Annotated in this window: 172 protein-coding genes and 1 other RNA gene (1 of these 173 running past the window's edge); 106 read left to right on the top strand and 67 right to left on the bottom strand. The window is 62.6% G+C overall.

The genetic code is table 11. The features are described 5' to 3' along the window. Window positions 1-172: 172 nt before the first annotated feature. The 6 genes from recC to ACIOAU_RS18385 all read left to right on the top strand — a co-directional run bounded on the left by recC (window position 173) and on the right by ACIOAU_RS18385 (window position 11,810). The gene (recC, locus tag ACIOAU_RS18410) at window positions 173-3,652 is read left to right on the top strand and encodes an exodeoxyribonuclease V subunit gamma (RefSeq protein WP_312391576.1); all 3,480 of its coding nucleotides are present in this window, start codon (window positions 173-175) and stop codon (window positions 3,650-3,652) included. Beyond that, window positions 3,649-7,326: an exodeoxyribonuclease V subunit beta gene (recB, locus tag ACIOAU_RS18405; RefSeq protein ID WP_401183771.1), complete on the top strand. Its 3,678-nt coding sequence runs from the start codon at window positions 3,649-3,651 to the stop codon at window positions 7,324-7,326. Before recC ends, recB begins: the two co-directional genes overlap by 4 nt. Further along, entirely contained in the window at window positions 7,323-9,398 is a 2,076-nt protein-coding gene (recD, locus tag ACIOAU_RS18400) for an exodeoxyribonuclease V subunit alpha (protein WP_401183768.1), read from the top strand. The genes recB and recD overlap by 4 nt, the downstream gene beginning before the upstream one ends. Before the next feature lie 68 nt (window positions 9,399-9,466). Then, a complete protein-coding gene (locus tag ACIOAU_RS18395; RefSeq protein ID WP_181089741.1) occupies window positions 9,467-10,039 on the top strand; it encodes a YfiR family protein in 573 nt (190 codons plus the stop codon). After that, window positions 10,036-11,307: a diguanylate cyclase domain-containing protein gene (locus ACIOAU_RS18390; protein ID WP_401183765.1), complete on the top strand. Its 1,272-nt coding sequence runs from the start codon at window positions 10,036-10,038 to the stop codon at window positions 11,305-11,307. Before ACIOAU_RS18395 ends, ACIOAU_RS18390 begins: the two co-directional genes overlap by 4 nt. 38 nt (window positions 11,308-11,345) lie before the next feature. Continuing rightward, window positions 11,346-11,810 (top strand): OmpA family protein, encoded by a 465-nt coding sequence (locus tag ACIOAU_RS18385; RefSeq protein ID WP_150570711.1) that lies wholly within the window; start codon window positions 11,346-11,348, stop codon window positions 11,808-11,810. 1 nt (window position 11,811) lies between these two features. Here ACIOAU_RS18385 and ACIOAU_RS18380 read toward each other — a convergent pair whose 3' ends face one another. Next, a complete protein-coding gene (locus ACIOAU_RS18380; protein WP_101322117.1) occupies window positions 11,812-12,762 on the bottom strand; it encodes a LysR family transcriptional regulator in 951 nt (316 codons plus the stop codon). Between the two features lie 122 nt (window positions 12,763-12,884). Here ACIOAU_RS18380 and ACIOAU_RS18375 point away from each other — a divergent pair, with 122 nt between their 5' ends. Then, window positions 12,885-14,411: a CoA-acylating methylmalonate-semialdehyde dehydrogenase gene (locus ACIOAU_RS18375; RefSeq protein ID WP_401183761.1), complete on the top strand. Its 1,527-nt coding sequence runs from the start codon at window positions 12,885-12,887 to the stop codon at window positions 14,409-14,411. Window positions 14,412-14,420: 9 nt separating this feature from the next. Continuing rightward, window positions 14,421-15,308 carry a 3-hydroxyisobutyrate dehydrogenase gene (gene mmsB, locus ACIOAU_RS18370; protein ID WP_401183758.1) on the top strand — a complete coding sequence of 296 codons (888 nt, stop codon included), beginning with the start codon at window positions 14,421-14,423 and terminating at the stop codon, window positions 15,306-15,308. 120 nt (window positions 15,309-15,428) lie between these two features. On the opposite strand, the gene ACIOAU_RS18365 is transcribed toward mmsB, so the two are convergent. The 8 genes from ACIOAU_RS18365 to ACIOAU_RS18330 all read right to left on the bottom strand — a co-directional run bounded on the left by ACIOAU_RS18365 (window position 15,429) and on the right by ACIOAU_RS18330 (window position 22,012). Further along, complete coding sequence (locus ACIOAU_RS18365) at window positions 15,429-15,773, bottom strand: cupin domain-containing protein (RefSeq protein WP_101322114.1); 345 nt, start codon at window positions 15,771-15,773, stop codon at window positions 15,429-15,431. A 111-nt stretch (window positions 15,774-15,884) separates the two neighbouring features. Next, entirely contained in the window at window positions 15,885-16,817 is a 933-nt protein-coding gene (locus tag ACIOAU_RS18360) for a phosphatidate cytidylyltransferase (RefSeq protein ID WP_401183756.1), read from the bottom strand. A gap of 1 nt (window position 16,818) precedes the next feature. Continuing rightward, complete coding sequence (locus tag ACIOAU_RS18355; protein WP_101322112.1) at window positions 16,819-17,442, bottom strand: lysophospholipid acyltransferase family protein; 624 nt, start codon at window positions 17,440-17,442, stop codon at window positions 16,819-16,821. 10 nt (window positions 17,443-17,452) lie between these two features. Further along, complete coding sequence (locus ACIOAU_RS18350) at window positions 17,453-17,884, bottom strand: hypothetical protein (protein ID WP_101322111.1); 432 nt, start codon at window positions 17,882-17,884, stop codon at window positions 17,453-17,455. Next, entirely contained in the window at window positions 17,869-19,194 is a 1,326-nt protein-coding gene (locus ACIOAU_RS18345) for a phosphatase PAP2/dual specificity phosphatase family protein (protein ID WP_150570699.1), read from the bottom strand. Before ACIOAU_RS18345 ends, ACIOAU_RS18350 begins: the two co-directional genes overlap by 16 nt. After that, window positions 19,194-20,948 (bottom strand): bifunctional alpha/beta hydrolase/class I SAM-dependent methyltransferase, encoded by a 1,755-nt coding sequence (locus ACIOAU_RS18340; protein ID WP_401183751.1) that lies wholly within the window; start codon window positions 20,946-20,948, stop codon window positions 19,194-19,196. The genes ACIOAU_RS18345 and ACIOAU_RS18340 overlap by 1 nt, the downstream gene beginning before the upstream one ends. A 45-nt stretch (window positions 20,949-20,993) precedes the next feature. Further along, window positions 20,994-21,599: a CDP-alcohol phosphatidyltransferase family protein gene (locus tag ACIOAU_RS18335; RefSeq protein WP_150570697.1), complete on the bottom strand. Its 606-nt coding sequence runs from the start codon at window positions 21,597-21,599 to the stop codon at window positions 20,994-20,996. A gap of 98 nt (window positions 21,600-21,697) precedes the next feature. Then, complete coding sequence (locus tag ACIOAU_RS18330) at window positions 21,698-22,012, bottom strand: putative quinol monooxygenase (protein ID WP_401183747.1); 315 nt, start codon at window positions 22,010-22,012, stop codon at window positions 21,698-21,700. A gap of 181 nt (window positions 22,013-22,193) precedes the next feature. On the opposite strand from ACIOAU_RS18330, the gene ACIOAU_RS18325 reads away from it, so the two are divergent. The 3 genes from ACIOAU_RS18325 (at window position 22,194) to ggt (ending at window position 25,676) form a co-directional block, all read left to right on the top strand. Then, window positions 22,194-22,784 carry an NAD(P)H-dependent oxidoreductase gene (locus tag ACIOAU_RS18325; RefSeq protein WP_101322106.1) on the top strand — a complete coding sequence of 197 codons (591 nt, stop codon included), beginning with the start codon at window positions 22,194-22,196 and terminating at the stop codon, window positions 22,782-22,784. A gap of 87 nt (window positions 22,785-22,871) precedes the next feature. Continuing rightward, a complete protein-coding gene (locus ACIOAU_RS18320; RefSeq protein WP_401183744.1) occupies window positions 22,872-23,768 on the top strand; it encodes a LysR substrate-binding domain-containing protein in 897 nt (298 codons plus the stop codon). A 240-nt stretch (window positions 23,769-24,008) separates the two neighbouring features. Then, window positions 24,009-25,676, top strand: coding sequence for a gamma-glutamyltransferase (gene ggt / locus ACIOAU_RS18315; protein WP_150570695.1), 1,668 nt, complete (start codon window positions 24,009-24,011; stop codon window positions 25,674-25,676). 64 nt (window positions 25,677-25,740) lie between these two features. On the opposite strand, the gene ACIOAU_RS18310 is transcribed toward ggt, so the two are convergent. Next, on the bottom strand, window positions 25,741-27,660 hold the full coding sequence (locus ACIOAU_RS18310; protein WP_401183741.1) for a methyl-accepting chemotaxis protein: 1,920 nt from the start codon (window positions 27,658-27,660) through the stop codon (window positions 25,741-25,743). 251 nt (window positions 27,661-27,911) lie between these two features. Beyond that, window positions 27,912-28,796, bottom strand: coding sequence for a neutral zinc metallopeptidase (locus ACIOAU_RS18305; RefSeq protein ID WP_150570693.1), 885 nt, complete (start codon window positions 28,794-28,796; stop codon window positions 27,912-27,914). 199 nt (window positions 28,797-28,995) lie between these two features. Between ACIOAU_RS18305 and pcaH the strand changes: the two genes are divergently transcribed. Then, on the top strand, window positions 28,996-29,715 hold the full coding sequence (gene pcaH / locus ACIOAU_RS18300; protein ID WP_101322102.1) for a protocatechuate 3,4-dioxygenase subunit beta: 720 nt from the start codon (window positions 28,996-28,998) through the stop codon (window positions 29,713-29,715). Between the two features lie 11 nt (window positions 29,716-29,726). Then, window positions 29,727-30,332, top strand: a complete 606-nt coding sequence (gene pcaG / locus ACIOAU_RS18295; protein WP_150573010.1) for a protocatechuate 3,4-dioxygenase subunit alpha — start codon at window positions 29,727-29,729, stop codon at window positions 30,330-30,332. 18 nt (window positions 30,333-30,350) lie between these two features. Here the strand turns inward: pcaG and ACIOAU_RS18290 are convergent, their stop codons facing one another. The 3 genes from ACIOAU_RS18290 to ACIOAU_RS18280 are packed head-to-tail and all read right to left on the bottom strand — an operon-like array spanning window position 30,351 to window position 32,921. Beyond that, entirely contained in the window at window positions 30,351-30,521 is a 171-nt protein-coding gene (locus ACIOAU_RS18290; protein ID WP_401183737.1) for a hypothetical protein, read from the bottom strand. A gap of 22 nt (window positions 30,522-30,543) precedes the next feature. Then, window positions 30,544-31,629: a tRNA (uridine(54)-C5)-methyltransferase TrmA gene (gene trmA / locus ACIOAU_RS18285; RefSeq protein ID WP_401183734.1), complete on the bottom strand. Its 1,086-nt coding sequence runs from the start codon at window positions 31,627-31,629 to the stop codon at window positions 30,544-30,546. Next, window positions 31,626-32,921: an NCS2 family permease gene (locus tag ACIOAU_RS18280; protein WP_101322099.1), complete on the bottom strand. Its 1,296-nt coding sequence runs from the start codon at window positions 32,919-32,921 to the stop codon at window positions 31,626-31,628. Before ACIOAU_RS18280 ends, trmA begins: the two co-directional genes overlap by 4 nt. A gap of 203 nt (window positions 32,922-33,124) precedes the next feature. On the opposite strand from ACIOAU_RS18280, the gene ACIOAU_RS18275 reads away from it, so the two are divergent. Then, window positions 33,125-33,631 carry a GNAT family N-acetyltransferase gene (locus ACIOAU_RS18275; RefSeq protein WP_101322098.1) on the top strand — a complete coding sequence of 169 codons (507 nt, stop codon included), beginning with the start codon at window positions 33,125-33,127 and terminating at the stop codon, window positions 33,629-33,631. Here the strand turns inward: ACIOAU_RS18275 and ACIOAU_RS18270 are convergent. Beyond that, window positions 33,608-34,873 (bottom strand): MFS transporter, encoded by a 1,266-nt coding sequence (locus ACIOAU_RS18270; RefSeq protein ID WP_150570689.1) that lies wholly within the window; start codon window positions 34,871-34,873, stop codon window positions 33,608-33,610. The two genes, ACIOAU_RS18275 and ACIOAU_RS18270, sit on opposite strands and share 24 nt — an antisense overlap. A gap of 343 nt (window positions 34,874-35,216) precedes the next feature. Between ACIOAU_RS18270 and ACIOAU_RS18265 the strand changes: the two genes are divergently transcribed. Genes ACIOAU_RS18265 through ACIOAU_RS18255 form a run of 3 tightly spaced genes read left to right on the top strand, consistent with a single transcriptional unit; the run spans window position 35,217 to window position 37,814 of the window. Continuing rightward, window positions 35,217-36,647 carry a cytochrome ubiquinol oxidase subunit I gene (locus tag ACIOAU_RS18265; protein WP_103438557.1) on the top strand — a complete coding sequence of 477 codons (1,431 nt, stop codon included), beginning with the start codon at window positions 35,217-35,219 and terminating at the stop codon, window positions 36,645-36,647. Window positions 36,648-36,650: 3 nt separating this feature from the next. After that, window positions 36,651-37,658 (top strand): cytochrome d ubiquinol oxidase subunit II, encoded by a 1,008-nt coding sequence (cydB, locus tag ACIOAU_RS18260; protein ID WP_150570688.1) that lies wholly within the window; start codon window positions 36,651-36,653, stop codon window positions 37,656-37,658. A 12-nt stretch (window positions 37,659-37,670) separates the two neighbouring features. Then, the gene (locus ACIOAU_RS18255) at window positions 37,671-37,814 is read left to right on the top strand and encodes a DUF2474 domain-containing protein (RefSeq protein WP_150570687.1); all 144 of its coding nucleotides are present in this window, start codon (window positions 37,671-37,673) and stop codon (window positions 37,812-37,814) included. A gap of 9 nt (window positions 37,815-37,823) precedes the next feature. On the opposite strand, the gene ACIOAU_RS18250 is transcribed toward ACIOAU_RS18255, so the two are convergent. Further along, window positions 37,824-38,948, bottom strand: a complete 1,125-nt coding sequence (locus ACIOAU_RS18250; RefSeq protein WP_150570686.1) for a methyltransferase — start codon at window positions 38,946-38,948, stop codon at window positions 37,824-37,826. Between the two features lie 320 nt (window positions 38,949-39,268). Here ACIOAU_RS18250 and ACIOAU_RS18245 point away from each other — a divergent pair, with 320 nt between their 5' ends. Continuing rightward, window positions 39,269-40,045, top strand: coding sequence for a ferredoxin--NADP reductase (locus ACIOAU_RS18245; protein WP_101322092.1), 777 nt, complete (start codon window positions 39,269-39,271; stop codon window positions 40,043-40,045). Window positions 40,046-40,073: 28 nt separating this feature from the next. Here ACIOAU_RS18245 and mscL read toward each other — a convergent pair whose 3' ends face one another. After that, on the bottom strand, window positions 40,074-40,493 hold the full coding sequence (gene mscL, locus ACIOAU_RS18240) for a large-conductance mechanosensitive channel protein MscL (protein ID WP_101322091.1): 420 nt from the start codon (window positions 40,491-40,493) through the stop codon (window positions 40,074-40,076). A gap of 189 nt (window positions 40,494-40,682) precedes the next feature. Between mscL and radA the strand changes: the two genes are divergently transcribed. Next, window positions 40,683-42,050 (top strand): DNA repair protein RadA, encoded by a 1,368-nt coding sequence (radA, locus tag ACIOAU_RS18235; protein ID WP_101322090.1) that lies wholly within the window; start codon window positions 40,683-40,685, stop codon window positions 42,048-42,050. Window positions 42,051-42,125: 75 nt separating this feature from the next. Here the strand turns inward: radA and ACIOAU_RS18230 are convergent, their stop codons facing one another. Continuing rightward, window positions 42,126-43,643 (bottom strand): nucleobase:cation symporter-2 family protein, encoded by a 1,518-nt coding sequence (locus ACIOAU_RS18230; RefSeq protein WP_401183725.1) that lies wholly within the window; start codon window positions 43,641-43,643, stop codon window positions 42,126-42,128. Between the two features lie 264 nt (window positions 43,644-43,907). Next, on the bottom strand, window positions 43,908-44,270 hold the full coding sequence (locus ACIOAU_RS18225) for a PilZ domain-containing protein (protein ID WP_150570684.1): 363 nt from the start codon (window positions 44,268-44,270) through the stop codon (window positions 43,908-43,910). A gap of 166 nt (window positions 44,271-44,436) precedes the next feature. Between ACIOAU_RS18225 and ACIOAU_RS18220 the strand changes: the two genes are divergently transcribed. From ACIOAU_RS18220 to yjiA, 3 genes are all read left to right on the top strand, one after another. After that, window positions 44,437-46,503: a carbon starvation CstA family protein gene (locus ACIOAU_RS18220; RefSeq protein WP_101322087.1), complete on the top strand. Its 2,067-nt coding sequence runs from the start codon at window positions 44,437-44,439 to the stop codon at window positions 46,501-46,503. 17 nt (window positions 46,504-46,520) lie between these two features. Beyond that, on the top strand, window positions 46,521-46,718 hold the full coding sequence (locus ACIOAU_RS18215) for a YbdD/YjiX family protein (RefSeq protein ID WP_101322086.1): 198 nt from the start codon (window positions 46,521-46,523) through the stop codon (window positions 46,716-46,718). Window positions 46,719-46,796: 78 nt separating this feature from the next. Next, window positions 46,797-47,768, top strand: a complete 972-nt coding sequence (yjiA, locus tag ACIOAU_RS18210) for a GTPase (RefSeq protein ID WP_101322085.1) — start codon at window positions 46,797-46,799, stop codon at window positions 47,766-47,768. Between the two features lie 206 nt (window positions 47,769-47,974). On the opposite strand, the gene ACIOAU_RS18205 is transcribed toward yjiA, so the two are convergent. Beyond that, entirely contained in the window at window positions 47,975-48,751 is a 777-nt protein-coding gene (locus ACIOAU_RS18205; RefSeq protein WP_101322084.1) for an IclR family transcriptional regulator, read from the bottom strand. 185 nt (window positions 48,752-48,936) lie between these two features. On the opposite strand from ACIOAU_RS18205, the gene hmgA reads away from it, so the two are divergent. From hmgA to maiA, 3 genes are read left to right on the top strand one after another with little or no spacing between them, the layout of a single operon-like run. Then, window positions 48,937-50,232: a homogentisate 1,2-dioxygenase gene (hmgA, locus tag ACIOAU_RS18200; RefSeq protein WP_312387601.1), complete on the top strand. Its 1,296-nt coding sequence runs from the start codon at window positions 48,937-48,939 to the stop codon at window positions 50,230-50,232. A 3-nt stretch (window positions 50,233-50,235) separates the two neighbouring features. Beyond that, window positions 50,236-51,528, top strand: a complete 1,293-nt coding sequence (gene fahA, locus ACIOAU_RS18195; RefSeq protein WP_150570682.1) for a fumarylacetoacetase — start codon at window positions 50,236-50,238, stop codon at window positions 51,526-51,528. 11 nt (window positions 51,529-51,539) lie between these two features. Beyond that, a complete protein-coding gene (gene maiA, locus ACIOAU_RS18190; RefSeq protein WP_401183719.1) occupies window positions 51,540-52,172 on the top strand; it encodes a maleylacetoacetate isomerase in 633 nt (210 codons plus the stop codon). On the opposite strand, the gene ACIOAU_RS18185 is transcribed toward maiA, so the two are convergent. Then, complete coding sequence (locus ACIOAU_RS18185) at window positions 52,166-52,972, bottom strand: SirB1 family protein (protein ID WP_150570680.1); 807 nt, start codon at window positions 52,970-52,972, stop codon at window positions 52,166-52,168. The genes maiA and ACIOAU_RS18185 overlap by 7 nt on opposite strands. 123 nt (window positions 52,973-53,095) lie before the next feature. Here ACIOAU_RS18185 and ACIOAU_RS18180 point away from each other — a divergent pair, with 123 nt between their 5' ends. Next, the gene (locus ACIOAU_RS18180) at window positions 53,096-54,115 is read left to right on the top strand and encodes a Glu/Leu/Phe/Val dehydrogenase dimerization domain-containing protein (RefSeq protein ID WP_101322079.1); all 1,020 of its coding nucleotides are present in this window, start codon (window positions 53,096-53,098) and stop codon (window positions 54,113-54,115) included. Between the two features lie 6 nt (window positions 54,116-54,121). Here ACIOAU_RS18180 and ACIOAU_RS18175 read toward each other — a convergent pair whose 3' ends face one another. After that, window positions 54,122-54,385 (bottom strand): YebG family protein, encoded by a 264-nt coding sequence (locus ACIOAU_RS18175; RefSeq protein ID WP_101322078.1) that lies wholly within the window; start codon window positions 54,383-54,385, stop codon window positions 54,122-54,124. 242 nt (window positions 54,386-54,627) lie between these two features. Between ACIOAU_RS18175 and ACIOAU_RS18170 the strand changes: the two genes are divergently transcribed. Then, window positions 54,628-55,098 (top strand): phosphate-starvation-inducible protein PsiE, encoded by a 471-nt coding sequence (locus tag ACIOAU_RS18170; protein ID WP_101322077.1) that lies wholly within the window; start codon window positions 54,628-54,630, stop codon window positions 55,096-55,098. A gap of 3 nt (window positions 55,099-55,101) precedes the next feature. On the opposite strand, the gene ACIOAU_RS18165 is transcribed toward ACIOAU_RS18170, so the two are convergent. From ACIOAU_RS18165 to ACIOAU_RS18145, 5 genes are all read right to left on the bottom strand, one after another. Next, window positions 55,102-55,398 carry a DUF3509 domain-containing protein gene (locus ACIOAU_RS18165; protein WP_101322076.1) on the bottom strand — a complete coding sequence of 99 codons (297 nt, stop codon included), beginning with the start codon at window positions 55,396-55,398 and terminating at the stop codon, window positions 55,102-55,104. A 154-nt stretch (window positions 55,399-55,552) separates the two neighbouring features. Further along, window positions 55,553-55,903, bottom strand: coding sequence for an HPF/RaiA family ribosome-associated protein (locus ACIOAU_RS18160; RefSeq protein WP_101322075.1), 351 nt, complete (start codon window positions 55,901-55,903; stop codon window positions 55,553-55,555). A gap of 210 nt (window positions 55,904-56,113) precedes the next feature. Next, entirely contained in the window at window positions 56,114-58,426 is a 2,313-nt protein-coding gene (gene fecA / locus ACIOAU_RS18155; RefSeq protein WP_401183714.1) for a TonB-dependent Fe(3+) dicitrate receptor FecA, read from the bottom strand. Window positions 58,427-58,510: 84 nt separating this feature from the next. Next, window positions 58,511-59,440 (bottom strand): FecR domain-containing protein, encoded by a 930-nt coding sequence (locus ACIOAU_RS18150; RefSeq protein WP_401183712.1) that lies wholly within the window; start codon window positions 59,438-59,440, stop codon window positions 58,511-58,513. Further along, window positions 59,437-59,931 carry a sigma-70 family RNA polymerase sigma factor gene (locus ACIOAU_RS18145; RefSeq protein WP_101322072.1) on the bottom strand — a complete coding sequence of 165 codons (495 nt, stop codon included), beginning with the start codon at window positions 59,929-59,931 and terminating at the stop codon, window positions 59,437-59,439. The genes ACIOAU_RS18150 and ACIOAU_RS18145 overlap by 4 nt, the downstream gene beginning before the upstream one ends. Before the next feature lie 169 nt (window positions 59,932-60,100). Between ACIOAU_RS18145 and ACIOAU_RS18140 the strand changes: the two genes are divergently transcribed. The 6 genes from ACIOAU_RS18140 (at window position 60,101) to ACIOAU_RS18115 (ending at window position 66,365) form a co-directional block, all read left to right on the top strand. Beyond that, window positions 60,101-60,406, top strand: a complete 306-nt coding sequence (locus ACIOAU_RS18140; protein ID WP_101322071.1) for a DUF3649 domain-containing protein — start codon at window positions 60,101-60,103, stop codon at window positions 60,404-60,406. Next, a complete protein-coding gene (locus ACIOAU_RS18135) occupies window positions 60,403-61,980 on the top strand; it encodes a PepSY domain-containing protein (protein ID WP_259075895.1) in 1,578 nt (525 codons plus the stop codon). Before ACIOAU_RS18140 ends, ACIOAU_RS18135 begins: the two co-directional genes overlap by 4 nt. After that, window positions 61,980-62,306, top strand: coding sequence for a DUF3325 domain-containing protein (locus ACIOAU_RS18130; RefSeq protein WP_401183707.1), 327 nt, complete (start codon window positions 61,980-61,982; stop codon window positions 62,304-62,306). The genes ACIOAU_RS18135 and ACIOAU_RS18130 overlap by 1 nt, the downstream gene beginning before the upstream one ends. A 4-nt stretch (window positions 62,307-62,310) precedes the next feature. After that, a complete protein-coding gene (locus ACIOAU_RS18125) occupies window positions 62,311-62,862 on the top strand; it encodes an RNA polymerase sigma factor (RefSeq protein WP_181089705.1) in 552 nt (183 codons plus the stop codon). After that, complete coding sequence (locus tag ACIOAU_RS18120; RefSeq protein ID WP_401183704.1) at window positions 62,859-63,866, top strand: FecR family protein; 1,008 nt, start codon at window positions 62,859-62,861, stop codon at window positions 63,864-63,866. Before ACIOAU_RS18125 ends, ACIOAU_RS18120 begins: the two co-directional genes overlap by 4 nt. 96 nt (window positions 63,867-63,962) lie before the next feature. Then, the gene (locus ACIOAU_RS18115; RefSeq protein ID WP_401183702.1) at window positions 63,963-66,365 is read left to right on the top strand and encodes a TonB-dependent siderophore receptor; all 2,403 of its coding nucleotides are present in this window, start codon (window positions 63,963-63,965) and stop codon (window positions 66,363-66,365) included. Here ACIOAU_RS18115 and ACIOAU_RS18110 read toward each other — a convergent pair. Further along, window positions 66,362-67,237: a helix-turn-helix domain-containing protein gene (locus ACIOAU_RS18110; RefSeq protein WP_101322066.1), complete on the bottom strand. Its 876-nt coding sequence runs from the start codon at window positions 67,235-67,237 to the stop codon at window positions 66,362-66,364. The genes ACIOAU_RS18115 and ACIOAU_RS18110 overlap by 4 nt on opposite strands. A gap of 144 nt (window positions 67,238-67,381) precedes the next feature. On the opposite strand from ACIOAU_RS18110, the gene ACIOAU_RS18105 reads away from it, so the two are divergent. Then, complete coding sequence (locus tag ACIOAU_RS18105) at window positions 67,382-68,284, top strand: DMT family transporter (protein WP_150570671.1); 903 nt, start codon at window positions 67,382-67,384, stop codon at window positions 68,282-68,284. A gap of 46 nt (window positions 68,285-68,330) precedes the next feature. Here ACIOAU_RS18105 and ACIOAU_RS18100 read toward each other — a convergent pair whose 3' ends face one another. Together ACIOAU_RS18100 and ACIOAU_RS18095 are read right to left on the bottom strand one after the other, a co-directional pair. After that, the gene (locus ACIOAU_RS18100) at window positions 68,331-69,305 is read right to left on the bottom strand and encodes a 2-hydroxyacid dehydrogenase (RefSeq protein WP_401183699.1); all 975 of its coding nucleotides are present in this window, start codon (window positions 69,303-69,305) and stop codon (window positions 68,331-68,333) included. A gap of 117 nt (window positions 69,306-69,422) precedes the next feature. Then, window positions 69,423-70,370: a LysR family transcriptional regulator gene (locus ACIOAU_RS18095; RefSeq protein ID WP_101322063.1), complete on the bottom strand. Its 948-nt coding sequence runs from the start codon at window positions 70,368-70,370 to the stop codon at window positions 69,423-69,425. 177 nt (window positions 70,371-70,547) lie between these two features. Between ACIOAU_RS18095 and ACIOAU_RS18090 the strand changes: the two genes are divergently transcribed. The 4 genes from ACIOAU_RS18090 to ACIOAU_RS18075 are packed head-to-tail and all read left to right on the top strand — an operon-like array spanning window position 70,548 to window position 75,294. Beyond that, on the top strand, window positions 70,548-72,074 hold the full coding sequence (locus tag ACIOAU_RS18090) for an efflux transporter outer membrane subunit (protein WP_401183697.1): 1,527 nt from the start codon (window positions 70,548-70,550) through the stop codon (window positions 72,072-72,074). Then, window positions 72,071-74,233 carry an FUSC family protein gene (locus tag ACIOAU_RS18085; protein ID WP_401183694.1) on the top strand — a complete coding sequence of 721 codons (2,163 nt, stop codon included), beginning with the start codon at window positions 72,071-72,073 and terminating at the stop codon, window positions 74,231-74,233. Before ACIOAU_RS18090 ends, ACIOAU_RS18085 begins: the two co-directional genes overlap by 4 nt. Next, complete coding sequence (locus ACIOAU_RS18080) at window positions 74,223-74,423, top strand: DUF1656 domain-containing protein (RefSeq protein ID WP_101322060.1); 201 nt, start codon at window positions 74,223-74,225, stop codon at window positions 74,421-74,423. Before ACIOAU_RS18085 ends, ACIOAU_RS18080 begins: the two co-directional genes overlap by 11 nt. Before the next feature lie 10 nt (window positions 74,424-74,433). Beyond that, window positions 74,434-75,294: an HlyD family secretion protein gene (locus tag ACIOAU_RS18075; RefSeq protein WP_259075910.1), complete on the top strand. Its 861-nt coding sequence runs from the start codon at window positions 74,434-74,436 to the stop codon at window positions 75,292-75,294. Between the two features lie 172 nt (window positions 75,295-75,466). Here ACIOAU_RS18075 and ACIOAU_RS18070 read toward each other — a convergent pair whose 3' ends face one another. Further along, complete coding sequence (locus ACIOAU_RS18070) at window positions 75,467-75,916, bottom strand: universal stress protein (protein WP_101322058.1); 450 nt, start codon at window positions 75,914-75,916, stop codon at window positions 75,467-75,469. A 153-nt stretch (window positions 75,917-76,069) separates the two neighbouring features. On the opposite strand from ACIOAU_RS18070, the gene ACIOAU_RS18065 reads away from it, so the two are divergent. From ACIOAU_RS18065 to ACIOAU_RS18050, 4 genes are all read left to right on the top strand, one after another. Next, window positions 76,070-76,978, top strand: a complete 909-nt coding sequence (locus ACIOAU_RS18065; protein ID WP_220632524.1) for a LysR family transcriptional regulator — start codon at window positions 76,070-76,072, stop codon at window positions 76,976-76,978. A 121-nt stretch (window positions 76,979-77,099) separates the two neighbouring features. Continuing rightward, window positions 77,100-78,620 (top strand): MFS transporter, encoded by a 1,521-nt coding sequence (locus ACIOAU_RS18060; RefSeq protein ID WP_150570665.1) that lies wholly within the window; start codon window positions 77,100-77,102, stop codon window positions 78,618-78,620. Between the two features lie 27 nt (window positions 78,621-78,647). Beyond that, window positions 78,648-79,709, top strand: coding sequence for an HlyD family secretion protein (locus ACIOAU_RS18055; RefSeq protein ID WP_259075912.1), 1,062 nt, complete (start codon window positions 78,648-78,650; stop codon window positions 79,707-79,709). After that, window positions 79,706-81,172: an efflux transporter outer membrane subunit gene (locus tag ACIOAU_RS18050; protein ID WP_259075914.1), complete on the top strand. Its 1,467-nt coding sequence runs from the start codon at window positions 79,706-79,708 to the stop codon at window positions 81,170-81,172. Before ACIOAU_RS18055 ends, ACIOAU_RS18050 begins: the two co-directional genes overlap by 4 nt. Here the strand turns inward: ACIOAU_RS18050 and ACIOAU_RS18045 are convergent. The 14 genes from ACIOAU_RS18045 to ACIOAU_RS17980 all read right to left on the bottom strand — a co-directional run bounded on the left by ACIOAU_RS18045 (window position 81,158) and on the right by ACIOAU_RS17980 (window position 98,836). Then, window positions 81,158-81,982, bottom strand: a complete 825-nt coding sequence (locus ACIOAU_RS18045; RefSeq protein ID WP_103438516.1) for an SDR family oxidoreductase — start codon at window positions 81,980-81,982, stop codon at window positions 81,158-81,160. The two genes, ACIOAU_RS18050 and ACIOAU_RS18045, sit on opposite strands and share 15 nt — an antisense overlap. A 59-nt stretch (window positions 81,983-82,041) precedes the next feature. Beyond that, window positions 82,042-82,506, bottom strand: a complete 465-nt coding sequence (locus tag ACIOAU_RS18040) for a multidrug transporter (RefSeq protein WP_101322052.1) — start codon at window positions 82,504-82,506, stop codon at window positions 82,042-82,044. A 233-nt stretch (window positions 82,507-82,739) separates the two neighbouring features. Continuing rightward, window positions 82,740-84,194: a mannose-1-phosphate guanylyltransferase/mannose-6-phosphate isomerase gene (locus ACIOAU_RS18035; protein WP_101322051.1), complete on the bottom strand. Its 1,455-nt coding sequence runs from the start codon at window positions 84,192-84,194 to the stop codon at window positions 82,740-82,742. Between the two features lie 32 nt (window positions 84,195-84,226). Next, window positions 84,227-84,874: an alginate O-acetyltransferase AlgF gene (locus ACIOAU_RS18030; protein WP_101322050.1), complete on the bottom strand. Its 648-nt coding sequence runs from the start codon at window positions 84,872-84,874 to the stop codon at window positions 84,227-84,229. A gap of 17 nt (window positions 84,875-84,891) precedes the next feature. Continuing rightward, window positions 84,892-86,049: an alginate O-acetyltransferase gene (locus ACIOAU_RS18025; protein WP_150570661.1), complete on the bottom strand. Its 1,158-nt coding sequence runs from the start codon at window positions 86,047-86,049 to the stop codon at window positions 84,892-84,894. A gap of 13 nt (window positions 86,050-86,062) precedes the next feature. Then, window positions 86,063-87,520, bottom strand: coding sequence for an MBOAT family protein (locus tag ACIOAU_RS18020; protein WP_101322048.1), 1,458 nt, complete (start codon window positions 87,518-87,520; stop codon window positions 86,063-86,065). 180 nt (window positions 87,521-87,700) lie between these two features. Then, the gene (locus ACIOAU_RS18015) at window positions 87,701-88,804 is read right to left on the bottom strand and encodes a mannuronate-specific alginate lyase (protein ID WP_101322047.1); all 1,104 of its coding nucleotides are present in this window, start codon (window positions 88,802-88,804) and stop codon (window positions 87,701-87,703) included. Between the two features lie 7 nt (window positions 88,805-88,811). Beyond that, the gene (locus ACIOAU_RS18010; protein ID WP_101323103.1) at window positions 88,812-90,254 is read right to left on the bottom strand and encodes an alginate O-acetyltransferase; all 1,443 of its coding nucleotides are present in this window, start codon (window positions 90,252-90,254) and stop codon (window positions 88,812-88,814) included. 12 nt (window positions 90,255-90,266) lie between these two features. Further along, on the bottom strand, window positions 90,267-91,823 hold the full coding sequence (algG, locus tag ACIOAU_RS18005) for a mannuronan 5-epimerase AlgG (protein WP_101322046.1): 1,557 nt from the start codon (window positions 91,821-91,823) through the stop codon (window positions 90,267-90,269). 19 nt (window positions 91,824-91,842) lie between these two features. Beyond that, entirely contained in the window at window positions 91,843-93,321 is a 1,479-nt protein-coding gene (locus tag ACIOAU_RS18000; RefSeq protein ID WP_101322045.1) for an alginate export family protein, read from the bottom strand. Continuing rightward, window positions 93,318-94,736: an alginate biosynthesis TPR repeat lipoprotein AlgK gene (algK, locus tag ACIOAU_RS17995; protein ID WP_103438849.1), complete on the bottom strand. Its 1,419-nt coding sequence runs from the start codon at window positions 94,734-94,736 to the stop codon at window positions 93,318-93,320. Before algK ends, ACIOAU_RS18000 begins: the two co-directional genes overlap by 4 nt. A gap of 33 nt (window positions 94,737-94,769) precedes the next feature. After that, window positions 94,770-95,936 carry an alginate biosynthesis protein Alg44 gene (locus tag ACIOAU_RS17990; protein ID WP_101322044.1) on the bottom strand — a complete coding sequence of 389 codons (1,167 nt, stop codon included), beginning with the start codon at window positions 95,934-95,936 and terminating at the stop codon, window positions 94,770-94,772. A 39-nt stretch (window positions 95,937-95,975) separates the two neighbouring features. Then, window positions 95,976-97,466: a glycosyltransferase family 2 protein gene (locus ACIOAU_RS17985; protein ID WP_101322043.1), complete on the bottom strand. Its 1,491-nt coding sequence runs from the start codon at window positions 97,464-97,466 to the stop codon at window positions 95,976-95,978. Between the two features lie 53 nt (window positions 97,467-97,519). Then, the gene (locus tag ACIOAU_RS17980; protein WP_401183682.1) at window positions 97,520-98,836 is read right to left on the bottom strand and encodes a nucleotide sugar dehydrogenase; all 1,317 of its coding nucleotides are present in this window, start codon (window positions 98,834-98,836) and stop codon (window positions 97,520-97,522) included. 1,525 nt (window positions 98,837-100,361) lie between these two features. On the opposite strand from ACIOAU_RS17980, the gene ACIOAU_RS17975 reads away from it, so the two are divergent. The 5 genes from ACIOAU_RS17975 to ACIOAU_RS17955 all read left to right on the top strand — a co-directional run bounded on the left by ACIOAU_RS17975 (window position 100,362) and on the right by ACIOAU_RS17955 (window position 105,649). Beyond that, the gene (locus tag ACIOAU_RS17975) at window positions 100,362-101,147 is read left to right on the top strand and encodes a hypothetical protein (protein WP_259075921.1); all 786 of its coding nucleotides are present in this window, start codon (window positions 100,362-100,364) and stop codon (window positions 101,145-101,147) included. Then, complete coding sequence (locus ACIOAU_RS17970; RefSeq protein WP_259075923.1) at window positions 101,144-101,812, top strand: ABC transporter ATP-binding protein; 669 nt, start codon at window positions 101,144-101,146, stop codon at window positions 101,810-101,812. Before ACIOAU_RS17975 ends, ACIOAU_RS17970 begins: the two co-directional genes overlap by 4 nt. After that, the gene (locus tag ACIOAU_RS17965) at window positions 101,802-102,980 is read left to right on the top strand and encodes an ABC transporter permease (RefSeq protein WP_259075925.1); all 1,179 of its coding nucleotides are present in this window, start codon (window positions 101,802-101,804) and stop codon (window positions 102,978-102,980) included. Before ACIOAU_RS17970 ends, ACIOAU_RS17965 begins: the two co-directional genes overlap by 11 nt. 4 nt (window positions 102,981-102,984) lie before the next feature. Further along, window positions 102,985-104,430: a TolC family protein gene (locus tag ACIOAU_RS17960; protein ID WP_401183677.1), complete on the top strand. Its 1,446-nt coding sequence runs from the start codon at window positions 102,985-102,987 to the stop codon at window positions 104,428-104,430. Between the two features lie 76 nt (window positions 104,431-104,506). Next, a complete protein-coding gene (locus ACIOAU_RS17955; protein WP_188036625.1) occupies window positions 104,507-105,649 on the top strand; it encodes an HlyD family efflux transporter periplasmic adaptor subunit in 1,143 nt (380 codons plus the stop codon). A 155-nt stretch (window positions 105,650-105,804) separates the two neighbouring features. Here ACIOAU_RS17955 and yaaA read toward each other — a convergent pair whose 3' ends face one another. Beyond that, window positions 105,805-106,578 carry a peroxide stress protein YaaA gene (gene yaaA, locus ACIOAU_RS17950; RefSeq protein WP_188036624.1) on the bottom strand — a complete coding sequence of 258 codons (774 nt, stop codon included), beginning with the start codon at window positions 106,576-106,578 and terminating at the stop codon, window positions 105,805-105,807. 137 nt (window positions 106,579-106,715) lie between these two features. Between yaaA and ACIOAU_RS17945 the strand changes: the two genes are divergently transcribed. The 5 genes from ACIOAU_RS17945 (at window position 106,716) to moaE (ending at window position 110,820) form a co-directional block, all read left to right on the top strand. Then, a complete protein-coding gene (locus tag ACIOAU_RS17945; protein ID WP_401183784.1) occupies window positions 106,716-107,876 on the top strand; it encodes a polysaccharide deacetylase family protein in 1,161 nt (386 codons plus the stop codon). Between the two features lie 289 nt (window positions 107,877-108,165). Continuing rightward, window positions 108,166-109,560, top strand: a complete 1,395-nt coding sequence (locus ACIOAU_RS17940; RefSeq protein ID WP_101322034.1) for a PhoH family protein — start codon at window positions 108,166-108,168, stop codon at window positions 109,558-109,560. Between the two features lie 95 nt (window positions 109,561-109,655). Continuing rightward, the gene (gene moaC, locus ACIOAU_RS17935) at window positions 109,656-110,129 is read left to right on the top strand and encodes a cyclic pyranopterin monophosphate synthase MoaC (protein ID WP_101322033.1); all 474 of its coding nucleotides are present in this window, start codon (window positions 109,656-109,658) and stop codon (window positions 110,127-110,129) included. After that, window positions 110,126-110,371 (top strand): MoaD/ThiS family protein, encoded by a 246-nt coding sequence (locus ACIOAU_RS17930; RefSeq protein WP_181089681.1) that lies wholly within the window; start codon window positions 110,126-110,128, stop codon window positions 110,369-110,371. Before moaC ends, ACIOAU_RS17930 begins: the two co-directional genes overlap by 4 nt. Window positions 110,372-110,373: 2 nt before the next feature. Continuing rightward, window positions 110,374-110,820, top strand: coding sequence for a molybdopterin synthase catalytic subunit MoaE (moaE, locus tag ACIOAU_RS17925; RefSeq protein WP_101322031.1), 447 nt, complete (start codon window positions 110,374-110,376; stop codon window positions 110,818-110,820). A 25-nt stretch (window positions 110,821-110,845) separates the two neighbouring features. On the opposite strand, the gene rhlB is transcribed toward moaE, so the two are convergent. Together rhlB and ACIOAU_RS17915 are read right to left on the bottom strand one after the other, a co-directional pair. Next, entirely contained in the window at window positions 110,846-112,291 is a 1,446-nt protein-coding gene (rhlB, locus tag ACIOAU_RS17920; protein WP_101323100.1) for an ATP-dependent RNA helicase RhlB, read from the bottom strand. 101 nt (window positions 112,292-112,392) lie between these two features. Further along, complete coding sequence (locus tag ACIOAU_RS17915; protein ID WP_101322030.1) at window positions 112,393-113,049, bottom strand: alpha/beta hydrolase; 657 nt, start codon at window positions 113,047-113,049, stop codon at window positions 112,393-112,395. A gap of 336 nt (window positions 113,050-113,385) precedes the next feature. Here ACIOAU_RS17915 and ACIOAU_RS17910 point away from each other — a divergent pair, with 336 nt between their 5' ends. The 4 genes from ACIOAU_RS17910 (at window position 113,386) to ACIOAU_RS17895 (ending at window position 117,541) form a co-directional block, all read left to right on the top strand. After that, window positions 113,386-114,414 (top strand): amino acid ABC transporter substrate-binding protein, encoded by a 1,029-nt coding sequence (locus ACIOAU_RS17910; protein ID WP_101322029.1) that lies wholly within the window; start codon window positions 113,386-113,388, stop codon window positions 114,412-114,414. A gap of 66 nt (window positions 114,415-114,480) precedes the next feature. Further along, window positions 114,481-115,659 carry an amino acid ABC transporter permease gene (locus ACIOAU_RS17905; RefSeq protein ID WP_101322028.1) on the top strand — a complete coding sequence of 393 codons (1,179 nt, stop codon included), beginning with the start codon at window positions 114,481-114,483 and terminating at the stop codon, window positions 115,657-115,659. 9 nt (window positions 115,660-115,668) lie between these two features. Further along, window positions 115,669-116,766, top strand: coding sequence for an amino acid ABC transporter permease (locus ACIOAU_RS17900; RefSeq protein ID WP_401183671.1), 1,098 nt, complete (start codon window positions 115,669-115,671; stop codon window positions 116,764-116,766). A gap of 10 nt (window positions 116,767-116,776) precedes the next feature. Beyond that, window positions 116,777-117,541: an amino acid ABC transporter ATP-binding protein gene (locus ACIOAU_RS17895; RefSeq protein ID WP_103438495.1), complete on the top strand. Its 765-nt coding sequence runs from the start codon at window positions 116,777-116,779 to the stop codon at window positions 117,539-117,541. 34 nt (window positions 117,542-117,575) lie between these two features. Here ACIOAU_RS17895 and algW read toward each other — a convergent pair whose 3' ends face one another. Beyond that, on the bottom strand, window positions 117,576-118,736 hold the full coding sequence (gene algW, locus ACIOAU_RS17890) for a Do family serine endopeptidase AlgW (RefSeq protein ID WP_101322025.1): 1,161 nt from the start codon (window positions 118,734-118,736) through the stop codon (window positions 117,576-117,578). A gap of 223 nt (window positions 118,737-118,959) precedes the next feature. On the opposite strand from algW, the gene ACIOAU_RS17885 reads away from it, so the two are divergent. From ACIOAU_RS17885 to cysN, 3 genes are all read left to right on the top strand, one after another. After that, window positions 118,960-119,718, top strand: a complete 759-nt coding sequence (locus tag ACIOAU_RS17885; protein WP_401183667.1) for a Nif3-like dinuclear metal center hexameric protein — start codon at window positions 118,960-118,962, stop codon at window positions 119,716-119,718. Window positions 119,719-119,885: 167 nt separating this feature from the next. Then, window positions 119,886-120,803, top strand: a complete 918-nt coding sequence (cysD, locus tag ACIOAU_RS17880; RefSeq protein ID WP_101322023.1) for a sulfate adenylyltransferase subunit CysD — start codon at window positions 119,886-119,888, stop codon at window positions 120,801-120,803. Between the two features lie 16 nt (window positions 120,804-120,819). Then, complete coding sequence (gene cysN / locus ACIOAU_RS17875; protein ID WP_181107755.1) at window positions 120,820-122,721, top strand: sulfate adenylyltransferase subunit CysN; 1,902 nt, start codon at window positions 120,820-120,822, stop codon at window positions 122,719-122,721. A gap of 91 nt (window positions 122,722-122,812) precedes the next feature. Here cysN and ACIOAU_RS17870 read toward each other — a convergent pair whose 3' ends face one another. Beyond that, entirely contained in the window at window positions 122,813-123,292 is a 480-nt protein-coding gene (locus ACIOAU_RS17870) for an Lrp/AsnC family transcriptional regulator (protein ID WP_101322019.1), read from the bottom strand. Window positions 123,293-123,419: 127 nt separating this feature from the next. Here ACIOAU_RS17870 and ACIOAU_RS17865 point away from each other — a divergent pair, with 127 nt between their 5' ends. After that, window positions 123,420-124,616: a methionine gamma-lyase gene (locus tag ACIOAU_RS17865; protein ID WP_401183662.1), complete on the top strand. Its 1,197-nt coding sequence runs from the start codon at window positions 123,420-123,422 to the stop codon at window positions 124,614-124,616. A gap of 184 nt (window positions 124,617-124,800) precedes the next feature. On the opposite strand, the gene ACIOAU_RS17860 is transcribed toward ACIOAU_RS17865, so the two are convergent. Beyond that, complete coding sequence (locus tag ACIOAU_RS17860; RefSeq protein ID WP_101322017.1) at window positions 124,801-125,238, bottom strand: YhcB family protein; 438 nt, start codon at window positions 125,236-125,238, stop codon at window positions 124,801-124,803. 139 nt (window positions 125,239-125,377) lie between these two features. Here ACIOAU_RS17860 and ACIOAU_RS17855 point away from each other — a divergent pair, with 139 nt between their 5' ends. The 3 genes from ACIOAU_RS17855 (at window position 125,378) to zapE (ending at window position 128,566) form a co-directional block, all read left to right on the top strand. Beyond that, window positions 125,378-126,013, top strand: a complete 636-nt coding sequence (locus ACIOAU_RS17855; RefSeq protein ID WP_101322016.1) for an alpha/beta hydrolase — start codon at window positions 125,378-125,380, stop codon at window positions 126,011-126,013. A gap of 25 nt (window positions 126,014-126,038) precedes the next feature. Then, complete coding sequence (locus ACIOAU_RS17850) at window positions 126,039-127,388, top strand: tryptophan--tRNA ligase (RefSeq protein ID WP_101322015.1); 1,350 nt, start codon at window positions 126,039-126,041, stop codon at window positions 127,386-127,388. A gap of 83 nt (window positions 127,389-127,471) precedes the next feature. After that, the gene (gene zapE, locus ACIOAU_RS17845) at window positions 127,472-128,566 is read left to right on the top strand and encodes a cell division protein ZapE (RefSeq protein WP_101322014.1); all 1,095 of its coding nucleotides are present in this window, start codon (window positions 127,472-127,474) and stop codon (window positions 128,564-128,566) included. A 90-nt stretch (window positions 128,567-128,656) separates the two neighbouring features. On the opposite strand, the gene ACIOAU_RS17840 is transcribed toward zapE, so the two are convergent. Together ACIOAU_RS17840 and ACIOAU_RS17835 are read right to left on the bottom strand one after the other, a co-directional pair. After that, window positions 128,657-129,553, bottom strand: a complete 897-nt coding sequence (locus ACIOAU_RS17840) for a GlxA family transcriptional regulator (protein ID WP_178080845.1) — start codon at window positions 129,551-129,553, stop codon at window positions 128,657-128,659. A gap of 237 nt (window positions 129,554-129,790) precedes the next feature. After that, window positions 129,791-130,831: an NADP(H)-dependent aldo-keto reductase gene (locus tag ACIOAU_RS17835; protein WP_101322012.1), complete on the bottom strand. Its 1,041-nt coding sequence runs from the start codon at window positions 130,829-130,831 to the stop codon at window positions 129,791-129,793. Between the two features lie 261 nt (window positions 130,832-131,092). On the opposite strand from ACIOAU_RS17835, the gene rplM reads away from it, so the two are divergent. The 7 genes from rplM to ACIOAU_RS17800 all read left to right on the top strand — a co-directional run bounded on the left by rplM (window position 131,093) and on the right by ACIOAU_RS17800 (window position 135,958). Continuing rightward, window positions 131,093-131,521, top strand: a complete 429-nt coding sequence (gene rplM, locus ACIOAU_RS17830) for a 50S ribosomal protein L13 (protein WP_101322011.1) — start codon at window positions 131,093-131,095, stop codon at window positions 131,519-131,521. A 14-nt stretch (window positions 131,522-131,535) separates the two neighbouring features. Further along, window positions 131,536-131,928, top strand: a complete 393-nt coding sequence (rpsI, locus tag ACIOAU_RS17825; RefSeq protein ID WP_101322010.1) for a 30S ribosomal protein S9 — start codon at window positions 131,536-131,538, stop codon at window positions 131,926-131,928. Window positions 131,929-132,190: 262 nt separating this feature from the next. Next, on the top strand, window positions 132,191-132,784 hold the full coding sequence (gene petA / locus ACIOAU_RS17820; protein ID WP_101322009.1) for a ubiquinol-cytochrome c reductase iron-sulfur subunit: 594 nt from the start codon (window positions 132,191-132,193) through the stop codon (window positions 132,782-132,784). Continuing rightward, window positions 132,784-133,995 carry a cytochrome bc complex cytochrome b subunit gene (locus ACIOAU_RS17815; RefSeq protein WP_101322008.1) on the top strand — a complete coding sequence of 404 codons (1,212 nt, stop codon included), beginning with the start codon at window positions 132,784-132,786 and terminating at the stop codon, window positions 133,993-133,995. The genes petA and ACIOAU_RS17815 overlap by 1 nt, the downstream gene beginning before the upstream one ends. Then, window positions 133,995-134,774, top strand: coding sequence for a cytochrome c1 (locus ACIOAU_RS17810; RefSeq protein ID WP_101322007.1), 780 nt, complete (start codon window positions 133,995-133,997; stop codon window positions 134,772-134,774). The genes ACIOAU_RS17815 and ACIOAU_RS17810 overlap by 1 nt, the downstream gene beginning before the upstream one ends. 118 nt (window positions 134,775-134,892) lie before the next feature. After that, entirely contained in the window at window positions 134,893-135,516 is a 624-nt protein-coding gene (locus ACIOAU_RS17805) for a glutathione S-transferase N-terminal domain-containing protein (RefSeq protein ID WP_101322006.1), read from the top strand. 10 nt (window positions 135,517-135,526) lie between these two features. Further along, window positions 135,527-135,958 (top strand): ClpXP protease specificity-enhancing factor, encoded by a 432-nt coding sequence (locus tag ACIOAU_RS17800; protein WP_101322005.1) that lies wholly within the window; start codon window positions 135,527-135,529, stop codon window positions 135,956-135,958. 52 nt (window positions 135,959-136,010) lie between these two features. Here ACIOAU_RS17800 and ACIOAU_RS17795 read toward each other — a convergent pair whose 3' ends face one another. The 5 genes from ACIOAU_RS17795 to ACIOAU_RS17775 all read right to left on the bottom strand — a co-directional run bounded on the left by ACIOAU_RS17795 (window position 136,011) and on the right by ACIOAU_RS17775 (window position 139,733). Then, window positions 136,011-136,229 carry a YgdI/YgdR family lipoprotein gene (locus tag ACIOAU_RS17795; protein WP_101322004.1) on the bottom strand — a complete coding sequence of 73 codons (219 nt, stop codon included), beginning with the start codon at window positions 136,227-136,229 and terminating at the stop codon, window positions 136,011-136,013. A gap of 61 nt (window positions 136,230-136,290) precedes the next feature. Continuing rightward, window positions 136,291-136,869, bottom strand: a complete 579-nt coding sequence (locus tag ACIOAU_RS17790; protein ID WP_101322003.1) for a BON domain-containing protein — start codon at window positions 136,867-136,869, stop codon at window positions 136,291-136,293. Then, window positions 136,866-137,459, bottom strand: a complete 594-nt coding sequence (locus tag ACIOAU_RS17785) for a phosphoheptose isomerase (RefSeq protein ID WP_101322002.1) — start codon at window positions 137,457-137,459, stop codon at window positions 136,866-136,868. Before ACIOAU_RS17785 ends, ACIOAU_RS17790 begins: the two co-directional genes overlap by 4 nt. 88 nt (window positions 137,460-137,547) lie before the next feature. Continuing rightward, the gene (locus ACIOAU_RS17780; protein ID WP_401183651.1) at window positions 137,548-137,919 is read right to left on the bottom strand and encodes a YraN family protein; all 372 of its coding nucleotides are present in this window, start codon (window positions 137,917-137,919) and stop codon (window positions 137,548-137,550) included. Further along, window positions 137,919-139,733, bottom strand: a complete 1,815-nt coding sequence (locus tag ACIOAU_RS17775) for a penicillin-binding protein activator (RefSeq protein ID WP_150572132.1) — start codon at window positions 139,731-139,733, stop codon at window positions 137,919-137,921. Before ACIOAU_RS17775 ends, ACIOAU_RS17780 begins: the two co-directional genes overlap by 1 nt. 187 nt (window positions 139,734-139,920) lie before the next feature. On the opposite strand from ACIOAU_RS17775, the gene rsmI reads away from it, so the two are divergent. The 18 genes from rsmI to lpxC all read left to right on the top strand — a co-directional run bounded on the left by rsmI (window position 139,921) and on the right by lpxC (window position 159,359). Beyond that, window positions 139,921-140,796 carry a 16S rRNA (cytidine(1402)-2'-O)-methyltransferase gene (gene rsmI / locus ACIOAU_RS17770; protein ID WP_401183648.1) on the top strand — a complete coding sequence of 292 codons (876 nt, stop codon included), beginning with the start codon at window positions 139,921-139,923 and terminating at the stop codon, window positions 140,794-140,796. Window positions 140,797-140,863: 67 nt separating this feature from the next. After that, an RNA gene (gene rnpB / locus ACIOAU_RS17765) (RNase P RNA component class A) lies at window positions 140,864-141,223 on the top strand. 308 nt (window positions 141,224-141,531) lie between these two features. Then, window positions 141,532-141,987: a division/cell wall cluster transcriptional repressor MraZ gene (gene mraZ / locus ACIOAU_RS17760; RefSeq protein WP_101321998.1), complete on the top strand. Its 456-nt coding sequence runs from the start codon at window positions 141,532-141,534 to the stop codon at window positions 141,985-141,987. Further along, complete coding sequence (gene rsmH, locus ACIOAU_RS17755) at window positions 141,984-142,931, top strand: 16S rRNA (cytosine(1402)-N(4))-methyltransferase RsmH (protein WP_150570640.1); 948 nt, start codon at window positions 141,984-141,986, stop codon at window positions 142,929-142,931. Before mraZ ends, rsmH begins: the two co-directional genes overlap by 4 nt. Next, window positions 142,928-143,221 carry a cell division protein FtsL gene (gene ftsL / locus ACIOAU_RS17750; RefSeq protein ID WP_101321996.1) on the top strand — a complete coding sequence of 98 codons (294 nt, stop codon included), beginning with the start codon at window positions 142,928-142,930 and terminating at the stop codon, window positions 143,219-143,221. The genes rsmH and ftsL overlap by 4 nt, the downstream gene beginning before the upstream one ends. Beyond that, the gene (locus ACIOAU_RS17745; RefSeq protein ID WP_178080843.1) at window positions 143,221-144,969 is read left to right on the top strand and encodes a penicillin-binding protein 2; all 1,749 of its coding nucleotides are present in this window, start codon (window positions 143,221-143,223) and stop codon (window positions 144,967-144,969) included. The genes ftsL and ACIOAU_RS17745 overlap by 1 nt, the downstream gene beginning before the upstream one ends. Next, entirely contained in the window at window positions 144,969-146,456 is a 1,488-nt protein-coding gene (locus ACIOAU_RS17740) for a UDP-N-acetylmuramoyl-L-alanyl-D-glutamate--2,6-diaminopimelate ligase (protein WP_401183645.1), read from the top strand. The genes ACIOAU_RS17745 and ACIOAU_RS17740 overlap by 1 nt, the downstream gene beginning before the upstream one ends. Next, on the top strand, window positions 146,449-147,816 hold the full coding sequence (gene murF / locus ACIOAU_RS17735; RefSeq protein ID WP_401183642.1) for a UDP-N-acetylmuramoyl-tripeptide--D-alanyl-D-alanine ligase: 1,368 nt from the start codon (window positions 146,449-146,451) through the stop codon (window positions 147,814-147,816). Before ACIOAU_RS17740 ends, murF begins: the two co-directional genes overlap by 8 nt. Then, window positions 147,816-148,898, top strand: a complete 1,083-nt coding sequence (mraY, locus tag ACIOAU_RS17730; RefSeq protein ID WP_101321992.1) for a phospho-N-acetylmuramoyl-pentapeptide-transferase — start codon at window positions 147,816-147,818, stop codon at window positions 148,896-148,898. The genes murF and mraY overlap by 1 nt, the downstream gene beginning before the upstream one ends. A gap of 6 nt (window positions 148,899-148,904) precedes the next feature. Further along, entirely contained in the window at window positions 148,905-150,251 is a 1,347-nt protein-coding gene (murD, locus tag ACIOAU_RS17725) for a UDP-N-acetylmuramoyl-L-alanine--D-glutamate ligase (protein WP_401183780.1), read from the top strand. Then, window positions 150,248-151,465: a putative lipid II flippase FtsW gene (gene ftsW / locus ACIOAU_RS17720; protein ID WP_101321991.1), complete on the top strand. Its 1,218-nt coding sequence runs from the start codon at window positions 150,248-150,250 to the stop codon at window positions 151,463-151,465. The genes murD and ftsW overlap by 4 nt, the downstream gene beginning before the upstream one ends. Then, on the top strand, window positions 151,455-152,534 hold the full coding sequence (murG, locus tag ACIOAU_RS17715) for an undecaprenyldiphospho-muramoylpentapeptide beta-N-acetylglucosaminyltransferase (protein ID WP_401183638.1): 1,080 nt from the start codon (window positions 151,455-151,457) through the stop codon (window positions 152,532-152,534). Before ftsW ends, murG begins: the two co-directional genes overlap by 11 nt. Then, window positions 152,527-153,981 (top strand): UDP-N-acetylmuramate--L-alanine ligase, encoded by a 1,455-nt coding sequence (gene murC / locus ACIOAU_RS17710; RefSeq protein ID WP_101321989.1) that lies wholly within the window; start codon window positions 152,527-152,529, stop codon window positions 153,979-153,981. Before murG ends, murC begins: the two co-directional genes overlap by 8 nt. After that, window positions 153,978-154,934, top strand: coding sequence for a D-alanine--D-alanine ligase (locus ACIOAU_RS17705; protein WP_103438473.1), 957 nt, complete (start codon window positions 153,978-153,980; stop codon window positions 154,932-154,934). The genes murC and ACIOAU_RS17705 overlap by 4 nt, the downstream gene beginning before the upstream one ends. A 5-nt stretch (window positions 154,935-154,939) precedes the next feature. After that, window positions 154,940-155,809 carry a cell division protein FtsQ/DivIB gene (locus ACIOAU_RS17700; RefSeq protein WP_101321987.1) on the top strand — a complete coding sequence of 290 codons (870 nt, stop codon included), beginning with the start codon at window positions 154,940-154,942 and terminating at the stop codon, window positions 155,807-155,809. A gap of 14 nt (window positions 155,810-155,823) precedes the next feature. Next, complete coding sequence (gene ftsA / locus ACIOAU_RS17695) at window positions 155,824-157,083, top strand: cell division protein FtsA (RefSeq protein ID WP_101321986.1); 1,260 nt, start codon at window positions 155,824-155,826, stop codon at window positions 157,081-157,083. 55 nt (window positions 157,084-157,138) lie between these two features. Then, entirely contained in the window at window positions 157,139-158,335 is a 1,197-nt protein-coding gene (ftsZ, locus tag ACIOAU_RS17690) for a cell division protein FtsZ (protein WP_101321985.1), read from the top strand. 112 nt (window positions 158,336-158,447) lie between these two features. Then, window positions 158,448-159,359 (top strand): UDP-3-O-acyl-N-acetylglucosamine deacetylase, encoded by a 912-nt coding sequence (gene lpxC / locus ACIOAU_RS17685; RefSeq protein ID WP_101321984.1) that lies wholly within the window; start codon window positions 158,448-158,450, stop codon window positions 159,357-159,359. Window positions 159,360-159,419: 60 nt separating this feature from the next. On the opposite strand, the gene ACIOAU_RS17680 is transcribed toward lpxC, so the two are convergent. Further along, a complete protein-coding gene (locus tag ACIOAU_RS17680; RefSeq protein ID WP_101321983.1) occupies window positions 159,420-159,881 on the bottom strand; it encodes a DUF721 domain-containing protein in 462 nt (153 codons plus the stop codon). A 361-nt stretch (window positions 159,882-160,242) separates the two neighbouring features. On the opposite strand from ACIOAU_RS17680, the gene secA reads away from it, so the two are divergent. The 3 genes from secA (at window position 160,243) to ACIOAU_RS17665 (ending at window position 165,367) form a co-directional block, all read left to right on the top strand. After that, a complete protein-coding gene (gene secA, locus ACIOAU_RS17675) occupies window positions 160,243-162,978 on the top strand; it encodes a preprotein translocase subunit SecA (RefSeq protein ID WP_101321982.1) in 2,736 nt (911 codons plus the stop codon). A 161-nt stretch (window positions 162,979-163,139) separates the two neighbouring features. Beyond that, window positions 163,140-164,357, top strand: coding sequence for a bifunctional glutamate N-acetyltransferase/amino-acid acetyltransferase ArgJ (gene argJ / locus ACIOAU_RS17670; protein ID WP_101321981.1), 1,218 nt, complete (start codon window positions 163,140-163,142; stop codon window positions 164,355-164,357). Window positions 164,358-164,422: 65 nt separating this feature from the next. Then, window positions 164,423-165,367: a Nudix family hydrolase gene (locus ACIOAU_RS17665; RefSeq protein WP_401183631.1), complete on the top strand. Its 945-nt coding sequence runs from the start codon at window positions 164,423-164,425 to the stop codon at window positions 165,365-165,367. 116 nt (window positions 165,368-165,483) lie between these two features. Here ACIOAU_RS17665 and ACIOAU_RS17660 read toward each other — a convergent pair whose 3' ends face one another. Genes ACIOAU_RS17660 through ACIOAU_RS17650 form a run of 3 tightly spaced genes read right to left on the bottom strand, consistent with a single transcriptional unit; the run spans window position 165,484 to window position 169,039 of the window. Further along, window positions 165,484-166,050, bottom strand: a complete 567-nt coding sequence (locus ACIOAU_RS17660; protein ID WP_401183628.1) for a cob(I)yrinic acid a,c-diamide adenosyltransferase — start codon at window positions 166,048-166,050, stop codon at window positions 165,484-165,486. 1 nt (window position 166,051) lies between these two features. Then, window positions 166,052-168,082, bottom strand: coding sequence for an ATP-binding protein (locus ACIOAU_RS17655; protein WP_401183626.1), 2,031 nt, complete (start codon window positions 168,080-168,082; stop codon window positions 166,052-166,054). Window positions 168,083-168,121: 39 nt separating this feature from the next. Next, window positions 168,122-169,039: a putative 2-dehydropantoate 2-reductase gene (locus ACIOAU_RS17650; RefSeq protein WP_401183623.1), complete on the bottom strand. Its 918-nt coding sequence runs from the start codon at window positions 169,037-169,039 to the stop codon at window positions 168,122-168,124. Between the two features lie 103 nt (window positions 169,040-169,142). Between ACIOAU_RS17650 and ACIOAU_RS17645 the strand changes: the two genes are divergently transcribed. The 3 genes from ACIOAU_RS17645 to ACIOAU_RS17635 all read left to right on the top strand — a co-directional run bounded on the left by ACIOAU_RS17645 (window position 169,143) and on the right by ACIOAU_RS17635 (window position 172,008). Further along, window positions 169,143-169,628 carry a YajQ family cyclic di-GMP-binding protein gene (locus tag ACIOAU_RS17645; RefSeq protein ID WP_101321976.1) on the top strand — a complete coding sequence of 162 codons (486 nt, stop codon included), beginning with the start codon at window positions 169,143-169,145 and terminating at the stop codon, window positions 169,626-169,628. 109 nt (window positions 169,629-169,737) lie between these two features. Then, window positions 169,738-170,580: a mechanosensitive ion channel family protein gene (locus ACIOAU_RS17640; RefSeq protein ID WP_150570627.1), complete on the top strand. Its 843-nt coding sequence runs from the start codon at window positions 169,738-169,740 to the stop codon at window positions 170,578-170,580. A 183-nt stretch (window positions 170,581-170,763) separates the two neighbouring features. Continuing rightward, the gene (locus tag ACIOAU_RS17635; RefSeq protein WP_150570626.1) at window positions 170,764-172,008 is read left to right on the top strand and encodes an MFS transporter; all 1,245 of its coding nucleotides are present in this window, start codon (window positions 170,764-170,766) and stop codon (window positions 172,006-172,008) included. 47 nt (window positions 172,009-172,055) lie between these two features. On the opposite strand, the gene ACIOAU_RS17630 is transcribed toward ACIOAU_RS17635, so the two are convergent. Both ACIOAU_RS17630 and ACIOAU_RS17625 read right to left on the bottom strand, forming a co-directional pair. Then, window positions 172,056-173,603 (bottom strand): AmpG family muropeptide MFS transporter, encoded by a 1,548-nt coding sequence (locus ACIOAU_RS17630; RefSeq protein WP_259075964.1) that lies wholly within the window; start codon window positions 173,601-173,603, stop codon window positions 172,056-172,058. A gap of 43 nt (window positions 173,604-173,646) precedes the next feature. Then, entirely contained in the window at window positions 173,647-174,000 is a 354-nt protein-coding gene (locus ACIOAU_RS17625; RefSeq protein ID WP_101321972.1) for an MGMT family protein, read from the bottom strand. A gap of 153 nt (window positions 174,001-174,153) precedes the next feature. Here ACIOAU_RS17625 and ACIOAU_RS17620 point away from each other — a divergent pair, with 153 nt between their 5' ends. The 5 genes from ACIOAU_RS17620 (at window position 174,154) to groL (ending at window position 178,770) form a co-directional block, all read left to right on the top strand. After that, entirely contained in the window at window positions 174,154-175,161 is a 1,008-nt protein-coding gene (locus ACIOAU_RS17620) for a DUF481 domain-containing protein (RefSeq protein WP_150570625.1), read from the top strand. Window positions 175,162-175,250: 89 nt separating this feature from the next. Continuing rightward, on the top strand, window positions 175,251-175,994 hold the full coding sequence (locus tag ACIOAU_RS17615) for a HugZ family protein (protein ID WP_259075966.1): 744 nt from the start codon (window positions 175,251-175,253) through the stop codon (window positions 175,992-175,994). A gap of 65 nt (window positions 175,995-176,059) precedes the next feature. Further along, window positions 176,060-176,521 carry an FxsA family protein gene (locus ACIOAU_RS17610; protein ID WP_101321969.1) on the top strand — a complete coding sequence of 154 codons (462 nt, stop codon included), beginning with the start codon at window positions 176,060-176,062 and terminating at the stop codon, window positions 176,519-176,521. 263 nt (window positions 176,522-176,784) lie between these two features. Continuing rightward, on the top strand, window positions 176,785-177,078 hold the full coding sequence (locus ACIOAU_RS17605; RefSeq protein ID WP_053280666.1) for a co-chaperone GroES: 294 nt from the start codon (window positions 176,785-176,787) through the stop codon (window positions 177,076-177,078). A gap of 48 nt (window positions 177,079-177,126) precedes the next feature. Further along, window positions 177,127-178,770: a chaperonin GroEL gene (gene groL, locus ACIOAU_RS17600; protein ID WP_101321968.1), complete on the top strand. Its 1,644-nt coding sequence runs from the start codon at window positions 177,127-177,129 to the stop codon at window positions 178,768-178,770. Between the two features lie 191 nt (window positions 178,771-178,961). On the opposite strand, the gene ACIOAU_RS17595 is transcribed toward groL, so the two are convergent. Continuing rightward, window positions 178,962-179,678, bottom strand: coding sequence for a phosphatase PAP2 family protein (locus ACIOAU_RS17595; protein WP_401183614.1), 717 nt, complete (start codon window positions 179,676-179,678; stop codon window positions 178,962-178,964). A gap of 178 nt (window positions 179,679-179,856) precedes the next feature. On the opposite strand from ACIOAU_RS17595, the gene colR reads away from it, so the two are divergent. The 6 genes from colR to ACIOAU_RS17565 all read left to right on the top strand — a co-directional run bounded on the left by colR (window position 179,857) and on the right by ACIOAU_RS17565 (window position 184,286). Beyond that, complete coding sequence (colR, locus tag ACIOAU_RS17590) at window positions 179,857-180,540, top strand: two-component system response regulator ColR (RefSeq protein WP_101321966.1); 684 nt, start codon at window positions 179,857-179,859, stop codon at window positions 180,538-180,540. Continuing rightward, on the top strand, window positions 180,530-181,837 hold the full coding sequence (locus ACIOAU_RS17585) for a HAMP domain-containing sensor histidine kinase (protein ID WP_101321965.1): 1,308 nt from the start codon (window positions 180,530-180,532) through the stop codon (window positions 181,835-181,837). Before colR ends, ACIOAU_RS17585 begins: the two co-directional genes overlap by 11 nt. A 115-nt stretch (window positions 181,838-181,952) precedes the next feature. After that, window positions 181,953-182,633, top strand: coding sequence for a class I SAM-dependent methyltransferase (locus ACIOAU_RS17580; protein ID WP_220632497.1), 681 nt, complete (start codon window positions 181,953-181,955; stop codon window positions 182,631-182,633). A gap of 5 nt (window positions 182,634-182,638) precedes the next feature. Then, window positions 182,639-183,337, top strand: a complete 699-nt coding sequence (locus ACIOAU_RS17575) for a lipopolysaccharide kinase InaA family protein (protein ID WP_401183609.1) — start codon at window positions 182,639-182,641, stop codon at window positions 183,335-183,337. After that, window positions 183,337-183,564 (top strand): hypothetical protein, encoded by a 228-nt coding sequence (locus tag ACIOAU_RS17570; protein WP_101321962.1) that lies wholly within the window; start codon window positions 183,337-183,339, stop codon window positions 183,562-183,564. Before ACIOAU_RS17575 ends, ACIOAU_RS17570 begins: the two co-directional genes overlap by 1 nt. A gap of 131 nt (window positions 183,565-183,695) precedes the next feature. After that, a complete protein-coding gene (locus ACIOAU_RS17565) occupies window positions 183,696-184,286 on the top strand; it encodes a GNAT family acetyltransferase (protein ID WP_150570620.1) in 591 nt (196 codons plus the stop codon). A 124-nt stretch (window positions 184,287-184,410) separates the two neighbouring features. Here the strand turns inward: ACIOAU_RS17565 and ACIOAU_RS17560 are convergent, their stop codons facing one another. Then, window positions 184,411-185,934 (bottom strand): fumarate hydratase, encoded by a 1,524-nt coding sequence (locus ACIOAU_RS17560; protein ID WP_101321960.1) that lies wholly within the window; start codon window positions 185,932-185,934, stop codon window positions 184,411-184,413. A 236-nt stretch (window positions 185,935-186,170) separates the two neighbouring features. On the opposite strand from ACIOAU_RS17560, the gene ACIOAU_RS17555 reads away from it, so the two are divergent. Then, window positions 186,171-187,091 (top strand): iron-sulfur-binding ferredoxin reductase, encoded by a 921-nt coding sequence (locus ACIOAU_RS17555; protein WP_401183604.1) that lies wholly within the window; start codon window positions 186,171-186,173, stop codon window positions 187,089-187,091. 297 nt (window positions 187,092-187,388) lie between these two features. Here ACIOAU_RS17555 and pyk read toward each other — a convergent pair whose 3' ends face one another. After that, window positions 187,389-188,162 carry the 3' portion of a pyruvate kinase gene (gene pyk / locus ACIOAU_RS17550; protein ID WP_101321958.1) on the bottom strand. 681 nt of this gene lie beyond the right edge of the window, so only the last 774 of its 1,455 coding nucleotides appear in the window; the start codon falls outside the window, past its right edge; its stop codon occupies window positions 187,389-187,391.

The raw sequence follows: 188,162 nt of genomic DNA, 5'->3' as shown, positions 1-188,162 counted from the left end.
GAGAGTAGGTCATCGTCAAGATTCATTTCGCAAAACCCCTATCTGCGCGAGCAGGTAGGGGTTTTGTCTTTTCCGGGATCCGGAAATCTGGGGCTACATAGCGGCCCCCATCGCACCACCCCCGCCCATGATATGGTTCCCCCCAGGACGAACGCCTTTCAGAGAGAGCGCAATGGCAGATACCCGCTTGCACCCCGGCTTCATGATTGTTCACGGCAACCGCCTGGACGACCTGCGCAGCCTGGTGGTGAGTATGATGCGCCGCTTCCCTCTGGCCCCGTTGGAAAACGAAGTCGCCCTGGTGCAAAGCAATGGCATCGCCCAATGGCTGAAACTCGCCCTGGCCGAAGACCCACAAGACGATGACAGCGGCGGCTGTGGCATCGCTGCCGCCATCGATGTGCAATTGCCCGGTACCTTCATGTGGCAGCTGTACCGCAAGGTGCTCGGCCGCGACGAAATCCCCGAAGTATCCCTGCTCGACAAGGCCCCACTTACCTGGCGCCTGATGCGCTTGCTGCCGGCACTGATCGAGCGCCCGCACTTCGAGCCGCTACGGCGCTTTCTGACTGACGACAGCGACCTGCGCAAGCGCTACCAGCTGGCCGAGCGCCTGGCTGACCTGTTCGACCAATATCAGGTCTACCGCGCCGACTGGCTGCAGGATTGGGCAGCCGGTAAGCATGTTCTCAACACCGCCCGCGCCCAGCGCAAGCCACTGGCTGCCGGCAACTGCTGGCAGGCCGAACTGTGGCGGGCGTTGCTCGAAGATGTCGGCCAGGCCGGTATGGAGCAGAGCCGTGCCGGCGTGCACCAGCGCTTTATCGAGCGTATGAACAGCCTCGAGCAGCCGCCCAAGGGCCTGCCAGCGCGAGTCATCGTCTTTGGTATCTCGTCCCTGCCGGCGCAGGCACTCGAGGCTCTGGCGGCGTTGGCCCGTTTCAGCCAGGTGCTGCTTTGCGTGCACAACCCATGTCGTCACCACTGGGGCGATATCGTTGCCGACAAAGACCTGCTCCGTCACCAGTACAAGCGCCAACAGCGCAAGCAGGGCATGCCCCTGCAACTGGACGACGAGAGCCTGCACCAGCATGCTCACCCGTTGCTCGCTGCCTGGGGCAAACAGGGCCGTGATTACATCAACCTGCTCGACAGCTACGACGACCCTGCCAGTTACCTTGGCGTGTTCAACGAAGGCCGCATCGACCTGTTCAGTGAGGCCCAGCCAGGCAATCTGCTCAATCAGTTGCAGGATGACATCCTCGAGTTGCGGCCATTGGCCGAAACCCGCGAAGTCTGGCCCGCAGTGGACCCGACCAAGGACCGCTCGGTCAGGTTTCACATCGCCCACAGCGCCCAACGTGAAGTCGAGATCCTCCACGACCAACTGCTGGCCCGCTTCAGCGCCGATCCTACTCTGCGCCCGCGCGATATCATCGTCATGCTGCCGGCCATCGATGACTACGCCCCGCATATCCGCGCGGTGTTCGGCCAGCTCGATCGCCACGACCCGCGCTATATCCCGTTCACCCTGACCGATCAGGGCCAGCGTGGCCGTGACCCTTTACTGATCGCTCTTGAGCATCTACTCAAGCTGCCCGACAGTCGCTTTGCCGTTAGTGAAGTACTCGATCTGCTCGATGTGCCCGCACTGCGCGCGCGCTTCGCCATTCAGGAAAGCGACCTGCCGACCCTGCATCGCTGGATCGAAGGCGCCGGCATCCGTTGGGGCCTGAGTGCCGCCCAGCGCGCCAGCCTCGGCCTGCCCGAAGGGCTGGAGCAGAACAGCTGGCGGTTTGGCTTGCGCCGGATGCTGCTCGGTTACGCAGTGGGCGTAGGCGAGGGCTGCGATGGCATCGAGCCCTACGACGAGATCGGCGGCCTCGATGCCGCCTTGATCGGGCCGCTGGTGGCGTTGCTCGATGCGCTTGATGTGGCCTGCGTCGAGCTCGCGCAAGCGGCTACAGCAGTTGAGTGGGGCGAGCGCCTGAATGCACTGCTGCAGGTGTTTTTCCTCGCCGAAAACGAGCATGACGAGTTTCTCCTGGTACAGCTTCAGGACCTACGCGACACCTGGCTGCAAACCTGCGATACGGTCGCCCTGCACGAGCCACTACCACTGACGGTAGTGCGCGAGGCGTGGCTGTCAGGTCTCGATCAAGGCAAGCTTTCGCAACGCTTTCTCGCCGGCTCAGTAAACTTCTGCACGCTGATGCCGATGCGAGCGATCCCCTTCCGGGTGGTCTGCCTGCTGGGCATGAACGACGGCGATTACCCACGAGCCCAGCAGCCGCTGGATTTCGACCTGATGGCCAGTGACTACCGCCCAGGCGACCGCTCGCGCCGTGAGGATGACCGCTACCTGCTGCTCGAGGCCCTGCTGTCTGCCCGCGACCAGCTGTATGTCAGCTGGGTAGGGCGCAGCATCCGCGACAACAGCGAGCGGCCGGCCTCGGTCCTGATCGGCCAGTTGCGCGATCACCTGGCCGCCGGTTGGCAAGTCGCCAACGCCAAGCCAGGCCTGCGCGAAGACGCCGGCCAGCAACTGCTGCACGGCCTGACTCAGGAGCACCCGCTGCAGCCGTTCAGCCAGCGCTACTTCCAGAAAGGTAGCCCGCTGTTCAGTTACGCCCATGAGTGGCAACTGTTGCATCAGGCCGAGGCTGCCACACCGCCCGCAGACGACACGCTAGCGCCCTACGTCAATGACGAGCCGCTGAGCCTGACCCAACTGCAGGACTTTCTGCGTCACCCGGTGCGGCATTTCTTCCGCCAGCGCTTGAAGGTGTTCTTCGAGTCACTCGAGGCACCGACCCCGGACGAAGAACCGTTCGTGCTCGACGCACTGCAGCGCTACGGCCTCAGCGAAAGCCTGCTGGATGCCGCCCTGGCTGACCCAGGCAACGCCGAATCGGCCCTGTACGCCCAGGCGCGCCGCCTGCAAGGCCATGGCCTGCTGCCGTTGGCCGGTTTTGGCGAGATCCTTCAGGCCGAGCTGATCGAGCCCCTGCCCAATCTGCTGCAACGTCATCGACACCTGCTGCAACGCTGGCCGAGCCTGGTCGAAGGCGCGCTGCCGATTCACTTCGAGCATGGCCGCGAGCGCCTGCAAGGCTGGCTTGGGCGGGTGTATCAGGCGGCCGACCAAAGCCTGCTGAGCATCACTACCATCCCCAACACCATCAGTGCCGGGCGTAACAACCTCAAGCGCCATCGGCTGATTCCGACCTGGGTCATGCACCTGGCTGGCTGCGCTGCCGGCTACCCGCTGCACAGTGCACTGGTGGCCAGCGACCTGACCCTGCTGCTGGAACCTTTGCCACAGGCTGAGGCCAGTGAGCGGCTTGCTGATCTGCTGGTCGCACGCCAAGCCGGCATGAACGCGCCGCTGCCGGTGGCGGCCAAGACCGCCTTCGCCTGGCTCGGCCAGGACGACCCGGACAAGGCCTTGGCCGCTGCCGCCCGGGCCTACGAAGGCGACGGCCAGAACAGCTTTGGCGAACGCAGCGAAAGCCTCGCCCTGGCGCGCCAGTTCCGCGACTTCGCCGCACTCAGCGCCGATGAAACCTTTGAAGGCTGGTGTGAAGCCCTGTACCGCCCCCTGTTCGCCGCGCCCTGGCAAACCCAGGGCAATCCGGAGAGTGCCGCATGACCCAGGCCCGCCCCTTGGCCTTGAGCTTCCCGCTGCATGGCAGCCAGCTGATCGAAGCCAGCGCCGGTACCGGCAAGACCTTCACCATCTCGGCGCTGTACCTGCGGCTGATCCTCGGCCATGGCGATGTGCACGGCTTTGGTCGCGAGCTGTTGCCGCCGCAGATCCTCGTGGTGACCTTTACCGATGCGGCCACCAAAGAGCTGCGTGAGCGCATTCGTACGCGACTGGCCGAAGCCGCACGGTTCTTCCGTGACGAGCTGGGCGACGCCGACCCGCTGCTGCAGATGCTCCGTGCCGACTACCCGGCAGAGCTCTGGCCACGTTGCGCCAGCCGCCTGGAAGTGGCCGTACAGTGGATGGACGAAGCCGCCGTGTCGACCATTCACGGATGGTGCCAACGGATGCTGCGCGAACACGCCTTCGACAGCGGCAGCCTGTTTACCCAAAGTCTTGAGACCGATCACAGCGAACTGCTCGGCCAGGTCATGCGCGACTACTGGCGGCGCTTCTGCTATGGCATGCGCGGCGAGTCCCTGAACTGGGTACGCGGCAACTGGGTCAGCCCCGATGCCTTGTTGCCGCGCCTGCGTCCGCTGTTTGGCCGTGTCGCCAGCAGCGCCGATGATATCGAGCCGCAGGCACTGATCGAGACCACTCTGGAGCAACGCGCGCAGCAGCTGTGCCAGCTCAAGGCGCCTTGGGGCGTCTGGGCCGACGAGTTGCAGCAGATCTGCCACGCGGCGGTTGCGGCCAAGCACGCTGATGGGCGCAAGCTGCAGGCGCGTTACTTCGAGCCGTGGTTCGAAAAACTGCGCGCCTGGGCCGGTGACGATCAGGTCCTCGAACTGGATCTGGGCACTGGCTTCACCCGCCTGACTCCAGCCGGCATGGCCGAAGCCTGGAAGCAGGGTGACCCACCCGATCACCCGGCCCTGCGCGCCATGGAAACCCTGCGCCAGCAGCTACAAGGCCTGGCCAGCCCCGAAGTGCCTTTGCTCGAGCATGCCGCCAGTTGGGTGTCGGCACGCTTCGAGCAGGAGAAGCGCCGGCGCGCCGAGATGGGCTTCGACGACATGCTCCTGCGCCTGCAGCACGCGCTCAATCAGGAGTCCGGCGAACGCTTGGCCGCGCTCATCCGCGAGCAGTTCCCGGTCGCCCTGATCGACGAATTCCAGGACACCGACCCGGTCCAGTACGGCATCTTCGAGCGCATCTACCAGATCAGCCAGAACCACGCCGAAACCGGCCTGTTCATGATCGGCGACCCGAAGCAGGCGATCTACGCTTTCCGCGGTGCCGACATCTTTACCTACCTGGCGGCCCGCCGCGCCACTGCCGGGCGCCTGCACAGCCTGGACACCAACTACCGTTCCAGCAAAGCCATGGTCAGTGCGGTCAACCGCCTGTTCCTCGCCGCAGAAGGGCGTAGCAGTGGCCGCGGCGCATTCCTGTTCCGTGAGGGGCAAGACAATCCCTTGCCGTTCATCGAGGTCCATGCCAAGGGCCGCAGCGAGCAACTGCTGATCAACGACCAGCCATCCGCCGCGCTGCATTGCTGGCGGCTGGACAGTGACGAACCGGTGTCCAGTACCCTCTATCGTCAGCAACTGGCCGCCAGCTGCGCCAGCCATATCGTCGGGCTGCTCAACGGTGGTCAACAGGGCGTCAGTGGATTCAAAAAAATCGATGGCAAACTCAGGGCGTGCCTGCCTTCGGATATCGCCATCCTTGTGCGCGACGGTCGCGAAGCGCAGCTGGTCCGCGCCGAGCTGGCAGCGCGCGATGTGCGCAGTGTGTACCTGTCGGACAAAGACTCGGTGTTCGCCGCCCAGGAGGCGCACGACCTGCTGGCTTGGCTCAAGGCCTGCGCCGAACCCGACTCCGAGCGCCTGCTCAAGACCGCCTTGGCCAGCCCGACCCTCGAGCAGTCACTGCTTGAACTCGAGCGGCTGAATCAGGACGAGCGGGTCTGGGAAGACTGGGTCATGCGCTTCCGCCAGTACCGCGAAACCTGGCAGCGCCAGGGCGTATTGCCGATGCTGCGGCGCCTGCTGCATGACTTCGAACTGCCGCGCCGGCTGATTGCCCGCAGCGACGGCGAGCGGGTGCTGACCAATTTGCTGCACCTGGCCGAACTGCTGCAGCAGGCCGCTGGCGAACTGGATGGCGAGCAAGCCTTGATCCGCCATCTGGGCGAGAACCTGGCCGGCTCCGGGCAGGCGGGCGAAGAGCAGATCCTGCGCCTGGAAAGCGACGAGCAACTGGTCAAGGTCGTGACCATTCACAAGTCCAAGGGGCTTGAGTATCCGTTGGTGTATCTGCCGTTCATCTGCACCAGCAAGCCGGTCGATGGCCAGCGCCTGCCGCTGATCTGGCACGACAGCGACGGCCACGCGCACCTGACCCTGACACCCGACCAAGAGCAGATCGAGCGCGCCGATGATGAGCGCCTGGCCGAAGATCTGCGCTTGCTCTACGTCGCCTTGACCCGCGCCCAGCATGCCTGCTGGCTCGGTGTCGCCGACCTCAAACGCGGGAACCAGAAACACTCCCTGCTGCATCGCTCGGCTCTGGGCTATCTGCTCGGCGGCGGCCTGCCGCTGGCCTCGTCGGCACAGCTGGCCGAGTGGCTGCAAAGCCTGCAAGCGAGCTGCGCGGATATCGTCTGTGAAGAGCTGCCTGGCGCAGACGAACAGCGCTATCTGCCCCCACAAGATGGTCACGAGCTGATTGCTGCGCGCAAGCCACGCCGGGCTGCGGCAGAGAACTGGTGGATCGCCTCCTATAGCGCCCTGCGCATGGGCGACCAGAGCCTTGCCGGTGACAGCTCGCTGGCCCAGCAGCTGACCGATGACGAGCGCATCGACGCCCAGCAGTTGCGTGATATCCCGGCTCAGAGCGGCGACATTCATCGCTTCCCACGCGGGCCCAATCCTGGCACCTTCCTGCACGGTCTGCTCGAGTGGGCCGGGCGTGAGGGCTTCGCCGAAGTCAGCCAGCAGCCTCAGCTCATCGAACATACGGTCGGCCAACGCTGCAACCGGCGCGACTGGAAAGGCTGGATCCCGGGCCTCACCGAGTGGCTGCAGCATCTGCTGGTCGAGCCGCTGCCGTTACATGGCGAGGATCGCCAATTGACCTTGGCGCACCTGCAGCAGTATCAGATCGAGATGGAATTCTGGTTTGCCAGTCACAAGGTCGATGTCATCGAGCTTGATCAGTTGGTGACCCGGCATACCCACGGCGGCGCCGCGCGTGCCGCCGCCGAGCCGAGCCAGCTCAATGGCATGTTCAAAGGTTTTATCGACCTGGCCTTCGAGCTGGACGGCCGTTATTACGTGACCGACTACAAATCCAACTGGCTCGGCCCGGACCTGCACAGCTACAACGCGCTGGCCATGGAACAGGCGATTCTCGATCACCGCTACGACCTGCAGTACGTGCTCTACTTGCTCGCGCTGCACCGCCAGTTGCGCGCGCGCATGCCCGACTACGATTACGACCGCCATGTCGGCGGTGCGCTGTTCATCTTCCTGCGTGGCGCCAGCCGGGCAGGCCACGGGGTGTATTTCAGCAAGCCGCCACGTGAGCTGATCGAAGCCCTCGATGCCCTGTTCCGCGGTGCCCCGGTACCGGCACAGCAGGACCTGTTTGCCGGAGCCGCGCCATGAGCCGCCGCCTTGAAGACCTGTTGCCAACCCCCCTGCAAGCCGAGCAGCTGGCTGCCTTGGCGCCGCTGCAGAGCAGCCATGACCTGCTGATCCTGCTCGACCGCTGGGTTGAGCGCGGCTGGCTGCGCGCGCTCGACCGCGCACTGGTGGGTTTTCTTGAAGAGCGTGCGCCCGGCAGCGATCCGCTGCTGTTGCTCGCCGCTGCCCTGGCCAGCCACCAGTTGGGTCACGGGCATGTCTGCCTGGACCTCGCCCAGACCCTGGCCGAGCCGGACTTCGCCCTGTCGCTGCCACCGGAAGGTGATGCCCTCGACGGGCCATTGCTGCTGCCATCCCAACTGCTGACCAAGCTCGATCAGCACACCTGGTGCGAGCGCATCGCAGCCAGCCCGCTAGTGGCCACTGGCAATACGCCAGGGCACAGCGCGCGACCACTGGTCCTCAGCGGCTTGCGCCTGTACCTGCGCCGCTACTGGAGCTACGAGCGGCAGATCGACAACGCGCTGCGCCAGCGCCTGGCAGCGGATCAAGTCATCGCGCCAGCGCTGCCGGAACGGCTTGAGCAACTGTTCAAGGGTGGCGCGCCGCAAGGCCAGGTCGACTGGCAGAAACTCGCCTGCGCCTTGGCTACCCGCGCCTCGTTCAGCATCATCACCGGCGGCCCCGGCACCGGCAAGACCACAACAGTGGTGCGCCTGCTGGCACTGCTGCAAGGGCCTGCGGTGGAGCAGGGCAGGCCGCTGCGGATTCGCCTGGCAGCGCCCACCGGCAAGGCCGCTGCGCGCTTGACCGAGTCGATTGGCCAACAGGTCGAGTTGCTTGAGGTCAGCGCTGAGGTCCGCCAGCAGATTCCGACCGACGTCAGCACCGTGCACCGCTTGCTCGGCAGCCGCCCAGGCTCGCGCCATTTCCGCCACCATGCTGGCAACCCGTTGCCACTGGATGTGTTGGTGATCGATGAAGCATCGATGATCGACCTGGAGATGATGGCCGTGCTGCTCGACGCCTTGCCACCGTCGGCGCGGCTGGTGCTACTGGGTGACAAGGACCAGTTGGCCTCGGTCGAAGCCGGTGCAGTGCTCGGTGACCTGTGCCGCGACGCCGAGGAGGGTTTCTATTCGGCGGCCACCCGCGCCTGGCTGGAGCAGGTCGGCGGACAGTCCCTGCAGGACCGCGGGCTAACCCCCGGCGACGCCGAGCAGCACCCACTTGCGCAGCAGGTGGTGATGTTGCGCCACTCGCGGCGTTTTGGTGAAGGCAGCGGGATCGGTCAGCTGGCCCGCCTGGTCAACCGCCAGCAAGCTCAGGCGGCGCGCGAACTGCTGACGCAAAAGCTCGACGACGTGCAAGGCCTGTCGCTGCAAGGCGAGCATGATCGACGTTTCGACAGACTGCTGCTCGATGGCCTTGATCGCGGCACCGACGGCCCACAGGGCTACCGCCATTACCTGCGCAACATCGGTCGCCTGCGCCCCCCGCCCGCGACCGCAGCAGACGACCCGCGCTGGGAGCAGTGGGCCGGCCAGGTGCTGCACAGTTTCGAGGAGTTCCAGCTGCTCTGTGCTGTACGCAAGGGGCCGTGGGGCGTGCAGGGTCTGAACGAGCGCGTCACCCGCGTGCTGCACAACGCTGGTCTGATCGACAGTCAGCAGCCGTGGTACGAAGGCCGGCCGGTGCTGGTCACCCGCAACGACTATGGTCTGGGCCTGATGAACGGCGATATCGGCATTGCCCTGCGCCTGCCCGACGAGCGCGGCGTCGCCTTGTTGCGCGTGGCCTTTGCGCGTAACGATGGCAGTGGCGGGGTGCGCTTCGTGTTGCCCAGCCGGCTCAATGAAGTCGAAACCGTCTATGCCATGACCGTGCACAAGTCGCAGGGCTCGGAGTTCAGCCACACCGCTCTGGTGCTGCCGGACACGCTCAATCCGGTGCTGACCAAGGAGCTGGTATATACCGGCATTACCCGCGCCAAGCACTGCTTCAGCTTGATCGAGCCGCGTGCGGGAGTATTCGAAGAGGCGGTTGAACGCCGCGTGCGGCGCATCTCCGGCCTGATGTTGGAGCAAGGCTGACGTTCTGCCGCAGCGGCAATATGCTATCGTTGCGGCATCATCTGACAAGATTTTGAGAAAATTCCCACATGGTGGCTGTCTCGACCTGGGCGCGCGCAACGGGCGCTGCGCTTGCCCTGCTGCTCGCTGCCCTGTTGCTCTACGCCAGCCCCAGCCGGGCAGAGCCCGCTGCCAGCGCCGCCCTGGCGCAGCAGCGGGGCAAGGCCGTGACCCAGGTGGTGTTGGGCATTTTCAGCTACGCGCGCTGGCCCAGTGAGCCGGCTCCGTTGCGGCTGTGCCTGATCGGCCCGACCGAATACGCCGATGACTTGATCAAGGGCACCGAGCAGAACTCTGGCAAGCCGCTGCAGACCCGTCGCCTTCTGGCCGACGATCCGCAAACCGCCGGTGCTTGCGATGCGGTGTATATCGGCAAGCTCGACCGTGGCCAGCGCGAGCGGTTGTTCCATGCCCTCAGCGGCCGGCCGGTGCTGAGCATCAGCGAAGCAGACGACCCCTGCACGGTCGGTAGCCTGTTCTGCCTGCGCGTGAGCGACGAGCAGGTAACCTTCGAGGTCAACCTCGATTCGGTAGCCCGCAGCGGTGTGCGTATCCACCCCAGCGTGCTGCAGCTGTCGCGTCGCCGCGCGGTGCAGCCATGATCCGCTCAGCCAGGCGCGACCGCCGGCCGACCCTGCGCGCTGTGCTCGGCCGCGGGCATTTGGGCGTGGCCCTGCTCGCGGTCGGCCTGGCTGGCCTGTGCGTGACCCTGCTTGGCGTGCTGGCCTTGCGCGTATATGCCAATCAGAACCTGCACCTGATCGCGCGCTCGATCAATTACACAGTCGAAGCCGCGGTAGTGTTCGACGACAGCGCCGCCGCCAACGAGTCACTGGCGCTGATCGCCGCCAACGAAGGCGTGGCCGACGCCAAGGTGTTCAACAACGAGGGTGAGCTGCTGGCCCACTGGCAAAGGCCCGAAGACGGCGTGCTGGCGCCGCTGGAACGGTCGCTGGCAAGCAGCTTTCTGGTCGAGCCGGTGCACATGCCGATTCTCCATCAGCAACAGCAGGTCGGCCACATCGAAGTCACCGGCCAGGGCCGCAGCGTATTGCGCTTTCTGCTCAGCGGGCTGACCGGCATCCTCTTGTGCATGCTGCTCAGCGCCTGGGTTGCCAGCCACTGGTCGCGGCGCCTGTTCGGCGACATCATCCGACCTCTGCGCAACCTTGCCAGCGTCGCCCACGCCGCCCGCCGCGAGCGCAGCTTCGACCGCCGCGTACCGGAAACCCACATCGCCGAGCTCAACGAGCTGGGCAACGACTTCAATGCCCTGCTCGACGAACTGGAGAACTGGCAGAACCACCTGCGCAGCGAGAACGCCACCCTGGCCCATCTGGCCAGTCACGACAGCCTGACCGGGTTGCCGAATCGCGCTTTCTTCGAGGGGCGCCTGAGCCGCACCTTGCGCACTGCCGAGCGTCACCAGGAGCATCTGGCGCTGCTGTTCATCGACTGCGATCACTTCAAGCAGATCAACGACAGCCAGGGCCATGCCGTTGGCGACGAGGTGCTGGTCACCGTTGCTGCGCGGGTGCGTGCGCAGTTGCGCGAGCATGATCTGGTCGCGCGGCTGGGCGGTGATGAGTTCGCGGTATTGCTGACCCCGCTGCAATCCTGCGAGGACGCCCAACGGATTGCCGAGAAGATCGTTGCCAGCATGAAGCTGCCGATAGCCCTGAACGATGGCACCAGCATCAGCGCCTCACTCAGCGTTGGCATCGCGTGTTACCCGGACGATGGCCATGACCCGGCCAGTCTACTCAATGCCGCTGATGCGGCGATGTACCAGGCCAAACGCGCACGCCGCGGCCAGTGGCATGTGGCGCATACGGAAAGTAGCGCCGCAGATTTTGAAAAAAGGAGCTGATCGTGTTGCAACTGTTTGTACGTTTGCGCCTGCCTTGCATGGCAGTGTTGTTGAGTCTGCTGGCCTTGAGCGGTTGCCAGAGTGTGCCACCGCCGGGACTGACTGCCGAGCAGATCGCCGTGCTCAAGCGCGAGGGCTTCACCCCCACCGATGATGGATGGAGTTTCGATCTGTCCGGCAAAGTGCTGTTCGGCAGTGACCTGGACAGCCTCAACAGCCAGAGCCGAACCATCGTCGAGCGTATTGGCCGGGCCTTGCTCAGCGTCGATATCCAGCGTGTCCGCGTCGACGGCCACACCGATGCCTCGGGCAAAGCGGCCTACAACCAGCAACTGTCCGAACGCCGCGCCCAGAGCGTGGCCAAGGCGCTGATCGAGATCGGCATGCAACCGCAGAACATTCAAAGTCGCGGCCTCGGCAGCAGCCAGCCAGTCGCCGACAACCGCACCAGCGCCGGGCGCACGGAAAACCGCCGGGTGTCGATCGTGGTGGCGTCCAACTGAGTCAGTCCTGGGCGAAGCGCATCTCGCGTGATTCGCCTAGCAACAGCGGCGCATTGGCCTCGGTCACCTCGCGGATGTAATCCCACAACAGGGTAATCCGCTTGAGCTTGCGCAAATCCTCCCGGCAGTACATCCAGAACTGCCGGGTAATCGCGATCTCCTCCGGTAACACTGTCACCAGCCGTGGATCCTGTGCAGCCAGGAAGCATGGCAGAATCGCCAACCCCCGCCCTTGCAGCGCAGCCGTGTACTGGGCAATGACGCTGGTGCTGCGCAGGTGGGCGTGGGCGTTGGGGATCAGGTTGGCCAGGTACAGCAGCTCTGAACTGAAGGCCAGGTCGTCGACGTAGCTGATGAACGGGTGCTCGGCCAGGTCGCTGACCTGGCGGATCGGCGCGTGGTTGTCGAGGTAGTCCTGGGTGGCGTACAGGCGCAGGCGGTAGTCGGTCAGCTTGCAGCACACGTAGGGGCCATGTTCTGGGCGCTCGAGGGCGATAACGATGTCGGCTTCGCGCTTGGACAGGCTGATGAAGTGCGGTAGCGGCAGGATGTCCACGGTGATCGCCGGCCAGGCGTCGACGAAGTGGCTCAGTTGCGGGGTGACGAAGAAACTGCCGAAACCTTCGGTGCAGCCCATGCGCACGTGCCCGGACAAGGCCACGCCGGAGCCTGATACCTGCTCGCAGGCCATGTGCAGGGTGCTCTCGACGGATTCGGCGTAACCGAGCAGGCGCTGGCCTTCGTTGGTCAGGACAAAGCCATTGGTGCGCGACTTTTCGAACAGCAACGTGCCCAGCGCCGCCTCCAGCGAGCTGATTCGCCGCGACACCGTGGTGTAGTCGACATTCAGCCGTTTCGCCGCGCTGCTGGCCTTGCGCGTGCGCGCCACTTCAAGAAAGAACTTCAGGTCATCCCAGTTCAGCGAACTGAGGGAGGTAAGGTCTTTTTGCATGATGATCCGGTTTTTATGTGCGTTCTTATTGGATGTTTGCACATCTATACTCGAAATCAGCGCCTCGACGCCAGCCCCGCCTGGCGATCTCGTCTCCCACAATAATTCCAAGGAACGCGCAGATGAACGCACCCCAATCCCCGACCCAGACTCAGATTGAGCAGGTCAAGCTGCTGATCGACGGCCAATGGGTCGAGTCGAAAACCACCGAATGGCGCGATGTCGTCAACCCGGCTACCCAGCAAGTGCTGGCGCGGGTGCCGTTTGCCACGGTCGACGAGATCGATGCCGCCGTCGCTGCCGCCCAGCGTGCATTCGCCAGCTGGCGCGACACGCCGATCGGGGCGCGCATGCGCATCATGCTCAAATTGCAGGCGCTGATCCGCGAGCACAGCAAACGCATCGCCCAGACCCTCAGCGCCGAGCAGGGCAAGACCATTGCCGACGCCGAGGGCGATATCTTCCGCGGCCTGGAAGTGGTCGAACACGCAGCGTCGATTGGCACCCTGCAGATGGGTGAGTTCGCCGAGAACGTCGCTGGCGGCGTGGACACCTACACGCTGCGTCAGCCGATCGGCGTCTGCGCCGGGATCACCCCGTTCAACTTCCCGGCGATGATCCCGCTGTGGATGTTCCCGATGGCCATCGTCTGCGGTAACACCTTCGTCCTCAAACCGTCCGAACAGGACCCGCTGTCGACCCTGATGCTGGTCGAGCTGGCGCTGCAGGCCGGGGTGCCGGCCGGTGTACTCAACGTGGTCCACGGCGGTAAGCAGGTGGTAGATGCGATCTGCACGCACAAGGACATCAAGGCAATCTCGTTCGTCGGTTCGACCGAGGTCGGTACCCACGTCTACAACCTCGGCAGCCAGCACGGCAAGCGCGTGCAGTCGATGATGGGGGCCAAGAACCACGCGGTGGTGCTGCCTGACGCCAACCGCACGCAAACCATTAACGCCCTGGTCGGCGCTGCTTTTGGTGCCGCCGGGCAACGCTGCATGGCCACCTCGGTGGCGGTGCTGGTCGGCAAGGCCCGCGAGTGGCTGCCGGACATCAAGGCTGCCGCCAGCCAGCTCAAGGTCAACGCCGGTTGCGAGCCAGGCACGGATGTTGGCCCGGTGGTCTCGAAACGGGCGAAGGAGCGCGTGCTGGGCTTGATCGAAAGCGGCATCGCCGAGGGCGCCAAGCTGGAGCTGGATGGCCGTGACGTCAGCGTGCCGGGCTATGAGCAAGGCAACTTCGTCGGCCCGACGCTGTTCTCCGGGGTCACCACCGAGATGCAGATCTACACCCAGGAAATCTTCGGCCCGGTGCTGATTACCCTTGAAGTCGACACGCTCGACGAGGCCATCGCCCTGGTCAACAGCAACCCGTTCGGCAACGGCACCGGCCTGTTCACCCAGAGCGGCGCTGCGGCGCGCAAGTTCCAGAGCGAGATCGACGTCGGCCAGGTCGGCATCAACATCCCGATCCCGGTGCCGGTGCCGTACTTCAGCTTCACCGGTTCGCGCGGCTCCAAGCTCGGCGACCTCGGCCCGTATGGCAAGCAGGTGGTGCAGTTCTACACTCAGACCAAGACGGTCACGGCCCGTTGGTTCGATGACGACAGCGTCAACGACGGCGTCAACACCACCATCAGCCTGCGCTAAGGAGGCTCCATGCGTATTGCATTCATTGGTCTGGGCAACATGGGCGCGCCCATGGCCCGCAACCTGATCAAGGCTGGGCATCAGCTCAACCTGTTCGACCTCAACCAGAACGTACTGGCCGAACTTGCCGAGCTTGGCGGGCAGATCAGCGCCTCACCCAAGGACGCTGCGGCCAACAGCGAGCTGGTCATCACCATGCTGCCGGCGGCAGCGCATGTGCGTGGCGTCTACCTCAACGATGACGGCGTGCTGGCCGGGATTCGCCCAGGTACGCCGACCGTCGATTGCAGCACGATCGACCCACAGGCCGCCCGCGAAGTGTCCAAGGCTGCTGCGGCCAAGGGCGTCGACATGGGCGATGCGCCGGTGTCCGGCGGTACCGGTGGCGCAGCGGGCGGCACCCTGACCTTCATGGTCGGCGCCAGCGCTGAACTGTTTGCTCGCCTGGAGCCGGTGCTCAAGGACATGGGCCGCAACATCGTCCATTGCGGCGAAGTCGGTACCGGGCAAATCGCCAAGATCTGCAACAACCTGCTGCTGGGCATCTCGATGATCGGCGTGTCCGAGGCGATGGCGCTGGGCAATGCGCTGGGCATCGACACCCAGGTGCTGGCCGGCATCATCAACAGTTCCACAGGCCGTTGCTGGAGTTCGGATACCTACAACCCATGGCCGGGGGTGATCGACACGGCGCCTGCCGCGCGCGGTTATACCGGCGGCTTTGGTGCCGAGCTGATGCTCAAGGATCTGGGGTTGGCCACTGAAGCTGCGCGACAGGCGCATCAGCCGGTGATTCTCGGTGCCGTGGCGCAGCAGCTGTATCAGGCGATGAGCCTGCGCGGCGATGGCGGCAAGGACTTCTCGGCAATCGTCGAGGGCTATCGCAAGAAGGATTGAGCGTCACGTGTCTTGATCGTGGCTCGAAGCGCCCTCCCACTGTAACTGCGCACCTGGGGGAGGGCGGTTCGAGTCGCGATTTTTTTTGCCTTGCGCTTAGCCGATCAACTCAATCTTTGATCAGGCAAAGACAAAATACTTGCGCACGGTTTCGACCACTTCCCAGGTGCCTTTCATGCCCGGCTCGATGACGAACACATCGCCGGCCTTGAGGTGCTTGGGCTCTTCGCCTTCCGGGGTGATGATGCAGTAGCCGTCGAGGAAGTGGCAGAATTCCCACTTGTCGTAGTTGACCTCGAACTTGCCCGGGGTGCAGATCCAGGTGCCCATGATCTTGCTGCCGTCAGCCGACAGGTAGGCGTTGAGGTTGACCGTGTGCGGGTCACCGCCAATGCGCTTCCACTTGGTCGCGTCGACTACCGGGATCGGGCAGGTTTCACGCAGGACGGTAATGAAATCGGACATGGCAGGTGTTCCCTTTGGGATGCTTATGGACGCATCACCATAGGGCTATCGCGCGTGGCCCAGTTGCCTGCGCTCGACCTCTACCTGCCTGCCCGCGCTATCGCCGCGCGGTTATGCCCACCAGTAACGCACAAAGTGAAAGAACACCGGCGCGGCAAAACACACCGAGTCGATGCGGTCGAGCATGCCGCCGTGGCCTTCGATCATGTGCCCCCAGTCCTTGACCCCGCGGTCGCGTTTGATCGCCGACATCACCAGCCCGCCGAAGAAGCCCATGGCGTTCACGGTCAGCGCCATCAACGCCGCCTGCCAGAAGCTGAACGGGGTAATCCAGCACAGCGAGGCGCCGATCAGAGTGGCCAGGGCTACACCGCCGAGCAGGCCCTCGAGGGTTTTCGACGGGGACAGGTTGGGTGCCACTTTGCGCTTGCCGAACAGCTTGCCGCAGACGTACTGCAGCACATCGCTGATCTGCACTACCAGGATCAGCCAGGCGATCAGCAGCAGGTTGCGGCCTTCGAAACCGGGGATGTCGAGGGTCATCAGCGCCGGCACCGCCGACACGCAGTAGACGGCAATCATCAGCCCCCACTGCACTTTCGAGGCGCGTTCGAGAAAGCGCGTGGTATCGCCGCCAAAGCTGGCCAGAATCGGCAGCAACAGGAACAGGTACACCGGGATGAAGATGCTGAACAGGCCGTACCAGTCCATCGCGATCAGCAGATACTGCAGCGGCAATGCCACATAGAACGCCGCAACCAGTGCCGGGTAGTCGCTGCTCCGGGTCGGGGTCAGGGTCATGAACTCGCGCAGGGCATAGAACGACACGCAGTAGAACAGCACGATCACGCCGTACTTGCCGAACAGGAAGGCGATGCCGATCACCAGCACCATCACCCACCAGGCGTTGATCCGCGCATTGAGGTTGTCGATCACCGCATGGGGGCCGGCGCCGGCGCGCCACTTGAGCAGGCGGCCGATGACGCTGGCGAGCAGCAGCAGCGCGCCGATCCCGGCAAACAGCAAAACAGTGTTGTGGTCCATCTCAGGCTTCCTTGGGGGCCAGGTTCAGCAGGGCCTGGCGGGCCCGCTCGAGAAACGCGTGCTTGTCTTCAGCGGCCTGCACCTGCAGCGGTTCGCCAAAGCTCAAGGTGCACAACAGCGGCAGCGGCAGGGCGCGGCCCTTGGGCATGACCCGGTTGAGGTTGGCGATCCACACTGGCACCACTTCCATGTCGGGGTTGGCGACGGCGAGGTGGAACAAACCGCTCTTGAACGGCAACAGTGGCTCATCGCCGAGATTGCGCGTGCCCTCGGGGAAGAAGATCAACGAATCGCCACCGGACAGCGCATCAAGCACCGGCTGCAGCGGGTTGGCCTGGACTTCGCTGCGCTGCCGGTCGATCAGCACACCGTTGAATACCTTGCGGATGACGAAGTTGCGCAGGCCCGGTTTGGCCCAGTAGTCGGCGCCTGCAACCGGTCGCGTGCGCTGGCGCAGCGGCCCCGGCAGCGACGCCCAGAGCAGGACGAAGTCGCCGTGGCTACTGTGGTTGGCGAAGTACAGGCGCTGCACCGGCTGCGGCGTGCAGCCGAGCCAGAGGGCGCGGGCGCCGGTGATCAGGCGCGCGGCGGAGGTGATGGCAAAGGCAGTCAGGGCGGTGAGCATGGCACGGGTCTTATCCGATCAAAGGGAGTGTCAGCAGCGTAGTCAGGCACAGCGCGATCTGCAGGGCCAGGCACAGGCCTTGGCGGCGTAACAGGCCGAGCGCAGCCTGGCTGCGCGTGGTCCAATCGCGCGGGTCGCTGGCGCTGGGTTTGAGGTTGAGGTCGAACAAGGCGCGGTCGAGCTGGCCCGTAGCGGCTGGCAGGTCGCTCCGCGAAGCCAGCTCGGCAAATAACTCGGCATCCAGCGCGACTCGCACCGCCAGGTATTTATGCACAAGGCCGAGTATCACCAGCAGGGCGCATAACCCACTGCCCAGTAGCGGCAGTGGGGCGCCCAGCAGCGGCGCCAGGCCATAGCCCAGCGCGATCAGGCTGATGCCGTCGGACAGTCGCTCCAGTTGCTGGCCGCGGCCGAGCAGGCTGGCGGTTACGCGCAGGTGCATGCTTGCCCCTCCAGTTGCCTGAGCATGTGCTGGTGTGCGCTGCGCAGGACGATGCCCGGGCGCGCCTGGCGCAAGCGCAGTTCGGCTTCAGCCAGGCTCGTGCAGCGGCCACTGAGCAGCAACCAAGCGGCGACGGCGGTGGCGCTGCGCGAGTAACCCAGCGCGCAACAGACCAGCAACGGCCCTTGCTGGCGCAGCGTCTCGATAGCGTCGGCGGCGGCGCGGCACAGCTGTAGATCGGCGACCACCAGATCCAGGGTCGGCAGGCTACGGTAATGGTTTGCCAATGGTTTGGCTGCCAGGCATGGCAGTTCGGCACACAGGTCGACAATCGCCGAAAACTGCCCCGCCTCACCGGCTGCCGGAATACGGCCGAGGAAGACCCCGTCACAGATTTCGTCCGCCTGCGGATGGCGTCGCGTCCACAGCCGCGAGTTGATCCAGGCGCCGAGCAGGTAGGGTGCAAACAGCCAGCTGGCGGCCATCGACAGGCGCCCATCAGCGCCTTTTTGAAACGCGCTGGCACCGAGTACCGCGTAGCTCAAGGCCACCAGCAGCAGCGCCAGTGCCGGCCACAATAGCCACAGCCAGGCGCCGCCGGCCCAGCTCGCCAAACCGGTGCACAGCGCAGCGCCCAGGGTGTAGTAAAGCGCCAGCCGCCAGCGCTTGGGATCCTGCGCCAGACGCGCAGCTTGCAACGGCGGTTGACCGTCGCGAGGCCACAGCCAGACGCATAGCAGCCCGACCAACGCACCGCTCGGCAAGTCGATGAAGTGGTGCTGCCAGGTGGTCAGCACCGACACCCCGATCAGCGCCATCCAGCCGTGCATCAGCCAGCGCCCACGCGGGTTGCGCAGGTGGCGGGCGAACATAGTCCAGATGATCACCAGCAGGGCGATGTGCAGCGAGGGCGCCTGATTGAACGGTTTGTCGAAGCCCATCAGTACATCGAACAGCCAGCCGAACAGGCCGCTCAGCTCCGGTCGCTCGAAGGTAAAGCGCAGCGGCCAGAGCAGAAAGCCGGCCACGCAGATCAGCTGCGCGCTCAACAAGGCCAGGGCGTGGCGGTCCATCTCGCGGCGGTTGCGTGGCAGCAGAAACGACAGGCCGTAGAGCAGGTCGATGGACCAGTACGGGATGATCGTCCACGGCCACAACGGCATCTGGCTTTCCCAGCCGAACACCAGGCTGCCGACATCGGCACGGCCCGCCGTGTAGGTGTTGGCCAGGCCGTAGCTGAGAAAGAAAAACGGCCCGAGCAGCAGTAGCCACAAGACCCCACGGCGGATCAGCCCGGCTTCACGCGCCATCACTCGACCCGCTGCGCCAGGCTGACACTGAAGATGCCCCATTCGTCGATGCGCTGGGTGATCTTGCGAAAACCAGCGGCGGCAACCAGCTGATCCATTTCGGCCTGGCTGCGTCGACGCATGACCCAGGCCTGACCGCCACGGTGGCTGGTCAGGGCGCGGGCGATCATCTCCAGCTGCGGGTGCCACGGCTGGCCGGTATAGACCAGATAGCCGCCCGTTTCGACGGCATCAGCCAGGCCGGCCAGCGAGGTGCTGACCATCTGGTTGCTGGCGAATAGTTCGTACAGCCCGGAAACCACAGCCAGGCTCGGGCGCGGCTCGAGTGTGGCCAGGCTCTGCCGGTCAAAGGCGTCGCCCTGGACGAAACGCGCGATATCGCCCAAGCCCTTTTCGGCAATCAGCGCCGTGCCCTGCTGCACATTCAGTTCGCTGTAGTCGCGCAGCAGGATCGAGTCCGGCAGTTGCTCGAGTTCCTGCAAGGCTTCAAGAATGTAGCGGCCATGGCCGGCGGCGATGTCGACGATATCGACTGTGCGGCCCTGCTCGCGCAGGCGCCGGATCGCTTCGCGCAGCAGCTCTTCGACATGCAGCTTGCGCTGGCGAATACCGCGCCAGCCAATGGCGTCGAGGTAGTTGCGGTCGATCATCTGGCCCAGCTTGCCCTTGCCAGTGGCCTGGTTGCGATAGACATAGTCAAGGGTGCTGCCGGAGTCGAAGCCGGTATCGAAGCCCAGCTTGAGCCCGTCTGCCATGCCTTTGCCCAGACGCAGGCCGGCGCGGGTGGCGCGCCAGTACAGATCCCGTGGCGAGTAGCGCGGCAGCTTTGCTGCGAGGCTTTCGGCTTCGGCGCAGCTGGCGCCGGACTGGTCGGCATCGAGCAGCGAAGGTGCCGCCAGCGGGGCATCGAAGCAGTGCTCGACGAAGCGCTTGATGCGCGGCAGTACATGGCTGCGGTCACGCTCGCCAAGGGTGTCGTGGAAGAACCCAGGCAGCAGGTGCAGCTCTTTGCGGGCACTGCCCAGGCGCTCGAAGAACTGCTCCTGCGGCGCCCGCTCGACCACCAGGTCGGCGCCCGAAACCAGCAATTGGGTCGGCAGTTGGATCGCCTGAGCGTCCGCCACTACCCGGTCTGCGGCTTCATACAGGCCGAGCAGCATGGTCACCGAGATGGGCCGGCTGATCAGCGGGTCGGCCACATACGAAGCCACCCGCTCCGGGTCGTGGGTGAGCAGCCGTGGCTTGACGTAGCTGTTGACGAAGAAGTTGCCGCGCGCGGCTTTCATCAGCTTCAGGCCAGGGCGGGCGAACGGCACGTAGAGTTTGACCTTGAACGCCGGCGAGGCCAGCACCAGGCAGCGTACCTTGGGCGCGTAGTCATGCGCCCAGGTGGCAATCAGCACGGCACCGACGCTTTGCGCCAGCACCACGGTGTTGTCTTCGGCGATGCCGTGGCGGGTTTGAATGTGCTCGATGAAGGTCTGCACATCGCGCACGCTGGTGGCAAAGCTCGGGCTGTCGCCGCGCGCCCCTGGCGACTGGCCGTGGCCACGTGCGTCCCAGGCAAAGAAGTCATAGCCGGGCATGTCCAGTTCGTCTGCCAGGTGCGCCAGGCGCCCGCCGTGCTCATGGCCGCGGTGGAACATCACCACCGCCCGACGCGGCTGATGCTCGCTGCGGATGGCCGGCCAGTAGCGATAGTGCAGCTCGACGCCGTCATGGGTAGAGAAGTGCAGCGATTGCGCCTGGCGCATGGCAAAGGTCCTTTTGGCTGGCGGCGGTGCGGTCAGTGGCGACGATCAGTTGGCGTGGGTCAGGCCCTGACGTACCCGGTTGTAGAGGGTATAGAGCGAGAGCAGCAGAATCACCAGCAGCAGGCCGTTGATCCAGGTTGGATCGAGCAGGCCAAAGGCGACACCGGTACCGAGCAGGCCAAAGGCAAACGCGCGATCGCTCTTGCCCATCGGCCCGTCGTAGCGCCGCGCTGCACCGGCCAGCGGGCCCATCACCCCCGCGTATTCGCTGATCAGTGCGCTCAACACCAGCAGCACCACCAGCACGGGCGATACCCCGACCAGCAGGGCAAACGGCAGGTACAGCGCAGCGTCGGCGATCACGTCGCTCAGTTCATTGAGGTAGGCACCAAGCCTGGACTGCTGGCCAAACTCGCGGGCGAGCATGCCGTCCACCGCGTTGAGCGCCATGCGCAGCAGCATCCAGATCGGCAGCAGGATGAACAGCCCGTGGATGTCGGCAAAGCAGGCCAGCAGCAGGCCCAGCAGCAGCGAGACTATCCCAGCGGCAACCGTGACCTGATTGGCCGTCACCCCGCGGTCGTACAGGCGCTGCACGGTGGGCCGCAGCAGGGCCTGGAAGCGGGGTTTGAGCTGATAGATGGACGGCACGGGGAGATCCTTATCGGGTGCGCAATGAAAGCTAATCCGTGGATTGTGAGAAGCCCGGCGGCTGGCGGCAAGCGACATTTGTCAGCTATTTGAACGGCTCAACGTTTACCCGAGGCGACGCTGAGCATGTCGATGCGTTGCACCTCGAAATCGTGCTCCAGATAGTCCATGCGCTGCGCGGCAAACTGCTGCATATGGGCCAGCGCGCAGTGCGCATCGAACGCCGCCTGATCGGCCCACACCTCATAGAAGATGAACAGGCTCGGGTCCTGCTGATCGCGCAACATGTGGTATTCGACGCAGCCCGGCTCCTGGCGGCTTGGTTCGACGTAGGCGCGGAACAGTTGCTCGAATGCTTCGGCCTTTTCCGGGCGGGTCTTGGCTTTGAGAATAAAGGCGTATTGAGCGTTCATGACTGCACCTTGCAAATAAGTGGAGAAGCGATTTTAAAGCAACAGTCTGGTGATGATTCGTGATTACAAGGCAAAACTGATTTGCCCAATGCTGGCTGTTTCCGCCACGGGCGAGCCTCTAACCTGCAGCCATCTGAAGTGCATCGGTCTGCGGATCGACACAGAACCTTAGAGGCTCGATATGAAAAAGATTCTTCTGCTCAATGGCGGCAAACAGTTCGCCCACTCCGACGGCCGCTTGAACGAAACCCTGCACGATGCCGCGCTGGCCTATCTGGACCGGGCCGGTTTCGATGTCAAACAAACCTTCATCGACGGCGGCTACGACATCAAGGAAGAAGTGCAGAAATACCTTTGGGCCGACGTGATCATCTATCAGATGCCCGGCTGGTGGATGGGTGCCCCGTACACCGTCAAACAGTACTTGGATGAAGTGTTCACCGAAGGCCACGGCAGCCTCTACGCCAGCGACGGCCGGACCCGCTCCGACGCTTCGCAGAAGTACGGCAGTGGCGGCCTGATCCAGGGCAAGCAGTACATGATTTCGGCCACCTGGAACGCGCCGCAACAGGCCTTCGACGACCCCAACGACTTCTTTGAAGGCAAGGGCGTGGATGCGGTGTACTTCCCGTTCCACAAGGCCAACCAGTTCCTCGGCATGAGCGGCCTGCCAACCTTCCTCGCCGTCGATGTGATGAAGCGCCCGGATGTGGCCGCTACCGTGGCAGCCTACGAGGCGCATCTGGCCAAGGTGTTCGGCCAGGCCCGGTAAGCGATGCGCGGCGTGACCGACGCGGCAGTTGCTTGCCCGGCAATAAACGGCCGACAATCCAGGCCTCATCCTGGCCCAGGCACTGCCGTGAAAACCCGCTCAGAAGAACTCCAGGTATTCGTCAGCGTGATCGACTGCGGCTCGATTTCCGCCGCTGCCGAGCAACTCGGGCAAACCCCGTCTGCGGTCAGCCGCACCCTGGCGCGGCTGGAAGGCAAGCTTGGCACCACGCTGATCAACCGCACCACGCGGCGCATGGACCTGACCGAAGAAGGGCGGTTCTTTGTACTGCACGCGCGGACCATCCTCGAACAGATGAGCGAGCTCGAAGAGCGCCTGTCGCTGCACCGGCAGACGCCGTCGGGGCGCCTGCGCATCAACGCCGCAGCACCATTCATGCTGCACGCGATCGTGCCCTGGATCGCTGAGTTTCGCGCGCTGTACCCGGCCATCGAGCTGGAGCTGAACACCGATGACCTGATCATCGACCTGCTCCAGCAAAGCACCGACGTCGCCATCCGCATCGGCGAGCTGGCCGACTCCAGCCTGCATGCGCGCTCGCTGGGCTGCAGCCCGATCCAGATTCTGGCCAGCCCCGAATACCTGCAACGCCACGGCGTGCCGCGCCAGGTCAGTGACTTGAGCGAGCACTGCCTGCTCGGCTTCAGCTCGCTGGACAGCCTCAACCAATGGCCGCTGCGCCACGCCGACGGCGACAGTTGGCGAATCCGCCCGCAGTTGACCGCATCCAGTGGCGAGACCTTGCGCCAGCTGGCGCTGGCCGGGCAGGGTATCGTCTGCCTGTCGCATTTCATGACCCACGAAGATATCCGCGCCGGGCGCCTGCACGTGCTGTTGAGCGAGGCCAACAATGGGTACCGGCAGCCGATTCATGCGGTTTACTACCGCAACACCCAGCTGGCGCTGCGGATTCAGTGCTTCCTTGATTTCATCCAGACCAAGCTGGCGGCGTATGCCTGCTGAGCGCGTGGTACTGGTCCGGGATTGCCGGGGGTGCTGCGCACCCCTTTCGCGACACAAGGCCGCTCCTACGCCGACCGCGTCCACTCAGGCTGACGCGGCCCCAGCAATCTCGATCCTAAGAACCGTTCTAAAAACGACACGAATGACGCAATGCCGTCGTCCTGTGTCTGGTGCGTTTGCTTAGTCAAAACGCTTCAGTGTTAATAAGTGATCAACAAAAACAACACCAAGGAAGTGCTCATGCGTCTCGTCATGTTCCAATCCATGGCCCTCGGGGCCGCGATCCTGAGCTGTTCGTCGGCCTTCGCGGTGACCCTTGAAGGCGGCGCAGTGGCCGCGCCCGATCAATATGGCGCACAGGTCGCCGCCGATATCCTGAAAAAAGGCGGCAACGCCGTCGATGCCGCCGTGGCCACTGCCTTCACCCTGGCAGTCACCTATCCAGAAGCCGGCAACATCGGCGGCGGTGGCTTCATGACCCTGTACGTGGACGGCAAAGCGTACTTCCTCGACTACCGCGAAGTGGCGCCCAAGGCGGCCACCCGCAATATGTACCTGGACGAAAAAGGCGAGGTCATCGAGAACCTCAGCCTGGTCGGCGTGCGCGCCGCTGGCGTGCCGGGCACAGTAATGGGCTTGTGGGAGGCGCATCAAAAGTTCGGCAAGTTGCCCTGGAGCGAGCTGCTGACTCCGGCCATCGGTTACGCCAACAACGGCTTCAAGATCGCCCAGAAGCAGTACCAGTATCGCGACGATGCCCAAGGCCTGTTCAAGACCGCGACCAACTTCAACGATTATTTCGGCAGCATGAAAGTCGGCGAGCTGTTCAAGCAGCCGGAGCTGGCGCAGACCCTCGAACGCATCGCCGACAAAGGCGTCAGCGAGTTCTATCAAGGCAAGACCGCCGACCTGCTGGTTGCGCAGATGAAGGCCGATAACGGCCTGATCAGCAAAGACGACCTTAAGGACTACAAAGCCCTCTGGCGCGAGCCGATGGCCATCGACTGGCGCGGCAACGTGGTCTACACCGCGCCACCGCCAAGCTCAGGCGGCGTAGCGCTGGCGCAGTTGCTCGGGATCAAGGAAAACCGCGCGGCAGACTTCAAGGGCGTCGAGCAGAACTCGGCGCGCTACATCCACCTGCTGGCCGAGATTGAAAAGCGCGTGTTCGCCGACCGCGCCGACTATCTTGGCGACCCGGCCTTCACCGAGGTACCGGTGGACAAGCTGGTGGCCAAGGACTACCTGAAAAAACGCGCCGAGCAGGTCAACCCAACCGCCATTTCCGCCACCGACACGGTCCGCCCGGGGCTGGAGCCGCATCAAACCACGCACTTCTCGATCGTCGACAAACAGGGCAACGCGGTCAGCAACACCTACACCCTCAACCTCGACTACGGCAGTGGCGTGGTGGTCAAGGGCGCAGGCTTCCTGCTCAACGACGAGATGGATGACTTCAGCAGCAAGCCCGGTACCGCCAATGCCTTTGGCGTGGTCGGCGGCGATGCCAACGCGATTGCTCCGGGCAAACGCATGCTGTCGTCGATGAGCCCAAGCCTGGTGACCCGCGACGGCAAGGTCAGCCTGGTCATCGGTACGCCGGGCGGCTCGCGCATCTTCACCTCGATCTTCCAGGTGATGAACAACCTCTACGACTACGACATGCCGCTGGCCAAGGCCGTTGCAGCGCAGCGCGTGCATCACCAGCTGCTGCCCAAGGACACTATCTACTTCGACAGCTATGCACCGTTGACCGGCAAGGTCGCCGACGAGCTGAAAAAGATGGGCTATGTGCTTGAGGATCAGGGCTGGGAGATGGGCGATATCCAGGCCATTCGCGTCACCGATGGCAAGCTTGAAACCGCCTCCGACCCGCGCGGTCGTGGTGTTGGCATGATCGTCAAGTAACGCCAGTGCTGCTCAGCCCGGCCAGCATTGCGCTGGCCGGGCTGAGCAGTTCACAAGGCAGCGGTCACACGCGGAACTTGCTTACCAGCGTCTGCAGATGACTGCCAAGGCGTGCCAGCTCGACGCTCGACGCGGCGGTTTCATCACTGGCTGCGGCTGTCTGTTCCGACACATCGCGTACATTGAGAATGCTCCGGCTGATCTCCTCGGCAACCGCGCTCTGTTGCTCGGCGGCTGCGGCGATCTGCTGGTTCATCGACTGGATGTTGGACACAGTGCGGGTGATGTTCTCCAGCGAACCACCGGCCTTGCGCGCCAGCTCGACGCTGCTTTCAGTCAGGTTGCGGCTGCCCAGCATGGCGTTGGCCACTTGCTGGGTGCCGTTCTGCAGGCTGGCGATCAGCTCTTCGATCTCTTCGGTGGACTTCTGCGTACGCTGCGCCAGGCCGCGCACTTCGTCGGCGACCACGGCAAAACCACGCCCGGCTTCACCGGCGCGGGCAGCTTCGATGGCCGCGTTCAATGCCAGCAGGTTGGTCTGCTCGGCAACCGACTTGATCACGTCCATGACACTGCCGATCTTCTGGCTTTCCTGCTGCAGCAGGTTCATTGCGTCAGTCGAGCGCTGGACTTCGTCGGCCAGGCGTTCGATCTGGTTGATCGCCTCGCCCACCACCCGGTCACCGGCACGCGCTTCATCATCGGCACCCGTTGCCGCGCGCGAAGCCTGTTCAGCGTTGCGGGCGACTTCCTGCACGGTCGCAGCCATCTCGTGCATGGCAGTGGCAACCTGGTCAGTCTCGACTTTCTGGCTGTTGGCACCGGCGCTGGTCTGCTCGGTCACGGCCGACAGCTCTTCGGCGGCGCTGGCAATCTGCGTTACGCCATCACGAATACCACCGATCAACTCGCGCAGGGTGCTGCCCATGCGGCTGATGCTTTGTTGCAGCACGCCCAACTCGTCACGGCGGGTGACCCGCAGCTCACTGGACAGGTCGCCACCGGCAATACGCTCGACGGCGTCCATGGTTTCGCGCAGCGGGCGGGTGATCTGGCGGGTGATGATGATCGCGGCGCATACCCCGACCAACAATGCCAGCAGGGTCGAGATGATCTGCAGATGGCGCGCCTGGTCGCTTTCGATGTCGCGGCGCTCGAGCTGGATCTTGTACAGGGCGTCGCTGCGTTTGACGATGTCGGCACCTTGCACGGTCATCTCGGCGCGGGCCACGGCGATGGCGGCGGTGGCGTCGCGGAAGTCACGCACGGCCGAGCGGTAAGCCTGCACGCTCTGGTCGAACTGTTGCAGGCGGGTGCTTTCGTTGGGTAGCTGGCGCTTGAGGTTGTCGATCTCGACCAGGGCCGCGTCGAGCTGGCGCAGGGCGGCCTGTTCATTGGCTGCGCTGTTGTCAGCGATGTAGCCGCGTACATCGACGCGCACTTGCAGCAACTGCTGACGCGTCTTGCTGATGGCCTGATACTGGGCCAGGCGTACGCTGTCGACTTCCGGCTGGGCCAACACGTCGCGGCTGATCGCATCAAGGATCTGATCGGACTTGGCGGCAGTCTGGTTCATGTTCTCGCGGTTGGCGAGGGTGGTCTTGTAGCCCGCGCGCATCTTGCTCAGCGACAGTTTGTAGTCGCTGATGATCGCGCCCAGCTCGTTGAGCAGCTTGACGTTTTCAGGGCTCTTGAACGAGGCCACCAAGCGCTGCTGCTGGGCACTGAAGGTGTCCAGTTTGGTCTGGGTGTTGGCCGCAGCGGCGTCATCGCCGTTGGCGATCATGTACTGCAGACGTGCTACGCGCAGGTCGGTGAGGTCTTTGTTGAGCTGGCTGATGTCGCTCATCCAGTTACTGCGGTCGATCAAGCTGCCCAAGCTGTTCCAGCCGGTCAGGGCCAGCAGGCCGGTCAAAAGCAGGACCAGGCCAAAGCCCAGGCCCAGTTTGAAATTGACACTGATGTTGGCAAACCAACTGTTCATGCACGCACTCCATAAAGATCATTCGCTCAGTTGTTGTCAATCGCTGGCGTTATTCTTCCCGGGGCCCGCTGATTCGTGCATGAGTTATCGGCCACAATCGGGCTAGCTGAAACGCTTTTTCAGCAGATTTGTAACTGTCTGAAAATCCGAGGGTTTTACTGCGGCATTGGCGTTAAAAAGCGGCGCATTCAACGACACCTCCTGAGCGCAAAGTGCTCAAGAGGCGTTGTTGCATGCAGATTGGCGGGGAATTACAGCGTGCGTGCGTTGAAGGTATCGCAGCGGTTGACGTCACCGTCGCTGAAGCCGGTCTTGAACCAGCGTACGCGCTGCGCCGACGTGCCGTGGGTGAACGAATCCGGCACCACGCGACCTTGGCCTTGCTGTTGCAAGCGGTCATCACCGATGGCGTTGGCGGCGTTAAGTGCCTCTTCGATGTCACCCGGTTCCAGCCAGTTCAGGCGTTTCTGCGCCTGATAGGCCCAGACCCCGGCAAAACAGTCGGCCTGCAATTCCTGACGCACCAGCAGGCCGTTGTCACCCTCCATCTTCTGCCCGCGCTGGCGAGCGGCCTGGACCTGATTGGAGACGCCGAGCAGCGTCTGCACATGATGGCCGATCTCGTGCGCGATGACGTAGGCCTGGGCGAAGTCGCCGGCGGCGGCAAAGCGCGTTTCCATTTCGCGGAAGAAGGTCATGTCCAGATACACCCGCTGGTCAGCCGGACAGTAGAATGGCCCGACCGCCGAGGAGGCGAAGCCGCAGGCCGAATTGACCTGGCCGCTGAACAGCACCAGCTTGGGGTCACTGTATTGCTTGCCGGCCTGGGCGAACAGCGCCTTCCAGGTGTCTTCGGTGTCACCCAGGATCGAGGCAACGAACGCGGCCTGATCATCATTGGCCGGCGGCGCCTTGCCTTCGACGTTGGCCGGCGCGCTTTGCTGCATCTGCCCGGTCAGTTGGCCGAGAATCTGCAGCGGGTCCTGGCCGGTCATCCAGCCGATGCCGACGATCAGCAGGATGGCGCCCAGGCCCAGCCCCTTGCCGCCGCCAAAGCGCATGCCGCCGCCACCGCCGCCGCCTGCACCGCGAGCATCGACCACATTGTCGCTACGCCGACCTTTTCGCCATTCCATCGAGCTTCTCCAAACCGCGAGGTTGAGGGTATAGATTAGTTCAGTGCTGCTGCCTTGTGCAGGCACGCTGCAAGGCATAACCAAACAGTTATGGCTAAGACCGCTGATTTCAATATTCATCCCATCCAGGCTATCGGAAACTGCAAGTCCGCCCGCCACGCACGGGCGCTCGCACAACTCCAATAAGAGGAACACCGGTATGCCTGCCGAGGACACCAGCCGCTTCGTGATCCGTGATCGCAACTGGCACCCGAAAGCGCTGACCCCAGATTACAAGACGTCGATTGCCCGCTCGCCGCGCCAGGCGCTGGTCAGCATCCCGCAGTCGATCAGTGAAACCACCGGCCCGGACTTCACTCACCTGGGCTTTGGCCAGCACGACAACGACCTGCTGCTCAACTTCGACAACGGTGGCCTGCCGATCGGCGAGCGCATCATCGTCGCCGGCCGAGTGATCGACCAGTACGGCAAACCAGTGCCAAACACCTTGGTGGAAATGTGGCAGGCCAACGCCGGCGGCCGTTACCGCCACAAGAACGACCGTTACCTGGCGCCGCTGGACCCCAACTTCGGTGGTGTCGGCCGGGCCCTGACCGACCGCGATGGCTATTACAGCTTCCGCACCATCAAGCCCGGCCCGTACCCATGGCGCAACGGCCCGAATGACTGGCGCCCGGCGCACATTCACTTCTCGATCAGCGGCCCGTCGATCTCGACCAAGTTGATTACCCAGCTGTACTTCGAAGGTGATCCGCTGATCCCGCTGTGCCCGATCGTCAAGTCGATCGCCAACCCGCAAGCGGTGCAGCAACTGATTGCCAAGCTCGACATGAGCAACGCCAATCCGATGGATTGCCTGGCGTACCGTTTTGACATCGTTCTGCGCGGTCAGCGCCAGACCCACTTCGAAAACCGCTGAGGAGCCGCGACATGCCAATTGAATTGCTGCCGGAAACCCCGTCGCAGACTGCCGGCCCTTACGTGCACATCGGCCTGGCCCTGCAAGCAGCGGGCAACCCGGTTCGGCCGACCGAAATCTGGAACACCCTGGCGCGCCCTGAAGCCGCCGGCGAGCACATCCTGCTGATCGGTCAGGTCTACGATGGCAATGGCCATCTGGTGCGTGATTCGTTCCTGGAAGTGTGGCAGGCCGATGCCGACGGCCAGTACCAGGATCAGTACAACCTGGAAAACCCGTTCAACAGCTTTGGCCGTACCGCCACCACCTTCGACTCCGGTGACTGGACGCTGCACACGGTCAAACCGGGTGTGGTCAAGAATGCCGCCGGCGTGCCAATGGCGCCGCACATCAACATCAGCCTGTTTGCCCGCGGCATCAATATCCAACTGCACACGCGGCTGTATTTTGATGACGAAGCCGAGGCCAACGCCAAGTGCCCGGTGCTCAACCTGATCGAGCAGCCGCAACGGCGCGAGACGCTGATTGCCAAACGCTGCGAAGTCGACGGCAAGACTGCCTATCGCTTCGACATGCGGATTCAGGGCGAAGGCGAGACGGTGTTCTTCGACTTCTGATACAAGCCTGAAACCAGCCTACGCCAGCGAGGCCCCCAAAAGCCTCGCTGGCGCCGGTATCAGCACATCGCACTGCTCGTCTGCCGGGCTGCGCAGCTGCAAGCGCTGCGGGTGGGTCAGGCGGCTGTAGCCGAGCAGGGCCTGGCTGGCCAGTTGCTCGATGCTGGTGGGGTGGCCGTGCCGAAGCATTGCAGCCCCGGCAGAGGTCGGTTCAGCGTCGGACCAGCAGCACACCGCTTTCCATATGGTGGGTATAGGGGAACTGGTCGAACAGGGCGCAGCGTTCGATCCGGTGCGTATCGTGCAACTGGGCGATGTTGGCCGCCAGAGTTTCCGGGTTGCAGGATATGTACAGGATGCGCTCGAAGCGTCGAGTCAGCTCGCAGGTATCCGGGTCCATCCCCGCGCGCGGCGGGTCGACGAACACCGTGCCGAACTGATAGCTCTTCAGGTCGATGCCCTGCAGGCGGCGGAACGGGCGCACCTCGTTCAGTGCCTCGGTCAGCTCTTCGGCCGACAGGCGCACCAGGCGCACGTTATCCACGCCGTTTTCGTCGAGGTTGTGCAAGGCGGCATTGACCGAGGTCTTGCTGATCTCGGTGGCCAGCACCTGGCGTACGCGGGTTGCCAGCGGCAGGGTGAAGTTGCCGTTGCCGCAGTACAGTTCGAGCAGGTCGTCGTCGCGCTCGCCGATGGCCTCAAATGCCCAGTTGAGCATCTTCTGGTTGACCGCGCCGTTGGGCTGGGTAAAAGCACCCTCGGGCTGGCGGTAGCTGAAGGTGCGCCCGGCGACGTTGAGTTTTTCCACCGCATAGTCACGGCCAATTACCAAACGCTTGCCTTTGGAGCGGCCAACCAGGCTCACGTCGAGCTCGGCGGCCAGCTCGCGGGCAGCAGCTTCCCACTCGTCGTCGAGCGGGCGGTGATAGCACAGGGTGATCATTGCATCGCCGGCCAGGGTGGTCAGGAACTCCACCTGGAACAGCCGATTGCTCAGCGTCTCGCTCGCCTGCCAGGCCGCTTTCAGGCGCGGCATCAGCGCATTGATGCGTTGGCTGGCAATCGGGAAATCCTCGATCAGGATCGCCTTGTGCTTTTCGCCCGGGGCGAACATGGCGTAGTGACGCTGGCCGTCTTCACGCCACAGGCGAAACTCGGCGCGCAGGCGGTAGTGCTCGCGCGGCGACTCGAACACCACAGGCTCGGGCGCGCTGAACGGCGCCAGCAGCTCGCGCAGGCGCTCGACTTTTGGCGCCAGCAGGCTTTGGTAGGCAGATGGATCGAAAACAGAACTCATGCGTTGAACCAGCCCAGCTTGATAACGAACAGAATCGACAGGATGATCAGCGCCGGGTTCAGGTCTTGGCGGCGGCCCGACAGCAGCTTGATCGCGGTCCAGGCAATGAAGCCGAAGGCGATGCCGTTGGCGATCGAGTAGGTCAGCGGCATGGCCAGGGCAGTCACCACCACAGGGGCGGCCTCGGTGACGTCGTCCCAGTTGATTTCAGCCAGGCCCGAAGCCATCAGCACGGCGACGAACAACAGCGCCGGTGCGGTGGCGAAGGCCGGCACGCTGCCGGCCAACGGCGCGAAGAACAGCGCCAGCAGGAACAACACCGCGACCACGATGGCGGTCAGGCCAGTACGGCCACCGGCGCTTACACCTGCTGCCGACTCGATGTAGCTGGTGGTGGTCGAGGTACCCAGCAGCGAGCCGGCCATGGCTGCGGTACTGTCGGCGATCAGTGCCCGGCCCATTTTCGGCATGTGGCCGTCCTTGCTCATCAGGCCCGCGCGTTTGGCCACGCCGATCAAGGTGCCGGAGTTGTCGAACAGGTCGACGAACAGGAAGGCAAAGATCACGCTGACCAGGCCCACATCCAGAGCGCCAGCGATGTCCAGCTGGAGGAAGGTCGGCGCCAGCGATGGCGGCATCGAGACTACACCGGCAAACGGCGTCACGCCCATCAGGATCGAGGCTACGGTGACGGCCAGAATGCCGATCAGTACAGCCCCGCGAACCTTCATTGCTTCCAGCGCGACGATCAGGAAGAAGCCCAGTGCAGCGAGCACCGGAGCAGGCTTCTTGAGGTCGCCCAAACCAACCAGGGTGGCTGGGTTATCAACGACGATGCCGGCATTGTTCAGCGCAATCAGTGCGAGGAACAGGCCGATACCGGCGGCGATGGCCGAGCGCAGCGGCAGCGGAATGCTGTTCACGATCCACTCGCGGATGCGGAAGATCGACAGCAGGAAGAACAACACCGCCGAGATGAACACCGCACCCAGCGCCACCTGCCAGGTATGGCCCATGTGCAGGACCACGGTGTAAGTGAAGAAGGCGTTCAGGCCCATGCCCGGCGCCAGTGCGATCGGGTAGTTGGCGATCAGGCCCATGGTCGCCGAGCCGATGGCCGCAGCCAGGCACGTCGCGACAAAGATCGCGCCCTTGTCCATACCGGTCTCGCCGAGGATGCTCGGGTTGACGAAGAGGATGTAGGCCATGGCCAGGAACGTGGTCACGCCCGCAAGTATCTCGGTGCGCACGTTGGTGTTGTGTGCTTTTAGTTGAAACAGCCTTTCCAGCATGCCCGCTCCCAAAGACGCCTCCGGGGCGCCGTTAATGTATCGACCTCATCAGCAAAGCACAGACCGTACCGGATGCCGTGGTTTTATCTGGGGTAGAAAAAAGCCGCGCATCATACCAGCATGCTTGCTGAGCGGTAATCAATGTCGCGATACACTGCGCATTCAGTGCCGATCACCCAGACGGCCGCCGCCGAGATGCCGCTGTGCAGCTGATTGACTACTCGCAGCTAACCCCGGCCCAGCGTGGGCAACTGCTGGAGATCCAGCTGCCGTCTGAGCAGCAGTGCTTCGCCGGCGATATCGCTGATGCCTTGTATCTGTTACTCGGTTGCGGCTCTGATCAGCGCCGCGGCGTCGCGCTGTTGCTCGATGATGTGCCCAGAGCGTTTCTGCTGCTTCAGCGTGGCGCATTTCTGCCCGCCTGGGGTCAACCTGATGCAGCGATGATGACTGCGTTGCAGGTCGACTGCAGGTTTCAGGGGCAGGGCCTTGGGCGCTTTTGCATGCAGGCGCTACCGGCTCTCTTGCGCACCATGTGGCCTGAGATCAGGCGCCTGCAGTTGTCAGTGGACCGCGCCAACCTCGGCGCTTTGGCCTTGTACCGTGCAACCGGCTGGCGCGAAAGCGGCAATGGCTTTCGCGCCCGGGTCGGCTACGAGCAGCAGATGAGCCTGCTGCTGGCGGGGTCAACCTTTGATCGGTGCGGCTGACGCCGCTGGCGCTTCTGCTACCGGCTGGCTGTGCAGTTGATCGCGGTTGGCCAAGCTCGGGAACAACTTAATCCACACCCCGGTCACCACCAGCGTGCCGACGCCGCCCAGCACCACTGCCGGTACGGTGCCGAACCAGTGCGCGGTAATGCCTGACTCGAACTCCCCGAGCTGGTTCGAAGCCCCGATGAACAAGCCATTTACCGCGCTGACCCGGCCGCGCATTTCGTCAGGCGTTTCCAGCTGCACGAAAGCGCTGCGGATGACCATGCTGATCATGTCTGCCGCGCCCAGCACCACCAGCACCGCCAGCGAGAACCAGAACGAGGTCGACAGGCCAAAGGCGATGGTGGCCACGCCGAACACGCCGACTGCGGTGAACATGGTCCGGCCGACCTTGCGCTCGAACGGGAAGCGCGCCAGCCATACCGACATCAACAGCGCGCCGACTGCCGGCGCCGAACGCAGCAGGCCCAGGCCCCACGGGCCAGTCAACAGGATGTCCTTGGCGAACACCGGCAACAACGCCGTGGCGCCGCCCAGAAGCACGGCGAACAGGTCCAGCGAGATGGCACCGAGGATGTCCGGCCGGCTACGGATGAAGCGTATCCCGGCCAAAAGAGACTCCAGCGTCGCCCGGCCGCGCTGCTGGACCTGCTGGCGGGCATCCAGGCTCAGGGTCAGGCCGCAGGCGATCACATACAGCGCCACGGTCGGGCCGTACACCCAGATGCTGCCCAGCGCATACAACAAGCCGCCGACCGCAGGGGCGACGATAGTGGCGGCCTGGGTCGCCGATGCCGAGGCTGCCACGGCCCGCGGGAACAGTCCGGGCGGGACCACGTTGGGCAGCAGGGCCTGAGTCGCCGGCATTTCAAACGAACGTGCGGCGCCGAGCAGGAAGGCCAGGCAGAAGATCAGCTCACGGCTGACGTTGTCGGTGGCACTGCCGAGCACCAGTGCCAGCGCAATCAGCGCTTGCAGGCTCTGGCACAGCGCCGCCACCCGGCGCCGGTCATAGCGGTCGGCCACGTGCCCGGTATGCAGCATGAACAACACCCGCGGGGCGAATTCGACCAGGCCGACCAGACCCAGATCGAGCACGTTGCCGGTCAGCTGATAGAGCTGCCAGCCAATCGCCACAGTGAGCATCTGAAAGCCGCTCGCGGTAAACACGCGGGCCAGCCAGAACGCGAGAAAGGGGCGGTGGTGACGCAACAACAGCGGAGCAGAGTCGGACATCGGCAGCCTGCGACCTATAAGAACCCGGGGCTCTGCAGCCTATCATCTGTTTGTAACAAAGAGTTGCACAAGTCCTGCTCAAGCACCTTTTGCCATTGCATGGAAGAGGGTGGGGCAATGCGCCACGCGGCATCCAGCCACAGGCCCTGGGGCGGAATTCGGGGCTATGCTGGATACAGCCATTGATCTGGGTCAATCGTTGCAAATGCATTGATCGGCCTGTGCGGCGTGAATCCCTGCAATCGAATAGAACAATTCCAACAGGTCGCACTCGATAACCGTGGGGGCAGTGGGCATCAGGGCCACAAGCCCGAAATGCCGGTTCACCTGAAGAGGAAGCACCATGTTCGGCTTAGAAGCCCTAGAGCTCGCCCGAATCCAGTTCGCCTTTACCGTGTCCTTTCACATTCTGTTCCCGGCCATCACCATTGGCCTGGCCAGTTATCTGGCGGTTCTCGAAGGCCTGTGGCTGAGAACCGACAACCGCGTCTACCGCGATCTCTACCATTTCTGGTCGAAGATCTTCGCCGTCAACTTTGGCATGGGCGTGGTCTCGGGTTTGGTCATGGCTTATCAGTTCGGCACCAACTGGAGCCGCTTCTCTGATTTCGCCGGCGCCGTCACCGGGCCATTGCTGACCTACGAAGTGCTCACTGCATTCTTCCTCGAAGCAGGCTTCCTTGGCGTCATGCTGTTTGGCTGGAGCCGCGTAGGCCGCGGCCTGCACTTCTTCTCGACGCTGATGGTGGCGCTGGGCACGCTGGTCTCGACCTTCTGGATCCTGGCTTCCAACAGCTGGATGCAGACCCCACAGGGCCACGAAATCATCGATGGCCGGGTAATCCCGGTGGATTGGCTGGCGGTGATCTTCAACCCGTCGTTCCCCTACCGCCTGGCGCACATGGCCACCGCCGCCTTCGTCGCCACGGCGTTCTTCGTCGGCGCCTCGGCGGCCTGGCATCTGCTGCGCGGGCGCGACAACCCGGCCGTGCGCAAGATGCTCTCGATGGCGATGTGGATGGCCCTGATCGTGGCCCCGGTGCAAGCGATCATCGGCGACTTCCATGGGCTCAATACGCTCAAGCATCAGCCGGTGAAAATCGCCGCCATCGAAGGCCATTGGGAGAACAAGCCCGGTGAGGCGACCCCGCTGATTCTGTTCGGCATCCCCGACATGGAAGCCGAAACCACTCGCTTCAAGGTCGAGATTCCGGTGCTCGGCAGTTTGATCCTGACCCACAGCCTGGACAAGCAAGTGCCGGCCATGAAGGAATTCCCCAAAGAGGATCGGCCCAACTCGACGATCATCTTCTGGTCGTTCCGGGTCATGGTTGCGCTGGGCATGCTAATGATTGCCGCTGGCCTGTGGAGCCTGTGGCTGCGTAGAACCGGCGCGATCTACCATTCGCGGCCGTTCCTGTACTTCGTGTTGTGGATGGGGCCATCCGGGCTGATCGCTATTCTGGCTGGCTGGTTCACCACCGAGATCGGCCGCCAGCCGTGGGTGGTATATGGCTTGATGCGCACGGCCGATGGCGTCTCCAACCACAGCTACGGCCAGCTCGGCTTCACGCTGGTGATGTTCGTGGTGGTCTACTTTGCGGTGTTCGGCACCGGCCTGGCGTACATGATGCGCCTGGTGCGCAAAGGCCCGCATACCGGTGAAGAAGAGCAGCCACCTGGCGGCCCAGGGCAAAAACGGACCCCGGCGCGGCCCTTGTCCGCTGCCGATGACGGCCATGAGGCCAACTCCAGCCTGACCGAGAGGAACTGAGCCATGGGTATCGATCTTCCGCTGATCTGGGCTGTGATCATCATCTTTGGCGTGATGATGTATGTGGTGATGGACGGGTTCGACCTGGGCATCGGCATTCTCTTCCCGTTCGTCAAGGCCGAGCATGACCGCGACGTGATGATGAACACCGTCGCGCCGGTCTGGGACGGCAACGAAACCTGGCTGGTGCTGGGCGGAGCGGGCTTGTTCGGGGCGTTTCCGATGGCCTACGCGGTGGTGCTGGAGGCACTGTATCTGCCGCTGATCCTGATGCTGATCGGGTTGATCTTCCGCGGTGTGGCCTTCGAATTCCGCTTCAAGGCCACTGCTGCCAAGCGCCACGTGTGGGACAAGGCGTTCATCGGCGGCTCGCTGCTGGCGACGTTCTTTCAGGGTGTGGCATTGGGCGCGTTCATCGAGGGCTTCAAGGTGGTCGACCGCCACTATGCCGGCGGCGCCTGGGACTGGGTCACGCCGTTCAGCCTGTTCTCCGGGCTGGGCCTGATCGTCGCCTACGCCTTGCTGGGTTGCACCTGGCTGATCATGAAAACCGAAGGCCCGCTGCAACAGCAGATGCATGTGCTTGGCCGGCCCCTGGCTCTGGTACTGCTGGCGGTCATCGGCATCGTCAGCCTGTGGACGCCGATCGCTTACCCGCAGATTGCCGAGCGCTGGTTCAGCATGCCTAACCTGCTGTGGTTCATGCCGGTGCCGATTCTGGTCATGGTGACGTTCTATGGCTTGTTCAAGGCGATTGCTCGCTCAGCGCACTACACGCCGTTTCTGCTGACCCTGGTGTTGATCTTCTTGGGCTACAGCGGCCTGGGGATCAGCGTCTGGCCAAACATCATCCCGCCGTCGATCTCGATCTGGGAGGCCGCCGCACCGCCGCAGAGCCAGGGCTTCATGCTGGTGGGGACGCTGTTCATCCTGCCGTTGATCCTCGGTTACACGTTCTGGAGCTATTACGTGTTCCGCGGCAAAGTCACCCATGACCAGGGCTATCACTAGGAGGTGCGCGGCATGACCGGTGTCGAACAGAAGAAGCCACTGTGGCAGCGGCTAGGTTGGCTGGTGATGATCTGGGCGGCGAGTGTCGCCGCCCTGGGTGTGCTGGCTTGGCTGATGCGCATGTTCATGAGCGCAGCCGGGCTGAGCACGCATTGACCGGGCGAATTACTTGCGCGCTTTGAGGATGACGAACTTGGGGGTCGCGGCAACTTGCTCGACCCCACGGAACAGGCGCGCCAGCTTGCTGTGATAGCCCAGGTGGCGGTTGCCGACGATGTACAGCGCGCCGCCCACCACCAGCGCATCGCGGGCCTGCTGGAACATGCGCCAGGCGAGGAAGTCACCGACCACCTGTTGTTGGTGGAACGGTGGGTTGCACAGCACCACATCCAGTGATTGCTTCTCGAACCCGGCCAGGCCGTCTGCCGCGAGCACCTCAACCGGCCGCTCGGGCAATGCCGCCTGCCAGTTTTCCAGTGCCGACTGCACGGCCATGTACGACTCATCGACCAGGCTGAACTGCGCCTGTGGGTTGAGCAGCGCACAGGCGATCGCCAGCACGCCGTTACCGCAACCCAGGTCGGCGACCCGGGCCTGACCAAGATCGCGCGGCAGGTGCGGGAGAAACGCACGGGTGCCGATATCCAGTCCTTCGCGGCAGAACACATTGGCGTGGTTGACCAACTCCAGGGGCGGTTGATCCAAGGAGTAACGGCTAGGGTAGGGCGATTGAGCCGGAGCCCGTTCGCTGAAGCTGGCCGTCAGCAGGCGCGCTTTTTTCTGCGCCAGCGAGGCCTGCACCGGGCCGATGTACTTTTCCAGCAAGTCGCCAGCGGCACGCGGCAAGTGCTTGATCATGGCCGTGGCGATCACCTCGGCGCCCGGTGCCAGGTGGCCTCGCAAGCGGATCAACTGCTCTTCAAGCAAGGCCAGGGTTTTCGGCACCCGCACCAGCACCCGATCGAACGTCCCCTGCCAGACCTGGTTGGACGGCACGAACGGCACGCTGTCGAACGCCTTGGCGTTGCGCACGAGGTTCTTTTCCAGAGCCATGCGGGCCAGGTGCGAGTCGCCGCTGCTGGTCACCTGCAGGCTGTCGCACAGGCTGACCGCCAGCGCGCCAAAGCTGTCATTGAGTACCAGCACACGGCAGTCGGCGGGCAAACCTTGGCTGGCGAGGTGCTCGAGCAGGTACTGGTCGGCAGCGTCGAACGCTTGCAGCGGGTCGTCGGCCTGTTCCGGTTGGCGGATCAGATCGAGTTCGGCGAAGGGGCTGGTCAGCAGGGGCATGGCGTGGGGCTCAGCTATGAATCTGCTCGGCGCAGACCACGACGAGCTTGAGGGGCGAGATTCTACAGGGCTTTATCCACGGGGGGGAGGTTGCGCTCAGAACAGCCCACGGCTGGCTGCGATGGCGATGGCGCCGGCTTTGTTGGAGGCGTTGCTCAACCTGCCTGACTCAGTGTAGGAAAAGAGTCGTCCTCTTGTTTGTTTTCTTTCTCATTAACGCTGTTCCCGCCATTCACTTCGCGCCTTGCCCCTGCAAACCGTCGGTGTTCATTCAGTCAGCTTTAGGCGAAACTGGGCGCATCTGATTTATGGAGCCCGTCATGACCGCCAGCGCCGACAAGTTCACCCGCCAGACTCTGCTCGACGTTCGGCCGTTGACGCCTAACCTGTTTTCCCTGCGCGTGACACGCGATCCAGGCTTTCGTTTTCGCGCAGGGCAGTTCGCTCGGTTGGGCGTGAGCAAAGCCGATGGCAGCGTGGTCTGGCGCGCGTACTCGATGGTCAGTGCGCCGCATGACGAGTATCTGGATTTCTTCTCGATCGTTGTGCCTGGCGGCGAATTCACCAGCGAGCTCAGCCGCCTGGCGCAGGGCGACAGCTTGCTTATCGATCGCCAGGCGTTCGGCTATCTGACCCTTGATCGACTGCCAGCTGGCCGCGATCTGTGGCTGCTGGCAACCGGCACCGGCATTGCACCGTTCATGTCGATCCTGCAGGACTTCGAAGTCTGGGAACGCTTCGACAACATCAAACTGGTGTATTCGGTACGCGAGGCCGCGGAATTGGCCTACGTCGATGAAATTGCCGGGCTGGAGCAGCGCGACTATCTGGCCGAATATGCCGGCAAGTTGCAGTTCATTCCAGTGGTCACGCGCGAAGCGTATCCGGGTGCACTGAATGCCCGGATTACCCAGTTGATTGAAAGCGGCGAGCTGGAGCGGGCGGCGGGGCTTGAATTATCCCCCGAGCATTCGCGGATCATGCTCTGCGGCAACCCGCAGATGATCGACGACACGCGCCAGGTGTTGAAGGCGCGCGATCTGCAACTCAACTTGAGCAAACGTCCAGGCCAGGTTGCGGTGGAAAACTACTGGTAAAGGGGCGCACCGCGCCCCTTTGTTTTAATCAGGGCAGACGGTTCTGATTCTGCGTCTTGAGCAGATCGCGAATCTCGGTCAGCAGGGTTTCCTGAGGGGTTGGCACCGGTGGCGTGGTAGGCGCCACGGCTTCTTCGCGCTTGAGGCGGTTGATCGCCTTGACGCCCATGAAGATGGCGAATGCGACGATGACGAAGTCGATCACGGTCTGAATGAACTTGCCATACGCCAGCACGACAGCCGGGATATCCCCTTGCGCGGCTTTCAGGGTGATTGCCAGGTCACTGAAGTCGACGCCACCGATCAGCAGGCCCAGTGGCGGCATCACCACGTCGCCAACGAACGACGAAACGATTTTGCCGAAGGCGGCGCCGATGATGATACCGACCGCCATATCGACCACATTGCCTTTGACGGCAAATGCCTTGAATTCACTGATCATGCCCATGGTTTATTCCTTGTAACAAATGGATAAGTAAAACGCAGTGTAAGCCACTAAAACGCTTCATGCGTGACGCTGCAGTGACTGAGGTTAGTAAGTGACTGCGGTTAGATCGAATAGTTTTGTCGCATCCTGCAGCGTTCGAGACACGTCTGGCTCGGCTATCATGACCACTTTTTTCCGGGAGACTGCCTTATGGCCAAGGCCAAGCGCTTGTATGGCTGCACTGAGTGCGGCGCGACCTTTCCCAAATGGGCGGGCCAGTGCGGCGAGTGCGGCGCCTGGAACACCTTGGTCGAGAGCATGATCGAGAGCGGTGGCGCAGCGGCGCCCAGCGGGCGTGCCGGCTGGACTGGCCAGCAGGCCCAGCTCAAGACCCTGGCCGAAGTCAGCGTCGAAGAAATCCCCCGTTTCAGCACCAGCAGCGGCGAACTCGACCGGGTGCTGGGTGGCGGTCTGGTCGATGGTTCGGTGGTGCTGATCGGTGGTGACCCGGGTATCGGCAAATCGACCATCCTGTTGCAGACCCTGTGCCACATGGCCGCCGCCATGCCGGCACTGTATGTCACCGGCGAAGAGTCGCAGCAGCAGGTAGCGATGCGCTCACGGCGTCTGGGCCTGCCGCAGGACAAGCTCAAGGTCATGACCGAAACCTGCATCGAGACCATCATCGCCACCGCTCGCGTCGAGCAGCCGCGGGTCATGGTCATCGACTCGATCCAGACCATCTTCACCGAACAGCTGCAATCCGCACCAGGCGGTGTCGCCCAGGTCCGTGAGAGCACGGCATTGCTGGTGCGTTACGCCAAGCAGAGCGGCACGGCGATCTTCCTTGTTGGTCACGTGACCAAGGAAGGCTCGCTGGCCGGGCCGCGGGTGCTCGAGCACATGGTCGATACCGTGTTGTATTTCGAGGGCGAGTCCGATGGCCGTCTGCGCTTGTTGCGTGCGGTGAAAAACCGCTTTGGCGCGGTCAACGAACTGGGCGTGTTCGGCATGACCGATCGCGGCTTGAAAGAGGTCTCCAACCCGTCGGCGATTTTCCTCAACCGCACCCAGGAAGAAGTCCCCGGCAGTGTGGTCATGGCGACCTGGGAAGGCACCCGGCCGATGCTGGTCGAGGTGCAGGCGCTGGTCGACGACAGCCACCTGGCCAACCCGCGCCGGGTCACCCTGGGCCTGGACCAGAACCGCCTGGCCATGCTTCTGGCCGTCTTGCACCGGCACGGCGGCATCCCGACCCACGATCAGGACGTGTTCCTCAACGTGGTCGGCGGGGTCAAGGTGCTCGAAACGGCCTCTGACCTGGCGTTGTTGGCCGCAGTAATGTCGAGCTTGCGCAATCGGCCCCTGGCCCATGACCTGCTGGTGTTCGGTGAAATCGGCCTGTCTGGCGAAGTACGGCCGGTGCCCAGCGGTCAGGAGCGTTTGAAGGAAGCCGCCAAGCATGGCTTCAAGCGTGCCATCGTGCCCAAGGGCAATGCGCCCAAGGAGTCTCCGCCGGGGCTGCAGGTGATTGCCGTGACCCGGCTTGAACAGGCCCTCGACGCGCTGTTCGAGTAACCAGGCAAAACCGCCGCATAAAAAAGGGGAGCCGACGATGCGCGTCGGCTCCCCTTGTTACTGCTCGGCCAGGCGTCAGTGCTCGGCCACCGCGTTGCGCCGTCGCGCCGCGCCGTCCTGCTCTGCGCCCTCTTGCAGTGGCACCTCGATGCCTTCGGCGTCGAACAGTTTGCCGTCCTTGAAGTAGTCGCCATCACGCAGGGCGGAGATGTCCGAGTACTGGATGGTGCGCTCGTAGGCTGCGGCGAACACCGACTGGTTCTCCGAGTTACCGGTGGTGAAGTGGTTGAACATCAGGTTGAGCAGAATCGCCATGATCGCCGCCGAGCTGATGCCGGAGTGGAAGATGGTCTCGAACCAGTTCGGGAAGTGGTGGTAGAAGTTCGGTGCGGCAATCGGGATCATGCCAAAGCCCAGCGAGGCGGCGACGATGATCAGGTTGACGTTGTTCTTGTAGCTGACCTTGGACAAGGTGCGAATCCCGCTCGCAGCCACGGTGCCGAACAGCACGATGCCAGCACCGCCAAGTACTGGCGTCGGCACTGCGGCGATCACCCGGCCCATCACCGGCAGCAGCCCCAGCACGACCAGGATCAGGCCGCCGGTAGCCACCACATAGCGGCTCTTGACTCCGGTCACAGCCACCAGGCCGACGTTCTGGGCGAAGGCGCTCTGGGTGAAGGAGCCAAAGATCGGTGCCAGGATGCTGGAGGCCATGTCGGCGCGCAGACCGTCGCCCAGGCGCTTGGAGTCAACCTTGGTATCGATGATCTCACCGACCGCAAGGATGTCTGCCGAGGTTTCGACCAAGGTCACCATGATCACGATGCACATCGACAGGATCGCGGCGATATGGAAGGTCGGCATGCCGAAGTGGAACGGCGAGGGCATGGCGAACATCGGGCCTTCGGCGACCTTGCTGAAATCGGCCATGCCCAGCGACCAGGCAATCAACGTACCGACCACCATCGCCAGCAGGATCGACAGTCGCGAGATGGTCGCGCTGCCGAGTTTGCTCAGCACCAGCACGATGGCGAAGGTTAGCGCGGCCAGGCCGATGTTGGCCATGCTGCCGAACTCTGGCGAGGCACTGTTGCCGCCCATGACCCAGCGCGCCGCAACCGGCATCAGGGTCAGGCCGATGGTGGTGATGACGATGCCGGTCACCAGCGGTGGGAAGTACTTGGTGATCCGCGAGAACACCGGCGTGATCAAAAAGCCGAGCACCGAGGCCGCCATCACTGCGCCGAGCACCCCCGGCAGGCCACCGCCACCTTCACTGCTGAGGATCGCGCCCATGGTCGCCACACCGGCGAAGGACACACCTTGAACCAGCGGCAGCTGGCAGCCGAAAAACGGTAAACCAAGTGTTTGCAGCAAGGTCGCCAGGCCACCGGCAAACAGTGAGGCGGCGATCAACAGACCGATCTCGGCGGGGTTCAGGCCCGCTGCCTGGCCTAGGATCAGCGGGACCGCAACGATCCCGCCATACATGGTCAGCACATGCTGCAGACCGTAGGCCAGGTTGGCGCCAAGGCCGAGGTTTTCGTCCTCGGGACGTTGGGTCGCAGATGTTCCAGGGGGCGTCGTCATGGAGCAGGCTCTCTGTTTATTGTTGTGGGGCTACTGTAGACACTTCCTACAAAGGATGGCCACAAAAATTGTATACAATATTTTGATCGGAGCGCGCACAAGAGTGCCCGTAAACAGCGTCTTAGCTGAATGCAGAAAGCGTTCCAACAGAGCGCAAGCGTGATTATAAAGTTGTGTACAAGTCCCCAGACCGCTTGCAAGAAGCTGTCTGGGTAGACAGGAAACACATGGAGGAGGGGCAGGTTAGCTAGCTAACAGATAGTATTATTCGATGAGTTCGCGCAGTTCGCGCATCATTTCGGTGCGATCAGCTAGGTTCAATTCCACAAGACGGTGCAGATGGCTCATCGAGTCGAGGTCGATGTGGAGGCAGACGAAGCCCAGCTTGCCGGTTTCTTCATGACGCAGCTCGACCTGCATTTCCAGTTGCACCTCAGGGCTGAGGTGTACCGTCGCTTCAAAATCCTGCGTGGCATCTGGCTCCCAGCGCTCGGGGCGGCTGACCAGAATGCCCTTGAGGGAGATATCCAGCAGCTTTACCTGCCATTTTCGCGAGCCTTGGCGCAGTTCTGCGGTGGCATCGAAAGCAATTCGCTGGAAACGCCGACGTTCGTCGTGATCGCTCATGGTCAAAGCCCTCTGCAAGACATCCTGACTATAGTTGAAGGTATGGGCGTATGTGCTTGCGCAATCGGGCGGCAAAGGCTCTAGAACAAAGCAAATGTGGCAATGCGCCTTGACTGGCCCTAGACTCGCTTGGCGGTCTTTCCAATCCACCAGCTGGAAGTAAACCATGAACAACAATAATAGCCTGCTACGCCACATTCCGTGGCTGGTGTTGGCAGTACTGGGAGCCTGTGCGCTGGGTGTAGTTGCCCTGCGTCGCGGCGAGGCAGTCAACGCCTTGTGGATTGTGGTTGCGGCAGTGGCCTTGTATCTGGTCGCCTATCGCTACTACAGCCTGTTCATCGCCACCAAGGTGATGCAGCTCGACTCACGTCGGGCAACCCCTGCGGTACTCAACAACGATGGTCTGGACTATGTGCCGACCAACAAGCACATCCTCTTCGGTCACCACTTCGCCGCCATCGCTGGCGCGGGGCCGCTGGTCGGTCCGGTACTCGCCGCGCAGATGGGTTACTTGCCCGGTACGCTGTGGCTGATTGCCGGTGTGGTCCTGGCAGGTGCCGTTCAGGACTTCATGGTCCTGTTCATGTCCACCCGCCGCAATGGCCGCTCGCTGGGTGACATGGTCCGTGAAGAAATGGGCCGGATCCCGGGCACCATCGCCCTGTTCGGCTGCTTCCTGATCATGATCATCATCCTCGCGGTGCTGGCGCTGATCGTGGTCAAGGCCCTGGCTGAAAGCCCGTGGGGCATGTTCACGGTGATGGCGACCATCCCGATCGCGATGTTCATGGGCATCTATATGCGCTACATCCGCCCTGGGCGGATTGGTGAGATCTCGATCATCGGCGTGGTCCTGCTGCTGCTGTCGATCTGGATCGGTGGCCTGGTGGCTGCCGATCCGGTCTGGGGCCCGGCGTTCACCTTCACCGGTGTGCAGATCACCTGGATGCTGGTGGGCTATGGCTTCGTTGCCGCCGTCCTGCCGGTATGGCTGGTACTGGCGCCGCGTGACTATCTGTCGACCTTCCTCAAGATCGGTACCATCGTCGCCTTGGCGTTGGGCATCCTGATCCTCGCGCCTGAACTGAAGATGCCTGCGCTGACCCAGTTCACTGACGGCACTGGCCCGGTCTGGAAGGGCACGCTGTTCCCGTTCCTGTTCATCACCATCGCCTGCGGTGCGGTATCCGGTTTCCATGCGTTGATCTCCTCGGGCACCACGCCCAAGCTGCTCGACAACGAAACCAACGCCCGTTACATCGGTTACGGCGGCATGCTGATGGAGTCGTTCGTGGCTATCATGGCCATGGTTGCTGCTTCGGTGATCGAGCCAGGCGTGTACTTCGCCATGAACAGCCCGGCAGCAGTGGTCGGCTCCGACGTGGTAAGCGTCGCGCAGACGGTCAGCAGCTGGGGCTTCCTGATCACCCCTGAGCAACTTGAAGCGGTTGCCCGCGACATTGGCGAGCACACCATTCTGGCCCGTGCCGGTGGTGCGCCAACGCTGGCAGTCGGTATCGCGCAGATCCTGCACCAGGTATTGCCGGGTGAAAACACCATGGCCTTCTGGTACCACTTTGCGATTCTGTTCGAGGCGCTGTTCATCCTCACCGCAGTGGACGCCGGTACCCGTGCCGGGCGCTTCATGCTGCAGGACCTGCTCGGCAGCTTCGTGCCTGCACTCAAACGCACCGAATCGTGGGGCGCCAACCTGCTTGCCACTGCTGGCTGTGTGGCGATGTGGGGCTACCTGCTGTATCAAGGCGTGATCGATCCGCTGGGTGGCATCAACACCTTGTGGCCGCTGTTCGGTATCTCCAACCAGATGCTGGCCGGTATCGCGCTGATGCTCGGCACCGTGGTGCTGATCAAGATGAAGCGCCAGCGCTACATGTGGGTCACCCTGGTACCGGCGGTATGGCTGCTGATCTGCACCACTACTGCAGGCTTCATCAAGCTGTTCGATCCGAACCCGGCTGTTGGCTTCCTGGCCCTGGCGAACAAGTACAGCGTCGCGCTGGACGCCGGTCAGGTACTGGCCCCGGCCAAGGACGTTGGTCAGATGCAGCACGTGATCTTCAACGCCTATACCAACGCTGGCTTGACCATCCTGTTCCTGGTGGTGGTGTTCAGCATCCTGTTCTTCGCCCTCAGAGTCGGTTACTCGGCACTGGGTCGCAAAGAGCGCAGCGATAAAGAAACCCCGTTCCAGGCGCTGCCTGACGCGTAAACGAGAGGACTGCAGCCATGTTCAACGACCTGGGTCGCCTGGGTAAGTACCTGGGGCAAGCTGCCCGGCTGATGGTCGGCATGCCCGACTACGACAATTATGTCGAGCACATGCAGGGCAAGCACCCGGACAAGCCGATGATGAGCTACGAGGAGTTCTTCCGCGAGCGACAGGAAGCCCGTTACGGCGGCAAGTCCGGGCCCAAGTGCTGTTGAACCAGCGGCAAGTGTGATCGAGTGGGAGCCCGGGCAACCGGGCTCCCACTTTCATTTATGGCCAAAGGAGATGTCTGCGTGCAAACGCCTATTCCTGTAACGGTCCTCACCGGTTTTCTCGGTGCGGGCAAGACCACCCTGCTCAAGCACATGCTCAAGGCCGAGCATGGCCTGAAGATCGCCGTGATCGAAAACGAATTCAGCGAAGCCGGCATCGACAGCCAATTGCTCGGAGACGAGCCGGTGCAGGTCATGACCCTGGCCAACGGTTGTGTGTGCTGCACCATCCACACCGACCTGACCAAAGCCCTGTACCTGCTGCTGGAGCGGCTGGATGCCGGCGACATCGCGTTTGACCGGCTGGTGATCGAATGCACCGGTCTGGCTGACCCGGCGCCAGTCGCGCAGACCTTCTTCATCGAAGAAGAGCTGCGCGATCGCTACATCCTCGACGGCATCATCACCCTGGTCGACGCTGCCCACGCCGATGTCCACCTGACCCAGGCCATTGCCCAGGCTCAGGTCGGCTTTGCCGACCGCTTGCTGTTGAGCAAGACCGATCTGGTCACGGCTGAGGCTGTCGAGGCCTTGCAGGAGCGCCTGGCGCGGATCAACGGCCGCGCGGCGATTCGCATCGTCGAGCAGGGCCGCATCGACCTGGCTGAGTTGCTTGATGTGCGCGGCTTCAATCTCAATCCTGACCTGGGCGCGAGTATCACCCGCAGCCTGCGCCCGGTGCTCAAGCCGGCGACCCCGGATCGCATCTCGACGCTGGTTTTGCGTACCAGCACGGCGCTGGATATCGATCGCCTCAGCGAGTTCATGAACGAGCTGCTGGAAAACCACGGCAAGCAGTTGTTGCGCTACAAAGGCGTGCTCAATATCGCTGGGGATGAGCGCCGTTTGGTGTTTCAGGGCGTGTTGAAGCTGTACGGCTTCGACTGGGACAGCGAATGGAAGGCCGACGAGGCGCGTGAAAGTGTGATGGTGTTTATCGGCGATGAACTGCCCGAAGACGAGATCCGTGCAGGCTTTGCCGCGCTGACCTGAGCAAAAAAAAAGGCCACTGCACGTGCAGTGGCCAATCTGGACGTTAGATCAAGGAGCTTCAAAATCAACGTCGTCGAGCGTGGCCTGCACTCAGGGCGGGGGAGTGCGCTGCGTGCTGGCCAGTGAACTCAGCATAAGCCGCTGTTGCGGCGAGAAAAATAGCCCCAGGCGACATTCACCTTTACGCGCCGAGTAAGAGTCACTGTTCAGGCCGCGTAGCCCATCCGCCAGCTGATGTCGCGGGTGGCCGCCAGCAACTGCTGCGCCGCCGGGCCATGCTCATCGGCATGAAAAATCGAGGTCGGCCCAACCACGGTCATCACCGCTACGATGTGCCCCATGGCATTGAAGATCGGCGCCGAAAGTGCGTCGACGCCAGGCATCAACAGCCCATGCACATGGTGCAGCCCCTGCTCGCGAATCCCTGCCAAAAGTGGCTGATAGGCGTCGAATGTCTGCGTCATGGCGGCCAACTCACGTTCACGCAGGTCAACCGTTTCGCGCTCGGGCAAATGCGCAGCGAACACAAGCCCGGTCGATGAGCTGAGCAGTGGCAACACCGAGCCGATCTGCGTCACCACGGTAACGGCGCGCACCGCCGGCTCGATACTGACCACGGTCGCGCCCTGATTACCCCACACAGCAATGAAGCAGCTCTCGTTGAGCGCGTCGCGCAATGCCGACAGCGGCAGCGCCGCCACCTTGAGCACATCGATGCTGCCCAGCGCGGCCATGCCCACTCGCAACGCTTCGCGGCCCAGGCCGTAGTGGTTGGTGGCGCGATCCTGCTCGGCGAAACCGCTGGCAATCAGCGCCTGCAAATAGCGATGCACCTTGCTCGCCGGCATGCCGACGTGCTCGGCCAGGCGCGACAGCGAGGTCGACGGCGAAAGCTCGGCAAGGGCCTTGAGGATATCGGTGCCGACTTCCGCCGAGCGGACCTTTTGCTTGCCGGTGTCGGCAGGGGTGCTGGCTTTGGACATGGAGAAAGGAATCCACATTGACAGATGGCGACTTTATAACTTGACGACGGGCGGCGAGCAAATTACGTTATTCGTAATCTGATTACGACAATAACAATGCAGACGCGCTGCCAGCCACCGTGATACGGCCCGGTTCAGCCCAGCAGCCCCTGCCAGCATGGCTCTCAGTGAGCCTGGAGGCACAGATGACCCGCGACACCGCCCTCGACTACCTCAGCGGCTTTGGCAACGAGTTTGCCAGTGAAGCGCTGCCTGGCGCCCTGCCGGTCGGGCAGAACTCACCCCAGCGCGCGCCTTACGGCCTGTACGCCGAATTGCTCTCGGGCACCGCGTTCACCATGGCCCGCAGCGAACTGCGGCGCACCTGGCTGTACCGCATTCGCCCGTCGGCGCTGCACCCGCGCTTCGAACGCCTTGCGCGCCAACCGCTGGCGGCGCCACTGGGCGCGGTGACGCCCAACCGCCTGCGCTGGAACCCGCAGCCGCTACCGACCGAAGCCACTGATTTCATCGAAGGTTGGCGGCCGATGGTTGCCACCGCCGCGGCGGACAAGCCATCCGGCGTCAGCATCTATATCTACAGCGCCAACCGCTCGATGCAGCGGGTGTTCTTCAATGCCGATGGCGAGCTGCTGCTGGTGCCTGAGCAAGGCCGCCTGCGTATCGCCACCGAGCTGGGCGTACTCGATGTCGAACCGCTGGAAATCGCCGTGATTCCGCGCGGCATGAAGTTTCGCGTCGAGCTGCTCGACGGTCAGGCGCGGGGTTATCTGGCCGAAAACCACGGCGCGCCACTGCGCCTGCCCGATCTTGGCCCGATCGGCAGCAACGGCCTGGCCAACCCGCGAGATTTCCTCACCCCCGTGGCGCATTACGAAGACAGCAGCGGCCCGGTCCAGTTGGTGCAGAAGTTTCTCGGCGAACATTGGGCCTGCGAACTGCAGCATTCGCCGTTGGATGTGGTCGCCTGGCACGGCAGCAACGTCCCGTACAAATACGACCTGCGTCGCTTCAATACCCTCGGTACGGTCAGCTTCGACCACCCGGACCCATCGATCTTCACCGTGCTGACTTCACCGAGCAGCGTCCACGGCCTGGCCAACATGGACTTCGTGATCTTCCCGCCACGCTGGATGGTCGCCGAGAATACCTTCCGCCCGCCGTGGTTCCACCGCAACCTGATGAACGAATTCATGGGCCTGATCCAGGGCGCCTACGACGCCAAGGCCGACGGCTTCCTGCCCGGCGGCGCGTCGCTGCATGGGGTGATGAGCGCCCATGGCCCGGATGCCGAGACTTGCCACAAGGCCATCAATGGCGAGCTGGCACCGCACAAGATCGACAACACCATGGCCTTCATGTTCGAGACCAGCCAGGTCCTGCGTCCGAGCCAGAGTGCGCTTGAATGCCCGCAATTGCAGGCCGACTACGACAGCTGCTGGGCCACCTTGCCGAGCACCTTCAACCCGAATCGGAGATAACCCATGAATCACACCGCGACTGCCCGTAGCTGGGTCGAACAGGCCAACGGTCACAGCGACTTCCCGCTGCAGAACCTGCCATTGGGGATTTTCAGCCGGCCGGGTGAAGCGCAGCGCTGTGGCGTGGCCATCGGCGATTCGATTCTCGACCTGCAGGCCGTGCTTGCCGCCGGCCTGTTCGAGGGTGACGCCAAAACTGCGGTCGAGGCCACCGCCGACGCCACGCTGAATGCCTATTTCGCCCTTGGCCGTTCGGCCCGGGTTGCGTTGCGCCAGCGTTTGCTGGAACTGCTGGGCGAGCACAGCGAACATCAGGCTGCACTGCAAGCGGCGCTGTACCTCGCCAGCGACTGCCAAATGCACCTGCCGGCCAAGGTGGGCGACTACACCGACTTCTATGTCGGCATCGAGCACGCGAAGAACGTCGGCAAGCTGTTCCGCCCGGACAACCCGCTGCTGCCCAACTACAAGTACGTGCCAATCGGCTACCACGGCCGCGCCTCGACCCTGCGCCCGTCGGGCACCGATGTGCGTCGGCCGAAGGGCCAGACCCTGCCTGCGGGTCAGACCGAGCCAAGCTTTGGCCCATGCGCCCGGCTCGACTTCGAGCTGGAACTGGGCATCTGGATTGGCCAGGGCAATGACATTGGGCAAGCGATCCCGATTGGCGATGCGGCCGAGCATGTTGCTGGTTATTGCCTGCTCAACGATTGGTCGGCGCGCGATATTCAGGCGTGGGAATACCAGCCGTTGGGGCCGTTCCTGTCGAAGAGTTTCATCACCACGCTGTCGCCGTGGGTAGTCACTGCCGAGGCACTGGAACCTTTCCGTTGCGCTCAGCCGGCGCGTCCCGAGGGTGATCCGCAGCCACTGTCGTATCTGCTCGATGCACGCGATCAGGCCAACGGCGCGCTCGACATCGAACTGGAAGTGCTGCTGATCACCGAAGGCCTGCGCGAACAGGGCTTGCCGCCTCATCGCCTGAGCCTGAGCAACACCCTGAGCATGTACTGGACCGTGGCGCAGATGGTTGCCCACCACAGCGTCAATGGCTGTCAGTTGCAAGCAGGCGACCTGTTCGGCTCGGGGACATTGTCCGGCGCGCAGCCAGGGGCATTTGGCAGCCTGCTGGAGATGACGGATGGCGGCAAGCAGGTGATCGAACTGGCCAGCGGCGAGGTGCGCAAGTTCCTCGAAGACGGTGACGAGATCATCCTGCGTGCTCGCTGCAAGCGCGACGGCGCGGTCAGCATCGGCTTCGGCGAGTGCCGCGGCAAAGTCATCGCGGCCAACTGAGAGGGCAGGCCATGCGGCTGTTCGGCTATTACCGTTCGACCTCGTCCTATCGGGTACGGATTGCCCTGGGGTTAAAGGGCCTCGCGTTCGACAACGTGCCGGTCAACCTGCTCAAGGGCGAGCAGCGCGGCGATGCCTACCTTGCGCTCAATCCGCAGGGCAGGGTGCCCGCGCTGGGCTGTGACAGCGGTAGTGTGCTGGTGCAATCGGCGGCGATCATCGAGTACCTGGAGGAGGTTTATCCACAGCCGCCGCTATTGCCTGCCGAGGCTGAGGCGCGGGCGAAGGTACGGGGCGTCGCGGCGATCATCGGCTGCGATGTGCACCCGTTGCACAACGTCAGCGTACTCAATCAGTTGCGTCAGTTGGGGCTGGACGAGGCGCAGGTCAATCAATGGATTGCCCAATGGATTGACCAGGGCCTGGCAGCGGTGGAGCAGTTGATCGATGACCAGGGCTTTTGCTTTGGCCCGGCGCCGGGTTTGGCTGATGCCTACCTGCTGCCACAGTTGTATGCGGCCGAGCGGTTCAGTGTCGATCTGAGCCGCTACCCGCGGATCAACCGGGTGGCAGCGCTGGCGGCGCAGCATCCGGCGTTTATCCAGGCGCATCCATCACGTCAGCCTGATACCCCGCTTCAGTGAATCGATGGGCTGCTGGCGGGCAGGTGGCCAAGACGTTCGCTCAGCTTCAAGCGCTGCGCCGGGTCTTCGCTGAGCAGCAATGCCCGTTCCAGGTCAAAGCGCTCGGCCTGCGGGCAGTCCAGGCGCTGGTACAGCGTGGCTCGCGCCAGATAGTCGCTGACCAGCACCGGCCCCAGCTGCATGACCCGTTCGGCGTCGATCAATGCGGCCAGGTCATTGTCGTTGCTGATATGCAGCTGGCGCAGGTTGCGTGACAGCCGCTGCAGCATTTGCAACGGGCTGGCAACCTGCATATGTTCAGCCGTCAACGCTACCTGTGGGCCGAACTGACGGGCCAGTAGCTGGCGGCACTCAGCCGGGTACAGACGACGACCGCCGCACGGGTCGAGCAGGTGATCCGCGCCAGGCACGCGCAGCAGGAAATGGCCCGGGAAGTTGACCCCTTCCAGCGGGATCGACAAACCCCGAGCCAACTCCAGGGCGAGGATTGCCAGCGCCAGCGGCTGGCCACGGCGGCGCTGCAACACTTTGTCCATCAGTGCCGCGTGGGCACGCAGTGGCAGCATTTCGTCTTGCTGAAAGCCCAGCGTGTTGAGCTGGCGCAACAGCGGCTGGGCGAGCTCACTGAGCGGCAACATCGGCAGGCTGGCATTGATTTGCTGGTGCAGCTCGCGCACCTGGGCGAGGGCGTGGGCGGGCACGACACTGGGATCGTGCTCGGCGGCGATCCACAAGGTTGCTTCCAGCAGGTCGACAGGCGCGCGTTCCAGGCACGCCAGGCAGGCTTTACGTGGGTTCATCAGACTCTCCCCCGACATGCTTGAGTATTAGCTCTGACAGCGTGGTTCGTCCAGTGGTCCGACCAGCCTGCGCTGTGCATCGCGCTGCCTATACTGTCAGGAGCACCTCGCTGGAGGCGGTCGATGTTCGCGCTCATGCAAAGCACCCGCACGCAGTCACTGCACCTGTTCGTCGATCCACCCAGCGGCCTCAGAGCCGTGGTGGCGATCCACAACGAGCAGTTGGGCCCTGCCATGGGCGGCTGTCGCTACCTGGCCTATGCCGACGACGAAAGCGCCGTCACCGACGCCATCCGCCTGGCTCAGGGCATGAGCTACAAGGCTGCACTGGCAGGCCTGGCACAGGGCGGTGGCAATGCCGTGATCATGCGCGGCGCCCATGTGGAAAACCGCGCAGCACTGTTCGAGGCGTTTGGCCGCGCGCTCGACAGCTTGAATGGGCGCTTCATCACTGCCGTCGACAGTGGCACCTCAACCCTGGACATGGACTGCATTGCCCAGAGCACTGCTCACGTTACCAGTACCACCGCTTCGGGAGACCCCTCGGCACATGCAGCCATCGGGGTGTTCGCTGGCATCCGCGCCACAGCAATGGCACGGCTGGGCACCGATAATCTGGAAGGCTTGCGGATTGCTGTGCAGGGCTTGGGCAACGTTGGCTTCGCGTTGGCCGAGCAACTGCACGCGGCGGGCGCGGAACTGTTGGTCAGCGATCTTGACGCGGGCAAGGTACGTTTGGCGGTGGAGCAATTCAATGCCCAACCAGTGACCAATGATGCGCTGGTCAGCACCCCGTGCGACATCTTCGCACCTTGTGGCGTGGGTCAGGTACTCAGTGGCCAAAGTGTCACGCAATTACGCTGCGCTGCCGTGGCGGGGTCTGCCAACAACCAGCTGACGACCCTGCAGGTGGCTGATCATCTGGAAAAGCGCGGGATACTCTATGCGCCGGATTATGTCATCAATGCCGGTGGCTTGATTTACGTGGCACTGACCCACCGTGGCGAGAGCCTCGGCACCATTACCGCGCATCTGGCCCGAATTCCGTCACGCCTGACCGAAGTGTTCGGCCATGCCCAGGCGGAAAAACGCTCGCCAGCGCGGGTGGCGCAGATGCTGGCGGAGCGTTTGCTGTATGGCTGACGGCAGTTATTCTGCCGCGTTGCCCTCAAGCAATTCGGCCAAGGCATCGGGCTGGCTCTTGAACGCTCGGGCGAACACATCGCGATTCTTCGCCATGTAAATGCCGGCTTCCTCGACTTGTTGTTCGGTCAGCGACGGCACCGCTTTTTGCAGCACATCAGCCAGGCGCTCGGCCAGCTCGAGCATCTTGTCGTGACGATCCGCTTCGGCTTTATCCATGAACAACTGCTCCGGGTCGCGACTGCTGCGGTATACCACTTCGACGGCCATTCATCACCTCTGTGCCTTTATAGCGGGTTATGCAAATAATTTACTGTATGGGTGTACAGTACTCGCATAGGCCACCCCAGCGCAACCCGATAGTGGCCATTTATCTGCACGAAAGCGTAGCTCATAGGTGCCTTGCGGCAATCGGTCGCCTTCCAACCCTCGTGTCTGGCCTTTTAACTGCATGGCACAAGCGTCACACAGGTGGCGCACCATCCTTCAGTCGTATCGGGGAATCGAGCATCGTGAACATCAAATGGGCAGAAAAAATGCGCAAGGGCCTGCACGGCTCTGCCGACTCGCTGGGCAACCTGTGCGTCGAGGGGTTTCACTACCTGGCGTTGTTCGGTATCGGCGGGATTACCGCGTGGGCGGCGGTCGAGGCGTTTCTGGACATGCTCAGCAAGGGCGGGGTCAGCGTCGATGACATTCTGCTGCTGTTCATCTACCTGGAGTTGGGGGCGATGGTCGGGATCTATTTCAAGACCAACCACATGCCGATCCGCTTCCTGCTGTACGTGGCAATCACGGCCCTGACGCGCCTGCTGATCGGCGATGTGTCCCATCACAAGGCGCCGGACGTCGGCCTGCTGTACTTGTGCGGCGGCATCTTGCTGTTGGCCTTCGCGATTCTGGTGGTGCGCTATGCATCGTACCGCTATCCCTCAAGCCGGGCGCTGGACGCTCACGGCAAGGAAGTCGACGAAGGCCGCTAGCGCTCAGTTGGCGAGCTGGCTGGCGGCGTGACGTTGCTGGCCAGGGTCGCGGGTGAGGGCGGCGAGTACCTGTAGCGGGTTTTCGCCTTGTTCGATGGCCAGGCCCAGACGGATGCTGTCGATGACCCGCTGCAAGCGTACCGGATCGTTGCGTTGGGCCTGGCTGATCAAACGCTTGGCGACGGCGCCGCTGTCGTCGGACAGGGTCAGCATGATGCTGCCGTCGAGGCGGGTGATGCTCAGGTTGACCCGATAACGCGGGGCGAAGGCATTGCTGATCTGATCGAATGGATTGTGCATGGTCGCGGATCTGCAGGTTAACTGGATGAAAAAGTTGACCGGGTATTCGCGCAGATGGTTCACAGCCGCTGATCGGCGTGGCTTTGTGGTGAGTTGGTTGAATCAGAAAGGACCGCGGAGCGGCCCTTGTGCAACTAACCGAACAGCGCTGTCATCACTCCTCGATTTCTTCGTTCACTTCCAGCACTACACGCTTGCTGCGCAGTTTGCCGAACAGGTGATCCAGTGCGTGGTCGAGCTTGGTCGTGGCACCCTCGACAGCCTGCTCCAGCGAAGTGGCCGTGTGGCTTACGGAAATCGGTTGATGGCCTTTGGGGCGAGCCTCCATCTGGCAACGTTTGTCATGCGGTCCGGGCTTGGCGCCGTTGTCGTCGCGCAGGTGCACCTCGATGCGGGTGAGATCGTCCTCGTAACGTTCAAGACTGCTCTCAAGAGTACTACGTACCCACTCTTCAAGCCGGATGCTGCCGTCGATCTGGTTGCTGCTGTTGACTTGGATTTGCATGACTTCAATCCTTATTCAGCTTGCTCGCAAGAGTCGCCCAGGCCATTGAGGCCTGTGGAAATTTATCGCCTCTTGACTGTAAGGTCAGGCATCCGCGCGGCGATTTCAAGCCCTTTTAAAATATAAATTTTTTGAATTAAATCAGCGCTGGATGGACGCAGCTGAGCGCAGCATGATTCGGCTTGGGGCGCCGATGCGCCCCTCACCCCGTCAGAATTCGACCGAGGTCTGAACGTACAACGTGCGTGGCTCACCGACATATTTGCCGCGATTGTTATCGTCAAACGAGCGCGTGTAGTACTCGCGGTTGAACAGGTTCTTCACCCCAACGGCGAGCTTCAGGTTAGATAGCTGCGGGCCAAAGTCGTAGCCCGCGCGGGTGCTTACCAGCATGTAGCCGGGGATGCGCCCATTGGCGCCATTGGCGCTTTCCTCGCGAGTGTTGGCGTTGTCGGCGAACTGGCTGCTCTGGAAGCTGCTGTCCAGGTTCAGCTGCCACGGCCCATCGGTATAACCCAGGCCGAGGGTGCCCTTGTGGCGAGACGAGAACGGCACCTGATTACCCTTGTTGGCGCCGTCTTCACGGATGGTCGCATCGACGAACGCGTAGCCAAGGTGCACATCGAAGCCGCTTAATACCGGGCTCAAACCATCGAGCGCGTAACGCAGGTTGGTCTCGATGCCCTGGTGGCGCGTTTCGCCGCGTGCGATGACCGCGTCGTTGCTCTGGTTGCTTTCATATTGGTTGTCGAAATTGATCAAGAATGCGCCGATCTCCGCCTGCAGGTCGCCATTGTCGTAGCGCGTGCCGACCTCCCAGGTGCGGGCTTTTTCCGGTTTTACTTCGCCGCTGCTGACGCGATTGGGCATCTGGCTGTACTGCACGCTGCCGAACGAGCCTTCAGTGTTGGCGTACAGATTCCAGCGGTCGGTCAGGTGGTAAAGCACGTTCAGGGCGGGCAGGGCGGTGTTGTAACTGCCCTGGTAACGCTGGCCGCTGATCTTGTTGCTCTGCTCGGAGTCGATCATCTCGTAGCGCACGCCCGGGGTGATGGTCCAGCGGCCGATATCGATACGGTCGTCCAGGTAAATCGCATGCGCTTCGGTGCTGCCGCGGGTGTCGCGACCGAGAAAGCTGCTGCTGGTCGGCAGGTCGCCATTGACCGGTGCCTGGTAGCGCAACTCGTGGCCGGCTTCGTTGATGTAACGGTAGCCGACGCCGACTTCATGCCAGCTGTCACCTAGGGCGAGGCCTTGCGAGAAGCGCGTTTCGATGCCGCGTACCCAGTATTCGCGTGGCGACAGCGAGACGAAGTTGCCCTGGTCCAGATAGCCGCTGCGCAGGGTCTTGGTGAAGAAGCTGTTGATGCTGACCTGGCGATCATCCTGCTTGTAGTCGTAACCGACGTTGACCAGCGTGCGCCGGCCCCAGAACTTGTCCTTGAGTCGGGTCGACTGATATGGATCGGCGTCGTAGGCTGCCTGGCTCAAGCCGCCGGGCATTTCGGCTTCGCCTTCATAGTATTGCGCCATGGCGTGCAGGCTGTTGGCCTCATCGAGCTGCAGCTTGCCCTTGAGCATCAAATCGTCGATCTGCGTATCGCTGTGCTCACGCCAGTCGCCGCCGCGGCTGCCGGAATACAGCAGGGCGCCGCCCAGGCCATGGGCGTTGGTGCCGCCGACCAGCAGGTTGGCGCTGTTCTTGATGCCATCGTGGCTGGACGACGGCGTCACTTGGTTCTGCATGGCCGCCTTGAACGTGGCCTGTTCGGGGATCGCCCGGGTCACGAAGTTGACGATGCCGCCGACGTTCTGCGGCCCATAGCGCACCGCACCGCCGCCGCGCACCACGTCTACCGCGTCCATGTTGCCCAGGCTCAGCGGGGCCAGCGACAACTGCGGCTGGCCATACGGCGCGAACGGCACCGGGATGCCGTCCATCAGCACCGTCGAGCGCGAGGCCAGGCGCGGGTTGAGGCCGCGGATGCCGAAGTTCAGCGCCAGGTCGTGGCCGCCGGTGCCGCTGGTGTCCGGCGCATTCACCCCTGGGATGCGGTTGAGCACTTCACGCGGGCTGCTGGCGCCGCTGCGTTCGAACTGCTTGCGGCGGATCACGTCACGTGCGCCGGGGTGGTCGAAGACATTGTCGGCTTGCGCTTCGGCCAGCCAGTCACCGACCACGGTGGACGCGCCCAGCTCGATCGGCGCGCTGGCCGCAGGTGCCGCGACAGGCTGCAGGCTGAAGGCATTGGCACCTTCCTGGCGAGCTTGCAGGCCGCTGCCGCGCAGCAGTGCCTCCAGGCCCTGATCGAGCGCGTACTCGCCTTGCAGGCCCGGGCTCTGCAAGCCTTGGGTGAGTTGCGAACCGTACGAAATCAGCGCACCGCTCTCGCGGCCAAACTGGTTCAAGGCCTGCTCCAGCGAGCCGGCGGCGATGTGGTACTCGGCGGCCAGCACGGCAGGCGCGGCGAGGCTGAAGGTGGAGGCAAGCAACAGGGCGAGGGAGCTGGGACGCAACAGCATGAGCGGGTCCTTGAGAGGGGGTCTGCCTTGTCTGTCACGCGAGCTTGCAGAAATGGCTCAGGTTATTTGAAAAATACTTGCTGACTAGCCAACGCGGCGCTCGACCGTGACCCAATAGCGGGTGAAACGACGCACGCTGACCGGCAGTGCCACTTCGAGCATCTGCAGGATCCGCTCGCTGTCATCCAGTGGATAAGAGCCGGAAATACGCAGGTTGGCGACTTGCTCGCTGCAGCTCAAGCGGCCGTGGCGGTAGCGGCTGAGCTCGTCGAGAAAGTCCGCCAGGCGCATTTGCGCGGCCACCAGCATGCCGTCGACCCAGGCACCGCGATCTGCCTGCAACGGCGCAATACCCTGCCAGCCAGCGTTGGCAAAATCTGCCTGCTGGCCCGCCAGCAATGATTGACCGCCTAGGCTGGCGCGGCCGCTGTACACCGCCAGTTGGCTGAAGCCGCTGAACTGACGCAGGTTGAAGCGCCCCGGCTCAAGCCGCAGCACGCCTTCGGCGCTGCGCAGCAGCATTGGCCGGCTATCGTTGACCACCTCAACCTGCAGCTCGCCCTCGACCAGCCGCAACAGCCGCTGCTGGCTGTCGAAACGCACATCGGCGGCGCTGCCGGTGTTGAGCTGCAGCTGGCTGCCGTCCTCGAGGCTCAGCCGCCGGCGCTGGCCGACCGGGCTGCGGTAGTCGGCCAGCAGCCCCGGCATGGGACTGTGTTGCTGCACAGCGAGCCCGCTTGCGCTGGCTACACCAAGCAGCAACAAAGCCTTGAGCGCACGCCGCCGGGTAGGCGATGGCGGCGCCTGCAAAGTCGCATGCACAACGGGCGAGGCGACCCCACGCAAGCGCTGGTTGACCTGTTGGATATGCGCCCAGGCGCGCTGGTGCTCGCCGTCAGCCTCCAGCCAGCGCTGCAGCGCATGCTGCTGGCGCACGTCGAAATCATCGCCCTGGGATTCGATCAGCCAGTGCACCGCCTGCTCGGCGACCTCGGCGCCAAAGCTGCTGTTCACAGGGCGAAGTAGCAGCGCAGGGCGGCCTTGCTCAGATAACGCTTCACCGTGGCCAGCGAGATACCCAGTTCACGGGCGATTTCGCTTTGCCCGAGGCCATCGACCTGGGCCAACAGGAAGGCGCGCTTGACCAGCGGCGGCAAGCCGTCGAGCAAGCGGTCCAGCTCCAGCAGGGTCTCGAAGATGATCGCCTTCTGCTCTTCGCACGGGGCGAACTGCTCAGGCACCTGCGCCAAAGCTTCGCGGTAGGCGCGTTCCAGCTCTTGGCGGCGGAAGTGATTGCACAGCACCCGCTTGGCCACGGTGGCGAGAAACGCCCGCGGCTCGAGCAGTTGCGGCGCCTCGCGGGCCTGGAGCAGGCGCAGGTAAGTGTCCTGGGCCAGATCGGCAGCGCTGTGCGGGCAGCCCAAACGACGCCGCAACCAGCCGGTGAGCCAGCTGTGATGCTCGTGATAGAGGCCTTCGACGGTTGCAGAAAGGGCGCTGGACACCGTAACGACTCCGGCGCTGATCGGCGCGAGTGCTAGTAAGAATGGTTCGCATTGTAATTTCCCTGCAGCATGTCGGCAATCCTCAAAAAACCGATAGCAGCCGTAGCTGAGCTTTGCTTATGAGAATTGAAATCATTATTATTGATGGCTTCAATTAGCGGACCTTGTCATGAAGCGCAAAGCTGGCGGGATTCTCCTGAGCTATCGACTGGCTGTAGCCTCGCGCTGCCTGGCGGCCTTGCTCGGCGGCTACCTGCTGGCGTCGATGGCAAGCGTCTGTATCACCTTGCTGGTGCCCATGACCCCGGTCGACGCGACCTTGACCGGGATGATGCTGTCGTTCGTGTTTTACCTGCTGGCGTTCATCTGGTGCTTCGCCTGCCGCACGGCCGCCCGCGCCTGGCTTGGTGTACTGTTGCCAAGCCTTGCGCTGGCGCTGATCAATGGGCTGGCTTACTGGATGAAGAACCCATGAAAGAAGGCTTTCGCCAGGCCATGGCCTGGCTGCACACCTGGACTGGGCTGCTGTTTGGCTGGCTGCTGTTCGCGATTTTCCTGACCGGCACGCTGTCGTACTTCAAGGACGAGATCACCCACTGGAGCCAGCCCGAGGTACAGCGCCATCAGCTCGACCCGGCTGCCAGCCTTGGCCTCGCCCAGCGGTATCTGCAGAGCAACGCCGCCACTGCCGGCAGCTGGTTCATCCGCCTGCCTAGCGACCGCGAACCTGCCCTCAGCGTCAGCTGGCGCGACCCCAACGCCACCGGGCGGCGCGGTTTCATCAGCCATGAGCTGGACGCGCGCAGCGGTGAGCGGGTAGAGGTGCGCGACAGCCGCGGTGGCGACTTCTTCTACCGCTTCCACTTCCAGTTGCAGATGCCGCACCCGTGGGGCCGCTGGCTGGCGACTTTCTGCGCGCTGATCATGCTGCTGGGGCTGGTCACCGGGATCATCACCCACAAGAAGATCTTCAAGGAGTTCTTCACTTTCCGCCCAGGCAAGGGCCAGCGCTCGTGGCTGGACGGCCACAACGCGATCGGCGTGCTGGTACTGCCGTTTCACCTGATGATCAGCTACAGCAGCCTGCTGCTGTTCATGTACATGGTCATGCCGGCGAGCATCATGGCGGCGTACAAGGGCGAATCCGACACTTACTTCAGCGAGCTGTTCGGCCGTGACGAAGCGCCCAAGGCCGCCGGCGTGGCAGCGCCGCTGACCGATCTGCCGGCGCTGTATGCCAAGGTGCAGACCATCGTGCCCGGCGCCCGCATCGGCTACCTGCAGGTTGCCAACCCCGGCGACAGCAATGCCCGGGTGACCGTGACCCAGGCCGCCGCCGATCACGTCGCCTATCAGCGCAGCGCCAACTGGACCTTCGATGGCGTCAGCGGCGCGCAGCTCAGCCAGGGCGAGCCGGAAAGCGCGGCGATGATGACCTCGTTCACTATCGCCGGCCTGCACATGGGCAACTTTGCCGGGCCGTGGCTGCGCTGGTTGTACTTTGTGTTTGGCGTGGCCGGTACTGCGGTGATCGGCACCGGCCTGGTGATGTGGCTGGGCAAGCGCCAGCTCAAGCACGCCAAGAGTGGCCGCTTGCCGTTCGAGTTGCGCCTGGTCGAAGTGCTCAATATCTCCAGCATGAGCGGGCTGTTGCTCGGCGTGGCAGGGTTCTTCTGGGCCAATCGGTTGCTGCCAATCGGCATGCCGGGGCGGGCTGATTGGGAGATCAACGTGTTCTTCCTGGCCTGGGCCCTGTCGCCGCTGCACGCGCTGCTGCGGCCGGGGCGCAAGGCCTGGGGCGAGCAATTGGCGCTGGGGGCACTGGCGTTTGCCGGGCTGCCGCTGCTCAACGCGGTGGTCACCGGCCACGGCCTTGATCAGTCGATCGCCCGTGGCGACTGGGCCATGGCCGGCTTTGACCTCACCGCGCTGGGCACCGGGCTGTTCCTCGCCTGGGCCGCTGGCAAGATGCTGCGCACGCCCAACGTGCAGGCCAAGCGCGCACCGCGTGCTGCCAAAGCCGCCTCGACCACGGCCGAGGTGAACTGATGCTGAGCGTTGCTCTGATCACCTTCGCCGGGCTGGTGGCCCTGTGTCTGGCGATGGAAAAGCACTTCGGTGAGCTGCTCAAGCGCAAACCCAAGCCTAGGCAATTACCTGCCCTGCGTTGGGCTGGCTGGGCGCTGCTGGTGCTGTCGCTGATCCTTGCTGTCAACGTTCGCGGCCTGGCCTTCGGCCTGGTTGAGTGGTTTGCGCTGGTGATGGCCGGGCTGACCCTGTGGGTGTTCGGCCTGCCTTATCAGCCACGGCTGTTGCTTGGCCTGGCCCTGGTCAGCGTGCTGCTCGGGCCGGTGCTGGCTGCGCTGGGTGTGTGAGCGCTTGAACGAGCCAACGCCCAGCAACCCGGCAGACGCCGACGCCGCCAGTGGCCGGGCGCGCTTCGTCCAGGTGTTTCTCGCCCAGCGCGGGCGCATGGAAGCACTGGTCAGCCGCCGGGTGGGCTGCCGGGCGACGGCGGCGGACCTGGTGCAGGAGTTGTTCCTGCGCTTCTGGCGCCGGCCCGAGGTCAAGGTCGAAGCACTGGATACCTACCTGCTGCGCTGCGCCGGTAACCTGGCGATCGACCACCTGCGCAGTGAGGGCAGCCGTGGCCGAGTAGTCGAAGGCTTGCCGGTTGCCGATGACAGCCCGGCGCCAGAGCAGGCGCTGGCCGCCGAGCATGATCTGCAGCGGATCGAGGCCGCGTTGCGCGGCCTGCCCGAGCGCAGCCGGCAGATATTTCTGCTCAGCCGCGTCCACGGCTGCACCTACGGCGAAATCGCCAAGGCCATGCAGTTGTCCCAGAGCGCTGTGGAAAAGCATATGATGCGCGCCCTCGAAGCGTGCAAGGCAAGCGTTGCCGCGCCGCGCAGGCCAGGAGGCGGCCGATGACCAGCCACACCGAGCCAAGCAGCCAGGATCCCGAGCAGGCGGCGCTGCATTGGCTGAACCGCATCATTCACAATCCAGGCGAAGCCCAGGCTGCGCCGTTCAAACGCTGGTTGCTGGCCGACCCGGCCAATCGCGAGGCGTATGCTCACGTGCAGCATGTCTGGCAACTGAGCCAACTGCCGGCGGCCAAACTGGCCGAAGAACAGCAGGCCAGTCTGCAGCCATACCTGGACGCTATCCGCCAAGCTCGCCAGCCCAAGCGCTGGGGCCGTCGTGGTGGTGCTTTGGCTGCCGCCGCCTGCCTGCTGCTGGCGCTGGGCAGCGTCGGCGGCTGGCAGCCGCAGCATTGGTTGCAGGATGCCCAGGCCGACTACCGCAGTGGCGCTGAGTTGCAGCAAATCACCCTGGCCGATGGCTCGCAGATGACCCTGGATGCGGGCAGCGCGGTGGCGGTCGACTTCGACCACGGTGAGCGGCGGATTCAGCTTTTGCGCGGCGCAGCCTTCTTCAAGGTGACCCACACCGGTCAACCCTTTCTGGTCGACGCCGCTGGCGGTGAAGTGCGCGTGCTCGGCACTCAGTTTGAAGTACGCGAGCAAGGCGAGGGCGCCCAAGTCACGGTGCGCAGCGGCCGCGTTGCAGTAACGCCGACGGCAGGTCAGTCGGCCCGCGAGCTGACGGCCAATCAGCAACTGACCTATGCCGCAGGCCGCGCCGGGCAGATCGAAGCCGTCGACAGTGACAGCCGCCTGGCCTGGCGTCAGGGCTGGCTAAGTTATCAACAGGTGCCGTTGGCCGACGTGCTGGAAGACCTGCGTCGCTATTACCCAGGGCGGATCGTGCTGCTCGATGACACCCTGGGCCAGCGCCTTGTCAGTGCCAGCATCCCGGCCAATCAACCGCTGCTGGCGCTGGATTCACTGGGCCAGGTGGTGGGTTTCTCGCGACAGACGTTGCTCGGCCGGCTGACTTTGCTCACATCATCAGCCGCCTCTGAAAAATAATTGCGAATTGTTGTGAGGTAACCGGCGACGCCATCCGTGTAGTGAGTGAAAAGCGATTCATTCGCATGCGATCACCCCTCTTTCAGGTCAGCGTCCATGAAGTTCACCTCGCGTTGCGTTCCCCTCTGGCTGGGTCTTGCCAGCCTGTCCGGCGCCGTCGTTGCCCCGCCTGTCAGTGCTGCGGCGCAAGCACAGCTGTACAGCTTCGCCCAGCCCAGCCAGCCGTTGCCGGCGGCACTCAACGCCTTTAGCCGCACCACCGGCCAGAGCCTGGTCTATACCGTCGAACTGCCCAATCTGCAGGCCCCGGCCTTGAGCGGTTCGCTCAGCGCCGAACAGGCCTTGCAGCAACTGCTGGGCAATGCCGGCCTGAGCTGGCGGCGCGTCGATGCACGCACCCTTACGCTGGAGCCGGTGGACACTTCCGGTGCGCTCAACCTGCAGGCGATCAACGTCAACTCGCAAAGCGACCTGTACAGCTATCAACCCCCCGCCAACGCCTCGATCATGCGCGGCCAGGGCGCGGTGCAGGACATCCCCCACACCATCAACGTGGTCCCGGCCCAGGTCATCCGCGACCAGGCGCCGCGTAACCTGGACGATGCCCTGGCCAACGTCAGCGGCATCACCCAGGGCAACAATTTCGGCGGCACTGCGGACACGGTGATGAAACGCGGTTTTGGCGACAACCGCGACGGCTCGATCATGCGCGACGGCATGCCGCTGGTGCAGGGGCGCAGCCTCAATGCCAGCACCGAGCGGGTCGAAGTACTCAAGGGCCCGGCCTCGCTGTTGTATGGCATCCAGGACCCGGGCGGGGTGATCAACGTGGTCAGCAAGCGCCCGCAACTGGAGCAGTACAACGCCTTGAACCTGCGCGGCTCGACCTACGGCAGCGGCAAGAACGGCAGCGGCGGCGGCTTCGACAGTACCGGCGCGCTGGGCGACACGCCGCTGGCGTACCGGCTGATCGTCGACCACGAAGACGAAGACTACTGGCGCAACTACGGCGTGCACCGCGAGTCGATGGTCGCGCCGTCGCTGGCTTGGTTGGGCGAGGATACGCAAGTGGTGCTGGCCTACGAGCACCGCGAGTTTCTCTATCCGTTCGACCGCGGTACCGCCTTCGGCAGCAATGGCCACCCGTTGAATATCCCGGCAACCCGGCGTCTTGATGAGCCGTTCAACGACATGCAGGGGCGCAGCGACCTGTACCGGCTCGAGCTGGACCACCAGCTCAGCGACGACTGGAAGGTCCATGCCGGCTACAGCTTCAACCGCGAAACCTACGATGCCAGCCAGGTCCGCGTGACCGGCGTCAACGAGGCCCGTGGCACCTTGACCCGGAGTATCGATGGCACCCACGGCGCGATGAGCCGCGACCAATTCGCCACCGTCAGCCTGAACGGCAACCTCGAATTGGCCGGGCTGCGCAATGACCTGCTGCTCGGCCTTGATCACGAAGACCGCAAGGTGTTTCGCGGCGACCTGATCCGCCAGACCAGCCGCTCGACCTTCAGCTACCAGAACCCGGTGTATGGCCAGGAGGTGGAAGGCAGCAACGTGCGCGCCAGCGACAGCGACCAGACCGACAAGCTGCGCACCGACTCGCTGTTCGTGCAGGACGCGCTGCACCTCGATGAGCACTGGATTCTGGTGGCCGGCGCGCGCTTCCAGCAGTACGACCAGTACGCCGGCCGCGGCCGCCCGTTCAAGGCCAACACCGACAGCAATGGCCAGACCTGGGTGCCGAATGCTGGCGTGGTGTACAAGGTCGATGAGCAGTTGTCGCTGTATGCCAGCTACAGCGAGTCGTTCAAGCCAAACTCGACCATCGCGCCGATCAGCGTCGGCGCTGGCCAGACCCTCACGCTGGATGGCAGCATCGCTCCGGAGGAGGGCAAGTCGTGGGAGCTGGGGGCCAAGCTGGACATGCCTGGGCAGCTCACTGGCAACATTGCCCTGTTCGACATCACCAAGCGCAATGTCCTAGTCGCCAATGGCACCAGCGACACTGGCACGATCATCTACAGCAACGCCGGTGAAGTTCGCTCGCGTGGGCTTGAGATGGACCTCAGCGGCCAGCTCAGCGAGCGCTGGAGCCTGATCGGCAGCTATGCCTTCACCGATGCCGAAGTGACCAAGGATCCAGAGCTCAAGGGCAAGCGTTTGCAGAACGTGGCGCGCAACAGTGGCTCGCTGTCGGCGGTGTATGACTACGGTAGCCTGTTCGGTGGCGACCGCCTGCGCCTGGGCGCTGGCGCCCGCTATGTCGGCGAGCGTGCCGGCAACGCGGCCAATGACTTCGACCTGCCGGCCTACACCGTGGCCGATGCCTTCGCCAGCTATGAAACCCAGCTCGACGAGCACAAGGTGCGTCTGCAACTGAACGTGAAGAACCTGTTCGACAAGGTCTATTACAGCTCGGCAGTGAATAGTTACTTCGTTGCTGTTGGCGATGCACGCCAGGTCAGCCTGTCGACCACCCTGGAGTTCTAACCGCGCCAGGCTGCCCGGTATTCGCCAGGCGTCGCCGCAAAGGCCTGGCGGAAACGGTTGCTGAAATGGCTGGCGCTGGCAAAACCGCAGTGCAGGGCAATCTGCAGCAAGGGCTGTTGGCCGTAACGCAACATCTGGCAAGCACGCTGCAGGCGGCGGGCCAGCAGGTATTGATGCGGCGGCAGGCCGAAGCTTGCACGAAACATCCGCGCAAAGTGGTATTCGGAGAGGTTGCAGCGCAGCGCCAGCTCGCCGAGGCTGAGCGGCTGGTCCAGGTGCGCTTCGATGTACTCGGCCAGTTGCCGGCGCACACTTGGCGCCAGGCCGCCCTTGAGGCGTAAGCCCTGGCGCAGCCCGGCCTGGCTGAGCACCGCATGGTCGACGATGGCATGCGCCAGGCTGCTCGCCAGCAGGCGTTCGCCGGGTTCGTCCCAGGCCATGCCGATCAGCTGGCGAAAGCGCTGCGCCTGCTCGCGGTCATCGACGAAGGTCGCTTCGCGCAGCTGCATTTCCCGCGGTTCACGGTCGAGCAGGCGAATGCAGCCGAGGGCGAACTGTTCCTCGCTGATGTACAGGTGGGCCAGGCGGATCGAGCCGTTGACTACCCAGTTCGACTCGGAGCCAGCTGGCATGATGCACAGCTTGTCCGGGGCGCCCTTGTCCGAAGGGCGCTGACGGCGAAAGGTGCCGGTGCCGTCGCTGATGTAGCACGACAGCGTGTGGTGGCTCGGCGCCTGATAATCGCGGGCGTCGTCGCGGTTGCTCCACACCGCCGCCGACAGGCCGTCAGCCAGCTGCACGCTGTGCTCCAGGCGTGCGTTGGGCGCTGCATGCATGACGTTGAAGACTTGCAACTGGCTGAATGGGGTCATGGTGAAATCCTCTGATTGCCATCCTACTGCGCTGGCGCGCGGATGGCAGCCGCTGGCGACGCAAAAGCGCAAGTTTGTGCAAGCGCCGCGAGCAGCCGAGCCGGACACTGCCTGCATCGTCATGCCTTGCCAGAGAGTCCCGCCATGAACCTGTCGCTGTACCTGCTGACCGTACTCATCTGGGGTACCACCTGGATCGCCCTGAAACTGCAGCTGGGGGTGGTCGCCATCCCGGTATCGATCGTCTACCGCTTTGCCCTGGCCGGGCTGCTGCTGTTCGTCATCCTGGTGCTCACCCGTCGCCTGCAACCGATGAACCGGCGCGGGCATCTGATCTGCCTGGCGCAGGGCTTGTGCCTGTTCTGTGTCAACTTCATGTGCTTTTTGACCGCCAGTCAATGGATCGCCAGCGGCCTGCTGGCGGTGGTGTTCTCCACGGCAACCCTGTGGAATGCGCTGAATGCGCGGATATTCTTCGGCCAGCGCATCGCCAGCAACGTGCTGGCCGGCGGTGCACTGGGCCTGCTCGGGCTGGGGCTGCTGTTTTCGCCAGAACTGAGTAGCCACGGCGCCAGCCGCGAAACCTTGTACGGGATCGGCCTGGCCTTGCTTGGCACGTTGTGTTTTTCGGCAGGCAACATGCTCTCGAGCATGCAGCAGAAAGCCGGGCTGCGGCCATTGACCACCAACGCCTGGGGCATGCTCTACGGTGCCGGGATGCTGGGAATGTACTGCGTGCTGCGCGGGATTCCGTTCGACATGGAGTGGAACAGCCGTTACATCGGCTCGCTGCTGTACCTGGTGATACCGGGTTCGGTGATCGCTTTTACCGCGTACCTGACCCTGGTTGGGCGCATAGGCCCGGAGCGGGCCGCGTACAGCACGGTGCTGTTCCCGCTGGTAGCGCTGAACGTGTCGGCGTTTGCCGAAGGCTACCAATGGACCACGCCAGCGTTGTTGGGCCTGGTGGCGGTGATGGCAGGCAACGTGCTGGTGTTTCGCAAGCCCAAGGTCAAGCGGCCCGGAGCGGTAGCGGTGGCGCCGTAACCTTTTAGATCGCCGGGAGCTGCCAAGCAGCCCCCGACGATAATGATCAGCCCTTCCACACCTGCGGATTGACCAGGTCGCGCGGGCGCTCGCCGAGCAGCGCTGCGCGCAGGTTGTCCAGCGCGCGGTTGGCCATCGCCTCGCGGGTTTCGGCGGTGGCCGAGCCGATGTGCGGCAAGGTCAGCGCGTTGGGCAGCTGGAACAACGGCGACTCAGCCAGCGGCTCATGCTCGTAGACGTCCAGGCCCGCGCCACGAATGGTCCCGGCCTGCAGCGCCTCGATCAGCGCCGCCTCATCCACCACCGGCCCGCGGGCGATGTTGATCAGGAACGCGCTGGGCTTCATCAGTTGCAGCTCGCGGGCGCCGATCAGCTTGCGCGTAGCCTCCGACAACGGCACCACCACGCAGACGAAGTCGGCTTCGGCCAGCAGTTGCTCGAGGCTGCGGTACTGCGCGCCGAGCTCTTGTTCCAGTGCCTGCTTGCGGCTGTTGCCGGCATACACGATCGACATGTTGAAACCGAAGCGGCCACGCCGGGCAATCGCCGCGCCGATATTGCCCATGCCGATGATACCGAGGGTCTTGCCGTGGACGTCAGTGCCGAAGCGCTCCGGGCCGACCGTGGCTTTCCAGTTGCCGGCCTTGGTCCAGGCATCCAGCTCGGCGGTGCGTCGGGCGCAGCCCATGATCAGCGAGAAGCCGAGGTCGGCGGTGCTTTCGGTGAGCACGTCGGGGGTGTTGGTCAGGGCGATGCCGCGCTCGTTGAAGTAGTCAACGTCGTAGTTGTCGTAGCCGACCGATACGCTCGATACCACTTCCAGTTTGGCCGCGCCTTCCAGTTGCGCGCGGCCGAGCTTGCGCCCAGCGCCGATCAGGCCGTGGGCCTCTGGCAGTGCTTCGTTGAACTGGGCGCTGATGTCACCCAATTTGGGGTTGGGCACGATCACGTTGAAGTCGTGCTGCAGGCGCTCGGCCATGGCCGGGGTAATGCGGCTGAAGGCCAGGACGGTCTTTTTCATCGGCAACTCTCTGCAAGGCGCTACGGGTATGCCGGCCTCGACCGCGTAGGTCGAGGCTGGCGCCAGAACAATGCATAGCAACCTACCATTGGTCCCGGCCCCAATGCAGCAGCTTTTTCAGTGGGCAACCAGCAGCTCGTGGGTTTTCAGGTCGGCTTCATGGGCGGCGAGGATCTCCGGCAGCGAGTTGCGCAGGTACTCGACCCAGGTCTTGATCTTGGCATCCAAATATTGCCGGGACGGGTAGATCGCGTACAGGTTCAGCTCCTGCAGGCGGTAGTCCGGCATCACCCGCACCAGGCTGCCATCGCGCAGGCCATCGATGGCCGAGTAGATTGGCAGCACGCCCACGCCCATACCCGAGCGGATCGCGGTCTTCATCGCATCGGCTGAGTTGACCTGAAACGGCGAGCTGTTGATGTTGACCAGCTCTTGGCCCTCAGGCCCGTCGAACAGCCATTTTTCCAGCGGAATGACCGGGCTGACCATGCGCAAGCAGGCGTGCTTGAGCAGATCGGCCGGCTTGTGCGCCATGCCGTGGCGGGCGACGTATTCCGGCGAGGCACAGACGATGCTGTAGGTGATGCCCAGCCGCTGCGAGACGAAGCCGGAGTCGGGCAGCTCGCTGGCGAGCACGATCGACACGTCGTAACCCTCGTCAAGCAGGTCCGGGACGCGGTTGGCCATGGTCAGGTCAAAGGTCACGTCCGGGTGGGTTTCGCGATAGCGAGCGATGGCATCGACCACGAAGTGCTGGCCGACGCCAGTCATCGAGTGCACCTTCAACTGCCCGCCGGGCCGCGCATGGGCGTCGCTGGCTTCGGCTTCGGCTTCCTCGACGTAGGTAAGGATCTGCTCGCAGCGCATCAGGTAGCGCTTGCCCGCTTCGGTCAGGGCAATGCGCCGGGTGGTCCGGTTGAGCAGGCGGGTTTGCAGATGGGCTTCCAGGTTGGAGACCGCTCGCGACACGTTGGCGGTGGTGGTATCCAGTTGCACAGCGGCGGCGGTGAAGCTGCCCAGCTGGGCCACGCAGCTGAACGCACGCATGTTTTGCAGGGTGTCCATGGGTCACTCTCAAAATAGAGGCCGAAATTGTGACATGAAGTTACGAATTCGTTGCTTCGACCAAAGGCGGATTATCGCTGTTTTGGTAACAAAGATTCGCAGGATTATGCGCTTATCGCCAGTCCGGCGGCCCCCTAGAATTGCCCGGCCTCATCCACTTCTCGGGAAATCGCAGCTGTGCCGCGTCGCATCATCGGAGCGCTGAATGCGCTCAGTGCCTGTGCCCTGAGCCTGACCTTGTCGGGCTGTATCGGAACCTGGGGCATCGCCCCGCAAACCCAGACGCTGCAAGCCAACACCCTGCTCACTGACCACGCCATCGCCGAGGCCGCCACGGACGCCCACTGGCCGCGCCAGCAGTGGTGGCAGGCCTATGGCGATCGCCAGCTGGATCGCTGGCTGGAACTGGCCATAGCCGGCAGCCCAAGCCTGGCCATGGCCGCCGCGCGGGTCCGCGAAGCGCGGGCACTGGCCGGTGTCAGCGAAGCGGCCGAGCAGCTGCAGGGCAATGGCCAGGCAAACCTGAAACGGCACAACTGGCCGGAGGACCAGTTCTACGGCCCCGGTGCGCTGTCGGGTGCCAACACCTGGGACAACAACGCTGGCCTTGGTTTGAGCTACGCGCTCGACCTGTGGGGCGGTGAGCGCAGTGCCAGCGAGCAGGCGCTCGACCTCGCGCACATGAACGTGGCCGAAGCGCGGCAGGCCCAGCTCGAGCTGGAAAACAACCTGGTCAAGGTCTACATCCAGTTTGCCTTGCACTTTGCTCAGCGCGACATCGTCCAGGCCGAGCTTGAGCAGCAGGAGCAGCTTGTGGTCCTGGCCAGGCGTCGCCTTGACGGCGGCATCGGGACCCACTTCGAAGTCAGCCAGGCCGAGGCGCCGCTGCCCGAAACCCACCGCCAGCTGGATGCAGTCAACGAGGCGATTGCCCTGGCGCGTAACCAGCTGGCAGCGTTGGCAGGCAAAGGCCCGGGCGAGGGCGCGCAGTTGCAGCGGCCGACTCTGGCCCTCGCCGCGCCGCTGCAATTGCCCTCGACACTGCCCGCCGAGCTGGTCGGCCAGCGCCCGGATGTAGTCGCCAGGCGGTGGCAGGTGGCGGCTCAGGCGCGCGGTATCGAAGTCGTCCACGCCAGCTTCATGCCCAATGTCGATCTGGTCGGCAGCCTGGGGTTCATGGCCACCGGTGGTGGTGCGCTGGCGTTTCTCAGCGGGCGCAAGTTCAACTACAACGTCGGCCCGGCGATCAGCCTGCCGGTGTTCGATGGCGGCCGCCTGCGGGCACAGCTGGGGGTGGCTTCGGCCGGTTATGACGTGGCGGTGGCGCGCTACAACCAGACGGTGGTCGGCGCGTTGAAAGGCATCTCCGACCAGTTGATCCGCCGTGAGTCGATGCACGAGCAGGCGCACTTCGCCGAGCAGTCGGTGGCCGCCGCGCAGAAGACCTACGACATCGCCCTGGTGGCCTTCCAGCGCGGCCTGACCGACTACGTCAACGTGCTCAATGCGCAGACCTTGCTGTTTCGCCAGCAGCAGATTCAGCAGCAGGTACAGGCCGCGCGCCTGACTGCTCACGCCGAGCTGGTCACGGCGCTGGGCGGCGGCTTGCAGGCCGGGGACGACGTGCCCGCGCCAGCGCAACAGGCCGCGCCGAAACCGCCGGCCAGCCTGGCCATAGTCGATCGTCTGGGCGACCGCCGATGAGCCTGCTCTGGAACTGGCTGCACAGCCTGGAATGGCGCCGCGGCTTCTTTGCCTGGGCGCGCACCGACGGGGTGACCTGGGTGTACATCTTCAAGGTGCTGGTGGCGGCGTTCATTACCCTGTGGCTGGCCATGCGCCTGGAACTGCCGCAGCCGCGCACGGCGATGATCACCGTGTTCATCGTCATGCAGCCGCAGAGTGGGCATGTCTTCGCCAAGAGCTTTTACCGTGTGTTAGGCACCTTGGCGGGCTCGGCGATGATGGTCGCGTTGATTGCGATCTTCCCGCAGAACAGTGAGCTGTTCTTGCCAAGCCTGGCGCTGTGGGTCGGCCTGTGCTCGGCCGGGGCCATGCGCTATCGCACCTTTCGTGCCTATGGCTTCGTGCTGGCCGGCTACACCGCAGCGATGATCGGCCTGCCGGTACTGGAGCACCCCGATCAAGCCTTTATGGCGGCGGTGTGGCGGGTGCTGGAAATCTCCCTGGGCATCCTCGTGTCGACTCTGGTCAGCGCGGCGATCCTGCCGCAGTCGGCCAGCGCCGCCATGCGCAACGCCTTGTACCAGCGCTTTGGCGTGTTTGCCGGGGTGGTGGTCGAGGCGCTGCGCGGCAACACCCCGCGCGACCGTTTCGAGGCCAGCAATGTGCGCTTCATCGCCGAGGCGGTGGGCCTGGAGAGCCTGCGCAACGTCACCGCCTTCGAAGACCCGCACATGCGCCGTCGCAGCGGCCGACTGGTGCGCATGAACAGCGAGTTCATGGCCATCAGCACCCGCTTCAATGCCCTTCATCAACTGCTCGAACGGCTGCGCGCGCGCGGCCCTTTGCAGATTGTCGGCGCCATCGAGCCGGGCCTGGAAACCCTCGTCGAGCTGCTCGAACCCTACGTGGGCCGGGCCCTGACCGAAGCCGACGCATTGCGCCTGACCCTCGAACTGGCCGCCTACAAAGATGGCCTGCAAGCCCAGGTGCGCGGCCTGCGCAGCGAGTATCTGCAAACCCATCCCAGCGAAGCCGAGCTGCTCGATTTTCATACGGCCTTTGAGCTGCTCTATCGCCTGGTCGACGAGATGTTCAGCTATGCCCAGACCCACGCCTCACTGTCGGCGCACAGCCACCAGCGCGAGCAGTGGGACGAACCGTACGTGTCGCGGACCAACTGGCTGGTGTCGCTGGCGGCCGGCCTGCGCGCCTCGGCGGTACTGCTCTTGCTCGGCAGCTATTGGCTGCTCAGCGACTGGCCGAGCGGGGCGATGATGACGTTGATTGCGACCGTGACTGTTGGCCTTTCGGCGGCTTCGCCAAACCCCAAACGCATGTCGTTCCAGATGGCCTGCGGCACGCTGCTCGGGGCCTTCATCGGCTTTTTCGAAACCTTTTTCGTGTTCCCCTGGATCGACGGTTTCCCGCTGCTGTGCATGGTGCTGGCGCCGGTGTTCGTGCTTGGCGCGTTTCTCTCGTCGCGACCAGCCTATGCCGGTTATGGGATCGGCCTGCTGGTGTTCTTCGCGATCGGCTCGGTGCCGAACAACCTGACTGTGTACAACCCGTACACCTTCATCAACGACTACATCGGCATGCTCCTGGGCATGCTGGTCTGCGCCGCCGCCGGAGCCATCATCCTGCCGCCGAACAGCCGCTGGTTATGGAGCCGGCTGGAGCAGGACTTGCGTGAGCAGGTGCTGTTCGCCATCGGTGGGCGCCTGCGCGGGCTCGGTTCGGCCTTCGACAGCCGCACTCGCGACCTGCTCCATCAAGCCTACGGCCTGGCTGCCGGCAAGCCGCAGGTGCAGAGCCAGCTGATGCGCTGGATGTTCGTCGTGCTGGAAATCGGCCACGCCGTGATCGAGCTGCGCAAGGAGCAGCACAACGCACCCGTGCACCCGGCCTACGCCGAATCGCAGCCGTGGCGCCAGGCGATCCGAGTCATGGGCCGTGCCCTGGCGCGGTTGTTCCTGCAGCCCAGCGCCAGCAACCACGAACGCGCGCTGGTCGCCGTCGACCACGCCATCAGCCGCGTGCAGACCACCGACGAGCCGTTCGCCCGGCACTTCGACACCTCGCTGCTGCGCCGTGCGCAGAGCTACCTGCACTTCATCCGCAGCTCGCTGCTCGACCCGCAATCGCCACTGGCGCAAGGACTGCCGCATGCCCCGTGAAATTGCCTTCCATGGTGTGTACATGCCGACCATGACCTTGTTGTTTCTGCTTGCCGCAGGACTGGCCTGGGGCCTCGACCGGTTTATCGCCAGCCATGACGGCTACCGCTTCTTCTGGCACCCGGCGCTGCTGCGCCTGTGCCTGTTCATCTGCCTCTTTGGCGCGCTGGCGCTGACTGTCTACTGGTGAGAACCCCTCGATGAAAAAGTTCTTCAGCCTGATCGCTACCCTGCTGGTGCTGGTCGCAGCCGTGGCCATCGGCCGCCAGCTGTGGCTGCACTACATGACTACCCCGTGGACCCGCGACGGCCGCGTGCGCGCCGACATCATCAATGTCGCCGCCGATGTGCCGGGCTACGTCACCGATGTGCCGGTGCGCGATAACCAGCGGGTCAAGAAGGGCGATGTGCTGATCCAGATCGACGCCGAGCATTACCAGGTTGCGGTCGACCAGGCCAAGGCGCTGGTGGCTTCACGCAAGGCCACCTGGGAGATGCGCAAGGTCAACGCCAAGCGCCGGGCCGATCTCGACAACCTGGTTATTTCCAAGGAAAACCGTGACGACGCCAGCAACATCGCCAACTCGGCCCAGGCCGATTACCAGCAGGCCCTTGCGCAGCTGGCCGCCGCCGAGCTGGACCTGAAACGCACGCGCATTCTTGCCACCGTCGATGGCTACGTGACCAACCTCAACGTCCACCGCGGCGACTATGCGCGCACCGGTGAGCCGGTGATGGCGGTGGTCGACGAGCACTCGTTCTGGGTCTACGGCTTTTTTGAAGAGACCAAGCTGCCGCACGTGCGTGTCGGCGATCAGGCCGAGTTGCAAATGATGAGTGGCGAGCGCCTCAGCGGCCATGTCGAGAGCATCGCCCGCGGCATCTACGACCGCGACAACCCACAAAGCCGTGAGCTGATCGCCGATGTCAACCCGACCTTCAACTGGGTACGTCTGGCCCAGCGCGTGCCGGTGCGGATTCATATCGATGCAGTGCCGGAGGGGTTTCTGCTGGCTGCGGGGACGACCTGTACGGTGGTGGTGAGGCCAGGTGGAAAGTAGCGAACGCGATAGTGGCCATTACTGCTGGAGCCGCTTCGCGGCCCTTTCGCGACACAAGGCCGCTCCTACAAGTGACCGCGCACGATCAACTCACGCGGTCCCCGTAGGAGCGGCCTTGTGTCGCGAAAGGGGTGCGCAGCGCCCCCGGCGTACTCGAACCAGACGCAAGCTTCTAATCCGTCACCCCCACCAACACCGGTATCTCGACCCGATCCAGCACCTTGGCGCTGATCGATGGATCCAGCAGCCGGCCCAGCCGTGACAGGTGGCGGTGGCCCATGACGATCAGTTCGCAGTCCAGCGCCTGGGCTTGAGCGACGATGGCGTCTACCGGTTGGTCGGCGCGCAGGCTGCCGTCGGTTGCAAAGCCGGCAGCGCGCAAGGTCTGTACCGCGGCGGCGATGGCGGCCTCTGCGTGTTGCTGCTCTTCGCAGGCAGCTGGGTATTCCTCGCGCTCAGCCTGGGTGAAGGGCGCGGGTTGCTCGTGCACGGCGAAGGTCGAGTCGATCGCCAGCAGCACATGCAACTGGTGCAGATCGGGGCGGCAGAAGCGCTGCGCCAGGGCCAGCAGGTTGCTGGTGGCAGGGGATGCGTCGATGGCGATCAGTACAGAGCGGAGCATAGGGGGTCCTCGCGAGGCGATGTGGCCGACAGGCCATTCTGAGCTGAGCGCCAGCTGTGGATAAATGGCCCCGCACGCACGGCGTCGTTGCGTCTGGCGCAATCGTGCGAGCTGTTAACATGCACATTCCCACAACAGTCACGGAAACCGGCCATGCAACTCCCGGACATGAACCTGCTGGTTGCCCTTGATGCCTTGCTTGATGAGGGCAGTGTGGTCGGTGCTGCGCAGCGGATGAACCTGAGCCCGGCGGCGATGAGCCGGACCTTGGGGCGAATTCGCGATGCGCTCGGTGACCCGATTCTGGTCCGCGCCGGTCGTGGCCTGGTGCCGACGCCACGGGCGCTCGCCCTGCGCGAGCAGGTCAGCGTGCTGGTGGAGCAGGCCGGGCAGGTCTTTCGCAGTGCCGATACGGTCGATCTGGCCAGCCTCGACCGCGCCTTCAACATCCGCACCAATGACCTGTTCATTGCCCTGTACGGCGCGCAGTTGCTGCGCATGATGCATGAGCAGGCGCCGCGCACGGTGCTGCGCTTCATCCCGGAAAGCCCAGGCGGGGACGACGACAGTGTGCTGCGTGACGGGCGCACCGACCTGATCATCAGCTCGACTGTCGATCTGGGCCCGGAGATCAAGATCCAGAGCCTGTTTCAGACGTTCTATATCGGCCTGGCGCGGCAGGACCATCCGATCTTCGCCGAGCCGGTGACCGCGCAGAGCTTTGCCAGTTATCCACAGATCAGCGTATCGCGCCGGGGGCGCGCCAACGGGCCGATCGATGTCGAACTGGCCCACTGCAAGGTGCAGCGGCGGGTAGCGCTGATCACCCCGAGCTTCCACTCGGCGTTGTTTTCTCTGCCCGATTCGGACCTGATCCTGCCGATGCCGGCGAATATTCTCAGCAGTGTCAGCAAGCTCGGCCTGCCGCTGCGCTCGTTCGAGATCCCGCTGGCGCTGGAGCGGGTCAATGTCATGCAGGCCTGGCACCCGCGCTTTGATAGCGACCCAGCGCACCGTTGGCTGCGCCAGACCTTGAAGGCCTGTTGCGGGCTTGAACCTTGAACTCGAGACACAAGCGGATTGCGTCTGACGCACTTTAAAGCTGGCGATAAGTCAGTTTTCGTAAGCATTCGATCTTTTTAAAATGCCTCCAGTGCAATTTGTTGCTGGAGATTTCCCTGATATGACCTCGCTTTCCGCCACCCCTGCGGCTACCGCCCCCGCTCAGGCCGCATTTGGCCTGCGCGTGGTGGTCGGGCTGTTCGGTGTGCTGCTGGCTGTGCTCTGCGCCGGGTTGAACGAGGCGGTCACCAAGATTTCCTTGAACGACATTCGCGGCGCGATGGGCATCGGTGCCGACGAGGGCGCCTGGTTGCTGGCGGTGTATGCGGCTGCGTCGGTGTCGGCGATGGCCTTTTCGCCGTGGCTGGCGACGACCTTTTCCCTGCGTCGCTTCACCCTTTGCGCAATAGCCGTGTTTGCCGTGCTGGGCCTGCTGCAACCCTACGCGCCGAACCTGCACAGCCTGATGCTGCTGCGGATCGTTCAGGGCTTGGCCGCAGGCGCCTTGCCGCCGATGCTGATGAGCGTGGCGCTGCGCTTTCTGCCACCGGGAATCAAAGTCTATGGCCTGGCCTGCTATGCCCTGACCGCCACCTTCGGACCCAATCTCGGCACGCCTCTGGCGGGCCTGTGGACCGAATACGTCGGCTGGCAATGGGCGTTCTGGCAGATCATCCTGCCGTCGCTGCTGGCCATGGCCTGTGTGGCCTGGGGCCTGCCGCAGGACCCGCTGCGGCTGGAGCGCTTCAAGCAGTTCAACTGGCGCGGCGTGCTGTTGGGCTTGCCTGCACTGAGCTGCATCGTCCTTGGGTTGTCGCTGGGCGACCGCTGGGGCTGGCTGGACTCGCCGCTGATCTGTTGGCTGCTCGGCGGCGGCCTGCTGCTGTTGCTGCTGTTCATGTACAACGAGTGGTCCGAGCCGGTGCCGTTCTTTCAGTTGCGCATGCTCTCGCGGCGCAACCTGAGTTTTGCCCTGCTGACCCTCGCCGGGGTGCTGATTGTGTTGTCCGGGCTGGGCTCGATCCCTTCGGCATACCTGGCGCAGATTCAGGGCTACCGGCCGGCGCAGTCCAGCCCGCTGATGCTGCTGGTGGCGATGCCGCAACTGATCGCGCTGCCGTTGACGGCCGCGCTATGCAACATCCGCGCGGTGGATTGCCGCTGGGTGCTGGCGCTGGGCCTGGGCATGCTGGCGCTGTCTTGTGTGGGCAGCAGCCAGTTGACCTCGCAGTGGATTCGCAATGATTTCTACGGCTTTTACCTGTTGCAGGTGTTCGGCCAACCAATGGCCGTGCTGCCGTTGCTGATGCTGTCCACCAACGGCATGTCGCCGCAGGAAGGGCCGTTCGCTTCGGCCTGGTTCAACACCGTCAAAGGCCTTGCCGCAGTGATCGCTGCGGGCCTGCTGGAAGCCGTCGGCACGCTGCGCCGGCACTTTCATTCCAATCACCTAGTGGACAGCCTGGGCAATGCACCGCTGCTTGATGACCGCACAGCCGGGCTGGCTCAGCGCGTGCACCAGCAGGCGCTGGTGCTGACCTCGGCCGACCTCTACCTGCTGCTGGCCTGCGTCGCCGTGATCCTGATTTGCCTGATTCCTTTTGCGCCCACCCGGGTCTACCCACCCCGCGCGGTGGCCTGAACCCGACTGAATTCGAGAACACTGAACATGAGCAACAATCGCAAGACTATCGTCATCGGCTCGGTGCTGGCCGTGGCTGTGCTGGCTGCACTGGTTGGGCCGTGGCTGCTGGGCAGTGATCACCGGCAGCAGACCAACGATGCCTATGTCAGCGCGGACTACACCGTGGTGGCGCCCAAGGTTGCCGGGTTTATCCAGGAGGTGCTGGTCGAAGACAACCAGCAGGTCCAGGCTGGTCAGCTGCTGGCCACCATCGATGCCCGCGACTATGAGGCGGCGTTGGCCGCCGCGCAGGCACAGGTGCTGGTGGCCCAGGCGCAGAGCGCCGATGCGCGCGCCACCCTCGAACGCCAGGCTGCGCTGATCGCCCAGGCCGAGGCCGCGTTCAAGGCGGCTCAGGCGCAGGCGGCGTTTGCCGAACAGGAGGTCAAACGCTACGGCCGCCTGGCCGAGCAGGGCGCGGGCACCGTGCAGAACGCGCAACAAGCGCGCAGCCGGGTCGATCAGGCGCGGGCGCAGCAAGCCAACAGCCAGGCCGCATTGGTAGCGACGCGCAAGCAGGTGGATATTCTCACGGCTCAGGTCGCCAGCGCCGATGGCCAGCTCAAGCGCGCTGAAGCCGGTGTCGACAAGGCCCAGTTGGACCTGTCGCACACCCGCATTACTGCGCCGGTAGCGGGCATGGTCGGCGAGCGCGCCCTGCGGGTTGGCGCCTATGTCACCCCCGGCGCGCGACTACTGTCGGTGGTGCCGCTGGAGCAGGCCTACGTGGTCGGTAACTTCCAGGAAACCCAGCTGACCCATGTGCAACCGGGGCAGCCGGTCAGCGTCAGCGTCGATACCTATTCCGACGTGACCCTCAAAGGCCATGTGCAGAGCATCGCCCCTGCCACCGGCGTGACCTTTGCCGCAGTCAAACCCGACAACGCCACCGGCAACTTCACCAAAGTTGTGCAGCGGATACCGGTGAAGATCGTTTTCGATGATGGCCAGCCGTTGCTGTCGCGCCTGCGCGTGGGCATGTCGGTGGTGGTCACTATCGACACACAGGGCGATTCGCTCGACAGCCAGCAGGTGAGCACGCGATGAGTGCACTTGTCCGCTTCAGCCCGTTGCTGCTCGCTGTCGCATTGGCCGGTTGCAGCCTGGGCCCAGATTTTCAGCGCCCGGCCAGCCAGGCTCCACAGCAATGGGCGCCGGTGCAAGGTGAGGCCGCCGCCAGCCAGCCCTTGGCCGAACCACTGCAAGTGCGTTGGTGGGAGAGTTTTCACGATGCCAGGCTGAGCGCGCTGATCCAGCGCGTTGCCGCCAACAACCTCGATCTGCAGATTGCCAGTGCGCGCCTGCTGCAAAGCCGCGCGCTGCGCAGCACGATTGCAGCTGACGAGACGCCTTCGATAGGTCTGGATGCCGGCTACAGTCGCGCGCGCAACAGTGCCGAGGGTCTGAATGACCCGTCAGGCAATGCCGGCAAATCGGCCTACAACCTTTGGCAGGGCGATCTGATTGCGGGCTGGGAGCTGGATCTGTGGGGCCGGGTGCGTCGTCAGGTGGAAGCTGCCGATGCGAGCGTGGCGGTTGCCGAGGAGGACCGCCGCGGCGTGTTGCTGGCGCTGCTCGCAGAGACCGCCGGCGATTACATCCAGTTGCGTGCCGTGCAGCAAACGCTGGAGGTGACCGAAAACAATCTCAAGGTCGCCCGGCACAGCCTGCAACTGTCCCGCGACCGTCAGGCCGAGGGCGTCGCGACGCGCCTGGATGTCGCCCAGGCCAGCGCTCAGGTTGCCTCGATCGAAGCGCGTTTACCTACCTTGCAAGCGAGGCGTGACGACCTGATCAATGCCCTCAGCCTGCTCGCCGCCGAGCCACCGCGCAGTTTGCAGGCCGAGCTGCTGGCGCCGGGCGAACTGCCGGTGCCGCAGCAGCGCTTTGCGGTTGGCTTGCCGTCGGAGTTGGCCGAGCGCCGCCCGGATATTCGCCAGGCCGAAGCGCGCCTGCATGCGGCAACTGCCAGCATCGGCGTGGCCAAGGCGGACTTCTATCCGCGTATTCGGCTGTCGGGCAACGTCGGTATGCAGGCCCTGCAATTGGCGGACTTTGGCGGCTGGGACTCACGACGGTTTGCTTTTGGCCCGCAACTGTCGCTGCCGATCTTTGAAGGTGGCCGGCTCAAGGGCACGCTGCAGTTGCGTGAAGCGCAGCAGCAGGAGGCCGCGCTGAACTATCGCAAGGTGGTGCTCGGCGCCTGGCATGAGATCGACGATGTGCTGCGCCTGTACAACGCCAGCCAGCTGCGTCGCGATCACCTGGCCGAGGCCGTGCGCGAAAACCGCATCGCCCTGGACACCGCTCAGCAGCAGTACGTGGAAGGCGCGGTGGACTTTCTCAACGTGCTCACGGTGCAGACGGCGCTGCTGGCCAGCGAAGAGCAGTGGATCGACAGCTCGGCGGCCGTCTCGCAGGCGATGGTCGGCTTGTACAAGGCGCTCGGTGGCGGCTGGCAAGCGTTCGCCGAGGCGCCGCCGAAGGCTTGGCTGTCAGAGCGGTCGTAACAGGCCAAAGCGCTTGCGCAGGATGCTGTCGAGCAAACGTCGCGGCAGCAGCCACGCCAACAGTGGCAGCGCCCGGCTGCCGTTGCCCAGCCGCACCAGGGCCGGCACCGGTGACTTGCCCGCTGCCGCCAGCACGCCTTGGGCGAACTCGGCGGTTGGCGTTGGCTTGTCCTGCGAGGCGCGCGCTCGCGCGCGGATGTGCTCGCGCAGCGGCCACCACGGTGAATCCGCCGCTATCAGGTGTTCAGCCTGCTGCTGGGCGTTGCTGGCAAATTGCGAAGCGATGGCGCCGGGCTGGACTTCCATCACGCGAATGCCAAACGGCGCCAGCTCCAGGCGCAGCGCGGTGTTCAGCGCGTGCACAGCGGCCTTGGACGCGCAATAAGTACCGGCGAATGGCGTCACCAGCACGCCAGAGACGCTACCGATGTTAATGACCAGGCCGCGATTACGCCGCAGCAGCGGGAACAGCGTGCGAGTGACCCCAACCAGCGCGAACACGTTGGTTTCGAATTGCTCGCGCAACCCATCGACACCGCCATCGAGCACAGGGCCCATGGCGCCGTAGCCGGCATTGTTGATGAGGATATCGAGGCCGCCATGGCTGGCTTGCAGCTCATCTGTGAGGCGTGTCAGCTCGGCGCTGTCATTGACGTCCAACTGTCGCGCGGTAAAGCCCGCTGCAGCCAGTTGGGCAACGGCTTCGGGCTTGCGCGCGGTGGCCCAGACCTCATGACCGGCATCACGAAAGGCATCGGCAAGGGCGCGGCCGATGCCGCTGGAGCAACCGGTGATCAGGACTGTGGGCATGGCGGGGCCTGTGGGCTGTGCAAGGTGCTCGATCATACCCCAGACAAATCAGCCTGCGGCTAGTTGGCAAACGAGCCCTGCAGGCGTTCGGCACGAAACTCCAGGGTTTGCGCGCGGTAGCCGGAGCGCAACGGCGGCAGTGGCAGGCAGTCGTTCCACTCGGCGCCTGGCTGCAGGTCGCCGGGGCCGCGATAGCGCGGCGTGCTGTAGGTGTTTTCGGCGAGGTTGACCGTGTCGCCGGGGGCGTAGGCGCCGACCTGCCAGCGCAGTTCGGTGAGCGGCACGCTGTTGGCGTTTTTCATGCTCACGCGCAGGCTGCGGTCGGCTGGGCACAGTTCAGGGGCATATTGCAGGCGCAGGTCGAGGCGGGCCAGCTGGTTGGATTCGCGGGTGTCCTGCCAGGCAACCCAGAGGGCGATCAAACCGAGGCCGAGTACAGCAGCCAGGGAAATCGGCAGGGCCTTGGCCGGGTAGCGAATGAGCAGGACCAGCCAGGTCAGGATGAGCAGGGCGCCGATGATCATGGGAAGGGCAAGCCTTGGGTGTGCGGGTTTGGCACATCCTAGCTGAAATAGTGGTGGGGGTGAAAACGGTGCGACATGGACGACGCGGTCGCGTGTAGGAGCGGCCTTGTGTCGCGAAAGGGCTGCGTAGCGGCCCCGCATTTTCAGCTTCGCCGCTGACATTGCCGGGCCAGCTACGCTGGCCTTTCGCGACACAAGGCCGCTCCTACACGGACCGTGTATGGCTGGAAGGGTTACTGGGCGATGGTTTTCACCGAAACGCCGCGCTCGATCGGCGTGGCGCTGCGGCCGTAGACGTCTTCGAAGCGTTCGATGTCGTCTTCACCCAGGTAGCTGCCGGACTGCACTTCGATGATTTCCAGCGGGATCTTGCCCGGGTTGCGCAAGCGGTGCACCGAGGCGATCGGGATGTAGGTCGATTGGTTTTCGGTGAGCAGGAACACGTTCTCGTCGCAGGTCACTTCAGCCGTGCCCGACACTACGATCCAATGCTCGGCGCGGTGGTGGTGCATCTGCAGCGACAGGCTGGCGCCGGGCTTGACGGTGATGTGCTTGACCTGGAAGCGGCCGCCCATGTCCACCGAGTCGTACGAGCCCCATGGGCGATACACCTCAAGATGGTTCTGGGTCTCGCTGCGGCCTTGCTTGTCGAGGGTGTTGACCATCTGCTTGACGCCCTGGACCTTGTCCTTGTGGGCAATCATCATGGCGTCCTTGGTCTCGACCACGACGATGTTCTCAAGACCGATCACCGAGACCAGCTTGCCGTTGCCGTGGATCATGCAGTTGTGGCTGTCCTGCACCACCACGTCGCCTTTGGTGACGTTGCCGTTGGCGTCTTTCTCGTGCACATCCCACAGCGACGACCAGCAGCCGACGTCGCTCCAGCCTGCGGTCAGTGGCACCACGCAGGCGCGCTGGGTCTTTTCCATCACGGCGTAGTCGATCGAGTTGTCCGGGCAGCAGGCGAAGGTGGCTTCGTCGATGCTCAGGTAGTCGCCGTCTTCTTCGCTGCGCTCGAGTGCCAGCAGGCAGGTGTCGTAGATATCCGGATCGTGTTTTTTCAGCTCTTCGAGGAAGCGGCTGGCGCGGAACAGGAACATGCCGCTGTTCCAGAAGTAGCCGCCGCTGCGGACGAACTCGGTGGCGCGTTTTTCGTCAGGCTTTTCGACAAACTGCGCAACCCGGGCGACGCCTTCCGGCAGCAGGGCATCCTGGCTGGAACGGATGTAGCCGTAGCCGGTTTCCGGTTTGGTCGCCGGCACGCCGAACAGCACCATCTCGCCACGCTCGGCCGCCACGGTGGCCAGGGCCAGGGCACGTTGCAGGGCCTTCTGGTCATCGATCACATGGTCAGCCGGCAGTACCAGCATCAGCTCGTCGCTGCCTTCATTGACCAGCTTCATCGCGGTGATGGCCACGGCCGGCGCGGTGTTGCGGCCAAACGGCTCCATCAGGATCGCCTGGGTCTGCAGGTTCAGTGCAGTCAGCTGCTCGTTGACGATGAACTTGTGGTCCTTGTTGCAGACCACGATCGGCGCTTGCATGCCGTCGAACACCAGGCGCTCGAGGGTTTGCTGGAACAGCGTGTGCTCACCGGTCAGGGCGAGGAACTGCTTGGGGAACTGTTTACGCGACAAAGGCCACAGACGCGAACCGCTACCACCAGAAAGGATTACCGGAATCATGATGTTTCTCCAAAGGTTGATAGAGGCAGAAATCAGTTGGTCGAGACAGGACGGGTTACCCACACCGGGGCCAGGCTGCTGCCGGAGCCGGTGACGTACAGCACGGCGGCTTCACCGCGTTCCAGCGCGACAGGTTTGATGTCGCTGACTTTCTTGTCGCCTTGGTACAGGGCCAGGTTGACCTTGACCGGATTGATCTCGCGCTCGCCGCGCGCATGGGCCGCTACCGGCTTGACCACTTCGGTCTTGCCGTCGGCGGTTTTCAGGGTCAGCGCCTGGTCGGTGAGGTTCTGCACCCGCACCAAAGCCTTTTGCTTGTTCTTGAACGGTGGCTCTTCGATCAGTTGCGGGCTGCCGCTGGCGTTGTTGACCAGGGTGTAATACTTGTCCGAGGCGAGCTTCACCGGCACCGACTTGCCACCGACCTGGGCGCTGTAGTCGCCGCCCGGGAGGAAGCTGAAGTCACTGCTGGACTGCGCGCCGACCTGCTTGATCTGGGTGTTGCCGACACTGGCGGCAGCCGGTGCGCTGCTGGCGTTGTACAGGCGCACGAAGCTTGAGCCTTTCGGTGCGCTGGGGCCGTACAGTGCGGCGTCGGCGCCGGCGAAGGCTTGCAGCGAGGCCAGCGACAGGCCCGCAGCGAGGGTGAAGACTTTGGCAAAAGATGGCTTGTTGGACATGTGCGTGTTCCTCTCTTTCAGTGTTCCGTCCGATTGGACGACAGGGCCAGGTTTTCTTCGGATTTACGGGTGTTCTTCAATTGCGCGATCCACTGCGGGTCGAACCCGCTGAGGTCGTTTTTCATCGGCAGGTAGCGTTCCGGGAATTCCCACACCACCACTTGCGGCGGGGCATCCTTGAAGGCGTCGCTTTGCAGGTACTTGAGCATCGGCAGCAACGGCCCATGGCCGTCTTCGGCGTAGTTGGCGACATCGCTGTGCAGCGCCTGCTGCAGCGCGCCGAGGAAATTCCAGTGCGGGTTGGCGCTGTAGCTGGTGCCAACCAGCGCCACCGGGATCTGGCTGTCGGCGAACAGCGCGTCACCGCTGTCGGCGTTGCCGGCCGCTGGGCGGGTAGTGCGTTTTTGCAGGTTGTCCGGCGCTGGCAGCAACTCGCTGAACAGCGGGTCGAGCGGCAGGAAGTTGGTCAGGTCGCCTTTGTACGGCGCACTGCTGCCAGCGTCGGTGACGTAGGCCTGGGGTTCGGCTTGCAGCAGTTTTTGCCGGGACACGGCTTCGGCCACGGTCTGCGCGGCGACTTCGGCGCCCAGCGGGGTCCAGTGCGTGTCGGTGCGCAGGAATACCTGGCCGCGGGCTTTGGCTTGCTCCATTGGCGCCTGCAGGTCAGGGGCAAACACGTTGGCCTGGCGTGCCTGGGCATGGAACTGGTTGTACAGGTCACCATGCAGGCTGGCCGGCTGCTCTTCGCCGAGGTACTCGGAGTAGATCCGCGCCTTGGCCGGGATGATCGCCAGCACCAGCTGCACGCCCTGGCGTTGCAGGGTGTCGCGCACGCCGCGGATCAGCGCCAGGTTGTCCTGCATCAGCTGGTCGGCACCGGCGGTGGGTTTGAACTCTTCGTCGCTGAACAGCCATTGCTCGCGGCCCAGCACCACGCCGGGGCGGCCTTCGTTGAACAGCTTGTAGTCCAGTGCGGCCCACAGGTTGGTGCTCAGGCGCTTGATCGGGAACTGCTCGTCGTAATGGGTCTCGGCGGCCTTGGCCAGCTTGCCGTTGAGCACCGTCATCTGCTCGGTGCGCTGAAAGCTCGAAGCGCCGCTCAGCGACCACACGCCAAGGCCGGTGAGCAGGCCAAGGAAGGTCAGCGAGTAGGTGATGCGAAGTGTCCGGGTCATGGTCGTCCGTGCCTCAGAACTGGAAGTAGAGGAATGGCGAATAGCTTTGCGCCGAGAGTTTCAGCACCGAGGCAACGAACAACAGCAGCACCAGCACGCGGGCCATGACCCGGCTCCAGTCCAGGCCGATCGAGCCGTCGCTGTTGATCTGTACCGGGGTTGCCTTGGGCGTTGGCTTGGCATTGCGGTAGAAGTCGCGCAGGCCGAAGAACGCCAGGGTTGCGTAGGCGATGAACATGGTTGCCACCTGCAGGCCGGTGAGGTTGGCGCGGTTGAGTTCCGACAGCTGCCATTCGCCGAAGCTGAACATGGCGGCGTACATGCGCCCGGCCACGTCGAGGTTTTCCGAGCGGAACATCACCCAGCCGGTCACTACCAGCAGGAAGGTGAACGCCCATTTGATCGGGTTGAAGCGCTGCGGGTTGGTGTCCAGGCCCAGCGCACGTTCGATCGCGAGCCAGATGCCGTGCCAGGCGCCCCAGAGGATGTAGGTGATGTTGGCGCCGTGCCACAGGCCGCCGAGCAACATGGTCAGGAACAGGTTGCGGTAGGTGTTGAAGGTGCCTTTGCGGTTGCCGCCCAGGGTGATGTACAGGTAGTCGCGCAGCCAGGTCGACAGGCTGATGTGCCAGCGCCGCCAGAACTCGGTGATCGATTGGCTGATGTACGGCTGCTTGAAGTTCTCCATGAAGCGAAAGCCCATCATCAAACCGAGGCCGATGGCCATGTCGCTGTAGCCGGAGAAGTCGAAGTACAACTGCGCGGTGTAGGCCAGGGCGCCGAGCCAGGCGTCACCGGTGGTAGGGTTTTCCAGGGCGAAGCAATGATCGGCAACCACCGCCAGGGTGTCGGCGATGAACACCTTCTTGATGAAACCCTGCATGAAGCGGGTGCAGCCTTCGGAGAACTTGTCGAGGGTGTGAGTGCGGTTGTTGAACTGGTCAACCAGGTCCTTGAAGCGCAGCACCGGGCCGGCAATCAAGTGCGGGAAGATCGCCACGAACGCTGCAAAGTCGATCAGGTTTCGAGTCGCCGGGGTATCACCGCGGTACACGTCGATGATGTAGCTGATCGACTCGAAAATGTAGAACGAGATCCCGATCGGCAGCAGCACGTGGGTGATGATGAACGGCTCGAAACCGAACGAGGTGATTATTGCGTTGAGGCTGTCGACGCCGAAGTTGGCGTACTTGAAGTAGCCGAGAATGGCCAGGTCGACACCTACGCCGAGCAGCAGCCAGCGCTGTGCGGGTTTGGTGCGCACGCCTGCGGCGCCGACTTTGAGGCCGATCCAGTAGTTCCACAGGGTCACGCCGGCGAACAGGGCGAGGAAGTCGACCCGCCACCAGGCGTAGAAGATGTAGCTGGCGACCAGCAGCAGCAGGTTGCGATAGCGTTGCCCGCTCAAGTAGTACAAGCCGAGGAAGATCGGCAGGAACAGGAACAGGAACACATTTGACGAGAAGACCATCCTCGTTCTCCTGATGGATGTACGTAGCTGGGGCAGCAGCCCCCCAAACCCCCCAGCCTGGACCGGGGAGCAACTTAATACCCTGTGGGAGCGGGCTTGCCCGCGAACAAAGGCGTAGCCTTTGCCTGGCATCACGCGGTGCCTCATTCGCGGGCAAGCCCGCTTCCATAGGGATGAGTGTTACTTGTTGCTAGCTGCGCTCGGGTCATACACCCGGGTCATGTTGCCGCCCAGGCGGAAACTGTCGAACGGCTGCATGCCATGCTTGCGCGACAGCGTGTCGCCAACGCACTGGTACAGCGCGCACCACGGCTCGAGCCAGGCGTACTTGCTGTCGACCTTGAGGTCTTTCATGTCCTGTTTGACGCCGGTACGGGCAACGAACTGACGCGGATCACGGGCACCGGCCAGCACCCCTTCGCCGAGGCGCTGCAGGGCAAAGTTGTTCTCGCTGCGCAAGTCGACCCCGTTGACCTTGGCGAAGCTGGCGATCATCGCCAGCGGCGGCAGAGCGTAGTTGTGGTAGGCCAGCGCGCGCTGGCGGCGCTTGAGCTCGTTAGGCAAGAAGCCCTGCTCGTCGATCTGGTTGGCGCCGACGCGGTATTCCTTCACGGCCCAGTCGAACAGGTCGCGGCGGTCGGTGGCGACGGCAGTAGCCATCACCGACCAGGCGGCCCAGTAGCTGTGGTTGTTGATCTTCTCCAGCGGCAGGTCGCTCCAGTCCTTGACGGTCTGTTCGGCCAGGCGGGCGAACCATTTTTCAATGGCTTCGGCTTCGGCCTTGTGCGCCGCCAGCGGCTGCGAATTGGAGAACTTCAAGCGCAGCCAGGAGCCGCTCATGCTGCCCAGTGCCCATTTGCGCATGGACTTGCCGGTGTGGTTGTAATCGGTCGAGAGCAAGGCGTCGGCCTGCGCCCACTGGCTCAGCCAGCCAAGCGCGCAATCGAGCTGCGCCGGGCGGCCGTCGCGCATGTACTGGCCGACCATCTTGCTGACGCCACGCTCGAGGGTGGTGATGTCTTTGGTCGAGTCGCGGAAGGCTTTTTCCGAGCGCAGGTTGAGCGTCGAGCGGGCCTTGTCCGAGCCTTCGTACTTGCTGCGAAACTGCAAGGCGCCGGTGTAAGGCTTGGGCGCCTGTTCACAGCGGAACTTGCCGTCGGTGGTTTTCATCTGCTCGATGCCGGCGTAGTAACCCTGTGGGGGTACCAGCTCGGCCTGCGCAGCGCCGGCAAACAGGGCCAGGGCGAGCAGGGCAGGGGCGAAGGTCGTGCGTGGCTTGATCATGTGCGCCTCACTGGCCAGCCTGCGCTGTGTGCGCAGGGCTGGCGAAGTTGTTGCGTTTGCAGAGCTTGGCTTCGACTTTCTGGGTGCCTTGTTCCGGGCCTTGCAGCTCCAGCGCGAGCAGGTTCTGGCTGGCCCAGTCTTCGTCTTCACGCAGCTGGAAGACAAAGCGCCCGTCGGTGTCGGAGGTCTCTGGTTTTTCGATCTTGATGTCCTCGTGGCGCCCGTTCAGATACCACAGGGTCGCTTGCAGGACCTTGACCGAAGTGTCTTCGAACTTGATGTCCATCTGCAGGTTGCGGTTGACCAGGTCCTTGATCACGCCGCCCTTGCCGTTGACCATGACTTCGTTGGTGCCGGGCTTGAGCGTGGTGCTGGCGCTCATCTGTGCTGGGCGGTCATCGCAGCCGTTGTCGAGCAGGCCGAGGATCTGCCGCCAGATGGTTTCCTGGTCGAGGCGATACAGCGGCGAGAATTCCCAGATGAGGATCTTTGGCGGGTGGGTCTTGAACTCTTCGCTGCCCAGGTACTGGATCATCGCACCTTCCAGGCCACCGCCCGGGAAGGCGACGTTGAGCACGTCGGCGCCGATGTATTGCTGCAGGAAGCCCGAGAAGTTGTAGTTCTTGCCGCTGTGGCTGGTGCCGACCAGGGTGATCTCGGCATTGCCGCTGTCGCCGAACAGGTCGTCGTCGCCGGCGGCGCCTTTCGGCTCGGTGGCGAACTGGTCCATGTACTGCACCGCGTAGCTGCTGCCGCAGAGCTGGCCGGCGACGTTGTGCAGGGTGCCGGTCTTGCCCATGCGCCCGGACTTGTGGGTTTCGAATTCCTTGCGCGGAATGTCGGCGAAGGCCGGCATCTGCTGCACGCTCTTGGCGATGATCTTCGCCGCTCGTTCAGCGCCATACGGCGTCCAGTGCTGGTCGCCGCGGAAGTAGAAGTCCTTGCCCTGATCGGCTGCCGCCAGCTGCTCGTTGGTCAGTGGCGACAGGTCCGGCACGGTGTAGCCCATCTTGGCAAAGCGCTTGAGCATGGCCTGGTAGTTGCCCAGCGCCTTCTGGTAATCGAACGCGGCCTTGTCGGCCGGATTGAGCATGTTGCGGTTAACCAGGCCACGGGTTGGCTGATAGACCATCACCAGCTCGATGCCGCGTTTCTTGAAGGCGTCGTGCACCTGCTGCAGGCGCTGGTAGCCGGCAGCGCTGGTGCTGAACTCGGTGCGCAGGTCTTCGCGGGTACGGAACAACCAGTCGCCCTGCGCCTGCACCAGGGTGGTGAAGTTCTGCTGGTAGCGGGTGGTGTAGCGGCTGGCGTCGTGCGCTTCCGGGCACAGCTGACAGCATGGCTCGGCGGTGAAGCTCGGCGCCTGGACCTGTTCGGCGCGCACGCCCTGGCTGATCGCCAGCAGGGCGGCAGTCAGGCCGAGCAGTTTCATCAAAGGTGCAGTGGTCATGGTCAGCATTCCTTAATCGATCATTTCGGTCTGGCGTTCGACCGGGTCGATCAGCACAGCCTTCTGCTGGCGCACCAGCAGGTCGAGTATTTCGTCCTGGCGCTCGCCGAGCACGCCATTGAGGCTGATGCCGCTGGCTTTGCGCGGGGCGAGCATGGCCACCTTGTACAGCTCGACCGACAGCGGCGAGTCGATCGACAAGGGGCCGGAGCCATTGGCGGTCAACTCGCCGCCGACCACGATCAGCGAAACCTTGGCGTCGAACGGGTCGAGGGCGATGTCGCGGTCGGTGTCGGACAGGTCCTTGATGTGCCCGTAAACACCGACCAGGCCGTTGGCCATGGCGATGTTCTCGTAAAGGCGAATGTTGACGCTGTTGCGCACGCGGATGCCGTGGCGACGGTTGTTGATGACCTTGTTGCCCCAGATCAGGTTGTCACCGCTTTCGTACACGGTGATGCCGTCGGTGTGGTTGCGGTAGATCTCGTTGTAGGCAATCAGGTTGTTGACGCTGTTACGGTCGATCACCACCCCGGAGAGCTTGTTGTCGTAGCTCTTGTTGTTGAAGATCCAGCTGTCGTTGACCTCACGCGAAACGATGATGCCGTGCTTTTTCTTGGTGCCATGCACGGTGTTGCCGGCGATGATCAGGCGGTGCGAACGGTCGTGCGGGTCGATGCCGTAGACGATGTTGTCGCGGTAGGTGCTGTCCTTGACCACGAAGTCGCTGGTCTCGTAGCAGTAGAAGCCGTACCACATGTCACTGAATTCGGAACCGATGATCCAGCCGGTCGGTTCTGCGCGGCCCATCTTTTTCGCCATGTTCGGCGTGTACTGCGAGATGCTCACGCCGTACGACTTGGACTGGGAGTAGCCAAAGCTGGCCATCTTGCTGTTGACGATGTAGGTCTCGGTGCCGCCCCACGACAGCAGGAACGGGCGGAACTCCTTGGGCGAGCGGAAGCTGGCCGGGCCGTTGTCCTTCTCGCGCCAGCCGGTGACCTGGGTGTCGCTGACGAACAGCTTGCCGTCGTTGACCAGAAACGCGCCGCGCTCCTGCGACAGACGCAGCTCTTTGACCTTGCCGTTGATTTCCAGCACGCCCTTCTGCCCGACCACGATCGGCAAGCGTGCCAGATACACGCCCGGCGACACTTCACTCAGGTACTGCTTGGGCACTTGCTTGCTCAGCTCGGTCAGGTCGACATGGCCGTCGTCGACAAAGATCGCCTGGGGGATACCCTGCTGGCGCTGGACCCACTCGGCGGCCTTGTTGTCGCCGCCGATGAATTCCTTGAGCGATTCTTCCTGAAGCATGCGGCGCACGCTGACCTTGCCCTTGCGGCTGCGATCGATCTTGGCTTGCACCGCTTGCGCGGTGTAGCCAGTCAGATCAGGCAGCTTGGGCGGCTCCATGTGCAGCGGCTCGACTGGCGCGCTGGTCACGGTGTAGGTCTTGGCCTGCTGCAGGCCCTTGGCCGTGCCTGGCTCGGCGGCCTGAGCCACGCCTGCGGCCAGCAGCAGGGCGCTGGCGAGCAGGCTGTAGCGAAGCTTGGGTTGCAGGTTCATATCCAGTCCTCGGCGCACGTCAGAAACGCCAGATCACGTCGACAAAGGCGCGGTGCATGTACGAGTCGGCCTCTTTGCCGTAGGCATCGCCAGGCTTGAACACGCCAGCACGCAGGCGTACCAGCGCCGACGGTTCGTCGATCGACTGGCTCAGCGATGCTGGCAGCAGGCCTTGCTTGAAGTACTTGGTGACGACCACGTCCATCTCCTGGCCCAGGTCCTTCTCGCCGTTGACCAGTGGGCGGTTGACGCCTTCGTCATCGACCACCGCATTGATGCCGCTGGAGCCGATGTTCTGCTGGCCGTTGACGCGCCAGAACTTGTGGTAGATCAAGCTGGCGTCGTAGTCGTCGCGCAGCTGCCAGGAGGCGAACAGGGTGGCTGCCTGCAGGTTGCCCAGCTCACCGCGGAAGGCTTCGCCGAAGCGGTGCACCCGTGAGCGGGTGCCGGTGAAGCTGGAGCGATTGCTCTCAAGGCCGGTCTGCTCGTAGTTGTTCGAACCCTTGCTGCCGCCGCCACCGCTGCCACGAGCATAGGCCGCGCCGACTTGCCACTGCGGGTCGAGGCGCAGGCGGATACCGAGATCGGTGGCCCAGGCATTGACGTCGCCGCTCTGCTTGCCGGTGGCGACTTGCTCGTTGCCGACCAGCTCGCTGTTGAGCTTGTCGCGGTCACCGGTCAGCCAGGTCAGGCTGCCCCAGTAGTTGACGGTGTGCTGGTTGCGCCAGTTGTAGGCATCGCTGTTGGCTTCCAGGCCCAGCCAGGTCAGGTCGCCGGTGCGGCGCTTGTCCAGGCCGTCGAGGCTCTCGCCAGTGTTTTTCAGGCTGCCGCTGTCATGGGTGTGGTGCGCGCGCAGGCCAACCCAGTGACCGGGGGTCCACTGCGTGGCAACGTCGCCGTAGAAATGGGTGCGGTCCTTGTCTTCCGGAGCCAGCTCGGTGAGGTCGGTGCGGTATTCGCTGAAGCGCTGGGCCATGCCCAGGTTGGCCCGCAGCAGGGTGGTGTCGAAGGTCCAGTTGAGCGCTTCGATGTTGCTGTCACGCCACATGCCGTCGTCGTTACGCAGGCGCTGGCGGCCGAGCCGCAGTTGCTCGCCGGGGTAGGCGGTGAAGCCGCTGTAGCCGACCCAGAACTCGCGCATGGCCAGGTAGCTTTTGTCGGCTTTGCGGCCGTCGGCAGCGGTGTCGACGGTGCTGCCATCGTCGGACTGGCGCAGGGTGTCGGTTTCGATGGTGTCGGTGGCCGCGACCGCCTGGCCCATGGCAAAGGCGCTCCAGTTGCCACGCTCGCCGTAGACCCAAGGGCGCAGGTCCAGACCCAGGCCTTGCACATCACCGCCGGAGCGGGTGCCGAGGTCGCGGTCGTCTTCCGACTGGCCGGTGATTTTCACGTCGAGGCCGAAGTTCTTCTCGGCGGTGATATCGGCCAAGGTCGGGCACGACCAGAGCAGGGCGAAGCTCAGGCCGATCCCGGCCTTCACGAAGGGGTTGAGCGTCATAGGGAGGAATCCTCGGCGTCTTCATCGTCTTGCAGGGCTTCGATGGCCATCATGCTGTTGCCGGCTTTGGCCATGCTGCCGCGTGCCTGCTGCTCTTGCGCAAGCAGGCGCTGGGCCTGGCTGCGCTGCTCAGGCGTCAGTTGCTGATCGAGTTGCTGCAGCAGTTCGGTCGACTGCTGCGACGGGTTGGCCTGCGCCAGGCTGGCGAATACCCAGGCATTGCCAGGGTTCTGGCGGATGCCGTGGCCTTCGCTGTACAGCTGAGCCAGCGCATAGTCGGCGCTGAGCTGGCCGCCGCGGGCGGCGTTGAGCAGGTGATCGACCGCCTTTTGCGGCTCGACCTGGCCGAGGTAACCACGGCGGTACAACTGGCCGAGGTAGTAATGGGCGCTGATTTCGCCGGCAGCAGCGGCGGCTTGCAGATGAGTTTCGGCTTTGGCCGCATCGGCTGGCAGGGTCTTGCCTTCGTAGTACAGGCGGCCCAGCAGCAGCTCGGCACGCGGCTGTTCGGCGGCGCGGCCTTTGTCGATGTAAGCCAGCAACTGGTCGGTGTCGCCCAGCTCGGGGAAGTCATACAGCAACTGCGCCAGGCTGACCCAGGAGGCCGGGTTGGCCGGGGCAACCTGCTCGAGCAGGTCCTTGGCGGTTTTCTCGTCGGTCTGGCCCAGGCTGCGATCAGCCAGTACCCGCGCCACGCTGTCGACCCGGCTGGCCGGTACGCTGCCGCGGGCATAGGCCGACTTGAGCTGCTCAAGCAGGGCAGTGCGTTGCTCGGCCTGGTTGCGTTTCTGGTAGACGGTGGCCAGCTCGACATAGCAGATGTCGGTGCTGTTCAGGGCGGTTTTGCAGATGCGCTCGACGTCATCCAGGTGCTGATCGTAGCTGCCCTGGGTGCGGTAGAGGAGGATCTGCGCCAGGCCCGCTTCCGGGTTGCCGGCAGCGCGCCATTGTTCGATCTGTTGCTGCGCGTTGACCTTGGGGAAGCTCTGCGGGTATTGCAGATACAGCATCGCCAGCGGGATCAGGGTGTTGCTTTCGCCCTGGGCGGCGGCGCGCTTGAGCAGGCTTTCGGCCTCTTCGCGCTCGGCCTGGGTGCTGTCCGGTTTGGCTACCAGCAGGCGGCCAAGACGGGCCTGGGCCCGCGACGAGGTGCTGGCGGCGGCGCGGTAGGTGGCTTCGGCCTGCTGCAGTTGCGCAGGGTCGCGCGAGGCCACCTGAATATCGGCCAGGCCGACCTGCGCATCGCTGTAGCCGAGATCAGCCAAGGCCTTGTAGTTGCGCTCGGCAGTGGCGGTGTCGCCACGCTTGAGCGCTTCGTTGGCCAGGCGCTGATCGGGCAGGCCGGCGCAGCCACTCAGGGCAATGGCGATCGCCAGTGAGCACCAGGTGGCTGGGCGCGCGCCGGGCGACGCCATGGGTAGGTTGAACAGGCTCATGGTCAGATCCTCTTACAGCCCACGGGCCGCAGCTTTGCTGATCAGCCAATCCAGCGAAGGGCCGCGATCGCTGTTGACCGCTGCCGGGCGACCGGCCAGTTCGGCGGGCAAGGCACCGTCGGGTTTGATCTGCACGCGGATGTCGGAGGCCAGGTCTTCGCTGTTGAGGCTTGCGCTGCTGACGATCTGGCCAGTGCGCACTTCGTCTTCACCGGCGATCTGGAAGTTAACCTTGGTGCCCGGCTTTACCTCGTCGAACTGGCGGTAGCTGAAGCGCGCCTCGATCATCGGGTTGGTGGTGCGCGGTACCAAGTGGAAGATCGGCTGGCCTTTGCTGGCGTACTGGTCGTCATCCACCAGTTGCTCGGCGACGACGCAATCACACGGGCTGGTAAGGGTACCGGCGAGTTGCTTGCCGAACAGTTCCTCGACCTTGGCCGGCTCCAGCTGCGAGTCGTCCAGGTGGCCTTTGAGCATGTCCAGCATGCTGGTGCTGAAGCTTGCCAGTGGCGCGCCCTTGACCACTTGCCCGCCGCTTTCGACTAGGCTCTTGACGGTGCCGTCGCGGGGCATGGTCACGGTGGTGGTCGGCACGGCGACCACACCGGCTTCGGCGTGGCTGACGAAGTACATGCCATACAGCGACTTGGCGACAAAACCAAAGGCGGCGATACCGACCACGAACACGCCCAGGGTCACGGTCACGGCACGCAGGCGGCCAAACGCGCTCAGACCCGAGCCGCCGTCCTTCTGCTTGCGCGCCTTGGTGAAGTTGTCGCGTTGCAGGGTACTGAGCACGTCACCGGCAGTGATCAACTCGCCCGACAGGTGCGAGGTGATGATGTGGCGCAGGGTGGCGATGTCGCGTGGCTCGAGATTCTGGAACTCCGCACCGGTACGGCCGGTGGCGGCGTCGCTGGTGCGCACCAAAAACTCGATGTCCATCGACAGGCCGAGGTTGTCGACCACGAACTGCAGGCGACCGCGGATCACTTCGCCGATCGGCAGTGCGCGCTTGGCCTGGAAGGACAGGCCGCCAGCAGACAGGTCATCGACCTTGGCCTCTTGCGGCTCACGGTTGCCGTCCACAAAACGCAGCTTGGCGGGGATACGCACCCGGGCGTGTTGGCGCTGGGCTTCGGACTCATGCACGACATTGACGTTGACGGCGTTATTCATGGCGATTTCAAGTTCCTGTTAGTTCTGATCCGGAGGGGCTCACACGACCATGAACAGCACAGCAACGAAGATGCTGGCCGCCGAGAAGGTCATGGTCCGCGAGGACCAGGTGTTGAACCATTGTTGAAAGCTGGCAAGGTCACGCTTGAGGGCAGTCGGCTGACGCGTCCAGGACTGCTTGTCGAGGCGGAAGAACACGTAGATCTTCATCATCGCGCCGACGATCTGGTTGTAATAAAGGATCACGGGATAGGCCGGGCCTACCTTGTGCCCCGAGCACAGCAGCATGATCGTCAGGATCAGCCGGGTGATGCCGATCCACAGCAGGTACACCAGCAGGTATGCCATGCCGAATTTCAGGCTGGCGATCACCGCCACAGTCAGCCCGAGCAGGCTGGTCCACATCGACACACGCTGGTCGAACAGCACCAGGCTGGTGAACGGGCCGAGGCGCTTCAGGCCCAAGCCAAGGGCGCGCGAGTTCTGCCGCAGGTTGTTGCCGTACCAGCGGTACATCAGTTTGCGGCTGGCCTTGAGGAAGCTCTTTTCCGGCGGGTGCTCGACCGTGTTGATCGCCGCGTCCGGTACGTAGAAGGTGTCGTAGCCAAGGCGCATCAGGCTGAACCAGCTCGACTTGTCGTCACCGGTAAGGAACTTGAAGCGGCCCAGGCGCCAGTGCATCAGTGAGTCGCTTTCGACATCGGCGATGAACTCGGGGTTGGTCACCACGCTGGCGCGGAACATCGACATGCGCCCGGTCATGGTCAGTACGCGCTTGGACAGGGCCATCGAGCACATGTTGATATGGCGCTGGGCGAAGCGCAGCTTGTGCCACTCGCTCATGATGTAGCCGCCGCGCACTTCGCAGAATTCGTTGGTGGTCAGGCCACCGACATTGGGGTACAGCTTGAACCAGGGTACGGTCTTGCGCACGATGCCGTCGCCGAGCACGGTGTCGCCGTCGATCACGGCCACTACGGCATGCTGGTCGGGCATCATCCGCGAGATGGCACGGAAGCCGAAGGCCAGGCCATCGCGCTTGCCGGTACCGGCAATACGCACGAAATCGAGGGTGACGTGCTCTGGTGGGTTGTATTTGGCCCACAGGCTTTTCACCAACAGCTCATCGCACTTTTCCACCAACGAGCAGACCACGGTGGTCGGGTAGCCGCAGTTGATCGCTTCGCGAATCACCGAGCTGTACACCTGCGCGGTGGTCAGCGCATCGATGCGAAAGCTGGTGACCATCAGGTACACATGCGATGGCGCGGCGTCGTCGCCCAGCTTGCGTACCTTGTTGCGCAGGTACGGATAGACGCCATACAGGAAGATCATGCCGCGGATGAAATGGGTGGCGCCCATCGAGTAACGCCAGATGCCGACCGCACCGACCAGGAAGATGAAATGCTTCGACTCGGAATCGAAGATGTCGCTGGGCAGGGCCAGGGCGATCAACATGAGCAAGCTCATGTAGAGCAGCCATCCGGCGCACTGCATCAGTACTGTCTGGAACCTATGCATGTTCGGCATCCGTCACGAAATTCAGTAGAGAGCGGGGCCTTGCGGCCCCGCGTCAGGCTGGCTTACCAGCAGATGCCTTCGGTGCGGCTGGTGCTGCAGGTGGGCTTGCTCATGAAGCCAACCAGGTCGATCACTTGCTTGCCGGCCGGCGCTTGCTGGGCAAGGGCGCGGAACTGCTCGTCACGGTTGCCGAGGATGATGATTTCGGCGTCGTTGATGACTTGCTCGAAGTTGGCGTTGAGCAGCGACGAGACGTGCGGGATCTTCGACTCGATGTACTCTTTGTTGGCGCCGTGGACACGGGCGTACTCAACGTTCTGGTCGTAGATGTTGAGCTGGTAGCCTTTGCCAATCAGGCGCTCGGCCAGTTCCACCAGCGGGCTCTCGCGCAGGTCGTCGGTGCCGGCCTTGAAGCTCAGGCCGAGCAGGGCGATCTTGCGTTTGTCGTGGCTCTCGATGATGTCGAAGGCGTTCTGCACCTGCGATTCGTTGCTGCGCATCAGCGAGTCGAGCAGCGGGGCACGTACGTCGAGGCTGGCAGCGCGGTAGGTGAGGGCGCGCACGTCCTTGGGCAGGCACGAGCCGCCGAAGGCGAAGCCTGGGCGCATGTAGTACTGCGACAGGTTGAGTACGGTGTCCTGGCAGACCACGTCCATCACTTCGCGGCCATCGACGCCGACCGCCTTGGCGATGTTGCCGATTTCGTTGGCGAAGGTGACCTTGGTTGCGTGCCAGACGTTGCAGGTGTACTTGATCATTTCGGCAACGGCGATGTCCTTGCGGATCACCGGCGCATCGAGCTCTTCGTACAGCGCTTGCAGGACGTCGCCGCTGGCGGTGTCGAACTCGCCGATGACAGTCATCGGTGGCTGGTCGTAGTCCTTGATCGCGGTGCTTTCACGCAGGAATTCAGGGTTGACCGCGACACCGAAGTCGACGCCGGCCTTTTTCCCCGAGCAGTCTTCCAGGATCGGGATGACCACGTTCTTGACGGTGCCAGGCAGCACGGTGCTGCGCACCACGATGGTGTGGCGGCTGGCTTTGTCACGCAGCACGTAACCGATTTCGCGGCAAACCGATTCGATGTACTCAAGGCCCAGGTCGCCGTTTTTCTTGCTTGGCGTGCCCACGCAGATCATCGACACGTCGCTGGCGCGGATGGCCTCGGCGAAGTTGGTGGTGCCACGCAGACGGCCATTGGCGATGCCCTGTTGCAGCAGTTGCTCAAGGCCCGGCTCGACGATGGGCGACTTGCCCTTGTTGATCAGGTCGATCTTGGTCTGCGACACATCCACACCAATCACTTCATGGCCCCGTGCCGACAGGCAGCCTGCACACACTGCACCCACATAACCCAAACCAAAAATGCTGATACGCATCGCTTTCACCTCAAGTGTTTATCACGCCGACTCTTCCACGGAAGTGCCGGCCGGTTTGATTAACCAGCATTAATTCGGGCGCACTTTGCCAAGGCGAGTGCACACTTCACCGAACGCAGGCATGAATAAATCCGGAGTGCACAACGGTGTGCACTCTAAGTAGGCAGTCAAAGACCGATCATTAAAAAACGTGCCCTGAAATGCAGCCGTCTTTACTGCAGCGCGCTACGTGGCGAACTGCTGTGCTTGTTCTTTCAAGTGGATAAATCCTTTGAAATCAACCACTAGGACGTTTAAGGGGCTTGCATCTCCTTCAGCTGGCAGCGCGCTTGGTGGTTACCGTGGCGTCTGCCTAAGTTCTTCGGCCGGGTAGTAGGTACCTGCCGCTTGTCATCTGTAAGTCATCTCTCACATGCAGCGATGAAGATTCGTTACGGGTCCTATGAGGGGCACCTTGGGGGCAAAGTTCCTGAACCGAAACTGACGAAATGAAAGATTTCTAAATATTTATCTAAGTGCGCATAGTTGCATGGTGATAGCACGCGACGGTTTCACCCCGGTATATAAAGGGTGAAAACCCAGCGGGATGGTTATATGCCATCACCGGAAAAATAATTGCAAAATTCGTCAAAAAATTACGAACGGTCTGCTGGCGCGGCGGCGTCGAGCTTGTCTTGTCGATTATTTGGCGCCTGATGTTTGGCGTTTAATGCCGCTCCGCCCCGTCTATCACGCGGTGCTCTGCAATGGGGCTCACATGCCGTAACAGAGCAAGACCTTACGAACCTTAAGGGTTTGAGGCTGGGTGCCGTTAGAGATGATGGATGAGCTGCAGGTGCTGGCCTGGAACGATGGAGCGTCGTGGGCAGCCTTGGATCAGAAGTCACCTTCAGCAGCCAGTGAGCAGCGCCCATCCGATGAAGGGTGCGCGCTGCCACCCAGCAGATCCGATCCACGGAGCTGCCCAATAGGGAAGAGTCAATATGAGAAATCTGATGGTAGGCATCATGGGCGCTGTATCCCTGTCCACTGTGGGGCTGGCGCATGCTGGGCCGCCTGTAGAGGTAACATTCAAAAACATGGGGTCGGCGAAAGCGACCCTGAAAATAGTTACTTCCAATGAGTCCAGCACTTACTTGGCTGCCAAGCCAAAGCCCGCTGAAGAAGTCCCTGCTGGGGCTAGCAATAACTTTACGGTACAGCGAGTAATTAGTCCTGACGTGAACGCGGCTATGGTGCGATACACGATCGGTCAGAAGACGTGTGCTTTCGGCACCACGTTTCAGATGCGCGTGTTGCCCGGGGGAATAAAAAAGCCGGAATGGACCAAAACGGCCACCCCGTCTGGGGGAGCCACCTGTACGGCGATCATTACTGCTACTGCTGCTAATTACTCATGGCGAGTTGAGTTCGTGATGAAGTAGCGTTTTACCCAACAGCGCCGCCCGCTCAGGTGTAACGAGTGGGTTGCACATGATCTGGGCGTGCGCTTAATCCAAGGCGGGCGCTCGAAATGAACAGGTGCATGATGCAAATAAAGAATAATGAATTCACCCTGAATAGCGCCAGTGAGGTACGAGTTTCCGCACGCAATACTGGTGATCAAAGCTCACCTGTAAATGGTGTGGTTGTCAGCGAAAACAGCCAGGAAACCCTATCATCACTTGCTCAGAGGCTGAGTGCAGCTGAACAACGCGCAAGTGCTCGTGACAGTCAATTAAGCCGTAAGGAACTGACCGCTTTGGCTGCATCCATCAGAGAAAAAGTGTATGGGGCAAGTTACGATCTCAACAAAGCAAAACATGATGCAGAATTACCTGGCAGCGATGACCCTCAGTGGCTTGCAAGTGCCCGGCAAGCGACGGATTTTATCAATGGTCGAAGTGAGAACCCATTCTTTGGCATGAGTGCACAGCAGTTGAGTGTTATTGCCTATGACGAAGGAGGTTCGTTCACGACTAATGAACGTCAGGCGGCGATGATTGAGTCAGGTCGGCAGTACAGTGAATGGTCAAAGTCTGTTGTTGGGAAAATGTGGAATGAGTATCAGCAGAGAGGAAAAAGTACCGAAGGTCTTAAGGAGATCTTGGCATATTACAAGGCGCTGCCAGCAATAGAGGAATCACGTTACGGCAATTATGAAGTGGAAATCATGCTTCAGCTGGACGTGCAGGAAGTTGACTGGCCAGAATTCAATACGTCTCTTCTTGATATGTTGGCCAACGAATGGAAACCCGCTAATGAACGCAAGGATGCGGCCGGCGACGAGGGCAGCGCCAAAGGTCTTGGCAACGAGGCAAGTCCCTCATGAGTCCCGCCATCTCGCTTGAACACGTCCACCATTCACTCGGCGGCGAGGTGATCCTTGGTGATGTCTCGCTGTCGATCGCTCATGGTCAATCCTGCGCCATCGTTGGCCCGTCAGGCTCTGGCAAAAGCACGCTGCTTAACCTGATCGGTCTGCTCGATGAACCCTGTCAGGGCCGTGTGCTGATCGGTGGTGAGAACATGACCGGTGCCAGCGGTGCGCAACGGGCAATGATGCGTAACCGCAGCATCGGCTTCGTCTTTCAAAGCTTCCACTTGCTGCCGCGCTTGACTGTGCTGGACAACGTTGCCTTGCCGCTTTTTTATCGCGGCATGCCTGTGCTGCGGGCCAGATGCGCCGCGCGACGGCAGCTGCAGTCGGTCGGGTTGGGGGCGCGCATGAGCCATCGGCCAGCCGAGCTTTCCGGCGGCCAGCGTCAACGCGTCGCGATCGCCCGCGCGTTGGTCGGCGAGCCGCAGTTGTTACTCGCCGATGAGCCCACCGGCAACCTTGATGGCGAAGCGGCGGCAGATGTGCTTGAGCTATTGAAAGCGCTCAATCGTGAGCGCGGTGTGACGCTGTTGCTGGTCACTCATGATCCCGCGATGGCCAGCCACATGCAGCGCTGCTTGAACGTGTGGGCAGGGCAGGTCGGCGATGCTCGCTGAACATTACGGGCCGAGCGCTTCTCAGCGGCTGGCCGAATCGATAGCAAACCTGGGCACGATGGGGCGTCGCGCCTGGCTGGGCTTGTTGGGCATTGCGGTGGGCTGCGCCGCAGTGGTGGCGTTGCTCAATGTCGGCCATAGCGCCGCCTTGCAATCTCGGCAGTTATTTCAAGGCATGGGCAGCGAGTTGCTGGTCGCCACTTTGCAGCGTGATAGCGAGACCCCGGCGATGACGGCTCAGCCGCCGCAGCTGTCAGCGGTTTCACCACTGCTGATCAGCGCAGCGCCGCTGGCGATGGCGCCGGTCGAGGTGCGTCTGGGCGCTATCAGTGAAGCGCTCATGGTCACAGGCAGTACACCGGCGTTAGCCACTGTTCTCGACCTGACCGCCGACCAGGGACGGTTGTTGTCAGAGCATGACGCCCACAGCCCTTACCTGCTGCTGGGGGCGATCGCTGCGCAGCAACTGCAGGCGTGCGTGGGCGACCAGTTGCAGCTGGGTCGCTATCTGTTCGAAGTGATCGGCATCCTTGCTCCGATTGGCTACAACCCGTTGCTGCCAGTGGCGGTCGATGACGGCTTGCTGATACCGCTGCAAGCCATGCGCCGCTTGTCATCGGCACCGCAGATCAGCGCGGTAGTGGCGCTGGCGCGCAATTCACAAAGCGTGCGCGTTGCTGCTGATGAATTGGCCGGTGATCTGCGCATGCAACTGCCCGGCGCTGAAGTCGAAGTGCAGGTACCCCAGCAGTTGCTTGATGGCATGGCCAGCCAGGCGCGTCTGTTCAGCTGGTTGTTGGCAGGCCTGGGCGCTATCGCACTGCTGGTTGGCGGCGTAGGCGTCATGAATGTAATGCTGATGAGCGTCATCGAGCGGCGGCGTGAGATCGGCGTACGCATGGCGCTCGGCGCACGGCCTGTGGATATCGCTTGGTTGTTTCTGCTCGAGGCGGTGATTCTGGCAAGTGGCGGGGCTGTGCTTGGTTCGATGGTTGGGGTACTGGCCGCCTGGTTGTTCGCTTGGCTGTCGGGCTGGGATTTTGCCCTTGATCCCTGGTCGATACCGCTGGGCGTGGTCAGTGCGCTGCTGATCGGGGTGTTCTTCGGCCTGCAGCCGGCGCTGGCTGCTGCGCGTCTGCAACCCGTGGCAGCGCTGCGTGATGAATGACCGGATGATGCGCTGCTGCCTGCTGCTGTGCCTGCTGCCTGGTATCACCGCAGCCGCCTTGCGCTCGCCTGGCCAGATCATCCCCGGGGCGGTTTCGGCCAAGGCGGTTACAGCTCGTGACCAGCTGGTGTTGAGTCTGAGCGACGCGATTGCCTTGGCCTTGCGCGACAACCGCAGTATTCGCAGTGCTTACTTGCAGCGCATTGCTGACAAGTTCGAGCTGCGCGTTGCAGTTGACCGCTACGCGCCACAACTTTCCTTCAAGGCGCAGTATCAGGCCAACCGCAATCAGGACGATCGCTATCGCCAGGCAGAGTTAACGCCCAGCGCGAGTGTGCTGACGGCTTACGGCACCCGCGTGAGTCTCGACTGGGCCTACGGCCAGACTCGGGGCAATGCAGTTGGGCCGCGTTATCGTGACGGTGCTAACCTTATGCTGATCCAGCCGCTGCTCAGAGGTGCAGGGCGTGACATAGCCATGGCACCGTTGCATCAGGCGGAACTGGCTGAGCAGGCCAATCGACTGGCCCTCAAAGATCAAGTGTCACACACCATCACCAGCATCATTGGCTTGTATCGCGACCTGTTACGTGCGCAGGAACAACTAAACATCACCGATGATGCACGGCAACGGGCCAGCCAGCTGATTGCCGTCAACCGCGAGCTGATTGACGCCGGGCGCATGGCCGCGTTCGAGATTGTTCAGGCCGAAGCAGAGCTGGCCAATCAGGAACTGGCTCTGGAGGGCAGTCGTAATAACCTGCACGCTGGCCGCCTGGCGCTGCTGCAAGCACTGGCTCTGGACCTGGACACGCCCTTGCGCGTTAGCGAAGAGGCGGAAGCCGAGCCGACCGGACTAGATCCGAGGCGGGCTTTAGCCCAGGCTGAAGCCTTGCAGCCGATCTATCTGCTGCAGTTGCTGGCCGATCAGCAGGCAGACCTCGATCTGCGCCTTGCCAAGGATCAGCAGCGCTGGGACTTGTCGTTGATCGGTGCTACCAGCCAGGCCCGTGAGCGGCCAAGTTCCGGCAAGGTCTGGGAACACTATCTGGGGTTGCAGTTGGAAATCCCAATTGCTGACTTGAGCCGGCGGCAAGGGCTGGTACGGGCCCAAGTCGCCGTTGATAGTCGACGCTTGCAACTGGCCGACGCCCGTCAGCAACTGCAGCGCGAGGTTGTCGATGGCGTGCGCGAAGTGCAGGTCAGTTGGCGCCAGTTGCAAATCGCCGGGCGAGCATTGGATCTGTCACGGCGCAAGCTCGCCATCGAACAGGAGAAGCTAGCGCTCGGCCTGTCGAGCAACTTTCAGGTGCTCAGTTTCGAGAGCGATCTGCGCGGCGCACAGAGTGCACGGCTGGACGCGCAGATCGCCTATTTGAATGCGCAGACCGCTCTTGACTTGATTCTGGGCACGACATTGGACAGCTGGGACGTGGCCATCAATGACTAGGCAGCAGGTGTTGGCAATTTCGATGCTGGTGCTTGGCTGCCTTCTGCTTAGCCCATGGCGCCCTTGGCCGGCAGAGGTGAGCGAGAATAGCGTCGGCTCATGGCTGCGGATCGAGCCGCAACTCATCGAGCAGCGCCTTGGCGTGCTCGGGCGGATTCAGGCTGTTCGTCAAGTGACCGTGGCGGCGCCGTTTGCCGGCCTGCTTCAGGCGCTGCCGATAGCGCCGGGGCAGCAGGTGGCAGCGGGAGAAATCATTGCTGTACTCGACACTGCTGAACTGGACCCGCAGCTTCGCCAAGCTGAAGCGCAGCTGCTGCAGAGCCAGCGCGCGTTGCGGCAGCTGCAAGCCTGGGCAAGCGGCTCGGAGATGGCCCAGGCCAAACGAGCGCAGGCTATGGCCAGCAGCAGCCTGGAGCTCGCGCAGGCAGCCTTGAAGCAGACGCAGCGGCTGTTCGACCGGGGTATCGTCGCCCGTCAGGAAGTGGAGGCCTTGCAGCAACAAGTGGTGATGCTGCAGCAGGACCTGCTTGATGCCAGGCAGCATCTGCGACAAACCCGTGAGCGCGGGCAAGGCGTAGATTTGCGACTGGCGAGCATTGAACTCGACGCTGCTCAAGCGCGCCAGCGCGAGTTGGCGGCGTTACGTAACCAGCGCGAGGTACGCGCGCCGTTCAGTGGGCTGCTGGTGCCTCGGCCAAGCGAGGACCGCCAACTTGCGCTGCAAGTCGGCCAGTTGGCCAGTCAAGGCACGCCGCTGTTTGTGCTGGTCGATCTGAGCCAGTTACAGGTGCGCGCCGCACTGGAGCAAAGCGATCTGCACAAGGTTCACGAGGGGATGTTCGTGCAGGTAAGCGGGGAGGGGTTTGCTGGGCACACGCTCAACGGCCGGGTCGTCGCGGTTGGTCAGCAGGCCAGGACCGAGGATGGGCAGGGCGCCTGGTTCGATTTGTTGATTGCTCTGGATACTCAGCCAGACCCGGTCGCGCTGGGCGTTCGGCTGGGGATGAGCGCGCAGGTGACCGTGTTGCTGTACAGCAATGAGCAAGCGCTGGCGGTGCCTGCAGCGGCGCTGCGTACTGACGACGGCAGTGGCCACTACGTGCTGTATCGCGCGGACGACTATCAGCCAGGGCGCAATGTTGTCGTCACTCCTCTTCGCGCAGTGCCGCAAGGCGTCGAAGTTCAAGGGCTGGAGGCGGGTTGGGTCTGGGTGGAGTAAGACGCTGGCGGTCAGCACCTCCATTGGCGTGTAGGAGCGGCCTTGCCGGAACGCCGGACCGGTCGGAAAGGCGCGCGTAGTGTGCCCTCATTTTCAGCTTCGCCGCCGACATCGCCGGGCCCGCTTTGCGGGCCTTTCGCGACACAAGGCCGCTCCTACAGGTGATCCCGCAGAAACACCAGCTGATCCGGCTTCGACTGCTCAACACTGTAGTAGTACCCCTGCACATCGAACTGCTTGAGCTGCTCCGGATCGGCGATTCGCTCCTGGATCACGAACCGGCTCATCATCCCACGGGCTTTCTTGGCGTAGAAGCTGATGATCTTGTACTGGCCGTTCTTCCAGTCCTTGAAATCGACACTGATGATCCGTGCCTTGAGCGCGCTGCGTTTGACCGCACTGAAGTACTCGTTACTGGCCAGGTTGAGCAGCACGTCGTCGCCTTGCTCGGCCAGTGCCTGGTTCAGCCATTCGCTGATGCGCGTGTCCCAGAAGGCGTACAGGTCCTTGCCGCGTGGGTTGGCCAGCTTGGTGCCCATCTCCAGGCGGTAGGGTTGCATCAGGTCGAGTGGACGCAGCAGGCCGTACAGGCCGGAGAGCATGCGCAGGTGATCCTGGGCGTAGCTGAAGTCGTCTTCACTGAGGCTTTCGGCGTCGAGCCCGGTGTATACGTCACCTTTGAACGCGAGCAGCGCTTGTTTGGCATTGTCTGGGGTGAAGTCTGCGCTCCAGCTGCCAAAGCGTGCGGCGTTGAGGCCGGCCAGTTTGTCCGAGAGGTGCATCAGCTCGCTGATCTGTGCCGGGCTCAGGTCGCGCAGTTGGCTGATCAGCGCCTGCGAGTGATCCAGATACTGCGGCAGGGTGAAACGCTCGGTCACCGGCGGGGTGTCGTAGTCGAGGGTTTTGGCGGGGGAAATCACCGTCAGCATCGGGTCGGCTCCTGAAATCGAATGGGGCCGATTCTACGGGCTGAACCGGGCAAGTCCAAACTATGCCGACGATAGTCACAGAACATCGACGAGGGTCGCGCTATAGTGCCGGCCAGGATGAAATGGAGAATCTGATCGTGCGCATTGCCTTGGCCGTGCTGGCCAGTGTGTTGAGCCTGGCCGTGCAAGCCGCCCCGGTCGTCCCGGCCAGCTTTGATCGCAGCCTGTGGCCTGAGCAACTGGACAGCCCGGTGCTGTTCGATGTGGCGTCGCGGGCCGAGATCCTGTCGTTTGCCCAAGTGCTGCAGGAGAGCGAAATGCTCGACGAGCCGGCGCTGGCGGCGCGGCTGCAGCTCAGGCAGGTCAACCTGCCGGTAGTGCGTGCGGTGCGGGCGCGGATGTGGCAGCGGCTGTGGCAGAACTACCAGCAGGCGCAGCGCAGTTGCGAGCAGGATGCGTCGTTCTGCTATCCGCTCGAGTCGATGGCCGAATTGCGCACCCGGGCGGCCACCTTCAATGCCGATGTCGGCGAGTTCTATGTCGGCTGGACCGAACCCAGCCATAGCTTCCATCGGCGCTACCTGGATGAACAGCTGCGCAAGGCGGCGCTGTTCCCGCAGACCAGCAGCGAGATCGAACGGCTGTCCAGCCGCGAGCGCAACGGCGATGAACTGAATGACCGGATGTTCCTGCTGACCTTTGTTGGCGGACCAGGCGGGCAGGGCAGCAGCACCGACAACCTGGCCGATTACCTGCGCCGGCAGAAACTCAACGCCACCTTCTTCGTCCTTGGCAGCCGTCTGCAGCAGCGCCGCGACAGCGGCGCTGGCCGATTGCAGGACGTGTACCGCAAGCAGTGCGTCGGCATCCAGGGCTGGGAGTATCGCTCCCACGCGCAATGGCAGGGTTGGCAGGATTCGCTGCGGCGCAGCCAGGCGTGGGTGCAGGCCGAGTTGCCCGAGCAGTACGTGCCGCTGTTCCGTCCGCCCTATGGCCAGCGGCGCAGCGATGGTGAGGCGTTCATGGCCAGCGAAGGGCTGCAGGTGTCGTTGTGGGATATCGACGCAATGGACGATGGCGCACTGACCGCCGAGGCATCAGCCCAGCGTGTGGTGACGCTGATGCTGTTGTGGCGCAAGGGCGTTATCCAGTTTCATGACAACCAGAGCAAGGCTCAGCCGGCGCTGGAGTGGCTGCTGCAGCACACGGTGCAGAGCGGTATCGGTTGGCAGGACTGCAAGGAATACGGGCGCGGCGCAGACGCTGGCGCAACGGCGCAGAGCGGCGTAGGCGGGTGATGGCGATTGAGCTTGATATATGACTCTAGACCCATGCCGGGGCTTCGCCAAGGTCGGATCGTCATTCGGAAAAATAAACTTCATCAACACGTAAAAAAGCTTTTTTTGTTCATCGTTTTTGCGGTATGAAAGAACCAGACAGCCGATTCCTGCAGCACAGGTGGCGTCATCCAGACCCTCCTTTGCCAGGTGAGCCCCCCGCCCGTAACAACGCGGATACGGGGAGAACGGCGTCACTCTGCGACGCAGCCAGAATGCGTCGCGCGGTTCTGACATAAGGTGCCCGAGTATGGATGACCATGGACGCAACCCTTCCTCCAGCAAGCCAATCCTGTATGTGCTCGATACCAACGTCCTGATCCACGATCCCAACGCCCTGCTCAACTTCGAGGAGCACCACGTCGCTATCCCGATGACGGTGCTGGAGGAACTCGACAAGCTCAAGACGGGCACAAAGACCATCGCCGCCGACTGCCGCCAGGCCATTCGCCTGATCGACCAGACCCTTGCCGACGCGTCACCCAATGACGTCGAACAGGGCGTGCCGATCCAGCGTGGCAAGAGCGGACCAAAAGGCTTCCTGTCGATCCTGATGGGCCCGCGCAGCGAGCCCAATCGCCTGCTGCCGGAAAACCTCGCTGACAACATCATCATCAACCAGTTGCTGGAACTGCGCGCCAAACGTGCGGATCTGGACGTGGTGCTGGTCACCAAAGACATCAACATGCGCCTCAAGGCGCGCGCCTGCGGCATTGCCGCCGAGGACTACAGCACCGACCAACTGGTTGACGACGTATCGCTGTTGTCCAAGGGCTATCACTCGGTCAGCGGTTCCTTCTGGGACCGCGTCAACAAGGTCGACACGCGTCAGGAGCGCGGCCGTACCTGGCACCGGGTACAACTGACCGACCCGTTGCCGTCGGTGCACGTCAACGAGTTCATCATCGACGAGCAAGGCTTTGTCGGCTGGGTCAAAGGCATCCGCGAGGGCGAACTGCTGTTGCTCGACCTGCACCAGGAGCCGCTGTTGCACCAGGAAGCCTGGGGCCTGAAACCGCGTGACATCCACCAGAGCCTGGCGCTGTTCGCCTTGCTCGATCCGGATATCCATCTGGTCAACCTGACCGGCGCAGCGGGTTCGGGCAAGACCATCCTGGCGTTGGCGGCAGCCATCGAACAAACCATGGTCAGCAAACGCTACCGGCGCATCATCGCCACCCGCAGCGTGCAGGGGCTGGACCAGGAGATCGGCTTCCTGCCCGGTACCGAGGCGGAGAAGATGGAGCCTTGGCTGGGCGCTATCACCGACAACCTCGAAGCCCTGCACATGGACGACGAGAGTACCCACGGCAGTGTCGAGTACATCCTTGAACGGGTACCGCTGCAGTTCAAATCGCTGAACTACATCCGCGGTCGCAGTTTCCAGCAGAGCCTGATCCTGATCGATGAATGCCAGAACCTCACCCCGCACCAGATGAAAACCATCATCACCCGTGCCGGTGCTGGCTCCAAGGTGGTCTGCCTGGGCAACCTGGCGCAGATCGACACCCCTTACCTGTCCGCAACCAGCTCGGGCCTGACCTACCTGACCGAGCGCTTCAAGGACTTCCCCCACGGCGTGCACATCACCCTGCAGGGTGTTCCGCGCTCGGTGCTCGCCGAGTACGCCGAGTCGCATATGTAAACCATCTGGCCGGGCGGTTCGCCGCCTGGTTATTTTCGCTGCGAAATGCTGACTTGCAGGTTTACACTCTCTGCTCCCTTCACAGGAGCAGAGCAGTGCTGACTCATCTCGATTCCCAGGGGCGCGCCAATATGGTCGACGTCACTGAAAAAGCCGTGACCCAGCGCGAGGCAGTGGCCGAGGCGCGGGTACGCATGTTGCCGCAGACCCTGCAAATGATCGTCGACGGTGATCACCCCAAGGGTGATGTGTTCGCCGTGGCGCGTATTGCCGGTATCCAGGCGGCGAAAAAGACCAGTGACCTGATCCCGCTGTGCCACCCGCTGATGCTCACCAGCGTCAAGGTCGAGCTCACAGCCGATGGCGTTGATGGCGTGCGTATCGTTGCCCGCTGCAAGCTCGCCGGGCAGACCGGAGTGGAGATGGAAGCACTGACGGCTGCCAGCGTCGCCGCGCTGACCATCTACGACATGTGCAAAGCCGTCGACAAAGGCATGGTCATCGAACAGGTACGCCTGCTGGAGAAGGTCGGTGGCAAGAGCGGCGACTTCAAGGCGGCCGCGCAATGAGCGTCGAGGTGGTGTACTTCGCCCGTTACCGTGAGCTGCTTGGGCGCGACGGTGAGCGCCTGGAGGGTGACTTCGGATCTGTCGAAGCAGTCCGCCAGGCACTGCTTGGCAAAGGCCCGGAGTATGCCGTGCTCGCCGAACAGAATCTGATGTGCGCGCGCAACCAGGACCTTTGCCGTTTGGCTGAACCACTGGCAGATGGCGACGAAGTTGCATTTTTCCCACCGGTGACCGGAGGCTGAACATGGCCGTACGAGTGCAGCAACAGGCGTTCGATCCCGGCGCCGAGGTCAATGCCATGCACGCGGCAAATGCCGGCGTGGGTGCGGTGGTGAGTTTTGTCGGCTATGTGCGCGACTTCAACGATGGCCGCGAAGTGGCGGGGATGTTTCTCGAGCACGCCCCCGGCATGACCGAAAAGGCCCTGACCAAGATCATCGTCGAAGCCGAGCAGCGTTGGCCGTTGCTCAAGGTCGAGGTGCTGCACCGTATAGGGACGCTTCAGCCCGGCGAGCCGATAGTTTTCGTCGGCGTTGCCAGCGCGCACCGTCAGGCCGCCTTCGATGGCTGCAACTTCATCATGGATTACCTGAAAACCCGCGCGCCGTTCTGGAAGAAAGAAACCACCGAAGACGGACCACGCTGGGTCGAGGGCAGGCACAGCGATCAGCAGGCTGCCGAACGCTGGTAGTTCGGCAGAGCCTGCGATCGGACTATCAGTGCGCCTTGCGCGGCACCGCCTGAAGCAGTTCGTCAGGCGGCATTTCGCACTTGATCTTGCGACCCAGCAGGGCTTCGATGCCCGGCAACTGATACGAGTCGTCTTCACCCGCAAAACTGATCGAGATGCCAGCGGCGCCAGCGCGACCGGTGCGGCCGATGCGGTGCACGTAGTCGTCCGGATCTTCCGGCAGGGTGAAGTTGATCACGTGGCTGATGCCATCGATGTGAATCCCGCGTCCGGCAACGTCGGTAGCGACCAGCACGGTGACGCGCCCTTCGCGGAAATTCTCCAGAGTACGAATACGCTTGTGCTGCGGTACATCGCCGGACAGCTGAGCGGCGTTGATGCCATCGCGCACCAGGCGCTCTTCGATACGCCGCACTTCGTCCTTGCGGTTGGCAAAGACCATCACCCGTTCCCACTTCTGCTGGGTGATCAGGTTGTACAGCAGCTTGTACTTGTCGCTGCCGGCAACGGCGTAGACGTGCTGCTCGACAGTTTCGCTGGCGACGTTTTCCGGCTCGATCTCGACGATCGCCGGGTTGGTGGTCCACTGCTTGGCCAGGTTCATCACGTCGTCGGTGAAGGTCGCCGAGAACAGCAGCGTCTGCCGTTCGCTCTTCGGCGGGGTCTGGCGGATGATCTGCCGGACCTGAGGGATGAAGCCCATGTCGAGCATACGGTCAGCTTCATCGAGCACCATCACTTCGACCATGTCCAGGTGCACTTCGCCGCGCTGGTGGAAGTCCAGCAGGCGGCCCGGGGTGGCCACCAGAATGTCGCAGTGACGGGCTTCAAGCGCTTTGAGCTGCTTGTCGAAGTCCATGCCGCCAACAAAGGTCATGACGTTGAGGCCGCTGTACTTGGTCAGGTCGGCGGCGTCCTTGGCGATCTGCACCACCAGCTCGCGGGTCGGCGCGATGATCAGCGCACGCGGCTCGCCCATGTAGCGCTCTTTCGGCGGCGGCGTCTGCTGCAGCTGGGAAATGATCGAAATCAGAAACGCGGCCGTCTTGCCGGTACCGGTCTGGGCCCGGCCGATGGCGTCCTGACCGCGCAGGGTATAACCCAGAACCTGGGCCTGGATCGGCGTGCAGTACGGGAAGCCGAGGTCTTGAATGGCATGCATCAGCTCGTTGCTGAGCTTGAAGTCGTGGAAGCGGGTCTTGCCTTCCTGAGCTTCGACGACGAAATCTTCCGGCTTCCACAGGCTGGCCTGTGGCTTGGGCTTGCGTTCGCGGCGAGGCTTGGCTTGCGCAGGCTTTTCGCTGCGCGGCGATACAACCGGCGCAGCAGCAACGGCAGGCTCGGGGTGAGGCTTAACCTCGGTAGCAGGCGGTAGAACCGCAGGTGCGGGTGCTGTCTCAGTGGCTTGGGGAGCAGCTGTTTGCGCTGCGGCGTCTCCCTTGCCGAATATCTTTTTCAGTGCCTTCAGCACGGTCATCTCGTTATTTGATTGAGGAATATACGCCGGCCAGTGTAATGCAAGATTCGGGCGCGGCGTAGGAGAATGCACCGGCAGCTGCCTGCCGGCCGGGTTCAACGCAGCCGTTCGCTGAGCCAGTCGTGGATATCAGCAAGCTCGGCCACGGCCACTTCATGCTCCATCGGGTACTCCTGCCAGCGCGCGGCGACGTTCCATTGGCTCAGGTACTCGAAGGCGGTGCGGCCCATCGACGGGATCACCACCGGGTCATGGATGCCGTGCAGGCACAGTGCAGGAGTGCGCTCCTGGCAGGCACTGAGTTGGTGCTCGGCACTGAAGGTCGGCGCGTAGGTCGACAGGGCAATGACCCCGCCGAGCGCTTCCTGCCACTTTATATAGGCAGTGTGCAGCACCACCGCGCCGCCCTGGGAAAACCCGGCGAGGATGATCCGCGCCAAGCTGATGCCTTTGGCCTGCTCGGCCTTGATCAACTGGATGATCTGCTCGGCCGACTCGTCCAACTGCGCTTCATCGATGGCGCGCGCCGGGGTCATCGCCTTGATGTCGTACCAGCTGGGCATGGCGTAGCCGCCATTGATGGTGACTGGGCGGGTCGGCGCCTGGGGCATGACGAAGCGCGTGCTGAGCAAACGCTCCTGAAGAAATTCGGCCACCGGTAGGAAGTCGTAACGGTCGGCACCCAGGCCGTGCAACCAGATCACACAGGCGTCAGCGGTGGTTTGCGGTTCGATAATCAACGGGTTGGTCATAACTGCTCCGAATTTGTGCGCGTGTACGTATTAGGTGCATTAAAAAAAGGCAGGGGTAGCGAATGCCTTAACAAGATGTCGCAACTGTACAACTTTTCCTACTTGACGACCGCTTAAACGCTTAAGCCGGCAACTGTGGTACGCGCCTTGCTATGGGTCTACCGATGCGAAGGGATTGACCGGCGACGGTAACACCCCTCGTTTGGATCAAAGGCTGTCACAGAACAGCTCATTGCACCACGTGACCCAAAAACAAGCCAACAGGGGTCGGATGCGCCTCATAAGGGTGCGGTGCAATTCCGGCTCGACACAACAAGAGCGATTTGGAGGTTGTAGATGAAGATGTTGAAAACCACGCTGGCAGTCCTGACCGCTGCCGCCGCGCTGGGTGCAACCAGTTTTGCCCAGGCCGGCGCTACGCTGGATGCGGTAAAGAAAAAGGGCTTCGTCCAGTGTGGCGTGAGCGATGGCCTGCCGGGTTTCTCGGTACCTGACGCCAAGGGCAACATTGTCGGCATCGACGCCGATGTGTGCCGTGCGGTAGCCGCTGCAGTGTTCGGCGATGCCACCAAGGTCAAGTTCAGCCAGCTCAACGCCAAGGAGCGCTTCACTGCGCTGCAGTCCGGCGAAGTCGATGTACTCTCGCGCAACACCACCTGGACCAGCTCGCGTGATGCTGGCATGGGCCTGGTCTTCGCTGGCGTGACCTACTACGACGGCATCGGCTTCCTGGTTAACAAGAAACTTGGTGTTTCCAGCGCCAAGGAGCTCGACGGCGCGACCGTCTGCATCCAGGCAGGCACCACCACCGAACTGAACGTCTCCGACTACTTCCGCGCCAATGGCCTGAAGTACACCCCGATCACCTTCGACACCTCCGACGAGAGCGCCAAGTCGCTGGAATCGGGCCGCTGCGATGTGCTCACCTCGGACAAGTCGCAGCTCTACGCACAACGCTCCAAGCTGGCAGCACCGACCGACTACGTAGTACTCCCGGAGACCATCTCCAAGGAGCCACTGGGCCCTGTCGTGCGTAAAGGTGATGAAGAGTGGTTCAGCATCGTCAAGTGGACCCTGTTCGCCATGCTCAATGCCGAAGAAGCCGGCCTCACCTCGAAAAACGTCGAGGCTGAAGCCAAATCCGGCAAGAACCCGGACAACGCCCGCCTGCTCGGCGCTGACGGCGAATACGGCAAAGACCTCAAGTTGCCCAAGGACTGGGTGGTACAGATCGTCAAGCAAGTGGGTAACTACGGCGAAGTGTTCGAGAAGAACCTTGGCAAGAGCACCCCGCTGCAGATCGATCGTGGCCTGAATGCCCTGTGGAACAACGGCGGCATCCAGTACGCACCTCCGGTGCGCTGATGGCTGCACCTGCGGCGGCATCCTGCCGCCGCAGGCTGTTCTGATCCCTTTTTTCCGGGGCACTTCATGCAAAATCAAATCGGCGCACCCAAGGGCTTTTCCCTTAGTGATCCACGTGTGCGCGCGTGGCTGTTCCAGATCCTCACGGTGGTCTGCGTGGTCGGTCTGGGCTGGTACCTGATCCACAACACCCAAACCAACATGCAGCACCGGGGCATCACCTCGGGCTTCGACTTTCTCGAGCGCAGTGCTGGCTTCGGCATTGCCCAGCACCTGATCGACTACACCGAAGCGGACACCTACTCGCGGGTGCTGCTGGTCGGCCTGCTCAACACCTTGCTGGCGAGTGTCATCGGTATCGTCCTGGCGACCTTGATCGGCTTTACCGTGGGGGTCGGCCGCCTGTCCTCCAACTGGGTGGTCTACAAGCTGGCCACGGTCTACGTCGAGACCTTCCGCAACATCCCGCCACTGCTGCAGATCCTGTTCTGGTACTTCGCGGTGTTCACCGCGTTGCCTGGGCCGCGCGGCAGCATCAATATCGATGACCTGTTCTTTATCAGTAGCCGCGGCGTGAACATGCCGGGCGCGTCGATGGCCGATGGCTTCTGGCCGTTTGTGGTTTCGCTGGTGGTCGCCATTGTCGCGGTGGTGCTGATGGTGCGCCAGGCCAACAAGCGCTTCGAGCTAACCGGGCAACCGTTCCACAAGTTCTGGGTCGGCCTGGCGCTGATGGTCGGCATTCCGGCCATGTGCGTGCTGCTGTTCGGCAACCCGCTGCAGTGGGAAGTGCCGCAGCTCAAAGGCTTCAACTTTGCCGGTGGCTGGGTGCTGATCCCCGAGTTCATGGCACTGACCCTGGCGCTATCGATCTATACCGCTGCGTTTATTGCCGAAATCGTGCGTGCCGGCATCCGCTCGGTCAGCCACGGCCAGACCGAAGCCGCCCGTTCGCTGGGGCTGCGCGAAGGCCCGACGTTGCGCAAGGTGATCATTCCCCAGGCGCTGCGGGTGATCATTCCACCGTTGACCAGCCAGTACCTCAACCTGACCAAGAACTCCTCACTGGCAGCCGTTATCGGCTACCCGGAACTGGTCTCGCTGTTTGCCGGCACCGTACTCAACCAGACCGGCCAGTCGGTCGAGGTCATGGCGATCACCATGGCGGTTTATCTGACGATCAGCATCAGCATCTCGTTGCTGATGAACTGGTACAACAAGCGCATTGCGCTGATCGAGCGGTAGGAGTCGCGCATGAACGCCCATGTTTTCAAACCTGATATGCCACCACCGGTGAAAACCGTTGGTGTGGTGGCCTGGATGCGCGCCAACCTGTTCTCCAGCTGGATCAACACGCTGCTGACCTTCTTTGCCATCTACCTGATCTGGCTGGCCGTGCCGCCGCTGCTGCAGTGGGCGTTCATCGACGCCAACTGGACCGGCAATACCCGCGCCGACTGCACCAAGGAGGGCGCCTGCTGGGTGTTTGTCCAGCAGCGCTTCGGCCAGTTCATGTATGGCTATTACCCGAGCGATCTGCGCTGGCGCGTCGACCTGACCGTGTGGCTGGGCGTGATCGGCGCTGCGCCGCTGTTCATCCGTCGCTTCCCGCGCAAGGTGGCCTACGGCATTGGCTACCTGCTGGTCTACCCGACCGTGGCGTACTTCCTGCTGCATGGCGGCAGCTTTGGCCTGAGCCAGGTACCGACCTCGCAGTGGGGCGGGCTGATGCTGACCCTGGTGATCGCTACCGTCGGTATCGCCGCGGCATTGCCGTTGGGGATTCTGCTGGCACTTGGGCGGCGCTCGCGGATGCCGGTGATCAAGTCGGTGTCGGTGACCTTCATCGAGTTCTGGCGCGGTATTCCGCTGATCACCGTGCTGTTCATGTCTTCGGTGATGCTGCCGTTGTTCATGCCGGAAGGCATGAGCTTCGACAAGCTGCTGCGGGCGATGATCTTCGTCATCCTGTTCGAGTCGGCGTACATCGCCGAGGTGGTACGGGGTGGCTTGCAGGCCATCCCCAAAGGCCAGTACGAAGCCGCGTCGGCGATGGGCCTGGGTTACTGGCGCTCGATGGGCCTGGTGATCCTGCCGCAGGCCTTGAAGCTGGTCATCCCGGGCATCGTCAACACCTTCATTGCCCTGTTCAAGGACACCAGCCTGGTAATCATCATCGGCCTGTTCGACCTGCTCAACAGCGTGCGCCAAGCCACGGCAGACCCGGCCTGGTTGGGTATGGCGACCGAGGGCTACGTGTTTGCCGCCCTGGTTTACTGGATTTTCTGTTTCGGTATGTCCCGCTACTCCATGCACCTGGAGCGCAAGCTGGACACTGGCCACAAGCGTTAGGAGTTTCAAAATGAGTGAAGCGATCAAGCAGCCTGCCGGCCCCGAAGGCATCATCCAGATGCAGGGCGTGAACAAGTGGTACGGCCAGTTCCATGTGCTCAAGGACATCAACCTGAACGTGCGTCAGGGCGAGCGGATCGTCTTGTGCGGGCCGTCCGGCTCAGGCAAGTCGACCACCATTCGTTGCCTCAACCGGCTCGAGGAGCATCAGCAAGGGCGCATCGTCGTTGACGGCGTCGAGCTGACCAACGACCTCAAGCAGATCGAAGCGATCCGCCGCGAAGTCGGCATGGTGTTTCAGCACTTCAACCTGTTCCCGCACCTGACCATTCTCGAGAACTGCACCCTGGCGCCGATGTGGGTGCGCAAGATGCCCAAGCGCAAGGCCGAGGAAATCGCCATGCACTATCTGGAGCGCGTGCGCATCCCGGAGCAGGCGCACAAGTTCCCTGGGCAGTTGTCGGGTGGTCAGCAGCAGCGAGTGGCAATTGCCCGAGCGCTGTGCATGAAGCCGAAGATCATGCTTTTCGATGAGCCGACCTCGGCGCTCGACCCGGAGATGGTCAAGGAGGTGCTCGACACCATGGTGGGCCTGGCCGAAGACGGCATGACCATGCTCTGCGTGACCCACGAGATGGGCTTTGCCCGCACCGTGGCCAACCGGGTGATCTTCATGGACAAGGGCGAGATCGTAGAGCAGGCGGCGCCGGATGACTTCTTCGACCGGCCGCAGAGCGACCGCACCAAGTTGTTCCTCAGCCAGATCCTGCACTGATACAAAAAGGGGCCGCGATTGCGGCCCCTTTTGTTTATTTCTCTTCGCTCGGCGCTACCGGCGCCGGCGGTGGGCGCAGGCCCACTTCGGCGATCAGCTTGAGCTGCTTGCCATTGCGCATCACCTCGATCGCCACCTTGTCGGTCGGCTTGATCCGCGCCACCTGGTTCATCGACTTGCGCCCATCGCCCGCCGGCTCGCCGTTGATGCTCAGAATCACATCACCCAATTGCAAGCCTGCGCGCTGCGCCGGGCCATCGCGGAAGATCCCCGCTACGACGATCCCTGGTTTGCCTTCGAGGCCAAACGATTCGGCCAATTCCTGGCTGAGTGGCTGCACCTCGATCCCCAGCCAGCCGCGAATCACCTGGCCGTGTTCGATGATCGACTTCATCACCTCAAGCGCCAGTTTTACCGGGATGGCGAAGCCGATACCCTGCGAACCGCCGGACTTGGAGAATATCGCCGTGTTGATACCGACCAGGTTGCCATTGGCGTCGACCAGCGCACCCCCGGAATTGCCGGGGTTGATCGCCGCATCGGTCTGGATGAAGTCTTCGTAGTTGTTCAGGCCCAGCTGGTTACGCCCGGTGGCGCTGATGATGCCCATGGTCACCGTCTGGCCAACCCCGAACGGGTTGCCGATGGCCAGCGAAACGTCGCCGATGTGGATAGTGTCGGAGCGGCCGATGGTAATCGCCGGCAGGTTCTTCAGGTCGATCTTGAGCACCGCCAGGTCGGTTTCCGGGTCGCTGCCGATCACTCGGGCCAAGGTCTCGCGGCCGTCCTTGAGGGCGACCACGATCTGGTCGGCACCGCTGGTGACGTGGTTGTTGGTCAGCAGGTAGCCTTCGGGGCTCATGATCACCGCCGAACCCAGGCTCGATTCCCAGCGCCGTTGCTTGGGCAGGTTGTCACCGAAGAAGCGGCGGAACTGCGGGTCTTCGAATAGCGGGTGGGCACTCTTGTTGACCACTTTGGTGGTGTACAGGTTGACCACCGCTGGCGCCGCCAGGGTGACGGCGTCGGCGTACGACACCGGGCCCTGCATGATCCGCGTGGTCTGCGGCGCCTGCTGCAGGTTGACGTCCTGGCTGGGCAGGCCGACCCACTCGGGAAAGCGCTGGATGACCAGCATGGCGATCAATATGCCGGTAAGCAGTGGCCAGCCAAAGTAACGCAGAACCTTGAGCATCGAATCAATCCTGGAGTAGGGCAGGGCCGTCGCAGAGCGGCCCGGGGAGGCGCGCGCGATGATACACCTGAACACGGCGCGCGGCGACGGCCACTGCGGCGCATCGTCGGCGTGCGTTTGGCGGGCGCCTGCCAGCGGTATCCGCAGCGCCGGCGACAGCTCATAATGGCCGCCATTATAGGGCCTTGTGCCCTGCCTACATGCCACTGCGAGGAGATTTTTCATGGCCGTCGCCCTCACCACGCTGGTCACCGAAGCCGAACGCTATCTGAACAGCGCACGGATCCAGGATTACTGCCCCAATGGCCTGCAAGTCGAAGGTCGGCCCCAGGTCAGCCGCATCGTCAGCGGCGTTACCGCAAGCCAGGCATTGCTTGATGCGGCAGTAGAAGCCGAGGCTGATCTGGTGCTGGTGCACCATGGTTACTTCTGGAAAGGCGAAGACCCGTGCATCACCGGCATCAAACAACGTCGCCTGAAGACGCTGCTCAAGCATGACGTCAGCCTGCTGGCGTTCCATCTGCCGCTGGATGTGCACCCCGAGGTTGGTAACAACGTGCAACTGGCGCATCAGTTGGGCATCACCGTCGAAGGCCCCCTGGAGCCAAACAATCCCAAGGTGGTAGGCATGCTCGGCTCGCTCGACGAGCCAGTCTCGGCGCGTGATTTCGCCCGCCGCGTGCAAGAGGTGCTGGGGCGCGAGCCGTTGCTCATCGAAGGCGAGCAACTGGTGCGGCGGATCGGTTGGTGCACCGGCGGCGGTCAGGGCTACATCGACACGGCGATTGCCCAGGGCGTCGACCTGTTCATCAGTGGCGAGGCCTCCGAGCAGACCTTTCACAGCGCCCGCGAAAACGGTATCAGCTTCATCGCTGCCGGCCACCACGCTACCGAGCGCTATGGCGTGCAGGCGCTGGGTGACTATCTGGCCCGGCGCTTTGCCGTCGAGCACCTGTTCATCGACTGCCCGAATCCGATCTGAGCGCCAGATTGCGTGCTCTTACACCTGTTGAAGCCCCAAACCGGCAGTCATATGGTTAGACCGTTTCGATCTAGCCGCCTGCCTAAATAGAAGCAGTCGCTGTGCTAAAGTGGCTCGCTCGAACACGGCCCGCTGGCCGTTCATAAGATCGTTTTACGTGAGTAGCCATGGTCGACAAACTGACGCACTTGAAACAGCTGGAGGCGGAAAGCATCCACATCATCCGCGAGGTGGCCGCCGAGTTCGACAACCCGGTGATGCTCTACTCGATCGGTAAAGACTCTGCCGTGATGCTGCACCTGGCGCGCAAGGCCTTCTTCCCGGGCAAGCTGCCGTTTCCGGTGATGCACGTCGATACCCAGTGGAAATTCCAGGAGATGTACAGCTTCCGCGACAAGATGGTCGAGGAAATGGGCCTGGAGTTGATCACCCACGTCAACCCGGAAGGGGTGGCGCAGGGCATCAACCCATTCACCCATGGCAGCTCCAAGCACACCGACATCATGAAGACCCAGGGCCTCAAGCAGGCACTGGACAAGTACGGCTTCGATGCTGCCTTCGGTGGTGCGCGCCGCGACGAGGAAAAATCCCGGGCCAAGGAGCGGGTCTATTCGTTCCGCGACAGCAAGCACCGCTGGGACCCGAAAAACCAGCGCCCTGAGCTGTGGAACGTCTACAACGGCAAGGTCAACAAAGGCGAGTCGATCCGCGTCTTCCCGCTGTCGAACTGGACCGAGCTGGACATCTGGCAGTACATCTACCTTGAAGGCATCCCGATCGTGCCGCTGTACTTCGCCGCCGAGCGTGAAGTCATCGAGAAGAACGGCACCCTGATCATGATCGACGACGAGCGCATTCTCGAGCACCTCTCCGAGGAAGAGAAAGCCCGGATCGTCAAGAAGAAGGTGCGCTTCCGTACCCTTGGCTGCTACCCGTTGACGGGCGCGGTGGAGTCGGATGCCGACAGCCTGACCGACATCATCCAGGAGATGCTCCTGACGCGCACTTCCGAGCGTCAGGGCCGGGTCATCGACCACGATGGCGCAGGCTCCATGGAAGACAAAAAACGCCAGGGCTACTTCTAATTTTCAGGGTTACTCCATGTCGCATCAATCCGATTTGATCAGCGAAGACATCGTCGCTTATCTGGCTCAGCACGAGCGCAAAGAACTGCTGCGGTTCCTTACCTGCGGCAACGTCGATGACGGCAAGAGCACCCTGATCGGGCGCCTGCTGCACGACTCGAAAATGATCTACGAGGACCACCTCGAGGCCATTACCCGCGACTCGAAAAAGTCCGGCACCACGGGCGAAGAAGTCGACCTGGCATTGCTGGTCGATGGCCTCCAGGCCGAGCGCGAGCAGGGCATCACCATCGATGTCGCCTACCGCTACTTCTCTACTGCCAAGCGCAAGTTCATCATCGCCGACACCCCGGGCCATGAGCAGTACACCCGCAACATGGCCACCGGTGCGTCGACCTGCGACCTGGCGATCATCCTCGTCGATGCCCGCTACGGCGTGCAGACCCAGACCCGTCGGCACAGCTACATCGCCTCGCTGCTGGGCATCAAGCACATCGTCGTTGCGGTCAACAAGATGGACCTCAAAGGCTTCGACGAGCAGCTGTTCGAGTCGATCAAGGCTGATTACCTGAAGTTTGCGCAGGCCATCGACCTGACCCCGAGCAGCCTGCACTTCGTGCCGATGTCGGCGCTCAAGGGCGACAACGTGGTCAATCGCAGCGAGCGTTCGCCGTGGTACAGCGGCCAGACCTTGATGGAAATCCTCGAGACCGTCGAAGTCGCTGCCGACCGCAACTTCACCGACCTGCGTTTCCCGGTGCAGTACGTCAACCGGCCCAACCTGAACTTCCGCGGCTTTGCCGGCACCCTCGCCAGCGGCGTGGTGCACAAGGGCGACGAGATCGTCGTACTGCCGTCGGGCAAGAGCAGCCGGGTCAAATCCATCGTCACCTATGAAGGTGAACTTGAGCACGCCGGCCCAGGCCAGGCCGTGACCCTGACCATGGAAGACGAGATCGACATCTCCCGTGGCGACCTGCTGGTGCATGCCGACAACGTGCCGCCGGTGACCGACCAGTTCGACGCCATGCTCGTGTGGATGGCCGAAGAGCCGATGCTGCCGGGCAAGAAGTACGACATCAAGCGCGCCACCAGCTACGTGCCGGGCTCGATCGCCAGCATCACCCACAGGGTCGATGTGAACACCCTCGACAAGGGCGCGGCCAGTTCGCTGCAGTTGAACGAGATCGGCCGGGTCAAGGTCAGCCTCGACTCCGCCATCGCGCTGGACGGCTACGACAGCAACCGCACTACGGGCGCGTTCATCGTCATTGACCGCCTGACCAACGGCACCGTTGGTGCCGGCATGATCATCGCACCGCCGGTACTGCCGCACGGCAGCACTGGTCAGCATGGCAAGCAGGCCCATGTCACCACCGAAGAGCGCGCTCTGCGCTTTGGTCAGCAGCCAGCCACCGTGCTGTTCAGCGGCCTGTCCGGCGCTGGCAAGAGCACCCTGGCCTACGCCGTGGAGCGCAAGCTGTTCGACATGGGCCGGGCGGTCTACGTGCTCGATGGCCAGAACCTGCGCCATGACCTGAACAAGGGCCTGCCACAGGACCGCGCCGGGCGCACCGAGAACTGGCGTCGCGCCGCGCATGTCGCGCGTCAGTTCAACGAAGCCGGCATGTTGACCCTGGCTGCGTTCGTCGCACCGGATGCCGAAGGCCGCGAACAGGCCAAGGCGCTGATCGGCAAGGAGCGCTTGATCACGGTGTACGTGCAGGCTTCGCCACTGGCGTGCCGCGAGCGTGATCCACAAGGTCTGTATGCCGCTGGTGGCGACAACATTCCGGGTGACAGCTTCCCGTTCGATGTGCCGCTGGATGCAGATCTGGTGATCGATACCCAGAGCAGCAGCGTCGAAGACGGCGTCAAGCAGGTGCTGGAAGTGTTGCGTCAGCGTGGTGCTATCTAAGACCCGTTGAGGTAACTGAAAAACCCCGCTTCGGCGGGGTTTTTTGTTTGTTGCGTGTGCCTGAAGATCGACAAGGGCTGCAGTGGGGCCGTCAAATGTGCTTCTCGGATACCGGAATCACCCGCCGCTCCTTGACTGCCTTGTACGAAAAACTCGAATAGATCTCCTTCACCCCAGGCAGCCGCTGCAGCACCTCGCGGGTAAATTCCCCAAACGATTCCAGATCCCGCGCCAGAATCTCCAGCAAAAAATCGTAGCGTCCGGACACGTTATGGCAAGCGACGATCTCGGGAATTTCCAGCAATCGCCGCTCAAATGCCAAGGCCATCTCTTTGGTATGTGAATCCATCATGATGCTGACGAACGCGGTCACGCCAAAGCCCAAGGCCTTGGGCGAGAGCACTGCCTGATAGCCAGTGATGTAGCCGTTGTCTTCGAGCAGCTTGACCCGCCGCCAGCAGGGCGAAGTGGTCAGGGAAACCCGATCGGCGAGTTCGGAAACCGTGAGGCGGGCGTTGTCCTGCAAGGCGCCGAGCAGGGCGCGATCGGTGCGGTCAAGGGTCGTAGGCATGGCTTGCCCTTCCAGAGAGTCAATTGTTGTTTTTATGCCCGCAGACGCCGATTTTGCTGGGCGACTTTGGAAAAATCCCGGTGGTTCGTTGGCATAAGCTTATAACAAACCACAAGAGGCTGTAGCCATGGACGTTGCCAAGCGCCAATCCGGATTCTCCACCCGAGCCATTCACCACGGCTACGATCCGATCGCCCATGGCGGGGCGCTGGTGCCGCCGATTTACCAGACGGCTACCTATGCCTTCCCCACGGTCGAATATGGCGCAGCGTGCTTTGCCGGGGAGCAGCAGGGGCATTTCTATAGCCGTATTTCCAACCCTACCCTGGACTTGCTGGAACAGCGCATCGCCTCACTGGAAGGCGCTGAGGCAGGGCTGGCGCTTGCCTCAGGTATGGGCGCGATCACCGCCACCCTGTGGACCTTGCTGCGCCCTGGCGATGAGCTGATTGTCGGCCAGACGCTCTATGGCTGCACCTTTGCCTTCCTGCACCACGGTATCGGCGAGTTCGGCGTCAAGATCCGGCACGTCGACCTCAACGACGCGCAGGCGCTGGCCGCTGCGATCAACGACAAAACTCGCATGATCTATTTCGAGTCGCCCGCCAACCCCACTCTGGAACTGGTCGATATTGCCGCCGTAGCGCAGGCCGTGCACGGTCGTGATATCCATGTGGTGGTCGACAATACCTTCTGTACACCTTACCTGCAGCGGCCGCTGGAGCTTGGCGCGGACCTGGTCGTGCACTCGGCAACCAAATACCTGAGTGGCCATGGCGACATCACTGCCGGGCTGGTGGCGGGGCGCAAGGCGTTGATTGACCGTGTTCGTCTGCAAGGTCTGAAAGACATGACTGGCGCGGTGCTGTCGCCGCACGATGCGTCACTGCTGATGCGCGGAATCAAGACGCTTGGCCTGCGCATGGATCGGCATTGCGCCAATGCGGCGCAGGTGGCTGCGTTTCTGCAGGGCCAGCAGCAGGTCGAGTTGCTGCATTATCCCGGCCTGGCGAGCTTCGCCCAGTACCCGCTGGCGCAGCGGCAGATGCGCTTGCCCGGCGGCATGATCGCCTTCGAACTCAAGGGTGGTATCGAAGCCGGTCGGCGCTTCATGAATGCCCTGCTGCTGTTCAGCCGCGCGGTCAGCCTGGGTGATGCCGAGTCACTGGCCCAGCATCCAGCGAGTATGACCCACTCCAGCTACACCCCTGAAGAACGTGCGCAGCACGGCATAGGCGAGGGGTTGGTGCGGTTGTCGGTGGGGCTTGAGGATATCGAGGACCTGCTGGCTGATATCGAGCAGGCATTGCGCGCCAGCGTTTGAGCGGGCTCAGGCTTCGCTCATGAATCGAAAAGGGGCCGCTTTGCGGCCCTTCGCGGGTGAACCCGCTCCCACAGGTTAAGGCGGCGCTGCAAAAACCTGTGGGAGCGGGTTCACCCGCGAAGGGCTGCAAAGCAGCCCCAACATCAGCAATAAAACCTTGAAGAACCAGTGCTTACAGCTCGGATCAGCGCTTGAGGCCGTAGCTCTCGTCGAGCATCCCCGGCGAGTTAGGCGTCTTGGGCGCGTAGTCACGCGGCACTTCGGCGGTGTCTTTCGGCGGCGTCAGGCGATCGCGATGGCTTTGCGCAGCCTCCGAATGCAGCGCTGCCAGCAGACGCTGACGGGTCAGCTCGTCCAGGGCCAGGCGGTTGGCACCGTCGGCCAGGTGATCCTGCACGTCCTGGTAGCTCTGGGTCAGGCGTTGAACCAGGGCTGCGGTGCTGTTGAAGTGGGTGACCACTTCACTTTGATAACTGTCGAAACGTTGCTGGATATCATCCAGTTGACGCTGTGTGCTGCTGGGCGCTGCGTTGGGCAGCAGGCGGGCCACGACGAAGCCGACGACTACGCCGACGACCAGGGCCAGGGTCGGCAACAACCAAACAAGGAGCGAGAGTTCCACGAGTCCTTCCTCTATAAACGGCTTTGCTTTACGTTAACGGCTCAGACCTGCGCTGTATACCGCGAACGATCGCAAATATTTCAGAACAGAATTCATCAGCTAGACGAGTCGACCCCTTCCGAGGTCACGGAGTAGTGCTTTGCTTATCCGCGAAACCCCCTTGTTCATCGATGGCCCATGCGGCCAACTGGAAGCCTTGCAGCTGGAAGTGGCCGAGCCGCGTGGCGTAGTGCTGATCTGCCACCCTAATCCGGTGCAGGGCGGCACCATGCTCAACAAGGTGGTCTCGACCCTGCAACGCACTGCTCGCGATGCTGGCTACAACACGCTGCGCTTCAATTACCGCGGCGTCGGCCAAAGCGCTGGCAGCCATGACATGGGCGCGGGTGAAGTGGCTGATGCCGAGGCCGTCGCCGCCTGGGTGCGGACCAGCTATCCCGAGCTGCCGCTGGTGCTGATGGGCTTCTCGTTTGGCGGTTTCGTTGCCGCGAGTCTTGCCGGGCGTCTGGAAAGCCAGGGCGCAACGCTGCAGCAGCTGTTCATGATCGCACCTGCTGTGATGCGTTTGAATGACGACTTCCCGCTGCCGCAGGTTTGCCCGTTGACCGTCATCCAGCCAGACAGCGACGAAGTCGTCGATCCTCAGCTGGTTTACGAATGGTCCGACAGCCTGTCGCGCCCCCATGAGCTGCTGAAAGTGGCAGAATGCGGACACTTTTTCCATGGCAAGCTGACCGATCTGAAGGATCTGGTGCTGCCGCGCCTCTCGAACTGAGCCAAGCCTGATCAAGCGATTACCCATGACTACGCGCATTCTTACCGGTATCACCACCACCGGCACCCCGCACCTGGGCAACTACGCCGGCGCCATTCGCCCGGCCATCCTTGCCAGCCAGCAGCCCGGTGCCGACTCGTTCTACTTCCTGGCCGACTATCACGCGCTGATCAAGTGCGATGACCCGCTGCGCATCCAGCGTTCGCGCCTGGAGATCGCCGCCACCTGGCTGGCGGGCGGGCTCGACCCGGACAAAGTCACCTTCTACCGTCAGTCCGACATCCCCGAGATCCCTGAGCTGACCTGGCTGCTGACCTGCGTTGCCGGCAAGGGCCTGCTCAACCGCGCCCACGCCTACAAGGCGTCGGTAGACAAGAACCTGGAAAACGGCGAAGACCCGGATGCCGGCGTGACCATGGGCCTGTTCAGCTACCCGGTGCTGATGGCGGCGGACATTCTCATGTTCAACGCGCACAAGGTGCCGGTTGGCCGTGACCAGATCCAGCACGTGGAAATGGCCCGTGACATTGGCCAGCGCTTCAACCACCTGTTCGGCCAGGGCAAGGAGTTCTTTGCCATGCCTGAGGCGGTGATCGAAGAAAGCGTGGCGACCCTGCCGGGTCTGGATGGGCGCAAGATGTCCAAAAGCTACGACAACACCATCCCGTTGTTCGCCAGCGCCAAGGACATGAAAGACGCCATCTCGCGCATCGTCACCGACTCCCGTGCACCCGGCGAAGCGAAAGACCCGGACAGCTCGCACCTGTTCACCCTGTACCAAGCGTTCGCTACCCCGGCGCAATCGGCAGAGCTGCATGAAGCACTGCTGCAAGGGCTGGGCTGGGGCGAGGCCAAGCAGCGCCTGTTCCAGCTGCTGGACGGCCAACTGGCCGCGCCACGCGAGCATTACCATCAGCTGATCGCACGTCCTGCTGACCTTGAAGACATCCTTTTGGCCGGCGCGGCCAAGGCGCGCAAGAGCGCGACGCCGTTCCTTGAACAACTGCGCGAAGCGGTCGGCCTGCGCTCGTTCCGCAGCAGTGTCCAGGCCAGCACCGACGTGAAGAAAAAGGCCGCCAAGAGCGCCCGCTTTGTCAGCTTCCGTGATGAAGACGGCAGCTTCCGCTTCCGCCTGCTGGCCGCCGATGGCGAGCAATTGCTGCTGTCGCGCAGCTTCGCCGACGGCAAGAGCGCCGGTGCGGTGAGCAAGCAACTGCAGCAGGGTGGTGAAGCCGATGTACGCGTCGACGGCCTGAGCTTTGCCCTGTGGCTGAACGGTGAGCAGGTCGCGGAAGGCCCGCAGTTTGCCGATGCATCAGCGCGCGACGCTGCCGTGCAAGCCCTGCACGCAGCGCTCCAGCCACAAGCCGACTGAGGCATTTCGCCGCAAGTCTGATTGCCATTATGCGGGCCCGTCGCTACAGTGACGGCCCGCTTTTGTTACCTCGCCAGCGAATTATGACGCCTTTAGAACGATATCAAGCAGATCTCAAACGTCCCGATTTCTTCCATGATGCGGCGCAGGAAACAGCGGTGCGTCATCTGCAGCGTCTGTACGACGACCTGGTCGCGGCGCAGAACAACAAGCCCGGCGTGCTCGGCAAGCTGTTCGGCAAGAAGGACCAGGCCCCGGTCAAGGGCTTGTACTTCTGGGGTGGGGTAGGGCGCGGCAAGACCTATCTGGTCGACACCTTCTATGAGGCGCTGCCGTTCGAACAGAAGATGCGCACGCACTTCCACCGCTTCATGAAGCGCGTGCACGAAGAAATGCGCACGCTCAAGGGCGAGAAGAACCCGCTGACGGTGATCGCCAAGCGCTTCTCCAACGAAGCCCGGGTCATCTGTTTCGATGAGTTCTTCGTCTCTGACATTACCGATGCGATGATCCTCGGCACCTTGATGGAAGAGCTGTTCAAGAACGGCGTATCACTGGTCGCGACCTCCAACATCGTGCCTGACGGCCTGTACAAGGATGGCTTGCAGCGTGCGCGCTTCCTGCCAGCCATCGCCATGATCAAGCAGTACACCGATGTGGTGAACGTCGACAGCGGCGTCGACTATCGTCTGCGCCACCTCGAGCAGGCCGAACTGTTCCACTTCCCGCTCGACGCCGCTGCGCACGAGAGCCTGCGCCAGAGCTTCAAGGCGCTGACCCCGGAGTGCACGCAGGCGGTCGAGAACGACGTGCTGATGATCGAGAATCGCGAGATTCACGCCCTGCGTACCTGTGACGATGTCGCCTGGTTCGACTTCCGCGCCTTGTGCGACGGGCCGCGCAGCCAGAACGACTACATCGAGCTGGGCAAGATCTTCCATGCCGTGCTGCTGAGCAATGTCGAGCAGATGGGTGTGGCTACCGACGATATCGCCCGGCGCTTCATCAACATGGTCGATGAATTTTACGACCGTAACGTCAAGCTCATCATTTCAGCTGAGGTTGAGTTGAAGGATCTGTACACCGGCGGGCGGCTGAGCTTCGAGTTCCAGCGTACGCTGAGCCGTTTGCTGGAGATGCAGTCGCACGAGTTTCTGGCGCGAGCGCATAAGCCTTAATTCGGTGTAGTTGGGGCCGCTTTGCGGGTGAACCCGCTCCTGTGGGAGCGGGTTCACCCGCGAAGGGCTGCAAGGCAGCCCCAATGTGGCTCACGCTTCCTGCATGAACTGCTGCCGATACTGGTTCGGCGACAGCTCGGTATGCTGGCGGAACAAGCGGGCAAAGAAGCTCGCATCGTCGTAGCCCACCTCATAACTGATGGTCTTGATGCTCTTGCGGGTACTCGACAGCAAGCCCTTGGCGGTTTCGATGCGTAGCCGTTGCAGATAGTGCAGGGGCTTGTCGCCGGTAGCCGTCTGGAACCGGCGCATGAAATTGCGAATGCTCATGCCATGGTTGCGGGCGACGTCTTCAAAGCGGAATTTGTCCGCGAAATGCTCTTCAAGCCAGTGCTGAATCTGCAGGATGATCAGGTCCTGATGCAGCTTCTGCCCACCAAAACCCATACGCCCTGGGGTGTAGTTGCGTTGCACTTCATAGAGGATGTCGCGGGCTACCGCGCGGGCGACATTGGCCCCGCAGAAGCGCTCGATCAGGTAAATGTACAGGTCGCAGGCCGAGGTCGCGCCGCCCGCGCAGTACAGGTTGTCGGCATCGGTCAGGTGCTTGTCCTGGTTCAGCCGCACAGCCGGGAAGCGCTCGGCGAAGTCAGTGAAGAAGCGCCAGTAGGTGGTCGCCTCCTTGCCATCGAGCAAGCCCGCTTCGGCCAGCCAGTACACGCCGCTGGCTTCGCCACAGAGCACCGCGCCACGCGCATGCTGCTCGCGTAGCCATGGCAAGACCTGCGGATAACGCTGCTGGAGGTTGTCGAAGTCATCCCAGAACGCCGGCAGGATGATCACATCGGCATCGCCCAGGCCGCCGTCTACCGGCACCTGCACGTTGCTGAAGCTGTCCACCGGTGCAGCGTCGGGGCTGACCAGGCAGATTTCGAACATCGGTTGCAGGCCCAGGCCCATTTGCTTGCCGTAGCGCAGGCTGGCCAGGTGGAAGAAATCCTTGGCCTGCATCAGGGTCGAGGCGAACACATTATCGACGGCCAGAATGCTGACGCGCCGCAATGAAGCGGTGGGTTGGGTAAAGATCATTGTCATTGTTCTTATTAGGGTAGAGTGGTCAATCACCGGCTGGATCGTCTTATTTTTTGGCGATTGTGTCTACCCCGTCCCGATCCAGCTGCCTGCGGCAGCGGGCTGACCCGCTGCCGCTTTGTTACGGCTGAATCACGGCGCCGGGTTTGGCTGATCCTGGTGGACCGCTTCGATGGCTGCCAGCAGCTCATCGCTCAAGTTCAGGTCGGCGCTGGCGAGGTTGCTTTCCAGTTGTTCAAGGCTGGTCGCACCGATGATATTGCTGGTCACGAACGGCTGGCGGGTGACGAACGCCAGGGCCATCTGGGCCGGGTCCAGGCCATGCTCGCGGGCTATCTGCACGTAACGGCTGCAGGCGGCCACGGTCTGCGGGTTGGAGTAGCGGGCAAAGCGGTTGAACAGCGTCAACCGCGCGCCTTCAGGTCTGGCGCCGTTTTCATACTTGCCGGCAAGCATGCCGAATGCCAGCGGCGAGTAGGCCAGCAGCCCGCATTGCTCGCGGATCGCCACTTCGGCCAGGCCGATCTCGAAGCTGCGGTTGAGCAGGTTGTAGGGGTTCTGGATCGATACTGCCCGCGGCCAACCGCGGCTCTCGGCCAGCTGCAGGAACTTCATCGTGCCCCATGGCGTTTCATTGGACAGGCCAATGTGACGGATCTTGCCGGCACGAACCTGCTCGTCGAGCACCTCAAGGGTTTCTTCCAGTGGCGTGAAGTGGTCCTGCGGCAGGTGCTGATAGCCGAGCTTGCCGAAGAAGTTGGTGCTGCGCTCCGGCCAGTGCAGCTGATACAGGTCGATGTGATCGGTCTGCAGGCGCTCAAGGCTTGCGTCCAGCGCGGCAACGATGTGCTGGCGATTGTGCTTGAGCTGGCCGTCGCGGATGTGGCTGATGCCGTTGCCCGGGCCGGCAACCTTGCTCGCCAGAGTCCACTGGTCGCGATCGCCGTTGGCCTTGAACCAGTTACCGATGATTCGTTCGGTGGCGGCGTAGGTCTCCGGGCGCGGCGGCACCGGGTACATTTCGGCGGTATCGATGAAGTTGATTCCGCCGGCCTTGGCCCGGGCGATCTGGGCGAAAGCCTGGTCCTGATCGTTCTGCTCGCCCCAGGTCATGGTGCCCAGGCACAGGGCGCTGACGTTGAGGTCGGTACGGCCGAGCTTGCGGTATTCCATCTGGAAGCTTCTCTCTGGCGAAAAAGACCATAAAAGCAGGTTGAATTTTTTTCTGCAATCTGGATAATCCTGCCCCTCTCCGTTTTGCGGAAGTGATGCACTGCATTACGAGAGAAACCCGCCGGATATTGGACGTGCCCGACCCGAGCCCCCAATAGCGTCCGTATTCGGCTGCGTGCTTGCTTGTCAAGTTGCGCACTATCCAGTAAGATTCGCCGTCTATTTTTTATTGCTTGGGCGGCCTCTGAGGCTTTAGAGATAATGAAAACTTTTACTGCTAAACCAGAAACAGTTACGCGCGACTGGTTCGTCGTCGACGCCGCTGGTCAGACCCTGGGTCGTCTGGCTACCGAAATCGCTCTTCGTCTGCGTGGCAAGCACAAAGCTGAATACACCCCTCACGTTGACACCGGCGACTACATCGTCGTAATCAACGCCGAGCAGGTACGTGTCACTGGTGCTAAAACTACTGACAAAATGTACTACTCCCACTCCGGCTTCCCAGGTGGCATCAAGGAAATCAGCTTCGACAAGCTGATCGCCAAGGCCCCTGAGCGTATCATCGAGACCGCGGTCAAGGGCATGCTGCCTAAGAACCCGCTGGGTCGCGACATGTACCGCAAGCTGAAAGTGTACGCGGGCGCTGTTCACCCACACACTGCTCAGCAGCCTCAAGAACTGAAGATCTAACGGGATAGTTCATTATGTCGGCGACTCAAAATTACGGCACTGGCCGTCGCAAGACCGCAACCGCTCGCGTTTTCCTGCGTCCAGGTACCGGTAACATCTCCATCAACAACCGTCCTCTGGACACTTTCTTCGGTCGCGAAACCGCTCGCATGGTTGTTCGTCAACCCCTCGAGCTGACCGAGAACGTTGCCAAGTTCGACATCTACGTCACCGTTTCCGGTGGTGGTGTCAGCGGTCAAGCCGGTGCGATCCGTCATGGTATCACCCGCGCTCTGATGGCCTACGACGAAGCCCTGCGCCCTGCTCTGCGTCGCGCTGGCTACGTAACCCGCGATGCTCGTGAAGTCGAGCGTAAGAAAGTGGGTCTGCGTAAAGCACGTAAGCGTCCTCAGTACTCCAAGCGTTAATTTCGCTTCGGCAGTCGAAAGAAGCCCGGTTCCTTGGAACCGGGCTTTTTTTTTGCCTTGAACTAACCTGTCAGCATGTCCGTGGCAAGTCGCCTTATAGACGCAGATCAAGCAAAGCGTGGGTTGTAGCCCGGCCGGGGCTAATCACCTTGTCAGTGTGTGGATTTGTTTCTTACCATGGCGACCAAAATTTAGTGCCACAGACATTCACAAAATACAGGCCTGGTTCAACAGGCCAGAGCAGCTGATGGGAGAGGACTGAATGAGTAATGACGGCGTCAACGCAGGCCGGCGCCGCTTCCTCGTAGCCGCCACGTCCGTGGTGGGTGCAGCGGGGGCTGTGGGGGCTGCGGTACCGTTCGTGGGGTCATGGTTTCCCAGTGCCAAGGCGAAAGCCGCCGGTGCACCGGTGAAGGTCAATATTGCCAAGATTGAACCCGGCCAGCAGATGGTTGCTGAGTGGCGCGGGCAGCCAGTATTCATCGTGCGACGCACAGAAGAGATCCTCGGCAATCTCAAGAAAATCGTCGGCGAGCTCGCTGATCCGGAATCGCAGGCCTCGGTGCAGCCGACTTACGTCGACCCAGAGGTGCGCTCGATCAAGCCGGAAATCCTCCTGCTGGTTGGCCTGTGCACCCACCTGGGCTGCTCGCCGACCTTCCGTCCTGAAGTGGCGCCGGTCGATCTGGGGCCCAAGTGGGTCGGTGGCTATTTCTGCCCCTGCCACGGCTCTCACTACGACCTCGCTGGCCGCGTCTACAAGTCCCAGCCGGCACCTCTCAACCTGCCAGTGCCTCCGCACTCATACGAGACGGACGACATCATCGTCATCGGCGTCGATCAGGAGAACGCATGATGAGCAAGTTCATGGACTGGATCGATGCGCGCTTCCCCGCGACCAAGATGTGGGAAGAGCATCTGAGCAAATACTACGCGCCGAAGAACTTCAACTTCCTGTACTTCTTTGGCTCGCTGGCGTTGCTGGTGCTGGTCAACCAGATTGTTACCGGCGTCTGGCTGACCATGAGTTTCACCCCTTCGGCCGAAGAGGCGTTCGCCTCGGTCGAGTACATCATGCGCGATGTCGAGTACGGCTGGATCCTGCGCTACCTGCACTCCACCGGCGCCTCGGCGTTCTTCATCGTGGTCTACCTGCACATGTTCCGCGGGCTGCTCTACGGCTCTTATCAGAAGCCGCGTGAGCTGGTCTGGCTGTTCGGCATGCTGATCTATCTGGCGCTGATGGCTGAAGCGTTCATGGGCTATCTGCTGCCTTGGGGCCAGATGTCGTATTGGGGGGCGCAGGTAATCATCTCGCTGTTCGGCGCCATCCCGGTGATCGGCGATGACCTGACCCAGTGGATTCGCGGCGACTACCTGATCTCGGGGATTACCCTGAACCGCTTCTTCGCCTTGCATGTGGTGGCCTTGCCGATCGTCATTCTCGGCCTGGTGGTGCTGCATATCCTGGCGCTGCACGAAGTCGGCTCGAACAACCCTGACGGCGTCGACATCAAGAAGCACAAGGACGAAAACGGCATCCCCCTCGACGGTATCCCGTTCCACCCGTACTACACCGTCAAGGATATCGTCGGCGTGGTGGTGTTCCTCTTCGTGTTCTGTTCGGTGGTGTTCTTCTTCCCGGAAATGGGCGGCTACTTCCTCGAAAAACCAAACTTCGAGCAAGCCAACGCCTTCAAGACACCCGAGCACATTGCTCCGGTGTGGTACTTCACACCGTTCTACGCGATCCTGCGCGCGGTGCCCGACAAACTGTTCGGCGTGATCGCCATGGGCGCCGCCATTGCCGTGTTGTTCGTGTTGCCCTGGCTTGACCGCAGCCCGGTACGTTCCATGCGCTACAAGGGCTGGCTGAGCAAGATCTGGCTGCTGGTGTTCTGCGTCAGCTTCGTGATTCTCGGTGTGCTGGGTGTGTTGGCGCCTACTCCGGGGCGGACCCTGCTGTCGCAGGTCTGTACCGTGCTGTATTTCGCCTACTTCCTGCTGATGCCGTTCTACACAAGGCTGGAGAAGACCAAAGCGGTTCCGGAAAGGGTGACTGGCTGATGAAAAAGCTTATTGCAGTACTGTTCCTGGCAGTGATGCCTGCCTTGTCCTTTGCCGCGGAACACGGCCTGGAGCTGGACAAGGTCGATATCGACCTGAGTGACAAAGCCGCCATGCAGGATGGTGCGCGGACCTTTGCCAACTATTGCATGGGCTGCCATAGCGCCAAGTTCCAGCGCTATGAGCGGGTCGCTGATGACCTGGGTATCCCCCATGAGCTGATGCTGGAAAACCTGGTGTTCACCGGTGCCAAGATCGGCGACCACATGCAGATCGGCATGCAGCCGGCTGATGCCAAGACCTGGTTTGGCGCTGCGCCGCCAGACCTGACCCTGGTTGCGCGGGTGCGTGGTACCGATTGGCTGTACTCGTACCTGCGTAGCTTCTATGAGGACAAGTCGCGGCCATACGGGGTCAACAACAAGGTCTTCCCCAACGTCGGCATGCCTAACGTGCTGGTTGGCCTGCAGGGTAATCAGGTGATTGGCTGCAAGCAGGTGCAGAGCGTCGTCGACGGCAAGAAGCAATATGACCCGTTGACGGGCAGCCCATTGACCCATGAAGCATGTGATCAGCTGACCATCGAGCCGAAATCCGGTACCCTGACGCCCGAGCAGTTCGACGAGAAGGTCAAGAACCTGGTGACCTTCCTGGCCTATTCGGCCAACCCGGTCAAACTGGAGAGCCAGCGCATCGGTACCTATGTGTTGCTGTACCTGGCTTTCTTCTTCGTGTTCGCCTACTTGCTCAAGCGCGAATACTGGAAGGACGTGCACTGATCACGCAGTAGTTTCTGGTTAGTTGAACGCGCCCTGAGGCGCCCCGTGCAACTGCATTGGGCCCCTCAGGGCGCGTTTGCATTTGTGTTTTACAAGCATCCCCACGAGGAGGCGCTGCATGGGCGTAACCAACAGGTTAGCCTGCTATTCCGATCCCGCTGATCATTACTCGCACCGGGTCCGCCTGGTGCTCGCCGAAAAGGGCGTCAGCGTGCAGATCATCGACGTCGATCCTGGGCGTGTGCCACCCAAGCTGGTTGAAGTGAACCCTTACGCCAGTGTGCCAACCCTGGTTGATCGCGATCTGGCGCTGTACGAGTCGACCGTGGTCATGGAATACCTCGATGAGCGCTATCCGCACCCGCCACTGCTGCCGGTGTATCCGGTCGCACGCGGCAACAGCCGCCTGCTGGTGCACCGCATCCAGCGCGACTGGTGCTCGCTGGCCGACGTGCTGCTCGACAAGCGCAGCACCGAGGCTGCGCAGGCAAAGGCGCGCAAGGAACTGCGCGAGAGCCTGACCGGGGTTGCGCCATTGTTTGCCGAGATGGCCTGCTTCATGAGTGATGAGCAAAGCCTGGTCGATTGTTGTCTACTGCCCATACTCTGGCGTTTGCCGGTGATGGGTATCGAACTGCCGCGGCAAGCCAAGCCGCTGCTTGATTATATGGAGCGACAGTTCGCCCGCGAGCCATTCCAGGCGAGCCTGTCTGCTGCTGAACGTGAAATGCGCAAGCTTTAAGGAGCCGTTGATGAACTCCAGTCGCCCCTATCTGGTTAGAGCACTGTACGAGTGGATCGTCGACAACGATTGCACGCCCCATATGCTGGTCAATGCCGAGTTTCCGGCAGTCCAGGTGCCCCAGGGCTTCGCCAGTGATGGTCAGATTGTCCTGAACGTGTCGCCCAGTGCGGTGCGCAGCCTGCACATGGATAACGACGCAGTGAGCTTTGAAGGCCGCTTCGGCGGCGTCGCGCATTCGTTGTTCGTGCCCACTGGTGCGATCCTGGGCATCTACGCCCGCGAGAACGGTCAGGGCATGGTGTTCGAGCTTGAGCCTTCGCTGCTGGATGATGAAGAGCTTGAGGATGAAGTTGACGAGCCGGATAACGACGGCCCGCCCGAAGGTGGTGGCCAGCCGCCGCGTCCTAGCGGACGACCGAGTCTGAAGGTGGTCAAGTAACGAAAAAGGCGATCCGAGAGGATCGCCTTTTTCGTAAGCGTTGGATCAGCAATTACAGGTCGGTAATGGTACGAACCTGATCCTTGTTGATGCGCGTGCGCTTGCCGTCCAGCTGTTCGAATTCATAGAAGCCAGAGGCGCGATCGAAGTGGGGCTGGTCCAATGCCTGCAGCTCACGGCCATCATTCAGGGTGATGATGCTCGGGCTGGAGCAGCCAGCCAGGGATGCGCAGGCGCCGATCAGCAGCGCGGGCAGCAGAAACTTGGTCATGGAGTATTTCCTGGATCGGGTGAGGAGGGCGGGAGGACGCAGCCCTCCCGCCGGGTGCGACTTAGTCGATGTATTCGAACAGTTTGACGATTTTCTGCACGCCGGAAACGCTTTGCACCACGCTGGTCGCGGCGTTGGCTTCGCCCTGGGTAACCAGGCCGAGCAGGTAGACGATACCGTTTTCGGTGATGACCTTGATGCGCGAGCCAGGCACATTGGCGTCGCCAAGCATCTGCGCCTTGATCTTGGTGGTCAGCCAGGCGTCGTTGTTGCGCGCCAGAATCGAAGACGGCTGCATCACCTGGATTTCGTTATGCACCTTCTTGACCCGTTGCACCTGGCCGGCGGTCTGCTCGGCGAGGCTTTTGAGGTCGGCACGCGGGGTTTGCCCGGCCAGCAGGACAACGCCGTTATAGCTGCTGACAACGATGTGCGAGCCTTTGTCCAGGTCAGGGTTGGCCTTGGCGATGTTGACCGAGACCTTGGTTTCGATCAGTGAATCGTCAATCTTGCTGCCGATGGTGCGGGTGCCGCGATCGTCCTCGATAGGATTGTCGCGGGTAGAGGTCAATACCGAACTGCAGCCGGAGAGGCTCAGGCACAGAGTCAGGGCCATCAGGCCAAAACGCTTGGGGATCATTCTTCACTCCCGAACAGTTGGCTGTCGATCAGATCACACAGGCAGTGGATCGCCAGCAGGTGGACTTCCTGGATCCGCGCAGTCACGTTCGACGGTACGCGAATCTCGACATCTTCGGGCAGCAGCAGCGAGGCCATGCCACCGCCGTCGCGCCCGGTCATTGCTACGACAATCATTTCACGATCATGTGCGGCCTGGATCGCTTGAATCACGTTCGCCGAGTTACCGCTGGTAGAGATCGCCAGCAGCACGTCGCCGGGCTGGCCGAGGGCGCGGATCTGCTTGGAGAACACTTCGTTGTAGCTGTAATCGTTGGCAATCGAGGTGATCGTCGAGCTGTCGGTGGTCAGCGCGATCGCCGGCAAGCTCGGGCGCTCACGCTCGAAACGGTTGAGCAACTCGGACGAGAAATGCTGAGCATCGCCGGCTGAGCCGCCGTTGCCGCAGGCGAGCATCTTGCCCTCATTGAGCATGGCATTGACCATGACCAGGCTGGCCTGCTCGATATGCGGCGCCAACATGTCCATTGCCTGTTGCTTGGTGTCGATGCTGGCCTGAAACAGCCGGCGAATTCGGGATTGCATGTCCATCTGGTGTGACCTTAAGAGGGGCGGTGGCCCGCGCGACGCGCAACAGGGACCAGCCCGCGAAACATAGAGCAAAAAATTCGCAGTGGGTTCAGCATTCGAAGGCGTTTTTCAGCCATTGCAGCGGTTGCCCTGCATGGCCGCTGCCTTGTAGAGCGATGACATCGACGCGGCAGGGGTGATTGGCCCAGCGGAACTCCTTGTGCAGAAACATGCTGGCGGCCAGCGCCAGGCGTTGCTGCTTGCGCCCATCGATACTGCCGAGGGCGCCGCCGAAGTCTGCGTGCAGCCGATAGCGGACTTCGACGAATACTACTGTATCGGCGTCGAGCATGACCAGATCAAGCTCGCCTCCCTTGCATCGCCAATTGCGCGCCAGCAACTGCAGACCTTGCCCGAAAAGATACTCCAGGGCGTAGTCCTCAGCATCCTGGCCGGCGCGACCAGGCGATGCCGCCTGCATCAGCGCGGCGTGTCCGGCAGGCGTTTGACCTGGCCGCCGGCGAACTCTGCCCATGGCAGTTGACGCTCGATGCGCTGGCTCGGGTTCATGCTCAAGCTGCCGGACAGGCCCTGTACGCGGTTGTCAGGCAGTGCCTTCAGTTGGCCCAGACGCGGTGCCAGGCTATACGCATCAACGCCCATCGCATAAAGCCGGCCGAGGCTGCCAGCGGCTTGTGGCCACTGCTGCACGACTTGTTGGCGCAGGCTGTTGCTGCTGTCGAGCAGCCACGGCGTTTCGCAGAAGCGGATGCCGGTCATGTCGTTGTACTGGTTGACGTCACCGCTGGCGCTGTACAGGTTGGAGGTGGCGTAGACCGGCACATCCCCTGCGTACTGGAAGTTCAGCGTCGGCTTGATCTGTTGCGCCTGCTGCGGGGTGGCAGCGAGGAAGATGAAGTCGATGTCCTGGCGGCGTGACGGCTGTGCGGCAATGTTGCCACCGACCGTGCTTTGCAGGCTCTTGGCACGGCCTTCACTCTGGCGCAGCTGGAACAGCTCGGCGATTTGCTGGGCGAGGGCGACCGGCTGGGCGATACGCTCGGCAGCCAGCAGGGTGCCGCCGTTGCTTTCCCAGTCCTTGCGGAAGGCGGCCAGCACGCGGTCGCCCCATTCGCCGCTCGGCACCAGCGCAACAGCGCGGACCAGGCCGTCGGCGCGTGCACGGCGCGACACTTCACGGGCTTCGTCTTCTGCGGCAAGGCCAAACTGGAACAGCTGCGGCGGTGCGCTCTGGCCTGCTTCGGCGTAGTTCAGGGCCAGGGTCGGCAGTGGCAACTGCGGGTAGGCGGCGAGCTTTTTCACCAGCGGTTTTTCCAGCGGGCCGACTACCAGTTGCACGCCATCGGCCTGAGCCTGGCGGTAGAAATCGTCCAGCGAGCTGATCCGCGAGCTGTCATAGACCTGGATCGCAGGTGCCTGTTGGCCTGCCTGCTGGGCCTGGAAGTGCGCGGCCATGAAGCCATCGCGCAAGGCGCGGGCGACGCCTGCCAGCGAGCCTTCCTGAGGCAGCAGCAGGGCGATCTTGGTCAGGGGCTGGCTGGCCAGTTCCTTGAGTTTGCTCAGCGCGGTCGGCAGTTGCTTGGCTGCGGGGTGCTCTGGATGCTGGTTGCGCCAGGCGTCGATCGCAGCCTGTTGCTGCTCCAGCGTGCCGGCGCTTTTTACCGCCAGGGCCAGGCTGGTCCAGCCGGCCAGGGTGTCGTTGCCAGTCGATTGCAGCTGCTCGGCAGGCAAGGCAGCGACCAGTGCCCAGATCGCGTCGTTGTTGGCGCTGGCCGCCTGGCCGCTGAGCAGAGGCGCCAGTTGCACCCGCTGCTGCGCTGCGGCCAAGGTCTGGCCATCGGCTTCGAGGGCAGCGGCATGCACGCTGTAGGTGCGCACTTGCAGCTCAGCCGGCATCTCGCCCAGACGCTGCAGGCTAGGGTGGGCGAGGGCGGTCAGGGCAGCTTTGGGCTGATTGCGGCTCATGGCCAGCTCAGCGCTCAAGGTGCTGGCGAACACCTGCTGAGCAGGCTTGAGCGGGTCCAGTGGTACCTGTTCGAGAATCCGCGCTGCGCGTGGATAGTCCTTTTGCTTGTAGGCCAGGTCGGCAGCGCTCAGGCGCAGCAGGGCTGCGTCCTCGGGCGACTTGCTGGTGGCTGCCTGCTCGAGCAGTTGCTCGATACTGGCGTCCGGGGTGCGCGGGAGTTCGCCCAGGCTGGATGAGGGCGAGCTTGCGCAAGCTGCCAGCAAGGCAGCGAGGCAGAGGGCTGTGAGCAGCCGCAGACAAGCGATCATGTAAAAGTCCTGTTACTCGATCTGGTTGGCCGACGATTGTACCCAACCACTGGCCGGGGCGCGATGTCGCTGACGTGCAACCTTCACTATAGGTGGCCTGAAGCGGGCCGCCGGTGAAGATGTTTGCGCCCTGTTACCGGTGCTCGGGCTACAATGGCGCCTTTGATCCGAAAGACAGGTGCGCGCAGTGACAGATGTAGCAGGGGCTTCGAAATCCACCACAGGCACGCTGTACGTGGTGGCCACGCCGATCGGCAACCTCGATGACATGAGTGCCCGCGCGCTCAAGGTGCTGGCGGATGTAGCCTTGATCGCCGCCGAAGACACCCGCCATTCAATCCGCCTGATGCAGCACTTCGGTATCAACACGCCGCTGGCTGCCTGCCATGAGCACAATGAGCGCGACGAGGGCGGGCGTTTTCTGACTCGCTTGCTGGCGGGCGACGATATTGCGCTGGTCTCTGACGCTGGCACGCCGCTGATTTCCGACCCGGGTTATCACCTGGTGCGCCAGGCTCGCGCTGCCGGCGTGAAAGTGGTGCCGGTGCCCGGCGCCTGCGCGCTGATTGCTGCGTTGTCGGCCGCTGGCTTGCCGTCTGACCGGTTTATCTTCGAAGGCTTTCTGCCTGCCAAGACTGCTGGGCGGCGTGCCCGCCTGGAACAGGTTAAGGAAGAGCCGCGCACGCTGATCTTCTATGAGGCCCCGCACCGCATTCTGGAATGCCTCGATGACATGCAGGCGGTGTTCGGTGCGGATCGCCCGGCGCTGCTTGGGCGTGAGCTGACCAAGGCGTTCGAAACACTCAAGGGCCTGCCGCTGGGCGAGTTGCACGCGTTTGTTGCCGCCGACAGTAATCAGCAGCGCGGCGAATGCGTGGTGTTGGTGGGGGGCTGGAGTGCGCCCGAAGACGAGCAGGCGATCAGCACCGAGGCGCAGCGCGTTCTGGACTTGCTGTTGGCGGAATTGCCACTCAAGCGCGCAGCGGCGCTGGCAGCGGAAATTACCGGGGTGCGCAAGAACCTGCTGTATCAGGCGGCCCTGGAAAAGCAGAAAGCCAATTGAGCATTAGCGACATCCTGTTGCTCTAAAGCTTGTTCTTGAGCGCGCCTGACGTTACCCTTGTCGGCGGAGAGTCGATTGGACAGTCGCTGCCTTCTTTTGTTCCGCAAAAGAGGGGGGAGGAAAGTCCGGGCTCCATAGGGCAGAGTGCCAGGTAACCCCTGGGAGGCGTGAGCCTACGGAAAGTGCCACAGAAAATAACCGCCTAAGCACTTCGGTGCCGGTAAGGGTGAAAAGGTGCGGTAAGAGCGCACCGCGCGACTGGCAACAGTTCGTGGCTAGGTAAACCCCACTCGGAGCAAGACCAAATAGGGTTCCATTAGGCGTGGCCCGCGTCGGAACCGGGTAGGTTGCTAGAGGCGTCCAGTGATGGCCGTCGTAGAGGAATGACTGTCCTCGACAAAACCCGGCTTATAGATCGACTCTCCACCTCTCCCTCCCTGCTGTAATCGACGGCAGAAGCACCTTGGTAATACCGAAAAAATCTTACTCTTAATAAATCACTTTAACTTCGGTCGCTATCTGACTGAGTTCGCACATTTTTTGCCCGCCATTTTTCCTTCTTTTTATCTTCCTTCATCTCTTTGTTGAGCTAAATCTCCGCCGTGTAAGGGATTTCCCTACGAGCGCGCCTTGACGGTGTACCGGGCGGATTCCTATAGTGTGCGCAAGTGGCAGAAAGTGGGTTGAAGTGGGTTTTCTGGCCTAAAAACGATAACATTGTGGGGAATCGCAGCCGTGTTCCGCGGAGCCAATGCCGTCAGCCTTGATGCAAAGGGCAGACTCGCCATGCCGAGTCGGTACCGTGACGAGTTGGATTCGCGTTGCCAGAGCCAGTTGATCGTGACCATCGATGCAGTCGATCGCTGCTTATGTGTATATCCCCTCGATGAGTGGGAACAGATAGAAGCCAAGTTGCGTGCCTTGCCGTCTTTGCGTGAGGAAAACCGCCGCCTGCAGCGCTTGCTGATCGGTAATGCGGTAGACCTGGAGCTCGATGGCAGTGGCCGTTTTCTGGTACCGCCGCGCCTGCGTGAGTACGCCAATCTGGACAAGAAGGCGATGTTGGTGGGGCAGCTGAACAAATTTCAGCTGTGGGATGAGGATGCCTGGAACGCGGTTTCGGCAGACGATCTTGCAGCTATTCAACAACCGGGCGCTTTGCCTGACGAATTGCGTGACCTGATCCTGTGACCATAGATAGCGGCTTCAACCACATCACCGTGCTGCTCGACGAAGCTGTCGAGGCACTGGCCCTGCGCGCCGATGGCTGCTACCTCGATGGTACCTTCGGCCGCGGTGGCCACAGCCGCCTGATCCTCAGCAAGCTGGGGCCGCAGGGGCGGCTACTCGGGTTCGACAAAGACCCACAAGCGATTGCCACGGGGCAAGCGCTGGCGGCCGAAGACGGCCGCTTCGTCATTGTGCAGCGCAGCTTTGCCGAGCTGGGCGAAGAAGTAGCCGAGCGCGGCCTGGCCGGCAAGGTCAGCGGCGTGCTGCTGGACCTAGGTGTGTCTTCACCGCAGCTTGATGACCCCGAGCGCGGCTTCAGCTTCCTCAACGACGGCCCGCTGGACATGCGCATGAACCCTGCGCAAGGCATCAGCGCCGCCGAGTTCATCGCCACCGCCCCGGCTGAAGAGATCGCCCGCGTATTCAAGCAGTACGGTGAAGAGCGCTTCTCCGGGCGTATGGCCCGGGCCGTGGTCGAGCGCCGCGAAAAGCAGCCGTTCACCCGCACGGCCGACCTGGCTGAAGTGCTCAAGGTCGCCAACCCGGCCTGGGAAAAGGGCAAGAACCCCGCGACCCGCGCCTTCCAGGGCCTGCGCATCCACGTCAACAACGAGCTTGGTGACCTGGAGGCGGGCCTTGAGGCTGCGCTGGAGTCACTGGAGATCGGTGGCCGCCTGGTGGTGATCAGCTTCCACTCGCTGGAAGACCGCATCGTCAAACTGTTCATGCGCAAGCTAGTCAAGGGCGAGGCGGACAACCTGCCGCGCAACCTGCCCGTGCAGCACACCGTCTTCGAGCCAAAAGTGCGCTTGATCGGCAAGGCGCAGTTCGCCTCCGAGGCCGAGCTCAAGGCCAACCCCCGCTCACGCAGCGCAGTCATGCGCGTTGCGGAGAAGCTCCGTTGAGCAAGCTCTTCGCCAAGCCATTGCCCGGCGGCAGCTCGCTGATGCTGCTGCTGTTTATCGCTGTGCTGGTTTCAGCGGTGGCGGTGTCCTACAGCGCGCACTGGAACCGGCAACTGCTCAACACCTTGTTTGGCGAACTGAACGAGCGTGACAAGGCGCAGGCAGAATGGGGCCGGCTGATCCTTGAGCAGAGCACCTGGACTGCCCACAGCCGCATCGAAAGCCTGGCCAGCGAACAGCTGAAAATGCGTGTTCCGGCCGCCGACGAAGTGCGGATGGTGGCGCCATGATGAAACTCGAAGGCGCACTCTACCCTTGGCGCTTCCGCGTCGTGATCGGCCTGCTGGCGCTGATGGTCGGTGCCATCTGCTGGCGCATCATCGACCTGCAGGTCGTCGACCGTGCCTTCCTCAAGGGCCAGGGCGACGCCCGCAGCCTGCGCCACATTCAAATTCCGGCACACCGCGGGCTGATCACTGACCGTAACGGCGAGCCATTGGCGGTCAGTACGCCAGTCACCACGCTGTGGGCCAATCCCAAGGAAATGCAGGCGTACAAGGAGCGCTGGGCGCAACTGGCGGCTGTGCTTGGGCAAAATCCGCAACAACTGACCGAGCGCCTCACCCAGCAGGCCAACAAAGAATTCATCTATCTGGTGCGCGGGCTTACCCCTGAGCAAGGCCAGCAGGTGCTCGACCTGAAAGTGCCGGGTGTGTACGGCCTCGAAGAGTTCCGCCGCTTCTACCCGGCCGGTGATGTTACCGCGCACATGGTTGGCTTTACCGACCTTGACGACCACGGTCGCGAAGGGGTCGAGCTGGCCTATGACGAATGGCTCGCCGGCGTGCCTGGCAAGCGCCAGGTGATCAAGGACCGGCGTGGCCGCTTGATCAAAGACATTCAGGTCACCAAAAACGCCAAGGCCGGTTCGACCTTGGCGTTGTCGATCGACCTGCGCTTGCAGTATCTGGCTACGCGCGAACTGCGCAACGCCATTGCCGAGCAGGAAGCCAAGGCCGGCAGCCTGGTGATCATGGACGTCAAGACCGGCGAAGTGCTGGCCATGGTCAACCAGCCTACCTACAACCCGAACAACCGCCGCAGCATGGTCCCGGCCGCGATGCGCAACCGGGCCATCATCGATGTGTTCGAGCCGGGCTCGACGGTCAAGCCGCTGTCGATGAGCGCTGCATTGCAGAGCGGCCGCTGGAAACCGACCGACAAAGTCGAAGTGTATCCGGGCAGCCTGCAGATCGGTCGCTACACGATCAAGGACGTTTCGCGCAGCGAGGGCCCGGTGCTCGACCTGACCGGGATCCTGATCAACTCCAGTAACGTCGGCATGAGCAAGATCGCCTTCGACATCGGCGGCGAAGCCATCTACCGGGTGATGTCGCAGCTGGGTCTGGGTCAGTACACCGGCCTGGGCTTCCCTGGCGAGCGCGTCGGCAACCTGCCTAACCACCGCGAATGGCGCAAGGCCGAGACGGCGACCCTGTCCTATGGCTACGGCCTGTCCGTGACCGCATTGCAGCTGGTACACGCCTACGCCGCACTGGCCAACGACGGCAAGATGGTGCCGTTGAGCATCGTCAAGGTCGACAAGACCCCTGACTTCACCCAAGTGGTGCCCAAGGAAACCGCCGAGACCATCCAGGGCATGCTCCAGCAGGTGATCGAAGCCCCGCGCGGTGTCTACCGCGCGCAGGTGCCGTTCTATCACGTTGGTGGCAAGTCCGGTACGGCGCGTAAGGCCACCGTCGGCTCCAAGGGCTACACCGAAAACGCCTACCGCTCGCTGTTCGCTGGCTTCGGCCCGATGAGCGATCCGCGTTACGCCATCGTCGTGGTCATCGATGAGCCGAGCAAAGGCGGCTACTTCGGTGGCCTGGTCTCGGCACCGGTATTCAGCAAAGTCATGTCCGGGACCCTGCGGTTGATGAACGTACCACCAGATAACCTGCCACCGCCTGCACCCGTTGCGCCTGCCGTACCGGCGCAAGTGAATGCCGCCGTAGCCAAAGGAGGGCGTGGTTGATGACGATGCCATTGAGCAAGCTGTTTGCCCATGCCAGCCGCGATCCGATGATCCGCGAGTTGACCCTGGACAGCCGGGCCGTGCGCCCGGGCGATCTGTTCCTGGCCGTGCCAGGTGCGCTGGTCGATGGTCGTGACCATATCGCCGACGCCTTGCAGCGCGGCGCGGCTGCCGTCGCTTATGAAGAGCAGGGCGCCACCGTGCTGCCGCTGACCGACGTTGCACTGATTCCGGTCAAGGGCCTGATCGCGCAGCTGTCGGAGATTGCCGGGCGTTTCTACGGTGAACCGAGCCGTCAGCTCAACCTGATCGGCGTCACCGGCACCAATGGCAAGACCAGCGTGACCCAGTTGCTGGCGCAGGCGCTGGACGCCCTCGGCCAACGCTGCGGCCTGATCGGCACGCTGGGCACCGGTTTCTCCGGCGCGCTGCAGAGCGGCCGCTTGACCACGCCTGACCCGATTGCAGTACAGGCAACCCTGTACGACCTGAAAAAAGCCGGCGCCAAAGCCGTGGCCATGGAAGTGTCGTCGCATGCCCTGGAACAGGGCCGCGTTGCCGCCCTGGCCTTCGACATCGCCGTGATGACCAACCTGTCCCGTGATCACCTCGATTACCACGGCAGCATGCAGGCGTATGAAGCGGCCAAGGCCAAGCTATTTGCCTGGCCGAACCTGCGTAGCCAGGTGGTCAATCTGGATGATGAGTTCGGTCGGCGCCTGGCCGAGGACTTTGCTCGCAAGCCAATCGCCGATCACGTCGAGACTCGCTTGCTCAGCTACAGCCTGGAAAATCCAGAAGCTTCGCTGTACTGCCGCGAAGCCAAATTCGACGACGACGGCGTGCGTGCGGTGCTGGTTACGGCACAGGGTGAAAGCATACTGCGCAGCCAGCTGCTCGGTCGCTTCAACCTGAGCAACGTGCTCGCCGCGATTGCCGCGCTGATGTCGCTGGATTATTCGCTGGACGAAATTCTCAAGGTCGTGCCAACCCTGCAAGGGCCGGTCGGCCGTATGCAGCGCTTGGGCGGCGGTAATAAACCGCTGGTGGTGGTCGACTACGCGCACACCCCGGATGCCCTTGAAAAAGTACTCGAAGCCCTGCGCCCACACGCCCACGGCAAACTGCTGTGCCTGTTTGGTTGCGGCGGTGACCGTGACCGCGGCAAGCGCCCGTTGATGGCTGAAGTCGCCGAGCGGCTGTCTGACCGCGTGTTGGTTACTGACGATAATCCACGCACTGAAGAGCCTGCGGCCATCTTCGACGATATTCGCCCGGGCTTTGCCAAACCGTCAGAAGTCAGCTTCGTCGCTGGCCGCGGCGCCGCGATCGCGCAGTTGATCGCCTCTGCTGCGGCCGACGACGTGATCGTGCTGGCCGGTAAAGGCCACGAGGACTATCAGGAAATTCACGGTGAGCGCCATGCGTTCTCCGATCTGGTTGAAGCCGAGAAAGCCCTGGCAACCTGGGGGAGCCCACATGCTTAAGCCCTTGAGCCTGAGCCAACTGATCGCAGCGCTGCATGCGCGCCTGGTTGGCAGCGATGTCAGCTTCGATGGCGTCAGCATCGACAGCCGCAGCGTCGGCGCCGGCCAACTGTTCGTTGCCCTTACCGGCCCGCGCTTCGATGGCCATGATTACCTGGCTGATGTACAGGCCAAGGGCGCCGTCGCGGCGCTGGTCGAACGTGAGGTCGAAGGCGTCGATCTGCCGCAACTGGTTGTCGCTGATTGCCGTGTGGCGCTAGGTCAACTGGGCGCGCTCAACCGTGCCGGGTTCGACAAGCCAGTAGCAGCCATCACCGGCTCCAGCGGCAAGACCACTGTGAAAGAGATGCTTGCCTGCATCCTGCGCACCCGTGGCCCGGTGCTGGCGACCCGCGGCAATCTCAACAATGATCTGGGTGCACCGCTGACCCTGCTGGAAATCGCCAGTGAGCACAGCGCGGCAGTCATCGAACTGGGTGCGTCGCGCCTTGGCGAGATTCGTTACACCGTTGGCCTGACCCAGCCTCAGGTGGTCATCCTCAACAACGCCGGCACCGCCCACGTTGGCGAGTTTGGCGGCCCGGAAAAAATCGTCGAGGCCAAGGGCGAGATCCTTGAAGGCCTGGGCGAGGGTGGCACTGCGGTGCTCAACCTGGACGACAAGGCGTTTGCCATCTGGCACAAACGTGCTGGCGACAAACGCGTGCTGAGCTTCGCCCTGAACAACCCGCAGGCGGATTTTCACGCCAGCGATATCGGTCGCGATGCCCGTGGCTGCCCGGCGTTCACCTTGCATAGTGCCGCCGGTTCGGTGGCGGTGCAGTTGAATCTGCTCGGCACCCACAACGTCAGCAACGCCCTGGCTGCAGCGGCTGCTGCCCATGCCTTGGGCGTGAGCTTGCCCGGTATTGCCGCTGGCCTGAACGCGGTGCAGCCGGTCAAGGGCCGTACGGTCGCGCAGATCACTGCCAACGGCGTGCGCGTGATCGACGACAGTTACAACGCAAATCCCACCTCGATGTGTGCGGCCATTGATATACTCGCCGGCTTTTCCGGGCGCACCGTTCTGGTGCTCGGGGATATCGGCGAACTGGGTCAATGGGCGCAGGAAGGCCACCAGCTGGTGGGCGACTACGCACGCGGCAAGGTCGATGCCTTGTACGCGGTAGGTAGCAACATGACTCATGCGGTCCGGGCGTTTGGCGCCGAAGGCCGACATTTCGCAACTCAGGCTGAGCTGATCGACGCTGTTAGCAGCGAAACCGCCAGCGACACCACAATCTTGATCAAGGGCTCGCGCAGCGCTGCGATGGAAAACGTCGTGGCTGCACTGTGCGGTGTCAGCGGGGAGAAACATTAATGCTTTTGCTGTTGGCTGAGTATCTACAGCAGTTCCATAAAGGCTTTGCGGTCTTCCAGTACCTGTCCCTGCGCGGGATTCTGGGTGTTCTGACTGCTTTGTCGCTGTCGCTGTGGCTGGGCCCCTGGATGATTCGCACCCTGCAGATCCGTCAGATCGGCCAGGCAGTGCGCAACGATGGTCCGCAATCGCACCTGTCCAAGTCGGGTACACCGACCATGGGCGGCGCGTTGATCCTGTCTGCAATCACCATCAGTACCTTGCTTTGGGCTGACCTGAGCAACCGCTACGTGTGGGTCGTGATGATCGTCACCCTGTTGTTCGGCGCGATTGGCTGGGTCGACGACTACCGCAAGGTCATCGAGAAAAATTCGCGTGGCCTGCCAAGCCGCTGGAAGTACTTCTGGCAATCGGTGTTCGGCCTGGGCGCGGCGGTGTTCCTCTTCATGACCGCGCCGACCAGCGTCGAAACCACCTTGATCGTACCGTTTGCCAAGGACGTCACCATCGCCCTGGGCATCGGTTTCGTGGTGCTGACCTATTTCGTCATCGTCGGCTCGAGCAACGCGGTAAACCTGACTGACGGCCTCGACGGCCTGGCGATCATGCCAACGGTCATGGTCGGCGGCGCGCTGGGGATCTTCTGCTACCTGTCGGGTAACGTGAAGTTCGCCGAGTACCTGTTGATCCCTTATGTGCCAGGCGCTGGCGAGCTGATCGTGTTCTGCGGCGCGTTGATCGGTGCCGGCCTGGGCTTTCTCTGGTTCAACACCTATCCGGCTCAGGTGTTCATGGGCGACGTCGGCGCACTGGCGCTGGGCGCTGCTCTGGGCACCATCGCCGTCATCGTTCGGCAGGAAATCGTCCTGTTCATCATGGGCGGTGTGTTTGTCATGGAAACCCTGTCGGTGGTGATCCAGGTCGCCTCCTTCAAGCTGACCGGCAAGCGGGTGTTTCGTATGGCGCCGATTCACCACCACTTTGAACTCAAGGGTTGGCCCGAGCCACGGGTGATTGTCCGTTTCTGGATCATCACCGTGATTCTCGTGCTGGTCGGCCTTGCCACCCTGAAGCTGAGGTAGATGAGCGTGTCATTGATCGCTTCCGACCAATTCCGCATCGTTGTCGGCCTCGGCAAGAGCGGCATGTCCCTGGTTCGCTTCCTGGCGAGCCGGGGCATTGCCTTTGCGGTCGCCGACACGCGCGAGCAACCGCCGGAACTGGAAACCTTGCGCCGGGACTACCCGCAGGTGGAAGTACGCTGTGGTGAACTGGATGTCGACTTCCTCTGCCGCGCCAACGAGCTGTACGTCAGCCCGGGCCTGGCGCTGGCGACGCCTGCCTTGCAGGCTGCTGCCGCGCGCGGAGTAAAGTTGTCTGGTGATATCGAGCTGTTTGCCCGTAACGCCAAGGCGCCGATCATCGCGATCAGCGGCTCCAATGCGAAAAGCACGGTGACAACGCTGGTGGGCGAGATGGCGGCCAAGGCCGGCAAGCGTGTGGCGGTTGGCGGCAATCTCGGAACGCCGGCGCTGGACCTGCTTGACGACAGCATCGAGCTGTACGTGATGGAGCTGTCCAGCTTCCAGCTGGAAACCACTGACCAGCTCAACGCCGAAGTGGCCACCGTGCTCAATATCAGCGAAGACCACATGGACCGCTACAGCGGCCTGCCGGCCTATCACCTGGCCAAGCACCGGATCTTCCGCGGTGCCCACCAGGTTGTGGTCAACCGTCAGGACGCGCTGAGCCGGCCACTGCCGGTTGAAGGCCGGCCATGCTTCAGCTTTGGTTTGAATACGCCGGACTTCAAGGCTTTTGGCCTGCGCGAAGTCGAGGGCGAAAAATACCTGGCCTTCGAATTCCAGAACCTGCTGCCGGTGCGCGAGCTGAAGATCCGTGGCGCGCACAACCAGAGCAATGCGCTGGCCGCACTGGCCCTAGGGCATGCCGCGGGCCTGCCGTTCGAGCCGATGCTTGCAGCGCTGCGCGAATTCGCCGGCCTGGCGCACCGCTGCCAGTGGGTGCGCGAGCACAACGCTGTCAGCTGGTACGACGACTCCAAGGCGACCAACGTCGGTGCGGCCCTGGCCGCCATCGAAGGGCTGGGCGCCGACATCGACGGCAAGCTGGTGCTGATCGCCGGCGGCGACGGCAAAGGCGCTGACTTTGCCGCCTTGCGCGAACCCGTCGCACGCTACTGCCGCGCAGTAGTGTTGCTGGGCCGTGACGCTCAGCGTCTGGGTCAGGCCTTGGCCGAGCAAGTACCGCAGATTTACGTCAACACCCTTGATGAAGCTGTGCTGCAGTGCGCTGCGCTGGCGCAGCCCGGCGATGCCGTGCTGCTCTCGCCAGCCTGTGCCAGCCTCGACATGTTCAAGAACTTCGAGCAGCGCGGGCAACTGTTCGCGCAAGCGGTGGAGGGCCTGGCATGATCTTCGGCATCCTCAAACCGTATCCGTCGCCACTGATCAGTGGCCGTGGCATCGATCTCGATTTCGCTTTCCTTGCCGGCTGCCTGGCATTGCTCGGCCTGGGCCTGGTGATGATCACCTCGGCCTCGTCGGAAGTGGCTGCGGCCCAGTCGGGCAACCCGCTCTACCACATGTACCGCCACCTGGTGTACGTGGCCATCGGCCTGGCCGCCGGCGGCGTGACCATGCTGGTGCCGATCGCCACCTGGCAGCGCATGGGTTTCATGATGCTGATCGGCGCCTTTGGCTTGCTGGTGTTGGTACTGGTGCCCGGTATTGGCCGTGAAGTGAACGGTTCGATGCGCTGGATTGGTTTCAGCTTCTTCAACGTGCAGCCGTCGGAGATCGCCAAGGTCTTCGTGGTGATCTATCTGGCTGGCTACCTGGTACGCCGTCAGCAGGAAGTGCGTGAAAGCTGGATGGGCTTCTTCAAGCCGTTCATCGTGCTGTTGCCGATGGCCGGGCTGCTGCTGATGGAGCCGGACTTCGGCGCCACTGTAGTGATGATGGGCGCGGCTGCCGCGATGCTGTTCCTCGGCGGGGTGGGGTTGTTCCGCTTCTCGCTGATGGTGGTGCTGGCGGTGGTGGCCGTGTTCGTCCTGGTGCAGGCCCAGCCGTATCGGATGGCGCGGCTCATCACCTTTACCGACCCGTGGTCCGATCAGTTCGGTTCCGGCTACCAGTTGACCCAGGCGCTGATCGCCTTTGGTCGCGGTGAGTGGTTGGGGGTTGGCCTGGGCAACAGCGTACAGAAGCAGTTCTACCTGCCCGAAGCGCATACCGACTTCGTCTTCTCGGTACTGGCTGAAGAGCTCGGCGTGGTCGGCACCCTGTGCACCGTGGCGCTGTTCGTGTTCGTCACCGTACGTGCCTTGTACATCGGCCTGTGGGCCGAAAAGGCCAAGCAGTACTTCGCTGCTTATATGGCGTTCGGCCTGGCATTCCTGTGGATTGGTCAGTTCCTGATCAACATCGGCGTGAACGTCGGCCTGCTGCCGACCAAGGGCCTGACCCTGCCGTTTCTCAGTTACGGCGGCAGCTCGCTGGTGATTTGTTGCGCCTGCGTCGGCTTGTTACTGCGCATCGAGTGGGAGAGTCGCACCCACCTGGGCAGCGAAGAGCATGAATTCAACGAAAGCGATTTTGCCGAGGAGACCAGCAATCATGGCCGCTGACGGTAAAAACGTACTGATCATGGCCGGCGGCACCGGTGGCCACGTGTTCCCGGCGCTGGCCTGCGCCCGCGAATTCCAGGCGCGCGGCTATAGCGTGCACTGGCTGGGTACCCCGCGCGGCATCGAAAACGAGCTGGTGCCACAAGCGGGTCTGCCGTTGCACCAGATTCAGGTCAGCGGCCTGCGTGGCAAGAGCAAGCTGTCGCTGCTCAAGGCGCCGTTCACCCTGATCAAGGCCGTACTGCAGGCGCGCAAGATCATCGCCCAGCTCAAACCAGTGTGCGTGATCGGCTTTGGTGGCTATGTCACCGGCCCCGGCGGCGTCGCTGCCAAGCTGTGCGGCGTGCCACTGGTGATTCACGAGCAGAACGCCCGCGCCGGCACTGCCAACCGTCTGTTGGTACCACTGGCTGCGCGGGTCTGCGAAGCCTTCCCGGACACCTTCGCCGCCAGCGACAAGCGCCGTACCACGGGTAACCCGGTACGTCCGGAGCTGTTCCTCGACGCCCAGCGCGCCCCACTCGGCGAGCGCCGGGCACGGCTGTTGGTGCTGGGCGGCAGCCTGGGTGCGGAACCATTGAACAAATTGCTGCCTAAGGCCCTGTCGGAAGTAGCCCCTGAGCTGCGTCCGGAAGTGTTCCACCAGGCTGGCAAGCAACATGCGCCGATCACCGCCGAGCGTTATCGCGAGGCTGGCGTCGAGGCGCAGGTCGAGCCGTTCATCAAGGACATGGCCCATGTCTACGGCTGGGCCGATCTGGTCGTGTGCCGGGCCGGTGCCCTGACCGTCAGCGAACTCGCGGCGGCAGGCCTGCCCTCGATGCTGGTGCCATTGCCGCACGCCATCGACGACCACCAGACCCACAATGCCCATTATCTGGCCCGGGAAGGCGCTGCCTTCCTGCTGCCACAAGCGACAACTGGCGCAGCGCAACTCGCTGACCGCCTGAACGAGGTGCTGATGCAACCCGAGAAACTCAACACCATGGCCGGCACCGCACGGCGCCTGGCCAAGCCTGCTGCAACCAGCACCGTAGTCGATATCTGCCTGGAGGTGGCCCATGGTTGAAGCGCAGAAAGCCATGCCGCAACCAAAGATGGGCCGTATTCGCCGTATCCACTTCGTCGGTATCGGCGGTGTGGGCATGTGCGGCATTGCCGAAGTCCTGCTCAACCTGGGCTATGAAGTGTCTGGCTCCGACCTCAAAGAGTCGCCGGTCACCCAACGCCTGCAGTCGTTCGGCGCACAGATCTTTGTCGGCCACCGTGCCGAGAACGCCGCCAATGCCGATGTGCTGGTGGTGTCCAGTGCGATCAACCCGGCCAACCCGGAAGTCGCCACTGCGCTGGAGCGTCGCATCCCGGTAGTACCGCGTGCGGAGATGCTCTCCGAGCTGATGCGCTATCGCCATGGCATTGCCGTGGCCGGCACCCATGGCAAGACCACCACCACCAGCTTGCTGGCCTCGGTGTTCGCCGCCGGTGGGCTGGATCCGACCTTCGTCATCGGTGGTCGTCTGACCGCAGCGGGCACCAATGCCCAGCTCGGCGCCAGCCGTTACCTGATTGCCGAAGCAGATGAAAGCGATGCCAGCTTCCTGCACCTGCAACCGATGGTTGCCGTGGTCACCAATATCGATGCCGACCACATGGCCACCTACGAAGGCGACTTCAACAAACTGAAGAAGACCTTTGTCGAGTTTCTGCACAACCTGCCGTTCTACGGGCTGGCAGTGATGTGCCTGGATGACCCGGTGGTGCGCGAGATCCTGCCGCTGGTGAAGCGTCCGACCGTGACCTACGGCTTCAGCGATGAGGCGGACATCCGCGCCATCAATGTGCGCCAGCAGGGCATGCAGACCCATTTCACCGTGCTGCGTCGCGACTGCGAGCCGCTCGATGTGTCGGTCAACATGCCTGGCAACCACAACGTCCTCAACGCGCTGGCGACCATTGCCATCGCCACTGACGAAGGCATCAGCGATGCCGCCATCGTTCAGGGACTGTCGGGCTTCCAGGGGGTCGGTCGACGCTTCCAGGTGTATGGCGAACTGCCGGTCGAAGGCGGCGACGTGATGCTGGTCGACGACTACGGTCACCACCCAACCGAAGTGGCTGCCGTGATCAAGGCCGTGCGCGGCGGCTGGCCGAGCCGGCGCCTGGTGATGGTCTATCAGCCGCACCGCTATAGCCGCACCCGTGACCTGTATGACGACTTCGTTCAGGTCCTGGCCGACGCCAACGTGCTGCTGTTGATGGAAGTCTACCCAGCCGGTGAGGAGCCGATCCCGGGCGCCGACAGCCGTCAGCTGTGCCACAGCATCCGCCAGCGTGGTCAGCTCGACCCGATCTACATCGAGCGCGGCGTCGAGCTGGCGCCGTTGGTAAAGCCCCTGCTGCGTGCCGGCGACATCCTGCTGTGCCAGGGCGCCGGTGACATTGGTGGCCTCGCCCCACAACTGATGAAGAGCCCGCTGTTTGCCGGTGCCGTCGCCAAACAGGAGAAGCCACAATGACCGCCACTTACGCCCAACTGCACTCGACGCTCGACGTCACCGCCTTTGGCCGCGTAGCGGTGCTGTACGGTGGCAAGAGCGCCGAGCGCGAAGTGTCGCTCAAATCCGGTGAGGCGGTAATCGGCGCGCTGCAAAGCGCCGGTGTCGACGTCGTGGCCATCGATGTTGGTGATGATCTGCTCGAGCGTCTGCAGCGCGAGAAGATCGATCGCGCCTTCATCATCCTGCACGGCCGTGGCGGTGAAGACGGCAGCATGCAGGGCCTGCTCGAGTGCCTCGGCATCCCTTATACCGGTAGCGGCATCCTCGCTTCGGCGTTGGCCATGGACAAATTGCGCACCAAGCAGGTGTGGCAAAGCCTGGGTATTCCAACCCCGCGTCACGCGGTATTGGCCAGCGAACAGGACTGTATTGCAGCCGGCACGGAACTGGGCTTCCCATTGATCGTCAAACCGGCCCATGAAGGCTCAAGTATCGGCATGGCCAAGGTGAACAGCACGCAAGAGCTGGTCGCCGCCTGGCAAGACGCCGCCAAGTACGACTCGCAAGTCCTGGTCGAGCAATGGATCCACGGCCCGGAGTTCACCATCGCCGTATTGCGTGGCCAGGTGCTGCCGCCGATCGCCCTCGGTACGCCGCATGTGTTCTACGACTACGACGCCAAATACATCGCCAATGACACCCAGTACCGCATTCCGTGCGGGCTGGACAGTGTCAAGGAACAAGAACTGATCGATCTGACCGCGCGCGCCTGTGATGCCATCGGCATCGAAGGCTGGGGCCGGCTGGATGTAATGCAGGACGAGCAGGGCCGCTTCTGGCTGCTCGAAGTAAACACCGCGCCAGGCATGACTGATCATAGCCTGGTGCCCATGGCGGCCCGCGCGGCCGGCCTGGACTTCCAGCAGTTGGTGCTGGCGATCCTGGCTGCCAGCGTCGAGACGCGAGGTTAATCAGCATGCAAGGCGCGATGCTTCGTCAGCAGCCTCCTGCACCCGGCCGTAACAAGCCGGTGCCGCGCGGTGCCAGCCGAATGGTGGCCCAGGAGCCGATGTCTGCGCGCCTGCCCAAGGCCAACTTCAGCGTGCTCAAGCGCTTGCTGTGGCCGGTGCTGCTGGTGGCTGCGGGCTTTGCTGCCTACGAAGGCGCTGTGCGGTTGATGCCTTACGCTGACCGGCCGATCACCAAGATCGCCGTGCAGGGTGACCTCAGCTACATCAGCCAGCAGGCGGTGCAGCAACGTATCGCCCCGTTTGTAGCGGCCAGCTTCTTCAGTGTCGACCTGGGCGCGATGCGTGCCGAGCTTGAACAGATGCCATGGATAGCCCACGCCGAAGTGCGCCGGGTCTGGCCGGACGAAGTGGTCATTCGCCTGGAAGAACAACTGCCCGTGGCGCGCTGGGGGGATCAGGCGTTGCTCAACAACCAGGGCGAAGCGTTCACCCCGCGCGAGCTGGCCAACTACGAGCACCTGCCGCAGCTGTTCGGCCCGCAGCGCGCTCAGCAACAAGTCATGCAGCAGTATCAGGTGTTGAGCCAGATGCTGCGCCCGATGGGCTTCTCGATTGCGCGGCTGGAGCTGCGTGAACGTGGCAGCTGGTTCCTGACCACCGGTGCCGGCAGTGCCGGCCCAGGTATCGAACTGCTGCTCGGGCGCGACCATCTGGTCGAAAAGATGCGCCGTTTCATTGCCATATACGACAAGACACTCAAAGAGCAGATCACCAATATCGCCCGCATTGATCTGCGCTACGCCAACGGCCTGGCTGTTGGCTGGCGGGAACCGATTGCACCGACGACGGCCCAACCCGCCGTTGCGAAGAATTAGAGAGAGGCAGGACCATGGCAAACGCGCATAGCGGCAAAATGATCGTCGGGCTGGACATTGGCACTTCCAAGGTGGTGGCGCTGGTCGGGGAAGTCGGCGAAGACGGCACCCTGGAGATTGTCGGGATCGGCACTCATCCTTCCCGCGGCCTGAAGAAGGGCGTGGTGGTGAACATCGAGTCGACCGTGCAGTCGATCCAGCGTGCCGTCGAAGAAGCCCAGTTGATGGCGGGCTGCCGCATTCACTCGGCCTTTGTCGGTGTGGCCGGCAATCACATCCGCAGCCTCAACTCGCACGGCATCGTCGCGATTCGCGACCGCGAAGTCAGCACGGCCGACCTCGAGCGCGTGCTCGACGCTGCCCAGGCGGTGGCGATTCCGGCTGACCAGCGCGTGCTGCACACCCTGCCGCAGGACTACGTGATCGACAACCAGGAAGGCGTTCGCGAGCCGCTGGGTATGTCGGGCGTGCGTCTGGAAGCCAAGGTGCACGTGGTGACCTGCGCGGTCAACGCGGCGCAGAACATCGAGAAGTGCGTACGCCGCTGCGGCCTGGAAATCGACGACATCATCCTCGAGCAACTGGCCTCGGCCTACTCGGTGCTGACCGATGACGAGAAAGAACTCGGCGTGTGCCTGGTCGACATCGGCGGTGGCACCACCGATATCGCCATCTTCACCGAAGGCGCGATCCGCCACACCGCAGTGATCCCGATTGCCGGCGACCAGGTCACCAACGACATCGCCATGGCCCTGCGTACACCGACTCAGTACGCCGAAGAAATCAAGATTCGCTACGCCTGCGCCCTGGCCAAGCTGGCCGGTGCCGGCGAAACCATCAAGGTGCCAAGCGTTGGCGACCGGCCGCCGCGCGAATTGTCGCGTCAGGCCCTGGCCGAGGTGGTCGAGCCGCGCTACGACGAGCTGTTCACCCTGATTCAGGCTGAGCTGCGTCGCAGCGGCTACGAAGACCTGGTCCCAGCCGGCATCGTCCTCACCGGCGGCACGGCGAAGATGGAAGGCGCGGTGGAGCTGGCCGAAGAGATTTTCCACATGCCCGTACGCCTCGGCGTCCCGCACAGCGTGCGTGGCCTCAGCGACGTGGTACGCAACCCGATTTACTCCACCGGTGTGGGCCTGCTCACCTACGGTCTGCTCAAGCAGTCCGAGGACCTGACCCTGACCGGCAATAGCAACAGCAGCAACAGCTATGGCGAGGAACCGAAGGCTCCAGTGCTTGAGCGTCTCAAGCGTTGGGTCCAGGGCAACTTCTAAGTTTCAAAGCAGTAGTGGTAGGCGAAACAACTAGAGAACTGTAAGGAGAGGGAAAATGTTCGAGCTCGTAGACAACGTCCCGCAAAGCCCGGTCATCAAGGTGATCGGCGTCGGTGGTGGTGGTGGCAACGCCGTCAATCACATGGTCAAAAGCAGCATTGAAGGCGTCGAGTTCATCTGCGCCAACACTGATGCCCAGGCGCTGAAAAGCATTGGCGCACGGACCATTCTGCAACTGGGTACTGGTGTTACCAAGGGCCTTGGTGCCGGTGCCAATCCGGAAGTCGGTCGTCAGGCCGCGCTGGAAGACCGTGAGCGCATTGCCGAGGTGCTGCAGGGCACCAACATGGTCTTCATCACCACTGGCATGGGTGGCGGTACCGGTACCGGTGCAGCGCCGATCATCGCCGAAGTGGCCAAGGAAATGGGCATCCTCACCGTTGCGGTGGTGACCCGTCCATTCCCGTTCGAAGGCCGCAAGCGTATGCAGATCGCCGATGAAGGCATCCGCATGCTGGCTGAAAGCGTCGACTCGCTGATCACCATCCCCAACGAGAAGCTGCTGACCATTCTCGGCAAGGACGCCAGCCTGCTGTCGGCCTTTGCCAAGGCTGACGATGTGCTGGCAGGTGCCGTGCGCGGTATCTCCGACATCATCAAGCGTCCCGGCATGATCAACGTCGACTTTGCCGACGTGCGCACCGTGATGGGCGAGATGGGCATGGCTATGATGGGCACTGGCTGCGCCAGCGGTCCGAACCGTGCGCGCGAGGCCACCGAAGCGGCCATTCGCAACCCGCTGCTCGAAGACGTCAACCTGCAGGGTGCCCGCGGTATCCTGGTGAATATCACCGCAGGTCCTGACTTGTCGCTGGGCGAGTACTCCGACGTCGGTAGCATCATCGAAGCCTTCGCCTCCGACCACGCGATGGTCAAGGTCGGTACCGTGATCGACCCGGACATGCGCGACGAGCTGCACGTAACCGTCGTGGCCACTGGCCTGGGTGCGCGCATCGAGAAGCCGGTCAAGGTTGTCGACAATACTTTGCAGACCGCTCAAGCGGCCTACGAGGCGTCGAACCCGGCTCCAGCTCGCCAGGAGCAGCCAGCGGTCAACTACCGTGACCTGGAGCGTCCAACCGTGATGCGTAACCAGGCCCATGCAGGTGCCGCCGCAGCCGCTAAACTCAACCCGCAAGATGACTTGGATTACCTGGACATCCCAGCCTTCCTCCGTCGTCAGGCTGATTGATGGAATTTATCAGGGCTATAAAGGTGATTGGTATTCAGCAAAGGACGGGTCTGTTATCATCCTCAGCCTTTGTTGATACCAATTCGCAATTTGCGCTGAAGCGGCCAATGCCATGATTAAACAACGCACCCTGAAGAACATTATCCGTGCCACAGGTGTCGGTCTGCACTCCGGTGAGAAGGTCTACCTGACCCTCAAGCCTGCGCCTGTGGATACCGGCATCGTCTTCCGCCGCGCCGACCTCGATCCTGTGGTCGAGATTCCGGCTCGTGCGGCCAACGTTGGCGAGACAACCATGTCGACGACGTTGGTCAACGGTGACGTCAAGGTCGATACGGTCGAGCACTTGCTCTCCGCCATGGCGGGTCTGGGCATCGATAACGCCTACGTCGAGCTCTCCGCCTCGGAAGTGCCGATCATGGATGGCAGCGCCGGTCCCTTTGTATTCCTGATTCAGTCTGCCGGCCTGGAAGAGCAGGACGCAGCCAAGAAGTTCATCCGCATCCTGCGGGAAGTGTCAGTGGAGGATGGCGACAAGCGCGCAACCTTCCTGCCTTTCGAAGGGTTCAAGGTGAGCTTCGAGATCGACTTCGATCACCCGGTCCTCAAGGACCAGACCCAAAGTGCCAGCGTCGACTTCTCCAGCACCTCGTTCGTGAAAGAAGTCAGCCGTGCACGGACCTTCGGGTTCATGCGCGACATCGAGTATCTGCGCGAGCAGAATCTGGCACTGGGTGGCAGCGTCGATAACGCCATCGTTGTCGATGAGACTGGCGTGCTCAACGAAGACGGCCTTCGCTCCGAAGACGAGTTCGTCAAGCACAAGATTCTCGATGCCATCGGCGATCTGTATCTGCTCGGCAACAGCCTGATCGGCGAGTTCAAGGGCTACAAGTCCGGACACGCGCTGAACAACCAGCTGCTGCGCAAGCTGATTGCAGAAAAAGATGCCTGGGAAGTGGTCACCTTCGAAGATGCCAGTACGGCACCGATCTCCTACATGCGCCCTGTTGCGGCTGTGTAAGTTCGAACACTCTCTAGTTCATTGAGGCCACCTTCGGGTGGCCTTTTTATTGCGCCAGATTCAACGCTGATCCTTGTGCTGGGCATGGCTGGCCAGGCGTTCCAGAGCTGCCTTGAGCTTGGGGTCGTCAATGCCTGCGGCCGTTTCGCGCAGGCTCTGCGCGGCATCGCCGGAGAGCTGGGTTGGGTGCCCGCCGCGTTTGGCCGGGATCACTGGTGGCTGCACCTTGAACAGGATCCGCCGCAGGTTGGCGAACACTTCAAGTTCGATCAGTTGCCGTTGCAGGCGTTTTTGCTGATAGCGCAGGCGCGTGGCCCAGTGGCCATCGGTGACCACCAGCAGCAACACACCGTCGCGCCAGGAGGCCACGTGGCAGTGCTCACGGGCCGCCGGTTGCAGCTGACTTTCGAGCAAACGCTGCAGATGCACCAGGCGTTCAGCCTGATTGAGCAGCAGCCGTAGCGGTCGGACTTCACGCAGGAGCGCGGCCGGCAGCCGGGCGGGCGAGGGTTTGTAAGCCATGACGGTACGCAGCAAGTTACAGAATGGCCATCTTAGCATCTGCGTGCGCAGCGCTGATTGATTGCCGGTGGCGACAGATGATGCAGTTGCCCTGGATCAGCACGCAATGGCCGGGGGCAAGGCATGTTGTGCAGGATAATAGCGATTCTCGGCAGCTTTCATCTTCAGCAAACCTTGAACTTGTAATAATCACCCTCATCTAAGAACCGTCCCCACCCTAGCGCTGTGCCAGCATCGTGGCAATCGACCACTTTCCTCACCATCGTTTCCGGGTAGAATGCTCGTTCGCATGCGGCCCAAGGGCTGCTCGGGCGACTCATGGGGCCGCCCTCCATCCCTAAGTGTGGAAGATCCTGCCGATATGTTTGCGCCTTTGTTAAAGAAACTTTTTGGAAGCAAGAACGAGCGCGAGATCAAACGCCTGCTCAAGACGGTGACCACCGTCAATGCCTTCGAAGAGAAAATGTTGGCCCTCTCCGATGAGCAACTGCGCGGCAAGACCGCCGAGTTCAAAGAGCGTCTGGCCAAAGGCGAAACCCTCGACCAACTGCTGCCGGAAGCCTTTGCTGTAGCCCGCGAGGCCGGCAAGCGTGTGATGGGTATGCGCCACTTCGACGTCCAGCTGATCGGCGGCATGACCTTGCATGAAGGCATGATCGCAGAGATGCGTACCGGTGAAGGCAAGACCTTGGTCGGTACCTTGGCGGTGTACCTCAACGCATTGTCCGGCAAGGGCGTGCACGTGGTCACGGTCAACGACTATCTGGCCCGCCGCGACGCCAACTGGATGCGCCCGCTGTACGAATTCCTCGGCCTCTCGGTTGGCATCGTCTCGGCCTTTCAGCCGCCGGAAGACAAGCGCGCCGCCTATGCTGCCGACATCACCTACGGCACCAACAACGAATTCGGTTTCGATTACCTGCGCGACAACATGGCCTTCAGCGTCGACGAGAAGTTCCAGCGTGAGCTGAACTTCGCCGTGATCGACGAAGTCGACTCGATCCTGATCGACGAAGCGCGGACCCCGCTGATCATCTCCGGCCAGGCTGAAGACAGCTCCAAGCTGTATATCGAAATCAACCGCCTGATCCCGCAGCTGACCCAGCACATCGAAGAAGTCGAAGGCCAGGTCACCCAGGAAGGCCACTTCTCGATCGATGAGAAGAGCCGTCAGGTCGAGCTCAACGAAGCCGGCCACCAGTACATCGAAGAGATGCTCACCCAGGCCGGCTTGCTGGCTGAAGGCGAGAGCCTCTATTCTGCGCACAACCTGGGCCTGCTGACCCACGTCTATGCCGGCCTGCGCGCGCACAAGCTGTTCCACCGCAACGTCGAGTACATCGTCCAGGACGGTCAGGTGCTGCTGATCGACGAGCACACCGGTCGGACCATGCCGGGTCGTCGTCTCTCCGAGGGCCTGCACCAGGCCATCGAAGCGAAGGAAAACCTGAACATCCAGGCCGAAAGCCAGACCCTGGCTTCGACCACCTTCCAGAACTACTTCCGTCTGTACAACAAGCTGTCCGGCATGACCGGTACTGCAGACACCGAAGCGTTCGAATTCGCTCAGATCTACAACCTCAACGTGATGGTCATTCCGCCGAACAAGCCGTTGGCGCGTAAAGACTTCAACGACCTGGTGTACCTGACCGCCGAAGAGAAGTACCTGGCGATCATTGCCGACATCAAGGAAAGCATGTCCAGCGGGCGTCCAGTATTGGTCGGTACGGCGACCATCGAGACCTCCGAGCATATGTCGGCCTTGCTCAACAAGGAAGGCATCGAGCACAAGGTGCTCAACGCCAAGTACCACGAAAAAGAAGCCGAGATCATTGCCCAGGCCGGTGCGCCAGGCGCTTTGACCATCGCCACCAACATGGCCGGCCGTGGTACCGACATCCTTCTGGGCGGCAACTGGGAGTCGGAAGTCGCGGCACTCGAAAACCCGACCGCCGAGCAGATTGCGCACATCAAGGCCGACTGGCAGAAGCGTCATCAGCAAGTGATCGAGGCCGGCGGCCTGCACGTGATCGCTTCCGAGCGCCACGAGTCGCGCCGCATCGACAACCAGCTGCGCGGCCGTTCCGGTCGTCAGGGTGACCCGGGTTCGAGCCGCTTCTACCTGTCGCTGGAAGACAGCCTGATGCGCATCTTTGCCTCTGACCGGGTGAAGAACTTCATGAAGGCCCTGGGCATGCAGTCCGGTGAAGCCATCGAGCACCGCATGGTGACCAACGCCATCGAAAAAGCTCAGCGCAAGGTCGAAGGGCGCAACTTCGATATTCGTAAGCAACTGCTCGAATACGATGACGTGGCCAACGAACAGCGCAAAGTGATCTACCACATGCGCAACAGCCTGCTGGCTGCGCAGGACTTGGGCGGCACCATCGAAGAGTTCCGTAAGGAAGTCCTCGATACCACCATCAGCCAGCATATTCCGCCGCAATCGCTGCCTGAGCAGTGGGATGTGGCCGGTCTCGAAGCGGCGCTGGCCAGCGATTTCGCGATCAAGCTGCCGATCCAGCAATGGTTGGATGAAGACGACCACCTGTACGAAGAAACCCTGCGTGAGAAGCTCCTGAGCGAGATCACCAGCGCATACACCGAGAAAGAAGATCAGGCCGGCGAAGAGGCTCTGCGCACCTTCGAGAAGCAGATCCTGCTGCGCGTGCTGGACGACCTGTGGAAAGACCACCTGTCGACCATGGACCACCTGCGTCACGGTATTCACCTGCGTGGTTATGCGCAGAAGAACCCGAAGCAGGAGTACAAGCGCGAGTCGTTCACCCTGTTCCAGGAACTGCTCGATTCGATCAAGCGCGATGCCATCCGTGTGCTGTCGCACGTACAGGTTCGCCGCGAAGACCCGATCGAAGAAGAAGCCCGTCTGCGTCGCGACGCCGAAGAGCTGGCCCAGCGCATGCAGTTTGAACATGCGCCGGCACCAGGCCTGGAAAGCGAGCAGCTGAGCGAAGAGGGCGTTGAAGTCGCCGTTGCCGCCGCGCCGGTCCGCAACGACCAGAAGCTTGGCCGTAACGAGCCATGCTGGTGTGGGTCGGGCAAGAAGTTCAAGCATTGCCACGGCACCATTGAGTGATGCGAGTGATGTGAGTGATCTAAGGCCGCTGCTGGCTTGAGATTTTTGGGCTGCTTTGCAGCCCATCGCGACACAAGGCCGCTCCTACAGCCACCGTAAAGGTGTCAGTTGGGGCGGCTTTGTTTCATGGAACCTATCTGTTTTTATCTAGGAGCGCTCTAATGGCTGTTGGTCTTGGTCCTTTGCCCACCCTGCACCCGGTTCCCGGTTTTGAACTTGGCATCGCTTCGGCGGGCATCAAGCGCCCTGGGCGCAAGGACGTCGTGGTAATGCGCTGCGCCGAAGGCTCCAGCGTGGCTGGCGTGTTCACCCTCAACGCGTTCTGCGCGGCGCCGGTGATCCTCGCCAAGCAACGCGTGCAGGGCACCGTGCGTTACCTGCTGACCAATACCGGCAATGCCAACGCCGGTACCGGCGCACCAGGCCTGGCCGCCGCTGAGCGCACCTGTGCCAAGCTGGCCGAGCTGACCGGCGTTGACGCCCAGGCGGTGCTGCCGTTCTCCACCGGTGTGATTGGTGAGCCGCTGCCGGTCGAGAAGATCGAGGCCGCGCTGCAGGCTGCACTGGACAACCTTTCGGAAAATCACTGGGCTGAAGCCGCTACCGGCATCATGACCACCGACACCCTGCCCAAGGGTGCCAGCCGTCAGTTCCAGTTCGATGGCCAGACCATCACCGTCACCGGCATCAGTAAAGGCGCCGGCATGATTCGCCCGAACATGGCGACCATGCTTGGCTACATCGCTACCGACGCCAAGGTCGCTCCGGCGGTGCTCAAGGACCTGATCCTCGACGGCGCCAACAAGTCGTTCAACCGCATCACCATCGATGGCGATACCTCGACCAACGACTGCTGCATGCTGATTGCCACCGGCCAGGCCAAGGTCGCTGAAGTGACCGAAGCCAAGGGCGAGCTGTTCGACGCCTTGAAGCAGGCAGTGTTCGAAGTGTGCATGGAAGTCGCCCAGGCGATCGTGCGTGACGGCGAAGGCGCGACCAAGTTTGTTACCGTGCAGGTCAACGGTGGTGGCAATCATCAGGAATGCCTCGACGTTGGTTATGCCGTGGCGCATTCGCCGCTGATCAAGACTGCGCTGTTCGCCTCCGATCCCAACTGGGGCCGTATCCTCGCTGCCGTCGGCCGCGCTGGCGTGCCTGAGCTGGACGTCAGCCTGATCGATGTTTTCCTCGGTGACGTGTGCATCGCCAGCAAAGGCGGGCGCAGCCCAAGCTACACCGAAGAGCAAGGCTCCAAGGTGATGGCTGAAGAAGAGATCACCATCCGCATCGAACTGGGTCGCGGCCAGTGCAGCGAGACCATCTGGACCACCGACCTGTCCCACGAGTACGTCAAGATCAACGCCGAATACCGGACCTGATCATTGGCCTGCGCCCTGGTCTGGCCACTGGCCGGGGCGCCTGACGCAGCAACGGAGGGTACAAGGTGCAGCGGATTCATGTAGTAGCGGCGGTTATCCGCGGTGGCGACGGGCGGATCCTCATCGCCCGTCGCGCCGATAGCCAGCATCAGGGCGGGCTGTGGGAGTTTCCCGGGGGCAAGGTCGAGGCCGGCGAAAGCGTCGAAGCAGCGCTGGCCCGTGAACTGCGCGAGGAGCTCGGTATCGAGGTCAGCGGATCACGGCCGCTGATCAAGATCAGCCATGACTACCCGGACAAGCAAATCCTGCTCGACGTGCGTGAGGTTGACGCATTCAGCGGCGAGCCGCATGGGGCCGAAGGTCAGCCGCTGGAATGGGTCGCGCCGCGTGACCTGCACCAGTACCAGTTCCCTGCGGCAAACAAGCCCATCGTCGCCGCTGCACGCTTGCCGGATCAGTACCTGATCACCCCTGATGGCCTCGAAGTGCCGCCGATGTTGCGCGGTATCCAGAAGGCTGTGGCCAACGGCATCAAGCTGGTTCAGCTGCGCGCGCCGGACATGTACGACCCCAAGTACCGTGATGTCGCGGTAGATGCGGCTGGACTGTGTGCGGGCAAAGCCCAACTGATGCTCAAAGGTCCTTTGGAATGGTTGGGCGACTTCCCCTCGGCGGGCTGGCACCTGACTGCCGCGCAATTGCGCAAGTACGCCGCCAAGGGCCGGCCGTTCCCGGAGCACCGTTGGTTGGCAGCGTCTTGCCACAATGCCGAAGAGTTGGCTCTGGCGGAGCAGATGGGGGTCGACTTCGTCACTCTGTCGCCAGTCCAGGCGACTCAGACCCACCCCGATGCACTGCCATTGGGTTGGGAGCAGGCCGCGGCGTTGATTGACAGCGTCAGCTTCCCGGTGTTCTTGCTGGGTGGCGTCAGCGCGGCAGACCGTGAGCTTGCCTGGCAGGCGGGCGCCCAAGGTGTGGCGGGTATCCGCGCGTTCTGGCCTGAGCTTTAAACAGGGGCCGCTTTGCGGCCCTTCGCGGGCAAGCCCGCTCCCACAAGGTCCTGTGGGAGCGGGCTTGCCCGCGAAGGGCTGCGAAGCAGCCCCAAATCAGCAACTGGATTGCAGGATCAAGCCTCAGGCTTTTTCGCCGCCTGCCACAGCACTTCTGCAACGCCCTGACGGCGGCCAATGATACGCGCTGCAACAAACAGCAAATCCGACACCCGATTGATATACGCCAAGCCAACCCCTTCCAGCGGCTCCAGCGCATTCAGCGCCTGGCAGCGGCGCTCGGCGGTGCGCGCCTGGCTGCGGCACACGTGGGCTTGCGCGACCAAGGCCGAGCCGCTGGGCAGGATGAAGTTTTCCAGCGGCCCAAGTTCGTCGTTCCAGAGATCGATGGCCGCTTCCAGGCGCTCGACTTCAGCCTGGTTCAGCGCCTGATAACTAGGCATCGCCAGCTCGCCACCAAGGTCGAACAAGCGGTGCTGGCAAGGCGCGAGCACCTCGCTCAACTCGCTCAGCCCGGCCTCACTCAGCCCTGCCAAGAGCACGCCTAGCTGGCTGTTGAGGGTGTCGACCTCGCCAATCGCCTCGATCCGAGGGTGGTCCTTGGGCACACGGCGGCCGTCACCGAGGCCGGTTTCGCCTTTGTCGCCGGTGCGGGTGTAGATTTTCGACAGGCGAAAGCCCATGTCATGTCTCCGTTGGGGCCGGTGCTGCAGGCACGGGCGAGCCGAGGGGCAGGCGCAGGGTGAAGCAGGTGCCCTGGCCGGGCGAGGACTGCACCTCCATCTGCCCCTTGTGGTTGTTGGTGATGATGAAATACGAAACCGATAGGCCCAGGCCTGTGCCCTGGCCGATCTCCTTGGTGGTGAAGAACGGCTCGAAGGTACGCTTGCGCACCGCTTCGGGCATGCCGATGCCGTTGTCCTCGACCTGAATTTCCGCCCACGGCGGATTGAGCCGGGTGCGCAGGATGATGCGGCCTGGCTCGCTCGGTTGCGGGCGCAGGTGGATCGCCTGGGCGGCGTTCTTCAACAGGTTGAGCAGTACTTGTTCAAGCTCGTTGGCGGTACATGGCACCGGCCCCAGTTGCGGGTCGAACTGGCGGACGATGGCCTGGCCCTTGAAGTCGAAACCAATTGCCAGATCGAAGTCGTTGCCGGCAATTTCCACCGCCTGGTCGATCAGCGCGGGCAGGCTGCAGGGGGCCAGCTGGCGATTGCTGAGACGGCTGAAACTGAGCATGTGGGTGACGATCTTGGCCGCACGGGCTCCCGCCTGCTGGATGCCGTCGAGCAACTGCGGCACTTCGCGGCTGTGCAGGTAGCGGTTGATCTCGGCCAGGTCCAGGCCAAGCTCGGCGGCCTGTTCCTGGTTGCGCGGCAGGTCGGGCGACAAGCGCCGGCGGATGTTCTGCACGTTGTGCAGGATCGCCCCGAGTGGGTTGTTGATCTCGTGGGCCATGCCTGCGGCGAGGCCGCCCACCGAGAGCATCTTCTCTGACTGCACCATCATCTCTTCCAGCGACAGGCGCTGGGTGATGTCATCGATACGGATCACCACGCCGCGGCCGCCACCGCCGGTCAGTGGGTAGAAGGTCAGCGCGTAATGGCGGGCGTCGTCACCTTTGGGCCAGGTGACCCGCTCGATCTTGGTCACCCGGTGCTTTTCGACGGTGTCTTTAAGTTGCGGCAAGAACGGCTTGAGCGGCTCGAAGGCGATAAAGATCGGTTGGTTCAGCGCCTCGTCCAGGCGCGTGCCGGAGAGGGCGCTGGCTTCCTGGTTCCACTGAGTCACGTACAACTGCTCATCGAGTGCTATCAGCGCCGATGGCATCGAATCGATGATGCTGTTGAGGTAGTTCTGGAAACCCGTGAGCTTCTTCTCGATCTTGCTGCGAACCTGAACCTCCAGCTCCAGCTTGCGGTTGGTATTGCGGGTTTCTTCGGCCAGGCCCTGGGCCTGGTCGTAGGCGTTCTGGAATTCGTCGCGGGTGCGCTTGAGCTGCTGCTCGCGGGCCTCGATGCGCGACAGCATGGTATTGAAGGCGTTGGCCAGGCTGCCGATCTCATCGTCGTTGCCGCGCTGCGCGCGCATGGCATAGCTCTCTTCGCGGGTGACCTGGCGGCTGAGTTCTTCCAGCTGATTGATCGGCTGGGTGATCAGCCGTTTGATCTGCCGGGCGATCACCAGCCAGAGCAGGATGCTGAACACCAGAATCGCCAGGCTGGCGGTCAGCGTGCCGGTGTAGAACGCGGTCGGCAGCTCGCTGCTGGCTACCAGAAGGAGAAACGCCGGCGGGTTGCCCGGACGCGGCAGGCGAATCAGTTGAGTGCTGCGAAACTCCATCAGACGCCAACCGTCGATGTTGCGATAGCGCTTGGGCAGGGCCAGCGGTTCGCCGTGCTGCAGTTGCGCGAGCATGCGCCCGTCGCTGCCGTAGACCGCTGCGGCGCGCAGTGGGGTGTAGCTGTCGAGTTCCTTGAGCAGGGCGTTGGCGTTATCGCTGGAATCACCGGCGCGGGCCGACAGCTGCGGGTTGGCGACCAGCCTGCCGATGGTTTGCAGCGCCTGTGGCGCCATGCTTTCCTGGGTGATCCAGTAGGCCGCGCTGATAAAGGCCAGGTTGGCCACCAGCAGGATGGTGATCAGCAGTACCAGCAGGGCCGCAAGCAGTTTCTGCCCGACCGGGAGGTTATCCAGGCGTTGGCGCAGTTTCATGGGCAAGGCAGTGTCCGTATTCGGGTCAGAGGGCAGCGATCAGTCACTGGGCAGGCCGCGTGCCTGCAGGTTATCGACCAATCGCTGGCGCAGGTGTTCCAGCTCCACCAGGGCCAGGCCATGGCGGTGGGCGGCCCGGCAGGCGTAGCCGAGCAGGTAATGCAGCTCGGTGCGGCGGCCATGGCGCACGTCTTGATACATGGAAGAATAATTGGCTGCAGTCGCCAGAATCACCCGCTGCACTTCTTCGTTCAGGCCCTCGGCCGCTTGCGGCTGGCCGCAGCAGTGCAGCAGTTGCGCCAGCTCAGCGCACAGCGCATCCACCTCACTCAAGTGTTCGAGCAGGCCACCGTTCTGGCAGTCGTGCATTACGGTCAGCGGGTTGATCGCGCAGTTCAGGGCCAGCTTGCGCCACAGCCGGCTGAGAATGTCCACCGTCCACTGGGCGGGGATGCCGGCCTCCTCGAGGTCACTGAACCACTCGGCCGGGGCGGGGTTGAGCGGGTCGCCCAACCAGTTGAAGCCATGCCCGGCAAACTGCACCTGCCAGTCTGCCGGACGAAACGCGCCTTCGGTACTGGAGGCAAAGATACAGCGCGCATGGGGCACCTGATCGGCCACCTCGTCCTGGCTGCCAAGGCCGTTCTGTAACAGAATCAGCTCTGCGCCCACAGCCAGGCGCGGGGCCAGCCTGGCCAGGGCAGGGGCGGCATCGTAGGCTTTACAGGCCACCAGCAAGCGATGAATCGGCGCGTGCGCTTCATCGGCTTCGGCGGGGATGGCAAAAAAGCTGCTGTGCGCTTGCTCGATCAAGGTCAGGCCGCCGACGGCCTGGTACGCCGCCAGGCGCTGCGGGTCGCGCAAGATCAAACGGACCGCCTTGCCTGCGCGGGCCAGCCGGCAGGCCCAGAGGCTGCCCAGGCTGCCGGCGCCGAGAATATGCCAGGTGCTGCTCATCTACGTTTCGCAACCCGTTATAATGTGTCCCGCATTTTAACCATCAAACCCTGCGCGCTCCATCTTCACGCTGAGCGCGGCGCTTTCATATTGGAGAACAACCATGCCTTCGTTCGACGTGGTATCGGAACTGGACAAGCACGAAGTGCAGAACGCAGTCGACAACGCCATCAAGGAGCTGGACCGCCGCTACGACCTCAAAGGTAAGGGTAGCTTCGAATTCAAGGAAAAGGACCAGACCGTGCTGATGACCGCCGAGGCCGAGTTCCAGCTCGAGGCGATGGTCGAGATCCTGCGCAGCGCATTGGTCAAGCGCAAGATCGAAGTGAAGTGCCTGGAGGTCAAGGACGCCTATGCCTCGGGCAAGGAAATGAAACAGGAAGCGACCTTCCGCGAAGGCATCGACAAGGAGCTGGCGAAGAAGATCGTCGCCCACATCAAAGACGCCAAGCTCAAGGTCCAGGCCGCCATCCAGGGTGAGCAGGTACGCGTCACCGGCAAGAAGCGTGACGACCTGCAAGAAGCGATCGCCGCACTGCGCGCCAAGGAATTCGACATGCCGCTGCAGTTCAACAACTTCCGCGATTGACCTGGCTGCAGGAACCCCATTGCCACACTGAGGTCCATGGGGCTCCTCGCCGCGGCCTGTCTGCGGCCTGCTTCACTGTGTACATGCCGTTTGGCATCAGGAGAAAGTTATGGATTTGACCAATGAGGTCGATCAACTGGTTCGCCAATCGCAAACCTGGCTGCCATTGATCATGCAATACAGCAGCCGTCTGCTGCTGGCGCTGCTGACCCTGGCGGTTGGCTGGTGGATTACCAACAAGCTCAGCGCCCGCCTGGGCAAGCTGGTTGGGCTGCGCAACGCCGATCTGGCCTTGCAGGGCTTCATCAGTACCTTGGCAAATATCATCCTCAAGATCTTGCTGCTGGTCAGCGTCGCTTCGATGATCGGCATCGAAACAACCTCGTTCGTCGCGGCCATTGGTGCTGCCGGCCTGGCCATTGGCCTGGCGTTGCAGGGTAGCCTGGCCAACTTCGCCGGTGGTGTGCTGATCTTGCTGTTCCGCCCGTTCCGCATCGGCGACTGGATCGAGGCGCAAGGCGTCAGCGGTACTGTCGACAGCATCCAGATCTTCCACACAGTGCTGCGCACCGGTGACAACAAGACCGTGATCATGCCGAACGGCAGCTTGTCCAATGGCATCATTACCAACACCAACCGTCAGCCGACGCGCAAGGTGGTGTTCGATGTGGGCGTTGATTACGAAGCTGACCTGCAGAAGGCGCGCAATGTGCTGCTGGAGCTGGCCAACGACCCGCGCGTGCTGCCGGACCCGGCGCCGCAGGCGGTGATCTCCACCCTGGGCGACAGCTCGATCACGGTATCCCTGCGTCTGTGGACGAAAACGGCCGACTACTGGGACGTGATGTTCATGCTCAACGAGCGCACTCGCGACCGGCTCAAGGCAGAAGGGATCGATATCCCGTTCCCGCAACGGGTGATCCGCGTGGTGCAGGAGACTGCCGCGCAGTAAACCGCGTTCGCTGTAACTGCGCGGGCTTGTTCCGCGGGTGTACCCGCCGCAACGATGTTGCTGGCGCTGGGCATTCGCGGGCAAGCCCGCGTTTTGTTTTGTCCCTAATTACACTTGTTCACAGCCAGAACGTGCCATTTCTGGCATATAACCTGACCCCTTTCGTATCCACTGATGTCTGCCATGAAACCACTGCTGTATATCACCCCGGCCCGTGCCTTGCTGTTTGGTCTGACCCTGGCCTTGTTCGAGCTGCTCACCTACCTGGCCAGCGATGCGGTCATGCCGGCCATGCCGGATGTGGTCACCGAGATGAACGCCAGTCCGGAATTTATCCCGCACGCGCTGAACCTGTACCTGCTGGGTGGGGTGGTCCTGCAATGGCTGATCGGTCCGCTGGCCGACCGCTATGGCCGGCGGCCCTTGCTGCTCGCTGGCTGCGTGATCTTTGGTGTAGCCTGCCTGGCGACCTTCTGGGTGCAGGACATCGGCCTGTTCAACCTGCTGCGGCTGTTGCAGGGGATCGGCCTGGGCTTTGTCGTCACCGTCAGCTACCCGGCCTTGAACGAGGCTTTCAGCGAGGCCGATGCCGTACGCATGATGGCCTTGCTGGCCAATATCGCCTTGCTTTCGCCCTTGCTCGGGCCGCTGGTGGGCACGTTGATGCTGCAGTGGCTGGACTGGCGCTGGTTGTTCGTGGCTTTTGCCGTGGGTGCGCTGCTGACCCTCGGGCTGCTGTATCGCTTCATGCCGGAAACCCTCGGCGTCGAGCGCCGCGACGGTAGCCGCCTGCCGTTCACGCCGATTCACCTGCTGCCGCTGTTGTCTGGTTATGTCCAGTTGCTGAGCAATCGTCGCTTCGTCGCCGGCAGCGCTGCGCTGGGCCTGGTCGGCTTGCCGCTGATCGGTTGGATCGGCCTGTCGCCGGTGCTGCTGATTCACGACGAGGGGCTGAGCAAGATGGCCTATGCCTTGTGGCAACTGCCGGTGTTCGGTGGCTTGATCGCGGGCAACCTGATCATCAACAGCATCGCTGAGCGCTACCCATTGCCTGCGCTGGTGCGTGGCGCACTGTGGCCGTATCTGGCGGGGTTGGGCCTGATGATGCTGGCTACCTGGCTGTGGCCGTCAGTTACCAGCGTGGTTGCGGGCATGACCCTGTATGCGCTGGGGCTGGGCGTGGCCAATGCCGTGCTGTACCGCATGACCTTGTTCGCCAGCGAGCAGAGCAAGGGCCTGGTTTCAGCCATGCTCGGCATGATCACCATTGCCGTATTGGGTCTGGGTGGCGCGCTGCTGGCGATGATTGGCGCTGGCGCCAGCTTGCTGCACTTCGCCGTCCTCGCCGGCATAGCCGGGGCGCTGGCGCTGGTGCCGCTGTGGTTTGTGGTGGGTGGCAAGGGCGCTGGCGCGACCGTCGCGCAGTGAAGCGAGCGCCGCTGTGCCTGTGCAGGCGACAGCGGCGCAACGCTCTGTCAGGGCTGGTCCGGGGTAGGGCCAGGCACCGGCTCCAACTTGCCGCGCCGTGCCTCCTGGCGCCACTGCAGGAGGATCAGGATCAACGTAGGCACGCCCAGCAGCGCGGTAATCAGGAAGAAGTCGTGGTAGCCAAACTTCTCCACGATTACACCTGAGTAACCCCCGATCAGCCGCGGCAACAGCAGCATGATCGAGCTCAGCAGGGCGTATTGGGTGGCCGAGAACTTCAGGTTGGTCAGGCTCGACAGGTAGGCAACGAACGCCGAAGTGGCCATCCCGGAACTGAAGTTGTCCAGCGAGATGGTGACCACCAGCATCTCCACGTTCGGTCCCATGTCGGCCAGCATCAGGAACAGGATGTTGGTGCTGGCCGAGGCGACGCCGCCGATGAACAGGATCGGCATGATGCCGAAACGCACGATCAGCAAACCGCCGGCGCCGGCGCCAAGCAGGGTCATGATCAGGCCGAAGATCTTGCTGACGCTGGCGATCTGGTCCTTGGTGAAGCCCATGTCGATGTAGAACACGTTGGCCATCACGCCCATGACCGTATCGGACATGCGATAGGTAGCGATCAGCCCGAGCAGCAGCAACGCCTGCCAGCGATAGCGGGCGATGAAGTCGTTCACCGGCGTCAGCACCGGCGCCAGGCCACGGCGGCCGAGCGATGACAGGCAGGCCCAGGTCAACAGTGCGTAGAGGACCAGGCGCATGAAGGCGCGGTCCTCCAGCACCAGTTGCACCACGGTCGAGTCGCCAAATACCACGCTGGCCCAGTCGGTGTTGTACAGCTGGGTGAAGCTGGCCGGCACCGACACCAGCAGAATGATCAGCACGAACACTGACGCCAACTGATGGCTCAAGCCATAGCGAGCAGCCGACAGCTGCGTGCGCAGCGGCACTGGCGGTTCGCGCATGATCAGCGTGGTGAACACGGCCGGTAGCATGATCACGCCGAACAGCACATAGGTGCCGGTCCAGGCCTGGTGCAGATAACTGAAGCCAGTGGAGCCGAACCATTCAGCGAAGAACAGCGCGCCGGCCGTGGCCAGCAGGGCGGCAACCCGGTAGCCGGCCATGTAGCTGGCGGCAAGCGCAGCCTGGCGCTGGTCATCGGCGATTTCCAGGCGGTAGGCGTCGACGGCGATGTCCTGCGTTGCCGAGGCGAAGGCCACCAGCACCGCCAGGGCGATCAGCCAGGACAGGTGTTTTTGCGGATCGCACAGGCCCATGCCGACCAAGCCGATGACCACCAGTACTTGCGACAACAGCAGCCAGGAGCGACGTCGGCCAAGCCCGCCGAGCAGCGGCAGGCGCCATTGGTCGAGCAGTGGCGACCAGACCCACTTGAAGGCATAGGCCAGGCCGATCAGGCTGGCATAGCCAATTGTCTCGCGGGCCACACCGGCCTCGCGCAGCCACACTGAAAGGGTTGAGAACACCAGCATGTAGGGCAGGCCGGCAGCGAAGCCCAGCAGCAACAGCACCAGAGTTGACGGGCTGGCATAGGCAGCGAGCGCAGCGCGCCAGGTTTTACGGGGCATGGGCCAACATCTGCCTCAAGGTTACGAAAACAAAGCGCGCACTCTAACCGCTGTGCTCCATCGGGCGCCAGCCATGGCGCAACATATCCACACGATTATTGGCTACATTGACGCCTTCGGCGCGTAGCCGAGCGCGTTGTTCGTCGCCTGAAGGTGTGCCCGGCTGCAGGCTCAGTCGACCACTCGCGCCGATCACTCTGTGCCAGGGCAGGCGGCTGCCCTGCGGCAGTTGGCCCAGCGTGCGCCCGACCCAGCGCGCGGCTCGGCCAAGGCCAGCCAAATCCGCCAACTGGCCATAACTGACGACCTTACCCTCGGGCACTTGCCCGAGGGCGGTATAGAGCGCCGTTCGTCGGGCTTCGGCATCCTCTGCCGAAAGGCGTGCAGCGCCAGACATCAGGCGCAGCCCGGCGATCGGCGAGATTGCCGGCGAAGTGGCTTATAGATGAGAGTTGAACTCATTGGCATCGGTTTGGTCTGTCCTTGCTCTGGTCGCGCGTATCTGGATAATGCCCGGCTTTTTTCCGCAAACCGAGCCCGTAGTCAGCTTATGTATTCTAGAACCTTGCTCTGCCTTCTCGCCGCTTCCCTGTGTACCCCAGCGTTCGCCGACACCGTCTGGATGAAGAACGGTGACAAGCTCAGTGGCAAGATCAAAGTCTTCGATGGCGGCAAGCTGCTGCTGGAAACGCCCTATGGTGGCTCCATCGCGCTGGACTGGAAACAGGTTCAGACCCTCGAAAGCGATCAGGAGCTGCTGGTCAAACAGGATGCCTACACCGGCGAAAAGGCCAAGTCGCTGCAGGCAGCCGAGCCGGGCAAGGTGACCCTGGCCAATGGCGAGGCGCCGAAAACCGTCGAGCTGGCCAGCATCGAGCAGATCATGAAGCCGCGGCCAGTAGTTGAGGATCTGGTCTGGAAAGGTAACGTCGACCTGGCCATGGACTTCAAGCGCGCCGAAAACGACACCGACGATTACGATGTCGGTTTCAAGACCTCGGCGCGTCATGGCCGTTGGCGGCACAATGCCCAGGGCGAATACAACCGCGAGAGCAAGGACGACGTCACCACCACCAACAACTGGAGTGGTGAATACGCGCTTGACCGCTTCATCACCGACAAGTGGTTTTGGCAGGGGCGTCTCGAATACAAGCGTGATCATATTGAAGACCTGGCCCGCCAGCGCACGGTCGGTACCGGCCCGGGCTACCAGTTCTGGGACGACGAGTTGGGGGCGTTCTCGCTCGGCTCGCTGCTCAACCGCACCGACTATCAGTACCGCGATGGCGGCAAGGACAATTTCTACTCGGCTGCCATGAAGTGGGATTACACCCGCTACCTGATCGGCAAGAACGTCCAGCTGTTCACCAATGGTGAACTGGGCAAACCGCTGGGTGGGGTTGCCGATTACTCGCTGGATGCCGAAGTCGGCCTGCGCTACAAGGTCACCGAGTGGGCCTCGCTCAATCTCAAGGCCGAGAAGGAAATGATCCAGGGCACCAGCAACAGTGACCTGGACAAGACCCGCTACACAGCGGGCTTTGGCGTCGCCTGGTAAAACCGCTCTGTTGCACTTCTGGCGTGGCGGTCACGGCTGATAAATGCTTATCTTGTCAGCTGACCCGCCTGCCGCCAGGAGCATCTGTTGTGAGTAACGTCGTTACCAACACCGCCCTTCGTCCCGCCCGCGAACTCCTGCTCAAGGAATACCGCGGCGTCCTCTCGACCCATTCCAAGTCGATGCCCGGCTTCCCGTTCGGCTCCGTTGTGCCGTACTGCCTGGATGCCGAGGGTCAGCCGCTGATCCTGATCAGCCGCATTGCCCAGCACACCCACAATCTGCAGAAAGACCCCAAGTGTTCGTTGCTGGTGGGCGAGCGCGAGGCGCTCGATGTGCAGGCAGTCGGCCGGCTGACGGTGATGGCTGAGGCGCACAAGCTGATCGACGGCGAAGCCATCGAAGCGGCGGCGGCTCGCTACTATCGCTACTTCCCGGACGCCGCCAATTACCACAAGGCCCATGACTTCGACTTCTGGTGCCTGCGGCCGGTACGCCATCGCTACATTGGCGGTTTTGGTGCGATTCACTGGCTCGATCAGGTGACGATGGCCAACCCGTTTGCCGGCGCCGCCGAGGCCAGCATGGTCGAACACATGAACAGCGACCACGCAGCGGCCATCGCTCACTATGTCGCCCTGAGCGATCTGCCAGATACGCCTGCCGCTGAATTGGCAGGTATCGACAGCGAAGGGCTGCATCTGCGCATTGGTCAGGCTATCTATTGGCTCCCATTCCCGAAGACTTGCAATACGCCGACACAAGTGCGCGAGGCCTTGGTATTACTGGCCCGCGCCGACAAATGGCCGGCTGTGGATGAAACTCAGGGTTGAAATAGCGACCTTGCGCATCCATCTGTTGTCCTAGTGGAAGGTTGTCTTCCGTCGAGGAACCCTTGATGCGTGTTTTTTTATTGTTGTTGCTGCTGTTTCCGGTGCTCGAGCTGTTCGTGTTCGTCAAAGTCAGCGCCGCGATCGGTTTCTTTCCAGCGTTGCTGCTGATTATCGGCGGCTCCGCGTTGGGCTTGCTGGTGATGCGGGTGGCCGGTATCGCCACCGCACTGCGTGCCCGTGAGAGTCTGCAGCGAGGCGAGTTGCCCGCTGAAGACATGTTCCAGGGCCTGATGCTGGCAGTGGCAGGTGTGCTGTTGCTGATTCCGGGCTTCATCAGTGACGTGCTCGGCCTGATCTGCCTGATGCCGTTCACCCGTCATTTTGCCGCGCGCAAGTTGCGTCAGCGGGCCGAGGCGCAGGCAATGCGGCAGCGTGCATTCCAGGATGATCCATTCGCAGCACGGCCGCCCGAAGGTGGCCACCGGCCAAACGTGATCGAAGGCGAGTACCAGCGTCGCGATCAGTAACCCTGTGCAGTTTGTGTGCAAAGCGGCCCCGTGAGGGGCCGTTTGCATTTGCGCGGGTAGCTGTTGAAAAAAAATTCACAGGTAAGCCCTTGTAATCGTTTCGCCCGGCCTCATCTATGTGGTCACCGCAAGGTTTCTGGTGGCAACGCCAGACAAGACAAAGGGGTTCGCCGAATGCGGGCCCCTACCGGCAACGCCGGAATGCATCAACCCGCCGGTCTCGACACCGGCCGATGAAAACCACTAATTGGGAGAGATCGACAATGAAGCTTCGTCCTCTGCATGACCGCGTCGTAATCCGCCGCAGCGAAGAAGAATCGAAAACCGCTGGCGGTATCGTTCTGCCAGGTTCGGCCGCTGAAAAACCAAACCGCGGTGAAATCGTTGCCGTCGGTACCGGTCGCATCCTGGACAACGGCGAAGTTCGCGCGCTGGCCGTGAAAGTGGGTGACAAAGTGGTCTTCGGCCCGTACTCGGGCAGCAACACCGTGAAAGTCGATGGCGAAGATCTGCTGGTGATGGCTGAGAACGAGATTCTCGCTGTCGTCGAAGGCTGATTTTCCCGACTTCCCGTTACTCCAAAGTATTTCAAGGATTAAACGATCATGGCTGCTAAAGACGTAAAATTCGGCGATTCCGCCCGCAAGAAAATGCTCGTTGGTGTCAACGTTCTGGCTGACGCTGTCAAAGCCACCCTCGGCCCGAAAGGCCGTAACGTTGTCCTGGCCAAGAGCTTCGGCGCGCCAACCATCACCAAAGACGGTGTATCGGTTGCCAAAGAAATCGAACTGAAAGACGCTTTCGAAAACATGGGCGCTCAGCTGGTCAAGGAAGTTGCTTCCAAGGCCAACGACGCTGCCGGTGACGGCACCACCACTGCGACCGTTCTGGCTCAAGCCATCGTCAACGAAGGCCTGAAAGCCGTCGCTGCCGGCATGAACCCGATGGACCTGAAGCGCGGCATCGACAAGGCCACCATCGCCGTCGTTGCCGAACTGAAGAACCTGTCCAAGCCTTGCTCCGATTCCAAGGCCATCGCTCAGGTTGGTACCATCTCTGCCAACTCCGACAGCTCCATCGGTGAAATCATCGCCGAAGCCATGGAAAAAGTCGGTAAAGAAGGCGTCATCACCGTTGAAGAAGGCTCGGGCCTGGAAAACGAACTGTCGGTTGTCGAAGGCATGCAGTTCGACCGTGGCTACCTGTCGCCGTACTTCGTCAACAAGCCGGACACCATGGTCGCCGAGCTCGACGGCCCACTGCTGCTGCTGGTCGACAAGAAGATCTCCAACATCCGTGAGCTGCTGCCAGTTCTGGAAGCCGTTGCCAAGGCCGGCCGTCCACTGCTGATCGTTGCTGAAGACGTTGAAGGCGAAGCCCTGGCTACCCTGGTAGTCAACAACATGCGCGGCATCGTCAAGGTTGCAGCGGTCAAGGCACCAGGCTTCGGCGACCGTCGTAAAGCCATGCTGCAGGACATCGCTGTCCTGACTGGCGGTACCGTCATCTCCGAAGAGATCGGCCTGTCGCTGGAATCGGCTACCCTGGAAAACCTGGGTAACGCCAAGCGCGTCATCCTGTCGAAAGAAAACACCACCATCATCGATGGCGCTGGTGTTGAAGACGACATCCAGGCTCGCGTTAAGCAAATCCGCGCTCAAATCGAAGAGACTTCGTCCGACTACGATCGTGAAAAACTGCAAGAGCGTCTGGCCAAGCTGGCTGGCGGTGTTGCCGTGATCAAGGTCGGTGCTGGCACCGAAGTTGAAATGAAAGAGAAGAAAGCCCGCGTTGAAGACGCCCTGCACGCTACCCGTGCAGCCGTTGAAGAAGGCGTGGTACCTGGCGGTGGTGTTGCTCTGGTCCGTGCCCTGAGCGCTATCATCGACCTCAAAGGCGACAACGAAGACCAGAACGTCGGTATCGCTCTGCTGCGCCGTGCGGTTGAATCGCCACTGCGTCAGATCGTTGCCAACGCCGGTGACGAGCCAAGCGTCGTGGCCGACAAGGTCAAGCAGGGTTCGGGCAACTACGGCTACAACGCCGCTTCCGGTGAATACGGCGACATGATCGAAATGGGTATCCTCGACCCAGCCAAAGTCACCCGTTCGGCACTGCAAGCCGCTGCTTCGATCGGTGGTCTGATGATCACTACCGAAGCGATGATTGCTGATGCTCCGGAAGACAAGCCAGCTGGCGGTGGTATGCCAGACATGGGCGGTATGGGTGGCATGGGCGGCATGATGTAAGCCTGCCTTAGCGCCTGCTGTACCGAAAAGCCCCGCCTAGTGCGGGGCTTTTTTGTGGGTACTTAGAACGGCACCGGACTGTAGGAGCGGCCTTGTGTCGCGAAAGGGTCGCGCAGCGGCCCCAGATTCCCAGCTTCGCCGCTGAAATTGCCGGGCCAGCTCTGCTGGCCTTTCGCGACACAAGGCCGCTCCTACACAGAGCGCGTTTGCCTGGAAAGGCTTGGACGGTAGAGCACCACGTAGTAACACGCCAAGCCGATCAACCAGCAGAACACCGCTGTCCAGGCATTGTGTGAAAAGAAATGCGCGCCCTGCAGCATCCGCCCAAGCGACAGCACGCTGCCGAGGGTAAACGCCAGCAGCAAAGCGCCTCGGGCCAACCGCGGTCGGCGATCACGCAATGCAAAAAACAACGCAAACAGGCTAAAACCGGTCGCCGCATGGCCTCCGGGCCAGCAGCGTCCGGGTTTGTCGGTTTGCGGCCTGGCTTCGAGCAATTTGCTGTAGGTCTGCTCACCGCCAAACTGGCTAAGGCTCCACGGGCACTGCACCGCCGTGGCAACCTTGAGCGGGGTGACAAAACTGGTCGACAGGGCCAGCGACAGTACCAGGCAGCCCAGCTCTCTGCGCCAGGCAAACAGCCGCTGCCAGAACAGGCTGGCAAAAAACGCCAGCACCGCCACCAGCGCCAAGGCAATGACCACCTGCTTGACCCCATCATGGAGGATGTTTTCCAGGACATAGCTGTGGCGACCGATGAACTGCCCGGCGCCCGGATCGAAGGCGAGGGCAGCCAGGGACATATCCAGTGATGTCGATTCGAGCAGCAGCAGTGCGAGTGCGCAGCCCAAGGGGATCCCCAGGTATAACCACAGATTCAGCGGACGCGGGCGGACGGCGGGGGGCATGGTGACTCCAGGCGCAGAAAAAGGCGGCGATTGTCTGCCTGGGGCTATATTTGCGCTGTGAAGTTTTGGTGAAAAATATGTCAGCAGCAGTGATCAGCCGGCAAGGCTGGCGCCGCGCCAGCGATGTCCGTAAGCTGCGCCTGCCGCGCACTGCGAAAGCGCCGCACAGGAGAAACCGATGCGCATTCTTTTGGTTGAAGACAACCGCGATATCCTCGCCAACCTGGCTGACTATCTGGGTATGAAAGGCTACACGGTCGATTGCGCCCAGGACGGTCTGTCCGGTTTGCACCTGGCCGCAACTGAGCACTATGACCTGATTGTGCTCGACATCATGCTGCCCGGCATCGATGGCTACACCCTGTGCAAGCGCCTGCGCGAAGATGCCCGGCGCGATACCCCGGTGATAATGCTCACGGCTCGCGATCAGCTCGATGATCGACTGCAGGGCTTTCGCTCGGGCGCCGACGACTACCTGCTCAAGCCGTTCGCGCTGTCGGAGCTGGCGGCGCGTATCGAAGCAGTGCTGCGCCGCGCGCAGGGCGGTGGCCGGCGTACGCTGCAGGTGGCAGACCTCAGTTACGACCTCGACACCCTTGAGGTCACCCGCGAGGGCAAGCTGCTCAAACTCAACCCGGTCGGCCTCAAGCTGCTCGCGGTACTGATGCAGAAGAGCCCCCACGTACTGCGCCGGGAAGTTCTCGAAGAAGCCCTGTGGGGCGATGACTGTCCCGACAGCGACAGCCTGCGCAGCCATGTGCACCAGTTGCGCCAAGTGATCGACAAACCGTTCGAAAAGCCCCTGCTGCACACCGTGCATGGCGTTGGCTACCGCCTCGCCGAGGGTCGCGATGGAGTTTAAGCAAAGCCTCGCCCAGCGCATCATCATCGCCTTTGCCTTGATGAGTGCATTAGTCGCAGGCGCCTTCGCCTTCGGCATCGTGGCGACGGTCCATCTGGTCGAGGAGCGGCTGATTTCAACCGTGCTCGGCGGTGACCTGCAGCGCCTGCTGCGCATGGACAGCGTCAGTGACTGGAGCCATCGACCACGGCCCGACCAGCTGTTCTATTTCAGCGGCGGGCGCGATGACTTCGAGCTACCCAAGGACCTGCATCACCTCGAACCGGGCTTTCATGAAGTATTTCGCGATCAGCTTTCTTACCACGCGATGGTCGAGGTTGTAGACGGCCGCCGTTATGTACTGCTGCAGGACCAGAGCGATTTCGAAGAGCGCGAGCGACTCCTGTTTGCAGTGGTGGTGGTAGGTTTTGTGCTCAGCCTGGTACTGGCAGTATTCCTCGGCTGGCTGCTGGCGCGCCGAGTGATGGCGCCGGTCATCCGCCTGGCACGGCAGGTGCGCCATCGTGACCAGTTGCTGGGCCTGGCCCCGCCGCTGGCGCCGGACTATGCCGCCGATGAGGTAGGGCAGCTGGCAGTGGCGTTCGACGATACCCTTGGCCGTCTGCGCGATGCCCTCAACCGCGAGCGGCTGTTCACCAGTGACGTCAGTCATGAATTGCGCACGCCATTGATGGTCCTGGCGACCTCCTGTGAACTGCTGATCGAGAACCCGAGCCTGGACACCCGTTCGCGGGCGCAAGTGGAACGCATCGCCCGCGCCACCGAAGAGATGCAGGAGCTGGTCAAGACTTTCCTCATGCTCGCCCGGGCGCAGCATGACGAGGGCGCCGTGGCCTCGCGGGCCAGCCTGCGCGAAGTCGGCGATGACTTGATCGGTGTCTGGCGCGACACTATCGAGCAAAAGGGCCTGACCCTGCACTATGACGGGCGTGCCAACGCCAGCCCGGTCTTGTACAACGCGACCTTCCTGCAATCAGTGATGGGTAACCTGTTGCGCAACGCAGCGCACTACACCGATTCTGGTTACATCCGCTTGACGCTCGACGCCCAGGGTTTCAGCGTCGAGGATAGCGGTGTGGGCATCCCCGAAGAACAGCGCGAAGAAATGTTCAAGCCGTTCGTGCGCGGCGGTGAACGTCGTGGCGAAGGCCTGGGCTTGGGCCTGTCGCTGGTGCAGCGTATTTGTGACGACCAGGGCTGGCAGGTGACGCTGACGGCGACGGCGCCACATGGCTGCCGCTTCCAGGTCGATCTTAGCCCCGGTGGGGTAGATACGCCGCCCGACGACATCGCCTGATATCGGTAATCGCTTGTAATGATGTAGGAAAAGGCTTACAAGTTTTTCACATCTGCATCACCTGAGCCCGACGCGCGTCTTTCTAAATTGCGCGCATCAGCTCAGGAGATGCCCGATGCGCAGCCCGATAAAACTCGAGTTTTCCGAAAAGTACGACCAACAACACGCGCAGGATTACCTTTACAAGCACCAGAACGGTTTTGCCCGGCGGCTGTCCCATCTGCGCGACGAGCAGTTGGCTCGGCGTGCGCTGACACTGGCTGGCGACCCTGGTCTGGTGCTGGATCTGCCGAGCGGGGCAGGGCGCTTCTGGCCATTGCTGGCCGAAAAAGCCAATCGGGTGATCATCGGTGCAGACAACTCCAAGGCGATGATCGAGACAGCCTGTGCCGCGCAACCGCCAGCCGTAGTGGCGCGGGTACGGCCCTTGCAGACTTCTGCTTTCGCCATTGATCTGCCGGACAACGCAGTAGACAGCATTTTCTGCATGCGGCTGTTTCACCACATCGGTGAAGCCAGCCATCGGCGCACGATTCTCTCGGAATTTCATCGGGTTAGTCGCGACAGCGTGATCGTTTCGTTGTGGGTGGATGGCAACTTCAAGGCTTGGCGGCGCAAAAAGCTGGAAAAGCGCCGCAACAACATAGCCGACAAGGACAGTTACCAGAATCGTTTCGTGTTACCTGCTGACACAGTTGAGCAGGAGTTTCTTGCGGCCGGCTTTCGTATCCAGGAGCGCCTGGATTTCCTGCCGCTCTACGCCATGTGGCGGGTCTACGTGTTACGCAAGGGGTAGAGAATATGGTGGTGACTCAGGGCCGTGAATCGCAATTCGATTTCTACTGGCAGCAGCAGGGCGAGTGGGTCGAGGAGCCCAATCAGCGCCGCGGTGGCGAAAGCGGAGTGCAGCGTCTGAACGACGCCAGCGGCCAACTGCTGTATGCCAAGCGCCAGATCGGCCATACCTACCGCAGCCTGCTGCACCCGTTTGGCCGGCCGACAGTGCTGCGTGAGCTGGATGCGCTGCACAGCTTCGAGCAGCTTGGCGTGCGCGTGCCACGTATAGTCTATTGCGGTGCACAACGCGATGAGGAGCACCAGTGGCGTGCGCTGCTGGTCAGCGAAGCGCTGGATGGCTTTGTCGACATGGAGACCTGGTACGCCAACGGCGCTCGTCAAGCGTATCCAGCAGTCCTCCACGAACGCATGCTCAAGGATCTGGCCGAAAACCTCGCGCGCATGCATCAGGGCCATTGGCAGCACGGCTGCCTGTATGGCAAGCATGTGTTCATCAAGGTCAGCGGCGAAGGTGAGCAGGCTACCGCCGAAGTCGCCTTGCTTGACCTGGAGAAGTGCCGCCGACGGATCAGTCGCCAGCGCGCGGCACTCAACGACCTCGGTCAGCTACGGCGCCATTCGTCACTCAACGATACTGAATGGCAAACATTGCTCTACTTTTATCAGACGGCGTTTGGCAGCGCAGTCAAAGGTTTAGGGTAATGAAACTAGAAATCGCTCGAACTTTGTTCCTGGTGTCGTCGCTGGTAGTGACCACGGTTGCGTTCGCCGCTTGGGAGCAGCCGCGGCCTACGGTTTTCAGCAAATCGGATCTGCTCAGCCAATGCCCGCCACCGCGCAATGTGAAAGCCCAGGTCACGGTACAGCCGGATCAGGACTTGTTGCTGCTGTTGTTTGGCCTGCGCCAGGGCGTGCGACCGTTCGGTTGAAACACACTGCGGTGTTGGTGATGTAACTGTCGTGCAGGGGAAAGGCGCACACGGGGGAGGGGTGATACGGTCTTGCTTCGAGCCCGGTCCGTCCGTGTGCCTATCCCTAACGTCAGGACGAAGCACTCACTATGGAAATCCGCCTGCTGCACGGCGCCGCTATCGCACCCTTTATCGCAGAGCTTGGGCAATTACGCCTGGAGGTGTTGCGAGAGTACCCCTTTCTGTATGACGGGACCGCAGAAGAAGACGCTGACTATCTGGCAGACCTTACCCGTTCCGAGCGCAGCTTGTTGGTACTCGCTCAAGCGCATGGGCAGGTAGTGGGTGCATCCATTGGCCTGCCTCTGGCCGATGCGGCGCAAGCGCTACAGGAGCCATTTGTGACGCGCGGCCAGGATCCGGCCAAAATCTTCTACTTCGCTCAATCGTTGGTGTTGCCGGCTTATCGCGGGCAAGGCCTGGGTGTGCGGTTTTTTATCGAGCGCGAGTCCTACGCCCATAAGCTGGCCGATTTCGATTTCTGCGCGTTCTGCAGCGTGGAGCGGCCTGGCGTTCATCCGTTGCGGCCCGCCGACTACCGACCGTTGCATGGCTTCTGGCGCAACCGCGGCTTTTTACGAGATCCGTCATTGCGTTCAGGCTGCGTCTGGCGTGACTTGGATGAGCAGCAGACGAGTGAAAAGATCATGGCGTTCTGGCTCAAGGCATTGTTGAAGTGAAGTGTTTCTATGAGGCTCTGTGGAGCGTCAGCAATATCTTCGGCAACCCCGGGTGCGCCAAGGCCTGACATGTGAAAACAAAACGCCCGGCAAATGCCGGGCGTTTTATTGACGCAGTGAAGGATTACTTCACTTCAACCGCCAGGCTCTGGGCAATCTTGCTCTGCCACAACGCAGGCCCAGTGATATGCACTGACTCACCATTGCTGTCGACCGCAACGGTAACCGGCATGTCTTTGACCTCGAACTCGTAGATCGCTTCCATGCCCAGTTCGGCAAAGGCCAGCACTTGCGATTTACGAATCGCCTGAGCGACCAGATAGGCAGCGCCACCTACGGCCATCAGGTACACCGCCTTGTTGTCCTTGATCGCTTCGATCGCAGTCGGGCCGCGCTCGGATTTGCCGATCATCCCCAACAGGCCGGTCTGCTCGAGAATCTGCCGGGTGAACTTGTCCATCCGCGTGGCGGTGGTCGGGCCGGCCGGGCCGACCACTTCGTCACCGACCGGATCGACCGGGCCGACGTAGTAGATGAAGCGGCCTTTCAGATCGACCGGCAGCTCTTCACCGCGGTTGAGCATCTCGACCATGCGCTTGTGCGCGGCGTCGCGGCCGGTGAGCATCTTGCCGTTGAGCAGGATGGTTTCGCCTGGCTGCCAGCTGGCGACTTCTTCCGGGGTGATCTCGTCGAGGTTGACGCGGCGCGCGCTCGGGCCGGCTTCCCAGACGATTTCCGGGTAGGCGTCCAGCGACGGCGCTTCAAGCTCTGCAGGACCGGAGCCGTCAAGCACGAAGTGGGCGTGACGGGTAGCCGCGCAGTTGGGGATCATGCACACCGGCAGCGAAGCGGCGTGGGTCGGGTAGTCCATGATCTTGACGTCGAGCACGGTGGTCAGGCCGCCCAGGCCCTGGGCGCCGATGCCCAGCTGGTTGACCTTGTCGAACAGCTCCAGGCGGATCTCTTCGATGCGGTTCTGCGGGCCACGGGCCTTGAGCTCATGGATGTCGATGGATTCCATCAACACTTCCTTGGCCATGACCGCAGCTTTTTCGGCAGTACCGCCGATGCCGATGCCGAGCATGCCAGGCGGGCACCAGCCAGCGCCCATGGTCGGCACGGTCTTGAGCACCCAGTCGACAATCGAATCGGACGGGTTGAGCATGGCCATCTTCGACTTGTTCTCGGAGCCGCCGCCCTTGGCTGCGACGTCGACTTCCAGCTTGTCGCCTGGCACTACCGAGTAGTGGATGACGGCTGGGGTGTTGTCCTTGGTGTTCTTGCGCGCCCCGGCCGGGTCGGCCAGGATCGAAGCACGCAGGACGTTCTCCGGCAGGTTGTAGGCGCGGCGCACGCCCTCGTTGATCATGTCGTCGACGCTCATGGTGGCGCCATCCCAGCGCACGTCCATACCCACGCGCACGAACACGGTGACAATACCGGTGTCCTGGCAGATCGGGCGGTGGCCAGTGGCACACATGCGCGAGTTGATCAGGATCTGCGCGATCGAGTCACGGGCAGCCGGCGATTCTTCACGCAGGTAGGCTTCGTGCATCGCCTGGATGAAGTCAACGGGGTGGTAGTACGAAATGAATTGCAGGGCATCGGCGACGCTCTGAATCAGGTCGTCTTGCTTGATCACGGTCATGCAGCGCGCTCCTCTTGAAGACGGGAACATCGGTAAAAGGCTTTTCGACCACTAGCGTGGCGAAACGCCTGGCAACGCGGCGGCAGGTCAGGCCGACGCAAAAAAGGCGCGGCAGTATAGCGCGCATACCGGTGCGACACACCACCGCATGCGCGGGACCAAGGTCTGAAGCGGGTTGGCAGTGATGTTGCGTGTGTTCTGTACAATACCCGTATAACCCCGGAGGCCTCTGAACCATGCCCGATGTCTACGTAGGCGCGCAGCGAATCAGCGTGCCTGCCGCCAGCAATTTGCTCGATGCCCTCAATGGCGCAGGCTTCAATGTGCCCTACAGTTGCCGCGCCGGCAGCTGCCATGCGTGCATGGTGCGCTGTGTGGATGGCGCTGTAGCGGACGCTTTGCCCGATGCGCTGCCCCTGGCCAAGCGCGAGCAAGGTTGGCGCCTGGCCTGTCAGTGCAGCGTGCTTGGTGACCTGCAGGTGGCATTGTTCGACCCGCGTCTGGACGGTCTGCCTGCCAGCGTCTGCGCGATGGACTGGCTGGGCGAGGTGTTGCGCCTGCGTTTGTTGCCGGAGCGGGCGTTGCGCTATCGCGCCGGTCAGCATCTGTTGTTGTGGCTCGGCGGGGTCGCACGGCCTTATTCGCTGGCGAGCCTGCCGGGTGAAGACGATTTTCTGGAGTTTCACATCGACTGCCGGCGCCCTGGAGCTTTTTGCGATCAGCTACGGCGGTTACAGGTGGGAGACAGTCTGCGCCTGGGCGAGCTGCGTGATGGTGCCCTGCATTACGACCCGGACTGGCAGGCCCGGCCGCTCTGGTTGTTGGCCTCCGGCACCGGCCTTGCGCCGCTCTGGGCCGTTGCCCGTGAGGCCCTGCGTCAGGGGCACACGGGTGAAATCAAAGTATTGCATGTAGCTGCCAGTGACGCCGGCCATTATCTTGCCGACGCCCTGCAGGGTTTGCCCGGGCTTGCAGTTGAACAGGTGCTCGCCGAGCATCTGGACAGTGCGTTGGCTCAATTGCGGCCGACATCGCGGCAGACCATGGCATTGCTCTGCGGCTCGCCGAGCAGCGTCGAGCGTTTTGCCAAACGCTTGTTCATCGCCGGCGTACCGCGTAACCAGGTCCTGGCCGATGTGTTCGTCGAACACGCCTGAGTCACTGCGGTGTATACAGCTGCATGGTAGCGATCCGGTAACGCCGGGTATCAGTGAAATCAACCTGGCCAACCAGCGCTGCTACATCGAGGACCCACCAAGCAACGGCCGACCCAGCAAAAGCTGCCTGATAAATGAATTAAACGGTGCCAGGCGCAAGCTCCTTACCCGGCACGTTGCACTCGGTCTCTGACCCCCCCCTGACGTTCTGGCAGCGCCATGGCCTGACGCAGGCAAAAAAAGACCGCTCCGGGGAGCGGTCTTTCCTGATGACCTGAAGTTGCTACAACTTAGGCATCAACCAACCAGCGGATCACCGACGTGCAGGATCTTCATGCCATTGGTGCCACCGATGGTGTGGTAGCTGTCGCCTTTGGTCAGGATCACCCAGTCGCCTTGCTCAACCAAACCGCGCTGCAGCAGCTCGTCGACGGCCGCCTGGCTGACCTTGTCGGCCGGCAGCGAGGCCGGGTCGAACGCGATCGGGTAGACGCCACGGAACATCGAGGCACGTGCCTGGGTCGCGCGGTGCGGAGACAGCGCGTAGATCGGCACATGCGAGCGCAGGCGCGACATGATCAGCGGGGTGTAGCCACTTTCGGTGAGGGCGATGATCGCCTTGACGCCGGGGAAGTGGTTGGCGGTGTACATCGCCGCCAGGGCGATGCTCTCGTCGCAACGCTCGAAGGTGGTGTGCAGACGGTGGCTGGAGCGCTGGTTGGTCGGGTGCTTTTCAGCGCCCTGACAAATCCGCGCCATGGCCTGTACGGCTTCGATCGGATAAGCACCGGCAGCACTTTCAGCCGACAGCATCACCGCATCGGTGTTATCCAGCACGGCGTTGGCCACGTCGGAAACTTCGGCGCGGGTCGGCATCGGGTTCTGGATCATCGACTCCATCATCTGGGTCGCGACGATCACCGCTTTGTTGTTGCGGCGGGCGTGCTGGATGATCTTCTTCTGGATACCGATCAGCTCGGCATCGCCGATTTCCACGCCGAGGTCGCCACGGGCAACCATCACGGCGTCGGAGGCAGCGATCAGGGCGTCGAGGGTTTCGTCGTCGGCAAC

It is taken from the genome of Pseudomonas sp. NPDC088322, assembly GCF_044740745.1.
GTDB classification, from domain to species: Bacteria; Pseudomonadota; Gammaproteobacteria; order Pseudomonadales; family Pseudomonadaceae; genus Aquipseudomonas; species Aquipseudomonas shirazensis.
This window is presented reverse-complemented; position numbering and strand designations above follow the sequence as displayed.

What these genes read in the sequence shown, in the direction of transcription:
- recC (WP_312391576.1), top strand. Translation starts at nt 173, where the DNA reads ATGGCAGATACCCGCTTGCACCCCGGCTTCATGATTGTTCACGGCAAC.
- recB (WP_401183771.1), top strand. Translation starts at nt 3,649, where the DNA reads ATGACCCAGGCCCGCCCCTTGGCCTTGAGCTTCCCGCTGCATGGCAGC.
- recD (WP_401183768.1), top strand. Translation starts at nt 7,323, where the DNA reads ATGAGCCGCCGCCTTGAAGACCTGTTGCCAACCCCCCTGCAAGCCGAG.
- ACIOAU_RS18395 (WP_181089741.1), top strand. Translation starts at nt 9,467, where the DNA reads ATGGTGGCTGTCTCGACCTGGGCGCGCGCAACGGGCGCTGCGCTTGCC.
- ACIOAU_RS18390 (WP_401183765.1), top strand. Translation starts at nt 10,036, where the DNA reads ATGATCCGCTCAGCCAGGCGCGACCGCCGGCCGACCCTGCGCGCTGTG.
- ACIOAU_RS18385 (WP_150570711.1), top strand. Translation starts at nt 11,346, where the DNA reads ATGGCAGTGTTGTTGAGTCTGCTGGCCTTGAGCGGTTGCCAGAGTGTG.
- ACIOAU_RS18380 (WP_101322117.1), bottom strand. Translation starts at nt 12,762, where the DNA reads ATGCAAAAAGACCTTACCTCCCTCAGTTCGCTGAACTGGGATGACCTG.
- ACIOAU_RS18375 (WP_401183761.1), top strand. Translation starts at nt 12,885, where the DNA reads ATGAACGCACCCCAATCCCCGACCCAGACTCAGATTGAGCAGGTCAAG.
- mmsB (WP_401183758.1), top strand. Translation starts at nt 14,421, where the DNA reads ATGCGTATTGCATTCATTGGTCTGGGCAACATGGGCGCGCCCATGGCC.
- ACIOAU_RS18365 (WP_101322114.1), bottom strand. Translation starts at nt 15,773, where the DNA reads ATGTCCGATTTCATTACCGTCCTGCGTGAAACCTGCCCGATCCCGGTA.
- ACIOAU_RS18360 (WP_401183756.1), bottom strand. Translation starts at nt 16,817, where the DNA reads ATGGACCACAACACTGTTTTGCTGTTTGCCGGGATCGGCGCGCTGCTG.
- ACIOAU_RS18355 (WP_101322112.1), bottom strand. Translation starts at nt 17,442, where the DNA reads ATGCTCACCGCCCTGACTGCCTTTGCCATCACCTCCGCCGCGCGCCTG.
- ACIOAU_RS18350 (WP_101322111.1), bottom strand. Translation starts at nt 17,884, where the DNA reads ATGCACCTGCGCGTAACCGCCAGCCTGCTCGGCCGCGGCCAGCAACTG.
- ACIOAU_RS18345 (WP_150570699.1), bottom strand. Translation starts at nt 19,194, where the DNA reads ATGGCGCGTGAAGCCGGGCTGATCCGCCGTGGGGTCTTGTGGCTACTG.
- ACIOAU_RS18340 (WP_401183751.1), bottom strand. Translation starts at nt 20,948, where the DNA reads ATGCGCCAGGCGCAATCGCTGCACTTCTCTACCCATGACGGCGTCGAG.
- ACIOAU_RS18330 (WP_401183747.1), bottom strand. Translation starts at nt 22,012, where the DNA reads ATGAACGCTCAATACGCCTTTATTCTCAAAGCCAAGACCCGCCCGGAA.
- ACIOAU_RS18325 (WP_101322106.1), top strand. Translation starts at nt 22,194, where the DNA reads ATGAAAAAGATTCTTCTGCTCAATGGCGGCAAACAGTTCGCCCACTCC.
- ggt (WP_150570695.1), top strand. Translation starts at nt 24,009, where the DNA reads ATGCGTCTCGTCATGTTCCAATCCATGGCCCTCGGGGCCGCGATCCTG.
- ACIOAU_RS18310 (WP_401183741.1), bottom strand. Translation starts at nt 27,660, where the DNA reads ATGAACAGTTGGTTTGCCAACATCAGTGTCAATTTCAAACTGGGCCTG.
- ACIOAU_RS18305 (WP_150570693.1), bottom strand. Translation starts at nt 28,796, where the DNA reads ATGGAATGGCGAAAAGGTCGGCGTAGCGACAATGTGGTCGATGCTCGC.
- pcaH (WP_101322102.1), top strand. Translation starts at nt 28,996, where the DNA reads ATGCCTGCCGAGGACACCAGCCGCTTCGTGATCCGTGATCGCAACTGG.
- pcaG (WP_150573010.1), top strand. Translation starts at nt 29,727, where the DNA reads ATGCCAATTGAATTGCTGCCGGAAACCCCGTCGCAGACTGCCGGCCCT.
- ACIOAU_RS18290 (WP_401183737.1), bottom strand. Translation starts at nt 30,521, where the DNA reads ATGCTTCGGCACGGCCACCCCACCAGCATCGAGCAACTGGCCAGCCAG.
- trmA (WP_401183734.1), bottom strand. Translation starts at nt 31,629, where the DNA reads ATGAGTTCTGTTTTCGATCCATCTGCCTACCAAAGCCTGCTGGCGCCA.
- ACIOAU_RS18280 (WP_101322099.1), bottom strand. Translation starts at nt 32,921, where the DNA reads ATGCTGGAAAGGCTGTTTCAACTAAAAGCACACAACACCAACGTGCGC.
- ACIOAU_RS18270 (WP_150570689.1), bottom strand. Translation starts at nt 34,873, where the DNA reads ATGTCCGACTCTGCTCCGCTGTTGTTGCGTCACCACCGCCCCTTTCTC.
- ACIOAU_RS18265 (WP_103438557.1), top strand. Translation starts at nt 35,217, where the DNA reads ATGTTCGGCTTAGAAGCCCTAGAGCTCGCCCGAATCCAGTTCGCCTTT.
- cydB (WP_150570688.1), top strand. Translation starts at nt 36,651, where the DNA reads ATGGGTATCGATCTTCCGCTGATCTGGGCTGTGATCATCATCTTTGGC.
- ACIOAU_RS18255 (WP_150570687.1), top strand. Translation starts at nt 37,671, where the DNA reads ATGACCGGTGTCGAACAGAAGAAGCCACTGTGGCAGCGGCTAGGTTGG.
- ACIOAU_RS18250 (WP_150570686.1), bottom strand. Translation starts at nt 38,948, where the DNA reads ATGCCCCTGCTGACCAGCCCCTTCGCCGAACTCGATCTGATCCGCCAA.
- ACIOAU_RS18245 (WP_101322092.1), top strand. Translation starts at nt 39,269, where the DNA reads ATGACCGCCAGCGCCGACAAGTTCACCCGCCAGACTCTGCTCGACGTT.
- mscL (WP_101322091.1), bottom strand. Translation starts at nt 40,493, where the DNA reads ATGGGCATGATCAGTGAATTCAAGGCATTTGCCGTCAAAGGCAATGTG.
- radA (WP_101322090.1), top strand. Translation starts at nt 40,683, where the DNA reads ATGGCCAAGGCCAAGCGCTTGTATGGCTGCACTGAGTGCGGCGCGACC.
- ACIOAU_RS18230 (WP_401183725.1), bottom strand. Translation starts at nt 43,643, where the DNA reads ATGACGACGCCCCCTGGAACATCTGCGACCCAACGTCCCGAGGACGAA.
- ACIOAU_RS18225 (WP_150570684.1), bottom strand. Translation starts at nt 44,270, where the DNA reads ATGAGCGATCACGACGAACGTCGGCGTTTCCAGCGAATTGCTTTCGAT.
- ACIOAU_RS18220 (WP_101322087.1), top strand. Translation starts at nt 44,437, where the DNA reads ATGAACAACAATAATAGCCTGCTACGCCACATTCCGTGGCTGGTGTTG.
- ACIOAU_RS18215 (WP_101322086.1), top strand. Translation starts at nt 46,521, where the DNA reads ATGTTCAACGACCTGGGTCGCCTGGGTAAGTACCTGGGGCAAGCTGCC.
- ACIOAU_RS18205 (WP_101322084.1), bottom strand. Translation starts at nt 48,751, where the DNA reads ATGTCCAAAGCCAGCACCCCTGCCGACACCGGCAAGCAAAAGGTCCGC.
- hmgA (WP_312387601.1), top strand. Translation starts at nt 48,937, where the DNA reads ATGACCCGCGACACCGCCCTCGACTACCTCAGCGGCTTTGGCAACGAG.
- fahA (WP_150570682.1), top strand. Translation starts at nt 50,236, where the DNA reads ATGAATCACACCGCGACTGCCCGTAGCTGGGTCGAACAGGCCAACGGT.
- maiA (WP_401183719.1), top strand. Translation starts at nt 51,540, where the DNA reads ATGCGGCTGTTCGGCTATTACCGTTCGACCTCGTCCTATCGGGTACGG.
- ACIOAU_RS18185 (WP_150570680.1), bottom strand. Translation starts at nt 52,972, where the DNA reads ATGAACCCACGTAAAGCCTGCCTGGCGTGCCTGGAACGCGCGCCTGTC.
- ACIOAU_RS18180 (WP_101322079.1), top strand. Translation starts at nt 53,096, where the DNA reads ATGTTCGCGCTCATGCAAAGCACCCGCACGCAGTCACTGCACCTGTTC.
- ACIOAU_RS18175 (WP_101322078.1), bottom strand. Translation starts at nt 54,385, where the DNA reads ATGGCCGTCGAAGTGGTATACCGCAGCAGTCGCGACCCGGAGCAGTTG.
- ACIOAU_RS18165 (WP_101322076.1), bottom strand. Translation starts at nt 55,398, where the DNA reads ATGCACAATCCATTCGATCAGATCAGCAATGCCTTCGCCCCGCGTTAT.
- ACIOAU_RS18160 (WP_101322075.1), bottom strand. Translation starts at nt 55,903, where the DNA reads ATGCAAATCCAAGTCAACAGCAGCAACCAGATCGACGGCAGCATCCGG.
- fecA (WP_401183714.1), bottom strand. Translation starts at nt 58,426, where the DNA reads ATGCTGTTGCGTCCCAGCTCCCTCGCCCTGTTGCTTGCCTCCACCTTC.
- ACIOAU_RS18140 (WP_101322071.1), top strand. Translation starts at nt 60,101, where the DNA reads ATGAAGCGCAAAGCTGGCGGGATTCTCCTGAGCTATCGACTGGCTGTA.
- ACIOAU_RS18135 (WP_259075895.1), top strand. Translation starts at nt 60,403, where the DNA reads ATGAAAGAAGGCTTTCGCCAGGCCATGGCCTGGCTGCACACCTGGACT.
- ACIOAU_RS18130 (WP_401183707.1), top strand. Translation starts at nt 61,980, where the DNA reads ATGCTGAGCGTTGCTCTGATCACCTTCGCCGGGCTGGTGGCCCTGTGT.
- ACIOAU_RS18120 (WP_401183704.1), top strand. Translation starts at nt 62,859, where the DNA reads ATGACCAGCCACACCGAGCCAAGCAGCCAGGATCCCGAGCAGGCGGCG.
- ACIOAU_RS18115 (WP_401183702.1), top strand. Translation starts at nt 63,963, where the DNA reads ATGAAGTTCACCTCGCGTTGCGTTCCCCTCTGGCTGGGTCTTGCCAGC.
- ACIOAU_RS18110 (WP_101322066.1), bottom strand. Translation starts at nt 67,237, where the DNA reads ATGACCCCATTCAGCCAGTTGCAAGTCTTCAACGTCATGCATGCAGCG.
- ACIOAU_RS18105 (WP_150570671.1), top strand. Translation starts at nt 67,382, where the DNA reads ATGAACCTGTCGCTGTACCTGCTGACCGTACTCATCTGGGGTACCACC.
- ACIOAU_RS18100 (WP_401183699.1), bottom strand. Translation starts at nt 69,305, where the DNA reads ATGAAAAAGACCGTCCTGGCCTTCAGCCGCATTACCCCGGCCATGGCC.
- ACIOAU_RS18095 (WP_101322063.1), bottom strand. Translation starts at nt 70,370, where the DNA reads ATGGACACCCTGCAAAACATGCGTGCGTTCAGCTGCGTGGCCCAGCTG.
- ACIOAU_RS18085 (WP_401183694.1), top strand. Translation starts at nt 72,071, where the DNA reads ATGAGCCTGCTCTGGAACTGGCTGCACAGCCTGGAATGGCGCCGCGGC.
- ACIOAU_RS18080 (WP_101322060.1), top strand. Translation starts at nt 74,223, where the DNA reads ATGCCCCGTGAAATTGCCTTCCATGGTGTGTACATGCCGACCATGACC.
- ACIOAU_RS18075 (WP_259075910.1), top strand. Translation starts at nt 74,434, where the DNA reads ATGAAAAAGTTCTTCAGCCTGATCGCTACCCTGCTGGTGCTGGTCGCA.
- ACIOAU_RS18070 (WP_101322058.1), bottom strand. Translation starts at nt 75,916, where the DNA reads ATGCTCCGCTCTGTACTGATCGCCATCGACGCATCCCCTGCCACCAGC.
- ACIOAU_RS18065 (WP_220632524.1), top strand. Translation starts at nt 76,070, where the DNA reads ATGCAACTCCCGGACATGAACCTGCTGGTTGCCCTTGATGCCTTGCTT.
- ACIOAU_RS18060 (WP_150570665.1), top strand. Translation starts at nt 77,100, where the DNA reads ATGACCTCGCTTTCCGCCACCCCTGCGGCTACCGCCCCCGCTCAGGCC.
- ACIOAU_RS18055 (WP_259075912.1), top strand. Translation starts at nt 78,648, where the DNA reads ATGAGCAACAATCGCAAGACTATCGTCATCGGCTCGGTGCTGGCCGTG.
- ACIOAU_RS18050 (WP_259075914.1), top strand. Translation starts at nt 79,706, where the DNA reads ATGAGTGCACTTGTCCGCTTCAGCCCGTTGCTGCTCGCTGTCGCATTG.
- ACIOAU_RS18045 (WP_103438516.1), bottom strand. Translation starts at nt 81,982, where the DNA reads ATGCCCACAGTCCTGATCACCGGTTGCTCCAGCGGCATCGGCCGCGCC.
- ACIOAU_RS18040 (WP_101322052.1), bottom strand. Translation starts at nt 82,506, where the DNA reads ATGATCATCGGCGCCCTGCTCATCCTGACCTGGCTGGTCCTGCTCATT.
- ACIOAU_RS18035 (WP_101322051.1), bottom strand. Translation starts at nt 84,194, where the DNA reads ATGATTCCGGTAATCCTTTCTGGTGGTAGCGGTTCGCGTCTGTGGCCT.
- ACIOAU_RS18030 (WP_101322050.1), bottom strand. Translation starts at nt 84,874, where the DNA reads ATGTCCAACAAGCCATCTTTTGCCAAAGTCTTCACCCTCGCTGCGGGC.
- ACIOAU_RS18025 (WP_150570661.1), bottom strand. Translation starts at nt 86,049, where the DNA reads ATGACCCGGACACTTCGCATCACCTACTCGCTGACCTTCCTTGGCCTG.
- ACIOAU_RS18020 (WP_101322048.1), bottom strand. Translation starts at nt 87,520, where the DNA reads ATGGTCTTCTCGTCAAATGTGTTCCTGTTCCTGTTCCTGCCGATCTTC.
- ACIOAU_RS18015 (WP_101322047.1), bottom strand. Translation starts at nt 88,804, where the DNA reads ATGATCAAGCCACGCACGACCTTCGCCCCTGCCCTGCTCGCCCTGGCC.
- ACIOAU_RS18010 (WP_101323103.1), bottom strand. Translation starts at nt 90,254, where the DNA reads ATGACCACTGCACCTTTGATGAAACTGCTCGGCCTGACTGCCGCCCTG.
- algG (WP_101322046.1), bottom strand. Translation starts at nt 91,823, where the DNA reads ATGAACCTGCAACCCAAGCTTCGCTACAGCCTGCTCGCCAGCGCCCTG.
- ACIOAU_RS18000 (WP_101322045.1), bottom strand. Translation starts at nt 93,321, where the DNA reads ATGACGCTCAACCCCTTCGTGAAGGCCGGGATCGGCCTGAGCTTCGCC.
- algK (WP_103438849.1), bottom strand. Translation starts at nt 94,736, where the DNA reads ATGGCGTCGCCCGGCGCGCGCCCAGCCACCTGGTGCTCACTGGCGATC.
- ACIOAU_RS17990 (WP_101322044.1), bottom strand. Translation starts at nt 95,936, where the DNA reads ATGAATAACGCCGTCAACGTCAATGTCGTGCATGAGTCCGAAGCCCAG.
- ACIOAU_RS17985 (WP_101322043.1), bottom strand. Translation starts at nt 97,466, where the DNA reads ATGCCGAACATGCATAGGTTCCAGACAGTACTGATGCAGTGCGCCGGA.
- ACIOAU_RS17980 (WP_401183682.1), bottom strand. Translation starts at nt 98,836, where the DNA reads ATGCGTATCAGCATTTTTGGTTTGGGTTATGTGGGTGCAGTGTGTGCA.
- ACIOAU_RS17975 (WP_259075921.1), top strand. Translation starts at nt 100,362, where the DNA reads ATGATGCAAATAAAGAATAATGAATTCACCCTGAATAGCGCCAGTGAG.
- ACIOAU_RS17970 (WP_259075923.1), top strand. Translation starts at nt 101,144, where the DNA reads ATGAGTCCCGCCATCTCGCTTGAACACGTCCACCATTCACTCGGCGGC.
- ACIOAU_RS17965 (WP_259075925.1), top strand. Translation starts at nt 101,802, where the DNA reads ATGCTCGCTGAACATTACGGGCCGAGCGCTTCTCAGCGGCTGGCCGAA.
- ACIOAU_RS17960 (WP_401183677.1), top strand. Translation starts at nt 102,985, where the DNA reads ATGATGCGCTGCTGCCTGCTGCTGTGCCTGCTGCCTGGTATCACCGCA.
- yaaA (WP_188036624.1), bottom strand. Translation starts at nt 106,578, where the DNA reads ATGCTGACGGTGATTTCCCCCGCCAAAACCCTCGACTACGACACCCCG.
- ACIOAU_RS17940 (WP_101322034.1), top strand. Translation starts at nt 108,166, where the DNA reads ATGGATGACCATGGACGCAACCCTTCCTCCAGCAAGCCAATCCTGTAT.
- ACIOAU_RS17930 (WP_181089681.1), top strand. Translation starts at nt 110,126, where the DNA reads ATGAGCGTCGAGGTGGTGTACTTCGCCCGTTACCGTGAGCTGCTTGGG.
- moaE (WP_101322031.1), top strand. Translation starts at nt 110,374, where the DNA reads ATGGCCGTACGAGTGCAGCAACAGGCGTTCGATCCCGGCGCCGAGGTC.
- ACIOAU_RS17915 (WP_101322030.1), bottom strand. Translation starts at nt 113,049, where the DNA reads ATGACCAACCCGTTGATTATCGAACCGCAAACCACCGCTGACGCCTGT.
- ACIOAU_RS17910 (WP_101322029.1), top strand. Translation starts at nt 113,386, where the DNA reads ATGAAGATGTTGAAAACCACGCTGGCAGTCCTGACCGCTGCCGCCGCG.
- ACIOAU_RS17905 (WP_101322028.1), top strand. Translation starts at nt 114,481, where the DNA reads ATGCAAAATCAAATCGGCGCACCCAAGGGCTTTTCCCTTAGTGATCCA.
- ACIOAU_RS17900 (WP_401183671.1), top strand. Translation starts at nt 115,669, where the DNA reads ATGAACGCCCATGTTTTCAAACCTGATATGCCACCACCGGTGAAAACC.
- ACIOAU_RS17895 (WP_103438495.1), top strand. Translation starts at nt 116,777, where the DNA reads ATGAGTGAAGCGATCAAGCAGCCTGCCGGCCCCGAAGGCATCATCCAG.
- algW (WP_101322025.1), bottom strand. Translation starts at nt 118,736, where the DNA reads ATGCTCAAGGTTCTGCGTTACTTTGGCTGGCCACTGCTTACCGGCATA.
- ACIOAU_RS17885 (WP_401183667.1), top strand. Translation starts at nt 118,960, where the DNA reads ATGGCCGTCGCCCTCACCACGCTGGTCACCGAAGCCGAACGCTATCTG.
- cysD (WP_101322023.1), top strand. Translation starts at nt 119,886, where the DNA reads ATGGTCGACAAACTGACGCACTTGAAACAGCTGGAGGCGGAAAGCATC.
- cysN (WP_181107755.1), top strand. Translation starts at nt 120,820, where the DNA reads ATGTCGCATCAATCCGATTTGATCAGCGAAGACATCGTCGCTTATCTG.
- ACIOAU_RS17870 (WP_101322019.1), bottom strand. Translation starts at nt 123,292, where the DNA reads ATGCCTACGACCCTTGACCGCACCGATCGCGCCCTGCTCGGCGCCTTG.
- ACIOAU_RS17865 (WP_401183662.1), top strand. Translation starts at nt 123,420, where the DNA reads ATGGACGTTGCCAAGCGCCAATCCGGATTCTCCACCCGAGCCATTCAC.
- ACIOAU_RS17850 (WP_101322015.1), top strand. Translation starts at nt 126,039, where the DNA reads ATGACTACGCGCATTCTTACCGGTATCACCACCACCGGCACCCCGCAC.
- zapE (WP_101322014.1), top strand. Translation starts at nt 127,472, where the DNA reads ATGACGCCTTTAGAACGATATCAAGCAGATCTCAAACGTCCCGATTTC.
- ACIOAU_RS17835 (WP_101322012.1), bottom strand. Translation starts at nt 130,831, where the DNA reads ATGGAATACCGCAAGCTCGGCCGTACCGACCTCAACGTCAGCGCCCTG.
- rplM (WP_101322011.1), top strand. Translation starts at nt 131,093, where the DNA reads ATGAAAACTTTTACTGCTAAACCAGAAACAGTTACGCGCGACTGGTTC.
- rpsI (WP_101322010.1), top strand. Translation starts at nt 131,536, where the DNA reads ATGTCGGCGACTCAAAATTACGGCACTGGCCGTCGCAAGACCGCAACC.
- petA (WP_101322009.1), top strand. Translation starts at nt 132,191, where the DNA reads ATGAGTAATGACGGCGTCAACGCAGGCCGGCGCCGCTTCCTCGTAGCC.
- ACIOAU_RS17815 (WP_101322008.1), top strand. Translation starts at nt 132,784, where the DNA reads ATGAGCAAGTTCATGGACTGGATCGATGCGCGCTTCCCCGCGACCAAG.
- ACIOAU_RS17810 (WP_101322007.1), top strand. Translation starts at nt 133,995, where the DNA reads ATGAAAAAGCTTATTGCAGTACTGTTCCTGGCAGTGATGCCTGCCTTG.
- ACIOAU_RS17805 (WP_101322006.1), top strand. Translation starts at nt 134,893, where the DNA reads ATGGGCGTAACCAACAGGTTAGCCTGCTATTCCGATCCCGCTGATCAT.
- ACIOAU_RS17800 (WP_101322005.1), top strand. Translation starts at nt 135,527, where the DNA reads ATGAACTCCAGTCGCCCCTATCTGGTTAGAGCACTGTACGAGTGGATC.
- ACIOAU_RS17795 (WP_101322004.1), bottom strand. Translation starts at nt 136,229, where the DNA reads ATGACCAAGTTTCTGCTGCCCGCGCTGCTGATCGGCGCCTGCGCATCC.
- ACIOAU_RS17790 (WP_101322003.1), bottom strand. Translation starts at nt 136,869, where the DNA reads ATGATCCCCAAGCGTTTTGGCCTGATGGCCCTGACTCTGTGCCTGAGC.
- ACIOAU_RS17785 (WP_101322002.1), bottom strand. Translation starts at nt 137,459, where the DNA reads ATGGACATGCAATCCCGAATTCGCCGGCTGTTTCAGGCCAGCATCGAC.
- ACIOAU_RS17780 (WP_401183651.1), bottom strand. Translation starts at nt 137,919, where the DNA reads ATGCAGGCGGCATCGCCTGGTCGCGCCGGCCAGGATGCTGAGGACTAC.
- ACIOAU_RS17775 (WP_150572132.1), bottom strand. Translation starts at nt 139,733, where the DNA reads ATGATCGCTTGTCTGCGGCTGCTCACAGCCCTCTGCCTCGCTGCCTTG.
- ACIOAU_RS17745 (WP_178080843.1), top strand. Translation starts at nt 143,221, where the DNA reads ATGAAACTCGAAGGCGCACTCTACCCTTGGCGCTTCCGCGTCGTGATC.
- ACIOAU_RS17740 (WP_401183645.1), top strand. Translation starts at nt 144,969, where the DNA reads ATGACGATGCCATTGAGCAAGCTGTTTGCCCATGCCAGCCGCGATCCG.
- murF (WP_401183642.1), top strand. Translation starts at nt 146,449, where the DNA reads ATGCTTAAGCCCTTGAGCCTGAGCCAACTGATCGCAGCGCTGCATGCG.
- mraY (WP_101321992.1), top strand. Translation starts at nt 147,816, where the DNA reads ATGCTTTTGCTGTTGGCTGAGTATCTACAGCAGTTCCATAAAGGCTTT.
- ftsW (WP_101321991.1), top strand. Translation starts at nt 150,248, where the DNA reads ATGATCTTCGGCATCCTCAAACCGTATCCGTCGCCACTGATCAGTGGC.
- murG (WP_401183638.1), top strand. Translation starts at nt 151,455, where the DNA reads ATGGCCGCTGACGGTAAAAACGTACTGATCATGGCCGGCGGCACCGGT.
- murC (WP_101321989.1), top strand. Translation starts at nt 152,527, where the DNA reads ATGGTTGAAGCGCAGAAAGCCATGCCGCAACCAAAGATGGGCCGTATT.
- ACIOAU_RS17705 (WP_103438473.1), top strand. Translation starts at nt 153,978, where the DNA reads ATGACCGCCACTTACGCCCAACTGCACTCGACGCTCGACGTCACCGCC.
- ACIOAU_RS17700 (WP_101321987.1), top strand. Translation starts at nt 154,940, where the DNA reads ATGCAAGGCGCGATGCTTCGTCAGCAGCCTCCTGCACCCGGCCGTAAC.
- ftsA (WP_101321986.1), top strand. Translation starts at nt 155,824, where the DNA reads ATGGCAAACGCGCATAGCGGCAAAATGATCGTCGGGCTGGACATTGGC.
- ftsZ (WP_101321985.1), top strand. Translation starts at nt 157,139, where the DNA reads ATGTTCGAGCTCGTAGACAACGTCCCGCAAAGCCCGGTCATCAAGGTG.
- lpxC (WP_101321984.1), top strand. Translation starts at nt 158,448, where the DNA reads ATGATTAAACAACGCACCCTGAAGAACATTATCCGTGCCACAGGTGTC.
- ACIOAU_RS17680 (WP_101321983.1), bottom strand. Translation starts at nt 159,881, where the DNA reads ATGGCTTACAAACCCTCGCCCGCCCGGCTGCCGGCCGCGCTCCTGCGT.
- secA (WP_101321982.1), top strand. Translation starts at nt 160,243, where the DNA reads ATGTTTGCGCCTTTGTTAAAGAAACTTTTTGGAAGCAAGAACGAGCGC.
- argJ (WP_101321981.1), top strand. Translation starts at nt 163,140, where the DNA reads ATGGCTGTTGGTCTTGGTCCTTTGCCCACCCTGCACCCGGTTCCCGGT.
- ACIOAU_RS17660 (WP_401183628.1), bottom strand. Translation starts at nt 166,050, where the DNA reads ATGGGCTTTCGCCTGTCGAAAATCTACACCCGCACCGGCGACAAAGGC.
- ACIOAU_RS17655 (WP_401183626.1), bottom strand. Translation starts at nt 168,082, where the DNA reads ATGAAACTGCGCCAACGCCTGGATAACCTCCCGGTCGGGCAGAAACTG.
- ACIOAU_RS17650 (WP_401183623.1), bottom strand. Translation starts at nt 169,039, where the DNA reads ATGAGCAGCACCTGGCATATTCTCGGCGCCGGCAGCCTGGGCAGCCTC.
- ACIOAU_RS17645 (WP_101321976.1), top strand. Translation starts at nt 169,143, where the DNA reads ATGCCTTCGTTCGACGTGGTATCGGAACTGGACAAGCACGAAGTGCAG.
- ACIOAU_RS17640 (WP_150570627.1), top strand. Translation starts at nt 169,738, where the DNA reads ATGGATTTGACCAATGAGGTCGATCAACTGGTTCGCCAATCGCAAACC.
- ACIOAU_RS17635 (WP_150570626.1), top strand. Translation starts at nt 170,764, where the DNA reads ATGAAACCACTGCTGTATATCACCCCGGCCCGTGCCTTGCTGTTTGGT.
- ACIOAU_RS17630 (WP_259075964.1), bottom strand. Translation starts at nt 173,603, where the DNA reads ATGCCCCGTAAAACCTGGCGCGCTGCGCTCGCTGCCTATGCCAGCCCG.
- ACIOAU_RS17625 (WP_101321972.1), bottom strand. Translation starts at nt 174,000, where the DNA reads ATGTCTGGCGCTGCACGCCTTTCGGCAGAGGATGCCGAAGCCCGACGA.
- ACIOAU_RS17620 (WP_150570625.1), top strand. Translation starts at nt 174,154, where the DNA reads ATGTATTCTAGAACCTTGCTCTGCCTTCTCGCCGCTTCCCTGTGTACC.
- ACIOAU_RS17610 (WP_101321969.1), top strand. Translation starts at nt 176,060, where the DNA reads ATGCGTGTTTTTTTATTGTTGTTGCTGCTGTTTCCGGTGCTCGAGCTG.
- ACIOAU_RS17605 (WP_053280666.1), top strand. Translation starts at nt 176,785, where the DNA reads ATGAAGCTTCGTCCTCTGCATGACCGCGTCGTAATCCGCCGCAGCGAA.
- groL (WP_101321968.1), top strand. Translation starts at nt 177,127, where the DNA reads ATGGCTGCTAAAGACGTAAAATTCGGCGATTCCGCCCGCAAGAAAATG.
- ACIOAU_RS17595 (WP_401183614.1), bottom strand. Translation starts at nt 179,678, where the DNA reads ATGCCCCCCGCCGTCCGCCCGCGTCCGCTGAATCTGTGGTTATACCTG.
- colR (WP_101321966.1), top strand. Translation starts at nt 179,857, where the DNA reads ATGCGCATTCTTTTGGTTGAAGACAACCGCGATATCCTCGCCAACCTG.
- ACIOAU_RS17585 (WP_101321965.1), top strand. Translation starts at nt 180,530, where the DNA reads ATGGAGTTTAAGCAAAGCCTCGCCCAGCGCATCATCATCGCCTTTGCC.
- ACIOAU_RS17580 (WP_220632497.1), top strand. Translation starts at nt 181,953, where the DNA reads ATGCGCAGCCCGATAAAACTCGAGTTTTCCGAAAAGTACGACCAACAA.
- ACIOAU_RS17575 (WP_401183609.1), top strand. Translation starts at nt 182,639, where the DNA reads ATGGTGGTGACTCAGGGCCGTGAATCGCAATTCGATTTCTACTGGCAG.
- ACIOAU_RS17570 (WP_101321962.1), top strand. Translation starts at nt 183,337, where the DNA reads ATGAAACTAGAAATCGCTCGAACTTTGTTCCTGGTGTCGTCGCTGGTA.
- ACIOAU_RS17565 (WP_150570620.1), top strand. Translation starts at nt 183,696, where the DNA reads ATGGAAATCCGCCTGCTGCACGGCGCCGCTATCGCACCCTTTATCGCA.
- ACIOAU_RS17560 (WP_101321960.1), bottom strand. Translation starts at nt 185,934, where the DNA reads ATGACCGTGATCAAGCAAGACGACCTGATTCAGAGCGTCGCCGATGCC.
- ACIOAU_RS17555 (WP_401183604.1), top strand. Translation starts at nt 186,171, where the DNA reads ATGCCCGATGTCTACGTAGGCGCGCAGCGAATCAGCGTGCCTGCCGCC.